The following is a 227437-nucleotide window of genomic DNA, read 5'->3' as shown; positions in this document are numbered from 1 at the left end:
TTGTGCCTCGCCTGTCATGTCGCTCGTCGTTCCAATGCTGGCCATGCCTCTATTGTTCGTCTGATGATGGACGCTATATCACTTTGTCATGGAAGACGACAGGACCGCCGAGAGCGTGTCCTCAAGCCAATGTGAATTCTGAGATGAAAGACATCATGCCACATCAAAAAAACCTTCAAATTCAGCTTGCATCCCGTCCAATCGGCGCTCCTGTCGCCGATAATTTTCGGCTGGAAACGGGCTCCGTCGGCGAGCCCGAAGATGGCGAGGTCCTGCTGCAAATCCTTTATCTGTCTCTCGATCCCTATATGCGCGGACGCATGAGCGTCGCAAAATCCTATGCCAAGCCGGTTGAGATTGGGGCGGTGATGGAGGGCGGCACAGTCGCCCGCGTGCTCCGCTCAAGACACAGTAATTTTCAAGAGGGGGATATTGTTCTCTCCCATTCCGGCTGGCAAAGCTATGCGCTTGCCAAGGGTGAAACGTTGCGCAAGATCGATCCGTCGGCAGCCCCGATCAGCACTGCCCTCGGCGTGCTGGGCATGCCCGGCTTTACCGCCTATGCGGGATTGCTGACCATCGGCAAGCCAAAGCCCGGCGAAACGGTGGTGGTGGCTGCCGCCAGCGGCGCGGTCGGCTCTGCGGTCGGCCAGATTGCCCGTCTCAAAGGTGCGCGCGCTGTCGGCATTGCCGGTGGTGCAGACAAATGCGCTTTTATCAAAAACGAACTCGGGTTCGACGCGGTTGTCGATCACCGCTCGCCTGATTTTGCTCGGGAACTGTCACAGGCCTGCCCTGATGGCATCGACGTGTACTTCGAAAATGTCGGTGGTGATGTCTGGAAAGCGGTGTTTCCGCTACTCAATAGCTTTGCGCGTGTGCCGGTCTGCGGACTGATCGCCCAGTATAACCAGTCTGTGGAGGATGCGCCCGGCCCGGACCGTCTGCCGATGACCATGCGCGATATTCTGACCAAGAGCCTGACGGTGCGTGGCTTTATCCAGCGCGAATTTGCTGATCAATTTTCACAATTCCAGCGGGAGGCGGCTGGCTGGATTGCCGATGGATCGCTACGCTACCGGGAAGATATCGTTGACGGGCTGGAAAATGCCCCTCAAGCCTTTATCGGTCTGTTGGAAGGTAAGAATTTCGGCAAGTTGGTGGTGCACGTTTCACAGTAAAGTATCACACGATCATCGTCCGGCGGCAAACTCCGCAAGCTTGTCGCCGGAGAGCCGGTAGCGGATCCATTCGGTCTGTGGCTCTGCACCTACAGAATCATAGACCCGGATGGCTGGCTCGTTCCAATCCAACACACTCCATTCGAACCGGCCGCAGCCGGTATCCACGGCAAGCTTTGCCAGATAGCGCAGCATGGCACGCCCGGCACCGCCGCCGCGATGGGCCGGATCGATGTAGAGATCTTCGAGATAGAGCCCCTTGCGGGCCTGCCAGGTCGAGTAATTATAAAACCAGATCGCGTGACCAACAGGCGTTGCCTGCTGTTCCAAAATCGCGGCAAAGGCAACGGCCCCTTCACCAAACAGCGATTCATGCAGGCTTTCGACCGTGGCCTTCACCTCATGCTCGGCTTTTTCGAAAATCGCCAGATCGGTGATGAAGCGAAGGATAACCGGCACGTCCTCTGGACGCGCCTTGCGGATGGAGAAATCCATGCAGAAACCTCAAAAGAAAAGCAGGCCATTTCGGGCCTGCCTGATATTTTTGCTGAAAACACCAAGTTTTGGAGACACCAGACCTTATTGGAAAGGCATCCACCAGGATTTATTGGAATTGGACATTTCCGCTTCCTTCTGGCGACGTTTTTCCTTCTTGGCTTCTGGTTCGCCCAGATCGTCCAGCTTGGCCTGATCAACTTCGCGGTAGGAAGCCGGCGGATCGGACAGAACCCGGCGCTGGTCGATATAGGCGCCCTTCTGGATCTTGCGGGCGTCGCGGAAGGCTTGCCATTTCTGGGTTTCGGTCATCGTGCCATTGGTGCCATTGCCATCAAGAAGCGGCGAACGATAGCTCTGGTTGCCACGGTTGGCATCGGCTTCAGCCACGAGCCTTGTGCGGGTGTCCTCAGGGCTTTCGACCCAATCCGGATTATCCTTGCTGGCCAGGGACTGCTGCGGCTGTACCAGCTGCGCGGTCTCACCCTTGGGCGGCAGGACAAGGTCCGGGCGCGGGTTATATGCCGTGTCTGTCGTCTTCTTCTTGCTGCCAATGGAGGCGGCCGAGCCAACATCGTCCACCAATTGTTCCATAGACGTCTTATCAGTGCCATAGGTCGGGCCGCTGGTGCAGCTGCTCAAGGCAGAGCAGGCAGCAAACATGCCAACAAGAACCATCCGTGCCTTAACCATCAATACCTTCCAGCCTTTTTCATGTCCCGGATCCAAAGCTCCGTCAGTCGTAGCAAACATCTTTCCATCCAGCCTCATGCTGAACCGACGGATATCCGCACCGCTGTCGCGTATGGTTTCAGATCGGAACCTCCCGGGCGCCTTATACAGCAAGCTCAGGAGAACATCAAATCGACCATACCGGCACCATCCCGAATAGTTATCGGCGGTATCTTTCCGCCTGATAGAAAATTCCGGCCAATTTCAGGCAGCTTCTACCGGATGATCCTAAAAAGCGCAAATCATCCGGTAAATATTCATCTGTCAGTCAAGTGTCAGTTCGCGCAGGGCCGCCGCATCCCGTGCGGAAACATCGGGATAGTCAGGGTCGGAGCCGACATCGTCGGTGATCCGCCAGGAGCGGGCGCATTTACGGCCTTCCGCCAGTTTCGGCTCAACTGAGACCGCACCCACATCTGACAACCGGAAGGCCTCGGACGGACCTTCACCCTTAACCACCGAAATGGCCGAGGTGATGCAGATTTCGGCAAAATCCTGACCCTCAAGGGCGGCCATGAGATCCGCATCGGCAATATGCACGACGGGAGCCGCTTCCAGCGAGGAGCCGATGCGCTTGTCCTTGCGCTCCACTTCCAGCGCGCCTGTCACGACGGAGCGCACCTTGCGGATCTTTGCCCATTTGCCCTCCAGTGCCTGGTTCAGCCACTGCGCCGGAATCGGCGGGAACTGTTCCAGATGCACGGAGACCGCGTCCGGGCTGCGCGACAGCCAGGCTTCCTCTGTGGTGAAGGGCAGCATCGGCGCCAGCCACAGAACCATGCAATCGAACAGCTTGCGGATCACAAAGAGTGATGCACGGCGGCGCGGCGAAGACGGCGCGTCGCAGTAGAGCGCATCCTTGCGGATATCGAAATAGAAGGCCGAAAGCTCGACATTGGCAAAATCGGTCAGCGCCCGGGTGATCTTCTTGAACTCGAACGCATCATAGCTGTCGCGCACCAGCTGATCCAGCTCGGCCAGCCGATGCAGCATCAGCTTTTCCAGCTCCGGCAGCGCCTCATAGGCAATGTCTTCGCCATGGTCATGAGCAAGGGTGCCCAGCATCCAGCGGACCGTATTGCGGATCTTGCGATAGGCATCGATATTGGTCTGGAGGATGGTCTTGCCCAGCCGCTGGTCTTCCCAATAGTCGGTGTTCATCACCCAAAGACGCAGAATATCGGCACCGGACTGGGCCATCACATCCTGCGGCACGACCGTATTGCCGAGCGATTTCGACATTTTGCGGCCTTGCTCGTCCATGGTAAACCCATGGGTGACGACGGCCTTATAGGGCGCGCGGCCACGGGTGGCGCAGCTTTCCAGAAGCGAGGAATGGAACCAGCCGCGATGCTGGTCCGAGCCCTCAAGATAGACATCCGCCGGCCATTTCAGATCGGGGCGATCTTCCAGCGTAAACGTATGGGTGCAGCCCGAATCGAACCAGACATCGAGGATGTCACGAACCATGGTCCAGCGATCCGCGTCGGCGACGCCCTCCAGGAAGCGCTCACGCGCACCATCGGCAAACCAGGCATCCGCGCCTTCTTCTTCAAACGCTGCCAGAATGCGGGCATTGACGGCTTCATCCTGAAGGATTTCGCCTTTTTCATCGGCGAACAAGCAGATCGGCACGCCCCAGGCGCGCTGACGCGACAGTACCCAATCCGGGCGGCCCTCGATCATCGCCCGCAAGCGATTCTGGCCTGCGGCAGGCACGAAACGGGTGTCATCGATGGCGCCAAGGGCGCGCGAGCGCAGCGTCGTGCCATCGCCCAGCTCCTTGTCCATATAGACAAACCATTGCGGCGTGTTGCGGAAGATAACTGGCTTCTTGGAGCGCCATGAATGCGGATAATCATGCTTGATCCGGCCACGGGCGAACAGGTTGTTGGCCGCGATCAGCGCCTTGATGACGCGCTCGTTGGCATCGCCCTTCTTCCCATTGTCGTCCATCACGCGGGCAGCGCCGCCTTCAGCCGAGGGGCCAAAGCCGGGAGCGTCTTCGGTGTAGAAGCCAGCGTCATCGACGGTGAAGGGGATTTTGGACGAAATGCCACGGGCTTCCAAGGAGCGGGCAGCCGACATCCATGCGTCAAAGTCTTCGCGACCATGGCTGGGAGCGGTGTGGACGAAACCGGTACCGGCATCATCGGTGACGTGATCGCCGTCGATGAGGGGAACGTCGAAGTCGTAGCCGAGAGAAACGAGGGGATGAGAAAGCGTGAGGCTATCTACCTCATTTGGCTCCAAGTGCGTTAATAAATCAAGCCGGACTTTGGCTTTAGCTGCGCAGTCATCTGCCAACGCATTTGCTAGGATCACCTTATCTTCAGGTTGAGGCCCATATTTATTTTCAGCATGTGTGACTTGATAGAGACCGTATTCAATTTTTTTAGAAAAAGACACAGCACGATTACCGGGAATGGTCCACGGAGTTGTAGTCCAGATTAAAACAGATGCCTGAGTCAACTGCTCAGAACGAAGTCTAAATTTTTCTTCGTCTGCTCGACTTGATTTATTTAAAACACCACTTTTGACCGGAAACTTCACCCAGATCGTATCACTTTCAACCTCGTGATACTCCACCTCGGCCTCGGCCAAGGCGGTGCGTTCCACCACCGACCACATGATCGGCTTGGAGCCACGGTAGAGTTGGCCGGATTTGGCGATTTTCAACAATTCGCCGGCGATACGGGCTTCCGCGTGGAAATTCATCGTGGTGTAGGGATTTTCAAAATCACCTTCGATGCCCAATCGCTTGAAGTCTTCCGACTGGACCTTGATCCAACCGGAGGCAAAATCCCGGCATTCCTGACGGAATTCGTTGATCGGAACCTCGTTCTTGTCCTTGCCTTTTTCGCGGTATTTTTCCTCGATCTTCCATTCGATCGGCAGGCCGTGGCAATCCCAGCCGGGGACATAATTGGCATCATAGCCGCGCATCTGGAAGGAGCGTGTGATGACATCCTTGAGGATCTTGTTCAGCGCGTGGCCGATGTGGATATTGCCGTTGGCATAGGGAGGGCCATCGTGCAGCACGAATTTTTCGCGGCCAGCCGCGGAAGCGCGCAGCTTTTTGTAGAGCCCCATCTGCTGCCAACGTTCGACGATTTTCGGTTCTTTGTCCGGCAATCCGGCCCGCATCGGAAAATCAGTCTGCGGCAGCGCAAGCGTTGCGGAATAGTCTTTTTTATCAGCGGTATCTGTCATGATCTAGCCATTGAAGGAGGCGGCAATGCAGCGCCTTAAAGTGGAGAAAGTCGGTGACGGGGCGTGGCAGAACACACGCCGAAAACCCGGACCCTCCGGCTGCTCCTAGAGCGCGCGGAAGGCCGGGCCAGTAATTCGCCCGATACTACGGAAGGATATGGTCGACCGGACTGTTCTCATGATGGCGATTGTTTAAGCGGTTTCCCACCGAAAGAGAAGAGGGAAAGAGCAAAGGCAAAACAACAAGGCGGCAGAGACCGCCTTGCCGAAATTGAAAACCCTGGTCACGCCTGCGCCGGTACCTTGGCAGGGGTGATCAGGTTGACCACAACAGCCACGACAATATTGGCCAGCAGCGCCAGAATGCCGGTATAGATGGTAAAGGGTGTTCCATCGATGGTAAGCGTATGCAGCGGCTTCAAGCCATTCAGCCAGACCAGCCAGGTGCCGCCGACAAAGCCGACCACCCAGCCAGCCAGCAGGCCCGGGACCCGGAACCAATTGGTAAACAGGCCAAAGATCAGCGCTGGCAAGGTCTGCAAGATCCAGATCCCGCCCAGCAGCTGAAGATCCAGCGCAAATTGAGTCGGCAGGAAGACGATAACCAGCAGCGCCCCGACCTTGACCACCAGCGAGGTGATTTTTGCCACCTGTGCTTCACCGGCATGGGAAACATCAGGGTTGATATAGGCCTTCCAGAAATTGCGGGTGAACAGATTGGCCGCACCAATGCTCATCACCGCCGCTGGCACCAGGGCACCGATGGCGATGGCGGCAAAGGCAAAGCCCGCAAACCAGCTTGGAAACAGCGTCTGGAACAGCATCGGCACGATGTCATTGGGCGTGGCCGGTTTCAGGCCTGCCGCATGGCCCATATAGCCCAGCAGCGCCAAAAGCCCCAATAGCAGCGTATAGGCGGGTAGCATCATGGCATTCTTGCGGATGGTATTGGCACCGTTCGAGGCGAAAATGCCCGTCAACGTGTGCGGATACATGAAGGCCGCCAGTGCCGAACCGAAGGCCAGCGTCGCATAGGCCACATATTGATTGCCAGCCAGCAGAAGGCCGCCGGAGCCTTTGGCCTGGAAGGCCGCATCGGCGCTGGCAAACACATTGGCATAGCCGCCAAGCTTCATCGGGATGGCGGCGACGGCAACAATCACCACGATATAGATCATGATGTCCTTGACGAAGGCGATCAGCGCCGGAGCGCGCAAGCCTGCGGAATAGGTGTAGAGCGCCAGAATGATAAAGGAGACCATCAGCGGCACTTCGCCATGCAGGCCAAGCGCTTTCAGCACGGCGGCCATGCCGACCAGTTGAAGAGCGATGTAGGGCATGGTGGCAATCACCCCTGTCAGCGCTACCACCAACTCCAAAGCGCGAGAGCCGTATTGGCCATGCACGACATCGCCTGCGGTCACATAGCCATGCTCCTTGGCGCGCCGCCACAAGATCGGCATGACCAGAAACACGAAGGGATAGACAATGATCGTGTAGGGCAGCGCGAAGAAACCATAGGCGCCGACCGCATAGACCAGCGCCGGAACGGCAATCACCGTATAGGCGGTATAGAAATCGCCACCCACCAGAAACCAGGTGATCCATGTGCCGAATTTGCGCCCGCCAAGGCCCCATTCGTCGATATGGGCCATAGTCTCCGGCCTGCGCCAGCGCGAAGCGACGAAGCCCATGGCGGTGACCAGCGCGAAGAAGAAGATGAAGACGGCAAGCGCTGTTGGATTGATCTCAGTCGTCATGGCGCATGCTCCTGTAGGCGATGTAAATCAGGAGCGATGTCAGCGGCACCCACATCAACTGGTACCAGTAGAAGAATGGAAAGCCGAACAATGAAGGCTCGCGAATATTATAAAATGGAACCCATAACAGGCCGATATACGGAATAACCAGCAGCCAGCAGGCCGCGGTCCAAATACGTTTTTGCATGAAACCTCTCCCGCAAAAGCAGAGGCGCAACTGCATTGCTCGCCTCAACGTATCTCCAATCATTTCCGATTCACCGCCAGGCTGCAACCGGCAAATGCCCGGCATTCAGGCTGAAAAAAACGGAGGCTTTGAGCCGTAGGGCCGACAATGGCGTCAAAAGGCGATTTTTCCATCCAACTCGCCAAGGGGCTTTACACCCGCCAGCAGAGTTCTTGCCTCATCAGCATCAATCTTGATCTGGGCAACGAGAGGGTCGAGACCCTCGAATTTCCACTCGTCGCGCAGGTGGCCGAAGAAGGAGACGCCACAGACCTCACCGTAGAGATCGCCGGAAAAGTCGAAGACAAAGGTCTCAAGCAGCGCCGCACCATTTTCGGTTACTGTCGGGCGATAACCGAAACTGGCGACACCATCATGCAGCGAACCATCGGCCCGGCGCAGGCGCACGGCATAAATGCCGGGGCGCAAGGTGGTTTTGGGCGAGAGCGCCATGTTGGCGGTGGGAAAGCCCAACGTGCGGCCAAGCTGCTGGCCCTTGATAACCTCGGCCTCGACCGTGAAACGATAGCCAAGCAGGCCAGCCACTTCGCTGACCGCACCCTCGGCCAACAGACCACGAATACGGGTGGAAGAAACAACCTCGGCATTTTCATCGCGGAAGGCATCGAGAAGTGTAACGCCGAAACCGTACTGCGCACCCATACCCATCAGGAAGGCCGGGCCGCCTTCACGCCCTTTGCCGAAATGAAAATCGAAGCCGGTTACCACCTGGCCAGCCCCCAGCCAGTCCACCAGCACGGTCTTGACGAAATCCTCGGCGGAACGCTGCGAAAATTCCCGGTCAAATGGATATTCGATTACCGACTGAAACCCCATCGCCTCCAGAAGTCGGGCCTTGAGCGGCGCCGGAGTCAGGCGAAACACCGGGTCCTGCGGGTTGAACACCGCACGGGGATGCGGTTCAAAAGTCAGAACCAGAGCGGGAAGGCCGCGTTGCTGTGCCAGCTCCAGCGCCCGGTCGAGCACGCTTTGATGGCCGCGATGCACGCCATCGAAATTGCCGATGGCAACAACCCCGCCCTTCAGGCTGTCGGGCAGCGGTGTCTTCTTCTCATTTCGGTGAAAAACGGTCATTGCTATTTTCCGTCAGGCCAACCGGGGCATCCACCACTTGGGCGTTGCCGCCTCTCGCTCAAGGTAAGCGTCCAGCATCGTCTCGTCTATCTTGCCGTTGGTGGTATATTCAGCTGCATGGATACCGCCGCTCACATAGAGAAGGTCAAGGCCGAAGCTGAGCGCGCCCCTCACGTCGGTTGGCATGCCGTCGCCGATCGCGATGATGCGGCTGCGGTCAATCGCAGTGCCCCGTATCTCCTGCGCTTTCGCCAGGGCCGCCTCGTAAATCGGATTGTGCGGCTTGCCAGCATAGCGAGTTTCACCACCCATTTCAGCGTATATCGCTGCCAGCGCGCCAGCACAGGGGACGAGCCGATGGCCACGCTCCACGATCAGGTCGGGGTTGGCAACAATCATCGGAAGTCCGCGCTGGTTCAAGCCTTCAAGCATTCCGCGATACTCTTCGGGCTGCTCCTCTTCGTCATTGAACAATCCGGTGCAAATAATGGCGTCGGCCTCGTCCGCCGGAACCAGTTCAACATCGAGCCCCTGAAACAGCGACAGATCCTGGCTCTGACCGATTAGAAAAGCGCGGCGCGGGGCTTTTTCAATCAATTTTCTCGTCACATCACCGGAAGAAACGATAGCGTCATAGGCCGTTTCCGGGACGCCGATTTGATCAAGCATTATCTTCACACGGTCTGACGGCCGTGAGGCATTGGTAATCAGCACGACGGAAACGCCATTGGCACGGGCCTGCGACAGGGCCTCTCCTGCCGCAGGAAAAGCATCTATTCCATTATGTAAAACGCCCCAGACATCCGAGAGGATGACATCGTAACCCTGGGTGATTTCATTGAGCGTATCGATGCGTTTTGCCATGGAATCCGTTGCCTGCTGAAAGAACTGGCGCTGACATGGCAAAGCTGCGCCGCAATTGCAAGAGATTTGCCGGAACGGGCGGGTTTTCGGCTCCGTTCTGATGCCGATCACACGGCTTCAAGATTCCATACCAATCCAGCAACAGCCGCCAGACCCATCACGGTTACCATGCCGATCTTAAACCGCATCAGCAGAAGCGCCGAGACAGTAAACAGAAGCAGTGACGGGATATCGAGCGAAGCAAGTTGCGGCCACCAGAGGCCTGGAGCGCGTTCTCCTGGCCATAAGGTGCTGAACGGAATGCGGTCCACTTTCGCAAACAGCACATGCAGTCCGAACCAGACGGCGAGATTGCAGATTACCCCGACCACGGCGGCGGTAATGGCCGAAAGCGCCCCATCCGCCAGCCTGTTGCCGCGCAAACGCTCGATCAGCGGCGCCCCGCCGAAGATGAAGACAAAGCTTGGCACGAATGTCGCCCAAGCAGTCAGCAGCGACCCGGCCAAGCCCGAGATCAGCGGCATTACACTATCCGCATCACGAAACGCCGCGAGGAAGCCGACAAAGGATAGGACTAGGACCAGCGGTCCCGGCGTGGTTTCGGCCAGCGCCAGGCCATCGACCATCTCACCGGGGCGCAGCCATTGATAATGCTCCACCGCCACCTGCGCCACATAGGCCAGAACGGCATAGGCCCCGCCGAACGTCACCAGCGCCATGCGTGCGAAAAACAGGAAGATCTCGGTGAGACGCCCGCTGCCATCAAACAGCGCCAGCAAGGCCAGCGGCGCCAGCCACAGACCTGCCCAGCCGAGAAGGGACAGCGCCATATGCCACCAATTCAGCGGTATTTTCACTGGGGCAGGCTCTGATATTGGGACGGACTGCCCATAGGCGCAGATCAGCCCGGCCAGAGCTGCCAGCAGGACGACAACAGGAAAAGGCAAGGCCAGACAAAACAGCGCCAGAAAGGCGAATACTGCGACAAACCGGTGAAAGCTTGATTTCAACGCCCGACCGCCGATGCGGATCAGCGCTTGCAGGACGATCGCCAGCACCGCAGCTTTCAACCCGAAAAACAGACCCGAAACCCAGACAATATCGTGGTAGAGCGCATAGGCAGCGGAAAGACCGATCATCACCGCCAGGCCGGGCAAGACGAAAAGCAATCCGGCAATCAGCCCGCCACGAATTCCGCCGTTCAACCAGCCGATATAGGTGGCGAGCTGTTGAGCCTCAGGCCCCGGCAAAAGCATGCAATAGTTCAGGGCATGCAGGAAACGCGCTTCGGAAAGCCAGCGTTTTTCATCGACGACGATGCGATGCATCAGAGCGATCTGTGCGGCGGGGCCGCCAAAGCTCAAGAGGCCGACCGACCAGAATGCGGCACAGATCGTCCCCAATGGTACAACCGGAACATGGTCTTGCCCTTTTGCCATGTCAGAGAGTTCCGTCATGCGCCCGTCGTCCCTTTAAGGCATATATTTTTTGAACGGCGTCCTTGACTCAGTCCGAGGCCGTGCTTATCTCAGGCTCGCTAGCACTCAAACAGACAGAGTGCTAACAATATCCATGCGGGGCCGTTTCGGCCCGCGAATGTCATTTGATCGAGGGATTAGACAATGGCAAGCACCAATTTCCGCCCGCTGCACGACCGCGTTGTTGTTAAGCGCGTTGAGTCCGAAGAAAAGACCAAGGGCGGCATTATCATTCCTGACACCGCCAAGGAAAAGCCGGCTGAAGGCGAAATCATCGCTGTTGGCCCAGGCGTTCGCGACGACAAGGGTGCGCTCGTTGCCCTGGACGTCAAGGTTGGCGACCGCGTTCTGTTCGGCAAGTGGTCCGGCACCGAAGTCAAGCTCGATGGCGTTGACCTGCTGATCATGAAGGAAGCCGACATCATGGGCGTAATCGGCTGATTTAGCCTGAACACCCCTTCTTCCTTTTAGACAATTCACCAATGGGTTAGACACCCGGGAGTTTGAAAAATGGCTGCTAAAGAAATCAAGTTTGGCCGCACTGCGCGCGAAAAGATGCTGCACGGCGTTGATATCCTCGCTGACGCTGTCAAGGTCACGCTCGGCCCCAAGGGTCGTAACGTCATCATCGACAAGTCCTTCGGCGCTCCGCGCATCACCAAGGACGGTGTATCGGTTGCCAAGGAAATCGAACTGGAAGACAAGTTCGAAAACATGGGCGCCCAGATGGTTCGGGAAGTTGCTTCCAAGACCAACGACATCGCTGGCGACGGCACCACCACTGCTACCGTTCTGGCCCAGGCTATCGTGCGCGAAGGCAACAAGGCTGTTGCTGCCGGCATGAACCCAATGGACCTGAAGCGCGGCATCGATCTGGCTGTTGCTGAAGTTGTGAAGGACCTTCAGGCCAAGGCAAAGAAGATCTCCACTTCTGAAGAAGTTGCTCAGGTTGGTACGATCTCTGCAAACGGCGACACGCAGGTCGGTAAAGACATTGCTGAAGCCATGCAGAAGGTTGGCAACGAAGGTGTAATCACCGTCGAAGAAGCCAAGACCGCTGAAACCGAACTTGAAGTCGTTGAAGGCATGCAGTTCGACCGCGGTTACCTGTCGCCTTACTTCGTCACCAACCCTGAAAAGATGGTTGCTGACCTGGAAGACGCCTACGTTCTGCTGCACGAAAAGAAGCTCTCCAACTTGCAGGCTATGCTGCCAGTTCTGGAAGCTGTTGTGCAGACCGGCAAGCCACTCGTCATCATCGCTGAAGACGTTGAAGGCGAAGCTCTTGCAACGCTGGTTGTTAACAAGCTGCGTGGCGGCCTGAAGATTGCTGCTGTCAAGGCTCCTGGCTTCGGCGATCGCCGCAAGGCTATGCTGGAAGACATCGCTATCCTGACCGGTGGTACTGTTATTTCTGAAGACCTCGGCATCAAGCTCGAAACTGTCACTCTGGACATGCTCGGCCGCGCCAAGAAGATTTCCATCACCAAGGAAAACACCACCATCGTTGATGGTGCAGGTCAGAAGTCCGACATCGAAGGCCGCGTTGCCCAGATCAAGGCTCAGATCGAAGAAACCTCTTCTGATTACGACCGCGAAAAGCTTCAGGAACGTCTTGCCAAGCTCGCTGGCGGCGTTGCCGTGATCCGCGTTGGCGGCTCGACGGAAATCGAAGTCAAGGAACGCAAGGACCGCATCGACGACGCTCTGAACGCAACACGCGCTGCTGTTCAGGAAGGCATCGTTCCTGGCGGCGGTACAGCTCTGCTGCGCTCGTCCACCAAGATCACCGTTAAGGGTGTAAACGACGACCAGGAAGCTGGCATCAACATCGTTCGCCGCGCTTTGCAGTCTCTGGTTCGCCAGATTGCAACAAACGCAGGCGACGAAGCTTCGATCATCGTTGGCAAGATCCTCGACAAGGACAACGACAACTACGGCTACAATGCCCAGACCGGCGAGTTTGGTGACATGATTGCCATGGGTATCGTTGACCCGGTTAAGGTTGTTCGCACAGCCCTGCAGAACGCAGCTTCGGTTGCTTCCCTGCTGATCACCACGGAAGCCATGATTGCTGAACTGCCGAAGAAGGATTCGGCTGGCGGCGGCATGCCTGACATGGGCGGCATGGGCGGCATGGGTGGTATGATGTAATAAGGCGAAAGCCTTATTACCCTACAGCTTGATAGAGTTCAGACTCTCTGAAAGGGCGGCCTTTAAGGCCGCCCTTTTGCTGTTGAAAAGGAGCCTGCACCCGCGTTTCCGCAAAAAAAGTTTTTTGAATATTGCTCCACCTCGCGTTGAGGAGGCGGGCAATCATGATGCAGTTTGAAAGCCTCATCGGCTGGAGCCAAGATTAGCTATCGCTCCATTTCGACGGAACATACTGCCAGGGATGCTGGATTTATTATTCCTCTTCGGCTTGCCCATGAAATAGAAAATCCATTTCATTTAAAAGAACGCTTAAATTTAACTTTTTTTTACCAATTTTCCTCAGTATATGAATCACATTCATTATTTATAACGCATGGCACGCTGAAGCCCGCTGCAATGTTTTGAAGGTGGGGCATTGCCGCACGGAAAAAATGCAAGCTTCAGAAGAAAAAAATAAGCGTGAGAACCGTGAAAGTTTGACGTAGCCGTTCGTTCTTGGCTTCAAAAACGCATCCTGCTTTTGCGGCATTGCTCTCGAAAAGAAGCCCAGATCGATATTTGGATCGTGCCGGTTGAACAATACGTCTGATGGGGAATGTCTTGTTTAAAATTGCAGGATTGATGCAAACGGCAAACGCCGAAGAGCTTTCCGATAACAACGGGATCGGCAGCTGGGCCTTGCCCTATGGCTTTATCGAGCAATGGTCGGGCGACCTTAACAATGGCGTGGTCAAAATTGGCGCCAAAACCGCGGTATTTCATGGCTTAAACAGCCAGGAATGTGGCCTTTTGACGATCACGCGCTGCTATGACTATAAGGATAGGATGTCTATCCTCGAAATATTCGAAAAGGCAGCCAGCAATGTGTCTTCCTTTTACTATTCCACCGTGATCGTCAAAAGCCTCTCGACCAAACAACCCGTTTTTTGCATGGGAAAGTCCTGTGCTCTTGGCAGCGATAACGGCTCGATTGCTGGTGTGTTCATTTTCCCGGCTGTGTCCTAAGCAGGATTATAGGAAGGGTCATTGAAGACGACCCTCCTTATTCCACAGCTGAATATCTCAAACCTTTGACGCATTTAAGATATTCGAAATTTCTTTTCACAAGGATGCTTCAGAATCTTCGATGCGTTCTTATGAAATAATTGAATTCATCAGAAGCAAAAATCGAGCGCCATCTTCAATGGCACTCGGTAGAGCAACCCTTTGCTATGACGAAAGCCAGGGAAATAATCCTATATCAGCCGCCAAAAATTGTCCGCAGCAAATCAATACCACGGTCGTCGAAACTCACTTCGCCCTGCTTATTGCCGGGACCGACCACGATAACCTTGCTGCCGATGTCGGCGCGGGCATAGAGATCCTCGACATCCTTGTTGTTCATACGGATGCAACCCGAGGACAGGTTCAGGCCGATCGACCAGGGCTGATTGGTGCCATGAATGCGGAAAATCGTATCGCGATTACCCTTGTAGAGATACATGGCGCGCGCACCGAGCGGATTATCCGGTCCACCTTCCTGCACGACCGGCAGGACATGACCGCGACGCGCTTCCCGCACACGCATTTCTTCCGGCGGACGCCAGCTAGGCCATTCCACCTTGCGGCCAATATTGACGACGCCCGACCAACCGAAACCTTCGCGCCCGACGCCGACGCCGTAGCGGATCGCTCGGTTATTGCCTTCGACGAGATAGAGGAACTTGTTATTGGTATCGATGATAACAGTACCCGGAGCCTCATCGGTTCTGAGCCGCACCAGCCGCCGCTTGAACTTGTCGGGAACTTCCCGCTTCATCATCTGCGGTGTTACAACGCTGCTGGCCGTAGAACTGGCCGGATCGTCCGCTCTCGGTGCAGCTGCCAAGCCTGAATCTGGCAAGGCCAGTGCTGCCATCATCAATGCGGCTATCGCCACACCCGTTCCCCACATCCGCATAGGCAATTTCCCTCTCCAAACAGTTCGGACAAAACTATCCAAGCTTAGCAATGTTGCAAGCCGTCCCCGATCGATTTTGTCAAAAAAGCGACAATAGTGTGACTTGAAATCAGCAGCCTGCCTCTGGTCACATCACGATGACTTTCGTACCCACGGGTACGCGGCCATACAGATCGGTTACATCCTGATTGCGCATGCGAATGCAGCCCGAAGACACGCCATAGCCGATCGTCCATGGCGCATTGGTTCCGTGAATACGGTAGAGGGTCGAACCAAGATAAAGTGCGCGCGCACCCAGGGGATTTTCCGGCCCACCTTGCATGCGGGCTGGCAGATAATGGCCCTTGGCAGCTTCGCGCGCAATCATTTCCTGCGGCGGAATCCATTCCGGCCATTCTGTCTTGCGAGTCACTTTATGTTCACCCGCCCATTCAAAACCGGGCTTGCCGACGCCAACGCCATAGCGGCGCGCCATTCCCCCGTCCATCACCAGATAGAGAAAGCGATTATTGGTATCGATCACCAACGTGCCTGGCTTTTCCCTGGTCTGGTAGGCGACGACCTGCGGCAGGAATTGTGCGGGCGTCGACGACATCTGTCTGGACGCGGGCATGGCCGACGCTTGTTGAAGCGCAGGCCGCAACGGTGCGGCGGAAGCAGCAGGCTGGCGATATTGCTGGGGTACCGGCTTGCTCACCGGGCGATAGTAAACCGGCTGGGCGGCTGAGGGCCTGCCGGGATTACCAGTTGTTGGCTCAACCCGCACGCCCAATTGCAACAGCCATGGCGCTGCAAGGTCCGGGCTGACGACAACCGGTGGCCGGGTTTGATAGCGATCCTGCGCCGCAGCCTGCCCGACTATAGCGGGCAAGGTGAGTGTCACTGACAAGGCAAAACAGGCTTTCAGGAGAAAACGCGGTGACAGCATCGGCTAAACCCATTTTTTGAAACGATCAGGACCCACAGTCCGTTGGGATCAACCTGCCACCGCCGCTTGTGGAAAAGGTAAACGCGCATTCATTCGATTTGCCACAATGCGGGAAAGCTTTTGTCAGGGTTAGTATTTCGTTTGAAAAGACGGTGAACAAAGAGTAAACAAAAAATCAAACGAGGGAGCGGGAATGGATAGTGCAGGATTGATTGCCGACGAAGAAGGCGCGTTGCGCTGTTTCTGGCATGGGGGGCTTGCGGATTACCGACGCTATCATGACGAGGAATGGGGCCGCCCGGTTACCGACGACCACCGCCTGTTTGAGAAAATCTGCCTGGAAGGCTTTCAATCCGGCCTGTCCTGGCTGACCATCCTGCGTAAGCGGGAGAATTTTCGTGCCGCCTTTGCCGGTTTCGACTTTGCAAAAGTGGCGCTATTCGATGATGCGGACATAGCCCGTTGCCTTGCCGATACCGGCATCGTCCGCCATCGCGGCAAGATCGTTTCCACCATCAACAATGCCCGGCGAGCCTTGGAATTGCAGGCAGAGTTCGGCTCCCTCTCCGCTTATTTCTGGCGTTTTGAGCCTGGTCCCGAAGAACGCCCAGCAAAAATGGATTATGCAACGCTGCGTGCCAATCCCACCTCGCCCACCTCGATCCGGTTGTCGAAGGAATTGAAGAAACGCGGCTGGAGTTTTGTCGGCCCCACCACCGTTTATGCCTTCATGCAGGCGATGGGTCTGGTCAATGATCACCTGGAAGGCTGCATTTGCCGGGAGACCGTGGAGCAGTTGAAGGCTACGTTCATTCGTCCCACGCCACCTAAACCTTAGCCAATCGAAGCAACCAGTTCCGGCAAAGCGCTGATCTCAGGCAGTTCGCGGAAACGCGGCGCATCGACCGGCTTTTCCACATGCTCGAACACCCAGGTCAGTTCATGGGGTACGAAAACACCCCAAGCCCCGACGGCCAGTGCTGGCACGATGTCGGATTTCAGCGAATTACCGACCATCATCGCGCGTTCCGGCTCATCGCCATGCTTTGAAAAAAGCCGCCGATAGGTGGTGGCATTTTTGTCGGAGACGATTTCCACTGCATCGAAAAAATCGCCAAGCCCCGATTGCGCCAATTTGCGTTCCTGGTCGAACAAGTCACCCTTGGTAATCATCACCAGGAAATACCGTCCCGCCAAGGCTTCCAGCACGTCACGCACCCCGGGCAGCGTTTCCACCGGATGGCTGAGCAGATCGCGGCCAATCGCCAGGATCTCGCCGATCACCACGCCGGGCGCCCTACCCTCGGTAATTTCCAGCGCCGTCTCAATCATCGATAGAGTGAAGCCTTTGATGCCGAAACCGTAATGGGCCAGATTGCGCTTTTCCGCCTCCAGAAGCCGTTCCGAAATCATGGAGGAGTCCGCGTAATCAGCCAGCAGCGACCGGAAATGCTCTTCCGTCAGCCGGTAGAATTGCTCGTTCTGCCAGAGCGTATCATCGGCATCGAGGCCAATGGTGGTCAGCGCCCGTGTCATGTTCTCCTCCAAGCAAGGCAGCAGCACGGCTGCCTCAAGCGTATCCAATACTTGAGACAGCCGCTGGTCGCTTATTTGCCGTGCATATCAAGCCATTGCTGCATCATGGCTATTTCACCCTGCTGCGCCTTGATGATCTCTTCGGCCAGCTTGCGGATCTTTTCGTCCTTGCCATATTGCAACTCTACCTTCGCCATGTCGATAGCGCCCTGATGATGAGCAATCATGCCGCGCACGAAATCCACATCGGCATTGCCGGTCATCGGCATGGCCATGGCCTTGTGCATCCGGGCATTGGCAGCGGAAAAAGCCTTGCTGGATGGCGCTTTCGACGCTGTATGCGATGGCATGAAATGGTCCATGCCCTTCATGGTGTCGTCGGCATAAGCGGCAGTGGTGGCAAGCAACAGGCTTGCGGCAAGAAGTATGGTTTTGACCATGATGGTCCCTTTCTGATGATGACAAGATAGTCGAAATCCGGCCTTTCCCGGTTTCCATAGGCTCTTTCATTCATCAAAAACGGGGCGGCGGCACCAAGGGCAAAGGCGCCAGCGATAGCAACCGGGTCGTCGATCCCGGCAACGGCGCATCCCCTACAATCGGCTTGCCCAAAACAACGGAAAACTCCGCAAGCAGGCTCACGCAGGCGGCGCAATGCCCACACCCCATCGCCTGATGCCGATCAGCACAGTTCCGGTCGGTCTTATGGACATGCTCAAATGGAATAGCAGCGTGAAATGTCGATGCAGTCGGCATCGCATCATGGCCTTGGTGTGTTTCGGCAACCTGCATCGTCATCGGCGAAACCATACCGCCAGTCGCAGCCAAGCCGCTGACCGGCATGGCGCCATAGGCCAGACCGGCAATAAACAGCATAAGACGAAGAACGAGAGCCATAAAAAGAGTGTATGCCAATCGCCTCACGAGGCAAGCGCTTTCGATCACCCTTTCCTACGTTTGATCTGATCTGCCAGATCCAGCCATTGCTGCGCCCGCCGCGCCCAGGTGAAGTGAGTACGGACATATTGCGTCCGCTCTTGTCGCCGTGCTGCGGCTGCCGCCGGATCTCGCTTCATTGCTGCCAAGGCCTCACTGGCAAATTCGATATAGTTCTGCGCGAGTTGCCGTTGCGATGGTGCCATATCCATGAATTGGCCAAGTCCATTTAAAACGTCCGGTAGCGCACCAAGTCGCGTCGTCAGCACATCCGCCCCGCTGGCCAAGGCTTCGACAGCGGCTATGCAAAAGGTTTCTGCGAATATCGATGGATAAGTCAGGGCAGCAGCATTCCCCATGACATCAGCCAGTTTTTTCTGCGAAACGGAACCATGGTGGGTCACACCCGCTAGGCTGCGTGCAACTTCATAGAGATAGGCATTGGGGTCATTCCGACCATCAGCTGTATTAATATTTATGCCCGAGAAAATTTTAAGCTCTGCTCCCGACAATCGAGCGCGAATGGATGGAAAAGCTAACAGTAGAATCTCCAATCCGCGAAAGGCTGTGCTGGTATAGGTCAGAACTGGCGGAGCACCGATCTCAAACCATGCAGGTTGCAACGGACGTTCCAGAAAAGCTGGAGACATTGCATTGCCGATCACCGCGGCCCGCGTTGGCTCTACGCCAAAGGCCTTGGCATAATCGTTGAGCTGCCAATCGCTCACCATGACAAAGGCATCCCATACGGCCCGTTCCTCCGCATTGCGCAGGGTCGAAACCGACACCTGATCGGCAGCGTGATGGCAATAAAGCACCATGGGAATATGCTTGGGAACGACCTGACGAAATTTGATGCCCAACGCCACCGAAACCACGACGACGATATCGAACTGGTCGAAGCCCTCACGTCCGATAGTGCTGCTTTCCACCAGCCGAACACCCTTTACCACCCGCGCGTGGCTGGGATTGTTCATCAGGGTCACCGTGGCACCAGCCTTGACCAATTCCTCGGAAAGATAGGCAATAGCGGATTGCGTGCCACCGAGTGGCTTTTGCAGAGGCGTTTCCGGATCGTAATCGATGCCACTCGTATCCAGAAACAGAAAATTCATGCCACCCCCCGATGACCCTGTCAGTCACAATTCGAATCAACCTGAGCAAGCATATATGACCTTATGGAGAATCCGGTAGTCCTTGCTCTCCTCACCCAGCGGCGCAACTGGCCAATCCCAGCCCTGCTCTGCTTCAGGCGGCACAATACCCGCCAGAAGATCGGTTTCCTCACGCAAAACCCCATTTCGGTCGATGACGGAGAAGGAAATATCCGTGAGCAGACAGGTGCGGGCGGGCAAGTGCGCCAGCCCGTCGAGATGAGCGCGGATCAGCCGGGCAACGCTATCCCCAGGCATCGCCCCCGCCGCCTCCCCGGCCAGCCGCTTCTTGGCGCCCATGCCGATCTGGGAAAGAACATTGGCCGAGACCACCAGATCAAGCCATGGAACGCGGCGCAGGAAATCCAGCGGCTCCGGCACCTCTCCCTGTTTCAGCGCATCGTAACCGGAGAGATCACGCTCAATGAAACGGACATTCTTCAGCCCCTTCATCGCCACCCAGGCCCGGACACTGGCGACATGCACCAGATCCACCAACACGACCGTATCGAAGGCCCTCGATAATTCCAAAATAGGCACGTCGCGCAGCAGGCCGGAGCCAAGCACGACAACCGTGCGGCGTGGCATGACCGGCTGTGCCGCATGCAGGACCGCCTGCTTGCAATTGCGCTCATGCTCAGCCCAATCGCTGGCGCAGCGGCGGGCGCGCGACCAGAGATTGATGGAATAGCGGATATAAGGCCGATGCGCTTTCGACGTCACCCACCATGTTGCCGCGTAATTCAGCGCTTCGAGGATCATGTCTATCGATACACGTCGCTGCGGTGACCGATTTCAACAACAAGAACAACAAGTCTCTGGTCCTGGATATCGCAAATCACTCTATAATCACCCACCCGATATCGCCAATACTCACCCAGTTGCGATCCTTTCAAGGCCTTGCCGATCTGCCTTGGATCTTCCGCCTCAAGCAGACGCTGCTCCAGAAAATCTCGAAGGCGTTTTCGGGTTTGAGGATCAAGCTTGCGGACTGTTTTCTGAACGGATTGCAGATATTCAATCGTCCAGGCCACGCCAAAACTCCTCTGAGGACAGCACTTTATCCTCGCCGTTTTTCAGGCGAGATAAGGCCGCATCGGCGGCTGCCACGTCAGACAGATCCTCCAGGTGGTGCTCGATCAATTCCAGTACATAGGTATCGAGACGGGTTCCAGCTTCCGCTGCCCGGCGTGATAGCAGTTGGTGAACATCTTCCGGAAGATCAATGGCGACAGCTTTGTTCATGGCTTATTCCTTTATGCTCTCAGCATACTACAGACAACTTGCCGAAACCAGCCTTCGGCCTTGCCGCTCAGGGCGTCATCCACTAAGACAGCCGCAACACACACTCCCCTAGCATTCGGTGCCGATCATGAGCGAAAAGACCAAAAAGCCCCAGAAACTGAGAGCCCGCCTGCCGCGTGGTTTCGTGGATCGGGAAGCCCATGACATCCGTGCCGTCAACGAGATGACCGCGAAAATCCGCGAAGTCTATGAGCGCTACGGCTTCGATCCCATTGAGACACCGCTGTTTGAATATACCGATGCGCTCGGAAAATTCCTGCCCGATAGCGACCGCCCCAACGAAGGCGTGTTCTCGCTTCAGGACGATGACGAGCAATGGATGAGCCTGCGCTACGACCTGACCGCACCACTCGCCCGCCATGTCGCGGAAAATTTCAACGAAATCCAACTGCCCTACCGCACCTACCGCGCCGGCTATGTGTTCCGCAATGAAAAGCCGGGGCCGGGCCGTTTCCGCCAGTTCATGCAGTTCGATGCCGACAGCGTTGGCGCGCCGGGCGTGCAGGCCGATGCCGAAATGTGCATGATGATGGCCGATACGCTGGAAGCGCTGGGCATCAAGCGCGGTGATTACGTGATCCGGGTGAATAACCGAAAGGTTTTGGATGCGGTCATGCAAGCAGCTGAAATTGTCGATGACGCGCAAAAGCTAAATGTCCTTCGCGCAATGGACAAGTTCGATAAATTCGGCATCGAAGGTGTAAAGCTTTTGCTCGGAGAAGGGCGAAAGGACGAAAGCGGAGACGTTACAAAAGGGGCAGGACTAGTTGAAGAACAGATTCAGCTAATTAGCTCCTATCTTGCAACGCAAAACATGTCTGGCTACGCTCGATATGAAGACGATAATAATTTGGTGGAAGGTGATGAAGTCGAGAGCTCTAATCAATTTGGAGGTACCGGCCAATATTTCTACTCAAATCTGAGAACCATCACCTGCTTGGAAGCGATCATAGGGGATGCGTCACCCGTTATTCAAGAGTTGGAACAGATGTTTAAACTCATAGCGGCGGCAGGATATGGCTCGAAAAGAATCCGATTTGACCCCTCCGTCGTCCGAGGCCTCGAATACTACACCGGCCCAGTCTATGAAGCCGAACTGACCTTCGACGTCACCAATGAAAAAGGCGAAAAGGTCGTGTTCGGCTCAGTTGGCGGTGGTGGCCGCTACGATGGCCTCGTCTCGCGCTTCATGGGCCAGCCCGTTCCGGCCACCGGCTTTTCCATTGGCGTCTCGCGCCTGATGACGGCGCTGAAGAACCTGGGCAAGCTGGGCGCTGACGAGGTGATCGCGCCGGTTCTGATCACAGTCATGGACGGCGATGTCGAGAGCATGGGGCGCTATCAGCGCTTTACCCAGGCGCTTCGCAATGAAGGCATTCGCGCTGAAATGTACCAGGGCAACTGGAAGAAATTCGGCAATCAGCTGAAATATGCCGACCGTCGCGGCTCCCCCATCGCCATCATTCAGGGCGGCGATGAGCGCGAACAGGGCGTGGTGCAAATCAAGGACCTGATCGAAGGCAAGCGTCTGTCAGGCGAGATCACCGACAACACCGAATGGCGCGAATCCCGCGTGGCGCAGATCGTCGTGCCGGAAGCCGAGCTTGTGGCCAAGGTGAAGGAAATTCTGGCCGCCCAGGCGGAAGATCGGGCGCGGGCGAAGTAGGTTTTTTGAAGTCGGCAAAAGAGAATATTACGCCCTTTAACGCCCCCTTCCCCCTCCACTCTTTATACGCTAGAACCAGTTCAGGATCGGTTGTAACGCACCGATCCCGGAGCGTAGAAACTCCTTACAGAACGGCCCGTGTCGGTCGTTATAAAGACACCCCTCAGCCATAGGTTTGTGGCTGAGGCGGTGGACTATGTTTATACGGTCCACTCTCCATCCTTCTATGGTCGGGGAGGCCTTGGCGTATGTCCAGAGCTTCGGCTTAAAGGCCAGGGCGGTCGTTTCTGTGCGGCTTTTCTACCTCCCCGATCGCCAGAGACCGTTCTCTGGCGATCGCTTGGTTTTCAAGCGTGGGAGGCAATGGACAATGGCCGATTACAACCTCTGGGCCGATCTTTTCGATACGTGGCAATCCTCATCCGATTGGATCAAGGCGCTGGTCATCGTGACACCGCCGGGTTTTGCGGTCAGCGTGTTGGCGCTGCTGCTGCGCCCCAGGCGGGAGAGACCGGGAAACCCACCCCAAGCGGCAATTTACCAACCACCACAGCGCCCGGAAGACTCGGCGGAAATTATCGACGTCACCATTCTCGACGCGGCAACGAACCTTCAAACCCGGTTGGAGGAAGCCCGCCACGCCCTGCTGCCGCAGAACCGTACCCTGCACGATAGCGAAGAATTGGGACGCCGGACCATCCGTCAGCAGATCGAACAGATCATTCTCGAAGAATACCACCGCCGCTCCGATCCGGCTGACGCCCTTGAGCGCGTGCGGCAATTCCTGAGACAACACCAGGGTCAGGAGAAAGACGGTCGCCAAACTGAGGATTGACTGTGAGCAAGGGTGCATCCGAGGTGACGGCCCGCTCAAGCTGAGATAGACTGGAATCGCAACCACGGAGACAGTTTTGCAAGACAGCGCCCCCATTCCGGTCACCCAATGGAACGAGATGAAGAAGCTCGAAGCCTCGTGGTTCGACCGGCTGTCCACCGTTTGCCTTACGGTCGGCGTGGCCGCGCCGATTGCTGCCAGCAGCCTTTCGCCCAATGGTGATCATAAATTACCGCTGCTTGGCTTCGTCTTCTGGATTTTTCTGGCAATCGTGCTACATATACTGGCAAGGTTCTCTATTCTGGAGATGAAACAGTGACAAGTTTTGAGCAGATCTACACTGTCATGCCGCTTGGCCTGCTGGTTCTGGCCGGGGGCCTGCTGGCCTATAAAAAATGGCAGCATAGCCAGACCCATCATTGACATAGCAGTCAAAGGGTGGTGTTCGGATTATCCCGAATGCATGCGTAACTGACCGGGATAGTCAATGCCTCTGATCAATATGCCGGATTTCGCCGGTGCTCTTCTTGATGATTTTGCCGCGCGTGGCGCAGCAAGGGTCGATACCCCGGTTATCCAGCCCGCCGAGCCGTTTCTGGATATGGCGGGCGAGGATTTGCGCCGCCGGATTTTCCTCACGGAAAGCGAGACTGGCGAAAGCCTATGTCTACGACCGGAATTCACCATTCCCGTCTGTCTCAGCCATATTGAAAACGCCACCGGCACGCCGAAACGCTACGCCTATCTGGGCGAAGTGTTTCGCCAGCGCCGTGAAGGCGGCAATGAATTCTATCAGGCCGGTATCGAAGATCTGGGCGAGCCCGCCACGGCCCGCGCCGATGCCCGCGCCATTAATGATGCCATCGGCATTCTGCACAAGCTGCTGCCCGGTCGGCCACTGACCGTCATGCTTGGCGATCAAGCGGTGTTTGAGGCCGTGGTCAAGACACTCGGCCTGCCCTCCGGCTGGCAAAGACGGCTGATCCAGGCGTTTGGCGACAGCACCCATCTCGATCAACTGTTGAAAACCCTGGCCAGCCCACAAACGGCGCATGGTCTCGACCCGGCTGTGGAAGCGCTGCTATCGTCGGGCGACGAAGCCGGGCTGATCGCCCATCTCGACCGGACCATGGAAGACACCGGCTATTCCACCAATGCCAGCCGCAGCCCCCGCGAAATTGCCGCGAGGCTGAAGGAAAAGCTGGCGCTGGCCGAAACCCGGCTGGATGGCGCCGCCCTGTTATTACTGCGCGAGTTTCTATCGCTGGAATTGCCGCTGAGCGAAGCCGCCGCGGCCTTGGCGGGCTTTGCCGATGCGGCGGGCCTGTCGCTGGGTGCGGCTCTCGCAGGGTTTGAGGCACGGATCGCTGCACTGACCGACCTTGGCGTCGATCTCACCCGGATCACCTATCGCGCCGCCTTTGGCCGACCACTGGATTATTACACCGGTCTGGTGTTTGAAGTGGCGCTTTCCGGCGAACCCGCCGTTTTGGCCGGTGGCGGGCGGTTCGACCGGCTGCTGACACTGCTTGGTGCAAAACACACCATTCCCGCCGTTGGCTTCTCACTCTGGCTGGACCGCATCGAACTGGCGAGGGCGCGCTGATGACCATTACCATCGGATTGCCCTCCAAGGGCCGGATGAAGGAAGACGCCTCGGCGATTTTTGCACGTGCCGGGCTGACCATTACCGCTGTCGGCAATGACCGCTCCTATCGCGGCCGCGTCGAAGGCGAGGATATCGAAATCGCCTATCTTTCCGCCTCGGAAATTTCCCGCGAGATCGGCAACGGCACCGTCGATTTCGGGGTCACTGGCGAGGACCTGATCCGCGAAGAACTGGCGGATGCCGACAAGCGGGTGGAAATCGCCGCACGGCTTGGTTTTGGCCATGCCGATGTGGTGGTCGCCGTGCCGGATATCTGGCTGGACGTGGACAGCATGGCGGATCTGGGGGATGTGGCGCAGGAATTTCGCGCCCGCCATGGCCGAAGACTGGCGATAGCCACCAAATACTGGCGCCTGACCCAGCAGTTCTTTTCCCGCCAGCACGGTATTCAACTCTACCGGATTGTTGAAAGCCTGGGAGCCACCGAAGGTGCGCCCGCCGCTGGCCAGGCCGACATAATCGTTGATATCACCTCGACCGGATCGACGCTGAAGGCCAACCACCTGAAGGTGCTAGGTGATGGCATCATCCTGCGTTCGCAGGCCTGCCTGGTGCGCGCCCGCAAGCCAGAGCATGAAGGCAATGTTCAGATTGCCAGAATTATCGACGCGGTCAGAAGCGCACTCTGAATTATCCGAGCAAACGTAATGTAGTCGACAGTTTCTCGCATTTCACAAAATCAATAATGACGTAAAAGCCCGGGGTCTCAATAGACGCTGGGCTTTTTCTTCTGAAACATTCCATCTCAATAAATAGAATTCTATACATAAGTCTTTTTTTGAAAAAAAGGCGCATAGACAATATAATTTTGGTAACTATTTATTTTTTTAAAATTTATTATCATTTTTATTTAAAGTTCGTTTATGGCGTATATCAGCTCTTAAATTGATTTAAAATATCATTTTTACGACATTTTGAATATGTATTTATATAGAAAATATCATTTAATGATTTTTCTATATAAATAAATAATTGACTTACGGCAAAACAGACATCTAATTGATTGGCACGGATACTCTATAAAAAGTAAATTTATATTTTATCAAAAATATAAATAAATATAACTATCTATCATTCGATATATGGTGGTTTTTATATTGTTTCCGTGATTATTATTCTAATCATATCTGGGGGTAATGATGAAATACCACATGAAAGCACTTATTATTGTCTCGCTGTTCTTGGGCACTGGTGAAACATTCACCATAGCAAACGCAGGAGTCTGCAATCCGATCACCAAGGTTTGCTCCGGCCCTCACGGCGGCTAAGGCTGTTTAGAGTTTGTCAGGCAAAACGGGGGTTCCTTTCCCTGACAAATTCCCAGACGATGTGCGTGATCCATCACAGCATGCCGTTCAAAGCAAAAAGCCCGTCGGATCGCTCCGACGGGCCTTTGTATTTATCCCGGCTTGAAAGAGCCGGTCGATACAGAAAATTTTATCGGCTATATTGAATAGCCCCCTGCATATCAGGCAAGCGCCAGCTTACCACCGCGACGGGCGTCGAGCGAGTAGGCGCCAGCTCCAACCGTTGCCAGCAGGATATAAGCGCCAGCGAGGGTAAAGTTCTTCATCATCATGATGCCGTTCAGCGTGTTGATCCAGCCCAGTGCTGCATCCGGCCAGCCGGGAACGGCGACCGTGCCGCTATGGAAGACAGCGCCGGTGAAGACGCAAAACAGCGCCAAGGCCCAGCCAACAATCTTCGTCTGGAAGCCGACGAGGACGGAAAGACCCGTGATCAGTTCGAAGGCACCGGCCAGATAGGCCAGAGCCGTTGCAGCAGGCAGGCCGGCACCCGTGATCATGCCGGCCGTGGAAGCCGGATCGGTCAGCTTGCCGAAGCCGGACAGGATGAAGATGAAGGAGAGAAGAATTCTGGCGAGCAGAAGGATCGCGTTATTGGTATTTGACATGGAAGGCTCCAGTGTGATGACTGCGAAACGCAAATTGGTTAGAAAACTGTGAAGGCGTTTTCCCACATCTCGACTGTTTCAGATAGATGGACAATAATTGACGTATCGTTCACAATTTGAGAACAACGAGCCTTCTCGATCAGCAAGGCAAGGATGCCTGAGCGCCTCCGATCCCTTGGTCTTAATCAGGATATTGTCATGACCGATCTTTCTTCTTTCCCGATCACGCAGCGCTGGCCTGCACAAAATCCAGAGATCATTCAGCTTTATTCCCTACCGACGCCGAATGGCGTCAAGGTATCGATAGCGCTGGAAGAACTGGAACTGCCCTATGAGGCACATTTGGTGACGTTTTCCGACAATTCGCAGAAATCGCCGGAATTCGTCTCGCTCAATCCGAACGGTCGCATCCCGGCGATCCTCGATCCGCACGGGCCGGATGGCAAACCGGTTGGTGTGTTCGAATCGGGTGCCATTCTGGTCTATCTGGCCGAAAAGACCGGGCGGCTTTTGCCGAAGGACGGCCCCAGCCGCTACAGCGTCCTGCAATGGCTGTTCTTCCAGATGGGCGGTGTCGGGCCGATGTTTGGCCAGTTCGGCCATTTCCACAAATATGCCGCTGATAAGGTCGCCAATAATTCCTACCCCATGGAACGCTATCGCGACGAAACCCGTCGTTTGCTGTCCGTGCTCGAAGCAGAACTTGCTCACCGTCCCTGGCTTGCCGGTGATGGGTACAGCATTGCCGATATCGCCACCTGGCCGTGGGTGCGCTGCATTACCGCGGGCTATGACGCCGCCGAGGTCATTGGTCTCTCCAATTATCCCGCCGTCATGGATTGGGCCGCTCGCGGCGAAGCCCGTCCTGCCAGCCAAAAGGGCCTGAATATTCCTCCGCGCCCCATGTAATACCAAGTCTCGAAGATGCTAACGCATCCCCGACTTGAAGAAAATGAAAATATCTCAAATGCGTCAGAGGCTTGAGATATTTTCAAGGAGAATACGAAGAGTCATTTTCAATGAATCTCCGTATAAGATTGACGTTGATTGGATTGGCCGGATCAGAAGCGCCTGCACGTTAACGCACCATCCCACTGCACCGAGGTGGCGGGATTAGTTTTACCTTGCGGGCGCACAGTCACGGCATAGGTGCCGGCAAAACGATTGATATCCGATCCCTGCATGCTGGCATTCAACAGCATATCGACGACCATGATTTTACCGACATCGCCCGAGAGGGATGAGGTTCGCAGTTGAATGCTCCGATCTTCACGCTTGGATAGCGCGATGTCAGTCATGGCGAGCCGAACCGCGCCGCTCACTGTCTTGTCCTCCCCGGGTGCGCCCTGTCCTGGCTTGAACACCACAACGCCTCGAAGACTTCCGAGCGGCCAGCCCGCCCCTTCCTTGAAAGCTGCCTCTATCGACAATTTCAATTTCGCGTCATCAACCGCGCAATAATAGCGATCCATGGCCTCAGCCCCTACCGTCAGGCCCGCCAAAATCATCATTGTTTCAGTCAGGATCAATGCAAAACGGTTTATCATCGCCCGGCCTCCCGACAGGACACAGCAACAGGGTTGCTAAAAACCGATCATTGCATGCAGCGATTATAAATCCTTTAATTTCTGGGGTTTTTCTCCGCCAAACGCCCAGTTGAGCAACTCTATAGTGTGGACGACAGGAATGTCGGTTCCCGAACCGATCTGGGTCATACAGCCGACATTGCCGGCAGCGATAACATCCGGGTTGACGGCCTGGATATTGCGCAGTTTGCGGGCCTTTAATTGCTGAGAAATCTCCTGCTGGAGAATATTATAGGTTCCGGCCGAGCCGCAGCATAAATGCCCTTCCGCCGGATCGCGCACCGTAAAGCCCGCTGTTTTCAGCAGTAATTTCGGCAGGGCCGTCACCTTCTGGCCGTGTTGCAGCGAACAGGCGGAATGATAGGCAACGGTCACGCCCCTATCCGCCTGCTGCGGCAGATCCAGACCGGCGACATACTCGCTCACGTCCTTCGCAAGCGCCGAGACCCGTGCTGCCTTGGCGCTATAGACCGGGTCGTGGCGCAGCATATGGCCGTAATCCTTGATGGTCGTGCCGCAGCCGGATGTGGTGATAACGATGGCATCCAGAGCGCTTGTCTCACCCGACCCGATCTCCGCCATCCAGGCATCAATATTGCGCCGGGCTGCGGCAAGCGCATCCGTCTCACGCCCCATGTGATGCACCAGTGCCCCGCAACAGCCCTCCCCCTTGGGAACGACGACTTCGATACCGAGCCGGGTCAGGAGCGCAACGGTGGCGTCATTGATACCGGGGTCGAGCACCGACTGAGCGCAGCCGGTCAAAAGCGCCACCCGGCCTTTGCGATTGCCCCGCGCAGAATGCAAGCCCGGACGTGAGATGGGCGATGGATAGGGCACATCCTGAGGCGCCAGTCGCAACATCGCGGCCATCGGCTTCAAGGCGGCAACACGCTCCATCAGCGGCGCAAACGGGCGTCCAAACCGGGAAAAGGCCAGCGCCACCCGCATACGTCCCGGATAGGGCAGCACCGCGGCCAGCAGCGTGCGGATCAACCGGTCGACAAGCGGCCTTTGATAGGTGTTTTCGATATGGTTGCGCGCATGATCCACCAGATGCATGTAATCGACACCGGAGGGACAGGTCGTCGTACAGGCCAGGCAGGAAAGACATCGATCGATATGCGTGACGATTTCCTCATCCGCTGCCCGCCCGTTTTCAAGCATATCCTTGATCAGATAGATGCGCCCGCGCGGACTGTCCAACTCATTGCCAAGCGTGACATAGGTGGGACAGGTCGCGGTGCAGAAACCGCAATGCACACAGCGGCGCAGGATGCTCTCGGCTTCTGCGGTTTTTGGATCGGCAAGCTGGGCCAGCGTGAAATTCGTCTGCATTATCTACCGCTTCCTGTTCGCTGACTGGCCAAACCTGCGCCCGTGAACCCCGGATTAAATATCCCCGACGGGTCGAATTTTTCCCGCAACCGCTGCGACAACATCGAAACTGCGGCTTCCTCCGGTTCAAAAGCAGCAATCGACATCCTTTGTGCATCACTGGCCCGCATCAATGTCGCATGGCCTCCACCCAGAGCTTTGATGCCGGTTCGAACAAGGTCTGCATCGGTATCCGCTTCCATCTGCATCCAGACCAGGCCGCCCTGCCAGTCGTAAAAGGCGTCGATAGCTGCATGCAGGCGCAGGCCAGCGACCAGGTGATGACCTGCCGTCGGTGCGACGGAGACTTTCCAGACCGGCTTGGACAACATGGCCGTAAAGGGGCGCACATCGCGGATTTCCTGCCAAACAACAAGGCTTTGCGGCTCATCCAGCAGCGTGGCGGGTCCAAGCCGTCCCATCACCGCAAGCAGCTTTTCCGCCCGCTCGCGCACCGAGGCAGGCAGGCCTTCCAGCCGTAATACCGTAGCGGGTCCCTCCGGTAGATTTCCGTCGATCAGGCGGGGCCGAACCAATTCCGGCAGATGGGCAGCACCCGTTACCTCGACCGGCATGGCAAGCGCGACGGCCATGGCATGGGCGGCAGCCGCGTCGTCAAGACCTGACACCACGACGGTTTGCGTCAGGCGCGGACGCGGCAGAACCTTGAAGGTGACTTCCGTCAAAAACCCAAGCGTGCCGTGCGAACCGGCCAGAAGCTTCGCCAGATCGAGCCCGGTGACATTCTTCATCACTCGCCCGCCTGCTTTGATCGCCTCGCCTTTGCCATTGACGAAACGGACACCCAGCAGGTGATCGCGCGCCGCCCCTGCCACAAAGCGCCGAGGACCGGAAGCATTGACGCTGAAGGCGCCGCCAATCGTCGGTTCCCCTGTCGTCCCCATCAAACCGCGATGATCCGGTGGCTCAAAGGCCAGTGACTGGCCTTTCTCAGCCACCGCTGCCTCGATCTCGGCCATCGGCGTCCCGGCTTTCGCGGTCAGCACCATTTCTGCCGGATTATAGGCAATTATCCCGGAAAGCCCGGTGGATGACAGTATCGCATCCGTCTCGAGGCGATTGCCGAAGCCTGAGCGCGTGCCGCCACCCTTGATGGCCAGCGTCCTGCCCGTCGCTGCGCTCTCGGCAATGATCGCCGCAGCCTCGGCTTCCGTTTGCGGCACCAGAAACGCGCTCACGCCCGGCCCTCCAGCGGAAAGACCTTGCTGGGGTTGAGCAGCCAATCCGGGTCGAAAGCCGCGCGGACCGCCATTTGCTGGGCAAGATCGGCCTTGGAAAACTGATGGTGCATCAGGTCGCGTTTTTCGATGCCGACGCCATGCTCGCCGGTCAGGCAGCCACCGGCATCGACGCAGAGCTTGAGGATTTCATTGCCCGCCGCCTCGGCCTTGGCGGCATCTTCGGGATCGTTTATGTTGTAGAGGATCAGAGGATGCATATTGCCATCGCCAGCGTGAAAGACATTGGCGACCCGCAGACCGTAACGGTCGATGATTTCCGATGTCTTTTTCAGCACATAGGCCAATTGGCTGAGCGGCACCGTGCCATCCATGCAGATATAATCGGCAATCCGGCCCGTTGCCCCGAAGGCGGATTTGCGACCTTTCCAGATCAGAGCTGCCTCCGTCGCCGATTGGCTTTCGCGGATGGTTTTCACCCCATGGCGGCGGGCGATTTCGCAAATATCGGCCAGCATCGCCTCCATCTCGGCGTCCGATCCCTCGACCTCGATAATCAGCAGTGCCTCGACATCCATAGGATACCCGGCATGGGCAAAAGCCTCGCAAATCTCGATGGCGGGCTTGTCCATGAATTCCATTGCCACCGGCACGATGCCTGCTCCGATAATATCGGCAACGCAAGTGCCAGCGGCCTCGGCACTGTCGAAGCCGAACAAGACCGGACGCGCGCCTTCCGGCTTGGCCAGCAGCCGCACGGTCGCCTCGGTGACGATACCGAGTTGGCCTTCCGAACCACAGATCAGGCCAAGCAGATCGTAACCGCTGCTATCGAGCGCCTTGCCGCCCAGGTCAATCACCGTGCCATCGACCAGCACCATCTTCACGCCGAGAAGATTATTGGTGGTCACGCCATATTTCAGACAGTGGGCACCACCGGAATTCATGCCGATATTGCCGCCAATCGTGCAGGCCAGCTGCGAACTGGGATCGGGCGCGTAGAAAAATCCCTGCGGTCCGACCGCTTCCGAGATCGCCAGATTGGTCACCCCGGCCTGAACGGTGGCAGTGCGGTTCATGAAATCAATGTCGAGAATCCGGGTCATGGCCGACAGGCCGATCACCACCGCATCCTCCTGGGGAATCGCGCCGCCGGAAAGCGAGGTACCCGCCCCACGCGGCACGACCGGTAGCTTATGGCGATGGCAATATTGCATCACAGCGGCCACCTGTGCCGTGGTTTCAGGCAGGGCAACACAGAGCGGCTGACGGCGATAGGCCAGAAACCCATCGGTCTCGAAGGGCACCAGCTCTCTTGGCTTATGGATCAGCCGCTCCCTAGGCAGGATTGCCGACAGCTCGGCGACGATCCGGTCACGCCGATCAAGAATGCCAGCATCGGGCTTTAGAAATTCAATTGTATCGGCCATCCAGTCCTCCCGAAGCGCCGCTCAGAGGAAGCACCTTATCTGCGTCGGGCAATTCCTCAAATGAAAACCGTGCGGAGATCGGCATCCTCCTCATCTGCTGTTTGCTGCCACCTCAAGACTTTGTCAGCGAAGGTCTTCGGGCAGCAGCATCCAGAACGAATATTTCTTGGCGTGCTTTAGTCTCAGGTTCTGCATGAACCTGACATGATCGTATTGGCCGTTAATGGCCGATACACGTGGTGCCAGATCGGCCAGCGCCGCAAGATAGGACGCGGCATGGTGATAGGCTTGTGACGCACTGCGCTTTAGAATGTCACTGACCAACACCCGGTAGAGCACCGTTGCCGCCTCCGGTTGCTCTTCCGAGAGCTTCTCCGCTGCGGTGGAGAGCAGTTCATATTGGCGACCGTCCCAGTCAGGCGCATGGTCAATCACCAGCCGCGCGGCAAGATCAAGCTTTGGCCAGCCGATCAAAAACCAAAGGGATTTGGTTGCATCCTTACTGTTCATCACCAGATCCAGCGCCTTGTCCATCTCCTCGAATTCGGCGAAGTCGTCCAGCTTGGCAATATAGGTCCGCAGCACGTCTGGCTCGAATGTCTCGCAGAATTCCTGCCAGCGCAAAGCCTGGGCATCCCCTCGCCGTTTGAGGCGTTCGAGAGTATCGGCCTCCAGCAGTTTGCGCTCCTGCACACCATAGTCCGGGCCAGCCGCTGCCGTCATCCCGCCGATACGGATGACACGCATGCCCTTTGGCTTTCTGCGCACCCACTCAAGTGCCTGCTCGAAACGCTGCGCGTCAAACAGCAGATGCGCGAGGACAAGACTATCCTGATAGAGTTCAGGCTTCGCCTCTTCCAACCGGATCACTTCATCGAAATCCTGCCGCTTTACGGCGAGATCCTGGAGGAGTTTCAGGATATGGTGTGGCGAACGATTGTTCTTGAGCGCTCCTTCCAGCAATTGCTTCCAGGTATCGGCGGCGGCTGCACCAAGCACTGCCATCACTTGTGAAAAGACATCGCCCAGTTCGTGGTGCTTGTCAGCGTCCCGGACTTTTTCCAGTATCGGCACCAGCATGACCTGACCTGTCTCTGGTAACGCCGCAATCATCGAAACTGCGGCAGCAATAATTTCTTCCGACAGTTTTTCCAGCTTGGCGCTGCGGTCGTATAAGCGATGCGTCATCCCCAGCATCACCGACATCATCCGCACCATCCGCTCGGCTGCGGCAACCGGATCATCGCCAAGCTCTCCGCCAATGGTCCGCATCATGCCACCCAATTCGGTGGACAATTCGCGCGCGCGGTTGGCGGTGATGCCGGAGGCAGAGCGTTCGATCTGATCCAGGCGCTTGTCGATCCGGGCAAGCACTTTCGTCGATCCCGCTGTCCCCGCAAGAGCCGCTTGCAGGCGCAGTTTCAAGGCTTTATTGGCGCTAGCCTCATCCAGCAGGATCTCCGCCAGTTTTTCTGCGCCAAGCGATGCCAGCCCGGCACGATCGAACTTCGCAGCAGTTTTCTTTGCCATCGTCTTCTCTCTCAAAACGCGCCCACCATAAGAACCCGGGATGAACCGCAAAAGAAGCGCCCTTTGGCAAAAACGCAAATAAGGACATATTTAGGAATTATTTTCGGTGTAATTGAAGAAAATGCCGACATGAAGCAACAAAAAAGACGATCAGCGACAAAATTTCGCGGCCATGCGAATCTTCATCATTCGCGACACTGACGCGTAATCACCGAATCGTTTGGTTTTCGGCCACTCTATGTACACGCAACTCCTTTGCCTCGAAATACCGCGATCGGTGGGCAAGGGTTCAATCTGCTCAAACCCGCCAGGATAAGAACGCCGCACTGCGATGAGCGCATAACAGACAGCTCCTCATGACAATTGCATGACGACATTCATGAGTTGTATAATGGGAGACTCGGTCTACCGACCGTGATTTTTTCCTGTGCGATGAAACAACTACCAACCCTTGCGGGAATCAGCTATATTACAATAATCAAAAATACGGATTTAAGCATTGGCTATTTTACAGCGTATCGTGTCGGATTTGGAATTGATGTTTCGGCGCCCGCCTAAGCAGCAATTTGCCGCGCTTTGCTATCACGAAACTGAAATGGGTCTTTTGGAAGTTCTATTGATCACCAGCCGCGACACCGGGCGATGGGTCATTCCCAAGGGCTGGCCCATGGGCTCAAAAAAGTCGCATCTGGTGGCCCAGCGTGAGGCTTACGAGGAAGCTGGCGTCAAGGGAAAGATCGCCAAAACCAGTTTCGGTTCTTATCATTATATGAAAGGCATGCCGGACGGGCTGAAAATCCCGTGTGAGGTGAAGGTCTACCTGCTGGAAGTGCGCGAGTTTGTTGACGATTATCCGGAAAAAGGCACCCGCATATTGGAATGGGTAAGCTGCGACGTTGCCGCTAGCCGGGTGCAGGAACCACAATTAAAACGGCTTTTTCATCTTCTTTCCCTGTCACGCCAGCGCAATGCCGCAAAAACGGGCTGATTTGCCGATAAGTGACGTCTTACGGTTATCACAATCGGCTATTATCTTTCTATCGGATACCATAGGCATTTCGCGCTATTGTCGATAGAGAAGAGAGAGTTGCTGGCGAGTGCCTGTTATTGAAGAGGCTGTCAGAGAATCCGAGTTCGACTTTTTCTCTGACACATTTTAAATCAATTCCGATCCAGGCAATTATGCGCTACAGCACCGTGCGGCCAAACTAACCAGAGTGCGCCGCATATCAGTCCTTCCTTCTCACGGGCCTCTCCCAAGGCCCCCTCCCATTGGCGCGACATCGGTTTTTACCCATGTGGCCCACGTCTATGATAGAACCAGCACGCCAAGCATGAGTAAGCCTCCAAAATACGCCCGACCAATGCTGGACAAGGATCTTGACCGGCTGACCCTGCTCGAACGTGCCGCCCAGCATGTGGCACGTGGTGCGGCTCCCTATGGCATGGCGCTGATCTTCCTGATCTTTGCCGCGGTTTTCGCGCTCGGTTTTGCAGCAGACCGGACGGGCTCCGCCATCATCATCGCCGCAGCCGCACTTGCCGGCTACATGGCGCTGAATATCGGTGCCAATGACGTGACCAACAATGTCGGGGCGGCGGTGGGCGCCCGGGCCATGACGATGACCGGCGCGCTGGTGATGGCGGCATTTTTCGAAATTGCCGGGGCGATGATTGCCGGAAGCGAAGTCACCGATACGATTTCCTCAGGTATCCTGGCGCCATCCCTGGTTGGTAATCCCCAAACCTTTATCTGGATCATGATGGCGGCGCTGTTGGCCGCAGCCCTCTGGATCAATCTCGCCACCTGGGCCAATGCCCCGGTCTCCACAACCCATTCGATTGTCGGCAGCGTCATGGGGGCCGCCGCCTCTGCCATGGGCACCGCCGCCGTCAATTGGCAGACGATTGCCACCATCACGCTCGGATGGATAATTTCGCCGGTGCTGGGCGGATTGATCGCGGCCACCATCCTGTTTCTGATCTACGACCTGATCGTTTACCGCCCCGACAAGATCGCCCAGGCACGCCGGTGGGTGCCGATTCTGATCGGATTAATGGCGGGTTGCTTCAGTTGCTATCTCAGTCTGAAAACCACTGGCATGGGCTTTACGATTATCTCGGATCGAGCCGTTCTGTTCGGCCTGGTGATCGGCACCATTGCCTGGCTTGTGGCCCGGCCTATCGTGCGCCAGCAGGCTGTAGGACTGGAAAACCGTAATCAATCCTTGCGCAAACTGTTTCGGATGCCGTTGATTGGTGCTGCTGCCCTGCTGTCCTTCGCGCATGGCGCCAACGACGTTTCCAACGCCATCGGCCCGCTGGCGGCGATTGTTCATACGGTCATGTCGAATGATCTGAATACGCGCATGACCGCACCGCTTTGGGTCGTCACCATTGGGGCGCTCGGCATTTCCACCGGACTGCTGCTGTTTGGCCCAAGGCTGATCCGCCTTGTCGGCACCAAGATCACCAAACTCAACCCGATGCGAGCCTACTGCGTCTCGCTTTCGTCCGCTATCACTGTCATCACTGCCTCCAAGCTGGGCCTGCCGGTCAGCTCGACCCATATCGCCATCGGCGCGGTGTTTGGCCTCGGCTTTTTCCGGGAATGGTATAACCGCCATTCAAAACGGCGGCTGGATTACATGCTGATGAAGTCGGCGGAATGGCAGCGTAAAGCCCCCAAACCGTCCAATGCCGATGAGGTGATCAGGCGTCGGCTGGTCCGTCGCTCCCACATCCTCACCATCATGGGCGCCTGGTTGGTGACGCTTCCGGTCTCCGCAGGGCTTGCAGCGCTGATTTACCAGGTTATGTTCGCGCTCTTTCGATAATCATGAGACGGTCATAAGGCATGCGGGCAAATTACAAGATGCAGAGACTCTATGTCGAGGCCGGGCTGGAAGCCGCAAACCCAGTGGCGACGACACCGGAGCAGTATAACTATCTGGCCAATGTCCTGCGCCTCACCGAAGGTGCTGAAGTGCTGGTCTTCAATGGCCGCGATGGCGAATGGAAGGCAAGCCTTGCCTTTCCCACCCGCAAACGCATCGCACTGATCCCGCAAAGCCAAACCCGCCCCCAGCCCCGCCCGAGCGATCTGACATTTCTGTTTGCGCCGCTGAAAGTCGGACGGATGGACTATCTCGTCCAGAAGGCGGTGGAGATGGGCGCCGGTGCGCTCCAGCCGGTGATGACCCAGCATGTTCAGGGCAGAATCGGCAGCATCGAACGGTTGCAGGCCAATGTGATAGAGGCAGCCGAACAATGCGGCATCCTTTCCGTTCCAAAGGTTGCACCGCTGGTCAAGCTCAAGGACCTGCTGGAAAGCTGGCCTGCCAGCCACCGGATCATTTTCTGTGATGAGGACAGCGCCACCGACAATCCCATGCCGGCACTGGCCGCAATCAAGGAACGGCAACTGGCATTGCTGGTCGGCCCGGAAGGTGGCTTTTCCGATGAGGAACGCAGCCTGTTGCGCAGTCTGGGCTTTGTCACCGCCATTCCGCTGGGGCCGCGCATTCTGCGCGCCGACACCGCCGCCGTGGCTGCCCTGGCCGTGGTTCAGGCCAGCATTGGCGATTGGAAATGAACTTGAAACAACCCGGCATATCTCGTTCAATATTGTTGAACGTTCAAATCGCAAAATTCGCTTGCGCAGCCGCCGGGTTCAGCCCTATCAACCCTCGGTAACGCATCGAAGCGAGAAGTGGAAACCGGTTTTCGGTCCGATGCGAAAATAAAAACCTGTAGCAGAACAAGGTCGGCTTCATGGCTCGCGATACAACCGATGATACGCCCCTGACTTCGCGTGAGGAGATGGCGGCCTATATGGCAGAGGGGTGCAAGCCGAAAGAAACATTTCGTATCGGCACGGAGCATGAAAAATTCGGTTTTTTCACCGCCGATCTCTCGCCCGTTCCCTATTTCGGCGAAGCCAGCATTTCGGCGCTGCTGAAGGGCATGCAGGCCCGGCTTGGCTGGGAACCGATCATCGATGGCGGAAACATCATTGGCCTGGCTGGTGGCAGTGGCCAGGGCGCGATTTCCATCGAGCCGGGCGGGCAGTTCGAACTGTCAGGCGCGGCCCTGGAGACGCTGCATGAAACGGCGGGCGAAACCCTCCAGCATCTCGAAATCCTGCGGGAAGTCGCCGAGCCGATGGGTATCCGCTTTCTGGGCATGGGCGGCAGCCCGCTCTGGTCGCTGGAACAGACACCGCGCATGCCGAAATCCCGCTACGACATCATGACCCGCTATATGCCGAAGGTTGGCTCGAAGGGGTTGGACATGATGTATCGAAGCTCGACGATCCAGGTCAATCTCGACTTTTCATCTGAAGCCGACATGCGCACCAAGATGCGGGTTTCCACAAAGCTGCAATCCATCGCCATGGCGCTGTTTGCCGCCTCGCCCTTTACCGAAGGCAAGCCGAATGGCCTGCTCTCCTGGCGCGGCGACATCTGGCGCGATACCGATAATCGCCGCTCCGGCCTGCTGCCCTTCGTGTTCAAACCGGATTTCGGTTTTATCGATTATGTCGAATGGGCGCTGGACGTGCCCATGTATTTCGTCATGCGGGATGGCCGCTATCACGACTGTACCCACATCACCTTCCGCCAGTTCATGGCAGGCGGTTTGAAGGACGAAATCGCCGCCTGGCAGCCGACGATGGGAGACTGGACCAATCATCTGGGAACGCTGTTTCCCGATGTGCGCCTGAAACGGTTCCTGGAAATGCGGCTGGCCGATGGCGGCCCGCAAAGCCATATCACGGCGCTTTCGGCTTTCTGGGTCGGGCTGCTCTATGACGACACCGCGCTTGCGGCGGCCGATGATCTCACCTCGGGCTGGGACATGGCAACGGTGACCGCGCTTCGCGATACTGCACCCGCCCTCGGCTTCGATGCCATTGTAGAGGGTCGCTCTGTTCTCGATGTTAGCCGCGATTTGCTGGCCTTGTCGAGGGCAGGTCTTGTGGCACGCGCCCGGCTGAATGCGGAGGGTCAAGACGAATCGATCTATCTGCAACCGCTGGACAGTATCGTGGAGCGAGGCCGTTCGCTGGCGCAGGACATGCTGGATCTCTTTCATGGCCCGTGGGACGGCAAGGTGGAGCCTGTGTTTTCCGCCTATCAATACTGAGGTCGGCACCCCAACCCCAAACCATTGTGCTTGCTTAAAAAAACGATTTGCAGCCGGATATTTCCCGCTATAGTGGCTCTCGTGTGGTTTTCTCCTTGAAACGGCTGATGGGAATTGGCAGGCGTCATGTCATGAATCATGCTGGAACACAGGAGCATAAGACGCGAGGCGATCGAGCATATTGCGTTTTGGAGCCACCGGCTCACCATGCGGAGTATCGCCAACGCATGAATACCGTATAAAAAGGCTATGTGCCGGGGAGCGAATGCAAATGTTGCCACTGTTCGATATGCTACTAAGAGCACAGAATGGCGCCGCCATGGATGCCATGGCCAAGCAGTTCGGGCTTGCTCAGGAACAGGTGGCGCAGGCGCTCGCCGCATTGACGCCAGCCTTTTCCTCCGGGTTCAAGCGCACCGCTGCCAATCCTTATGATCTGTCCAGCCTGTTTACCGCTTTATCATCAGGCAATTATGCCCAGTATTTCGAAGATATGGGCAAGGCCTTTACACCCCAGGGCATTGCCGACGGCAATCAGGTTCTGCAACAATTGTTCGGCTCCAAGGAGGTGTCGCGCGCTGTCGCCGCCCAGGCGGCCCAGATCACCGGCATCGGCCAGGACATTCTGAAACGCATGCTGCCAGCTATGGCCGATACGATCATGGGCGGATTGTTCAAGCAGAGCCTTGGACAGATGCAGCAGGCCAGCAATCCCTTTACCAATAACCCGATGGCGGGCCCAATGGCTGGGATGATCCAGGAATGGCTTCAGGCAACGGGATTTTCACCGAAGGCCCCACCGACATCGCCCGGTCCCTTCGACAATCCCTTTATTGCCGCCTGGCAGCAAATGATGGGCATAAGCGCGGCCAAGGCAGCACCCAAGACCGAAACGAATCCTTTCCTGGACAATCCCTTCACCAAGGCCTGGCAGGACATGGTCAGCGGCTCAATGGGGCAAGCCCCCAAAGCCGAGGCACCAAAGCCGACCCCGGAAGCCGAAGCCAGAAAATCAATGATGGATATCGTCAACACCATGTTCGACAGTGGTCTGAACGTGCAGAAAAGCTATCAGAAAAGTGTGGAACAGATTTTTGAGACCTATGTGACGGCGCCCGGCAAGGATGCTCGCGCAGAGACAGACGAAAGCGCCACTCACTCCAAGCACTGACGGCAGGCCAAACACTGGTCGGCTGGCAAAAAGACCCGGCAACAGTAACCTGTTGCCGGGCAAAAGCAGGGCCGATTGGCTTTTCGCCCTGCGGGGATGGCGGGTGGAAATGGGATCTTTCAGCCGAGAGAAAGCGTGCTCACCTGTTTGCGGGTCCTGGCGCGAGCGACACCTGCCAGCTTTGCCGACGGATCTCCCAGTGGCCCGGACTTCGACAATTCGGCCTCCAACTCAGCTCGGGTCAAACCGACATCATGCAGAAGGTAATCGTCGAGATCCGCGAGCTTAAGAGCCGCACGGCGGTTATTGAGCGTGCGCAGCACAGAATTCACTGTCCAGACAATGGCGCGAAGGGCTGCGATGAGCGCGCCCTCTGCGTGAGGAAAAGCCGCTACGGTGATCTGTCTGGTCGTGCGCATGACAATAGTCCTTTCAAATTCGGCACGAGAAAGGGCGGCCGCGCTTGGAAAGCCAAGCCGGAGGGACGCCGTGAAGGGGTTGGAGGACACCGCGACAACTGAACATCAATTGGTCACTCGTGGCGTCGATTGACATTTTGCAGTTTAGAGCATTGTGCCGACAATCGGAATCAGCACAGTGTTCTAAGCTTTTGTTTGCGCATCGGAGTCTTCCGAAAGCCGGTTCTTAACTTTCAGTCCGATGCTCTAGATTTGCCGAATTTCTATTGATCAGTCCAGTGAATGTTTCTAATGGTAATCATCAATCCAACTGATGGAATGTCCGCCATGTCCGCACCCCTTGATACAGACCAGTTGCAAACCTTCATCGCCATCGTCGATACGGGCAGTTTCACCAAGGCGGCAGGGCGGGTCTTCAAGACCCAATCAGCCGTTTCCATGCAGATGCGCCGTCTGGAAGAGCGGATCGGCAAGCAATTGTTCATCAAGGATGGGCGTGGCAACCGGCTGACTGCGGAAGGCGAGAAATTGCTAAACTATGCCCGGCGGATCGTCCGGCTGAACAGCGAGGCGATTGCCGCTTTCGACGACAACCGGTTGGAAGGCACGCTGCGGATCGGCACACCGGATGATTATGCCGACCGCTACATGCCTGAAATTATTGGCCGTTTTGCCAAGACCCATCCCAATGTCGAGCTTTATATCGTCTGCGAACCCTCCACTGATCTGGCCGAGAAAATGGCCCGGGGTGAGCTGGATATCGCGCTTGTGACCCACAACCCGGCGGCCAGACAATCCGATGTGATGCGCACCGAGCCGCTTTGCTGGGTGGCTTCGGCCAACCACCCCCTGCGCGACGATGCGCCTGTGCCGCTTGCGGTTGGGCGGCGTGATTGCAACTGGCGGCAATTGGCCTGTTCGGCACTCGATGCCGACGGGCGCGACTATCAGATCCTGTTCACCAGTTGGTCATCGACCGTGGTCGCCGCCGCAGTGCTGGCTGGCTTGGCCGTTTCTGTTCTCCCTGAGTCGGCGCTGCGAACCGGTATGAAAGTACTGGGCCAGGTGGATGGCTTTCCGCCACTGCCGCCCGTGCAGATCGGCATCATGAAACGTCCCGGCATGTCACCCTCGCTGATGAACGCCATTACCGACCATATCGCCGCCTGTCTCGACAACATCAATCCGACAGCTATTGAAGACGACATGGAAGGGGAACCGAAAACCTATTCCCGTTACTATCCGCGCCTGCGGGCGGGACATATGATTCCCGGCTGGTAAGCCAGTCTGGATCGTCCGGCTCTCTTATAAGAGCGGCCTTAAAAATGGCCGTTCCTATTGCCTCAGACCCTGTCGCAATTAGTTTTGCGAGGGTTGAAACAGCATGGTGCATGCGGCTTTTTTCCACTCGTCCAACATCGCCCAGGCTCGCTCATGCTTTTCGGCTATGGCGCGGAAAACTGCGCCGCTCAGGACCGCAACCAACAGGAAACGATTGTGTTTGCCCTGCCCATCCCCACCACCGGCAAATGGCCCCAGCCATTTCATCGCCAACGCGCCAATGTCTTCCTGAGCCTTGTATTGTAACGCGCCGAGATCGGGATCGGTCGACATTGCGATCCAGAACTCCCGACACAGCGGATTGTCACGATGCAGGCGCGCACCACGCTCGATCAGGTCCACCAGACGAGCCTGCGCATCCGCTTCGTCGCGCACATCCATTAACCGCATGGTAATATCTTCGGCCAGGCTGGTCAGGCGCATATCCATGATGGCTTTAAGCACAGCCGCTTTCTGTGGAAAGAATTGGTAGACGGAGCCCACAGGTACGCCGGCATTGGCGGCAATATCCGTCATACGCAATTGGGAAACCCCATGCTTGATAATAAGAAACTCAGCCGAATTCAGAATGTTTTCGACACGCTGGATACTGCGCCTCTGCTTTGGCTGCTTGCGTGGATTGATTCGTGAGCTTTCATTCGGCACTTTCATCGCCGTCACCATTCCGTCCTGTCCCAGGATAATTTCCACATCATGTGGACCACAGGTAAGGGCTCTATTGGAAGGGTGTTCAGTTTTGATTAATGCAAAGTGGTAAATCCATATAAAATAGGGGGTCAAAAACCGTATCAAAACGGCCTCTGACGCCCCTTTTCGAAACAGATACGTGTAGGGTTGTTCAGCGGAGATGCTGGGTCGTATCTGCTTCGATGCCTGAAACTACTTTGAGGTACGATGAATACCTGCTTCATCGTCCGAATGTGTCAGTTTGAAATACGCTGGTTCACGCCCGATTATCTATCCCGGTACCTGAATTCCGATTACGCTCTTTGTTCTTCAAAATTGATTTTAAAAAATGTTTCGTCTTAATGAATGCAGTGTTCCATTGACGGCCGATAATTTCCAATCGTATTTATTTCTAAATTCGATTTGGAAATCTTATCATGCTGACCATTCGTCAAATGCGCTACTTCGATGCGCTTGCCACTACACTGCATTTCGGTCGGGCCGCCGATCTCGTCCATGTCAGCCAACCCGCGCTTTCGGCGCAGATCATGGAGATGGAAAAACATCTGGGTGTGATGCTGATCGAGCGAACCCGCGCCAGCACGATCTTGACCACCAAAGGGCTGGAAATCCTGGCCCATGTGCGCGAGGTCCTGACGGGAATAGATCGGCTGGAACAGGCTGCGCGCAACAATGGCGGCATGTTGGAAGGTCTGGTGCGGATCGGCATCATTCCCACCGTCGCCCCCTATATGGTGCCACGCATGGTGCCTTATCTGCGGCAAAATCATCCTTTGATTGAGATCGAGCTCAAGGAAGCAGTTACCGACCGGCTGCTGTCGGACTTGAATGACGGCAAACTGGATGCGGTCGTCGCGGCGCTGCCGGTGTATGCGGACGCTCTGGTCTGCCGCAGCCTGCTGGTCGATCGGTTTTTCATGGCCGTCGCCCGTAATGACGACGCCGTGCTTCTCTCACCCCTGGTGGAAGCGGACGTGGATACCGACCGGTTGCTGCTGCTGGAGGAAGGCCATTGCCTGCGTGACCAGGCGCTGGCCGTCTGCAAAACCGCCAGCCGGCGCAGTATGGTCAATTTCGGCGCAACTTCCATGGCGACACTGCTCCAGATGGTGTCCCACGACATGGGCATGACGCTGATTCCCGAAATGGCGATCGAGACCGAAACCAGCCGCAACAAAATCCGCATCATTCCTTTTACCGATCCGCCGCCCTACCGCGAAATCGGCCTGATCTGGCGGCGATCCAGCGCCCGCCAAGCCGATATGGAAGCGCTGGCCGACGGCCTTGCCGCCAGCGCGCGGGAAAAATCGACACCGCCAGAACAGAGGCAGGATGTTTAAAAAGGGGGATGACTAACGTCATCCACAATCCATGCTTTTGCTATTCCCTTCCTGTCATGAACGTGTTACCAGCCCTCGCCAACCTCCAAGCATTACATGCAAAGGAATCCAGAGGAAAATCGCTTTTCTGGAGGACTCTGCCTATTCATATGAAGGATATTGGCATGGCACGGATCGTAATTTCGGCAACCGGCGCAGAAGCGCTTACCTTTGACGATGTCCTCCTGCAGCCCGGACATTCGGAAGTCATGCCGGGCCAGACGAATATCTCCACCCGAATCGCCAAGGATATCGATCTTTCGCTCCCCATCCTGTCTTCCGCCATGGATACGGTCACCGAGAGCCGTCTGGCAATTGCCATGGCCCAGGCTGGCGGCCTTGGCGTTATCCACCGCAATTTGACACCGACCGAACAGGCCGAAGAGGTTCGCCAGGTCAAGAAATTCGAAAGCGGCATGGTGATCAATCCGGTGACCATCCATCCGGATGCGACGCTCGCCGAAGCACTCGGCCTGATGAAGGCCCACGGTATTTCCGGTATTCCGGTTGTTGAAAACGGTGGCCGTCCTGGTCGCCTGGTTGGCATTCTCACCAATCGCGATGTGCGCTTTGCCTCGGATCATTCCCAGAAGATCCATGAATTGATGACCCGCGACAACCTGATCACCGTCAAGGATGGCGTCGAGCAGCAGGAAGCCAAGCGTCTTCTGCATAGCCACCGGATCGAAAAGCTGCTGGTGGTGGACAATGAAGGCCGCTGCGTCGGCCTGATCACCGTCAAGGATATCGAAAAGTCGCAGCTCAACCCGCATGCCGCCAAGGATTTTCAGGGTCGTCTACGGGTCGCCGCCGCCATTTCCACCGGCGATGACGGACGCGAGCGGGCCGAGCGGTTGATCGAGGCCGGTGTCGACGTCATCGTCGTCGATACCGCCCACGGCCATTCGCAGCGGGTGCTGGATGCCGTGACCGCCGTGAAGAAAATGTCGAACTCGGTTCGGATCATTGCCGGCAATGTCGCGACCGGCGATGGCACCCGCGCTCTGATCGATGCAGGTGCCGATGGCGTCAAGGTCGGCATCGGCCCCGGCTCGATCTGCACGACCCGTATCGTCGCAGGCGTCGGCGTACCGCAGCTGGCGGCCATCATGGCAGCCGTCGAAGCAGCCCATAAGCTGGATATTCCTGTGATTGCCGATGGCGGCGTGAAATTCTCCGGCGATCTGGCCAAGGCGATTGCCGCCGGTGCCTCCGCCGTCATGGTCGGCTCGCTGCTGGCTGGCACGGATGAAAGCCCTGGCGAAGTGTTTCTCTACCAGGGCCGCTCCTTCAAGGCCTATCGCGGCATGGGCTCGGTCGGCGCCATGGCGCGCGGCTCTGCGGACCGCTATTTCCAGGCGGAAGTGCGCGATACACTGAAGCTGGTGCCGGAAGGCATCGAGGGCCAGGTGCCTTATAAGGGTCCGGTCTCTGCCGTGCTGCACCAGCTGGCAGGCGGCCTCAAGGCCGCCATGGGCTATGTCGGCGGCAAGGACATCAAGGATTTCCAGGACAAAGCGACCTTTGTGCGGATTTCCGGTGCTGGCCTGCGCGAAAGCCATCCGCACGGCGTCACCATTACCCGCGAAAGCCCGAATTATCCTGGCGCTGCATAAAAACGGCCCAGTCACGAATAAGTGTTGATGAAAACCCGGATTGGCCTCCAATGAACATTGGATGCCGGTTCGGGTTTTCTATGTTTTAGACTGGACAATCTTGTGGAGGACACCGATGGAAAAGCCAACCGTTACCCCAGCGATCACCCAGGCGATGATCAACGCCTATGATGAATATACCCATCTCAGCCTCGACCGCCGGGGTTTCATGGAAAAACTCACCAGATTGGCCGGTTCCGGGGCAGCAGCCGCAGCCATCATGCCAATGCTGGCTGCCAACCAGGCCAATGCCGCGCTGACGCCGGAAAACGATGAGCGGTTGACTGCGTCAATGGTCACCTATCCCGGCGCGAGCGGCGAGATGAAGGGCTATCTCGTCACCCCAAAAGACGCCAAGACCGCCCTGCCCGGCGTAATCGTCATCCACGAAAACCGTGGCCTCAATCCGCATATTCAGGATGTAACCCGTCGGCTGGCGCTGGAAGGCTTCGTTACGCTGGCACCGGATTTTCTGTCACCACAGGGCGGCACGCCGGAGGACGAGGACAAGGCCCGCGACATGTTCACCACGCTCGATCTGGGCACAACGGTGAACAATGCCGAGGCCAGCCGCGCCTATCTTGCGGCCGTGAAGGGCGTCAACGGCAAGGTCGGCGCCATCGGCTTTTGCTGGGGCGGCGGCATGGTCAATCGGTTGGCTATCGCCTCACCACAGCTTGGGGCGGGTGTCGCCTATTACGGAGCCCAGCCGCCCGCCGAACAGGTGCCAGCAATCAACGCACCCTTGATGCTGCATTACGCTGGCCTTGACGAGCGCATCAATGCCGGGATCGATGCCTATCGCAAGGCGCTTGAGGCCAATGGTAAACAGGCCGAGATCTTCGTCTATGACGGCGTCAACCATGCCTTCAACAATGACACGTCGGCGGCCCGCTATAACAAGGAGGCCGCAGACCTTGCCTGGTCACGGACGGTAGCTTTTCTCAAAAAGAACCTGGCATAGGAATACCTACCACAACAAAGCGGGGCGGATTGATATCAATCAAAAGCAATCGCCCCGCCCTGCACTAGGCTCCTCCATAGTCTCAGCATGAGCCGAGACACGATGTTGAATTTTAAAACATCAATTTCTATGGAGGAAATCATGGCATCGATGATGAAAGCCGCTGTTGCACGCGAATTCGGCAAGCCGCTGACCATTGAGGAAATGCCGATCCCCGAACCCGGTCCTGGCCAGATTTTGGTCAAGTATGCGGCGACCGGCGTTTGCCATACCGACCTGCACGCCATCAGCGGCGATTGGCCGGTCAAGCCCAATCCGCCTTTCATTCCCGGCCACGAAGGCGTCGGCTTTGTCGCAAAGCTTGGTGCGGGCGTCACCCGGATCAAGGAAGGCGACCGGATTGGCGTTCCGTGGCTGCATACCGCCTGCGGCTGCTGCAATCCCTGCCGCACCGGCTGGGAAACGCTCTGCGGCAGCCAGCAGAATACCGGCTATTCGGTCAACGGCACCTTTGCCCAATACGGACTTGCCGATCCCGATTATGTTGGCCGCCTGCCTGACAACCTGGAATTCGGCGCCGCCGCGCCCATTCTCTGCGCAGGGGTCACCGTCTATAAGGGCCTCAAAGAAACCGAAGTGCGACCCGGCGAATGGGTGGTGATTTCGGGCATTGGCGGGCTTGGCCACATGGCTGTGCAATATGCCAAGGCCATGGGCATGCATGTCGTTGCCGCCGATATTTTCGATGACAAGCTGGCACTGGCCAAGAAGCTGGGCGCCGATGTGGTCGTCAATGGTCGTGCAGCCGACGCTATCGAGCAGGTGCAAAAGGCCACCGGTGGCGTTCATGGCGCGCTGGTGACAGCCGTTTCCCCGAAAGCGATGGAACAGGCCTATGGATTCTTGCGCTCCAAGGGCACGATGGCGCTGGTCGGTCTGCCGCCGGGCTTCATCTCGCTGCCCGTATTTGAAACCGTGCTAAAACGCATCACCGTGCGTGGCTCGATTGTCGGCACCCGGCAGGATCTTGAGGAATCGCTGCAATTTGCCGGTGAAGGCAAAGTTGCCGCTCATTTCTCCTGGGACAAGCTGGAAAATATCAATGCGATTTTTGATCGCATGCGCGAAGGCAAGATCGACGGACGGATCGTGCTCGATCTGGCCGCCTGAAAATAACCAGATCCGTGCGCCGGTAAGGCGCACGGATCTCATGGATGAAGCAGAGCAAATTATTTTGCCATAAACGCTAAGTGAGGCGGCAAGATACTGGAATAGCGTGCAAAAACAGCTATCTTCATCGCGATGCAATAATCCATGGTGAATGCCGATGCTGTCGTCCGAGACCAATGCCGCCACCGATCGTATTTTTGTCTTTCAGGGTGGGGGGGCGTTGGGTGCTTACCAGGCTGGTGCTTATGAGGCCCTTCACGCCCATGATGTCGATCCGGATTGGCTGGCTGGCATTTCCATCGGATCGATCAATTCGGCGCTGATTGCCGGCAGTCCCAGGGAAAAGCGGGTGGAAAACCTGCGCGCCTTCTGGGACATGGTATCTTCGCAGCTGAATTTCAACCTTGGCGATCAGGACACCGCCGCACGACGCACCACCAACGATCTTTCAGCGCTAACCGGCATGATGTTTGGCATTCCCGGTTTCTTTTCGCCGCGCTTGCCCACGCCACAGCAAGTGTTGCTCAATCCCGATTACCGCGTCAGCGTCTATGACACCGAACCGCTGATAAAGACGCTGAACAATCTGATCGATTTCAAATTGCTGAATGACGGCACGACACGGCTCAGCCTCGGTGCCGTGGACGTTCTCTCCGGCAATTTCGCCTATTTCGACAATCGTCACACTAGGCTCGATGCCCGCCATATCGCCGCCTCCGGCGCGCTGCCGCCCGGTTTTCCGCCGGTTGAAATCGATGGCCGGTTTTATTGGGATGGCGGCCTGGTGTCGAATACACCCTTGCAGCATGTGCTGGAAACCAATGAAAGCCAGCGGGATCTCGACATTTTCCAGGTCGATCTGTTCAGCGCGCGCGGCGACATGCCAAAGGATCAGTTCGAGGTGGAAAGCCGCACCAAGGAAATCCGTTTTTCCAGCCGAACCCGAATGAATACCGATGAATTCGCCCGCAAGCAGGTGATCCGCCGGGCCGCGAAACGCCTGTTGGACAAGCTGCCGCCGGAATTTCGCGATGACGAGGATGCCAAGCTGCTGCGCTCGATTGGCCAGGAATATGACGTGACCATCGTTCACCTCATTCACCGGCGTGCCGCCCACGCCACCCACTCGATGGACTATGAATTTTCGCGCGCCTCCATAAACGAACATTGGCAGGCAGGCTACGACGACGCCACCTATACACTGAAACATCCGAAATGGCGCAACCGCGGCCGCCCGAGAGATGGCATCCAGATCTTCGATTTGAGCCGCGAACGGCGCCGTCGTATCGGCTCGTGACCTATCGGCTCTGCTGGATTATGCTGCGTTCATATCCATACGTTTTTGAGGATAAAGCGTGACAGCGAAGATCAGCCTGAAAAACGTGGCGCTGGACGCTGGCGTCTCGATCAGCACCGCCTCGCATGCGTTAAACGGCACCGCGCCGCTGACGGCAGAGGTGCGCGACCGGGTGATCGCGTCCGCCCAACGGCTGGGCTATCTGGAAAAACGGCGCAACAAGGCGACCATTGCCACGCTGCGCTGCATTCTTCTAGCGGTTGCTGGTGACGCGGCCCCGCAAAGCGACCTCAATCTGGTCAGTTGGACCGTGATGAATGGGCTACGCGAGGAATGCGAGCGTCGGGCGATCCGCATCGTCCCTTGCGTCACCCCGGGCAACCGGATCGACGCCGCTGAGGTAAAGCGGATTGCCGTTGCCGAAAAAGTCGATGGCATCGTCATCATCAATGACGACCGACCGGAATTTATCCGCGCGCTGGCGCAATTGGCGATACCATCTGTGATCATCAATGGCGAAGATCCGTCGATGCGCATCGATACGGTCACCGCAGGCAATCGGTTCGGCGCGCGCCAGGCCATCGAGCATCTGCTGGCGCTTGGCCACCGTCGCATTCTGCATGTGACATGGCCGGGCCGCACCACCATCCGCCGCCGTTACGACGGGTATGTCGATGCCTTTCTGGCCGCCGGGCTGCAAGCCCCTATCGACATGGTGGTCGAGGCTGAGAGCTATGAGCCAGCCGAAGGTGAAAGGGTGTTGCGCGAATTATTGACCCGTGATCCATCGCTGAAGCAGGCCACCGCGATTTTTTGCGCCGCCGATAATCTGGCGCTCGGCTGTCTGAAGACCTTGCGCAAGGCAGGCATCAAGGTTCCCGAAGACATATCCGTGCTGGGCTGCGATGACATCCTGCCCGGCGAATTCAGCACTCCGCCGCTCTCGACCATTCAACTGCCCAGTGCCCGGCTTGGCGCTGCGGCTCTCAGCCTCATCGAGCAGCGGCTGGTTTCCATCGATCCGCTGCGCCCGGCCCATCGGCTGGAACTGGGATGCCGCCTGATCCTGCGCGGCAGCATCGCACCGCCACGCTGTTAATAACGTTCAGGCGCTTATTTCATCCCCGTCCCGGCAATGCCTGTGGTGATGTATTTTTGCAGGAACAGGAAGACCAGCGTCACTGGCATCAGGCTGAGGAAGGTCATGGCGAGGATGTAATTCCACTGCACCGAAAACTCGCCCTGAAAGGCATTGAGTCCGACTTGAAGGGTGAAATTCTCACGGCTGCTGAGCACGATTAGCGGCCAGAGAAAATCGTTCCAGCGCCATAGAACCGAGAAAATCGCCAGCACCGCGAGCGCAGGCGCGGTCAATGGCAGGACGATCCGCCAGAAGATCCTGAATTCACTGGCCGCATCCACCCTTGCCGCTTCGATCAACTCGTCGGGAATGGTCAGCATATATTGCCTGAGAAGAAAGACCCCAGTCGGCGAGGCAATGGTCGGGATGATGACGCCCCAGAGATTATCCACCAACCCAACCCCGACAATGACCAGATAGGCAGGTACCATGACAACGGTCAGCGGGATCATCAAGGTTGAGATGATCAGCACGAACACCGCCTTGTCGCCCCGAAACCGGTATTTCGACAGGGCAAAGGCCGCCAAGGCATTGACGATCAAGGTGAGAGCCGTCGCCACAACGGTGACGAAGACCGAGTTCTTGAGGAATGTCAGGAAGGCAAACCGGGTTAAAGGGTCCGTGTAGTTTTCCGTGGCAATCGTCAGGCTCTGGACCGGCGTGATCGTGCGGGTATCGACGCTGACCGGGGTTTGCGGGTTTTCGGGATCGACCATCTGCGCCTTCAGGCCGATGCGCCGCACCATGGCCATCTGCCTGTTCGTACCATCCATGCTGACCTGCCAGAGGCTAAGCGGCTTGTCATAGCCCTTGACCGTCACCTCCACAGCGTCTCGCGGCAGAAGCGTCGGTGGAAAACGGGTGATTTCGGCAGCCGGTTTCATCGAGGACAGACCCGCCCAGACCACCGGCACCAGCACAGCCAATGTGCCGAGGATCAGCCAGAGCCAGGCCAGCACATCGGTCACGCCAATGCGACCTTGGCGGCGGGTGCGGGTCAGGAAGGTTACGGGATTGAGGCTCATATCACTGCTCCATTTTCTTGGAGAGGCCAAGTTGCAGCAGGGTCAGCACCAGCAGCACACAGCCCATCAGGGTTGCCGCCGCCGAGGCGAGACCAAACAGCCGAAGATCGCTGCCGAACGCCATCTGGTAGATATATTGCACGATGAAACTGTTGGCCGTGCCCGGCCCCCCGCCATTGGTCAGCACCCAGGCCTCATCGAAAATCTGCACGGAACGGATCATCAACAGGATCAGCACCACCAGCAGGTTGGGCGCCAAGAGCGGCAGGGTGATACGAAACAACACCCGGCGCGGTGTCGCCGCATCGATAGCCGCCGCCTCATAGAGGTCTTTGGGAATGGCCTGCAATCCCGCCAGCAGGATCAGCGTGTAGAAGCCCATATGAAACCAGACGGAGACCACGACGACGAAAAACCGTGACCAGCCGACCTCCAGCAGGAAGATCTCTGGCGGCACGCCAAGCATTTGCAGAAAGGCGTTGAGCAAGCCGTTGCGGTCCAGGAACCATTTCCAGATCAAGCCGATCACCACAGGTGACAGCAACACCGGATAAAAGAATATCGCCCGGAAAAACCCACGCGCCACCATGGCGCGGTTGAGGATCAGCGCCGTGATCAGCGATACCAGCAAGGTCGCCACAACGTTGAAGCCGACAAACCAGAGCGTGTTCCAGATCGCAGTCCAGAACAGTGATTCCGTGCAACTCCCCGGCTGCATATAATCGCCGCAGGTCAGCAATTGGCGGAAATTGTCGAGCCCGACATAGGGACGCTCGGAAACGAACAGATTGGTGCCGCCGGTAAAGGCATAGCCGATGGAAATGGCAATCGGCAAAAAGGTAAAAATGCCAAACAGCACCAGATTGGGTGCCAGGAAAAAATAGGGCATGCGCTTGCGGCCAAACAGCCGTTCCAGCCCGTTTAGCGGCGCTTCCACCACCAGCATGACGCGGTTCAGCGCGCGGTCAGCGATATCGGCAAACTGGCTCATGCGGCAAGGCCTCCGCTGACCTGTTGGCGGCGTCGGGTCAGCGTCAGACCCGAGACAGGATCGAACACATGCACCGTGCCAGCCAAGGGCGCGACCGCCAAGCGGCTATCCTCCGGGGCTACGAAATGGCCGGGCTGATGCAAAATGACCTGTTCTTCCTGCCCTTCCATCCGGCCATAGAGATAGGTTTCTGTGCCAAGGCTTTCGCAATAGCCGACAATGAACGGCAGGCCACCCGTCTCGACGCGCTGAAAATGCGCCGGGCGAATGCCGACCATGACCTCCTGGCCCGGCTTTGCCGCCGTCTCATCAACAGAAGCGGTCAGTTGCTGTGGATAGCCGACATCAATCAGCGCCTCACCCTTCTGAAAACCGGCGATCCGGCCTTTCAACATGTTCATCCGGGGCGAACCAAGGAAGCCCGCCACGAACAGGTTGCAAGGATTGTTAAACAGATCGAGCGGCGTTCCCACCTGCTCGACCCGGCCCCCTTTCAACACGACGATCTTGTCGGCCATCGTCATGGCTTCCACCTGGTCGTGGGTCACGTAGATCATCGTCGTCTTGATGTCGCGGTGCAGGCGGGTAATTTCCGCCCGTGTCTGGACCCGCAGGGCCGCATCCAGATTGGAGAGTGGCTCATCGAACAGGAAAATTTCCGGTTCGCGCACAATCGCCCGGCCAATCGCCACACGCTGACGCTGACCGCCCGAAAGCTGGCGCGGCTTGCGGTCCAGATAAGGCTCGATCGCCAGCATCCTTGCCGCTTCGGCGATCCGCGCCTCGATTTCGGCCCGTTTGAATTTCAGGTTTTCCAGCCCGAAGGTCAGGTTCTTGCGCACGCTCATATGCGGATAAAGCGCATAGGACTGGAACACCATGGCGATCTTGCGCTCGGCGGGCGACAGCTGAGAGACGTCGCGACCATCGATGTTGATCGCACCTTTCGTCACATCCTCCAACCCGGCGATGATCCGCAGCAGGGTGGATTTTCCGCAGCCCGACGGACCGACGAAGACGACGAATTCGCCGTCCTCGATGGTCAGGTCTATGTCATGCAGCACCTTCACCGCGCCGTAGGACTTGTTGAGATCCTTGAGTGTCAACGCTCCCATATCATCCTCCCAGATGCATTAATTTTGGTGCTGAACGAGATCCAGACGGTTCCACCCATCCGGCAGGGGCTGCGGCCTGTCGATGACGAGATCGTCTACGGTCAGCCCTTCCACCCCGCTGGCAAACACGCCCGGCATTCCGTCCGGATAGTCGATGAGCCCGACGATGCGTCCGTCCGCACCGCGCGTCCAGGCATTGGCCCGGCCATGAGCTTCCGGCGACGGTGCGAGATCGGCATTGGTTGGGCGCATATCATAGCGCAACGCGGTGCCAAGCACCCCGGGCTGTTGGGCCAGATGCACCCGCCGCAAGGCGACATCGTGAATACCGGCACCGGCCATGGAGACAAGGTTGACCGTCCCTTCCATCCGCCCGGTGACATCCTCGACAACCAATCCCCGCACCGCACCCGCCGGGTGCTCCGGCACCCGGTCCACCACCGTCACCGTCAGTGCCTCGCCGGAGCCCCAGAACCCGTCCGGCGTCTCCCGGCAATCCAGGGTGATGCGGGAGAACCTGACATCGGAGACCTTGCCGCCATCGCGGGAAAAAATCCCCAGCCCCCGGTTGGATTGCTCGACACGGCAATCCTCGAACACCACGCGGGAGAAGTCCCCGAAGCTTTCGGTCCCTAGCTTCAGCGCGCAGCTCTGGCTGGAGACGGTGCAGCGGCGCACCAGCACATCTTCGCAGGTGCCGATGGCCTTGCCATCCGGCCCGACGCTGGTTTTCAGGCAGATCCCGTCATCGGCGGTAGAGATCGTGCAGTCTTCGATCAGCACCCGGCGGCAGGCGTCAAGCACGATGCCATCGGTATTGGGCAGGCGGCAATTGTTGCGGATCGCCACATTGGCAAGGCTGACATCCTCACAATTGACGAAATGCAGCGTCCACATCGGCGAATTTTCGACTTGAACATTGTCGAGACGCACGCCACGGCAACCCTCCAGCACCAAAACACGCGGACGAAACTCCGCCGGAATAAACACGCCGACGCTGACATCGTCACCGGCAATGAACGCATCGCCGCTGGCGTCGATGCAGCCCGGCCCTGTCAGCGCGATAGTGTCCGCGCCGCGCGCCACCAGCATGGCCCGGTTGGATTTTTCGGCAATGACCGAGACGATATTGTCGCCATAGGCCTGATAATCCGGCACAGGCCGCAATACGGCTCCCTCCCCCAGATGCAGCTCGACACCGGAGCGCAGCGTCAGCCCACCAACCTGATGCAATCCAGCGGCAAGCGAAACCCTGCCGCCGCCAGAGGCAGACACATGGTCCATTGCCGCCTGAATGGCTTGCGTGCGGTCGCCGTGCTGATGATCGATGACAATGTCCAGCGTCTGGGTCATACGGTTTTCTCCGATGACATTGCCACATCGGTCAGCAGCAGCAGAGCCAGCGCCTGACCGTAAGGGGTCGGCAGGTTGGGAATACGACGGTAGAAATCCAGATCATGCCCCATCGGCGTACCATCCGAGACGCCTAACACCACGCCCTCATCATCGATATGGCGCAGCACGGCACCCAGCGCCCTATCGGCATGGAGTTTATCCGCCACCGGCAGAATGCCCGCCTCAATGCCGCGCAGGATGCCATAGGCAATCCCGGCGGTGGCCGAGGTTTCCAGCGGCGAGGTCGGATCATCCAGCAGCGTGTGGAACATGCCGTCCTCGCGTTGAAAGGCCTTCAGCGAGCGCAACTGGCTTTTCAGCACATTGGCCAGAAAGCGGCGGTCTTTTTCGTCTATATCAGGCACCAGAAAGAACAGTTCCGGGATCGCCACAGTAATCCAGGCATTGCCACGCGCCCAGAAGGCACGGGCGAAGTTGTGACGACCGACAAAGGTCCAGCCGTGATACCAGAGGCCTGAGACCGGGTCCGAGAGATAACGGGCATGGATCATGAACTGGTAGACGGCCTCGTCGATCCAGTCCTTGCGGCCAAAATGAACACCGGCTTGCGCCAGAAACAACCCAGCCATGAACAGGGTATCATCCCAAAGCTCGCCCTCGTTCAAGCGTTCCTTGACCACATGCTGAAAACCACCATCCTCGGTTTTCGGCAGGCTTTTTACCAGCCATTCGGCCCAATCCTCCACCAGTGCATTAAAATCGGGCCGGTCCACATGACCGATCAGGATGGCAAGCGGCAGCATTGGTGCCGTGCTGTTGATCTGGCGCGGCGGCAGGCCGCGACCGATCTGCATGGCATACCAATCAACGAGATCATTGATAGCTTTCCTGTCTCCGCTGGCGATGGCGCGGCGCAGGAAGCCGTAGAGACCAACGCCCACTTCCCAATCCCATTCGTCAAACTGAATACCGCTTGCGCTGCCTTCCCCGCTCAAGCCCTCCTTGATGCCCTTGAGGCGGCTGAATGCCACCGCCACCTTGTCGATTGTCTGTTGAAGGGCCGGATGGCCGGTCTCTGCCTGATGCATGGTCTGATCCATCTACTGATAGAGAGGGGTGGTTTCACCCCGGTCCGGATGGGCGCTGTCATAGGTCAGCACCGGTTGTGGCTGTTCATGGCCGAACGGCAGCGGACGTGTCCCGAGCCGAAAATCGCCGTCATAGGATAAAAACAGTGCCTCATGGCCCGGCGGACGAACCCGAAGAGTTCTCGCTAGCGGGTCAAAGTCGATGCTGGTTGCTCGTGCCTTTTCACAGAAAATCTCGAAAGCCGGCGCGTCCCCGGCTCCGACAATGGCCACCCAGCCCGAAATCGGAGCCAACGCCCGCAGTTCGCGGCCCGCTGTCGCGCCTGCGTCCATCGGTTCCAGGCCGTGGCTGTTGTAAAGGGCGGCAAACCCTTGTCCCGAGCGCGCAAACACCCAGTTCTCCTCAGCGATCACCTCGTCCAGACCGTCTATGCCCAAATAGGCGTGGGTGAACGGCAGGCGCCCGCCTTGCGTATCGGCAATCAGCAGGGCGGTATCGCGATATTGCGCGACGCGGGGCAGGATGCCGCTTCCCGCCCAATAGGAAGGACGCTGCGATCCCCACGGATCGTCTTCGCCGGGATGGTTGATCCAGAGCCGCGCCATCGGATGGCCAGCCAGCCTGATATCCAGCACATGCTGCTGATGGCCTTTGCGTCCGGTCTTGTGATCAACCACCGTCGAAAGCTGCGAGGCGTGGGTCTTGAACACCACAAGCTTGCCGCTTTCCAGCCCCTGCGCATACCGCGCCTCGATGTTTCGTCCGTGCTTCAGCCTCGCCAGTGGAGCCAGATCCTCCGGCGGCTGATAATGGCTGGCGCAGAACATGGGCAGCGAGGCAACGCCGCCATTCAGCCAGCCCTCTCCAAACGCCACCCAGGCAAAAGGGGCGAGTTCCGTCAGCGGCCCGGCCCGCAATTCCTTATCATAGGCGCGGCCCTGTGATCCCGCAGGCACGCCCGCCAGTGTATGCAGGGCGATCATCCGGAAAATCAGGTCCAGCTGGTGGCGAGCACGGGTGGCGATGTCAGGTTCCGCCCAATGGTCCAGCGCCAGCAGGCCAATGAAATCAATCGGGTAATAGGCGGCGGAATTCCATTCGGCCAATCCATGCGCCTCGACGCTGTCAAACCAGCGATGCAGCCGCTGACGAGCCAGCGCCGCCTGCTGTTCACCCGTGCGACCAGACGCGAAAAACACCGAATCCGGCATCAACTGACCGGCCAGGAGCTGGCTGGTGTGGAAGCAGAGAACATGGTTCTCACTCCAGAACCACATCGTGTCATTGCCCGGCTCATCGACCCAATAGCGATAGTTGAGCACCGATTGGCGCACCCGTTCGCGCTGGTCCAGCGTTAGAACATCAGGGTAAGCGCCGAGCAGCCACAGCAGCGACACAAGAATGAAATCCGAACAATCCTCCCGCCGGTCGATAGAGGCAAGTGTATCGCTCAATAGCTTTTCCTGCACCGCGTCATCCACCTGCCCGCAGGTCGCCATGGCCAGCACCCGGCCGATGCGCGGCGCACCGTGCCGGGCCGAGTAGGCAAGCGCCTGCTGTTTGCGCTCCCCCAGGCTATCCCGCGAAATCTCCGGCTGTACGCGGGTGAGGAAAGCAGCATCAATCACCCGGCTCGCCACACTGGCGCCCTCGCCCATGCGCAGCCGCACACCGTGATAACCATCGGCAATCCCAAGCGTTTCCGGTACGGCAAGGGTTCTATCCCCGGCGCGCAACACCACCTGCGCCTTTGCCAGCACGGCACGCTCATGACCATGGCTGTAGACGGTGATCTCCACCGGAACATCGGTCTGCGGCGCCTCATCGAACAGCAATTCCAGTGGTTGACCGCAAAACACATCGCGAGCAGGACGCACGCTGCGCATCAGCCGTTCCAGCCGGGCAACTGTCGCCCCATCCAGAACCGCTGGCAGACGCACGGCGATCGGCTCTGCATCCGTCACTTCCAGCTCGACAAACCAGACCGTGTCGCGTTCCGCCAGGTCTTCGGTGTGAACCAGAATGTCATTATCGCCCTCGGTCAGTTGCAGTGTGACATCCGACATGGATTCGAAATTGCGCCGGAACGGCTCGAAGCGAACCTGCTCCACGCCATTCACCCAGATCCGCACCCCACCGCAGGTCTTCAGCCGCAGCGAAAGGCTTCTCGCCGACGCCGCCCGGAACGTGCCGCGCAGCCAGCGGCGCACATGGGTTGGAACATGCCAGAAATGGGTGAATTCCACCCGCCGATTGGCGCCCGGCAGATTGAGGTGATCAGGCTCCCAGTCGCACTCCGGCGCCAGATCGCGCCCGACCATCGTCGCCCAGAACGCCTTGCGGCAAGGCAGATCGCCAACATCGACGAACCCGTTGATGAAACGGTAATCGACGCGGTCCTCGGCGGGCGCTGCAATACCTGCAAACACACTGGCAGCAAGCGGCGAGACCAGCCAGGACGTGATCGTCTCCCCGGTAAGCACCTCGTAAACCGGGTCTATTGCTGCTGACGCGAAATGATCGCTCATAGCTCGCCTCCCTGCGATCATGAAAATATTTTTTACTCGGTCGAATTTCGATAAAAAAATCAGAGATCACCGAATTTTCGCCAACGAAACAGCTTGACGACACGTTTGTCAAGTCGCAAAAAGAGGGCGGAGGAGCGTGACATTGAGGATTGTCGCGCCAATTATGAAAATATTTTTACGGGAGGGAATCATGTCGAAAATTCTGTCAGGCGTCAGTGCCATCGTCTTGTCGGCGTTTGCGCTCAGCCATCCGGCCTTTGCCGAAACCAAGACCATCACCTTTCTGTTCACCGATGACGATCAGTCCTATGTCGAGCATATGGCGGCGCTGAGTAAGCAGTTCGAAGCTGCTCATCCTGACGTGAAGGTCAATTTCGTGTCCTCAGGCTATGATGCCGTTGCCAAACAATTGCCGGTGCAATTGGCTGTCGGCGAAGGCCCTGATCTGGCCAAGATCACCGATTGGCAATTGGCACCCTTCTTTCTCGACATGCGGCCTTATATGAAGGACCCGGACGGTTACGCGAAACTGCATGGCGAAAGCCTCAACCAATTGCGCCTGCCCGGTGTCAACGACCCGCAATCGATCAATGGCTATGTCGCCTCGCAGACGCTGAACCTGCCCTTCGTCAACAAGACATTGTTCGAGCAGGCGGAAGAGCCGCTGCCCGGCCCGAAAGCAACGCTGAAGGACATTGTCGAGGCTTCCGCCCGCGTGGCCAAAAAGACCGGCGTACAGATCCCCTTCACCATGGACCGTTCCGGCCACCGGTTTTCCGGCGCGGCCTTTTCCTATGGCTCGTCCTATGTGAAGGACGGAAAGTTCAGCTTTCCCGACGAGGCCGCCAAGACATATATTGCCGATCTCTACAACTGGACGAAGGATGGCAGCTTTCCCAAGGAAATGTGGGGCGCTGCTGGCGGTTCGCAATACAAAAACATGGGCGACGAATTCGTCAACGGCAATGTCGTGACCTATCTGGCCGGCAACTGGATGGTCAATCCGTTCCAGAAGAAGATCGGCGACGCCTTCGAATGGACGGCAATCAACGCGCCCTGCGGCACCGCTGGCTGCTATGCCATGCCGGGAGCCACCGCCATCGCCGGTTTCAAACGCACAAAATACCCGGAGGCCGTGGCCCAGTTCATCGAATTTCTCGGCTCAGAGAAAGTCCAGCGCGAGATTGCCGAAAACTACGTGATCCTGACGGGCGCGGAGATCGACAAGCCGCAATACAAGCTGACCGACGACAATGCCAAGGCGTCCATGGCCGTCTTCAACGACAACGAAAAGAACGTGCCGCAGGAAGCACGGATCTTTGAAAAGAAAAAGGGCGGCTCGGCGCTTTACCAGCAAATCGTCCAGCGCATGAGCCAGTTGATCGTCGGCGAATTGACGCTGCAACAGACCTATGACGCCCTGGCAGCCGATATCGACAAGATCAATGTGGCAACGGCGACGAAGTAAGCCATTAGGCGCGACACAGTTTAAAGGCCGTCCAGCAATCTGGGCGGTCCTCTTTTGGAATGGCTACTCTTCCCTTGCAAGCGCCGAAATTTGGCCGCACACCATGTCCAAAACATTACGTAGATATCGAAGGACAAGGTGCCATGCCCACAGCATTGACAATCGATGACCTGAAACGCCAGGCAAAGCGCCGTGTCCCGAAAATGTTCTTCGACTATGCCGATAGCGGCTCCTGGAGCGAAAGCACTTACCACGCCAACGAGAGTGATTTTGCCCGCATCAAGCTGCGACAACGGGTTCTGGTCGATATGACGGAGCGGTCGCTGGCAAGCACGATGATCGGTGAGCCTGTCACCATGCCTGTGGCGCTTGCGCCGACCGGAATGACCGGCATGCAACATGCCGATGGGGAAATTCTCGCGGCGGAAGCAGCGGAAGCTTACGGCGTGCCTTTCACGCTGTCCACCATGAGCATCTGCTCGATTGAGGATGTTGCACTTCATACGCGCCGCCCCTTTTGGTTCCAGCTTTACGTGATGAAGGACCGCGATTTCGTCCATAGCCTGATCGACCGTGCCAAGGCTGCCCATTGCTCGGCACTGGTGTTGACGCTCGATCTGCAAATCCTTGGACAGCGCCACAAGGACCTGCGCAACGGCCTGTCGGCGCCGCCGAAATTCACTCCGAAACACATCTGGCAGATGGCAACCAGGCCGCAATGGTGCATCGGCATGGCCAATACGCGGCGGCGTCATTTCGGCAATATTATCGGCCATGCCAAGAACGTCTCCAGCCTGTCTTCGCTGACAGCGTGGACGGCGGAACAGTTCGATCCGAAATTGTCCTGGAGCGACGTCGCCTGGATCAAGGAGCGCTGGGGCGGGAAATTGATCCTCAAGGGCATTCTCGATGTGGAGGACGCCCGCGCCGCAGCCGATAGCGGGGCGGATGCGATTATCGTTTCCAACCATGGTGGCCGGCAACTGGATGGCGCGCCCTCGTCAATCTCCATGCTGGCCTCGATTGTCGAGGCGGTGGGAGACCGGATCGAAGTGCATATCGATGGCGGCATCCGCTCTGGCCAGGACGTATTGAAGGCCTTGGCCCTGGGCGCCAAGGGAACCTATATCGGCCGACCTTTTCTCTACGGGCTTGGTGCGGATGGACGGGCTGGCGTGCAGCGCGCCTTGGAGATCATCGCCAGGGAGCTTGATATCAGCATGGCGCTTTGCGGCAAGCGGCTGATTTCAGAGGTGGACGCCTCGATCCTGATGGGCAATCCCTTCGCTGCGGGGCCTTGCTAAACCTATTCTCTCACCCTTCACGTGTAAATCCTGTTCAGCACCTTGAAATCCGGTGCATAATCGGCGACCAAACTGGATAGTTTTTTCGCAAGGCAGGATCATGTCCCCCATCAGCACTCCGGCATCGCCTCCCCGTCAGCTTACCCGGGCAGATTTTCGCACACTCGGGCTTTCAGCCTTGGGCGGGGCCTTGGAATTCTACGATTTCATCATCTTCGTGTTTTTCGCGGGCGTGATTGGCAAGCTGTTCTTCCCGGCCAACATGCCGGACTGGCTGGTGACGATCCAGACCTTCGGCATCTTTGCTGCCGGCTATCTGGTTCGCCCCCTGGGCGGGTTGATCCTGGCCCATTTCGGTGATGTGTTTGGCCGCAAGAAAGTCTTTGCCTTCTCCATTCTGCTGATGGCGCTCTCCACCCTCGGCATGGCCGCCATGCCCACCTATGCCTCCATCGGCATTGCCGCACCCGTGCTGCTGATCGTCATGCGGCTGTTGCAGGGCGTTGCCATCGGTGGCGAAGTGCCGGGGGCCTGGACCTTCGTGTCGGAGCATGTGCCGTTTCGCCGGGTCGGCTTTGCCTGCGGCTTTCTCTGCTCCGGGCTGACGCTCGGCATTCTGCTGGGTTCGTTGATCGCAACCGTCATCAACTCGATGTTCACGCCGGAAGATGTCGCCGCCTATGCCTGGCGCATCCCGTTCTTCCTCGGCGGCTTCTTCGGCCTTGTCGCCGTCTACCTGCGCCGCTGGCTTCAGGAAACCCCTGTTTTTGCCGAGATGCGTCAGGCGCGGACGACGGTGATGGAACTGCCGCTGAAAACCGTGCTGCGCGATTATCCAGCTGCCGTCATCATTTCCATGGCCTTGACCTGGGTGCTCGCCGCCTGCCTCGTGGTCACCACGCTGATGACTGCCACGCTCCTGCAAAAACTCTATGGTTACAGTGCACAGATTGCGCTATCCGCCACCAGTTTCGGCACATTGTTCCTGATTTTCAGCACAGCGGCATCAGGCGCAATTGTCGATAAATTCGGCTCCGGGCGGTTTTTAATGGTTGGGAGCGTATTTTTAGCCGCCGCGACCTTTGCCTTCTACACCTATGCAAGCGTTTCGGTTCCGGTTCTGTTTGTGCTCTATGCCGTGATGGGCCTTTCCGTGGGCATCGTCGGGGCCGTGCCTTATGTGATGGTGCGCGCCTTTCCCGCACCTGTCCGCTTCACCGGCCTGTCGTTTTCCTACAATGTCTCCTACGCGATTTTCGGCGGATTGACGCCGATTGCGGTGGCCAGCCTGCTACCGATCAACCCGATGGCACATGCCTATTACCTGCTGTTCATCGCCGCCCTCGCCTTTGGGCTCGGCGTCTATCTGACTCTGAAAGGCGACGGGATCGAGGCGAAGGCTGGAATAGAGGAACTTGCCAGCCGTCAGACAACGGCAACGCTTTAATTCGAAAGCCGGGGGCGACGCTGCCCCCGGATACACATCTGGTCAAATGTCCAGTGTTGTCTGGTGCTCCCATGGGGTGAATTGTGAGCAATAGCTTGTCCACTCCCCATGCTTGAGCTTGAGATAGGCTGCTGAAAACTCAATTCCCAATGCCTGTTGCAGCGCGGTGTCGGCTTCATAGGCGCGCAACGCATCCAGCAAGTTCAGCGGTAACTTCGGCGCGTCCGTCACCGTATGGCCTTCGCGGTACATATCAATGTCGTAATGCGGACCGGGATCGGCATTGGTTTTGAGGCCAGACAGGCCAGCGGCAATGATGATGGCCTGAAGCAGATACGGGTTCACCGCGCCATCGGGCAGGCGCAGTTCAAACCGACCCGGACCCGGCACGCGCACCATATGGGTGCGGTTATTGCCAGTCCATGTCACGGTGTTGGGTGCCCATGTGGCGCCGGAAACCGTGCGTGGTGCATTGATGCGCTTGTAGGAATTGACGGTTGGGTTCGTCACAGCAGCCAGTGCAGAAGCATGTTTCATAATGCCGCCAAGGAAGGTTTTGCCCTTGGCAGACAGGCCAAACGGCATGGCCTTATCGGCAAAAGCATTGACCTTGCCGTCATTATCCCAGACCGAGATATGGGCGTGGCAGCCATTGCCCGTGAGGCCCTTGAACGGCTTTGGCATGAAGGTGGCCCGCAGACCATGCTTCTCGGCCACCGATTTGACCATGAACTTAAAGAAGGAATGTTTGTCGGCGGTTTTCAGCGCGTCATCATATTCCCAGTTCATCTCAAACTGGCCGTTGGCGTCTTCATGGTCGTTTTGATAGGGTTTCCAGCCCAGTTCCAGCATGTGATCGCAGATTTCAGCAATCACATCATAGCGGCGCATCAAGGCTTGTTGGTCGTAGCAAGGCTTTTCGGCAGTGTCGAATTCATCAGAAATGGTCTTGCCGTCGGCAGAGATCAGGAAAAATTCCGGCTCAACCCCGGTCTTGACCCGAAGGCCCATGCTTGCGGCTTCCTCCACCAGCTTTTTCAGCATCACACGCGGAGCCTGCTCCACCGGCTTGTCGTCCATCACGCAATCGGCGGCCACCCATGCCACGTCTTTTTTCCATGGCAATTGGATCACGGAAGAGGCATCCGGCACGGCAAACAGATCGGGATGGGCGGGGGTGAGGTCGAGCCATGTGGCAAAGCCTGCAAAGCCTGCGCCATCCTTTTGCATATCGGCAATGGCTTGGGCAGGCACCAGCTTGGCACGTTGCGCGCCAAACAGGTCGGTATAGCTGATCATGAAATATTTGATGCCGCGCTCAACGGCGAATTGTGCAAGGTCCTGTGTCACGTCGTTCCCCTGTTTTTATGGATTGAGACACATGTTGAAAGGAAAGGCCGCATCCCTGGGAGGAGAATACGGCCTTGGTATTTCAGAAACCGGCTTTGCCGGGATACCAATTGGTGCCAGCCAAGGGAACCTGCGCCATGGCGGCGGCTTCCATCGTCAGAGCCACCAAATCTTCCGGCTCCAGATTGTGCAGACGGTTATGGCCGCAGGCGCGGGCAATGGTCTGCGCTTCCAGCGTCATCACCTTGAGGTAATTGGCCAGACGGCGACCAGCCAGAACCGGATCAAGTCGCTTCATCAATTCCGGGTCTTGTGTTGTAATGCCTGCCGGGTCTTTGCCCTCATGCCAATCATCATAAGCGCCAGCAGTGGTGCCGAGTTTTTGATATTCTGCTTCCCACTTCGGGTCATTATCGCCAATGGCCACCAGCGCTGCCGTGCCAATGGCCACGGCATCAGCACCCAGTGCCAAAGCTTTGGCGACATCCGCGCCAGAGCGAATACCGCCAGAAATGATCAACTGCACCTTGCGATGCATACCAAGGTCTTGCAAAGCCTGAACGGCGGGGCGGATACAGGCCAGTGTCGGCATCCCGACATTTTCAATAAACACATCCTGCGTCGCTGCCGTTCCGCCCTGCATGCCGTCGAGCACCACCACATCGGCTCCTGCTTTCACGGCCAGCGCTGTGTCGTAATAGGGCCGCGCGCCGCCAACCTTGATATAGATCGGCTTTTCCCAATTGGTGATTTCGCGCAGCTCCAGAATTTTGATTTCCAGATCATCCGGCCCCGTCCAATCCGGGTGGCGGCAGGCCGAGCGCTGATCGATACCCTTGGGCAGGTTGCGCATATTGGCCACGCGGTCAGAAATCTTCTGGCCCAGCAACATACCGCCGCCGCCGGGCTTGGCGCCTTGGCCAACCACCACTTCAATGGCATCGGCGCGGCGTAAATCCTTCGGGTTCATGCCATAGCGTGATGGAAGATATTGATAGACCAGCGTTTGGCTGTGGCCGCGCTCTTCGTCGGTCATCCCGCCATCACCTGTCGTGGTGGAGGTTCCGGCAATGGTCGCACCACGGCCCAAGGCTTCCTTGGCATTGCCGGAAAGCGCACCAAAGCTCATGCCTGCAATGGTAATGGGCGTTTTCAGATGAATGGGCTTTTTGGCAAAGCGCGTGCCAAGCACCACGGATGTATCACACTTCTCGCGGTAGCCTTCCAGCGGATAGCGCGAAATCGAGGCCCCGAGAAACAGCAGATCATCAAAATGCGGCACTTTGCGCTTGGTGCCTGCGCCGCGAATATCATAGATACCAGTGGCGGCAGCGCGGCGAATTTCCGCCAGCGTGTAATCATCAAAGGTCGCGGATTTGCGCGGCGGGGTATTGGGATTATGATAGCTCATTGGTCTTCTACCCCTTGCCTTAGTAGGCGTCTGCGTTGTCAATGTTGAAATTGTAAAGCTTGCGGGCAGAGCCGTAGCGCTTGAACTCTTCGGGCTTCACATTGGTGATTCCGGCTTTCGTCAGAAGCTCCGCCAGCTTTTCCAAATGTTTGGGCTTCATCTGTTTTTCGATGCAATCTGCACCAAGGCTCTTCACCGTGCCGCGCACAAACAGTTTGGCCTCATAGAGTGAATCGCCCAGCGCTTCACCCGCATCACCCAACACCACCAGATGGCCGGATTGCCCCATGAAGGCTGACATGTGGCCGATATTGCCTTGCACGACAATATCAATACCCTTCATGGAAATGCCGCAACGCGAGGCCGCATTGCCCTTGATGACCAGCAACCCGCCTTGGCCCGTGGCCCCGGCATATTGGCTGGCATCGCCTTCAATAATCACGGTGCCGGACATCATGTTTTCGGCCACACCCGGACCAGCAGAGCCATGCACAGTGACAGTGCCGCCATCATTCATACCAGCGCAATAATAGCCCACCGACCCTTTCACCTCGACAGTCACGGGGCTATCAATACCCACCGCTACGGCATGATGACCGCGTGGATTGATGATTTCAAAATTGGTGTCATTGGCCCCGGAGGTCACGGCATGCAAAGCACTGTTCAGCTCGCGCAGCGGGGTTTGGGAAAGATCGAAGACTGGCATTATAAATCCCTCAAGCTGGTGTCTGTTCAAGAATTGTCGATGGCGTGGCGAAAATGGTGATTTCGAGAACCGGAGCGGAGCGTACTCAAGTACGTGAGCACCGGAAGCGCAGAAATTGCCATTTGCAGCCCGCCAGCGGCGATTATGGGACAGACTCTCAGGCTGCTTTCTCGTGGTCCCAGAAGTAAACGGTGGCTGGCTCTGGCTCCCAGATGCGGGCCGTATCGATACCCGGCAAATTGACCAGCGCCCGATACTCAGAGCCAAAAGCCACATATTGGTCCGTCTCGGCCATGACAGCAGGCTTGCAGGCAATCGGGTCTCTCACCACGCCAAAACCGGATTTGGTGCCAACCACGAAGGTGAAAAAGCCATCGAGATCATCGAGTGCACCCGTCAACGCCTGCCCCAGATCCTTGCCCTTGGCCATTTCTGCTGTGAGGTAAGCGGCGGCCACCTCAGAGTCGTTCTGAGTCTCAAAAGTGATGCCTTCACGGATCAGTTCGCGGCGCAAATTGTTGTGGTTGGAGAGCGAGCCATTGTGCACAAGGCACTGATCGGCCCCCGTGGAAAACGGATGCGCGCCCAGCGTGGTCACTGCACTTTCCGTGGCCATGCGCGTGTGGCCAATGCCATGGCTGCCCCCCATGGAACGCACATCAAAGCGGGCGACAACATCTTTCGGAAGGCCGATTTCCTTGAAAATCTCAACGCTTTCACCCGAACCCATAATGCGGACATTGGGTCGAATTTCGCTCAAAACACCGCGAATGTCGCCAAGCTTTGCCGCATCAATATCAATCACCGCATGAGTGCTTTTCACCGTCACTTGTGCCGGAATGCCAGCCTTGGTGAGGTCAGCATCAAGGCCTGCAAAATCCACCGAAGGCTCCGGTGATTGAATGGTAATTTTCGCCTTGCCTTTTTCTCCCGCACCGTAAATCGCAATGCCCGCAGAATCGGGGCCGCGATCGGTCATGGTGATCAGCATATCCGAGAGCATGGCTCCCAGCTGAGGTTCAAGGCTCTTGTCTTTCAGGAACAATCCAACAATGCCGCACATGGTCAGCCTCTCCATTTGTCGTTGGACAATGGCTAACAGGCGGCTGCGATAAAATCAATCTTTAAGAATAAATTTTTCCTGTAAGGCAATTATTTTTGATGCGGGTAAGAAATGATGGAAAGATAGCGAGCGGGCAGTGTCACCAGTTCTTCGGGGCCATGCGGGGCGTCGGCATCAAAAAACAGGCTGTCACCTGGCTGCATCCGGTAGAGGCTCTCGCCATGGCGATAGACCACCTCGCCCTCCAGCATGTAGAGAAACTCCATGCCCTCATGCTGAAAGGTGGGAAACACATCGGATTCGGTGTTGAGCGTGATCAGATAAGGCTCAACCACCACGCCGGATGTGTTGTTTTCGATGTGGCCAAGCAGGCTGTAATGATGCCCCGCACGGGTGCCGCGCCGCTCCAGGTTCACGCCTTCACCGGCTTTGACAAAGCTTGCGCTGCGCGGCTCTTCATAGCCTTTGAAGAATGCAGTCATCGGCACGCCGAGTGCCTTGGAGAGCGATTGCAGCGTCCCGAGCGAGGCGGAAATATTGCCGTTTTCAATCTTCGACAACATGCCAACCGACATGCCCGTGGCCGTCGCCAGATCGGCCACCGTGATGCCCAGTTTTTTCCGAAACGTGCGCACTTCATGGCCAATGGCCATTTCCAGATTGTTGGCCCGTGGTTCGCGCACAGCATGGGGGTCTTGCGCCAATATTGCTTTGGCCGCTTTTGCTGCCTTTGTCTCACTCTTGGCCATGCCTGCCCCTTAATCCGTGCCTACAACAGTTCGTGATCTTACGATCTAACCGATTTTGGCTGAATGCCAAACTGCTGTTTGAACGCCCGTGAAAAATGCGATGCGCTGGAAAAGCCTGTGGCAAAGGCAATTTCCGACAGTGACAGTGGGCTTTGCTCCAGCAATTTGCGGGCATGGGAAAGCCGCATACGGCGGTAGGTATCTTGAAAGCTCGCCCCCATATGGCTGGCAAACAACCGATCCAGATGCCGGGGCGTGATGCCTACCAGCCGCGCAATCGCTTGCCGATCCAGCGGGTTTTCCAGTGTCGCTTCCATCTTTTCCAATGCCGTGACAAGCGCCGGATGATGGGTGCCAAAACGCTCCACCGATGAACCACGCTGCGGCGCGCTTGCATCAGTCACGGCTGTGTGCAGATACCAATCGCTGACCCGGCGGGCAAATTCCGGCCCCATCCGCTCGCCAATCAGGGCATGCATCATATCCAGCGGGGCAACGCCACCGCCGCAGGTCAGCCTATCGCCATCAAGCACATAACGGGCTTGGCGTGGAGCTAGGTCAGGGAACGCTTCTCGAAGCGCAGGTGCATGTTCCCAGTGGATGGTAAAATCCCGCTCCTGTAAAAGACCCGCTTGCGCCAGCACATAGGCCCCGCTGGAAATGCCACCAATGCGAACCCCTTGGCGAGAGAGTTTGCGCAACGTCGCATGAAGGTCGCTGGTACTTATCCAGTCTATCGGATTGCCGCCCGCGACCACAAACAGTGTGTGGCAGTTCCCACCTTCCAAGGCCAAATCTCCGCAGGGAATATCAAAGCCCGCCGAACAGCGCACAGCCTCGCCCCGCATGGAGAGCGGCCTTATCGCATAGAGCGGCGTTTGCGCCAGTAGATTGGCGGCGCGCAGCGGCTCGGTGGCCGATGAGAAGGACATCAGCGCAAAATTCGGTGTCAGGATGAAGCCATAGGTCTGGGTGGTGGAGTTTTCGCTCATGTCCCATTTATATCTTTAAATGTCTTCAATGTGCAATTTGAATTGGTGCCAAACATCTAGTGTTTCAAACAATGTTGGGTGGTCACCAACCATCCCCCGTCCACCAAATCCTGAAACGAGCGGGCATCATGCGCTATTCGGCTTTGTCGATTTTTCTGAACGGTCTTCGCGGCAATAAAAACTGGGCCGCCCATTGGCGACAACCGGAGCCAAAGCCGCATTATGATGTGGTGATTGTCGGCGGTGGCGGCCATGGTCTTGCCACGGCCTATTACCTTTCCAAAACCTTCGGCATCAAAAATATCGCCGTGGTGGAAAAGGGCTATATCGGCTCCGGTAATGTTGGTCGCAACACCACCATCATCCGCTCCAATTATCTGCTACCGGGCAACAATCCTTTCTACGAATTCTCCATGAAGCTGTGGGAAGGGCTGGAGCAGGATTTCAATTTCAACGCCATGGTCTCTCAGCGCGGCGTGGTCAATCTCTACCATTCCGATGCCCAGCGCGATGCCTATACACGGCGCGGCAATGCCATGCGCCTGCACGGCGTGGATGCCGAATTGCTGGACCGCGACGCCATCAAAGCCATGCTGCCATTTCTTGATTACGACAACGCCCGCTTTCCTATTCAAGGCGGCTTGATGCAGCGACGCGGCGGCACGGTGCGCCATGATGCTGTGGCTTGGGGCTATGCCCGTGGTGCGGATAGCCACGGCGTGGACATTCTTCAAAACTGCGAAGTCACTGGCATCCGTCGCGAGAACGGCAAGGCGGTGGGCGTGGAAACCACCCGTGGCTTTATTGGCTGTGGCAAGCTGGCACTGGCGGCGGCGGGCAATTCATCCCGCGTGGCTGAGATGGCGGGGCTGAAATTGCCGATGGAAAGCCATGTGCTGCAAGCCTTTGTCTCGGAGGGACTAAAGCCCTTTATCGATTGCGTTGTCACCTTTGGCGCGGGCCATTTCTACGTTTCGCAATCGGATAAGGGCGGACTGGTGTTTGGCGGCGATATTGATGGTTATAATTCCTACGCCCAGCGCGGCAATCTCGCCACCGTCGAGCATGTGGCGGAAGCGGGCAAGGCGATGATTCCGGCGCTGTCGCGCATCCGGGTGCTGCGCTCGTGGGGCGGGGTGATGGATATGAGCATGGATGGCTCGCCGATCATCGACAAGGTGCATCTGGACAATCTCTATCTCAATTCCGGCTGGTGCTATGGCGGCTTCAAGGCCACGCCTGCCTCGGGCTATTGCTTTGCCCATCTGATCGCCAAGGGCGAGAGCCATGAAACGGCGCGCGCCTTCCGGCTGGATCGGTTTGAACGCGGCCACATTCTCGATGAAAAGGGCCAGGGTGCCCAGCCGAACCTTCACTAGAGTCTGTCAGGTTCAGATTGAACCAGACAAACTCTAGATTCTTTTGTTGTCGTTTGTCTTTTCGGGAAAACCGGTGACCACTTTTCCCTGACAAACTCTAAGGATTCTGATTATGGCGAGCCTCATTCCCTGCCCCCATTGCGGGCCAAGACCCAAAGAAGAATACACCGTCAAGGGTGCAGCATTAGCCCGCCCCGCCGCCGATGCTGGCCCTGACGTATGGCATGATTACGTCTACCTGCGAGACAATCCCCGCGGAGCCTATGAAGAATACTGGCACCACACATCCGGCTGCCGTCGCTGGATTGTTGTGTGCCGCGACACAGCCACCCACGAGATTTCCGCAAGCTTTGATGCATCAACACGCAAAGGGGTCAGCGCATGACATCCTATCGTCTGAAAAGCGGCGGTCTGGTGGATCGCAAAACCGCGCTTCCCTTCACCTTTGACGGCAAAGCCATGAGCGGTTTTGCGGGCGATACGCTGGCGTCTGCGCTTCTGGCCAATGGCCAGCAATTGGTGGGCCGCAGCTTCAAATATCACCGTCCGCGTGGCATTCTCACGGCCGGTGCCGCCGAGCCCAACGCCCTGATGACCATAGGCCGAGGCGGGCGCACCGAGCCAAACACACGCGCCACCATGCAGGAGCTTTACGCCGGGTTGGAAGCAACCAGCCAAAACCGCTGGCCAAGCCTTGAGCACGATATTGGTGCGGTCAACAGCCTGCTGTCGCCATTTCTCAGTGCGGGCTTCTACTATAAAACCTTCATGTGGCCAGCAAAGTTCTGGGAAAAGCTCTATGAGCCGGTGATCCGCAAGGCCGCCGGACTCGGCAAGGCAAGCTATGAGGCCGATCCAGACACCTATGAAAAATGCTGGGCGCATTGTGACCTACTGGTGATTGGCGCAGGCGCAAGCGGTTTGATGGCGGCTCTGGCCGCTGGCCGTGCGGGTGCGCGGGTTATTCTTCTGGATGAGCAGGCGGAGATTGGCGGCGGCCTTCTGGCCGAGACAGCGTTGATCAATGGTGTTGCTGCCTCTGATTTTGTCACGACCATAAATGCAGAGCTGGAAAGCCTGCCCAATGTGCAAATCCTCGCCCGCACCACAGCGTTTGGCTGGTACGATGGCAATGTCTTCGGTGCCGTTGAGCGCGTGCAAAAACATCTCGCTCGCCCTGCGGCCAACCGCCCGGTGGAGCGCCTGTGGCGCATTGCGGCAAAGAAAGCCATTTTGGCCACGGGTGCCGAAGAGCGCCCGCTGGTGTTTGGCGGCAATGACATACCCGGTGTGATGATGGCCGGGGCCATGCGCCGCTATCTCAACCATTATGGCGTCGCGCCCGGCAAGAAGACAGCCATTTTCACCACCAATAACAGCGGCTATGCGCTGGCGGCGGACCTTGAAGCCGCAGGCGTTAGCGTTACGACCCTGATCGATAGCCGACGCGATGCAACCATTGCCTATCAGGGCAAGGCGCGATTGGTGCGCGGCGGTTTGGTTAGCAATGTCCATGGTGGAAAATCTGTCGAGGGGCTTGATCTCTGGCGCGAAGGCCAGTTGGAACGGCTTGAGGTGGATAGTCTCGCCATGTCGGGCGGGTTCTCGCCGATCATTCACCTTGCCTGCCACCGGGGTGGCAAGCCGCGCTGGTCAGATGAGCATTCGGCCTTTTTGGCTCCGGAGAACTTGAACAAGCTGGTTTTGGCGGGTTCAGCGTCCGGTGTCTTTGGGATTGCTGCTTGCATGGCGGATGCGCAGGCCAAAGTGGCGGCTCTTTTGGATGTCTTGGGCTTTGGCGCAAAACCCCTCACTCCCCCTCCGCTGCGCTCGATGGACCTCTCCCCACAAGGGGGAGAGGAGAACGGATACGTTGCGGCAAAAGCACCCGTTCCAACTGTCGAGGAACACTATCCACCGATGCCAGCCAAGCCAGTTTGGTCTATTCCCGGCATAAAAACCAAGGCCTTTGTGGACTTCCAAAACGACGTACATACCAAGGATCTGGGCCTTGCAGTGCAGGAAGGCTATGGCCATGTGGAGCTTGCCAAGCGCTACACCACCAATGGCATGGCGACCGATCAGGGCAAGCTCTCCAACGTGAATGCCATCGGGCTGTTGGCGGAAGCCCGGCGCGTATCGCCTGCCGATGTTGGAACAACGACGTTTCGGCCCTTCTATACGCCTGTGTCGTTCGGGGCGCTGGCAGGCACATCGCATGGCAAGCATTTTCAGCCGGTGCGCAAATCACCCTTGCACGATTGGGCAGCGAAGAATGGCGCTACTTTTGTGGAAACAGGCCTGTGGTATCGCTCGGCATGGTTTCCACAGGCCGACGAGACTGGCTGGCGCGAAAGCGTGGACCGCGAGGTCAAAAACGTTCGAACCAATGCCGGGATTTGCGATGTCTCCATGCTCGGCAAAATCGAGATTTGCGGACCGGATGCGGCGGAGTTTTTGAACCGTGTTTACTGCAACGCCTTCCTGAAACTACCCGCCGGCAAGGCCCGCTATGGGCTGATGCTGCGAGAAGATGGCTTCATCTATGACGACGGCACCACCAGCCGCATGGACGAAAACCGTTATTTCATGACCACCACCACAGCCTATGCGGCGGGCGTGATGAACCATCTGGAATTCTGCGCCCAAGTGCATTGGCCGGAACTGGATGTGCGGCTTGCGTCTGTGACCGATCAATGGGCGCAAATGGCGGTGGCTGGGCCAAAATCGCGCGCCATTTTGCAAAGGCTGGTTGATGAAGACATTTCCAATGAAGCTTTCCCCTATCTCGCCGCCAAGGATGTGTCCCTCTTGGGTGGTCGGTTGAAGGGGCGCCTCTTCCGCATCTCATTTTCCGGTGAACTGGCATTCGAATTGGCGGTGCCTGCCGATTTTGGTGAAAGCGTCGCGGATGCAGTGATGGAGGCGGGCAAAGAGCATGGAATTCAGCCTTACGGCATTGAAGCGCTATCGGTGCTGCGTATAGAAAAGGGCCACGTCACCCACAATGAAATCAATGGCACGGTGGTGCCTGCCGACCTCGGCTTTGGCAAAATGGTCAGCGCCACCAAGCCCGATTTTATCGGCAAGCATATGCTGAATAGGGAAGCGCTTATTGCGCCAGACCGTCCGCAGCTTGTGGGCGTCATGCCTTTAGATGCCAAGACCTCTTTCAAAACAGGCGCGCATATTCTGAACAAGGATGCTGACCCAACACTGGAGAACGATCAAGGCTATGTCACGTCTTCTTGTTTCTCACCGCATGTTGGCTCCACCATTGGCCTTGCGCTGGTGAAAGGCGGCGCCGCTCGCCATGGTGAAGAGGTGTTGGTGTGGAATGGGTTGCGCAACGAGTTTACCCCCGCCCAGTTGGTGAGCCCGGTTTTTGTTGATCCAAACAATGAGAAGCTCCATGCCTGAGAACGCTCTTCCTGACTCTGTCTTGACCGATTTCCACCTTGTTCGCCGTCCAGCACTCGCCACCAAGGCGGTGGAGCGGTTTGGTGTTCTAACGCTGGAAACCATGTTCGACGCAACCATTCTGCATGTGCTGGGCAAGCCTGGCGATGTCGCGCCAATACCCCCGCAAGGCTTTGATCTGCGCAATGCGGGACCCGGCCAATGGTTTGCCGTCGGGCCTGCCAGTGCCGATCAAGCTACGGCGGCCTTTGGCCAAACAGTCTTTCTTGTCGATCAAAGTCACGGTCGGGTGCTGATCCGCATCAGCGGCGCACCCGTACGCCACGTTTTGGCCAAAGGTACGGCCCTTGATCTTCACCCCGATTACTTCGCAATCGGTGCGGCAACGACGACCCTGATCGGTCACATCGCCGTCAATCTCTGCCGCACGGGTGAGGACCAGTTTGAGCTTCTGGTGATGCGCGGCTTTGCCGAGAGCCTCTGGGACGATCTTGCTGGGATGGCGCGGGAGTTTCAATAATAAGCGTGAAAACTGCTGAAACTGTTAGGACTGTCTGCTCCGTCCTGCTCGGCCTTCTTCCGAGGTGTCAACGTGCCAAATAAGCCCAAGCATGGCACTATGCGCCTCCTTGCGAAGGAGACGCATTGCCTCGACAATATCAGCAATCAAGCCCTGACAATCAGCCCCAAACCGCCAATTGTTGCGGCTTGAGCACAGGGCCACCCAATAGGAACGCGCCGGATGCCGGAATGGTCCAGTCCTCAGCCCCATAGTTGAAGGCGAAGGTCAGGCAGCCACGGCGGCGGATGCGGATATGCTCCGGCAAAACAAGGGTTTCGAGACCGGCCTTTTCTGCCAGCACCGCCAGCGTTGAAGACAGCAACGCCTTGTCGGGCCAGCAGGCCAGATAGTGGTGGCCGTTCTGGCACGTCAGGGCCGGATCGCCGTTTTCGAATGTGGCGATTACGGTTGCCGTCGTTTCCAGATATTCCCGCCAGCGGATGGCCCGGCCCGAAACCGTGCCTGAAACGCTATCACCAAGACCGGGCCGCAGCGAGGCGACCTGGGTTTGGCGCGTGCCGGTCAAAGGAGCCAATGGGCCGGGCGGCAGATTGTCCGGAATACGGAATTTTTCGTCGCGTGAACCGGTGCGCGGGCCGTACAACACGACGGCATCGGTGCTTTTAAAGGCCGCAAGCGCTGCCTCGTTAACCTGCATCAGGCAGGGAACGAGCACCAGTTTATAACCGGACAGATCGGCACCGGGACGCACAAAATCCACGTCTAGCCCCAGTCGGCGAGCTGCTTCGTACCAGCGGAACGCCAATTCTTCATAGCGGAAATCCCGGCCCTGCGGCTGGATCGTCGTCGCCCAATAGCTGGCATAGTCATAGACCAGGGCCACAGGTGCCTGAACACTCTCTGGCAAATCGCCAAGCGCTGCCAGTTCGCCAGCCACGGCATGGGCTTCCAGCCCACCGACCGACCATTCATCCAGCCCCGGCAGGTTGAGCCCTGCATGCATCTGCTCCTGCGCAAACGGTGCCTGGCGCCAGCGGAAGTAGCTGACCACCTCGGCCCCATGCGCCAGCGCTTCCCAGGTCCACAGCCTGACCATGCCCGGCTTGGGCACAGGGTTCCAGGGCGCCCAGTTCACAGGACCAGGCTGCTGCTCCATCACCCAGAACCGGCCACGGCCAACACCACGATAGAGATCATGATGGAAGGGCGCGATATCGGGATGGGAGGTCTCCGCCCAACGATCGCGCTCGTCTTCGGTAAATGGGAATTTTTCAACGAAACCAATCGGATAGCTGTCCCAGCTGGCGAGATCGAGATTGTCGCCAACCTGGAAATGATCGAAATCATTGATGAAGCCCATGAAGTTATGGGTAATCCAGCGGCCCGGTGAATGCTTGCGGATGATGTCCACCTGCATTTTATCATAGGCGGCCACCTGATCGGAGGAGAAGCGCCAGAAATCCAGCCGCTGCGCCGGATTCGGCTCGGTCACGGTGCGGGTGGGCAGCTCGACCTCATCGAAACTGTTGACTTCCATCGACCAGAACACCGATCCCCAGGCCTCGTTGAGCTGGTCAGTGGTCTGATAGCGCATCCGCAACCAGCGGCGGAAGGCCTTCAGGTCGTCAGGCCCCCAGGACACCGTGGTGTCGTGGCAACCATATTCGTTATCGGTCTGCCAGCCGGCTATGCCCGGATGGGTGCCGTAGCGCTTGGCGATGACTTCAACGATTCGAGCGCTCTCGGCCCACCAGATTTCGCTGGAAAAACTGTAATGGCGGCGCGAGCCGAAGCCGCGCACAGTCCCGTCGGCATCATAGGGCGCAATGTCGAGATGCTCGTCCATCAACCATTTCGGCGGTGTGGCGGTCGGGGTGCCAAGCACCACCTTCAGGCCCGCCGCATGCAGAATATCGATGGCCCGGTCCAGCCATTCGAAGGTGAACTGGCCCCGCCTTGCCTCCAACCGCGACCAGGCGAATTCGCCGATCCGCACATAGGAAATGCCAAGCTTGCGCATGTTTTGCGCATCGATTTGCCATTGGCTCTCCGGCCAATGTTCAGGATAATAGCAAACGCCCAGCATTATCGTGTCAGGTCCCCGTTGATCACAGCCTTGCCCGAGGAATCGAACAGGTGGCAGGCAGCGGCGGGAATGCCGATAGACAGGGTTTCGCCCGGCTTGGCCGTCGCCAAGCCGTCCGCCTTGACGGATAGTTCGGTGCCATCGGCCAGAGTGACGAAAAACAGGGTTTCGGAGCCGAGATATTCGGCCAACCGCACCGGCCGCGACAAAACGAGATCACCCTTGCCCGTCGCATCGATATGCTCGGGGCGAATGCCAAGCGTCATCTTGCCCGGGCTGATTGCCTTGCCCTGCGCATCAAGCGTGATCGCCGCGCCATCGGCCAGCGTCACCACCACTTTGCCACCGTCCGCAGGCGCGACGGTCACGGGCAGGACATTCATCTTTGGTGAGCCGATAAAGCCTGCGACAAACAGGTTATTGGGGCGATGATAAAGCTCCAGCGGTGTGCCGACCTGCTCGATCAGGCCAGCCGATAGCACGACGATCTTGTCGGCCATGGTCATGGCTTCCACCTGGTCATGGGTGACGTAGATCATCGTCGCCTTCAGATCCTGATGCAACTTGGACAATTCGGTGCGCATCTGCACCCGAAGGGCGGCATCCAGATTGGACAGCGGCTCATCGAACAGGAAGACTTCCGGTTCACGCACGATGGCGCGGCCAATGGCGACACGCTGGCGCTGGCCACCAGATAATTGACCCGGCTTGCGCTCCATCAGCGCATCCAGTTGCAGCAGCTCGGCGGCCTTTTTGGTCCGTGCCTCAATCATCGGCTTGGGATGGCCGGTCATCTTCAGGCCAAAGCCGATATTGTCGCGCACCGTCATATGCGGGTAAAGCGCATAGGACTGGAAAACCATGGCAACACCGCGCTCAGACGGGCCGATCCGGGTCATATCCTTGCCGCCAATCGTCAGCCCACCGGAGGTGATCTCCTCCAGCCCGGCAATCATCCGCAGCAGGGTGGACTTGCCGCAGCCGGACGGGCCGACGAACACGCAGAACTCGCCGTCCTTGACGTCGAGATCGACGCCCTTGATGACGCTCAGCGCGCCGAATTGTTTCTTGACGCCCCGCAGGCTTACATCAGCCATGGTGGTCTCCTCCCTCAACAGGTTCCAGTTCCAGCAGCATCGCGCTCTCTGGCCGCAGCATCGGCAGCGGCAAGCCGCCAAGCTTGAGATCGGCAAGGTCAAACGTGACCTTGCCAGCCAACAGGCGCTTCTGCCCTTCGGATATACGAATGAAATTCGGTAAGGCCGGATGCGTGGCCGCAACCCTCCAACGTCCGCCGATGCAGGTCACACCATCAGGCAGGGTCAGCGGCTCCGGCTGTTCGCCCACCATTTGCGGGCCTTGGGCAACGAAGACGGCGATGCGCTTGCTGTCCGCCGCACCCCAGACATACCGTCCGTCACGCGGCTCCTTGGAGAAATTGGCGCCTGGCGCATGCAGCAGGGGCCGCAGCCGCTTGTGGATGGCAATCCAGTTTTTCAGCTCAGCGCGTTCCTCGCCTTCCAGTTCCAGCGGGTTCAACTCGACGCCAAGGTGATAGGCCATTGCCACCAGCGCCCGGAAGGCCAGCGTGTGACGACGCTCCGTCTGGTGGTTTGGCGAGGCTGAAATATGGCTGCCAAGCACTTCCGGTGGCACGAAAACCGAGGCACCACGCTGGATTTCCAGCCGCTCCAGCGCATCGGTGCAATCGGAGGTCCAAACCCGGTGGGTGCGGGCAAGCGCACCGTAATCGATCCGGCCACCGCCGGAGGCACAGCTTTCGATCTCCACCTGCGGATGGGCTGCCCGCACCCGGTCCATCAATGTGTAGACGGCGCGGGTCTGGGTGGAAATTTTCGCCCGCCCGTCGCGTCCACCCGCATGGGTCAGGTCGCGGTTCATGTCCCATTTGATATAGGAGACAGCATGATTGGCCAGCACCGCGTCGATCTTCTCAAACAGATAATCGCTCACCTCTGGCCGCGTCAGATCCAGCACCAGCTGGTTGCGGGATGTCAGCAAAGGGCGGCCCTTGACCTGCAAGACCCAGTCGGGATGCAAATCATAGAGGGCGGAGACCGGGTTGATCATTTCCGGCTCGAACCAGATGCCGAACTGCATGCCAAGGCCGGTGACGTGATCGACCAGCGGCGACAGACCCTCGGGATATTTGCGGGCGTCGATGTCCCAATCGCCAAGGCTGGTCGTGTCGTCGTCACGCTTGCCAAACCAGCCGTCATCCAGCACGAAACGCTCGATGCCAAGTTCGGCGGCGGATGTCCCCTGCGCCTTCAGCGATTGCATCTGGTGGTCAAAGTAATTGCCCTCCCAGGTATTCAAGGTCACCGGACGCGGCGACATCGCACCATCAGGCCAATGCATGAGATCATCGCGGACAAAGGCATGGAACGCCGCCCGATCCGCACCGGCATAGGCCACCGGACTGCGATAGCTCTCGCCCGGCGCAAGGATCGTTTCGCCCGGCTCGAAGACTTCGCCGAGATGCACAAGGCGGCGGCCATCGTCCAGCCGATCAATGACGATCTGGTGGTTGCCGCTCCAACCCAGCGCCACGCCGAAGCTCTGCGCCTCGCCTTCGATTGTCAGCATCGGAAAGCGGTCATGGGAGGTGCGGCCCCGGCGGCTTTCCTGCGCCCAAAGGCCCGTTCCCAACCTCTCGCGCCGGATCTGGAATTCGCGGCCCCACATGCCGGTAAAGCTGACCACATCGACCTGCCCGCCTTCTATCGGAAAGCTCGCTGCCATGCAGCGGTCCAGGATGTAATCCTCACTGCCGATATTCTTGATGTCGGTGGAGACGCCGATCACGCCAGACGGGAAGGTTTCGAAACGCAACGTGATCGCCATGCCCGCCACAGCATCCTGAGCGCAAAGCAGCGTGATCCGCCCGGTCTTTTCCACCGTCCAATCGGCAAATTGCAGGATGAAATCGTGGCCGGATCGATGACCGGCAATGGCAGGCCAGCCGAAAAACCCCATGCCGCCCACCGGCAACAGCACCGCGGAAGGCACCGCATCATCCATGCCGTTGATGCGGCTGGAGCGCTCGACCTCGGACAAAGCCGAGCCGGAAACGGATGTCTGGCCAAAGCCGATAATTTCAGGCATGCCGATTTCCGGCATCCGCAGGCTCAAAACAAGCCCGTTCGCGCCAATCTTTACAATATCATTCATCCCTTGGTTGCTCCAAGTGTCAGCCCGGCGATGAAATGCCGCTGCATCAGGAAAAACATGGCGACCGGTGGCAAAGCCGCGACGATCGATCCGGCGGAAACCAGGTTCCAGGCGGCGACCCATTGGCCGTTCAGCGAATAAAGCCCCGCCGTGACAGGCATGGCGGCCTGGCTCTGCACCAGAACCGTGGCCCAGAAATAGTCGTTCCAGACAAAGGTGAAGACCAGCACCGACAGCGCCGCAATGGCGGGCCGCATCAGCGGCAGCACGATATAGCGAAAGATCCGCCATTCCGACACGCCCTCGACCCGCGCCGATTCGATCAGCGCAAACGGCAGGCCCTTGATGAAGTTGCGCATGAACAGCGTGCAAAAGCCGGTCTGGAAGGCGACATGAAACAGCACCAAGCCGGTGACTGTATCATACAGCCCCATTTTCAGCGTCATGTCGCGCACCGGCACCATGAGGATCTGGAAGGGAATGAAATTACCGGCAACGAACAGGCAGAACAGAACGATATTGCCCTTGAACTTATAGGTCGCCAGTGCAAACCCGGTCAGGCAGGAGAGCGCGACCGCACCGATCACGGTTGGAATGGTGATCTTGAAGGAATTGAGGATGTACCAGCCCAGCGGTGAATTCTGAAACACCGCGGAATAGTTTTCGACGCCGGCAAAGCCGGAGGGAATGCCGAAATAATTGCCAGCGGCCAGATCGCCCGCAGGACGCACGGAGGTCAGCGCCACGCCCAGCAAGGGCAACAGCCAGAGAACCAGCGCGACAGGCAGAACGAGATTATAGCCGAACCGGACAATCGGCGAGGCCTTCTGGATCGGGGTCGGAAACATCAGGTATTCCTTTCCTGGCCGATCATCCGCACGACGAACAGCGTGATGAACACCATCATGATCAGGAACAGGACGACGGCGATGGCCGCGCCATAGCCCATGCGGAACCCGTATTCCGACAGCGCTTCCTCATACATGTAATAGGATAGCACCCGGCTAGAACCATAGGGGCCGCCAGCCGTCATGATCGACACGAGGTCAAAGGAGCGCAGCGCGCCAATCACCGTCACCACCATGGCAATGAAGGTGGCGGGTGCCAGTTGCGGCAGGATGATGTTTTTGAGCAGCGACCAGCCCTTGGCGCCATCCATGCGGGCGGCTTCCACCTGCTCTGGATTGATGTTGTTGAGACCGGTCAGATAGAGGATCATGCAATAGGCGGTCTGCGGCCAAAGGCCAGCGACGATAATGCCATAAGTGACGAACCGCTCATCGGCCAGAACCGCGAAATCCAGCCCGGTCAGATGCTTGATCAGCACGGAAAACAGCCCGAAATTCGGCGCATAGAACCAGGTGAACATCAGGCCGACCACGACCTGGCTGATGACGAAGGGGAAGAAAAACAACGACTTATAAAGTCGAATACCGGTAACCGTCTGGTTGAGAAACAGCGCCACCGCCAATCCGCCGGGAATGGCCAGAAGGTAGAGCACCAGCCAGATCAGGTTGTTTTCCAGGGAGACGTAAAAGGCCTCGTCGCCGAGCAATTCCTGATAGTTTCCAAGCCCGATCCAGACTTTTTCGCCGATACCGTCCCAATCGTGAAAGCTGATCCAGACAGACTGGAAAATCGGCAATACGACATAGATGACAAACATCACCAGACCGGGCGCCAGAAACAGCCAGGGGGCAATGCGTTGCTGGTGACGCTTCCAGAATCCGGATGAAACAGGAGCAGCAGTGCTCACGGCAGCACCTCCGTTAATGCAAGGGCTCAAGGATGCCAGAGCATCCCAGCCGTTCTGTGACTGAAATACCGGCCGGATGCCACTTGGGCGACATCCGGCCGTCGGGAGAACCGATTATTTATAAACGCGGGCGCGCACCTTATCGAGGCGGGCCAGGATGGCATCGACCTTGTCAGGCTTGACCATGAATTCCTGGAAGCCTTCCATGCCGGCCTTGGCCATATCGGCGGGCGCGTCACGGTCATAGAATTGCGCCAGCGCATAAGCACTCGACAGCATGTCGAAACCAGCGCTCAGGAACGGATCGCTGGATTTTTCCGACTTGTTGTTGATCGGCAGCTGACCAAGGGTGGCGTTCATCTTGGTCTGAGTTTCCGGCTTTGCGAGGTAAGCCAGGAACTTGCGCGCATCCGTCTTGTTCTTGGCGCCCGAGGGGATGTGGAAGGATTCGGTCGGCGCATCTTCCGCCCGCGGCAGGCCGGGGGTGATTTCCGGGAATTGCAGGAAGCCGATCTGCTCTTCCTTCAACCCGCCATCCTTCATCGGGGCAACGGCAAAGTTACCCATCAAATACATGGCCGCCTTGCCCTGCACGAATTGCGGCATGGCATCCTGCCAGTCGAGCGCGGCATGGTTGGCAATGAAATAGCCGGGCTTGATCAATTCGGCCCATTTCTCAAACACCGCTTTGACGCGCGGATCGGTGTAAGGCACCTTTCCGGCGGTCAGGTCCATGTGGAATTCATAGCCATTGACGCGCAGGTCGAGATAGTCGAACCAGCCTGCTGTCGGCCATAGCGCCTTGGTGCCAATGGTAAAGGGCGTAATGCCGGCCTTTTTCAGCTTTTCGCAGGCCGCCAGCAACTCGGCCCAGGTCTTGGGCGGCGTAATGCCTTGAGCGGCGAAGATATCCTTGCGGTAATAAATACCCCATTGATAGGTGGAATAGGGAATGCCCCATTTCTTGCCATCGATTTCCATCGACTTGGTGGCGGATTTCAACTGATTGTTGAGATCGTCCTTGGCCCAGATATCGCTGACATCCTCGAACAGGCCAGCCTTGACGAAGGGCGCCATGCGGTTGCCAGAATACCAGGACACCACATCCGGCGCATCGGCCGTCAGAAAGTTGCGGATCGCGGATTTATAGCCCTCGTGGTCGAAATTATTCCATTTGACGGTCACGTCGGGATTGGCGGCCTGGAAATCCTTCAGCAGCTCTTCCATCGCCTTTTTCGGCGTCGGGTCCGACTGATCGGAATTGAGCACAATCTGACCAGCAAAGGCCGTTGACATGGTCAATGCGTAGCCAAGCGCCAAGCTTGGCATCATTTTAAAACAAATCATCACATTCCTCCCCGGAATCATTGTCTGCGGTATGACAGTAACCTTGTCGCCTCCAGAAGGCATTCAAGGTCGCTGTCACATTTTATATCTCCAGCCTGATGTCTTGCCTTAGCCAAACGGCCCCAAGACAACCTGCCCTCTCTGCAACTTTCAGCTTCTTTGCGCCCGCCTCCTGCAAATGCGCCTTGACCGTGCGCCAGAAAGCCGCAATCTACCTCCGAAATTCAGGCTTAGAATTCCGGTATCCTAAGATTTTCGGTGTGAAATGGCTCGACGTCCTCCCTTGATCAACAGACTTGGTGCAACACCTGTACACCCCGAGCGCGATCCGGCCCACCCCTTGGTTGTATTCGGCGATAACAGCTTCTGCGCGGGGGAATTGATGGACGTCCAGAAGATGGCTGGGCCGCATATGCACAGCCAGATCGAGCTGAACTTCGTTCTGGAAGGCGCGATGACCTATTGGTTCGACGGACGGGAGCTGACGATTTCGGAAGGCAGGCTCTGCCTGTTCTGGGGGATGATCCCCCATCAGGTCATCGACCGGCGGGAAGGCACTCGCTTCATCTGTCTTTATGTGCCGATGTCGGTGTTTCTGGGATTGGCCAGCCTGAGCCAGTTTCGCGATTCGGTGTTTCGGGGTGCGGTCATCGAGGCTTTGCACCTGCGGGCTTGGGACCGGGAAATCTTTCTGCGCTGGCGTGATGAATTGCTGGGCGGGGATGAAGGCGATATCGAGATCGTCCGCTCCGAACTGACCGCCCGCCTGATGCGCATCGAGCGCGACGGCTGGCGCGACCTGCGCGAACAAGGATCGGCGCTGGCAAGCCTTGGCCAGCGCGATGCGGGCTGGATGCTGCATGTGGAAAAAATGCTGCGCTTCATCGGCGAACACGCACCCGACACGATTTCTGCCGAGGATGTCGGGCGCGCCGCCGGTCTGCATCCCAACTATGCCATGAGCCTGTTCAAGCGTGCGGTGGGCACCACCATCAACCAGGCGATCATCCGCCACCGGCTGGATACGGCCCAATCGCTGCTGATTTCCTCCGACATGCCAATTACCGAAGTGGCCTACGAATCCGGTTTCGGCTCGCTCTCGACCTTTTACGAGGCATTCCAGCGCCGTTTCATGGAAAAACCGGTCCAATATCGCCGCCGGATGCGGGCAAAAGGCACGGCGGCGCAGGAAATCGCATAAATCGCCTTGCTCGATGATAAATATGATTATTATTATCATGTTTTCTTGACGCCTGGAAATCGGCGTTCTAATCTGCGGTTTGTTGCAGCAAGCAATCGATCAAGCGGCGGAAAAAACCATGGGATCAACGATCCAGATGTCCAGGCCGTCGGTGCGTGGCGTTCTGCCCCCCATCGACGATGACTGGTCGCCCGACATGCCGGGCGATGACCGCTTTGCCTTTTGCCGGGGCAAGCTGCTGCTGGAGGTGCCTGACGATGCCGAGATTATCCCTTGCACCTCGCTTGCCGACCCGGATGTCTTTGCCGATATCATAGCCCGCTACACGTCCAAGTTTCCCGACGCTGATCGGCGTGCGGTTATTTCGATGTGGACGCTCTATTATTTCAGCATATTGACGATTACGCCCACGGTGCACCGTCTGGTGCATCGGCGGCAATTATCACTCGGGCTTTCCCAGCTCTCATTGGTCTGTGATCCAAAAACAGCCGAACCAAAAGCGTTCGTGCTTTCAGGCCCAGGCCGCCCCGCTGGCCAGGACGCCGCGATAAACGATCTCCACGCGATCTTACGCGACCACGCCGCGCCGCTGATTACACTGATTGCCGGGCATTGCGGCGTTGCGCCAAAACTAATGTGGAACAATGTCGCCGTCTATCTCAATTGGATCATCAAGGAAATCGGCAATCAGGCAGGTCCGCACCTGATGGAAGAGGCCATCGAGATCATCTCGGGCCAGCATTGGCCGGATGGCAGTCGCAACCCGCTGTTTGGCATGATCAAACTGGCCCGCCGCCAATGCGGCATGGACCATTTTCAACGCAAGGTCTGCTGCCTGCGCTATAACCTGCCGGGCGTTCCCGGATGTGGCGACCTCTGCCCCCTGCCTGATGGCCGTCGCTAGAGTTTGTCCGGGAAAGGCGACTTCAAGACATTCCCATCGGCTGGGGATGACTAATCCCCGTCTGCCAAAGGCTTCACAAGCATCAGACACGGATGATCCTCGTGCCACAAAGTGGGAAACACTTCGGCACGAATAAATCCATTCCGGTCGTAGAAGGCGCGCGTGGCATCGTATTGCGGTTCCTGTTTGCCGCGCGGCGCCAGGGTCTTGACCGTGACCAGTCGGCAACCGGCTTTGCGGGCAAAATCCTCCGCCGCTGACAACAGCAGCCTGCCTGCGCCTTGGCGATGATAGGCCCGGCGGGTACCGATCGCCACGATTTCCACGGCATCGGGCAGATGCGGTTTCAGCATGACAAATCCGGCCACAGTGTCACCGTCAAGGCAGCCGAACATCGCCAAGGTCTCGGCCGCTGCAGCGCAGGCATCAATCACGGCGGGTTCCGTAAACCAGTCGGACAGTTCCGACATGACGTCGCGGCAAATTTCGCCCTTGTCGGCGGTCAATTCGGTTATAACAAGCACAGCAATCACTCATCTTTTCAATTATTTTTATCGTAAAAACGTGGTGCGCCATTGCGGTTTCAGGCTGACAATGCGGGCCTAGAAAAACCACCCGCATTTCAGAAATCCGCAACGGCAAGACCGTAAACCCGGTCAAGGCCTCCCGGCATCAAGCCGCCGAACGATTGCAATAGAGCGGGTGCACCTCCTTGTTTAGTGGGGGCGTCGGCAACGTATCGCGTTTACCTTTGCGGCTCGAGGCCCGGCATTCCACCCCATCCGGGCAGATGGCAGCCAGGCATTGCGCATGGGCATCACGCAGCAACCCGCAAACCAAAGCGCAGGAGACACCCGCCTGCCTGGCGATGATATTTTGTGGCACCCCTTCGAAAAAATGGTCCTCGTAGAATTTGCGGGTTCGGGCTGGCATAGCCTCCATGGTGCAGCAGAAGGCCTGATAGGCTTCCACCTCGCGCAAATGCTCTTCAGGGCTGCCGTAATCAGAAGTGTTGTCACCCTCTTCCTCAACGGCAAACAGGCCTCGCTCATAGCGTAGTCTACGCATATGATCGGTGGCGAGATTGCGCACCATCCGCATCATATAGGATGCAGGGACCGCAATATCCGGCGGCAATGGCTTTGCGACAAGTTGCAAAAGCACTTCCTGAACGATGTCTTCCGCCAAGGAGGCACACCCGGTAATCCGCCGCGCGGCCCCCAGGAGTTTCGACTTGTTCATCAGGGCAGTTTTTATCTGTTCGTCACATGTCGATTGCGAAATATTGGCTATCATGTCGGGCTCGCCTTGAAATCCCAGATTGAAACCGTGGAATTCCCCCCTTATTTCCGGGGCACACTAAAAAACATGATTTAATTAGTCAAGATAAAACAGAGAGGTCACTTCCATTTCTGTCAATCAACAACAAACCATTGATTTTCAATATTATTTTAATATACAATATGCGAAAAAGCAAAGAGGTGAAATGCCCAAAAAACGCCTTAGCATCCACCACGCCAACTCCCGTCCCGCCACTATTCCTTGCGGTGCGGTGCCAAATATAGGCCCGGACTATAGCATCGTGCTGAACATTGAAATCGGCACGACGCCATAGGGTTTTGTTCGCAGCCGAGGGGCCGAAAACCAGTATCCAGTTTTCGCCAGGATACTTTATTCTGCCGCCTCTCCCATATGGGAAGACATTTCGGACACCCTTCCCTGGCTTTCCCATTGCACCAGTGGTTGCGGCTGCGACAGATCGAAATAGTCATGGCCAAGCATGGCATTGACGATAACGGCACTTCTCCAGGCCGCCAGACTGAGCTGAGGCTCGGCAATTCCGTGGCTATGACGCCCGGCATTCAGCACGAAAATCCGGTTTTCCTCCGGTCCATCCCACTTGAGCGAAAAATCACGATTGAGCACAGGTTCCCCAAGGCTGTTGTACTCGATCCGGCCTTCAAACGAGCGCAGGAATTCCGGCAATTCGAAGCGATAGCCGGTGGCAGCGACAATCATATCAACCTCAACCGTCTCGATTGCGTCGTCAAAACCATTGCGCATGGTGAGTTCGATTGTCGCCCCATTGCGCTTGGCGGCGATGACGTCGCGGTGCGGACGCAACATCATGCCGTCATCCATGCCTGCTGTTTCCAGTTGCCGCTCATACAGTCGGCGATAGAGCTTCTTCAGGGTCGAAGGCGAAACACCGTCACTGGCCAGAAGCTGGCGGCGGGTATGGGTGATGCGCAGGTCCTCGGCCAGACCATGGAAACGATCCATATAGGCCGGGGTGAACAGTTCATTGGTGAAGGGCGTCGCATCGAGCGGCTCGAAATTCGGCCTGCGGCTGATCCAGTGGATCGAAGCCACGCTTTTCAGGTCGAGCAGTGCATCGACGATCTCGGCGCCACTCTGACCGCCGCCAATCACGGCCACCCTGCGTGCCTTGATATCACCAAGCCGCGCGGTCGCTTCGCTGCTGTGGAAGATCATCGATTTCGGCAGGCCTTCGGCCCAATCCGGCAGGGATGGTTTCTTGCCGATGCCAACCGCCAGGGTGCGGGCCAGAACGCGGGTGCCATCCACATCAATGGACAACAGCCGATCCGCCGCATCGACCTGGCGCACCGTTTGACCAAAGGACAGCGATGGCAGGCCACGGGCCACCCAGCCGAGATAATCGGCAAATTCCTTGCGCGGCACCGCCTCATATTCAGCATTCAAAAACTGGTAGAAACGCTTGTGGCGCACCAGGTAGGACAGGAAACTCCAGGGGCTGGTCGGATTGGTCCCTGTCACCAGATCTTTCAGGAATGAGGTCTGCATATCCGCACCTGGCAGCATCATGCCCGGATGCCAGGAAAACGCCGGGCGGCTGTCAAAAAATTGCGCCGTAACCGCCGGGATCGAATCCAGCTGCGCGGCAAGGCTGAGATTGAACGGACCAATACCGGCTCCCGCCAGATCGAGCACGTGGGATGTCATGATTGCACTCCAGACTGAGTTTGAAAACAAAAGGGAAGGAAACTAAGAGCGGATTACGACTTGCCTTGAATCGCGAGATCCAGCCGCCGGGCAAAGCGCTGATGGAAACGGGACTTGCCGATAATCGACAGATGGTTGGTACCAGTCACCAATTCGCAAGCGGTGGCATTGGGCGAATAGCGTCGCCAGTCGATAACGCTGAGACCCCGCGTCACCGAATCTTCAGCCGAAAACGCATGGATGCGGAACTGCGAGGTTTTCAGCTGATAATTGCGGAAAATCATCGCGTTATCGAGCAGAACCCAGAAAATATGCTCTTCCGAGCCGATATCCGGCCCATCCATAGGCAGCGGCACGTTATGCTTGACGATATGATGCAGGAATTGCTCGTAAACCTCGGCATCCATCGCCGCCATCAGCGTCAGCCAAGCCTCGCGCATTGGTGCCACTTTCAGCCAGCGTTGCACGGCGTCATGGGTACGCTCACGCACGCCAGGCTCGAAATGCGGCCAGACGCCAATGGCAAATTCATCGCCCATGTCGCAGACATCGACCATGCCGATCATCCGAAGATCGACGTCATTGCCGAGCTGCTGCGCTGCCTCATAGGCAAGAAGCCCACCCCAGGACCAGCCAAGAAAGGCGCAAGGCCGCCCCTTGGCCTGGCTGCGCACCGCTTCAGCGTAGCGGGCGGTAATATCCTCAACCCTGGTGCTGAGCGCTGGCGTTTCGGTCAGCGAATAGCAGACGAAGCCGGTGGCCGGCTGGTTCGGCCCGAGATAATCCACCAATCGCATATATTCACGGGTGCTGACCAAAAGACCCGGGAAGCAATAGAGCACCGGACGGTCGCCGTCGCGGCGCAGATAGATCGCCCCGACCTTGTCCTCCTGCCGGTTTTCGTCCATCGCCAGCGCCAGATCCCGCACCGTTGGATAGTTGAACATATCGGCAATAGTCAGCGGCCATTTCGGATGCTGCATTTTCAGCCGCGAGACGATCCGCACTGCCGCCAGCGACTGGCCGCCGACATCGAAGAAGTTTTCGGTCACGCTGAGTTCGGTGATATCGAGGATCTGTTTCCAGACCTCCAGAATGGCGGATTCCTTGCCATTGGCAGGTGGAACGATATCACGTTGCAGCTTCGGCAGCGGCAAAGCGCTGCGGTCGAGCTTGCTGTTCGGTCCCATCGGCAACGCATCCAGCACCATGATATGCTGCGGCACCATGTAATCCGGCAGGGCGGTGACGGCGGCGCGGCGAAGATCGTTGACGTTCACGTCCTCATCTTCCCGGGCCACCACATAGGCGATCAGCGCGCTGCGTCCGCTATCCTGATGCAGCAGCACCACGGCTTCCGACACATTCGGATCAGCGCGCAACACCGCCTCGATTTCGCCCGGCTCAATGCGATAGCCACGCAATTTGATCTGGTGATCGACCCGGCCGGCAAACTCTACCGTGCCATCTTCACGCCAGCGGCCCAGATCGCCGGACTTGTACATCCGTCCGCCATGGATGGAAAACGGATCATCGATGAAACGCTCCGCCGTCAGCTCCGGTTGGCCGAGATAGCCACGAGCAATGCCGCTGCCGCCGATATGGATCTCGCCGATCACCCCGACCGGCACTGGCACCAGATCGCTGTCCAGCACATAGATTCGGCGGTCGCCGACACCCCGGCCAATCGGTGCAACCGTACCCTCAAACCGCGTTCCCGCCGGAATTTTCCACACCATCGGCGTCATGATGGTTTCGGTCGGCCCATAGCCGTTGATCAGCATCTGCGCCTTGAGATTATCAGTCAGCAGATCGAAAACCGCCTGAGACAGCGCTTCGCCGCCGAAGGAATAGAGCCGCAACTGCGGTATCCCGCCCTTTTCCGCCGCATATTCAGCAAGGCCTCTGACATAGCTGGTCGGCAGGCTGGCATTGTTGACGCCGTGCCTGCGCATCAGCGCGAAAGCATCTTCCGGCGTCGCCAGCTTATCCGCCGTCAGCACCACGCCGCCTCCCGCCATCAACGGCACCATCCAGCGTTCATGGCCACCATCCGAGGTAAAGGGCAGGACCGGATATTCGCAGGAATTCTCATCCATTTCATAGATGCGCAGCGTCGCCTTGCAATGATGCGCCAACGGACCATGCTCAACGGCAACACCCTTCGGGATGCCGGTGGAGCCGGAGGTGTAGATCACATAGGCAAGCTGGGCCGGTGCAATGGCGATGACCGGCGGCTCGGTGCTTTCCGAGGATAGATCGAGCTTGTCGAGATTAAGGATCGGCGTACCGATATCACGCGGCAGATCGGTGATGTACCGGCTGCGCGAGATCACCAGCGCCAGCCCCGGCGCGCTCAGGATATGACGATTGCGGGCCTCGGGATGATCCGGCTCGACCGGGGTAAAAGCGCCACCGGCCTTCAACACCGCCAGAATGGCGATAATCGCGTCAATGGATTTGTTCAGCGCCACGGCGACCCGGTCTTCCGGGCCGATCCCCATGGCAACAAGCCGATGAGCGAGCCGATTGGCGGCGGCCTCCAGCGCACCATGAGTAATCGACGTATCGCCCTGGGCCACCGCGAAAGCTTCAGGTCTGCGCTGCGCTTGCGCCGAAATCACCTGATGGATCGGCGTGCCGTCATCAATCTCCGGCTGATCGGGATAGGGCGCTGACAGTCGCTCCAGTTCTTCAACCGGCATGAAAACAATCGCGCTGACCAACTGTTCCGGCTGACCCCGCAGGGCCTCGAACGCTAGGCTAAGATCGCGGGCGAACCGCTCGATCATTGCATCACTATGGCTTTTCGGATCGTAGCCCAGCCGGATCGCCAATCTCTCCGTATCCAGGCCGGAAACGGTAACCACCAGGCCAGCATCGCGCCGCGCAGGCGGCTCCACCAGAACGGCAACCGGCTGACCGGCCAGAACCTGGGCCTCCAGTTGCAGGGCGGGCCGCACATCCAGCACGGTTGCAACAAGGCTGGCCGCCTCGAATCCATCATCACGCCGCGCCAGGGCATTCGTCAGCGCTTCGAACGGCAAATGGTGGGACAGCGCGGTGGCAACACCCTCGACCAGCCGCTCGCGCACTGCACTGAGAGCCAACCGACCGTCGATCTCGCTGGTGACGAGCAACAGATCTTCTGTGCGGGTCGCAACCGGGCAATCGGCTTGCCGCGTTACCAGCCCGATCCGCTGGGCACCGCAGCCGCTATAGCGACGCAGTACAATGGCCAGCGCCGCAAGGCTGTCATGTGTCACATCCGCCACGGAAGTAGAGGCAGAGCACCCGACCTCGACGAGTTTTTCGCGCCATGCCTGCTGATCAGAACTTGTCACGCCTGCCGCTGGAGCCTGGGATGGCAGCATCGCCACCGTCTCCTGCGCAGCTAAGCGCTCAAACCAGAAATCGGTGTCGGCATCTGATGTCTGGGCGATTGCGGCACGTTCAGTCAGCCACTGCCCGACATCAAACAAACCCGCATCTTGACGCCCTAAATCAACCTGTCGATCAAGCCCATAGAGGAAATCGACGGCCAACCGGTCCAGGGCCGCCCGGTCACCAATCAGAGGATGCAATGACAACAGAGCGCCAATCAACCGTCCGCCTGCCGTAAACAGCGTAAATTGAGCGGCGGCATCCGTTTCCAGATCAAGCACTCTGTCGGAATAGGCGGCAGAAACCTCCCTTAATACAGTCTCCAGCTCCTCACCCTTTGCAAGCTCACGCTCAACAACTGGCACGGCATTTTGGCCCAGCAACTGATAAACGGTCCCGCCCGCCCGCACTTCAAAGCGACGGGTCAGCAAGGGATGACGATGCATCAGAAAATCAACTATAACGCGTATTCGATCACCCCCAACAGGCGCGAAGCGAAAGCCGATTGACTGGCGTCCATAGACCGCCTCATGCCCCGCCTGCGACAAAAGCCAGATCCGCGATTGCTGCGATGATAAGGGCCATGCGTGCCCCTCATTGAATCCGGTTTTGGCGATTGATGCGGCCGTCGTTGCCCGATCATGAATTGTCATTGCTTCCAGAGCCTCGTGCTTTTTCAGTTTTCATCTGAATTTTTATTTATAATTTTCTACTTCAATAATTTTCTGATCTATTTTCAAAACAACATTAGAGAAACATAGATTTTTTATTGCTCATTTTTCGAAACATCTTCCGGCAAATCTATTGGCTTGATGACGAATGACAGGCTGCAAAATTCAGAAGAAAATTTTTGAAAATTAAATTTCACGATACATGTGAATTCGGGATGCACTCATTCGTCTTGCTGCAAGTGGCATTATTTTATAGCGGGCATGATCCATGTCCCTGCAGGCTTGGCCACCACGCAAACGGAGACATAGATATGGACGCCTCTCTCGCAACCGTGCAATCAAACACCGGCACGCCTTGCTCCGGCCTGCGCCTTCCCGCAGATGGCTTCCGCGGTTATTCCTTAAATAATTTACAATCTTTGATTGTTTTTCCCAATGGAGATGACGTGCGCGTCGAATGGGACGGCGCTGTCATTGCTCATGGACGCATTACCTGGTCAGACACGCCCCGGCTGATCGTGGAAGCACTCTCCACCGACCAGAACCTGTCTTGGCAGGCCCAAGGCGAACCCACGCTTGGTGCCCTCATTGAGGCAATTCTGACCTGCCACCCGGAAATACATACGCTTGCCGTGGATCTGCCGGAAGGGGTGGATGGCACCCACTTTGCCGCTTGCGGCATGCTACTCCCCACAGAGAGCGGCTGGTTCTCAAAAGGCCAGGGCTTTTTCCAGCAACCAGCGCTCTGGCTCGGCCACGTCCCGCCTGCCTATCCCGATATTCCCGTGATGACCAATGGCATCTTGCATCCCATGCGCCCGCCAAAGCCGGTTGGGCCGGTCTATAGCCGCTTCATTCCGTGGCTGGACAAGGTGCTCGGTTTTCACGTCGCCTCACCTGAAGCGGATCTGCCACATTTCCACCGTTGGATGAACGATCCCCGCGTCGCCGCGATCTGGGAGGACAATGGCACGCTTTCCCAACATCGTGACTTTCTCGAAAACCGGCTTGCCGACCCCCGCACCTTGCCGCTGATCGGCACGTTCGACAACGTGCCTTTCGGCTATTTCGAGCTTTACTGGGCCAAGGAAGACCGGCTCGGCCCGCATTACGATGCTGATAGCCATGACCGGGGCTGGCATGTGGCAATCGGCGAGGATGCATTTCGCGGCAAACCCTATGTCAGCGCCTGGCTGCCCTCGCTGATGCACTACATGTTCCTCGCGGACCCGCGCACACGGCGCATCGTCGGCGAACCCATCCACCATCATCACCAGCAGATCCGCAATCTCGATCGCTCTGGCTTTGCCAAGATCAAGCATGTGCAGTTTTCCCATAAAAAGGCCCTGCTGGTCATGCTGCTGCGCGAACGTTTCTTTGCCGACCAGCTACTTTCGCCGGACCTGACTGGTCTGCTCGATAAGAATGGTCTTAACGTTCCAGGTTCCTTGGCGCGAGGCAGCCTGTAATGACGTCTTCAACGACGAAAATGGCGGCGGATCTCAACGATCCGCGCATCAAACGGCTGGTGATGACTGTTGCCCTGCCCGCCGTGGCAGGGCTGACGGCCAGCGCCGCCCACCACGCCGTCAACGCCATGTTCATTGGCGCATTGGGGCCGCAGGCGCTGGCAGGCGTCAGCCTCGTGCTGCCGCTGTTCCTGCTGGTTAGCGCTGCAACGGAAGGCTTGGGCATCGGGCTTGCGACGCTTCTGGCGCGCTCACTCGGTCAGGGCGATGTGAAGGCCGCGTCCTCGGTGGCGGTAACGGCGCTGGTTGCCGCCGTGCCGATGGGCATCGTGCTATCCACGCTGATTTATCTTGCCTTGCCCGCTTTCGTGCAGGCGGTGGGCGGTGAAGGCGACCTTATCGCCTCGGGCCTGATCTATGGACGGCTGATCGCCTTTGGCGTAACGCTCGGCATGTTGCAGGCGATCTGCGATTTCATTGCCATTGCCGAGGGCAATTCCCGTTTCTCGATGGCGGTGTTGATCGCCAGCTTCGCCCTCAACATCGCGCTTGATCCGGTGTTCATTTTCCTGCTCGATTTTCGGGAAGCGGGCGCGGCCATTGCCACCATGGTATCGACGGTTGCCGCTCTTCTGGCCTATGCCGTTTATTTCTACCGCAAGCGGGGCAATGTCAGAATTGATCTGAGCCTGATCCGCTGGCACCTGCTGAAGCCGATCTCCAGCATCGGCATACCGGCCTGCGCCACCAGCATCGTCACCGGCCTCGGCTTCATGGTGCTGTTGCGTCAGGCAAGCCAAAGCGGCGGTGAAACAGGCGTTGCCGCCATTGCCATTGCCATCCGGCTGATCGCCTTCGGGCAGTTGCCGGTTTTCGGCTTCTGCCTCGGCGCGCAAAGCGTCGTCAGCCATGCCGTGGGGCTGGGTGATGACCAGCGGATCAAGGCCACCATTCGCTTCATGCTGATGGTCACCATTCCCGTTGCTCTCTGCTACTCCACGCTCTTGCTGGTCGCAGCCGGACCCATCGCCCGGCTGTTCACCGCAAGCCCTGAGGTTGCCGCGCAAACCGCCGCCTGTCTTCGTCTGCTGTTTCCGGTTTTTCCGCTGGCAGCCTTCCAATCCGTCCTTCTGGTCATGCTGCAATCGCGCGGACGGGCTGGCCTTTCAGCCATCATGGGGCTGGCACCGAATGGCTACATGCTGATCCCGCTGCTTATGCTTTTACCGGCCTGGCTCGGCTTTATCGGCGTTGCAATTGCGCCTGCCGCCGCTGCGGTGCTGACCGCGGCTCTCGGCATTGTCGTCGCCCGCCGCGAATGGGCGACCATACTTCCTACCAGTGACGGCCCACTTTCCGGCCTGTCCGCGCTCCATCCCGAGACAAGAGGTTTGTCATGAACGAGACACCACGATTCGACCCAGCCGCGAAAACCATTCCGGTTCCGCCCCCTGCCGGTTTTACCGGTCACGACCCCTTCGATGCCGCCGTGCCGCCGATCTATCAGACATCGCTGTTTCTGTTCGACAGCTATGCTGAATTGGAAGATGTGTTTGCCGGGCGCTCCCACAAGCCGATCTATTCACGCGGCGACAACCCAACCGTCCAGATCCTTGAGCAAAGGATCGCCGAGATGGAAGGCGCAGAGGCTGCACGGGCTTTTTCCAGTGGCATGGGCGCGATTGCCGCGACCATTCTCGCCTTCGTCAATCCGGGCGACCGGATCGTCACCGTCCGCCATGTCTATAGCGATGCGTTCCGGTTTTTTGAAAAAGTGTTGAAACGCTTTGGTGTTCTCGTCGATTATATCGACGGCACGGATACCGAAAGCCTGATTGCCGCCCTGCCGGGTGCAAAACTCGCCTATCTCGAAAGCCCGACCTCTATGGTATTCGAGCTTCAGGATTTGGTCGCGGTTGCTGCTGCGGCACAGCGTCATGGTGTGTTGACCATTATCGACAATTCCTGGGCAACACCGCTCTATCAGAAGCCGATTGCCGCCGGGATTGATCTTGTCATCCATGCTGCCTCGAAATATCTGGGAGGCCAGAGCGATACGGTCGCCGGTCTCGTCACCGGATCGAAGCAGCATATCGCCCGGATCAATGGCGAAATCTTTCCCTATACCGGCGCCAAACTTTCGCCCTTCGAAGCCTGGCTGGTGCTGCGCAATCTGGAAACACTGCCGTTCCGCATGCGCCACCACCATGAAGCGGGTCTCGAGGTCGCCCATTGGTTGAAGGCCAGCCAAGCCGTAGGACGGGTCATGCACCCAGTCTTCAGCGATCATCCGGGCCGCAACACATTGACGGGCTTTGGCGGATTGTTTTCATTCGAAGTCACCGATGACATCGATGTCGCGGCGTTTGTCGATGCCTTGCAACTGGTGCGGATCGGGGTCAGCTGGGGCGGGCCGGAAAGCCTTGTGGTGCCTGCCAAGGCGGCGCTCAGCATTTCGCCGGAAACCAATGTCTTTGCCCGCTTCGGCGTCAGCGACCGGACCATCCGCCTCAATGTCGGACTGCATGAAGCAAAGGCGATCATTGCCGATCTGGAACAAGCGCTCGCGCAAGCCGCACGGTAAAAGCCGCTTCCACGTGCTCTCTCAATTGATTGAAACTGACAAAAGACCGGCGGGGCGCCTGTAGCGCTTCGCCGGTATTTTTGCCATATGTCACGCGCGCGCCATCGTTAGCCTGCCTTTATCCACATAGGCGCCCCATGTCGCGCTCAAATGTGCCGCCCGATTTTTGAACCCGGATCGATCCATACACCATGACACGCCTTTCAAACGACACACTCACCACGCTTGCGCAAACCTACGGAACACCGGTCTGGGTCTATGATGCAGACACGATCCGCGCCCGTATAGCGCAATTGTCATCCTTCGATGTCATTCGCTTTGCCCAAAAGGCTTGCTCCAACACCCATATCCTGCGGCAGATGCGTGAAGCCGGGGTGGTCGTCGATGCCGTGACGCTAGGTGAAATCGAGCGGGCCAGACGGGCGGGCTATGGCGCGGGTCAGGCCTCCGGCGTTGCCCACATCGTCTTCACCGCCGATGTGTTTGATCGCAGCACACTGGATCGGGTTGTCACTGACAAAATCGAGGTCAATGCTGGCTCCATCGATATGCTGCATCAACTTGGCGCACGCTCTCCGGGGCATCGCGTCTGGCTGCGCATCAATCCCGGCTTCGGCCACGGCCATAGCAACAAGACCAATACCGGCGGCGAAAACAGCAAGCATGGCATCTGGTTCGAGCAATTGCGCGAGGCGCTGGCCGCCGTGCGGCGCTACTCGCTGACGCTGGTCGGCCTGCATATGCATATCGGCTCCGGTGTCGATTACCGGCATCTGCAACGGGTCTGCGGAGCCATGGTAACGTTCTGCTGCGAGCTTGGCGCCGATATCGAGGCGATTTCAGCGGGTGGCGGACTATCCATCCCCTATAAGGACGGCGAGGAAGAAATTGATACCGTCCATTATTTCGCGCTTTGGGATAGCGCCCGCAAACAGATCGAGGAATATCTGCGCCACAAGATCCGGCTCGAAATCGAGCCGGGCCGGTTCCTGACGGCGGATTCAGGCGTGCTGCTGGCCGAGGTCCGCGCCACCAAAACCATGGGCAACAATCATTTCATCCTTGTCGATGCCGGGTTCAGCGATCTGGCCCGCCCGGCGATGTATGGCAGCTATCACGGCATTTCCGTCTTGCCCGCCGCGAATAATAGCGCACCGCGCAGCGACGTGCTGGTGCCGACAGTGGTGGCAGGACCGCTTTGCGAATCCGGCGATGTCTTCACCCAGGGCGAATTCGGGACAATCGAAAAACGCGACTTGCCGCAAGCGCAAACGGGCGACTACATGGTCTTTCACGACACCGGCGCCTATGGCGCATCGATGTCATCTAACTATAATAGCAGGCTCTATGCTCCGGAGGTGCTGGTCGAGGGGGATAACCATCGGCTGATTCGCAGGCGCCAGACCCTGGACGACCTGCTGGCGCTTGAAACAACGGCATAAGCAAAAGTCCTCACGAGAGTCGGCAGGGCAAACTCTGCCGACGGCTTCGGTGAATATGCTCAAGGCGGTCAAATGCCTGAGCATATTCGCAAGCCGAACGCGGCAAGGCTGGCGCCGGAATTGGTGGCAGGCATTTATGGCTACCTCTGACAGAGCCGCACGTTTTATAAACCGCACAGAGGATGCTGTAATACATTATATTTCTTGGATGATTTTGCGTTGCAACAAGCGAATTCACCCCTAAAAACGCCTAGAGTCACAGCACGGCTCGTGCCACAACAGACCACAAACACGAAATTTGCGCGCGTAAAACTGACCTGATCTGGGGCAGTCGCCAATCGTAAACGCACCATACGGGCGTGGCAGGCGTCAATGTTCAGATTTTATTTCCATTGAAATTGACCCGTTTCAATTTCAAATTGACATTGACCCCTTGCTTGTAAATGCTACACTGCAACATGACGCATAATACAACACATTTTCAAGCACCACCAATAGATACATTTATTTTCCAATATTAAAACAGCATTTTCTGAATTTTATATTTGCGGGCTTTCCAGTCCTCCCAATTCCCGATCCTGGATGCCCGGCCTTAAAAATTTCACGAAGTGACGATTTGGAGTTTTATTTCATGCATGACATCAAACATAAGACCGTAGATCCTCTCGATCGCTTTATTATGCGCCTCAATGCCGCCACCTCTGCCGCGGAGATGAAAGCAGTAATGGAATCCAGTATAAAATCACTGGGTTACAAGTATTTTTCCTATCATATCCTTCAAACCCCTGTGCTCAATGCCACGAATGAGACCCGCCATACATTCGGCATCAGCAACTATCCAGAGGAATGGGTGGAGCGATACGCATCAGAGCGGTATGTCTATTGCGATCCCATCGTTGGAATGTCTCTCTCTCGCAAGACCCCGTTCAAGTGGAGCGATGCCATCGATCGCGATAAGCTGACGGAAGAAGAACGTGGCATGATCGAAGAGGCTGCAAAGCGTGGCATCGCCAACGGGCTGACCGTGCCTCTCATGTCCCGCCATGGCGAACTGGCGATCATGACTGTTATCCCCGACGAAAAATTCCAGGACAGCCCGCCGGAAGCGCATCTTATTCACATTATCTCGCAATTCTTTCATTCCTGCGCGCTGCCAGTTGTCATGGAAGAGCATCTGATCGGCAGCTATCGCCGCCGTCGGTCCTTCCTGTCGGCACGGGAAAAGGAAACCGTGATCTGGGTTTCCAAAGGCAAGTCATCATGGGAAATTGCCAAGATCCTCGGCATTTCCGAAAAATCGGTCGAATTTTACATGGAGTCGGTCAAGCGGAAGCTGGAAGCCGTCAACCGTACCCAGGCCGTCGTCAAGGCAATCATGCTTGGATTGATCCAGACCGACCGTTTTCAGTCGGGCGACGGACGAAAAGCCACAATGGCCATGCCCAGCCGAGCCTGATGTCATAGTTGCTGACTAAAGTCCTCTTAGGCTTGATAGGGGGAGTCGGGCTGAACTACTGACGTGTTGCAGTGCCAAGTCGCTGGCGTTGGCACATTGCAACTCCAAACTTGCATGGTGCATTGGGTGATTTGCCCAATAGCCGCTTTAGAATGTGTCCAATGTCGGGTGCCAATGTCAGGCATCATTATCTGGTGAATGAGTAAACCATGCAGATCGTCATATTCACGATTGGCACCGAAGGCGATGTGCGCCCGCTGGTTGCTCTTGGCGTTGGGTTAAAACAGGCCGGTCACAAGGTCAGAATTGCCACCGATCCGCAATGCGCCGATCTCGTCACCAATCACGGCTTGGAATTCGCCCCCTTGCGTGGCGATTTCCTCGATTGGATGCGCACCGACCGGACTGCGATGTCCCAGGGCCTTTCACCGCTTGCTATTGCCAAGGCAGCGCGGCGGAAGCTGAAAACCATGGCCGCCAGTTGGCCGGCCCAAGGCCTTAGGGCAACGGAGGGTGCCGATCTGCTGATTGGCAATGGTATGGTGTTCCATCTCGCCGCAGCCCTTGGCGAATATCTGGGCCTGCCTGTCGCGGAAACGCAATTGGTTCCCACCCTACCGTCGCGGCAACCACCGCTTCTGCCGCTGCCGGATTGGGCGAGGAGCTTGCCGGGACCAATCAATGTGGCTCTCGGTCATGCCACGCAGATGCTGATCTGGCATATTTTGCGCCCCGCCTATAATGAGGTGGTGCGTCCGGCCCTTCGGCTGCCGCCTTATCCATGGCGCGGTCCCTATACCTATAAACCCCGTTCGCATTTGCGGCTGTTTGCCTATAGCCCGACACTGGTCGAGCCGCCCGCCTCGCTCCCCTCCAATGTCCGGGTCACCGGCCCCTGGCAATTACAGGAAGGCTCGACATGGGTCGCACCGGATGATTTGACAAATTTTCTAAAAGGCGGGCCACCACCCGTCTATGTCGGCTTCGGCAGCATGGTTGGGCCGGATGGAGGCCGCTTCACCGATATCGTGTTGCAAGCGGTACGCAAGACGGGCAAACGCATTGTGCTTGCCAGTGGCTGGGGCGGCCTCAATGGCGCGGATAGCGAGGCCGGGGGCAATATCTTCCGGATTGACCGAGCGCCGCATGACTGGCTGTTTCCGAGAATGGCGCTGGCGGTTCACCACGGCGGCGCTGGCACGACGACCGCTGCGGCACGTGCTGGCATTGCCTCGGTGGTTGTGCCATTCTTTGGCGATCAGCCATTTTGGGGCAGTCGCCTTGAAAAACTCGGCGTTGCTCCGCCAGCACTGGACCGTGCTGCCTTGACCTCAGATGCCTTAGCCTCGGCAATTATCTCTGCCGACGGTGACGATATGCGCCGTCACGCAGCAGACCTTGGTCAACGCATGCGGGCAGAAGACGGGATCGCTATGGCTATTGCTGCAATCGAAAGCCTTGGCGTGAAAAACAAATGGTCGGCCTGACCTTTGCTTGACAGATCCTGTCAGGCTGCACCGTTCCGGTTCAGGGAAATTGCATAGAGACTGGTTGTTGCGGTTATGAACAATCGATGCTTGCCACGCCCGCCGAAGCAGAGATTGGAGACCGTTTCCGGAACCAGGATCTTGCCCATCAAATGACCGTCCGGGGCGATACAGTGGACGCCATCGGCAGCCGAGGACCAGAGATTGCCGTCGCTATCAAGCCGCATGCCGTCGGCACAGCCCTTGTCGATCACATGAAACACGTTGCCGCCGGTTAGCTTCCATCCGTCATCGACATCGAACACCCGAATATGCTGCGGATCGCTGCTATGCATACGGCCGGTATCGGCCACGTAAAGCCGTTTTTCATCCGGGCTGAAGGCTAGTCCGTTTGGGCAGTTGAAATCGGTCAACACGGCAGAAATCGCCCCGGATGGATCGACACGGTAGACATTGCAGGGCAATTCCTGCTCGCTTTTCGTGCCTTCATAATCGGTGGCGATACCGTAATGCGGATCGCTGAACCAGATCGCCCCATCGGAAGCCACAATTACATCGTTGGGTGAATTGAGACGCTTACCCTCAAAGCTGTCAGCAATCACTGTGATCGTGCCGTCATACTCAGTGCGGGTCACGCGCCGTGTACGGTGTTCACAACTGACCAAGCGCCCTTGCCTGTCTCGGGCATGGCCATTGGCAAAGTTGGAGGGTGCACGAAAGGTGGTGAGACTGCCATCCGCCGTCCAGCGCAGGATACGATTGTTGGGGATGTCGGAAAACAGCAGGCAATCCAGATCGCCAAACCAGACAGGTCCTTCCACCCAATCGAAACCGGTTGCCAATTGCTTGACCGGGGCATTGCCCATCACAAACCGGCCAAAGGCGGGATCGGAGATCTCAAAGAACGACATGACGGAGCGCCTCCCAACACTTGATAGTCTGGACTTGGTATTCGGGTTCGAAAAATCAAACTGACGGTGATCGGTGAAACACCCATTCCTACTCGCCAATCTGGACCGGTTCGAATATGGTATCGATAACATGACCGGTAGAAACTGCCAAGGGAGAGCATGCCATGAGCTTTACGATACAATCCAGCGCCTTGACCGACGAAGGTGTCGCCGCACTTTTGCGCGCCGCAATCGATGCCGCGACGGCGATGGGCCAGCCGCAATGCATTATCATTGTCGACCACAGCGGCGTAGAACTGGCTTCGTTTCGCATGCGGGGTTCGCGCTATCTCTCCCTTAAAAGTGCGAGGGCCAAGGCGCGGACCGCAGCCTCGCTTGCCGCGCCCAGCCATAGCGTTCCCGACCACGCCAAATTGTTGCTGGCCGCAGCAACCCAAGGCGAAGCGACGGGGCTGAAGGGCGGCCTGCCCATTAAAGTCAACGGCATGTTGCTTGGTGGGATCGGGATCGGCTCCGGCTCGGGTGAGCAGGACGAAGAGGTGGCGCGCGCGGCCCTTGCCGCCATCGGAGCGGACCTGTCATGATGCGGATCGCCTTTCTCGGCACTGGCTTGATGGGAGAGCCAATGGCCCGTCATCTGGCGGCGGATTTCGAGGTCGTGGTCTGGAATCGCTCCACACAAAAGGCGCAGGCCTTGTCCGACGTCGCCCGCATTGCCGCCAGCCCGGCAGACGCCGCCAAAGGTGCGGATGTGGTGATTTCCATGCTGCTCGATGGCCCGGCCACCCGCGCGACACTGGACGACAGCGGCGCAATGGCAGCGGCGGGCGAAGGCGCGCTGATTATCAATATGGGATCGGTGGAACCGGCCTGCGACCGCGATCTTGCGGCGCTAGCCAAGCAAATGGGCAAGCGTTTCCTCGACGCCCCCGTCTCCGGTGGCGTGGCTGGGGCCAAGGCAAAAACGCTGTCGATTTTCGTTGGCGGCGCGCCGGAGGATTTTAAGGCTGCCGTGCCGGTTCTCGAAAAACTGGGCCGCCCGACGCTGATGGGGCCGGTCGGCACCGGCCAGACGGCCAAACTCGCCAATCAGTTGATCGTCGCCGTCACCATCGGCGCGGTTGCGGAAGCCTTTCGGCTGGCACAATCGGCGGGATGCGATCCGGCAACGCTGCGCGGCGCCTTGCGGGGCGGCTTTGCCGATAGCCGAATTCTCGATCTGCATGGCGAACGGATGGTGACCGGCAATTTCACACCGGGTGGACGTTCCGCCGCGCAGTTGAAAGACTTAAACAATGCGCTTTCGGTTGCTGCCGAGCACGATTTGACACTGCCACTCTCTGAAACGGTGCGGGCGGGCTTCACCGACCTGGTGCAGAACAAAGGCGGCGCAGATCTCGACCACTCGGCCTATTATCTCTGGCTGCAACAGATTCAGCCTATTCAGGACTAGCGGTCTCAACCATCCCCCCGGTTACCGCCGGGGGGAGGGCAACGACTGACTACTCGACGTCGAATTTCACGCCCTGGGCCAAGGGCAACGAGCGTCCAAAATTCACCGTATTGGTGGCGCGGCGCATATAGGCTTTCCAGGCATCCGAGCCGGATTCGCGCCCGCCACCGGTTTCCTTCTCGCCTCCGAACGCGCCGCCGATTTCAGCACCGGATGGGCCGATATTGACATTGGCAATGCCGCAATCGGAGCCACGGTCCGACAGGAAGGCTTCAGCTTCGCGCAGATCATTGGTGAAGATCGACGAGGACAGGCCCTGCGGCACGTCGTTATTCAGCGCCAATGCGGCATCAAAATCGCTGTAGCGGATCACATAGAGGATCGGCGCAAAGGTTTCATCCTTCACAGGCCCGGTCTGTGAGGGCATTTCCACCAGGGCGGGGCGCACATAATAGGCCGAGGCAGCCTCTTCTTCCCGCACGCGCATGCCGCCATGCACCACGCCGCCAGCAGCCTTTGCCGCAGTCAGCGCCGTTTGCATCGCCTCATAAGCGCTGCCATCAATCAACGGTCCAACCAGCGTGCCGGTCTCCAGCGGATTGCCGATGGTGACGGAGCCATAGGCCTTGATCAGCCGGGGAACCAACGTGTCGTAAACGCTGTCATGCACGAACAGGCGGCGAAGCGTTGTGCAGCGCTGGCCAGCCGTGCCCATGGCGGCAAAGGCGACGCCGCGCAGGGTCAGGTCGAGATCGGCAGTTGGGCCGACGATTGCGGCGTTATTGCCACCCAGTTCCAGGATCGAGCGGGCAAATCGGGCCGCCAGACGCGGACCGACCGCCCGGCCCATGGCTGTCGAACCGGTGGCCGAAACCAATGGCACTTTTGGATGATCCACCAGCACTTCGCCAATAGCGCGCTCACCGATCAGCACGGTCGAAAGCCCGTCCGGCGCGCTGCCGCCAGCGGCCACATAACGGCGGACGGCTTTTTCGAAAATCGCCTGGGTGGCAAGGGCGGTAATCGGCGTCTTTTCCGAGGGCTTCCAAACGGTCGAATTGCCGCAGACCAGTGCCAGCGCCGCATTCCAGCACCAGACGGCGACCGGGAAATTAAAGGCCGAGATAATGCCGGTGACGCCGAGGGGATGCCAGGTTTCCATCATCCGGTGTTCGCTGCGTTCGGTGGCGATGGTCAGGCCGTAAAGCTGACGCGACAGGCCGACCGCGAAATCGCAAATGTCGATCATTTCCTGCACTTCGCCGAGCCCCTCAGAGGTGACCTTACCAACCTCGATGGACACGAGACGACCAAGATCGTCCTTATGCGCGCGCAACTCCTCGCCCAGCAAGCGCACCAATTCGCCGCGCTTGGGGGCTGGCACCAGGCGCCACGCTAAGAAAGCGGCATGTGCATTGTCGATGGCCTTGCTTGCCTCATCGCTGGACACCGTTGCAAGCGTTGCAAGCGTGCTGCCATCCACAGGCGATGTGACCGCCAGCGAACCGCCCGACAAAGTCCCGGCGGAAACACCGAGATTTGCAAGAATGCGCGATACATCGGCAGGCAGGTTGAGTTTCGACATCGATATGATCTTTCCTTGAAACGTCGTTTGCATGTGAATGGTGTTGAGTGGCGGCCGGATCAGAACCGGCTATCCGCCAGATGAGCGATTTGCGCGCCCGCTTCGTAGTAAATTTCCTTTACGGTGCGCAACGCAATGGTCTCCGGCTCAGATAGCGGCAGAGGCAGATCCGCCTCGCCGATCTCGCCCAGAACCAACTGTGCCAATGTCCGCCCGAAAGTCGTGCCGGGCGCAATGCCACGGCCATTATAGCCGCTAAATCCGACAACGCGCTTGGCAAAGCGGTGGAAACGCGGCACGGCATCGCTTGTCATCCCGATCTTGCCATACCATTCCGTCTCGAACTCGACATCGCCCAATTGCGGAAACAGCCGCTTCAGGCTGCGCTTGGCCCAGGCCCGGTGGACTGCCGCCCCGCCATGGCGTAGCGCGCCGACACTGCCGAATACCAGCCGACCAGCCTGATCCATGCGGAAGGACGACAGGATTTCCCTGGTATCCCAGCAGCCCTCACGATTCGCCAACAAGGAGCGGCGCAGATTTTCGCCAAGCGGCACAGTGGCAAAGTTGAAATAGGGAAGATGCATCTGCTCTTCCCGCACACTTTTCCAGGGACCGGTGGAATAGGCATCGGTGGACACGATGATCCAGCGGCAGGACACATGGCCGGAGGCAGTCTTCACCACCCAGCTCTCGCCTTCCCGCTCAGTTTCCACCACCGGACTGCCGGTGAAAATCCGCACACCGGCGCGAATGGCCGCAGCAGCAAGCCCCCGCGCATAGGCAAGCGGCTGCAACGTTCCGGCCCGGGGATCAAACAGCGAACCGGCATAGGCAGTGCTTCCGACGCGAAATGCCGTCTCCTCGGCAGATAGAAGCTCGACCGGCGCACCGCGCGCTACCCATTGCCGGTGACGGTTCTGCAATTCCTCCAGCCCGGTGCTGCCGACGGCCAGATGCAGCGTGCCATTGGTTTCCAACTCACAGGCGATGCCATGTTTTTCGATTGTCTCGCGCACCAAGAGCGGCGCTTCGCCCAATTGCTTCAGCGCCCGCTCTCCATGCACGGGGCCAAGCACCTTGGGCACGTCATCGGGCATCACCCACATGCCGCCATTGATCAGCCCGACATTGCGGCCCGCGCCGCCAAACCCGATCTCAACCGCTTCCAGCAACACAACGGAAACCCCGGCCTCGGCCAGATGTAAAGCGGCTGACAGGCCGGTATAGCCGCCGCCGACCACGACGACATCAGCAATCAGGTGTTCGTTAAGTGCCGATGTGGACGGCGGCGATGGCGCGGTTCGCTCCCATAGCCCGTGCGATCTTGGATTCCCCTGCATGACAGTTCCCTTATATCGCGACCGAACCGGAAGCCGGGCCAAACGACAGCGATTATTTCGCAAAACACTAGCAAGTGCTGAACCAGTCCGCCAGTGCGCAATTATCGATGTTTCTGCAAGAGTTCTTTCCCAAATGGAATGACCTCAGGCAAAAGACCGCCTATAGAAAACCATGTCGCCCTTCTCGCCAGTCCGATCTATGCCCGGAGCCTCCATGCAAAGTCCCCGCCGTTTCCTGCCCTCCCTGCATCTTCTTTCGGCTTTTGAGGCCGCGGCCCGTACTGGCAGCGTCACGGCGGCAGCGCGGGAATTGAGCCTGACGCAAAGCGCGGTCAGCCGGCAGATCAAGGCGCTGGAAGAGCAACTTGGTGTCGAGCTTTTTCACCGCGAACGCCAGACGATCCGGCTGACGGCAGGCGGCAACATCTATGCCCGCGAAATCCGCGATGCGCTGCGGATCATCAGCACCGCATCGCTGACGCTGAAGGCCAATCCGTTCGGAGGGACACTCAATCTCGCCATCCTGCCCACCTTCGGCACCCGATGGCTGGCGCCGCGCCTGCCGGGATTTCTCAGCCGTCACCCCGGCATCACCATCAATCTCGTCACCAAGCTTTCCTATTTCGATTTTCGGCTGGAGCCGGTCGATGCTGCCATCCACTTCGGTCTGGCCGATTGGCAGGGGGCGGAAATGTCGCTGCTGCGCTCTGAAACCGTCGTTCCCGCCTGTAGCCCTGAGCTGCGCGACACCTACCGGTTTCAGACCCCGCTGGATCTGCGCCAGGCCCCTCTTCTCCACCTCACCACCCGCCCAGATGCCTGGGAACGCTGGCTGGCCAGCAATGACGTGCAATCCGACCAGGTGCGCGGCATGTTGTTTGACCAGTTCGCAACAGCCGCTCAAGCCGCCATGGCAGGGCTTGGTGTCGCGCTGCTGCCTGAATTCCTGATCGAAGAGGAAATGGCCTCCGGTCGCCTGGTCAAGGCCATCGACCGACCGATGCAAAGCACCGAGGCTTATTATCTCGTTTGGCCGAATGAACGTGGTTCACACCCGCCTTTGCAGGCCTTTCGAGACTGGATATTGGAAGAAACCGCAGACGACAGACGCTAACCTACCGAATAATGAGAAAAACGGCCTTGCAATTTCTGCAACTTCACTTCTATGTTATAACTGTTCTCAGGGCGGGGTGAAATTCCCCACCGGCGGTATCGGGCTTGCCCGGAGCCCGCGAGCGCTTTCAGGGCAACCTGGGAGGTCAGCAGATCCGGTGAGATGCCGGAGCCGACGGTATAGTCCGGATGGAAGAGAGCATGCAGGAAATACCCCAGCAGAGCTCCGTCTCCGCAACGGGTGTTCACTGCTGTTCGCCCAAGGGAAAATTTGCCGCCTCCGTGCGGTGTTCCAGCCAACTCCGTTTGGCTGACCCTTGAAAGGCAGAGACATGACTATCGCAGCAAGACTTGAACCAAACCGCATTGCCGTCATTCGCGCCCGCTGGCATGCCGGGATCGTTGATCAATGCGTAAACGCCTTCGTCGCCGAATGGCAGGCGCTTGGCGGCACCGCCGCCGAGATCGACATTGTCGATGTTCCCGGTGCATTGGAAATTCCGCTTCACGCCCAGACGCTTGCCAAAACCGGAAAATATCGCGCCATCCTCGGCTGTGCGCTGGTGGTGGATGGCGGCATTTACCGCCATGATTTCGTGGCCGCCACCGTCCTGGACGGCATAATGCGCGTGCAGCTCGACACGCAAGTGCCGGTGCTTTCGGCGGTACTGACACCCCATAACTTCCAGGAAAGCGAAGCGCATATCGCCTTCTTCCGTGAGCATTTCGTCCTCAAGGGCAAAGAAGCGGCTAGCGCCTGCCACGCCATTCTGGCGGCCCGCTCCGAAGTGCTGATGACGGTGCTATAAAATATCGCTGCCCAAAGCCTAGAATGGCTTTGGGCAGCTCTTAGCTTTAGGTGCTCCTGGCGTTTGTTTTAGAGATTGCCAAGCAGATCATTCACCCGGCTTTCCGCATCCTTTAGGGCGGCATCGACATCCTTCTGACCGGTTACGGCAGCGCTCATTTCTTCACCAATAATATCCTGGATCGGGAACTGGCGTTGCACTTGCGATGGCAATGGACGGCCAAGCTGGGCAATATCAGACACGGTATCGCGGTGTGGCAGGGCCTTGAAGGCATCCGAGTTCAGCACAGCCTGCACGGATGGCAGGTGGCCGGTGCGCGACCAATCGAAATCATTGTCGACGAAGAATTTCAGGAACCGCGCCACGGCCTTGGTCTGCTCGGGCGTCCGGTCCTTGACGGAAACAGCCCAGGTGTGACCATCGGCAAACTGCGCGTGGTCGCCGGAAAACAGCTGCGGATAGGGATAAACGGCATAACCGCCCTTGTTCAGCGCAGTGCCCGGCTTGCCGGCCGAAGCATTGTAATCGCCGATCATCCACGTGCCGTTCAGATGAACACCGCCGGCACCGGCCAGAAAGGCAGTGATCGAGGCGCCGTAATCCATATCCTTCGTGGTATAGCCCTTGGCGTAGATGGTCCGGTACATCTCTACCACCCGCTTGGCTTCAGGCGTGTCGAGCTTGATATGGGTCGGATCGGCGAAGAAGTCAGCGTTTTGCTGGAACAGATAAGTATAGAGATTGCGCATATAGAGCGCCGTCTCATTGGCAAGATTCTGCACAAAATAGGGCTTGCCGGTCTTCTGCTTGAACTGCTCGGCCTGGGCCAGAAGCTCTTCCGGGGATTTCGGCAGGATCGGTGTGCCATCGGCATTGACGAGACCCGCCTGCTTAAACAGATCCATATTGATATGGTAGAGCATGGTCCAGCTGTCGATCGGCAATCCGTAGAACTTGCCGTCCTTGGTCGCCCCCTGCCGCGCCGCCTCGGTAAAGGTTTCAGGCTTGATGCCTTGCGTGGCCAAAAGCTCGTCCAGCGGCATGATCAGGTTTTTGGACTGATAATCCGATAGGGCCGATTCATGGATCGTGACGATGTCAGGCGGATCATTGGAGGCAAATTGTGCGTTGAGCTGGTCGTAGCCCGGCCATTCCACTGTCGCCACCGAGACATGGATATCCGGGTTGTCGGCGTTGAACTTGTTGATCAGCGAGGTCATGATCCCACATTCGCCGACCGATTTGCTGACGTCTGTATTGCTGCCATATTCGGCATCGCAGGCGCCAAAGAACCTTTGGACGTTCAGTTCCACCGGCTCCGCCGCAAAGGCGGCATGAGCAGTCATCAGTGCCACCACCGGAATGGCGGTGCGCATCAGTTTCATGATCCTCGATTTGACTGGCTTGGCTTTCATGGTCTCTCCTCCCACATGTTTCTTGTATTCTTCGGACAAAGGCTACCGAACGGCTGCCCCCGACACCGCTGTGACGATATATTTCTGGAAAAACAGATAGATGATAAGGATAGGCGCTCCAGCAAACACCGCCTGCGCCATCAGAAAGCCGAGACCTTCGGACTGGCCGAAATTGGTCTGGGTCGAGGCAAGGCCGACTGTCAGCGTATACATGTCCTTCCTGGAGGCGGAAATCAGCGGCCAGAAATAGTCGTTCCAAGACGCCAGGAACGTGAAAATGCCAAGCGTCGCCTGGGCGGGCAGTGTCAGAGGCAAAAGCACCTTCCAAAAGATCCGCAGGCGGCTGGCATTGTCCAGCAGGGCCGCCTCATCCAGATCGCGCGGGATGGCCCGGAAATATTGCGTCATCAGAAAGACGCCGAAAGCGCTGGATAGGCCGGGCAGCACAAGGCCCGGATAGGTATTGTGCAGGCTCAACATGCTGAAAATCTGGTGGCGGGCAACCAGAACCGCCTGCTCCGGCACCGCGAGCCCGAACAGAACGATCACGAACACCACGTCTCGGCCCGGAAAATTCAGCCGGGCAAAGCCGTAGCCGGCCAGCGACGACAGGATCAGCGTGCCGATGGTCAGGCTGATGGAGACGATCAGGCTGTTGAGAATCCAGCGAAACACCGAGGATGTCTGGATGATATTGAGATAGTTGCTGATGATATAGGGCGGATGAAACACCGAATTGGGATCGGCCATCAGCACACTGTTTTCCTTCAGCGACAATCCGATCACCCAGAGTATCGGCAAAAGCATCACGAGAGATAACAGCACGACCAGCCCAAGGACGATCCGGTCACCAAGCCTGCTGTGAGAAGAGGAAAAGCCGCTCATGCCGCATCTCCCTTGCGTCTGGTGATCAGATATTGCGCCATGGCGGCGAGCAGGATCAGAATGAAGAGGATTTCGGAGGCTGCGGCCCCAAGACCGAGATCCCAGCGGCGGAAGGTGACTTCATAGATATAGAGAACGATGGGTCTGGTGGCATTGTTCGGCCCGCCCCGCGTCATCAACAGCGCCTGGCCAAACAGCTGGAATTGCAAGACAATCTGAATGATGACCACCAGGAGGAATGTCCGCTTGATGGATGGTAGAGTAATGGCCGTCAGCGTCCGCCAGCGGCTGGCATTATCAAGCGCCGCCGCCTCATAGATATCGCCGGGGATTTGCTGCAAAGCCGATAGAAACAGCATCATCGGCAGGCCAAGGCACCACCAGACGGTGGCGATGGCAATCGCGATCATCGCCAGATCGGGATCGGACAGGGCGGCGGGGGCCGTTGCGCCAAACCAACTGAAAATGGTGGCAAGCAAGCCAACCTGCGGAATGAACACGATCCGCCAGACCAGCGTGACGATGGTGACGGACAAGACCGAGGACGCGAAGAACAGGGTTCGCAGCACCGCCGCCGTCCGCGTCTGCCGGTTGAGCGCCAGCGCCAGAAATAGCCCGAGCACCGCCAGCGTCGGCACCGTCAATGCCACGAAATAGAAGGTATTCCAGATCGACTGAATGAAAACGGTATCGCGAAACAGCCGTAGATAATTATCAAAGCCGACAAACCGCCCGCTCGAAAACATATCGGCCTTATGAAAACTCAGCCAAATGCCCCAGATCAGGGGAAAAACCAGAAGCGTGGTGAAAAATGCCAGGTAAGGCGCCACAAATAGCGCATGGCTCCAGCGCGGAGCATGGATGCTCATCGACGCAGGGGCCGAACGGCGGCGCGCAGCCAAAAACGGTATAGCAGAAGAGCGGTCAGCCATCGGACAGCGCCTCCGCATGCCGGGCGGTGCCATCCGCATCGAACAGATGAGCTTTTCCACCGTCAAAACCAAGGCCAATGCGATCGCCGATTTTCAGGCGCGTCTGCCCTGCCGTTGCGGCCACCACACTTTGGCCATCCGCCAATCGTGTATAGATCAGCGTCCGATCACCCAGACGCTCCAGCACGTCGATAGTACCATCGATGTCGCCACCCTCAGGAGACGTGACGTGAACCGCCTCGGCGCGAATACCGAGCGCAACTGCCGACGCCGCATTTTCCGGACTGATATGGGTTTCGATGCGCAGGCTCTGACCGCAGGTGGCGATCATCCCGGATCTGCCGGGAGCAAAACCCGTAACATCGAGAAAATTCATCGCGGGCGACCCGACGAAACCGGCAACAAACCGGGTTGCCGGGCGCTCATAGATCTGCATCGGCGTGCCAATCTGCTCGATGCGGCGATTGTTCATCACCACGATCCTGTCGGCCAGCGTCATGGCTTCGGTCTGATCGTGGGTGACGAAAATCATCGTCGAGCGCAGCCGCTGATGCAATTGCGCCAGCTCAATACGGGTACGGGTGCGCAACGCCGCATCAAGATTGGACAGCGGCTCATCGAACAGGAAGGCTTTGGGCTCCTTTACCACTGCCCGGCCAATCGCCACGCGCTGGCGCTGACCGCCGGAAAGCTGCCCCGGCTTGCGCTCCAGCAGGTGATCGATTTCCAGCATCCGCGCCGCTTCGGCAATGCGCGCATCGATAACCGACTTGGAGACCTGAATATTCTCAAGCCCGAAGGCCATATTCTGGCGCACGGTCATGTGCGGATAAAGCGCATAGGATTGAAACACCATGGCCACGTCACGCTGACCGGGCGGCAGTCCGTCAATCCGCTCGCCATTGATGCGGATTTCGCCTTCATCAACGCTTTCAAGCCCGGCGATCATCCGCAGCAAAGTCGATTTTCCGCAGCCGGACGGACCAAGAAAGACCACGAATTCGTGGGCCGGAATGGACAGCGACAAGCCATCCAGCACGGTCATGGCACCGTAGGTCTTGCTGACATTGCTGATTTCGATCTGTGCCGTCATCGCTATCCTCCTCCCAGGTTTAGCAAGGTCAGGAATTATCCATGCCCCTAAGAGACATCCCGAACTTTCACCCGGATCATCTGGTAGGACAGCGCTGGAAACGACGCCGTCAGGCTTGTGCCATCGATAACCAGCCCCTCGCCGGGACGTGGCGCCACCTCCGTCATCCGCTCCTGCGTATTGACCGCCTTCAAATCGGCATGGGTCATCACCTGATAATCGGCGATAGACGGCGCCGTGCCAAACCCCTGCAAATCAAATGTGGTTTCGATGGACGCCTCTGAGCGATTGACAATGAAGAACGCAATCGAGCCATCCGCCGTGTCATGCACGGCGGCAATGTCGAGACTGTCGACCTCACCGACGGCAGATGCCGTATAGGTCGGGCTTTTCACCCTGAGATCCAGCGCCGTGCCACGGCCATGTACCGAGGCGAACAGGAACGGATAGAAAATCGTCTGCCGCCATGCCGGACCGCCCGGCGCCGTCATGATTGGCGCGATCACATTGACCAATTGCGCCAGGCAGGCGATGCGCACCACATTGGAGCGGCGAATGAAGGTGTTGATGATCAACCCGACCTGCAACACATCCTCGAAATTATAGATGTCCTCCAGCAATGGCGGCGCAAAGGGCCAGCCGTCATTGCCCTGAAGGATTGCCTTGTCCTGCTCGTTGGAATGATACCAGACATTCCACTCATCGAAGGAAATATAGACGTTCTTCGATGACCGTTTCTTGGCCTTGATGAAATCGATAACCCCAGCCACCGAGACGATATAATCATCGAGCTTCTTGTTCTGGGCGAGATAATTGGGCGTATCGCCCGCCTTATTGTCGAAATACATATGGAGTGAGATATAATCGACCTCGTTATAGGTATGGTCGAGAACTGTCGCTTCCCATTGCGGATAGCTCGGCATCTTGGCATTTGACGAGCCGCAGACCACCAGTTCCAGCGATTTATCGAAGGTCCGCATGGCCTTGGCGGTTTCATGGGCAAGGCGGCCATATTCATCCGCGGATTTGTGGCCGATCTGCCAAGGGCCGTCCATTTCATTGCCCAGGCACCAGAGCTTGACATCGAAAGGCTGCTGCCTGCCATTGCTGATACGCAGATCGCTCCAATAGCTGCCGCCGGCATGATTGGCATATTCCAGAAAATTGCGCGCCTCATCCAGCCCGCGCGACCCGAGGTTGACGGCCAGCATCACTTCCGTGCCGACAGAGGCGCACCAATCGGCAAACTCGTGCAGACCGACCTCGTTGCTTTCGGACGTGTGCCAGGCGAGATCGAGGCGAACCGGGCGCTGATCCCTAGGGCCAATGCCGTCTTCCCAATTATAGGCCGAAACGAAATTGCCGCCGGGATAGCGCACGATCGGCACATTCAACTCCCGCACCAGATCGATGACATCGCGGCGCATGCCGTTTTCATCGGCGCTTGGGTGATCGGGCTCATAAATACCGGTGTAAACCGCCCGGCCCAGATGCTCTATGAAGGAGCCGTAGAGCCGTGGATCAATCTCCGCAATGCTATAATCGGCATGCGCCAGAACGGTCGCCTTCATGTCATCCTCCCTATATATATCCAATATGATGATTTAAACCATCTTGTTGGATATAAAATAGCGATTTTAGGAAGGCGTCAAGCTGAAAAACGACCCGCAAGACATGGAAATCAATGCTGCAACACAGCAAAACCTCAATGACAACAATGTGACAAGGGCATGACGGACGGCAGTCGCGCCCGGAACCTATCAATCACCAAAGCTGATATTCATTCGGTCCGAATACGCAGTACGATATCCTGATCGTAATTGCCGAATCCGCGTCCGAAAATGTTGATTCCACCGGGATGCCGCGCATCATCGCGCACGCCGATCCTCACCCGGATGGAATGATGCGCCAGCAGATCGATGACGTTGAGATCGATGGCCGAAATCTTGACGCCATCAACGAACGTGCCCTCTGACGAAATCCGCCAATTCTTCAGCTTACCATATTGCGAGCCCTTCAGCTTCCACCAGTCGGGCGTATAAACACCGCGCTTGTCACCGAAATCGCCGGGAGAGGTCCATGTGCCGACATCCGTACCGTTGATGGACAAGGTGATGTCGGATGGCCAGTCGGCACTGGTGCCGGGGACTTCCGAACTCAGCTCCATGGCAATCTCGATTTCGCGGATCGCGCTGCCGGAAAGCTTGGCATTGTTGGGGAATTGATATTCCACATAGCCTCTGGTGAACCAGATCAGCCCGGCCTTCATCCGCTCTGGATCGAGAAACGTATTGGGTACATCGAGAAGCCCGATAATGCCGTCGGGCGAACAAAGACCACAGGGTGCCGTCACCTCATAGCTGGTATAAAGGCCGATCGGCATAGCCACTTCGATGGCATGGGCATCGATCTTGCGCCGCTCGCTCTTGAAGACAACCAGCACCTCTTCGGCGGTCGGATAACAGATCTTCTGACTGCCCTTCCGGGCTTTCTGGCTCTCTGTGCGGATCAGCCCCGCATCCTCCAGAACCTGGAGATTGGTGGAGACGGTGGATTGCGGCAGCGACAGTTCGGCGGCGATGTCATTGACATTCATCGCGCCTTTTTCATGCAACAACTTGAGCATTCCGATCCGTAGTGGCGAGGCCAGCCCTTTCAGAACTGCCATGCCGTCTTCCGGGTCGATCACAAGGAAATTTCTGCTCATTGGCTGATATTCATCCGAAAACAAGGTGTTTCACGAATGAATATCAGAATTCCTGATGCAATCAACAGGTGCCAAAGTCTCAAATGGCTTTCAGCGCAGCGCCCTGTTCGCCAATATCAAGGAAAAGACCGGTCATCACCCGCATGCCCTCTTCGGCAATCGACAGAAGAGCGTGCTCGTTCGGTCCGTGCTGTCCGCATTCAGCATGGGAATGGGGAATCCAGATGGTCGGTAGGCCAAGAATGCTGGTAAAGGCATCATTGGGCAGCGAGCCCGCCAGATTGGGCAGGACATGCACCGGCTTACCGCTGGTGCGGGTTATGGATTGCTCGACAAACCGCACCCAGGGATGATCGGGTGAAAACCGGGTGGCGCGGAAGGCCTCACCCCGCGCTGGCTCCACGGCCACCATGGGGAACCCATGGGCATCGAGATGGCGGCGCAGGGCAGGCAGAATGCCCTCCATATCCGTTCCCACCACGAACCGCAGTTGGCAGGTGGCGCGCGCCGATCCGGCAATGGCATTTTGCGGCGCGTTGATATTGCCCGAGGATATGGCCAGAACCGCCATGGAATTCCAGCCGAAGACCCGCTCGGACGGTGTCAGATCTGCCTGCCCCCAGTCCGCGTCATGCTTGCGGGGCGGCAGGTCTTTGAGGGCAGCGCGAATATCAGGGGTAAGACTGGTCGGCAGCCATTCCGGTATCTGGATCTGGCCACGCGCATCGACAATCGTGGCAATGGCATGAGCGAGAATGATCGCCGGGTCTGCCAGCAACCCACCGAAATTGCCGGAATGGTGATCGCCATCGCGCAAGGTAACGTTGAGGTTGAAGGCAAATCCGCCGCGTGAGCCCATGAACATGGTTGGCGTGTCAGCCGCCAATCGCGGCCCATCGGATGCGATCAGCACATCGGCGGCAAGGGCTTCGCGCTTGGCCTGGAAAAACTCACGCAAACCGTAGGAGCCGGTTTCCTCGGCCATTTCCAGGATGATCTTGACGTTGAAGCCGAGCTTGCCCTTCTCCTTCAAAATCAGTTCCAGCGCCTTGATATTGATGAGATGCTGGATCTTGTTATCCGCCGTGCCGCGCCCGTAAAGCTTATCCCCCTCCTGATGCAGCACGAAAGGGTCGAGCCCGTCGCGCCAGCGATGCGCCTCGCCATTACAGACATCGCCATGCCCATAGATCAGCACGGTCGGCAGGCTGGCGTCCTCGATCAGGCTGGCGATCAAAAGCGGCGCGCCATTCTCTCGCGGATTGGCGAAAATCTCCGTGGCAAAGCCCAGGGACGACAGCAGCGGCTGAATATCCTCCACCAGATAGGCATGAAGATCCTCCGGCCTGCCTTCCGACTGGCTGACCGAGCGGCGCGCTATAAGCCGGGCCAGATCATCCGTCAGCTTGCCGCCAAGCGCATAATCGGACGCATTGCGAATGAATCTCTCTCTGGTCATAAAACCTGCCTTTTCATTATTTTGCGACGCAATACCAAGACCATAGAGGATAGGAAAGCAGAAGCGCAAACATCAATGTGCCTCAGCCGCCCTCCTTGCGCAGATTTCGGGCCAGCGCCCGATGCCGCTCCTGGGATTTCTCGATATGCTCGCGCATGGCGGCCCGCGCACCTTGCGGGTCCTGACTGGAAATGGCATCGGCAATCCGACCATGCTCCTCCACCACTTGCGAAAGATAGGTTTCGCTGCGTGAAGAGGCCAGGTTGGGCAGGTTGGAGCGCGGAATGGCTTGCGGACCAAAGCTTTGCATGGCGCTCAGATAATAGCTGTTATTGGTCGCCCGGGCGATGGCCAGGTGAAAATCGAAATCCGCCTTGGAGGTCGGCGCCTTTTCGGCGACAAGATCCGCCATCACCTCATTGGCCGCCCGGATCTCGTATTCCTGCGCCGAAGAGCGGCGCACGGCGGCCAGCGCTGCGGCTTCAGTCTCGATCGCCACCCTGAATTCCAGCATTTCCAAGGTTTTCGGAATGCTACGCTGCTCTTCCGTGCTGAGGCGCATTTCCTGTCCGGGCAGGTCATCAACGACAAACACCCCCTTGCCCTGACGGGCATCGACAAGACCGGCAGCCCGAAGCTCGGCTAGCGCCTCGCGGATCACCGTGCGGCTGACCCCGAACCGCTCGATCAGCCCCGGTTCGGTCGGCAATTGCGTGCCGAGCGCTAGTCGTCCGCCAACAATATCGGCACGCAAGGCTTCGATGACGCTTTCGGCCAGCCTTGGCTTGCGCTGTGCTTCACTCGGCGATGGGGCTTTGGCCATGGAAATCTCCATAAAGGGATAGGGCAAATATTGAACGGAATTCGACTGGACAGGTGTTTTAAATCATAATATGACTTCGCCAGAAATCATGATATGACTTGGTTGCAGTCATTATAAAGCACGAGGATAGGTGCCCGTTCAAGTCTTTCGCGAAGAAGATCGTGTGGCACGGAGCAGTTGAACGCAGGAGAGGCGGACCATGGAACCGAATGAACTGAAACGTGCACTGGGCGCAGGCTTGCTGTCTTTTCCCGTCACCCCTTTCGATGACAAGGGCGAGTTCAACCCGGATGTCTATGGCGCGCATATCGATTGGCTTTCGGGCTATGACGCGACGGTGCTGTTTGCCGCTGGCGGCACTGGCGAAATGTTCTCGCTGTCGCCGGATGAAATTCCTGGCATTGTCGCCACCGCCAAGGCGGCATCGAATGGCGTGCCGATCGTCGGTGGCTGCGGCGGCGGCACGAGGGTTGCCGTCGAAATCGCCAAGGGCATCGAAAAGGCCGGCGGCGATGGCATTCTTCTGCTGCCGCAATATCTGATCGATGCGCCGCAGGCGGGCCTATATGCCCATGTCAAGGCGGTTTGCGATGCGGTTGGCTTTGGCGTCACCGTCTACAACCGCGACAATTGCGTGCTTCAGACCGAAACCATCCAGCGCTTGGCCGATGACTGCCCCAATCTGATCGGCTTCAAGGACGGCACAGGGGAACTCGGCCTGGTGCGCCGTATCACTGCGACACTGGGCGACCGCCTCACCTATATCGGTGGCATGCCAACGGCGGAATTGTTTGCCGAAGCCTATCTGGGTGCCGGTTTCTCCACCTATTCGTCGGCAGTCTTCAATTTTGTGCCGCAACTGGCCTGCGATTTTTACAAGGCGCTGCGCAATGGCGACAGAGCCGCCTGTGAGCATATTCTCAACACGTTTTTCTTCCCCTTCATGGATCTGCGTAGCCGCCAGAAAGGCTACGCCGTCTCCGCCATCAAGGCTGGCGTTCGCCTTCAGGGGTTTGATGCTGGCACGGTCCGTCCGCCTTTGACCGATTTGACCACAGAGGAAGTCGATATTCTGGCGAGGCTGATCGAGCCCTGGAAGCAGTAAAAATGACACTGGCAAGCAAAGCAGGCACCGGGAGCGCCTGCCAGCTTACTGGCACTGAAATATATCGGATCGCATCGGTCCATTCAAAAAATACACTTCGGGAGGAAACGTATGATGAAATCCAAACAATTACTCACCAAAGTGGCGCTTGCCGCATTGGTGGGCATGCCGGTCATGGCGATTGCCCAGGACTATCATCAGGCACCGCAGCTTGATGCGCTGGTCAAGGAAGGAAAATTGCCACCGGTCGAAAAACGCCTGCCGGAAAATCCGCGCGTCGAGGACATGGTGGACCGGGTTGGCGTCTATGGCGGCTACCAGACCGGCGGATTGGTAGGCGGTAATGACCGCAACGCGCTGGCAAAACTGACCGGCTACGAACCGCTGATGGCCTGGGACCGGGAATGGTCGGGCAAGATCATACCCAATGTCGCGACCTCCTACAAAGCCAGCGATGATGCCACGACCTTCACCTTCGAATTGCGCAAGGGCATGAAATGGTCGAACGGCATGGATTTCACCGCTGAAGACATCGCCTTCATGGTCAATGACGTGCTTCCCGACGACAAGCTGTTTCCAGCCAAACCCGCCTGGATGCTGGTCGGGGGCAAGCTGCCGGTGGCGACCGTCAACAGCCCGACCAGCGTCACCATCAAGTTCTCCGGCCCGAACGGCTTGTTCCTCATGAATGTCGCGGGCGTTTTCGGCACGCAGCTCACGTTGATGTCGAAGCAATATTGCGGCCAGTTCATGCCGAAATTCAATCCCGATGCCGAAAAGCTGGCGAAGGATGCCGGTGATGCCAGCTGGATCGAACATCTGACCAACAAGTGCGGATTGGAAATCGAGCAGGTTCAGCGCTGGCGCAATCCAGACATGCCCGTCCTCGGCCCCTGGAAGATCAAGGACCCCTATGTATCCGGCGCAACGCAGGTGACGTTCGAGCGCAATCCCTATTACTGGAAGGTCGATCCGTCGGGCAACCAGCTGCCTTATCTCGATGGCGCCCGCTACAGCGTCAATTCGGATGTGCAGACTGTGCTTCTGGCGGCGATTGCCGGCAAGATCAACTATCAGGAACGCCATATCGGCGTGAACCAGAACCGTCCGGTGCTGAACGAAGGCGCGGACAAGGGTGGTTACGAGTTGATCGACCGGATTACCGGTCAGGGTGCGGATACGTCCTTTTCCTTCAACATGACCCATAAGGACCCGGAGATGCGCAAGATCTTCGGCAACAAGGATTTCCGGGTGGCGATGAGCATCGCCATTGATCGCAAATCGGTCATCGACGCGATTTATCTGGGCCTGACGCAGCCGAAACAGGTGGCGCCAAACGAAAACACCCTCTACGCCAATGACCGGCTGGCGCATCAATATCTCGATTACGACCCTGACAAGGCCAACAAGCTGCTCGACAGCATCGGTCTCGACAAGAAGGATGCCGATGGCTTCCGGCTTCGTCCTGATGGCAAGCGCCTGACCTTTACCGTCATCACGCCGGCAGCGCTGTCCAACTGGGGCGATGTTGCCGAACTGGTCATTCGCTACTGGCAGGCCGTTGGCGTCGATGCGCGCTTCCAGTCGATGGACCGCACGCGGTTCTACGAGGTCAAGAACAACAATGATCATGACGTGGCGCTGTGGACCGGCGAAGGGTACGGCGTCGATGCCCTGCTTGATCCGCGCCTCTATATGCCGGTCTCGGTTGAATCCAACTATGCGGTCGCCTGGGGCAAGGCTTACCTGAAGATGCAAGGCGGAGAAGAGCCGCCGGAGCCGGTCAAGAAACAGTGGGATCTGTATAACCAGATCAAGTCCACCACCGATCAGACCAAGCAGACGGCGCTGTTCCAGCAGATTCTCGATATTGCCGCTGACCAGTTCTACACGATTGCGATTTCGACACCGCCGGCGGGCTTCGCCGTCAAGGCCAAGAACCTGCACAACGTGATGAACAATGCGCCGACCTCCTGGGTCTATCCAAGCCCGGCGCCCAGCAATACCGAGCAATGGTTCATCCAGAACTGAGAGAGCTCCTCCCGACTTCGGGGCGTCGCCCACGTGGCGCTTGCCCAGCCTTGCGTCCCTCGTCCGGCGCCCCGAAGACCCCGCTTTTGGTCACCCTTTAGTCCCCTGCCCACGTCCATGGGCAGGAACGTAAGACCCCGGAAAGGATCGTCGATGTTACGGTTCATCACATTGCGCGTGCTGGGTATGATCCCCGCGATGTTTGCCATTTCGCTTCTGACCTTCGTGGTGATCCAGTTGCCGCCTGGCGATTTCGTCTCGACGCTGGCCGCCCAGGCGGCTGAAACCGGCGACACCATGTCTCCTGCCCAGTTGGAGACCCTGCGCCAGCGCTATGGCATCGGCGAGCCGGTCGTGCTGCAATATGTCCACTGGATCGGCGGCGTGATGCATGGCGATTTCGGCTATTCCTTCGAGTGGAACCAGCCGGTCAGCCAATTGGTGATGCAGCGGATGGGCATGACGGCGCTGGTCGCTTTCATCACCCTGATGTTCGTCTGGCTCACGGCCCTGCCGATCGGCATCTATTCCGCCGTGCGCAAATATTCTCCGGGAGATTACCTCTTTACCCTGCTGGGCTTTATCGGCATGGCGATCCCGAATTTCCTGCTGGCCATCCTCTTGATGTATGTGGCGACCATTCACTTCGGCCAGAGCGTCGGCGGGTTGTTTTCGCCGGAATTCGCCAATGCGCCCTGGTCGTTTGCCCGGATCGGGGATTTTCTCAAGCATGTCTGGATTCCGGTGATCATCCTGGGGGCCAGCGGCACGGCAGCGCTGATCCGCGTCATGCGCGCCAATCTGCTTGACGAATTGCGCAAGCCCTATGTGGAAGCGGCCCTTGCCAAGGGGCTGCCGGAACGACGTGCGATCCTGCGCTATCCGGTGCGCGTTGCAATCAATCCGTTCATTTCCACCGTCGGCTGGGTATTGCCAACTCTGATTTCCGGCGAGTTGATCGTGTCCACCGTGATGAACCTGCCCACCGCCGGACCTCTTCTTTTGCAGGCGCTGAAATCCCAGGACATGTACCTGGCCGGCGCCTTCCTGCTGATGACCGGTGGCCTGGTCCTGGTCGGCACGCTGCTGTCCGACATCCTGCTTGCCATCGTCGATCCAAGGATTCGTCTGACATGACCGTGACATCTTCTCCCCTGCCCCAAGCCACGACAGGCGCTGGTACGCCGAACGAACCGTTGCTGGACAATCAGACAACCGGCGATCGCATGGTGGTCTCCTCGCAATGGGCGTTGATGTGGTTCAAGTTTCGCCGCCACAAGCTGGCAATGATCGGCCTGATTGCCACGGCGGCAATCTATTTCCTGGCGATTTTTGCAGAATTCCTGTCGCCAACCCTGCCGACGACCTTCAAGCCGCAATATACATTCGCGCCGCCGCAGCCGATCAGCCTGTTTCACGATGGCAAATTCCTGCCACATGTGAAGGGCTACAAGAATGTCGTCGATCCGAAATCCTTCACCCGGGTTTTCCAGGTGGATGACAATGCCATTATCCCCATCGAGTTTTTTGCCCGTGGTGAAAGCTACGATATGTGGGGCCTGTTTACCACCAATCTGCACTTCATCGGCCCGCTCGATCACACCAAGCCCTTCTATATTCTGGGTGCCGACCGGCTTGGCCGCGATCTCCTGTCGCGCGTCATCTATGGCACGCGGATTTCCATGTCGATTGGCCTGATCGGCGTGTTTCTCAGCCTGGTGATCGGGCTGGTTCTGGGTGGCATATCCGGCTATTTCGGCGGCATCATCGATAGTGTCATCCAGCGCACCATCGAGTTTATCCGCTCTATCCCGACCATTCCGCTATGGCTGGGGCTTGCCGCCGCCATGCCGAAGGACTGGTCGTCGCTCAAGGTCTATTTCGTCATCCTGGTCATCCTTTCGCTGATCGGCTGGACCGAAATGGCCCGTGTGGTGCGTGGCCGCTTCCTGTCCTTGCGCACCGAGGATTTCGTCACTGCCGCACGGCTTGACGGTGCCAGCGAAATGCGGGTGATCGGACGTCATATGATGCCTTCCTTCACCAGCCACATTATCGCCGCCGTCACACTGGCAATCCCGACGATGATATTGGCGGAGACGTCACTGAGCTTCCTCGGCCTTGGTCTTCAGCCACCCATCGTCAGCTGGGGCGTATTGCTTCAGGATGCCCAAAACCTGCGGGCGCTGACCCAGGCACCGTGGCTGCTGGCGCCCGGCGTTGCTGTGGTGATCGCGGTGCTCAGCCTGAACTTCCTTGGCGACGGCCTGCGCGATGCAGCCGATCCCTATGCGTGAGGTAACTCCATGACATCGAACGTAAAGCCCCTCTTGCAAGTCAAGAACCTCAGCGTCGAATTTCCCGTGCATCGTCAGGTGATCCAGGCTGTCCGCAATGTCTCCTTCGATGTCTATGAAGGTGAAACCCTTTGCGTGTTGGGCGAAAGCGGCTCGGGCAAAAGCGTCACGGCCCGCGCCATCCTGAAGCTGCTGGCCGATCCCGGTCGGCTGACATCAGGCGAGATCCTGCTTGCCGGCGAAAATGGCAAGGCCGACCGCGACATCGCCACGCTCAAATCCTCCAGCCAGGACATGCAATCGATCCGGGGCGGCCAGATCGCGATGATCTTCCAGGAGCCGATGACGTCGCTGTCACCGGTGCATCGGATTGGCGAGCAGATCATCGAAGCGATTCTCCTGCATGAGAAAATGGACAAGGCGCAGGCGCGCGCCCGTGCCATCGATCTGTTGCGCCAGGTGCGGATTCCCGATCCGGAAACCGCCATCGACCGCTATCCTTTCGAATATTCAGGCGGCATGCGCCAGCGCGCCATGATCGCCATGGCGCTGTCCTGCAATCCACGCCTGCTGATTGCCGATGAGCCGACCACGGCGCTCGACGTCACCACCCAGGCCGAAATTCTCGACCTGATCGTCTCACTTCAACGCGAGCGCGGCATGGCCGTGCTGTTCATTACCCACGACATCGGCGTGGTGGCTGAGATCGCTGACCGGGTGATGGTGATGTATCGCGGCGAAAAGGTCGAGGAAGGGTTGGCCGAACAGGTTCTGCGCCGCCCGGCTGCCGCCTATACCGCAGCGCTTCTGGGTGCCGTGCTAAAGCTGGAAACGCCCCTTCCCCGCCGCACGCTTCCCGCCGCCGCCAAGCCGCTGATGGAAGTTTCCGACCTGCACTTGCAGTTTGGTTCGCGCCGCCGCTGGGGAGTGAAACAGACATTCGGCGTCAAGGCTATCGACGGGGTCAGCCTGACGCTGGCGCCCGGCGAAACGCTTGGGATCGTCGGGGAAAGCGGATCGGGCAAGACCACGCTTGGCCGCACCATGCTGCAAATCTACAAGCCCACGGCTGGCCATGTGCATTATGCCGATGCCAATGGTCACGATGTTGACATCGCCAAAGCATCGCGTAACACCATGCGTCATCTCTATACGGAAATGCGCATGGTGTTTCAGGACCCACATTCTTCGCTCAATCCGCGCATGACGGTGTTTGAAACCATCGCCGAGCCGATGCGGATGATGGGCCTGACCACAACCCAGATGCGGGAACGGGTGGAATATCTGCTCGACCGCGTCGGCCTGCCGACCAATGCCATCAACCGCTATCCGCATGCTTTTTCCGGCGGCCAGCGTCAGCGCATTTCCATCGCTCGCGCCATTGCGCCCAATCCACGGCTGATCATCGCCGATGAGCCGACCTCGGCGCTGGACGTATCGCTTCGCCATCAGGTGCTTGATTTGCTGGCGGAATTGCGCGCCGAGCTTGGCATCAGCTTCATCTTCATCAGCCATGACATTACCGTGGTGCGCTATTTCTGCGATCGGGTGGCGGTGATGCAAAAGGGCAAGATCGTCGAAATGGGCGATGCTGACGATATCTGCCTGCGGCCGCAGCATCCCTATACCCAAAAGCTGATCGCCTCGGTGCCACAGCCCGATATGTCGAGACGGCGCAAACCGCTGATCATGCCGCAGGCGACGGGGGTGCAATGAGAGAATTTACCGCGCAACCGCTTGATATTCCAGCCGTTACTGTGGCGGAAAGCCCGCTATGGCATGATGACGCGCTCTGGTATTGCGACATTGAGGCAGGCGGCTTGCTGCGCTTTAATCCGCAAGATTCCAGCCTGAAGCGCTGGACGCTGGATGGCGCGCTCGCCTCCATCGCGCCAACGGATGGCGGCTTCATTGCCGGAACCTCGCTGGGGTTTGAATATCTGTCACCGGATGGCGACCGGCTGAAGCGGGAATTGCTGCATTCTCCTTTGATTGCTGCGCCCGGCACCCGGATGAATGACGGCATTGCCGATCCGTCCGGGCGGTTCTGGTGCGGCAGTATCGAGCCACACAGTCCGCATCTCGGGCGGCTTTTCTGCATCGACAAGGGGCAGGTCCGCGTGGTGCGCGACGGTTTTCGCACTTTGAACGGCCTTGCCTTTTCACCCGATGGCAGACGGCTTTATGTGTCCGACAGCCATCCCACCCTTGCAAGGGTCTGGACCATTGCGCTTGACAGTGACGGCATGCCATTGGAACCACCGCAACTGTTCGCGGATCTGTCGGAAATCGGCGGCCGTCCTGACGGCGCATCGGTGGACGAAGACGGTTTCTACTGGATCGCCGCCTCCGATAGCGGGCGCGTGCTGCGACTTGATCCCAAGGGCCGCCCCGACATGGTCGTCCATGTGCCAACCACCAATCCCACCAATATCACCTTTGGTGGCTCGGATTTCAGGACGGCTTTCATTACCAGCCTGAAGCCGGGGGGAGAAGGCAATGCGTTCGCTGGCCTGGTCTTTACAGTCGATCTCCCGGTGGCCGGGCGCAAACCGGACCGCTATATCGCTTAAAGCCTGACGTATGACCTAGGCAAGGAGTGTTTGATGACCCGCCTTCTGATCACCGGTGCCGCCGGCAATATCGGCACCACGCTTGCGCCGCGCCTTACAGCACTGGGCTATGAACTGGTGTTGAGCGACTTGCATGACGATGCGGCCCGGGGCATCAAAGGTGCCGATCTCGGCAATTTCGATGCGATCTGCGGTGTCATGCAAGGCGTTGATGGCGTCATTCATCTCGGCGGCATGGCCAATGAGGCATCGTTCGAAACGGTGCTGAATGCCAATATTCGCGGCACCTACCACATATTCGAAGCAGCAAGACGCCTTGGCGTGCCGCGTATCGTGCTGGCCAGTTCCTACCATGTCGTCGGCTTGCACCCGTTCGGGGCGCCAATCGATGAGACCGCACCAATGCTGCCCGACAGTTTCTACGGCCTGTCCAAGGCCTATGGTGAGTTGCTGGCCCGCACCTATCATGACAAATGCGGCATTCAATCGGTATCCGTGCGCATCGGCTCCTGCTTCGACACGGTGCGCAGCCCCCGCATGCTCACCACATGGATCAGCGCCGATGACCTGACCCGTCTGGTCGACCGCGCCTTCAAGGTCGAAACGCTCGGCTGTCTGATGGTTTACGGCGTCTCCGATAACGATCGCGGCTGCATGGTGAGCAGCGACGCCGACAAACTCGGCTGGAAAGCGCAGGACCGCTCACAGGACGCGCCGATGGACCAGGGCCGCGAAAGCGAGATCATTGGTCCCCTGCTGGGCGGACCATTCGCCGAGGCAAACCTCCCGCAAGATTAAAATCGCGCGCCTCGTTGCCTGACTTTTTTCGCGAAATCCATTCTCATAAACGGCATGATGTCGTAAACAGACAATGACGTAGCAAATCTGCTTCGCTATGGTTGTTTTTACTATCTCCTCCACCTTGAGGCGATAGATGTTGAGGAAATGTCTGCGAGGATCGTAAATGAAGACGATTTGGGCCGGCAACGGGCTGTTCGTATGAATGTCACGGCATTGCTGGTTGATCTCTGTCGCCAGGAATTGAAACGTGCTGTGTTGCCCGACGATAATCTGCTGGAAGACGGCCTGACCATCAACAGGGCCTTGCGCATCATTGACCGGTTCTGGCGGGAAACCGCGATAGAACTGGATGTCAACAGCTTCTACCTCTGGCCAAGCCCGCAGGCGCTTGCCCGTGCCATCGAAAATGGCTCCTATTTAAACCTGCCAAAGATTGTCGAAATCAGGAAGGGTTGCGCCGACAAGACATTGATCGTCTTTGCCGGAGGCTTGAGCTGTTTTCTGGAAATACAGGACTTCATTCAGCGCTTGCACTTTACGGGCCGAATTCTTGGCATGTCCCTGACGCCGTTTGATAGTAGCAATCGTGACCCGGCTGTTGTCGCGGACGAAATTCGCACCTGTCTCTCCGCCCTGAAAGACGCTGGCATTCCCGGTCCCTATTGCTTGATGGGCTATTCCTTCGGCGGGGTTTTGGCGCTGGAACTGGCGAGCGCCATGCAAGACGCTGGCGAGGAGATTGCCTTTCTTGGCCTGATCGACACGCCTCAAAGTGAGTATAATTGGCCTCTATCCGTCTGGCTTAGTTTCATGCTGAAACGCTTGACGCGGCGGCTGAAGACCGCAAAGCCCGGGCTTGCACCAAGCGTCATACCGACCCCAGGGCAGAGCAGGCGTGACGGCGGGCTCTCCATCAGACACCCATGGATGGCAATCACCACCAGAGCCGCTGGCATCGCCACTTATTTCCGCCCATTTCTGTTTCGCTTCCGCGATCCACGCGACCCCGACTATCCGACAATGGCACCGCAATGGATCGGCAATTACCCTCCCGGCTATGATCGAATGGCCCGTCAACTTCTGCGAATGAAGGGGCTCTACCGGCCAAAACGTTATACCGGGCCTTTGACGTTCTATCGCGCACTTGGCGGATCACCGATTGATTGCGATCCGAAGACCATATGGGAGGCTTTCCTGCCGGGCGCAGAGTGGATCGACATACGCGGCAATCACCAGAGCATTGTGATTGGCCGCAATGCCGAAACACTCGCCCGCGACCTGGATCATCGGCTGAACGAATACCTCAGATGTCCATCAGATCAGCTCACCAAGTAAGCTTGACCTTACACCGTCCAGCGACCTATAGTTCATCGCGCATTCCCCGTAATGCATTATTTATACATCATAATTTCCCCTTGAAATGGAAGAGGATCAGGCGGAAATTCTGCAATAATCCGGTGGTATCGATAGGAAGACGAGCGGTTCGTGCACCAAAGCCCCCCCTTCGTCCCCTTAAAGCCTGCCCGAACCAGGAGGAAAATCCAATGTCGTCGTCTCTTGCTGATAAAAAAGTGCTGATAACAGCCGCTGGCCAAGGCATAGGCAGGGCCAGTGCGTTGGCCTTTGCCCGCGCCGGCGCCACGGTCGTTGCCACTGACATCAATGAGCAGGCGCTGGCCAGCCTGGAGGCGGAGGCCGGCATTATCACACGCCGGTTGAACGTTTTGAAGGACGACGAGGTCAAGGCGGTGATTGCCGAAACCGGTTCCTTCGACGTGCTGTTCAACTGCGCCGGTTTCGTTCATGCTGGCTCGGTCCTCGATATGAAGGACGAGGAATTGGACTTTGCCTTCGACCTCAATGTGCATGCCATGGTGCGTACCATCCGCGCCGTGCTGCCTGCAATGATCGAAAAAGGCGATGGCGCGATCATCAATATGTCTTCGGTCGCCTCCAGCGTGAAAGGTGTCGCCAACCGCTGCGCCTATTCCATCACCAAGGCTGCCGTGATCGGCCTGACCAAATCCGTCTCCGCCGAATATGTCGCCCAGGGCATCCGCTGCAATGCCATCTGCCCCGGGACGGTGGAAAGCCCTTCGCTTCAGGACAGGCTGAAGGCGCAAGGCGATTATGAGGCGGCCCGCGCCGCCTTCATCGCCCGCCAGCCGATCGGGCGGATCGGCACGCCGGAAGAGATCGCCGATCTTGCCGTCTATCTGGCCGGCGCCACCTATACGACCGGGCAGGCCTACGCCATCGACGGCGGCTGGTCGATTTAGAGTTCGCCTTAAATTTCAGCCAGAGTGCTTGGAAACATGAAAGGAAATACCCGATGAAACTGATGCGCGTTGGCCCGATTGGCCAGGAAAAGCCAGCCCTTCTCGATAGCGATGGCAAGATTCGCGATCTCTCCGCCCATGTAACCGATATCGGCGGCGCGGCGATTTCGCCGGAAGGACTGTCGCAACTGGCAGCGCTCAATCCAGCGACCCTGCCGGAACTTGCGCCCGGCCGGATCGGCGCCTGCGTCTCCGGCACTGGCAAGTTCATCTGCATCGGCCTCAACTATTCCGACCATGCCGCAGAAACCGGCGCAACCGTACCGCCTGAACCGGTGATCTTCATGAAGGCGACTTCAGCGATTTGCGGTCCTAACGATGAAGTATTGATCCCTCGCGGCTCGGAAAAAACCGACTGGGAAGTCGAACTTGGCGTCGTCATCGGCAAGACGGCAAAATATGTGTCCGAGGCAGATGCCATGGACTATGTCGCCGGTTATTGCGTTTCCCATGACGTGTCCGAGCGCGCCTTTCAGACCGAACGAGCCGGTCAATGGACCAAGGGAAAATCCTGCGACACGTTCGGCCCGATCGGTCCCTGGCTGGTCACCAAGGACGAGATTGCCGATCCACAGAACCTGAAAATGTGGCTGACCGTCAATGGCGAGACCATGCAGGACGGCTCCTCCAAGACCATGGTCTATGGCGTCGCCTTTCTCGTGTCCTATCTCAGCCAATTCATGAGCCTGCATCCAGGCGATGTGATCTCCACCGGCACACCGCCCGGCGTCGGCCTCGGCATGAAGCCACCGCGCTTCCTGAAAGCAGGCGACGTGGTTGAACTAGGCATCGAAGGTCTCGGCACTCAGAAACAGGCATTCATCGCCGACCTCTGAGGTTTTCGTGGTCCCTGCATCCCTCGTGGTTCAGTCCGCATCACGACAGGCAAGCATCAGCATATCAGCCCCGGCAATACATGCCGAGGCTTGAGATATAAGGGATCGCTGTGGATTACTGCATAATTACGTAAACCGGAATCGGTTGAAGGAATTAGGCAGGATCGTTACTTCTGAGCAGCCTGAGCTTCCGGCTGGATGTCCACTGTGGCCGTCAGGCCGGAGATCAGCCTTGTACCATCAGGGACATTTTCGAGATGAATGCGCACCGGCACGCGCTGCGCCAGCCGGACCCAGTTGAATGTCGGGGTGATATTGACCAACAGGCCGGAGCTGGAATCGCGCTCGCGGTCCTGGATGCCGGTCGCCATGCTTTCTACCCGGCCAGTCAACACGGTTTTCTGTCCCATGATCCGCACGGACGCCCGGTCACCTTCACGAATGCGCTGCAATTTGCTTTCCTCGAAATAGGCTTCAACCCGCAGCGTATCGGTGTTGACCACGGCGACCGTAGCCGTACCCCTGTTAACGAAATCGCCGACCTGAAGAGAGAAATTGCTCACCGTGCCGTTGACGGTGGATTTGACTTCAGTGCGATCCAGATCGAGCTTGGCAACGTCGCGGCTGGCGAGGGCCTTGTTATAGGAAGCCTGCGCCTGCTCCTGAGCAGACACCGCCTTGTCGCGCGCCTGGGCCGAAGCGGAATCGCCAAGCCGCTCTTCGCGTTGGCTTTCGCGGACAGCCTCATCCAGCGAGGATTTCGCCTGATCGAGATCGGCCTGGGCCTGCTCCAGCGCCAGCTCGAACCGTTTTGCATCGACCCTGAACAGAACATCGCCCTTGCGGACGGTCTCATTGTCCTTCGCCAGCACCTCGCTGACCGGACCGGTGACATCAGGTGCGATCGACGCGACATCGGCGCGCACGCGCCCGTCGCGCGTCCATGGCTCCTCCATATAATAGACCCAAAGGTGATAGCCGGCAAAGAGTGCGGCAACAACGACAACCAGGGTGACAGCGACCCTGCCGAGAGATTTCAACATCGTCATGAGACAAACCAGCGTGTTAGAAAGGAAAGACCTGCCGTCAGCAGGACAAAGAGTGCAACATCGAAAAGGCCACGATGCCAGATGAGCCCATAGGCACCCATCCAGGCCAGCAGCTTGCGGATCACTATGCTGATCAGCAAGGCGATCAGCATCACCACGAAAAGGCGCGGGACATAGACGCCGTAGATATCGAATTCGGTCGGCATTGAGGTTACTCTGCTGCAAAAGAAAGTTGGTTGAGCTCGGACCTTGTGGACAGACTTGGCGGTGGCGATTGCACAAACAGCACGCGCCGGAGGCCGACCAGCGCGTCGGTAACACGGCGCCCGACATCGCCCTCGTTGCGCATGACCGTCTCCAGCGCCCGGTCGATGGTATCTTGCAATTGCGGCTGCGCCGACCCTGACCCACCCCGCTTCAGCCGACGCCGGTAATGGTCTGCAATGCCAGCCAGCACATCCGAGATGAGCTTGCCGCTTTCACGCCCAAGCGATGGCCGCTGCTGTTGCAGCGTCACCACATTGAAGCCAAGCCGGACATCGGCAAAGCCATCGACGTCGCCGAGATCGCGCGCATTCAACGCCGCCAACCGGGGGACAAGCTGCCCAAGCCGGTCGAGACTGCGGCTGGAAAGGCGGTCGACATCTCCCGATCGCGATCCAGAGGCCGTATCGGCAAGATCCCGCCATCCCGACTTCATTAACCGCCGGGCCGCCAGTTCTGCCCCGAAAGGCTGGGCGACGGTGACCCAGAGTTGGGCAAAACCGAGGCCAAGCAGGGTCGCCAGCCCGCCATTGGCAAAGCTGGTCAGATCCGCGGAATACTGGTCCTGAATGGCGATCAGCGTAGCGCTGTTGACCGCCAGCAACATGAAAAACATGCCCATTTGCGGATTGCTCATCTTCAACCCGATGAAAATGAACATCGGCGCCAGCGTCAGCACCAACATTTCAAAAGACGTCACAGCCGGGAGAATGGCAAACAGATAGACGAAGGCCACGACAATCGACAGCGCCGTCCAGATCAGCATCTTGCGGATCATCGGCGCAGGCCGGTCCTGGGCGGCAAAAAACGAACAGGACACCGCGACCATGGAAACGAAACTCGACCCCTGGCTCCAGCCGCTGGCAATCCAGAATGCGCAGGCCAATAGAATGCCCACCACAACGACGGCAACTTTCATGGCCAGCAGTGCATGGTCGAAATGCCGGGAGCCCGTCAGGATACGTCTGGTGTGCAGGAGCGGCAAAGTCTCCGCCGCATGGCCGCCGCTGGCGATGTGATCGCGCAGTGTCAGGCAATCCTGCCAGAGTTCAACGACATCCTTCAGCCGGGTCAGCAGGCTCGACATGACGAGATCATCCCAGCCAGCTGGCTTATCCCGCTTTTGCAGGGCATCGATCCGAGCCAGCAGGCTGGCGCCAGCCTTTTCCGTCTCAACCCCGCCACCCAGTTTGAACCAATCGGCGATATCATTGAGAAGGGCGATGAGGGTGTCATCCAGGCCTGATTGCTGTTTGACAGCATGCAGCCGGTCTGCCAGCGACGAAAACACGGGCAGCAGCATCAAAAGCCGGCCGCGCAGCTCCCGCGCTTGGCCAACGACATCCTTGGTTCCTGGATCGTAACTCAACTGACTGATCATCAGGTCAAGACTGGACACGTCAGAGGCCAATTGCTGGCGCTTCAGCGGGGTGGACGGTATTGCACCTTCGCCGCGCAAGATATCTTCGGCCCAGGCACCGGCATCGGCCAGCCAGACATTAATCCGATCACTGAACAGTCGCCCGATACTGGAGGGAAACACCACCTGATTAACGAGCGTGGCGCAGAGAATGCCCAGGGTAATTTCCTCGGACCGCGCCAGCGCGACATCGAAGACGCCGCCGGGATCACTGACGCTGGGCAAAGCAATCAGCGGCAACGTGTAACCAGCCAGCATGAAAACATAGGCACGCGCCGAACGGTCCAGCATCGACAAAAACAACAGCGTTCCAGTCCAAAGCGCCACGGCCAGGGATAAAAGCTCCGGCGCATTGACGAAGACCGGTACGAACACAACCGCAGCACTGGCACCCAGCAATGTGCCAAGCACACGGTACAGTGCCTTGGATTTGGTGGCCCCCGCGAAGGGGTTGGAAACGATATAGACTGCCGAAACAGCCCAATAAGGCCGCGACAGATCAAACATCAGGGCAAGATAAAGGGCCAGCATGGCGGCCGCGAAAGCCTTGCCGGAAAACACCCAATCTCTCCAGGTTGGTGCGACCATCGACCCTAGTCCTTCTTGTCCCGGCTCGCCCGCATATCGACGCAGCGTTGCTGAAACTCCATTAAAACGCGCAGGGTCGTTTCAAGATCCGCCTGGGAAACGCCTTCAAAGGCCCCTGCCCGTTCGTCGTCCAGCACAGCTTCTATCCGCGCCGCCATGTGCGAGCCTTCCGGCGTCAACCAAAGGCCCTTGGCCCGTCTGTCGGTGGGGTCGTCCTTGCGCATGACCATTCCCGAGGCTTCAAGCTGATCGAGCAGCCGCACCAGCGAAGGCCCTTCGATGCCGACATGTTCGGCAAGGGTGATCTGGCGAATACCGCCCCCTAACCGGCCAATCCACACCAGCGGCGAAGCACAGGCCTCGGAAATTCCATGTTCGGCCAGGATCACATCGATCGTTCGGCGCCAGAGGCGCGCGGCCGAAAACAGCTGACTGGTCAAACGTCTGCGCGTGTCGAGATCATTGTTCATGGCCCCTTGATAGCACAGATATAATTAGTATTCAAACTATTTTGATAAAAATAATACCATCACCTATATGCGCTCCGAAAAACTCCAAACCTTCAGCGTGGCATTATTGGTTTCGCAATCGTCCCTGCATGAGATCAATGACGGCGCGGGCGGCCTCCAGCACGTTTGTTCCTGGGCCGAAGACGGCTGCGACGCCGTGGTCGAGGAGGAATTGATAGTCCTGTCTTGGGATGACGCCGCCGACCACGACGATGATGTTTTCCGCACCTTTAGCCTTGAGCGCGGCAACCAATTGTGGCGCAAGGGTTTTATGGCCTGCGGCCAGCGAGGACATGCCGACGACCTGCACCTTGTGGCCGATGGCCAGATCAGCGGCCTCTTGCGGGGTCTGGAACAGCGGACCGGCGATGACGTCAAAGCCAATATCGCCAAACGCCGAGGAAATGACTTTGGCACCTCGGTCATGACCATCCTGGCCAAGCTTGGCCACCATGATCTTCGGCTTTGCACCCAGCACCGTGGCAAAATCCGATAGCTGGCCGACAAGCGTCTGATATTCGGGATCGTCGTGATAGCGGTCGCCGTAGACCTTGGACACCACTTTGGGCACGGCGGTGTGATCGCCAAACACCGAGCGCATGGCATCGGATATTTCTCCCACGGTGGCGCGGGCGCGGGCGGCATCGACGGCGGCGGCCAAAAGGTTGCCTTCTCCCGTTTTGGCAATGCGGGTCAGTTCCACCAGGCTCGCCTCCACCGCTTTTGCATCCCGGCGGCGCTTGGTGTCTTCAAGGCGCTTGATCTGGCCAACACGGACAGTGGCATTGTCGATATCGAGAATGTCGATCTCGTCCTCGGTTTCCAGCCGGTATTTGTTGACGCCAACGATCACCTCCTCGCGGCGGTCCACAGCCGCCTGGCGACGGGTGGCAGCCTCCTCGATCAGGCGTTTGGGCAGGCCGTCAGCCACCGCCCTGGTCATGCCACCCAGACTTTCCACCTCTTCGATCAGCGCCCAGGCCGCATCCGCCAGTTCCTTGGTCAGGCTTTCGACATAGTAAGAACCAGCCAGCGGATCGACCACCTTGGTCACCCCGGTTTCATGCTGCAAGATCAGTTGGGTATTGCGGGCAATGCGCGCGGAGAACTCGGTAGGAAGCGCAATGGCTTCATCGAAGGAATTGGTATGCAGCGATTGCGTACCACCCAGCACCGCCGACATCGCCTCAAACGCCGTGCGGACAATGTTGTTATACGGGTCCTGCTCTGCCAGCGACACGCCAGATGTCTGGCAATGGGTGCGCAGCATCAACGAGCCCGGATTTTTGGGGTTAAACTCCTGCATGATCCGGGTCCACAGCAGCCGGGCGGCCCGCAGCTTTGCCGCTTCCATAAAGAAATTCATGCCAATGGCGAAGAAGAACGACAGGCGGCCTGCGAAGGCATCGACATCCAGGCCCTTGGCGAGCGCTGCCCGCACATATTCACGGCCATCGGCCAGCGTGAAGGCCAATTCCTGCACCAGCGTCGCACCTGCCTCCTGCATGTGATAGCCGGAGATCGAGATCGAGTTGAACTTCGGCATCTCCCGGGCGGTATAGTCGATAATATCAGCGACAATCCGCATCGAAGGCTCAGGCGGATAGATATAGGTGTTGCGGACCATGAACTCCTTCAGAATATCGTTCTGGATGGTGCCCGACAATTTATCACGCGAAACGCCTTGTTCTTCGCCCGCTACAATGAAGTTCGCCAGGATCGGAATGACCGCGCCATTCATGGTCATCGACACCGACATCTCACCCAGCGGAATGCCGTCGAATAGGATTTTCATGTCCTCGACACTGTCGATCGCCACACCCGCCTTGCCGACATCGCCTTCGACGCGCGGATGGTCGCTGTCATAGCCGCGATGGGTGGCTAGATCGAAGGCGACGGATAGTCCCTTCTGTCCAGCCGCCAGATTGCGCTTGTAAAAGGCATTGGAGGCTTCCGCCGTGGAAAACCCGGCATATTGGCGGATCGTCCAGGGCCGCCCGGCATACATCGTCGCGCGTGGCCCACGGGTGAAGGGCGCAATGCCAGGCAGGCTATCGAGATGATCCATGCCAGCAAGATCATCTGCCGTATAAAGCGGCTTGACGGCAATGCCTTCCGGCGTTTGCCAGGTCAGGCTGTCCGGACTGGCTTTCAGCTCCTTTTCGGCCAAAGCGCGCCAATCTGCAACCGTCTTCTTCGACATCGATTAATCCCTCCACCCTTGCAGACGAAAGACGACATTCAAGCGCCTGTCCGTCAGCTTGATTTTAATGCGACTGAGTAGTATTTTCGATAGCTAACTCTTGAGGAGCCTGTCCCCATGTCCGTGAAAGCCTCCGTTTCCATCTCCGACCAGCAAGACAGGTTTGCCCGCAAGCTTGTGGAAGACGGGCGGTATTCAAGCCTGAGCGCCGTTGTGCAGCGCGGTCTTGAGCTGCTTCGGGAGGAAACAGAGATGAAGGAAGCGGAAGTTCATGCATTGCGCGCGCTGATCGACGAGCGCAGCAAAGGTCCGTTCCTGAGCGCCGAGGAAAGCAGCCGGACAATCCAGCAGATGATCGCTGCGAAAAAGTCTTTCTATGGCCTTTGACTTGGTGCGGTCTGCCGCCAGCAATCGAGATCTTGACCTGATCTTCGATCACCTTATCGAAGCCTGTTTGTCTTTCGGAGATGCGATACAGGAAGCGTTTGATCGCGCCTCGGCACGTCTTCAAGCGATCGACGATGATTTGAAGGCGCTGGTCCATGCGCCCTTTCAGGGAACATTGCTGCCAACTATCGGGCCGGACTTGCGCCATGTGACGAAAAATCGTGCCATCATTTATTTCAAAGTCGATGAGGTTAAAAACCAGGTCCAGATCCTGGCCATCTTTTTCGGCGGACAGGACCATCAAAGACATATGCTGGCGCGACTGGGTGAGCGGCAGGGCGATGATGCCTGATCCTTGGCTACCCGATCTTTGGCCAAAAACACATTTGCCCATCACTCGAATTCCATGATCAGTTCGTCCACGGCGAGGCTTTGGCCAGCCTTGGCAACAAGCCTCTTCACCACGCCTCGCCGCTCGGCCTTCAGGATGTTTTCCATCTTCATCGCCTCCACGGTCGCCAGCGCCTGACCGGCCTCAACGGCGTCCCCTTCAGCAACCGCAATGCTGGTCACCACGCCTGGCATTGGGCACAGCAGCATTTTTGACGTGTCGGGCGGTAATTTCCGGGGCATAAGCCGGGCAAGCTCGGCGACGCGCGCACTGCGAACATGTGCCACGACATCCATCCCCCGCCAGCGCAGGCGGATAGCAGGCCCCTTGAGATCAATTTTAAGCCCGATGTTTTGGCCATCGACGGCAAAAATTGCCAGCGTCTGGCCAGGCTGCCACACACCATCGACCGCGATCACGCCGCCATCGGCAAACGTCACGTTGCCAAGGTCAGCTGAAAGCGTCAGCGCATAACGCCGGTCTGCCAGTTCCACCACCCAGTCACGGCCAATAGTGCGGGCGTGATTGCCCATGGTGCCGGAGACCTGTGCGGCTCGGGCCTCGCGTCGCTGGTGGACAAGGGCTGCAATGGCGGCCAACGTCCGACCCGATGCCTCATCCGGCTCGACCCCGGAAAAGCCCTCAGGAAATTCCTCGGCGATGAAGGCCGTTGTGATCTTGCCGGAGCGAAAGCGCGGATGCTGCATGACCGCCGACAGAAACGGCAGATTATGGCCAATGCCCTCGACTTCGAACCGGTCCAGCGCCGCACTCATCGCATCGATGGCGGTGATCCGGTCAGGCCCCCATGTACACAGCTTGGCAACCATCGGGTCGTAATACATCGAGATTTCCCCGCCCTCGAACACCCCGGTATCGTTGCGGACCACCGTGCCATCGGCTTGCTGGCCTTCGCTGGGCGGGCGGTAGCGTGACAGTCTGCCGATCGACGGCAGGAAATTGCGATAGGGGTCTTCGGCATAAAGCCTGCTTTCGACCGCCCAGCCGTTCAGCGTCACATCCCCTTGCGTAAAAGCCAGCCTCTCGCCCGACGCCACCCGGATCATCTGCTCGACCAGATCAAGCCCGGTGATCAGTTCCGTCACCGGATGCTCCACCTGCAAGCGGGTGTTCATTTCCAGGAAGTAGAAATTGCGATTGCCATCGACGATAAATTCCACCGTGCCAGCGGAATAATATCCAACCGCCTTGGCCAGCGCCACGGCCTGTTCGCCCATCGCCTTGCGGGTGTCCGCATCCAGAAACGGCGATGGCGCTTCCTCGATCACCTTCTGGTTTCGCCGCTGGATCGAGCATTCGCGCTCGCCGAGATAGAGCACAGTGCCATGCTTGTCGCCCAGCACCTGGATTTCGATATGACGGGGTTGGTCAACGAATTTCTCGATAAAGATCCGGTCGTCGCCAAATGAGTTCATCGCCTCGTTCTTGGAGGACTGGAAACCCTCGCGCGCCTCGGCATCATTCCAGGCGATGCGCATGCCCTTGCCACCGCCACCGGCAGACGCCTTGATCATCACGGGATAGCCGATCTGAGCGGCGATTTTGACCGCTTCTTCGGCATCGGCAATCAGCCCCATATGGCCGGGTACGGTGGACACCCCCGCCTCTGCCGCCAGTTTCTTGGAGGTGATCTTGTCGCCCATCGCCTGAATAGCGCCGACCGGCGGGCCGATGAAGGCGACGCCCGCCTTGTCCAGCGCCTCGGCAAAGGCGGCATTTTCCGACAAGAACCCATAGCCGGGATGCACCGCATCCGCGCCGGTCTGCCTGATCGCATCGAGGATCTTGTCGATAACGATATAGGATTGGTTGGACGGCGACGGGCCGATATGCACCGCCTCATCCGCCAGCTTGACATGCAGCGCATTGGCATCGGCATCGGAATACACAGCGACAGTGGCAATGCCCATCCGCTTGGCGGTCTTGATCACCCGGCAGGCGATTTCACCACGGTTGGCGATCAGGATTTTGGAAATTGCCATGGTTACACTCCCGCCGTGTCGTCAAAGGCCTGCGGAAAGTTCTTCCGGGCCAGCTTTTCGTTGAGTTTCAGTTTGGCCGTATAGGAGGCCGGGTCAAAACCCCGCTCCGCAGCCAGAAGCTCCCGGCCAAACAGACGGCACAGCCGCTCGCCATCCAGATTGCCGCGCTCAAAAGGCTCTGCGCCAAAATATTCCCAAAGCGCCCGCACAAAACCGATATCCGCCAGCGCCACGGTCTGGTCCATGGTGCGGTGGCGTGGCATGGAGGTGAGCTTTGTCACGTTGGAATTGGCGCGCCGCAGCGTGAACTGCCATTGCGTACCGAGAAGGCCCGCCGGGAACCCGCGATGCTTCGGCATCTCAGACACTTTAACCATCATGCAGCATCCGGTTGAAACAGGAGATGAACCATCGCATCACACCTCAAACACATCGTCGAAGGATTCCGGAAAGCTGTGGCGCGCCACGCGCTCATCGATGCGCAGCAGCGCTTCATAGGACAGCGGATCGAAATCCTTTTCAACCGCCACCACTTCGCGGCCAAACAGCAGGTTGAGCCGGGCCGCATCCAGATTGCCGCGCTCAAAAGGCTCCACGCCGAAGTGATGCCAGAGGGCATGCAGGAAAGCCGCATCGATACGGTGTTCCTTGGTGCCGGGATAGGCCTTGCGCGGCATGGCCTTGATGGGGGTGACGCCCCGGGGATTGGCCCGGCGAATGGTGAACTGTACACCTGTTCCGGGCATGCCGGAGGGAAATCCACGGTGCTTGGTCATATCAGGGGCTTTGGACATCCATGCCACCCTTTCTTGTCTGCCGGAACAGGTCCGATCTTGTTGTTGAAGTAAACCCGCTATCAAAGTGGGCCAGTTTTTAAAGCGGAATGGTGTCGTGTTTCTTCCAATGGGTCGTCACCTGCTTGCCCCGCAGCGAGGCAAAGGCCCGGGCGATGCGTTTGCGTGACGAATGCGGCATGATCACCTCATCGATAAAGCCGCGCTCGGCCGCCACGAAGGGATTGGCGAAGCGCTCCTCATATTCCCTGGTGCGCGCCGCGATCTTTTCCGGGTCGCCAAGTTCGGAACGATAGAGAATTTCAGTCGCGCCCTTGGCTCCCATGACGGCAATTTCCGCCGTCGGCCAGGCATAGTTCACGTCAGCGCCAATATGCTTGGAGGCCATCACGTCATAGGCACCACCATAGGCCTTGCGGGTGATCAGCGTCACCATCGGCACGGTGGCCTCAGAATAGGCAAACAGCAGCTTGGCACCGTGTTTGATGACCCCGCCATATTCCTGCGCCACGCCAGGCAGAAAGCCCGGCACATCCACCAGCGTCAGGATCGGAATGGAAAAAGCATCGCAAAACCGCACGAAACGGGCCGCCTTGCGCGAGCTATCAATATCCAGGCAACCCGCCAGCACCATCGGCTGGTTGGCAACCACACCGACCGTCTGGCCTTCCAGCCGGATGAAACCGGTGATGATGTTCCTGGCAAAAGCCTCCTGAAGCTCGAAGAAATCGCCCTCATCGGCCAGCGCGTGGATCAGTTCCTTCATGTCGTAAGGCTTGCTGGAACTGTCGGGGATCAGCGTATCCAGCCGCATTTCAAGCCGGGCCGGATCATCGTAGAACGGCCTGCTCGGCGGCTTTTCGCGGTTGTTCAGCGGCAGAAAGTCAAATAGCAGCCGTACCTGTTCCAGCGCCTCGACATCGTTTTCATAGGCGCCATCGGCCACCGAGGATTTCTTCGTGTGCGTCCCCGCCCCGCCCAGTTCTTCCGCCGTGACGATTTCGTTGGTCACCGTCTTCACCACATCAGGGCCGGTGACGAACATGTAGGACGTGTCACGCACCATGAAGATGAAGTCGGTCATGGCAGGCGAATACACCGCCCCGCCCGCACATGGCCCCATAATCACCGAGATCTGCGGAATGACCCCCGACACTTCGGCATTGCGGCGAAACACTTCCGCATAACCGGCAAGCGACGCCACGCCTTCCTGGATCCGCGCCCCGCCCGAATCGTTGATGCCGATCACCGGCGCGCCGACCCGAACCGCCATATCCATGATCTTGCAGATCTTCTGCGCATGGGTTTCTGACAGCGAACCGCCGAGCACGGTAAAATCCTGGGAAAACACATAGACCTGCCGCCCATTAATCGTCCCCCAGCCGGTGACGACGCCATCGCCCGCCACTTTCTGACCATCCATGCCGAAATCTGTGCAGCGATGGGTGACATACATATCGTATTCTTCAAACGAGCCTTCATCGAGCAAGATCTCGATCCGCTCGCGCGCCGTCAGCTTGCCCTTGGCATGCTGCGCGTCAATCCGCTTTCCCCCACCGCCAAGACGGGCCTCGGCGCGGCGGCTTTCCAGCTGATCCAATATTGTCGGCATGTGATCCTCATCCTGTGTCACGCGGACCTTAAAGCATAAAAGCTTAAACCGGAATCGGCTTAAGGTATCATGCAGAAAAGACATTTTATGCGGCGGGACCGTGATGCCCAATGAGAAAAGCCGCAATGGCAACAGAGTGCAATTGCGGCTTTGAAGCGTAAAAATGGCCGGAATATCATGTAAATTGACCGGATCGGAAGCTGCGTTGCAATCTCCGATCCGGTCTTTTCAAACGACAGGCTTAGACAACCGACTTACGGGTCGGTATGCGGCGCATGATGTCCGGATGGTTTACCCAAGCCAAGCCAGGACTTCAATTTTTCACGCACGGTCTGGAAGGTGACGTAGAGCATCGGGATCACGAACAGACCGAGCGTACTGGCCGTCAACATGCCGATGAAGACCGGCGTACTGACATTCTGCCGTGCCATCATCGACGCGCCATTTGCCCAGACCAGCGGCACGAGGCCAAGGATGAAGGCAATCGACGTCATCATTACGGCGCGGAAACGCAGCTTAGCCCCCAGCACCGCCGCATCAGCAATCGGCATGCCTTGCTCACGGTGTTCCTTGGCAAACTCGACGATCAGGATGCCGTTCTTGGCGGCAAGGGCGATGAGCACCACGAGACCGATCTGTGCGTAGAGATCCATCGTCATATGCGTCAGCGCCATGCCGGCAAAGGCCCCGAACACACCCACGATGACGGAAAGCAGAACCGGCACGGGAATGGTCCAGCTTTCATAAAGCGCCACCAGGAACAGGTAGGCAAACAGCAGGGCCAGTGCCAGGATGATACCGGTCTGGCCGGAGGCCTGCTGTTCCTGATAGGCCGTTCCCGTCCATTCCAGCGCAAAGCCGGCTGGCAGGGTTTTGGCAACCACCTGCTTGAATGCTTCCATGGCGTCCCCGGACGATGTGCCGGGAGCAGCCGAGCCATTGATCGTCACGGCGCGATAGTTGTTATAGCGGGTGATGACTGGCGGACCGACGATTGTCTTCACCTCGGCAATCGACTGGAGCGGCACCATGTCACTATTGGAGTTGCGGACATAGATGTTCCAAAGCGCCGATGTATCGCGGCGATTGGCGGCATCGCCCTGGACCTTGACCTGCCAGGTACGTCCGAACTCGTTGAAGTCGTTGACATAGGAGCCACCGAGCGTTGCCTGCAGGGCGTTAAAGATATCGCTGATGCTGATACCGAGCGCCTGGGCTTTTTCACGATCGATATCGAGATAGATCGATGGCGCATTGGCACCATAGGTGGTGAAGACACGCGCCAGTTGCGGATTTTGATTGGCCGCACCGACCACGCCATAGGCGACATTGGCCATGGTCGCCGGATCGGCACCCTCAAGCGACTCGATCATCGCTTCGAAACCGCCACTGGTGGATAGACCCAGAACGGGCGGAAGGTTGAAGGGCAGAACCGTGGCGGCCTTGACCTGCTGAACCATGCCAAACGTCCGGCCAATGACCGCCTGAACCTTGTCCAAGGCCGCCGGGCGATCCGCGAAGGGTTTCAGCCGCACAATCATGAAGGCGGAATTGCTGGCCGAATAGCTGTCGAGGAAGGAATAACCGATAACCGAGGAGACGTTATCGATTTGAGGAATAGCTTTCAGCAAATCCTCCACCTGTCCAACCGCACCACTTGTCCGTGCCACCGAAGCGCCATCGGGCAATTGCACCGCGATGAAGAACGTGCCCTGGTCTTCTTCCGGTAGGAAGCCGCTCGGGGTGATCTTCGATATGCCATAAATACCTGCTCCACCGACCCCGATGATCAGCAGGGACAGGACCGCCATGCGGACCATTTTCTGGACCGCCCAGGCATAGCCGTCGCGCGTATTGTCGATACGTCGGCTGATCCAGCCCATGATGCCGCGTTTTTCGCCGGTGTGGCGCAGGAAGACGGCGCAGAGAGCCGGCGATAGCGTCAGCGCGTTAATGGCCGAAATCAGCATGGCAACACTGATGGTGACCGAAAACTGGCGGAACAATTCGCCTGATATGCCGGAGATGAAGCCGATGGGAACGAAAACCGAGAGCAGGACAAGGGTGATGGCCACGATCGGACCCGTGACCTGCCCCATGGCCTTCTTGGTGGCGGCGGACGGTGTCAGGTCCGGCTCCTCCTCCATCACGCGCTCGACATTTTCCACGACGACAATCGCGTCGTCGACAACGATGCCGATAGCAAGAACAAGGGCAAGAAGCGAGACCGTATTGGCCGAATAGCCAAGCGCCAGCAGCACCGCGAATGTGGCGATAACGCTGACCGGGACCGCAATGATCGGGATGATTGTCGCCCGGACATTGCCGAGAAACAGGAAGACGACCACAGCCACCAGCACGAAGGCTTCGATCAGCGTATGAATGACGGATTCAATCGTATCCTCAACGAAAGTGGTCGAATCATACATGACATTGGCACGCATGCCTTCGGGCATCCGGCTATTCAATTGTGCGATCTTGGCGCTGACGGCCGCAGCCGTGTTCAGCGCATTCGCGCCGGGAGACATATAAATGCCCATGGCGACACCAGGATCGCCTTGGCGGCGGGAGACCGTGTCATCGTTCTGTGCACCCAACTCGACACGGGCAACGTCCTTCACTTTCAGGACCGAGCCGTCCTTGTTGGCACGCAGCACGATATTGCCGAATTCCTCCGGCGTTTCGAGACGGCCCTGGGTCTGGACGTTGTATTGAAATGCCTGGTCATCAGGCACCGGACGGGCACCGATACGGCCAACGGGCGCCTGAACGTTCTGGGCTGAAATAGCACTTGTGACATCAGAAGGCACAAGGCCAAGGCTGGACAGGCGATCGACATCGAACCAGATCCGCATCGAATACTTCATGTTGCTGAAGAGCGATGCCGAACCGACGCCTGGAACGCGAGAGATCTCATCCAGGACGTTGATTGTCGCATAATTGGTCATGAACAGCGGATCAAACTTGCCCTTCTCGCTCTGCACCATGATAAATTGCAGGATGGACGAGGATTTCTTACTAACCGAGACGCCAAGACTTTGAACGTCGCTGGGCAGCGAGGACAGAGCCGTCTGCACGCGGTTGTTGACGTTAACAGTGTTAATGTCAGCATCGCTTCCCAGCGCGAAACTGACAGTCAGCGAATAGCTGCCATCATTACCGCTGGTGCTTTTCATGTAGAGGGCCTTGTCGACCCCGACCACCTTGGATTCGATTGGCTGCGCGACGGTCTGTTCAAGCACCTCGGCGGAAGCGCCGGGATAGGAAGCCGTCACCTGAACCTGTGGCGGAACAATATCGGGAAGCTGTGATACCGATATTCTGGTCAGCGCCAGCCCACCGGCAATCGTCAGCACGATGGCAATGACGATTGCCATGCGTGGACGGTCGATGAAAATGTTGGAAAACATCGTTTAGCCCTGCTTTGGTGCGGCGGGTGAAGGAGCCTGGTCGGCCGGTTGCGCATTGACAGGCGTATTGGGGCGGACGCGCTGGATGCCGTCGGTAATCACCTTGTCGCCTTCCTTGAGGCCATTGGTAACAACAGCCATTTCCGGCGTCGATTGACCAAGCGTCACACGGCGCACCTGCGCAATGCTTTTGTCGTCGACCACGTAGACGTAGGTGCCCTGCTGATCGATCATGACCGAGGCACGCGGAATGGTGAGATAATTGGTCGGCTCGACGGTTTCGAGGATCACGCGGACGAATTCGTCATTCACCAGTTCCCGATGTCCCGTTGGCAGCAACGGGTTGGGGATTGTGCCACGTAGGGTGATGGAATCGGTATTTTCGGACACGCTGATATCGTAGAAATCGAGCGTACCTTCCTGGTCGTACAGTCTGCCATCCGGCAAGCGGATCTTGAGCTTGACGCTCTTTTCCAGGCCGCCTTCCTTGTCGAACCGCTGCCTCAATTCGATGAGACGGCGCACGGATACTGGGAATTTCACATACATCGGGTCCTGACTGACCACTGTGGCCAGAGTTCCCGATGAGGACGACACGACATTGCCGACGGTGACCGAAGCAAGGCCAATTCGACCATCGATAGGCGCGATGATATCGGTATAGCCAAGATTGATCTGCGAGGTGCGCACATCGGCTTCCGATTCCGCGACCTTGGCAATCGAGGTCCGCTGCGTGGCGCGTGCGTCGTCCAGATTGCTCTGGCTGCCGCTGCCACCGGCTCGAAGCTGCTCATTACGAGCAAGCGATATATTCGAATTTTCAAGGGTGGCCTGATTTTCGGCAAGAGTTGCCTTCTTGGAATCCAGATCGGCCTCATAGGACTGCCGCTCGATGCGGAACAGGACCTGGCCCTTTTTGACCTCAGAGCCTTCCTTGAAAAGCTGCTCTTCCAGGAACCCGGTCACACGGGCAACGAGATTGACGGAATCCGTCGCCTCGACCCGACCATTGACCTCGGTCGTGTCATTGATCGGCTTCAGTTTGGCAATCGTTACGCCGACGGCCGGCGGTCCAGCATTTGGCATCTGCGCAAATGATGGGGTGGAAAAGGAAAGGGCTGCAACAGCGCAACCCGCAACAAGAAATCGCTTTGTTTTTTGCATGGCTAGGAACACTCCAACGGTAGCCTCTCCGATATATATACATACATACCGTTTGTAAACAGGATTGATCGCAGGGAGTAAATATGTGATGAATCAGGAAACAACGTATCGTGCCCAACAATTTTGCCCAGGAGGACCCATTGCGGAGAACCAAGGAAGAAGCAGCGGAAACCCACATGCAGCTCCTGAATGCTGCCGAGCAACTTTTCCTCACCAAAGGCTTTGACGAGACATCATTGGACGAGATTGCCCAGGCGGTGGGCGTGACGCGCGGTGCTGTGCATTGGCATTTCAAGAACAAGCGCGGCATTCTCGAAGCCCTGCGCAACCAGGCTTTCAAGCCTTTCGAGCAATTGGCGGCGCGGCTTCCGGCGGACAGTTCCGTTGATGTGTTTGCCGCCCTTGAACAGATATTGTTCGACATGCTGGCGCATCTTCAAGCCGACGAGCGACGGCGCGGCGTAATCCGGGTCAGCCTGCATCTGGACCTTTCCATAAAGGAAACCGACTCGGATGGCATTCTGAGCACGCTCAAGGTAAAGTTGCTGCCCCTCTTCCAGGTTGCTGCCGAAAGGGGCCAACTGACCGCACCCTGGAGCCCTGCCTCCGCTGCCATGACCCTGAGTGCGACCGTCTCGGGCCTGATCGGCGAATGGGCCTTCGGTCGGGATAATTTCCAGCTTGTACCGTATGCGCAGCAATTTGTCCGGATCGCGCTGGCGGGTTTCGGCATGCAAAGCCGGGACTGTTCTACAATCCATAGAGAGCCAGGCCAAAGCGAACCGCGGAAGGCCTGATCCACCTGTCTCAGTGGTGTCGGTATATTCCGCTCCCCTCGGCGTCCGGAACCAAAGATTCCACCAAATAACCCCTGCTTTCAGCAGGAAAAATACCGCTTGGCTTGTAGATTCCAGATCCGACGCACTCGGCTTTTCAAAGGCAGTGAGCTTTGCGTCTTAGTAGCATTGCGCCGCACTGCGAGACCGGATCGATGGAGCGACCCTTGGATATTCTCGAACGCCTGGTGGCCTTCCCTTCCGTTGTCGGCACAGCCAATGGCGAGATTGTCAGCTTCATCCGTGACTATCTGCAAAACCACGGCGTGGCGGTGAGCGTGCTTCCCGGGCCTGAGGGAGACCGCAGCAATCTGTTTGCCACCATCGGCCCTCGGCATGTGCCCGGTTATATCCTCTCCGGCCATATGGATGTGGTGCCAACAGGCGAAAGCGGCTGGGTGAGCGATCCATTCCAGTTGCGACGCGAGGGTGACAGGCTTTTTGGCCGTGGCACCAGCGACATGAAAGGGTTTCTGGCCTGCGCTTTGGCCTGCGTTCCAACGCTTGCCGCCATGCCGCTTGCCCGTCCCATTCATCTCGCCTTTTCCTATGATGAAGAGGCCGGGTGCCGTGGCGTGCCGCATATGCTGGTACAACTGCCATCTCTTTGCGAAAGCCCGCTTGGCGCCATCATCGGCGAACCCAGCGGCATGCGGGCCATCCGCGCCCATAAGGGCAAGGCAGCTGCCCGTGTCACCATTACCGGGCGCTCCGGCCACTCATCGCGGCCTGATCTGGGGCTGAATGCCATTCATGCCATGAGTGAGGTTCTGATTGCTGCCCGCGATGCTGCAAAAACTTTGACACGTGGCCCGTTTGAAACGGTGTTTGAGCCGCCCTATTCCTCGCTGCAAGTGGGAACCGTGCGCGGGGGACAAGCCGTCAATATCATTCCTGATACCTGTGAGGCCGAGTTTGAAGCCCGCGCCATTTCTGACGTTGATCCCGCAGTGCTTTTGCAGCCTGTTCGTCAGACGGTGGAAGCCCTCATCAGCACGGGTTTTGGCGTGGAATGGACAGAGATGAGTGCTTATCCGGCACTCTCACTCCCCCAAAACGCCCCTCTTGCCGCGCTGCTGCACCGACTCACAGGTACCGAGCCATTGGCTGCCGTGAGCTACGGCACAGAAGCCGGGCTTTTCCAGCAAGCGGGTGTCGATGCCATTATCTGCGGCCCAGGCGATATCAGCCGCGCCCACAAGCCCAACGAATATATCCTGATGGATGAACTGGCCACCTGCCAGACCATGATCACCACTCTCGCAGATCACTGCTGCCAACTCTGAACCGAGGACTAATCAATGTCTCCTTTGAAAACCATTGACACCAACCCAACGTTCACGCCGAAAGAATCCAAGGCCCTGCCGGACCGGCTGATCTCTGGTGATCCGGCCTTCAAGACTTGGCCGCAGGATGTCTGCCGTGGCGAGATGATCCACACCGGCGTGTGGGAAGCCACCCCCGGTGAGACCAAGTCGATCAAGGGCGAGAGCTTTGAATACTGCCATATACTGTCGGGCGTTGTGGAGATCACACCCGATGGCGGCGAGCCGGTGATTTACAAGGCGGGCGATCATTTCATCATGAAGCCGGGCTTTGTTGGCGTGTGGTGTAACCCGCAATAACAGATGGCAGTGACCGGGAATATGTGGGATTTGCCGGGATTGGGTGGAAACGCCTTATTTTATCGGGGGTCTCGGGGAATCTGTCAGGGTGACGCCGAAACGCGATGCGCAAGATCAAATGGCGGGCGGGCGCTCTGTGAGGCTTTCGCGCCAGTCGCCGGTGAAACCAAAACTTGGGGCGGCAATTTCTTCGGAAAACCAAAAATTGGTGAATGCAGCAACATTTGGGGCGCAGAACCAGTGTGCCTGGCCATCTGAATCTACGGCCCACCAGCGCGCATTATGAGGGGCCTTCTTCCAGTCGATTTCAGGCACATTATCTCCGTTAATCTGGCTTCAAGGCGCGAAATTTAGCCATTGCACTTTACGTAGACCGTATAAACCCGCGACGGGCTGCCACTTAGATACGTGCCAGTTACAATCACGTTTTCATTAACGATTTTGCCGGTTGGGCACTGTTTTTTCAAGATACCGAGAGCGAACTTTTCACGATTTGCTTTAACGTCGGGATCGTATCCAAAATCAATGGTATTGCGGAGATGGACGGCATAGTCGCTGCCAGCGATGGTGGACGGCTCCACACGGATATCGCCACCCGCTTCTAAAACTCGCATTTGGCTTTGGCACGATGAAAGTAGAACTGCCAGAGAAACAAGTATCTGATATTTATGCATTAAATTGACCTCCCGAACCACATTACTCGACCAGCAACCCTTACGAATTCAACCTCGTTCGGTTGGACCTCCTCCGGGCTATATAAGCTATTGTCGCTGATTAGTTTTAACGCTCCTGTCACGAGAACATGGATACGTTTGATCAGCAGCCTTTGGCCGACAATGATGACGTAGATCGCATTGTCGATAATTTCGTGTATCGATGTATCGACGAGAGCCATATCACCATCGCGTATGGTGGGCTCCATGCTGTCACCCTTGACATTTAGAAGGCGTGTGGCTGCCGGATTGATGCCTCTGCGTCGTAGCCAAGACGTCTGAAAGGCAATGAAATCAAGGGTCTTCTCAGTTTCAAAATATGTACCTGCACCCGCTGCCGCATCAATATCTAAACGCTCGATCAGCGTTAGATCCTCACTGAAGCCTAATGCTATCTGAGGGCCACCTGCTCCGGCATATTCGATTGGTCTCATGGGGCCGCGCTCGGCTATCAGCCAACTTAAACCGACATTGGCCGCGTCAGCGATCTTCAGTGCAGTATCTGAAGCCGGGTACTTGCCATTTAAATAACCACGCAATGTCGCCTCCGGTATCCCACACTTTTTCGCGAACGCATTTACTGATTCGCCGTTAATCGCTAGGCGAAGTCGGTCTGCAAACTCTTTGTCAGTATTTTTCATTGGATTATCGCGAACTCCGAACTGCCTTCGGAGTTACGTTTTTGCCATAGAAAAAGACGTAAGTTACCGATATTTATTAATAATTCCGTCAAAATTTACCCTCGTCGTTTGTCGCGAACTGCGAAGCGATAATTCGTGAGAAACCATTGACATTCTCGCGAAATTACACGAACTTGGTTGCTGCAAATGCTTGAACTGCAAATCACCCAAGACCACCCTCTGCAAAGGGTGCCTCAAATGACAGGAGCTACCATGACAGCCACACGCAAGTGGGACAGGCACGACATCCTTGCCGAGGTCCGGAGAAAGGGAAAGACCCTCACCGGGATCGCCAAGGATGCGGGCCTTTATGCAAGCGCGTGCCGCCAAGGAATGATCGGAGCCAGCCGTCCAGGCGCCGAGGCGATTGCCAAGGCGATCGACGTACCGTTCCGCGAACTCTTCCCTGACAGCTACACCCGTGGCCGTCACGACGAAGAAAACACTAGCAGCAACAAGAGCCGTAACGGAAGCGCAAAACGCACGTCGGTTGTGGACGAAAGGGCCGCCTGAGCTGCCGAAATGCCGGGCTGCCTGACGCCCCGATGATCTTCCATTCAAGGACATTCAAATGCGTATTGAAGAAATTCAGATTGATCTGATCGACATTAGTCAGGGACGACGCATCCCAGATCCGAATTGGGCAGACGCCATTGCTGCCGATATGTCAGCCAACGGCCAGATCGAGCCGATTGAAGTGGTTGAGCAAGGTGATCGCTTTCGCCTGATCGATGGTCTGCACCGGATCGGTGCCCGCCGCATTCGCGGTGAGTTGTACGTGACAGCAAAGATCAAGACAGCAACGGAAGTTGGAACCGAGGCGCAGGCGACGCTTCGTGAAATTGCTGCAAACTTCATGCGCCGTGAACTGAGTATTCTCGATAAAGCGCGAGACGTTGCCCGTTGGCGCGAGATATTCGAGCAGGTTCATGGTGCGGTAAAAGCTGGTCGTAAAAAGAATGGGGTCAAATCTGACCCTATTTCAGATGACGAGATTGATCAGCAAAGCGAGTTCTTTTCGACATCGTTCAATGCCGCCGCGCAGACAGCCCTTGGCATGAACAAAGAAGCGATCAAGCGTTATCTCAGGATTGCGCGGATTGAGGACGAGATCCGGGTTCGTATCTCGCTGCACAGCATTGCTGACAACCAATCTGAATTGCTGGCGTTGTCTGCGGAGACACCTGAGCGACAAGTCTCGATTGTTGACTTGTTGCTGAATGAACTGTCTGCCGCGCAGACTGTCGCAGGTGCGATTGCTATTCTCGACCACATTCCTGTTGCGGCAAAGCCAGAGGCATGGGTCGCGCTTTCCGATAGATTTTCAAAGTTGTCTGACACGGCCAAGCGTCGGTTCATTACCGAGAACTGGTCATTCATCGAAGCGCTTCTTGCAGAGAAGAAAGCCGCCTGATGGCCCGCCGCGACACGCTCACACCTGACCTGTTTGCATGGCAACCACCGAAAGTGGCTGCTGGTTACGGGGAAGATGTGACTGGTCGCGGCGCACTGGACAACAGGATTGCACGGACGATCAGCCGGGCCATGAAGGATGCGAAAGAGCGCGGCTTGACCCGCAGCCAGATCGCCAAGGCGATGAGCGACTATCTTGGTCGCAGCATATCCGAGGACATGTTGAACAAATGGGCCTCGGAAGCGGCCGACAGCAACCGGATTACGCTCGACGCCTTCATGGCGCTGATCGATGCGACGGGCAGCCACGATCTGATGGGCCTCGTTGTCTCCGGCTTTGGCTATGTCGCCGTGCCTGAGCGCTACAGCGACATGATCGAACTCCACCTGATTGAAGAACACGAGCGGGACGTCATCGCCAGACGTCAGGCACTGGAAGCACGAGTGAGGGCAAAAAGATGAGCGGGAAAATATCGCTCCGGAGCCAGATCGCCGCTGTTGAGGCGGTCGCAAGCGGAAGAATGCCGGTGATTGCAACCAGCACCAGTCAGCGGGAATTGCTCCAAAAGCAACTCGCATCGTCGGCGCAAACCCTTCGCTGGTTGGCTCAATATGAAACCGAGATACGCGCCTTTGTGAACAGCCGCAAAGGAGGCCGCTCATGAAGGAGTGGCTCACAGCGCGGGATATTGCGGCAGAAAAGCTACCGGATATGCCAGACACCGAACGAGGTATTCAGTTGCTTGCCGATCGGCTGAATTGGGACGCACATCCGTTCGCCCGCAAGCGCCAGGGCCGTGGTGGCGGCATGGAATACCGCTACCTGCTTCTGCCACTGGTGGCCCAGGCTGCATATTTGCAAAGGCACAAGACGATCGGCATTGCCGACCTGCCAGAGGCGACGGATGCTCAGGAAACTAGCGCTGTTGTGTTGACCGATCGTGCCCGCTCTGAGCGGGATGCCAGATTGGCTGTTCTTGCGGTCTTCGATGACTTCTTGAAGGGCGTTAAAGCCAAGGGCCGTCCTCTAACCACGGCGCTACACCACTTCTGCATGCGGTATAACAATCGCTCTCTGCAGGTCGAGGAATGGGTTCGCAAACATGTTGGCTCCGTTTCTCCCCGCAGCCTGATGCGTTGGCGCGCGGGCGCTAAAAAGAGCGTTGACACTCTTGCTGTTGACCGCAGCAAGGCGAGAGGTGGCACGGGATTGCTCGATACGGCCAACGGTGGCGAGGTACGGGCCTATATCCTCGCCTGGATCGCCTCCAATCCGGCGCTGTCAGCCGAAATCATCATGGGCTATTGCAAAGACCACTTCGGCGCGGAGCTTGTCGATCGTAATGGTGAGTGCAAGCCTTTGCCGCCTTTGCGGACCTTCCAGCACTTCATCAAGACGTTGCGGAAAGACGAAAAGGTCGTTCTGACCAAGATTACCAATCCCGACAAATTCCGCTCGACAATGAAGCTGTCTGGCACCGGCACCTATCGCCATATTGATGAGCCGAATGCACTCTGGATGATTGATGCATCGCCGGTAGATGCGCTCTGCCTTGACGGACGCCACTCCCTCTACGCCTGCATTGACATTGCCACGCGCCGCCTCGTCATCACCTTGTCAAAAACGCCACGAGCCTCTGCTGTTGGCCTTTTGGTGCGCAAGGCAACCCTTTTGTGGGGGACTGCCCAGGTTATCAAGACGGATAACGGATCGGATTTCGTCGCCATTGCCACCAAGCGGCTCTTCACGTCGCTAGACATCACCATGGACGTATCTGATGCCTACAGCCCCGAACAGAAGGGCCATGTCGAGCGGGTCATCAAGACATTCCAGCATGAAGTTGCTGTGCAATTGCCGGGCTATGTCGGTCATTCCGTTGCGGACAGAAAGGCAATTGAAGATCGCAAGAGCTTCTCGGCCCGACTGGGTGCCGACGAGCGGGATCTGTTTGAGGTGGCGCTGACCGCCGAGCAGCTCCAGCGCCATATCGATGACTGGCTGATGTATCGCTATCACGAACGCGAACATGGCGGCTTGAAAGGCCGTAGCCCGAACGCTGTTGCTGCGGCGTCGGTAGCGCCCATTCGTCGTGTTGATGAGCGGGCGATGGACGCTTTGTTGATGCCGGTCGCAGGTAAGAACGGCCTGCGCAAGATGACCAAACAGGGCATCAAGATCGACAGTTTCTATTACCTGACCGGCTCCATCATGGTCGGAACCGAGGTGTTCGTGCGGATGGACCCGTTGGACATGGGCAAGGTCTATGTCTTTGACGCGGAAGATGGCCGTTATCTTGATGTGGCAATCTGCCCCGAACTTTCTGACATCAACCCGCAGGCTTACGTCAAGGCACAGAAGGAGATTTCCTCTGAGCTGATCCGCCAGAAGGAACGGGAAATCAAAGCCGATATCCGCGCCCTTAAGAAAGGCCCATCTGGCATCGAGCGCACTATCCGACTCGCCAAGCGCGAATTTGATGAACGCGAGGCAAAGAAGGCCAACGTCATCCAGTTGCCGAAACGTGAAGAGCAGCACACGACGCCACAGATCGAAGCCGCCCTTGAGGCCGTCACCGCGCCTCCTATGGGGAAAGTGGTCAAGCCACTGAATGAAAAGGCCGCTGAAATCCATGCGGCCATCGTCCGAGAAGCCGAACACCGCAAGGGCTCCAAGGTCATCCACCTCGATCCAGACGCCGCCCTTTCCGACGATGCACGGATGTTCAAATGGGCTTTGAGCGTCGAGGCACAGATTGCCTCCGGCGCGATCGTCGATGACGCGGTCGCCGTCAAACTCGTGCGGTGCCAGAGCAGCAGCGACTACCAAACACGGAGAGACATCATGGGGGATTTCGGGCTGGAAGCGGCGTTGCGCGGCTAGCTCAAAAGAAAAAGGCCCGGCTGCAACCGGACCTTTCTATTCACTTTCATTCAAGACGAGGGAAAAAATGACGAAAACAACGCAAAATGTCAATGGGGACACAGCACCGATCAAGAACGTGGCAGCGTGCCTTGGTCTGGTTCGCTCCCTGCAGAACCGGCATCCTTTGCAACCGAACCTTGGCGTGTTTGCCGGGTTTTCCGGATACGGCAAATCGGTTGCCGCGCTTTATTGCCAGAACAAGACAGCCGCCGCCTATATCGAGATCTCGGATACATGGACCCGCGCCAAATTGATGCGCTCCATTCTTGCCGAGCTTGGCGTCTATCAGCCCAAGGGCACATTGTCTGACCTTGAAGACGAGATTATCGGGCTGTTGGCCCGCGACCCAAAGCGCCCGCTGATCATCGACGAGGCTGACAAGCTGGTCGACAAGCGCATGATCGAGCTGGTGCGTGGTATTGCTAAAAAGAGCAATGTGCCGGTGCTGTTGATTGGTGAGGAGCTGTTTCCAAAAAAGCTTGAAGGCGTCGATCGGTTCCGCGACCTTGTGTTGACCATGGGCTATGCGCAGCCCTGCGACATTGATGATACGCGCACGCTGGCGCGGACATTTTATCCGCATTTGACGATTGCCGATGACCTGCTTGCGCAGGCCAATAGCGAGGGCGAAGGTCGTGTGCGCCGTATCGGTAATTCGCTGCACGCGATTGCCGAGGCTGCCGCAAAACAGGGTCTGTCTGAGATTGACCTTGCAAAGTACCGCGCTGGCAACGGCAAGTTCTCGCGCAGTCATCTGCCATCACGCCGGGAGGCTGCGTGATGTCGATCATTCTCAAACTCAAGGTTCAGAAGGGCCTGCCAGTTCGGCGAGGATATGATCATTACTGGTCGGTGATCATGGATCTAGATCATCTCGGCCAGCCTGTCTCTGTGGATGCAATATTCGCAAAATCCAGCGCAGGGCGTGATGAAATCCGTGCTTTTGTACGCAAGCTCGAAAAGGCTGGTGTGCTCACACCCTATCCATTCAACGGTGGTTACAAGGTTCTCCTGCGGCAATCGTCAACGCCGCGCATTCACCGCAACGGCTCTCTGATTGAGAGCCAGCCTCCTCGCCGCTGCATGTGGAACTACATGCGTGGGCCTCTGGCACGCAATGGCTTTTGCACACGCGATCTCGTCAACTGGAGCCAGACGGACGAGACACGGATCACGATGGACTCGGCAAAAGCCTATGTCAGCAATCTCTTTGACGCTGGTTATCTGATCCTGCTGGCTGCTGGAAAGCGTGGCAGTCCCGCCTATTACCGGCTTGATCCGAAGATGATCAAGGGGCCTGAAGCGCCCATGGTCCTGCGGTCGCAGTTTGTCTACGACCCGAATAATCAGGAAATCTATGGCGATGCCACAGCTGAAGAGGTGGTGGCATGAGCACTATTGCCAAAGTCAAACTCGACAACGTTGCCAAAGCACAAGCGGCTTGGGGTGACAATGCTCCGGACTGGATCATTGCCCTGGCAGAAGCCTGCAATGCAGAAACGCAGGCTGCCGTTGCCCGAAAGCTCTCCTACTCAGGATCAACGGTTAGTCAGGTGCTGTCAAACACCTATCAACTGGGCGACATGGCGCGGTTTGAAGCCATCGTGCGCGGTGCTCTCATGGCCGAAACCATCCAGTGCCCGGTGATCGGCGATATAGGCCGCGATGTATGCCAGGGCTGGCAGAAACGCCCCTTCAGCACAGCCAGTGCCAACGCGGTGCGCATGCATCAGGCCTGCCGCAATGGCTGCCCGCACAGCCGCATTACCCCTCAAACCGACCAGAGAAAGGTAGGCTCAGATGCTTTCTGACGCCCTTCGCGAAATGCGTCAGCGTGTCCAGTCTGGCGGTGTACCCGATGATACGACCGGAATGTTGCTCACCCTTCGCGCCTTCGAAATGGAAGCGCGGAACATGGAGGAACGGATCGAAGCCGTTTCGGGTCGCCCACACGTGGCGCTCGACGGACGCCTGATGTCCGCGCCGATCATCGACATTGCAGCATCCAACCTGGAGGCACGAGTATGAGAATGAACCATCGCCCTTCCGAGATGATCGCAAAATTTCGCGGCCGCTTTGACGACCATCGGCACGCCGGTCTCTTCATCCATGCCGAAATGATAGAAGCCCTCTTGGAAAACCTCCGCGTCATCGAAAACCTGTCACGCGACGTGGAGGAAATTGCCGAACAAGCCATTGCCGAGCGGGTCTCTTCTGCCTTGGAAGCGGCACGAGCGGCCAAGGATCGCAAGGTTATCCTGTTCCCCATCCGTACTGCCCAGCCAACAACGCCGCCTCCAGACGGAGGTGACGCCGCATGAAAGCGCTCATCGTCCCACTCGAAATCCCGATTGACCAACTGCTTGAAGTGGTCGGTCCCAAGCTGCTGCGGACGATCCGGGCGGCCGAGAAGGAAGAACGGGCGGCGCTGAACCGCCGCCCGTGTGACGAAACCCTCGTCAACGCCGCCATGCTGGTTTGGCAAGCCCTTGACCGGTACGAGGCCAGCAAAGGGACACGCGATGAAAAGAGGGCGCTGAACGCCCTCCTTGCCACCTCACAGGGCATTCGAAACGCCGCCAGAAATCTGCACAAAAAGGACTGAAACAATGGAAGCAATTATTCTCGAAGAAAAGCCTGCCGACGGTGTCACGCTCGTCAACGGCAAAGAGTACATGGCCAATGCCAAGGGCGCATTGGTGCCGCTGGAACTGGTGAAGCCGCAGGAGAAATTGCGCGACGAATCGGTCCGCAAGGTCATGGCCTATGCTGTCGATATCTCGGCTCGGATCGCCCGGTTTCGTGCCCACTGCATGGATGATCTCGACGCTTTGGACGCTATGCTGGAGCAGGAATACGGTGCGAAGTCAGGCGGGATAAAGGGCAACCGAACCTATCAGACCATTGACGGATTGATGCGAGTGTCCGTTGCGATCAATGATTTCGAGACAGCCGGTCCTGAGCTTCAGGTGGCAAAGAGCCTCATTGACGAATGCCTCAACGAATGGACATCCGACGCCCGTGTCGAGATCCGCGCCCTGATCACCCGTGCCTTCGATACGGACAAAGAGGGCAAGGTCAACCTCAAGGAAATCAAGAAGCTCACGAAGCTTGCCATTGAGGACGAGCGGTGGGTGCAGGCCGTGCGCGCCATCAACGATGCGATCAACGTCGCCTATTCCAAACAATACATCCGGTTTCACGTCCGCAAGTCCGTCCAGGACGAATGGACCGCTGTTACTGTCGATATCGCCAAAGCGTGAGGGCATAGCGATGAAAGAGAGATTTGTATTTGAAGTGACCCAGCGGGTGTACGTTTACATCGAGCCAGAGAAGCTCGCTCCCCTTATGCCGGAGTTTAACGCCTCTATCTCGGACTTTGGTGATGGGGACCATGCCTTAGAGCGCCATGCAAAGCATATCGCTGAGTTGGCGACTTGTGGCGGGTACGACTTCGATCCTGACGATTTCGTTGAAGGATATGGCATCGTGAAGGACGCCGGCATTGATGTCATCATTTCAAATGACGTCTTCTGCGATCGTGTGGGAGGTGCGGCATGAGCCACCTTTACGCAAAACTGAAAGCCGAAAAGACCTGCCCTGTCTGCTGCGCGCATGCCATGCCGGTTACCGAACAGCAGGAGCGCATGCTGTTGGTGCGCTTCGAGTGCAGCGCGACGTTCGGGGTGAGCGGCATCCTGAACACCATCAATGCCATTGAGCCATGCCCGACGCCGTCTCAGGTGGCCGCCGATCATCTGATGGCGGAAGCAGCCTTGGCAGGTGCGGCATGAGCACGGTTAAAATCTATATTGCTGACAATCGCCTTCATTCGGCTTTGCGGGTTACGGCAAGCATTTTCCTACTCGTCATTGGACCGATTGCTATCGGCGTACTCGCAAATAGCCAAGCCCTTCAATGGGCAGGCTTTATCTTCGGCTGGCTGACTTTCGTTGGGTATGCTGCGAGGCTCACCAGACGATACACGTCTCTTTCCATTGCAGAGGCCCGCAAGCGGCTTGATGAGATGGAAAAGGAAGGTGCGGCATGACGCACTCACCGTCCTTTGCCGCCTTGCGCGACACCGTCATCGACAACCAGGTCTTCCAGGCAGCCTGCCGCCGCCATGCCCGCAGCAACGGCTCGTCTGAGGCTATTGCCATGGCCGTGCTATCAGCCGCTGGCTTTCCGAATCTCTACATTGACGCCCTACGCTATCGCTGGCTACGGGTGCGCACTCTCGAAAGTATCGAGCCGCGTGGCCCGGTTGCCATCATGTCGCCGGAGATCGAGATCCTGTCCGGCGACCTCCTAGACCAAGTCGTTGACGCGGCCATGGATGCGGAGGCTGAACTGCCATGAGCATGATCTATCTCTCAGAAGCATCGCGCCTGAAGAAATACTCCGCCGCCGTGACTGGTTCACAAGCGGTCGTGAAAATCGAGGTCGCGGTTTCAGACCACGGCAGCCTCGGTTTTCTGCTCGATGAGCTTTCCAAGATCGAGAAGGATCAGGCCGTACGTGACAAAGCCAAGAAGTTGGCCGAGCGACAATCGAAGGCGTCCAAGCCTCTCGCGATCTCCGCTCCCCTGAAGCAGATACCGTATTTCGAAGGAGACGAATGATGTTCTTCACTGAAGTTAAGCTTTGGATGGTGCTTTATGCTGGATCTCAGATCGGAGGCACGTGGGGACCGCTTCCGTACGATATGGAGGAATGCAAGCGTCGTGCAGAAGATGGAAACCGGATCATCGCACAAACTCAAACGCAGCCGGAAATCATCGCGAAAATGGAAGAAGGCGGAATACAGGTTCCGTTGCGCGACTGGATGTTTGTTTGCGAGGAGCATGATGCGCGGCCGCAGATTGATAATGGAGCGAGCAAATGACCTCATCTATCGCAGCCATTCACGTTGCCAGGAAGCAGCTCGGCCTGGACGAAGACACCTACCGGGCCAAGCTCAAAAACATCACCGGCAAGCCATCCGCCAAAGACATGACAGAGGCAGAGCGCCAGAAGGTGCTTACGGTATTTCGCAACGAAGGCTTTGCCCCGGCTTCGGCCGGCGCTGGCAAGCGCAAAACGTTGGCTGGAAAGTTCGTCAAGAAGCTCCAGGCGCTGTGGATCGCGGGCTGGAACCTTGGCGTGGTCGAGAACCGGGACGACGCGGCATTGCTGGCCTTTGTGACCCGCCAGACCGGTCTCGATCATGTTCGATTCCTGCACCACGCCGATGATGCCAAGAAAGCGATTGAGGGGCTGAAAACATGGCTGGCCCGCGAGGCTGGTGTCGGCTTCGGCAACACCAACGGCCAAGAGTGGCTGGCCAGCGACGGCGCGAAGATCGCTTGGGCGCAGTGGAAGATCCTCAATCCCGGCGTGAGCCTGATCGTACGCAAGGGCTTTGATGCGCAAGTCGCCTCATTGCTCGATCTGTCGAATGTCTGGCTGGCCGATGTGAAGCCGAGCCAGTGGCAGACCGTCATGAATGCGCTTGGCGAACGGGTGCGTGCCCAAAAGGCGGCTGCGTGATGGTGAAGAAAAAGAAGCCGGTCACTATCACCATGAAGCTGAACCGCGATGGAACCATGAATATCCGTTCTACCGGTGGCTTCGATCTTCACAAGCTTTTCCCGCCCAAGTCCAAGGATGATCAGGATGACAGGTCTCCCGTCGAAAAGGCAGGTGAATGATGCGCGGCTCCGCCAATGTCATGAACAGCCGAAACCATCCAAAGGGTTCGCTCGATTTCTTCCCGACGCCGCCCTGGTCAACGCGGGCTGTTCTTCACGAGCTGCTCTTGCCGCTCAACCTTCGGCTCGACACCATGATCGTCAGAGACCCATGTGTCGGCGGAGGCCATATGCTCGGACCTCTGCGCGAAGTGTTCAAGCAGGTCGATTTTGCGGATGTGCATGATTGGGGAATCAATCCACCGATCCGTGATTTCACCTTCGAGACAATCGCCAGCCTTGAAGCGGATGGCGAAAAGCGCCCGGACTGGATTTTTGCCAATCCCCCCTTTGAGATCGCCGCTGCTTTTTTCCAACAGGCGTTCGCAATAGCCCGGCGCGGAGTGGCCTTTCTTGTTCGCGCCAGCTGGCTGTCCGGACAGGAGCGGTACAATACGATTTATCACCTGCACCGGCCGACGTTCGTTGCGCATCATGCTGAACGGGTCGCGATGATCGAAGGCGTTTGGGACCCGGAAGCGTCCAGCGCCACGGATTATGTCTGGATCATCTGGATACAAGGATGGGTGCCTCAACCAACCGTGTGGCTTCGCCCAGGCATGCAAGACAAATACACAAAGATAACTGACATGGCGCTTGCAACACCTGGGGAAGCCAAGCGCCGCGCAGCTGCCCGCAAGGCAAAAGCGGAGGTTGTCTGATGGTCGCCTACGGCTTCAAGAAATTCTTCGCGGCACAGATCGAGGACGGCACCAAGACCCACACGATCCGGGGCCATCGCCGCCGCCATGCCCATGTCGGCGAACCCGTCCAGCTCTTCCAGGGGCTGCGGACCCAGCATTGCCGGAAGATCATCAACGATCCGATCTGCGTTGCCGTCTTGCCGATCGTCATCATGTCCAGCGACCTGATCGACGCTGGCATTGTTTACATCGCCATCAACGGCCAACCGCTGCACCGCGATGAGATCGAGCCATTCGCGGCCTCGGACGGTTTTGATCCGATCCGGTTGAAAGGCATCGCACCGGCAAAGTTGATCGGCGCGACGGCACGGGAAACCATGGGCCGGTTTTGGCGCGACAGTCATGACAAGAACATCTTCCAAGGTGTCCTGATCAGGTGGGAGCCGCGCGCATGAGCCAAAAGCCTCCAGCCAAACCCATGCCAGAAACCGGCTTCACCATTGCCGTCGTCACTGACCACGCTGTCCTTCGTTTTCTGGAGCGCCGGCACGGCATCGATGTCGAGGCGATCCGCTCCGAGATCCGCGCCATATGCAGCACAGGCGTCCGGTTCGGTGCAGCCAAGGTGATTGCTGACGGGATGAAATTCGTCATCCAGGACGAAGGCGTCGTGACCTGCTTTCGCGTCCAGCCGGGCAAAAGGATCTGACGATGACGCCGGTCCTGCCTCTCTTTCTCAAGGGTGATTTGAAGAGGCTTCAGGACCGCCGTGAAGCGCTTGTGAAGCGCATTGAAAACATGAGGCCGCACGAACGCGGCAAATTCGAAAAGCTTGGAGAGTTGAAAGCCGTGACCCGCGAAATCCTGATCCTCGAACAGCAGCTGGAGGTGCGCCGTGGCTGAAATCCGCGTTCCCGCCCATGTCCAGCCGTATGTGACGGCGGTCGGCATCGAGAAGGCTATCCAGTTCCTCCTGGCCTTCGGAGGGTCGTATGTCTACCTCTCGGAAAGTCCTCAGACGGAGTCCGCAGTGGCCGAAGAACTCGGCAAGGACGCCGCTATCAGTCTGGCAGCCAAGGTCGGCTCTGGTCCATTATATGTGCCCACAGCAAAGCCCTTTATCGCCAGCCATTTAAAGTATAATAAGGGGCTGAACACGAACGACATTGCCCGCCAACTGCACACGACACATAAGACAGTGAGCAAATGGCTGCGGTCCGGTGAAACCAATCAACTCGATCTTTTCGAATTTTGACCCGGTCACCCTACCGGCTGTTTTGATGCGCCCATAACGAGCAAAACTCGTCCTCAGCAAAGCCGGTCTTGCCCGGCTTTTTTCTTTAGCTGGGGGCTGCCTTGGATCAGTTGTCGTCTCGTATTGATATTAATGTCCTTAGGCAGGTCGCGCCTTATGCGCCTTCCAAGAAGGTTGGCGCCCAGGCTACCATCCTGCGCAGCCTGAGTATGGTCCTGCCTGAACTGCTGGCGTCTATCAGCATCGATACATCCCTGCGGATATCCCATTTCCTGGCGCAGATCTGCCACGAGAGCGATGGCTTTTGCGCGATCGAGGAATATGCCTCCGGACAGGATTACGAGGGTCGAGCGGATCTTGGGAACACCAAGCCGGGCGATGGTGTCCGGTACAAGGGACGTAGCCCTCTGCAACTGACCGGTCGAGGCAATTACCGAGCCTTCACCGCCTGGATGCGCAAGCGAAACCCAGGATGCCCGGATTTCGAAGCGGAGCCGGCGCTGGTTGCGACGTGGCCTTGGGCGGGCTGGGCCATGATCTATTTCTGGGACGTCAAAAAGCTTAACGCTGTTGCGGATCGCGATGACCTCGTGGCTCTCACCAGGGTCATCAACGGCGGCAAGAACGGCTTGGCCGACCGTGCAGCCTGCCTCACGCGAGCAAAGCTTGCTGTCGGGAACTTGGCTGGCAACATGCAGACTGCCCAACAGGGAAGCATCGCGTTGGTGCGGGGTATGTCCGGCGATGCAGTTGAATGGCTACAGCGCGCCCTGCAGGCTAGTGGCTACTATCTCCTGTCCATTGACGGCCAGTTCGGCGCGGGCACGGAAGCGGCGCTTAAGGCATTTCAGCGGGCGAACGGTCTGACCGTTGACGGCATAGCCGGTCGGGACACTAGGGCCGCGCTTCTGACCTATGCGTCGGAGGCTAAGCCATGAATATCAGTCTCAAACGGAAGATCTGCATGACGGCAATCTTCTTTGCCATTTACGCAGCCATCTGCTCCGGCATCGGTTTCATCATTGGCTTGGGCGTCTTGCATCTACTCGTGAGTGCCATGATCGCCATTCCTTTTAGCTGGATGATCCGCCAGACTTGGAGTGACGATTGATGGAAAAGCCATCTTACAGCACCACCAAACGCGCCCTGTGGCTATCCTCGGCGATGGCTTGGGCAGTCATTCTCATTCTGGCGGTCAGTGCTGCCATCAACGATAAGTCCGTGGAGCTTGGCTCGATTGCTTTGCCCTCCATGGTCGCCATCATTGTCGGTATCCTCGGAATTCATCGGGGTTTCGGCTCTCTCGACATGCATTTCATGACGCGGGGACCAAAGCCTGATCCGCCTTTCCTTGAGCCTCCCGCCGGAGGTCAATCATGAGCCGCACCCTTATCGCCGGTTTGGCTGCTCTTGCGGTTCTTGCCGCCATCATCTGGGGCGGAGTGGCTGCGATCGACAAGATCAAGACCATGGTGGACACAGCCGCCAAAACCGCCCGCAGCGAGCGAGACAACTATTGGCGCGCGGAGATCGAGAAATCGAATGCTGCCGCCCAGGCAAAGATTGCCGAGACCCTCAAGCAAACCATGGCCGCGCAGGACGCGGCTCGCGATCAGATCGAGGCCGCCAATCAGCGTGCCGACGCCTTGGAGAAACAGAATGCGTCTCTGCCCGATGATGGCACTGGTGGGATTAGCCGCGCTCGCGTCCGGCTGCTCAATCAGCGCTGAGACCCCGCCCGTGGTCAAGACCGTCTATGTCGAGCGTGAGGTTCCGAAGGCATCCAAGGTGCCTTGCGATGATCCTGTTCCGTTGCCCGATCGGCGACTTAATGAGCCGGAAACCACGTCCTATTGGGGCAAGGATCGCACCGCCCTCCGGGCTTGTGAGGCGCGCCGCGCTGCCGCCGTGTCCGGGGGTTCCAATGTTCAGTAACATTCATTTCGAGCTGGCGGAGGAAAGGGTCGAACAGGAGCGAGCGGCCAAAGTCGCGGCAGCTCGTGCGGATCTCAACAAGGTCGGTGCAGACGAGTGCGTCGATTGCGGGCGGCAGATCCCACTGGCGCGCCGGCTTGCCTATCCGGCTGCCGCCCGTTGCATCGACTGTCAGACGTCGATCGAGCGTGAGGTTTATTGCCGATGATCCTCGATATGACAGCTATCGGCGTTCTGATCTCGCTGGCGCTCAACAGCATCAATCTGCTCACGCAGTTCCGCACGATGATGTCGACGGGTGAAAAGAAGCTCGAAGAGCGGATGGTCAAAGCGGAATCGAAGCTGGTCGAATACGACCGGCGCATCCAGGCGATCGAGAGCGAGCTGAAGCATCTGCCTGATCGCGGAACGACCCACCGCCTTGAACTGTCCATGGCGGAAATCGCCGGGCGTCTCAACACGATCGAAGTTGCACAAGCAGGCCGATTTTCGGCCATGGAGCAAAAACTAGCCCCCATCCAGGCCATGGGCGAACGGCTGAACGAAGTCCTTTTGGAGCAAGCAAAGAATGAACAGCATCGCGGTTGATTACGAAAAACTGACCAGGGAGAAAGCCCGTCTGGTCATTCTTCAGGAGCTGGCAAAGCAGACCAACGAAAGTCTGTCGTCCCCGTTTTTCGACGGGGCGCTTCGTCTGAGTGCCATCTATCAGGACCTGCCATGGGTCAATCAGCAGATCGAATATTTGCGCAACTTGAGTGCGGTGAAGGTTCTCGATGTTGATGAGGAGGTGAAAATCGCCACCCTGACGGATCATGGAAAACGTCACCTTGACCGGGAAATCACCATTCAGGGTGTCCAGCGCCCGCGCCGTCCGGGGATCTGACCATGGCGAAGGGACGCGGCCGGCTGAGTTCGCTCCAACTGCTGCCGAGGGAATGCAACCATGTGGTCCAATGGGCGGCAGAGCAGCTTCAGGATACGAGCACCTCGCAGATCGATATCTACAAGGAGTTCGTCACCAAGCTGGAACAGGTGCAAAAGGAGTCTCGTGGCGAACTGGACTTCAAGATCCCGAGCTTCAGCTCGTTCAACAGATATTCGATCAATCTGGACGAACTGACACGTCAGATCAACGAAGCGAGAGAGATGGCGTCGGCGGTCGCATCAACCTTCGATGCCGAGGAAAGCGACGATCTTACGCTTGTGGCAACCGAGGCCATAAAGGCTCTCGTGTTGGCCAGCACCCGAACCAAGAGAGACACGATTGACCCGAAGGGCATCGCCTCCCTGGCTGCCGCTCTTCACAAAGCATCCCAAGCTCAATCGGTATCCTCGGACCGCCGGCGCAAGGTTGAGACCGACTTCAAACAGAAGGCCGAGAAGGTGTTCGCGACGGTCTCGGGCCAGATGGATGCCGATGGCAAGCCCGACGGCAAAGAAGTGCTGCGCAAGATCCGCGAAGACATCTACGGGATCTTTGAGAAATGAAGTCACCAGCCGTCCCTCTCTATGGCTACCAGCAGCGCTGGCTGCTTGATCGCTCGCGCTTCAAGCTGGGTATGTTTGCCCGCCAGACCGGCAAGACCTTCACGACCACGCTGGAGACTGTGGACACCTGCTTTGAAGCGGCCGTGAAGGGTAAGCGTGAGCGCTGGGTGATCCTGTCACGCGGTGAGCGCCAGGCGCGCGAAGCCATGAACGAAGGGATCAAGGTCCATTGCAAGGCCTATGATCTTGCCTTTCAGGAAGCGGAGTTCGATTGGGAAGGCGAGAGCGGCACGCATAAAGCCTTGGAAGTGACCCTGCCGCATGGATCGAAGATCACGGCGCTGCCAGCCAATCCGGACACGGCACGCGGCTTTTCCGCCAATGTCTTTCTGGACGAATTTGCCTTCCACAAGGATAGCCAGCAGATCTGGCGGGCGCTCTTTCCGGTCATTTCCAAGGGCTGGAATATCAGGGTCACGTCCACCCCAAACGGCAAGAGCAATAAATTCTACGAACTGGCCACCGGGCCGGCCGATGACGTCTGGAGCCGCCACGTCGTCGATATCTATCAGGCGGTGCGGGATGGCTTGCCCCGCGACATCGAGGAACTGCGCGCCGGTCTGGCAGATGAAGATAGCTGGGCGCAGGAGTTTGAACTGAAGTGGCTGGACGAGGCGAGTGCCTGGCTGTCCTACGATCTGATTTCGTCCTGTGAGGATGAGCGTGCCGGAGACCCGGAAGGCTATCAGGGCAATGTCTGCTTCGTCGGTCGCGATATTGGCCGGCGCGAGGACCTGCATGTCATCTGGGTCTGGGAACTGATCGGTGATGTGCTTTGGGAGCGTGAGCGGATTGAGCAAAAGCGCGCCACCTTTGCGCAGATGGACGAAGCCTTCGATGATGTCATGACCCGCTACCGCGTCGGCCGGGCGTGTATCGACCAGACGGGCATGGGCGAGAAAGTCACGGAAGACGCACAGACCCGCTATGGCAGCCGTGTCGAAGGCGTATTGTTCACCGGGCCAAACAAGCTTGTCATGGCGACGCGCGGCAAAGAGCGGTTCGAGGATCGCACCGTGCGTATCAGCCAGGGCGATCAGAAGCTGCGCGCCGATCTTCACAAACTGCGCAAGGTAGCTTCTGCCACAGGCGCGCCTCGCTTTGTGGCCGAGCGCGATGAAGACCATGCCGACCGCACCTGGGCGGCCTTCCTGGGCATCCTTGCCGCTGATGGCGTTGTTGGTGAATACGACTACGAGCCAGCCCCCCCGCCCAAATCCAAATTTGCAGAGAGCCAGGGCGATGATGAACAAGCCTATCGCATGGCATCAATGCGCAACAGACGCGGAGGCTATTGATGGCCCAGATCCTCGACCAGTATGGCAACCCGATCCGCACCAGCCAGATGAAGCAGGAGCAGGCAGCACCCACGGTGACCGGCGTGCGCCGTCCGTTCGGCAATCATCAGGCTCCCGGCCTGACGCCTCCGAAGCTCGCCCGCATTCTGCGCGAATCGATCGATGGCGATCCGGAGCGCTACCTTGAGCTTGCCGAAGACATGGAGGAGCGCAACGAACATTATGCCGGCGTTCTCGGTGTGCGCAAACGGCAGGTTTCCGGGCTGGAGATCACGGTCGAAGCCGCCAGCGATAGCGCCGATGATGTCGCGGCGGCTGATCTGGTGCGCGATGTTATTGACCGCGACGATCTTGAAGACGAGCTGTTCGACATTCTCGACGCGATTGGCAAAGGCTTTTCCTGTACCGAAATCATCTGGGATACGTCTGAGGGACAGTGGACCGTTGGCGCGCTCAAGTGGCGTGATCCGCGTTGGTTTGTATTCGATCGCAACGACGGGGAAACGCTTCGCCTTCGTGGCCCGGCTGGCGACGAGGATCTGTGGTCTGCCAAGTGGATCGTTCACCGCGCCAAGATCAAGTCCGGCCTGACGATCCGAGGCGGCTTGGCCCGATCGGCGGCCTGGGCCTATCTGTTCAAAACCTTCACGTCATCCGACTGGGCCATCTTCTGCGAGGCCTTCGGACAGCCGCTCAGGCTCGGAAAGTATGGGCCGAATGCCAGCGAGGACGACAAGGCCGCGCTGCTGCGAGCCGTCTCCAGCATTGCCGCCGACTTTGCCGCAATCGTACCCGATGGCATGGTGGTCGATTTCGTCGAGGCTTCGATCTCTGGCAGCATCGATCTTTATGAGAGACGCGCCGACTGGCTCGACCGACAGGTTTCCAAGCTTGTCCTGGGACAGACCGCCACAACAGATGCACAGGCAGGCGGCTATGCTGTCGGTAAAGTGCATGACGGCGTGCGCGACGATATCGAGCGCGCCGATGCCCGCCAGTTGGCCGCGTCCCTGAACCGTGATCTTGTCATCCCGCTGGTCTCGCTCAACCTTGGCCCGCGCAAAAAATATCCGAAAATCCGTATCGGTCGGCCGGATGAAACGGACATCAACAATCTGGTGTCCAATGTCGTCAAGCTGGTTCCGCTCGGCCTGAAAGTCGGCATGTCCACCATGCGCGACAAGATCGGCCTGCCTGATCCTGGCAAGGACGAAGAAATCCTGATGCCGGCCGCAGCGGCAGCGCAGCCGCCTGCCGATCAGACGGACAGCGGACCGCCTGCGATTGCCACCCAAAGCCAGATGGCCCGCGCCGATCGCGATGCTATCGATGCGGCAGCCGCCCAGATCGCGGCTGATGACTGGCAGGAGATGACGCCGCCTGTGGTCGGTGGTTTGGCCGAGGCACTGAGCAAGGCAACCTCGATCGCTGAGGCACAGGCGATCCTTGCGGCTCAAGTCAGCGCCATGGGTGTCAATGCCTTTGTCGAGCAGCTCGCCCGTGCGGCGTTCTCAGCCCGGATCTCCGGTGAAGCCGATGAGCCGCTTTCATGACGGCGACGATTGCGGCGCTGAAGCCGGAAGACGCCATCAAGGCCCTGAAGGCGCGCGGCGAACAGCTCGCACCGTCCTTCTCCTGGCAGGACGTCTATGCCGAGGAGCATGCCAAACAGTTCACGGTCGCCAAGTCGGCCGGGTTCGATATCCTCACGGACCTTTTCGACGGCCTTCAAACCAGCCTTGAAGAGGGCAAGACGTTTCGGGATTTCGCCAGCCAGGTGACGCCGGTCCTCCAGGCTAAGGGCTGGTGGGGCGTCCAGGATGTGACCGATCCCCTGACGGGAGAGCTTCGCAAAGCGCAGCTCGGTTCGACACGTCGCCTGCAATTGATCTTCGACGTGAACCTGCGGGTGTCTTACGCGGCAGGCCATTGGGCGGCCTTTGAGCGCAACAAGGCGCGCCGGCCTTGGCTGCGCTATGTCTGCATTCTGGACGACCACACCCGGCCGGAACATCGCAAGCGGCATAATCTCTGCCTGCCCGTCGATCACCCCTATTGGGACACCTGGGCACCGCCGTGCGGTTGGAATTGCCGCTGCACCTTGCAAAGCCTGTCGGATCGCGATGTCGAGCGCATGCGGGGTGAGTTGAAGTTCACGCCGCCTGACGATGACTTCGTTGCCTTCACCAACAAGCGCACGGGCGAAGTCCTGATGATTCCGCGGGGCATCGATCCTGGCTGGGATCATAATCCCGGCAAGGCCGGATACCGGGCATTCGATGCGGCGGAAAAGCTGATCAATGCACCGCCGATCATGGCCGCCCAGGTCAACAAAGATCCCGACTGGCTGGTCAGGCCGCTCGGAGATGACTTTGCTAGGTGGTTTGACGCGGCCACAGCGGGCGGGCGCGTGGATCGGTCCCTCGTCGTGGTTGGCGCTTTGTCCGAGGACGTCCTGGCATCTCTTGCCCAGGGCGGGATTGCGCCTCAGTCAGGTGCCATCACCCTGACCCAGCAAGCGGCTCTGCATATGATCCGCGATGCCAAGGCCGGGGTAGGAAAGACCGTCGATATTGCGGCGCTCCGACAGTTGCCGGCCAATCTCAGTCGGCCGAGGGCGGTACTGCGGGATAAGCGCGACGGTGCGCTTCTTTATGTGTTCGACAGCGGCCAAGAGCCGCGTCTGGCCAAGATCGTCGTGAAGGTCGATTTTGCAGACAAGGCACGGCCACCAGGGGGAAAAACGCAAACGATCGTCACCAACTCGATCCGAACGGCGGGGCTTGTGGATCAGGCCACGCTATCTGATCCAGCCACATATGAAACTCTGTTTGGGAAGGTTTGATGATCGCCGAGGGGGTACGCCACTTTCCCCGTAGCAGTGTCACCGTTGCCAGGACGGGATCACCAAACCGGACGTGCGATTTCCCGGTTGTCACGGCGATCATCAAGATCATGATACGCCCCTCGGCAATAGATTTCAACATGATCGAATTTAAGCGCCATAGACGCGCGCAAGGCGGTTGAACGGCCAGTGACGCAGGGCAAGGCCCTCAAGCGCACCCAAGGGCTTCAAACCGGCTTCAAATTCGAAGCCTTGCCTCTCTCCCCCGTCGTGATATGAGTTGGTTGGCCGCATCGTCACGGCAAGCAATTCACCCGGTAACCCTACCGGCTGTTTTACTTTATCGGGCCGGGGCAATCTCGCCCCATGACGAAACGCACCCAAAACCTCTTTTCCGGCCTTGTTGCCGCCCATGCCGTGATGCTGGGTGGGGCGGACGCCGCTTTGCCTGCCGAAGGCTCGTCCGGGCACTGGATCATGCTGCTGCCGATCGGATCGTTTTCCGGTCGCGACGGTCGCGGTCCCTATTCGACCAATGGCCTTGAAGGCATGCGGGCCGTGATTGCTTCCACCGAGCAGCGCGCCGGCAGTACCGACCTCGTGGTCGATTACGATCACCAGACGCAGTTCTCGGCTGTGCCCGGTGTCGGCGGCCAAGCGCCGGCTGCCGGCTGGATCAAGCAGCTCGATGCCCGTCCCGATGGCCTCTATGGCTTGGTCGAATGGACAGACAAGGCAGCCCAGGCCATCCGGGCTGGCGAGTATCGCTACATTTCCCCCGTCTACCAGCACGATAAGGCCGGCCAGGTGCTGCGGCTGATTTCGGCCGGATTGACCAATGTGCCCAATCTCGAACTTGCGGCCGTGGCCGCCAGTGCCCAGCAAAATTGCGCTCAACCCAACCAGGAAAACGATATGAAGAGAATTGCCGCCGCCTTGGGGCTTTCCGAGGACGCGGATGAGAACGCCATTCTCATCGCGATCAACAGCGTGCTGACCGGCAATGCGGCGATTGCCGCTGCTGCTGGTGTGTCCGCCACCGCCAAACCAGCCGAGATCGTCACCGCGATCAATTCCGCACGCGCCGAAGTCGATCCCACGAAGTTCGTGCCGATCGAGCAGGTCGCGGCACTCCAGACTGGTTTGAAGGCGCTTCAAACCAAGATCGAAGGCGAAGAGGCCGAGACCGCCGTCAACCGGGCGATCACCGAAGGCAGGCTTACGCCGGCGCTGAAGGCCTGGGGCCTTGATCTGCACAGGAAAGACGCCGCAGCCTTCAAGGCCTTTGCCGACGCGTCTCCGGTTCTGACGGCAACCCAGCGCGCTGGCGTCACGCCGCCCGGCAATGGCGCCGACACGACAGATCTGACGACCGAGGATCTGGCGGTCATGAGCCAGATGGGTCTCAGCAAGGAAGCTTTCCTCAAGGCCAAGAAAGGCGGTGACGCATGACGGCTCTGACCGCAGACCGCAACACCGCCCAGCGGAGCGGCGATAACCGCAATTTCCCGGTCAAGGCATCGGCTACTCTCTTTGCCGGTGCCATGGTGGCAATCGACACGACCGGCATGCTGGTCCCGGCCGGCGCGACGGCAACCCTGAAGGTCGTCGGCCGCAACGAGCGCCAGATCGTCAATGCTGGCGCTGACGGCAGTGTCCGCGCCGACGTCAAAACAGGCATCTTCCGGTTTGCCAATTCGGCATCGACGGACGCCATCGCCTTGGCTGATATCGGATCGGACTGCTACGCGGTCGACGATCAGACGGTCGCCAAAACCTCCAATTCTTCCGCACGTCCAGTTGCCGGCACGATCTTCGATGTCGATGACCAGGGCGTGTGGGTCACGTTCTCTTAAAGAGGCCCGTCCATGCTGATCACCCGTCAATCTCTCCAGTCGGCTTTCGTCGGCTTCAATACCGCCTTCCAGGCGGGCCTCGCGATGTCAACGGCTCAATGGTCTCAGGTCGCGACCTTGGTGCCATCGACCACCAAGACCCAGGAATACGGCTGGCTCGGTCAGTTTCCTGGCATGCGCGAGTGGATCGGCGACCGCGTCGTCAATGGTCTTGCCCGCCACGGCTATGCGCTGACCAACAAGTCCTACGAGACGACGATCGGCGTTGATCGCGATGACTTCGAAGACGACAATCTCGGCATTTACGGGCCGATGTTCCAGCAGCTTGGCCAGAATGCCACGATGTTCCCCGACGAACTGGTCTGGGGTCTTATCAAGAACGGCTTTGCCACCAAATGCTACGATGGCCAGTATTTCTTCGACACCGACCATCCTGTCCTCGATGCCGCTGGCAACGTGACCTCTGTTGCCAACACAGATGGCGGGACGGGTACTGCCTGGTTCCTGGTCGACAATAGCCGTGCCTTGAAGCCGTTGATCTACCAGCAGCGCAAGCCCTTCAGCAATCTGATCCGCAAGGACCAGGAAAATGACGACAACGTCTTTTTCAGGAAGGAATACGTCTACGGCCTGGATGGCCGCTGCCAGGTTGGTTTCGGCTTCTGGCAACAGGCCTGGGGTTCGAAGCAGACGCTCAACGCTGCGAACTACGAAGTGGGGCGCGTCGGCCTCGGCAGCCTGAAGGCTGACTATGGCAAACCACTGGCCATCAATCCGCGCCTGCTCATCGTGCCGCCGTCTCTGGAAGGGGCGGCCCGCAAGATTGTCGGCAACCAGCTGACCGACAATGGCGGCACCAACCAGTGGTACGGCACGGCTGAGGTTCTGGTCTGCCCGTATCTCGCCTGATCCCAATCATCGCCTCCCAGGCAGGGGCCGTCAGCTTCGGCTGGCGGTTCCTGATGCAAGAGCCGGGTTTCGGCTTTTTCACCAGGAACCGGAAAGGATCACATCATGGCTTCGAAGAAAGACGATACCGCTGGCAGCACCGAAGAGGGCTGGCTTGAGCAGTTCCAGGAGATGACAGAGGAGGAGTTCAAAAAGCTCTATCCGCTGACCCATGCCCTGTGGCGTTCCTGGGACAAAGCGGTTGAACCCGTGCTGCGGGTTATTTCCACCGTCGCTGGCTTCCGGCGCGGCGGCGTCGTCCACACGACCGAACCGGCTCTCCACGACCTGAAGGATCTGCATCCGGAAAAGATCGAGCAGATCCTGGCTGAACCTGCACTTACCGCCGATCTGGTCGAGAAGCCCGTCGTATCCGACGCGGACGCCGACACCAAGACGGAAGCCTAAGAGGGCGCTATGACCTATTGCACAAAGCAGGATCTGATTGACCGGTTCGGCGAGAAGGAACTGATCCAGCTGACCGACCGCGTCACGCCGCCTGCTTTGGCAATCGACGACACCGTGGTCGCCCGCGCCATTGCGGACGCCACGGCATTTGCGGACGGGTATATCGGCAAAGCCTACAAGTTGCCGCTGGTGACCATCCCCGAGGTGCTGACCAAGGTGACCTGCGATGTCGCCCGCTACTATCTGCATTTCAAGGGCGTCGAGAAGGACAGCCCGATCCAGCGGACCTACGACCAGGCGCTGTCCTATTTCCGTGATGTCGCCAAGGGTGTCGTCCAACTGGTCGAAACCGACACGGGCGAAGTGCCGCCAGCGCCGGGCGGCGGTCAGGTCCAGGTGGTCGCGCCGGCCAAAGTGTTTTCCCGCCAGTCGCTGAGAGGCTACTGACATGTCCGGCACCTCGATCGAGATCCGCGACGGCTTGTCGCCCACGCTTAACCGGCTCGTGACCATCTCGGAAAACCCGGCCGAGGTCATGGGCGATGTTGCGGCTTACATGCTGACCTCGACTCAGCAGCGGTTTGAGCGCGAGATCGGGCCGGACGGCCAGAAATGGCAGCCGCTCAAGGGACGCACGGCCAGCGCCAGAGCGGGTCGCGGACGCAAGTTGCGTGGAAGCGACCATATCCTGCGCGATACCGGTCGGCTCTACAATTCGTTGACCTCCAGTGCCGATGCCACCAGCGCCACCGTGGGCACCAATGTCGAATATGCCGCCATTCATCAGTTCGGCGGTGTGATCAAGCAGGGCGAGCGCACCCAGAAACTCAGCCTGAAGCGGATACGCGGATCAAAGAAGGTCCGGTTCGTCAAAGCCGGGACCAAGGGCGCGATCGAGCGCGAGGCAACGATCGGCGCACGAGACATCACCATGCCCGCCCGGCCTTATCTTGGCATCAACGACGCCGATCGCGACGAGATCGGCACCATCATCATGACGGACTTTGGAAGGGCAATTGAATGATCGTTTTTGAAGTCATGGATCGGTTGAAGCAGACCGGAACGCCCTTCGTCCTGGTCGAGGGTGCCAACGAACTGGCTGAGGTCACAGACCGGCCGACGAACACGCCCGCCGTCTATGTCTTCGTCAGCGGTGAAACCTCCGGCGAAAACCAGCGCATCACGGGGCCGATGCTCCAGCGCATGTCGATGGATATTTCCGTTGTCATCATCACCGAGAATGCGGCTGGAGCAGAAAGTGCTGCCCGCGATATCGAAACATTGAAGGCGTGGGTACGCGGCAAGCTGCTCGGCTTTACGCCAGCCGATGCAGATCCGCTCGAACACATCACCGGCAAATTACAGCAGGCCAAGGACGGCATGGTCTGGTTCGAAGACGTGTTTGGCACGGCCATCTACCAGGAGGAACAACCATGACGAACCCGCAGACGGGCGGCAGCTATCGCCGTGAACAGGATGGGACTTTGACCCGCATCGAGGCCAACGCCCCGGTCGCGGTCGAATCGGAAACAACGGTTGCCGAACCAACAACCGAAACGTCGGACGCGGTTGAAGAGACCAGCGCCAAGAAGGGGAAGGCCTGAGCCATGACGAAATACGCACGCAATAAGGCCCTGCTGGTCAAGCCTGAAACGGTCTATGGGACTGATGTCGTTCCCACGGGTGCCGCCAATGCCATCCAGGCCAGCAATTTTAATTTTGAGCCGCTGCTGGGAACCGATGTCAGTCGCGACCTGATCCTGCCCTATATGGGCCATCAGGGCGTGATCCTGACTGGCAACTACGCCCGCGTCGGCTTCGATGTCGAAGTCGCCGGTTCCGGTGCGGCTGGGACTGCGCCCGCGTGGGGCGTGCCGATGCGCGCCTGCGGCATGGCCGAGGTGATCACGGCGGGAGCGGACGTCAAATATACGCCGATCTCCGGAGGCTTCGAATCGGCCTCGATCTATTTCGTCAACGATGGCATCAAGCATGTCCTGCTCGGCGCGCGCGGCACTTGGAAGCTCGACATGCAGCCGAACCAGATTGCTCGCTTCAGTTTCACGCTCACCGGCCTTCTCGGCACGATCACGGATGCCGCCAACCCGGCGATCGACACGACCAAGTTCATCAAGCCGGTCCCGGTTTCCAAGGCAAACACAACCTTCTCATTGCTCGGTTATGCCGGTGCCTGCGAAGCGTTCTCGTTCGATCTCGCGGCTGACATCCAGCCGCGTCTCCTGATCAACGAGGAAAGCATCGAATATACCGATCGCCAGATGACCGGCGAGGCAACGATGGCGACGACGTCTCTTGCGACCGTCGACTGGTTTGCCAAAGCACAGGCCCACGACATCGGTGTCATGGCCGCCCAGCATGGCACGGTCGCCGGCAATATCGTCCAGTTCGATGCCGCCCGCGTGCAGATCGGCCGCACGACGTATGGGGAAACCCAGAAGATCCTCAACAACAAGATGCCGCTGATGTTGCTGCCGACTGTCGGCAACGACGAATTCACCATCACCGTCAAGTAAGCCCGAAAGGGCATTCGAAAGAGGCTTTAAAGCATGTTCAAACTCGTCCCGACCCTGACCGCCTGGTGGCCCGTTTCCGTGCTGGAGCCGGACAGCAACAATCCCGGCAAGCTGAAGGAAGAGACTTTCGAGGCCGAGATCGTCATCCGGGGCAAGGACGAGTTAAAGCCCTATGACGACAAGCGGGCCGAGCTTGTCGGCAAGCTTCCGACCGCCGAAGAATTTGCTACCGATTACAAGGCCGCGTCTGAGAAAGCCGCCGAGATCCGCAAGCAGATCGAGGCGCATGACCAGAGCATGTTCCACCTGATGATTTCCAACTGGCGCGGCATACTCGATGCCAACGATCAGCCGCTCCCGTTCTCCGCCGACAATCTTGACATGGCGCTTGGCTTTGACCGCATCCGCGTCGGTCTTAACCGCGCTTACGAGGAAGCCGTCTCCAACGACAAGGCTCGCCTGGGAAACTCCAAAGCCTTGCACTGAGCTGGGCGTGTCATCGCACAGGCAAGATCGACTGGACCAAGCCACAGTCGATGACAGCGGATGTCAGGGCTGATTTTGCCGCTTTCGGTGCGGCTGTCGCGGTTACGGATGATGATGTCGACGAAGACTTCGATCCGGTCGCGGCCTGCAATTGGGAAAGCCTGATGGCTTTTCTGGCCTGCGATACGCAGTGGCGTGTCGTCGGTGTCGGCCTTGGAGGCATGATCTGGATCGGCCTCGATTATAGCGCCTGCGATGTCGTGTTTCGCAGGGGCAGATACAGCGATCCGGTCTGGGATGATTTGCGGGTGATGGAGGAAGCGGCGCTGCCCGTCCTCAACAGTGGAGACGAATGATGGCCACCCCTTTGAAACTTGCCGCCACCGTAACGCTCGATGCCAGCCAGGTGCCTGCCGGTGCTCAGTCTGCGAAACAGGCGATTGCTGGCATCGGCACGGAAGCCACGGCCAGCGCCACCAAACTCCAGCAGATGATTGCCGCGCAGACCGGTTTGGGATCTCCTGCCGCCAATCAGAATGTCCGCGAGTGGACCGGTGCCTTGGCAATGCAGGGGCGTTCGCTTGACGAGTTGCGGGCCAAATACAATCCGTTATTTGCGACCGTTAATCAGTACAAGGCGTCGCTAACAGAGATCCGCACCCTTCATGCTCAAGGCGTGCTGTCCACCAATGAAATGACGGCGGCGATCTCGCGCAATCGGCAGGCAACGCTTGCCTCGATCGAGGCGATCAAGGGCCGCAATTCAGCAAGCAACGGCGACCGCAACAGTCAGTTCCGGCGTCAGAACCTGACCTATCAGGTGTTCGACGTTGCGCAGTCGAGTGCCCTCGGAATGCCGCTTGCCATGGTGGCCATGCAGCAAGGGCCGCAGGTTATCCAGATGTATGCCGGCCAGGGCGGGGTGAATGCTGCGCTGAAGGATCTCGGCACTATTGCTGCCAATGCAGGCCGGTTGATCACGCCGCTCTCTGTCAGCATTGGCGGACTTGCTGCCGTTGCTGCGGTCGGGGCTACTGCCTGGAGCGGCTATCTGTCCTCGATCAAGGAGGTCGAGACGGCGGCAAATGGTCTCGGTCGTGCTGTTGCCGGATCTGCTGCCAGCATGGAAGCATCTGCCCAGGCCGGAGCCGCCAGCGCCGGCATCTCGGTCAAGGCTGCCCGCTCGATGGAAGCAGCCTTCCTGCGCACTGGTCGGATCGGCAATGAGAACTACGAAGGCCTGATTTCGATCAGCAAGGATTTTGCCGCAACGATCGGCACGGATGCCGCCTCGGCCGGCCAGGCACTGGCCGACTTGTTTGCCGATCCGGCAAAGGCAGCCCAGACGCTCTATCAGCAATATGGGTTGATCGATGCGGCCACAGCCAAGCAGGCAACCAATCTGGCAGCACAGAACCGGCAATCCGAGGCGCAAGCCGTGTTGCTGAAGGCCTTACCCCCGCAACTGGCTTCGGCTGCGGAAGCGACGACCGCGCTAGGTCGGGCTTGGAACGGGGTTAGCACGGCGTCCAGCAATGCCTTCGATTGGATGGGAAAAACAGCTGATAAGGCAGCAGGCATCAAGACCCTGGCAGAACGGATTGCCGGGCTTCGAAACCAGCTTTCTGTCGGTGGACCCACCGGGCGCGGGGCGCGCGGGTCTGATAAAATCCAGGCCGAGCTGGATGCCGCGTTGGCGCAACAGGCCAGTGAACAGGCGGCCGAGGCTGAACGCCAGCGGAAGGCGGAACAAAACAGATTGAGTGTCGCCGCAATCGGGGCTGCTGAATCGTCGCCTTCCAATGCGGATGCACTCAAACGTCAATCACTGACCAATAGTATTGCGGCAATGAACGTCGATCTCAGTGGTCCAGGTGTCACCGATGAACAACGTAAGATGGTCACTACTGCCATCGAGGCGCAGACGCGGGCGCTCGATGCGCTCAATAATCGCCAGAGCCGCGCGAACGAGCTGGACCGCCTGGACATCCAGATCCAGAACGAACGCAACCCACTGGTCCGGGCCGATCTGGAGGCGCGCCGTACCCAGTTGCAGCTTGCTGATCAGGAATTAGGTAGTGAGAAAGTCTCGGCCGCCGCAGCTCAGGCCCGCAACCGTGTCATTCAGGAAACGATTGCATCGTCCCAGACACAAGCCGCCGATATGGCTTCTGAGATCGCCGTTCGGGCGCGCCTGGCTGCGCAAGTAGCAGCCGGGACATTGACCGGTGCGCAGGCCCAAACGCAGATGGAATCGGAAATCCAGTTGCGTCCGCTGATCGCGGCTGCGGCCAAGGCGGAGGGCAAAGAGAAGGAACAGTTGCTCGCCGTGATCGAGCAGCTTCGATCCGGCTATTCCGGTCTTGCCGCTGCCCAGCGAGAGGCAAATGTCGCCTCCTATCTGCGCGACCAGAAGACGGGCAATGACCGGCTCGGGTTTCAGATCGGTATTGCTGGCAAGAGCCAGACCGAACAGACTGGTTTGCTGGCGCAATACGATGCCGAGCTGAAGATCCGCGAGCTAGGCTTGGAAGCCTCCAGTGCTCAGGCCAACCAGATCCGGCGCGGTGCGAGCGCCCAGGCGCAGATGAATGCCGAGCTTTCCAGAACCAGTGAAGCCTGGAGCAGCATCCGCAAATCATCCGAAAGCGCCATCGATGGGATCGTTGACGGCCTGTCGTCGGGAGACATTTCCGGGGCGCTTGAAGGGATTTCGAAGGACATTCAAAAGACCGTCCTGGATCTCGCGGTGAAGAACCCGCTCAAGAACGCGCTGACCGGATCGAACTACGGTACGCTGGCCGATGTTGGTGGCGTCAAAGGCGTTGCCAGCAACCTGCTCGGCGACAGTAAATCTGTCGGCTCCATGGCGGTGACGGCTGGCACTGTCATGATCAATGGTGGCGTGGCCGGGACTGGCGTTGCAGCGACCGGGCTGCAAGCTGCCAACGCCAACACGGCGGGCAGTCCGTCTGCCAATGCCCTGACCGGCCTCGGACAGTCGATGTCCAGCGCCGGCAATTATAAGGGCGGCGGCGTCGATCCGCGTCTGACGGATATCCTGAACACCGCTGCCCAGCGTACACCGGGATACAAGGTCGATGCGATTTCCGGCTTTCGGGCTGGCGACCCGCGTTTCCATGGCAAGGGGCTGGCAACCGACGTTCAGTTGACCGACCTCGCCAGTGGCAAAAAGCTTGGCAACTATCAGGACGCCAGCAGCTTCGGTTCATACGAGAAGTTTGCCCAGACGGCGCGTTCCGTCCAGATGGAGAAATATCCGGAGCTGGCCAACCAGTTCCGCTGGGGCGGTTACTTTGGCGGCGGCAAAGGCAAATACGGCGCGCTCGATACCATGCATTTTGACCTTGGCGGCGACAAGGCTGGCATGGGCGGCGGCTCCTGGGACAAGGGCCTGACCTCGGCACAGTCATCCCTATGGCCGGGCATTCAATCGTCCAGCACCAAGGCCGCCGATGCGCTTAACCAGTTTTCGACGGGCACGGCGGCTGCAAACCAGAACCTCGGCGTGTTCGGGAACGGCTTGAGCCAACTCGGCAATGGCCTGACGGGCCTTCTGTCTGGCGGCAGCTCCGGGCTGTCGTCGATCCTGTCCGGCCTGACATCGAGCAGCTTCAAGACCAACACGACGCTCGGCTCGTTCCTGACCAACGGTTTCGACGGTGGCGGGTTTACCGGCGCTGGTGGACGCAAGGAGCCTGCCGGCGTCGTGCATAAAGGGGAAGTCGTCTGGAGCCAGGACGATGTGGCGCGGGCGGGCGGTGCGGCAACCGTCGATGCCATGCGGCTTGGCTATCGCGGCTATGACAAGGGTGGTGTGGTTGGTGGATCGGCCGCCGCCAGCAAATCGTCCAACGACAATGGTGGCGGCAACATTACCGTTCACAATTATTCCAAAGCCAATGTTCAGGCCGAACAGACCACGGATGCGAGTGGCCGCCGTCAGACCAAGTTCGTGATTGCGGACATGACAGGGGATGCGATCGGCACCAAAGGTGGCAAGGCGTCAAAGACGATTGAGCAGCAATATGGCATCAAGAAGAAAGGGATCGCCCGATGACGGTTCCAATCTGGCCCGATGTCTTGCCGCGTCCGGAGCGCGACACATGGCAACGGACAACGACCGATCCTCGCCTGAAGCGGCAAAACGACGGAGCGGTGCCAAGCTATCGCCGTCGCTTTTCTGCCGTCGCCAGATCGGTCACTTTGTCCATTCTGATCAGTCGCGCCGGCAAGGCCGTGTTTGATCAGTTCTACGAGGAACTGACCGGCTATGGCGCGACGCCCTTCTACATGCCGGACCCGACCACCGACAGCTGGCCGCTGCTGGATGACACCGGCAAACCGCTCCTGACCGATACCGGCCGGCCGATCCTGCTTGGCGAACAATGGCTGGTCTTGTTCGGGGACACGCCACCCAGCGAAGCGGTGGTGGGTGTCGAGTTTAGAATTTCCTTCAGCGTGACGGTGATGCCATGAACAGAGAAACTAAGTTTGATCTTTCAGCGCAAATTCAATTCGCTCTCGCAACGCCTGGGGGGCGAGCAAAGGAAGCTGAAGTAAGTTGCTGGCCGAAGGCTGGATCTTCGAAAAAAAGGCCATTGGTTTCGTCCAATGACGAGCAGTCCCAATGAGACGTGTTTCCCTGAATGCCCGGCTGGCGATGGAAATGGGCATGACGGACGAGGTCTATGTCGCACTGTTCTACATCACCCATCCGGATCTCGACGAACCCGTCCGGCTTTCGACCGACAATACCGAGCGACTGTCGGACGAGCCGTTGATGTATGGCACCCGCTCGTCCTGGATGGACAGCAATACCAGCAGCGAGCCGTTTTACTTCGTGCTGGCCTCGACCATCCTGCCGTCGGATCTCGATGACGCCCCGACCTCCGGCAATCTTGTGCTGGAAAATGTCGACAATGACATTGCCAAGGTGCTGCGTTCCTTCACGACGCTTGCCACCATTCATATGGCCGTGGTGCTGGCATCTTCGCCGGACTACATAGAAATCGAGTATCGCAACATGCAGATCGTCAGCGCCGACCTGACCGCAGGCGAGGTGACATTGAGTTTCAGCCGGCAGGACATCGAAGAAGAGAAGTCACCGGGTGGCCGAATGACCCGCAGTCAGTTTCCCGGCCTGTTCTCCTGATGCTGGCAAGCCCGTCCAAAATAGTGTAGGGCTTTTCCATCTCCCCAAATCCAGCCAAAAGTAACCCGGTCACCCTACCGGCTGTTTTGCCATGCCTGTCTCGCGCGATGATGCCGCCAATTCAGCCGGGCTTTTCCCGGCCTTTTGTTTGGTTGGCAATGGCGCACTGGTCCCAAGATTACATCGGTATCCCGCATGCACCGCACGGCATTGATCGCCAGAGCGGGGTCAATTGCTGGACGCTTGTCTGTCTGACCTATCGAGAGCAGCTTGGCATCGATCTCCCCACATACACGGGTGACTTTGTCTCGATTGACGAAGCCGCCGAAATCGAGACGCTGTTTGCTGACGAGGCGGCAATCCGTTGGAGCGAAGTTGATACGCCTGCCGAGTTCGATCTCGCCATCTTTCGGCGCGGTCGGTTCGAGACCCATGTCGGCATTGTTGTCCGTCCAGGCCTGATGTTGCATGTGGTTGGTGAGGACCAGGCCAAACTGGAGCGCTACGATAATGGGGTCTGGAAACCGCGTTTGAAGCGGTTTCTAAGGCACTTCGAACGGCTTCAGGTGGCGGCATGACCATTCCTGTTCTGGCCGTTCCGTTTCTCGATCCTTCGGTCGGCCGCATTTCCAAAGAACTGCCCGAAGGCCTGACCATTGCCGAGATCATCGGCGTGACCATGCCGGGCCTGTCCGATCATGATTTGGCGCTGGTGCGCGTTGTGCTGGTCAGCGATCGCGGCTCTGCGGTGATCGATCCGCGCTACTGGCATCGCGTCAGGCCCTATGCCGGTGTGCGTGTTGTCATCCGGCTGGTGCCGGGCAAAAGCGCCCTCCGGTCGGTCTTGACGGTCATTGTCTCGATCGCCGCAGCAGCGCTTGGCCAATATTGGGCCACCGCCATGGCGCTCACCAGTGCGACCGCCACCACGGTCGTTGCCGCCGGTATTACGCTTGGCCTGACCGTGCTTGGCAATTTGCTGATCAACGCGCTCATTCCGCCCGCCAGCAACAAGAAGGACAAGACCACCTATTACATCAACGGCTGGCGCAACAATCTCGATCCGGACGGCGTCATTCCCGAAGTCTATGGCAAGATCCGGTTTGCGCCGCCGTTTGCCGCCACCAGCTACACCGAGATCGTCGGCGATATCCAATATCTGCGTTCCATCTTCCTGGTCGGCTATGGCGGTGACTATGGCGTGGCGCTGTCTGAGTTCTGGATCGGCGACACCAGTATCGACGAATATGACGAGCTGACGATCGAAACCCACGAAGGTCTCGCCAGCGATGGCACCTTCACGCTCTATTATCGACAGGTCTACGAGCTGTCGCTCGGTGTCGAGCTGACGCGGGAAAAGCCCCGCAACGATCAGGGCAAGGTGATCAGCGGCGCGGCCAAGGAAGATCCTGTTGTGCGCACCACGGGTGCCGATGCCTCGGCAGGCTCGGTGATCATCGGCTTTCCGGCTGGTCTCGGTCGTGTTGATGACGAGGGCAACAAGAAGAACCTGTCGGTGCAGATCCGCATCCGGCAAAAGCCCGCCAATGCCGCTGACGATCAATATGTCGTGGTCACCACGATGACGATCACCAGCCAGAAGCTCGAAGCCTTCTATCGGCAATACACCTGGTCTTTCGCGACACGCGGCCGCTACGACATCGAAGTCACGCGGATGACCGACGAGCATACCAAGTCGAGCTACCAGAGCCGCACGACATGGGTGGCCCTGCAGACGATCCGGCCGGAATATCCGATCGACTTTCCCTATCCGCTGGCGATGATCTCCATGCGGGTCAAAGCGACCTATCAGCTGAACGGCCAGCTCGATAACTTCAACATCATCGCGTCGCGCCGCTGCCTGGATTGGGATGCCGCGACCGGCACATGGATCGGTCGCGAGACCCGCAACCCGGCCTCGCTCTATCGCTACTGCCTGCAATCGGCCTCCAATCCGAAACGGGTGTCCGACAGCGAGATCGATCTGGATGCGCTGGCCGACTGGCACGTCTTCTGCGCATCCAAGGGCCTCGAATACAGTGCCGTGCATGACGACGATCGCACGCTGCGGGAGCGCCTGGACGATATCGCCGGGGCTGGCCGGGCACGGTCGCGCTATGACGGCGTTCGCTGGAGTGTGATTGTCGATCAGCCGCAGGATCTGGTCATCGACCATATCAACCCGCGCAACTCCTCGAATTTCAAGGCAAGCCGCACCTACTTCGATCCACCGCACGGGTTCCGGATCAAGTTCTTCGACCAGACCTACGACTACAAGCAGAACGAACGGTTGGTGCCATGGCCCGGCCATTCCGGAGAAATCACGCTGACGGAAGCCCTGGAGCTGCCCGGCAAGACCAATCCGGACGAGATCTGGATCGAGGCAAAGCGGCGTATGTACGAGGCGCTTTACCGGATCGACACCTATGAGGTTGTCCAGGACGGGCCGATCAGCGTGGCGACACGCGGCGATCTGGTCATGACCTCCTATGACGTTCTGGAGCGGACCCAGGTCGCGGCCCGCGTCCTCGATGTCATTGGCCGCACCATCGAACTGGACAGCGAAGTCGAGATGACCTCCGCCCTGACCTATGGGCTGCGGTTTCGGCATTTTGGCGACGAGGACGACACGATCGGCGTCAGCGTGCTGGTGACGCTGCTCACCGTTGTGGGGACTGGAAAGACCGTCGTCATGGCCGATCAGAACCCCGACATCGTGCCTGAGATCGGAACGCTTGTGCATGTTGGCCTGCTGACCTCCGAAAGCCTGCCGATGATTGTCACGCGGGTCGAAGCCGGCGAGGACATGTCCTCGCATCTGCGCCTGGTCAACGCAGCCCCGATCATTGACGAGCTGACCGACGAAGAGGTGCCACCGGCGTGGTCCGGCCGGGCGGGTGCCGATGTCGAAACATCCAGCAGCGCGCCTCCGACGCCTGTGATCACGTCGATCGATACCGGCGTTGTCGGCACGGAGATCTCTGGTGGCCTCAGTGTGTCGGTCTCACCAGGCACTGGCAATGTGGTGACCGTGGCCTATCGGCTGCAACACCGCACGTCCGGCGCGACGGCCTGGACGCCCATTGATTTTGCCGCCTCCGATGGGGCGGTGCTGATCTCGTCCTATGTGACCGGCGATGTCGTCCAGGTGCGGGTGGCAGCACTCGGCGACACCGGCCTGATCAGCGCCTTCTCCTTGCCCGTCACGGTGACGATCGGCGCGGACGATGGGGCAACGCCAGCACAATTGCCGTCCGGCAATATCAGTGTCGTGGCGATCCTGGGCGGCGCGACCGTCACGGTCCAGACCACGGATGACGCAGCAACAACGGCTATCCAGATTTACTGTTCAGCCGTCAACGATCTGGATACGTCCGCAGACGCGGTCGGATCGCCGATCGCGGTCGAGGCATCGCGGTCCTATTCCGTTGCCGTAGGTGATGCGACCCGCTCGAACATGCTGGCGAACGGCGGCTTTGACAGTTCCAGCAGTTGGACGCTTGGCGACGGCTGGAACATTGCCTCGAATGCAGCGGTCCATTCGCCCGGAACGGCCGGCACTCTCAGTCAGGCCGTGGCTCTGACGGCCGGTGCCACCTATCGTCTCAGCTATGACTTGACCCGTTCGGCCGGTTCGATCCAGCCAAAGCTGACGGGCGGCACCACGGTGACCGGTACGAACAGATCGGCATCGGCAACCGTCCGCGAAGCTTTGCAGGCCGTGAGCGGCAATAGCGCCCTGGCGCTGGCGGCAACGGACGCCTTCGACGGTCGCGTCGATAACGTCGTCCTCTATCTCGAAACATCCACCTGTCTGCCGCAAGGCACCAACTATCTGTGGCTGGAGCCGCAGAACGCGAACGGCGTGAGTGGACCGATCACCGGTCCCTTCACCGTGTCGGTTCAATAGGAGCGTCCATGACCGATCTCGGCGTCAAATCCCCCAATGTCAGCGTAGCTTCCCTTTTGGATGATGTCTTGGGGAACCGGGCTGGCTCAAGCCGCCGACTGAAGATTGTCGATCTTGCCAAACAATTGGCAGGCACCAGCCCGATCAACCTGCTTGGCAATCAGGCCCCGCTCTATGCGACCTATGCCGATCTCGTTGCAGCCACCATTGCCACGAAGGTCTCGGCGTGGGTTTACGAAGATCCTGACCCTGACAAGAACGGCATTTATGGCTGGATTTCCAACACATGGACCTGGGTTCTGCCCCTGCCATATTCGTTTATCGACGCAACGGATACCGGAGCCGGGACGGCGAACGCCATCAAGGCGACGAGCGAGATCCCGGTTTCTGAAGCCGCATTGATCAGCGTGGAGATTTTCCGAAACACCACGGATGTGCCCGTCACCATCAGCTTCAATGATGGACCGGCGCTGACGTTGAAGACGATCACCAATTCGGCGCAGCTGGCCTTGACGGGTGGAATGCTGGTCTGGGGCAAGATCTATGGCAGCGATTTCCGTCTGACCGTCGACCAGGATGTGTCCGCCTTGGTCGCCCAGGTAGAAGTCAAGGCAGCGGCTGCCGCCGCCTCGGCACAGGAGGCCCATAATTCCGAGACCGCTGCCGCAAATTATGCTGCCTCGATCAATCCTGCGAGTTTCGTGCCCAAGACCTGGGTGACCCGCAATGTCCTTCAGCACGGTGCCTATAGTGACGGGACCAATGCGGCCGCGACCTCGACAGCGTTCCAGGCGGCTTACAATGCGGCCAGTGAAGGCGATACGATTGTTGTGCCGCCGGGGAGTTATGATTTTACGGCTGGCGTCGAAGTTGATGCAAATAAGAAGTCAGTGAACTGGTTAATATATGGCGATCTGCTGCTGCCTTCATATAACTGGATCAATATCTTGCCCGGTAACGCAATGCAGTTTGGGAGGCAAACGCCCAAAAATGGCGTGCCAGATGTAATTGCATGGAGAAGCGACTTTAAGGGCATGGGGGTGGAGACGACAAACAGCGTCGACTACGACTCAATCGACATCCAGGATGACATCAAAACAAGCCCCGGCCGAGTGCAAGGACGTGTCGTCTATATGCGCGTCCGTGGCGGCGCTTACGGAATACGCCAGGCGGACGTAGGGCAGGTTTTGATCGAAGAAACGCCAGGTCTTACACCTGGCGGCGGCTATTGGGTTGGCATTCAGGGCTATTCCGGTGCGTTTGCAGCGTCAGTGCACGATGACAGCTTGCACGGATCTAATTTCTACGCTGAGACAACCAATGGTGCGACCGGTTATTACAATATCACCGGCTCGGAATCGAACGTGCTGATCCACACCGGCTCAAGCGCCAGATATCGTTCCGGCTTTCAGGCGGCTGGTGGTGGAAACCTTCATGGTACCGAAACAGACGCGGCGTTCTATGCCAGCACATTGGCTGGAGCCACGGTACGGTGGAAGCTTGGTTTGGCTTTTGGGAATGCAAATGGCGACTATGCACTCGGCACCACCAGCACTGCGATAGATATCAATGAGCAAACGATCTATCGTGGCCTTGACCTGCACAATACCACTGTCACCGACGCTATCATCAGTGAGGTCAACAACCGGATGGAGACGGCAAGTCTTCAACTCACGGCACCTAGCCATAGCTTGCTGCTTGGTAACCGGGCAAACGTCAATACGCCTAAGATGTATTTCTGCTCGTCTGGCAACACGACGCCAGATGTCACGATAAACTTCAGCGGCGGCACCTCGACCGTTAATCAGGGTACGATGGCGATCAGCGCCACGGATGTGGCATTCGGCTGCACGCCCCGGCCATCGGCAGATAATGCTCGCCCCCTCGGGGGTGGCTCCTACAGATGGTCTGTCGTCTACTCCGCGACGGGCACGATCAATACGTCGGATAGGCGGGCTAAACTTGACATCACCGATATTGATCCTGCTCTGGCCAGAAAGCTTCTGAAGGCCATCAAGCCCGTTACGTTCCGGTGGAAGAACGACGACACGCCGGCAAAAACTGAGACGCGGGTGGTCCTACGTCAGAAGATGGAAATTATAGTCGATACCCGTGAAGTCGAGAAGATCAATCTGGTCGACGGTAAAGCCGTCCTGAGCATCGTTACCGAAACTTATGAGCGGGAAGAGCCCGTCTTTGAAGAACACCTCTTGTTTGACGAGGCGGGCGCGCCAGTCATGAGCAAAGTGCGGGTGGAAGTCGGAAAACGGCAAAAGGTAATTCTGGTCAAACAGGGGGATGGGTCGCGGATGGAACAACCCATACTTGATGCCAATGGTGATCCAGTTATGGAGCCGATCTATGATCTTCAGGAGACCCAACGGGTCTACAGAGAACCCGTCTGGGAGGAGGTCGAAGAAATCATTGAAATTTCTCCTGCTCACAGCAAGACCAATGTCCGCACCCATTGGGGCTTTATCGCACAGCAGGTTGAAGCTGCGCTTGCTGAAGTCGGACTGACCACGAACGACTTTGCAGGATTTGTCTACGACTCGGAGAGTGACACTTACGGATTGCGAACCGAGCAATTCATCCCGATTATGTGGGCCGCAATGCGGGAAGAAGTCTAGCGAATTTATTAGCGTCGACTTGGAGTTGCTCCCACAGCGACCTCTTGCCTGTCCATCTTCCCAAGAAAATGTCTGGTCGCTGCGGCGTACAAGGCATATCTAAATCTGTCGGAAAAGAGTGGGCACAGGCTTCAAATGCGTGATCCTTTTTGCGGACGTAAGTAAGTTCCATTGCTGATGGTATCCAGGTTTCAGCCGCTGTGACCAAAAGCCCGCAGTTGTTCCCGTGAATATGGACCAATTGATGCGTTCGGTTGAGCTTGCGAAGCATTCGGATGGCGGCAAAATAAAAATCATCACCCGCGATCATTTCAAGGCTGTGAATCTCGAGGATGATTTGGGAAAACCGTGTGAGTATCGATGTCGGTGTTGTTTGGATGGCTGCCCATTCTGCGCCTTCTGCATCGCACTTCAGCAATAAGTTCTTCACGCCAAGGTGCCCATTGTCACGCACCATCTGTTGGAGTGATCGCATCTCTGCGTTTGCCGATTTTTGGCAGGCAAGTCCGTGCTTTGACCAGTTGAAATTCAGGTGAGGTTCCGGAAGCTCCGAGATAGTGTGGTCGTATTGGAATATTCGGCAGCCACGGTTTGCCATTGCCAAATCCCATGAAACATCATCCGAGATCCCGATACTGTAGGCAGTGGCTTCTGATATGTTGTGGTCGAGCATCACATACCCGCCGTCATAGTCCCGGCCAATCCTGACCATCACTCCTTCTTTGACAGACATGGGTGATAGCAAATGCCTGAGGTAATCAATGCGTTTCGCAAAACTCTGTGGCAGCTGCACTTGTCCGGATACGGATTCCGAGTTCATTCCTCAACCTATAGATTTTTAAAATTGTCCCAGAAGAATAGTCTTGAGATATCAAAATTTCAAATTTCCTTTTGTCGTGGAGTTCCTTGAGAGCGATATTTTCTGGCGGGAGTTGAAGATTTTCCATCAAAGCAGAATGGCGGATCGACTAAAGAGCCTTCAAGGCGGGTTCGTTCTGTCGATCAATGATAGGCCGGAGATCCGCTACGTCTTCTCTGCCCTTCTTGTGGAAGGCGCGGAGTTGACCTATTCGGTGGCGGGTGGCGCAAGGGCAGCGAAGCACGGGAGGTGATTTTTCGGCGGCATGTCCAACGAGTACCTTCGGAATACGATGAACTAATTAGCGGCACACCGGAATATTGACCGGGTGGCCGGGGTGTTCAAGCACCCCAACGACGGGCCAAAGATTGGCGTCCTAACCCGTCCGACAGCAACAAACGATAACCGTCACACCCGTACCCTGCAGGGCCGGGCCTCTGTGACTGAGTCGTGAGATTTTTGAAATGGTGAATCGTGAAGCCTTTCGGCCCGTCCCCAATACTCAGCCGCCAGCCGCCTGGATCGGTGGCAAGCGCAGCCTGGCACCGCGCCTTGTCAATATGATCGAGGCGATGCCGCACCAAACCTATGCGGAGCCGTTTGTCGGCATGGGCGGCGTGTTTTTCCGACGTCGGCAAGCGCCCAGGACCGAGGTAATCAACGACCGCAGTGGTGATGTCGTGAACCTGTTCCGCATCCTCCAGCGCCACTATCCGCAGTTCATGGATACGCTCAAATTCCAGATCACCAGCCGACGCGAGTTCGAGCGGCTGAAGGCATGCGATCCGGCAACGCTGACCGATCTGGAACGGGCCGCCCGGTTCATCTATCTCCAGAAGCTCGCATTCGGCGGCAAGGTCTCCGGGCAGAATTTCGGGGTGCAACACGGGGGCAGCGCCCGGTTCAATCTAACCCGGCTCGCTCCGCTCCTGGAAGATGTCCACGAGCGCCTGTCTGGCGTCGTCATCGAGAACCTGGACTGGCTGGCTTTCATTAACCGCTATGACCGGCCGGGTGTACTGTTCTATCTCGATCCGCCATATTTTGGCTGTGAGGACGATTACGGCAAGGAACTGTTCGGCCGGGATCAATTCGAGGTTCTTGCAGATCGTTTGAAGAGCCTTCAAGGCGGCTTCATACTGTCTATCAATGATCGGCCGGAGATCCGGGAAATCTTCTCGGGGTTTCCCGTTGAGGGCGCGGAGCTGACCTATTCGGTCGCTGGTGGAAAGGGGACTGAGGCGCGAGAGCTGATCTTCAGAACAGGTCATTTTCATGAGTGCAATTGATTGCCAATCAATCTTGCGCTTAGCGCCAAGCGATTTTGCGCGCTACATGTGGAAGACCATTGAAACGGTGAAGAAAATCTACGTCACCATCATGGCGTAAGCCGAGCTTAGAGCATCGTGCAGAAAATCGGAATCCGCACGATGCTCTAAGCTTTTGTTTGGGCATCGGATTTATCCGAAAACCGGTTCCCACTTTTCGGTCCGATGCTCTAGCCTAAGGAACCACCATGACCCTCAGCTTCGATCCAGACACAATCGCCCTGCCCATCGGCCATTTCATTGGCGATGCGCTGGTGGATGCCAATGGTGCCATCGACATGTACCGCCCATCAGATGGCAAGGCCTATGCGGGCTGTCCTGTTGCCAATGAAGACATGGTGGATCGAGCCGTTCAAACCGCAAAGCAGGCGCTGAAAACCAGCAAATGGGGCAGCGTGCGCCCACGCGAACGCACCATTGTGCTCCAACGCTGGGCAGACCTTATTGAGCGCGAGGCCGAAACGTTGGCCAAGCTGGAGGCTCTATCCTCCACACGCCCCGTTGGCCATCTGATCGCTGGAGACATTGCCGTCACAGCCGAGCAAATCCGCTTTTTTGCCGAAATGGCAGACAAAGAAGGCGATGCGCTGGTACCGACCGATGGTGACAGTCTCGGCATGATCATGAGCGAGCCTTATGGCGTGATTGGGGCCATCACACCATGGAATTTCCCGGTCTCCATGGCGGGTTGGAAGCTTGGGCCAGCACTCGCCGCTGGTAATGCCGTGGTGCTCAAACCATCGGAAATGACACCCTTTTCCAGCATTTATCTGGCGCAATTGGCGGTTCAGGCCGGGATTCCGGCAGGGCTGATCAATATCGTACTGGGCGATGGCGCTGTGACTGGCAATGCCATCACCGGCCATCCGGATATCGCCAAAGTCAGCTTTACTGGCTCCACCGGGGCGGGTCAGGCGATCATGGGCAATATTGCCCGCACGGGCGTCAAACCCATGACGTTGGAACTGGGCGGCAAAAGCCCGCAACTGGTGTTTGCCGATGCCGATCTCGACAAGGCCGCAACCGCCATTGCCCAAAGCATTCTCTCCAACGCTGGCCAAGCCTGTGTTGCTGGCTCACGCCTGATTGTTGAGCGCAGCGTTATGGAGCCTTTGGCAGAAGCGATCATTGCCAAGATGAAGGCCGTGAAAGCTGGCCCAACCTGGGATGCGACGGCACAATATTCGCCGATCATCTCCCAGCGCCAGCGCGAGCGGATCGACAACATCGTCAAGGCCGCCATTCATGCCGGGGCGGAATGTCTGACGGGCGGCGACATCATGGAAGGCGATGGGTATTTTTATACGCCAACCTTGCTCTCCCATGTCGATCAGCATTCTCCGGCTGTGACGCAAGAAATTTTCGGCCCCGTCTTGACCATCCAGTCTTTTGAGCATGAAGACGAGGCACTGGCTTTGGCCGACCACCCCACCTATGGCCTTTGCGCTGGACTTTTTACCCGCGATATCTCCCGCGCCCTTCGCCTGACACGCTCACTTCAGGCGGGTACCGTTTGGGTCAACCGCTATGGCCGGTCGCGGGATCATATTTTGCCCACAGGCGGTTACAAGCAATCCGGCATTGGCAAAGATTTGGGCCGCGAAGCGTACCATGCCAATCGCAAAGGCAAGAGTGTGTTGATTGGGCTTTAGACCGCCCATCTAGAGTTTTTTCAGGAAAACGAGGAGCCTCGTTTTCCAGAAAAGACAAACGAAAACGGGAAAATCGAGAATCTGTCAGGTTCAGTCTGAACCTCACAGGCTCTCATTTGACGCGTCAACGGTCTTTTCGGCGGTCGCATCCGCTTCGCTGGTTTCGTTTTTCTTCTTCTCTGCTTTATCCTGATCGTGATGCCATTTTATGGCGAAGAACATGGCCGTGCCCAAAACGATAATCTTTGCCGGAAAGAAGACGATAGGGAACCAGTCCACCCAGTCGCTCGTCATTGGCCATTTCCTTTCAGAGATTCATCAATGCGGTCTCCCATAGAATAATACAGCCACACATGACATGTGCGTTTTGTCGCAAGCGCGACGCCAAACGATGGCTTGGGAGAGCATGTCAAGCAGACGCGCAAAGCTTTCATGCATCCGCAGATCCAATGACCCTGCACGATTGCAGGCTGTCCTTCTCACTGAAATCTATCGAGAATCTTATAATACATGCCCACCAACGGCAAAAACCATGGCTTGCCGAAATGTCCCGGCACGGCAGGCCAGTCCAGCCCCTTCAGCGGATTGGCATCGGCCTTGCCCAGGATGGTATCGGCCATGATCATGCCGAGATGGGTGGAAAGCTGGGCACCGTGGCCGGAATAGCCCATGGCATACCACACCCCGTCCTGATATCCGGCGCGGGGGTATCGGTCCTTGGTCATATCCACCAAGCCGCCCCAGCAATAATCGATCTCGACCTTGGCAAGCTGCGGGAAAATCGAGGCAAGGGACTGGCGCAGGATTTCGCCGCTTTTGGCATCCGATTGCTGATCCGATGTGGCGGAGAAACGGGCGCGGCCGCCGAAAATCAGCCGATTGTCGGGTGACAGACGCCAGTAATTGCCGATATTCATGGTGTTCACGCAGGTGCGGTTGCCAGGCATCACAGCCGCCACTTCCGTGTCCGATAAAGGCCGCGTGGCAATCAGAAAGCTGCCGACCGGAATGATACGGCGGCGGAAAAAGCTGAAATTGGGCGTGGTATAGGCCCCGGTGGCCACCAGCACATCCTTGGCGGTCACGCGGCCCCGCACAGTGGTCAAACTGTGGCGGTCACCCTGCTTTTCAACGGAGGTGACAGAGGCCTGCTCAGCTATCACTGCGCCGTGGCGGTGGGCGGCTTGCGCAAGGCCCACCACATAGCGGCCCATATGCATCATCGCGCTCTTTTTGGACAGCATTGCGCCGTAAAAAAGTGAGCCAACCTCACTTTTCAAATCCGATGGCGACAACAGGGCCGTGTCGGGATCAACCTCTTCATGCAGGGCTTCGAAATTGCGGGCAAGCCCTTCGAAATGCTGGGGCTTGGAGGCGAGTTTCAGCTTTCCGGCACGGCGAAAATTGCAATCGATGCCTTCCTCGGCAATCAGTGCCTCGATGGTATCGATGGAACTGTCGAGCGCTTGGTAAAGGGCAATCGCCCGCTCCTTGCCCAGCTCGGCCTTGGCCCCCAGATAGCTGTGGGCCAAGCCATTGTTGAGGTGCCCGCCATTGCGGCCAGAGGCGCCCCATCCGATGCGCTGCCCCTCCAGCACGATCACCTTTGCCCCGCCGCGCGCCAGTTGGCGAGCCGCAGCGAGGCCTGTAAAGCCGCCGCCAATCACGGCGACATCAAAATCGCCTTCAATTGCGCCGGTGATGCCCTCGGCAAATTGCGGGGCGGTGTCGTGCCAGTAGGAGAGATATTTCATCGTTTAAAGACCAAACACGCCGGGCAGATCGTGAACGCCAGCGATTTCCTGATAGCCATAATAGGGATTGGCTGGCTCATGACCACGGTTGACCCAGACCTTGTTTTTAATGCCCAAATCATGGGCGGTCATCAGATCATAGCGGAAGGACGACGACACATGGGTAATGTCATCAGGGCCGCAGCCGAGCATGTCGAACATATATTCAAAGCCCTTCATGCGCGGCTTATAGGATTGCGCCTGCTCTGCCGTATAGACCGCATGGAAGGGCGCGCCGAGCTTTTCCACGTTGGACATGATCTGCGAATTCATGGCGTTGGAGAGGATAACCAACGGAATTTCCTTGGCCACCTTGGCAAGGCCAGCAGGCACGTCCGGGTGCGGACCCCAGCTGGGCACGCGCTCATACACGGTCTTGGCGTCTTCATCGCGGAAGGTCACGCCATTCTTCTTGCAAGTGCGTTCAATGGCATTGTGCACCACGTCGGCATAAGGCTTCCAATCGCCTAGAACTTCATCCAGACGATAGGCTGAGAAGTCTCTCACAAACGCATCCATATGGGCCGCACCCAGCTGGGCGCTGTAAATATCGCGGGCAGCTTCCGCCATCTGGAAATTGATGAGTGTGCCGTAGCAATCGAAGGTGATGAATTTCGGGCGGAAGGGAGCCATGGGTTTCTCGATCCTTGCAAAGCATATCGTTGAGGTTTTCCCATCATAGGCAGTGCCGCGCCCAGCCATTCACCGCAATTGCCACCTTCCAAAGCACAATGTTGCGTATGCAATGGATGATTTGGCAGAGAGTTTTGTGAAAGCCTAAGAGGCCCTGCCCTCACACCCGGCAGAAATGCGAGCACACGGCATAAGATGCGGCGATGATCGGTCGGAACGGCCAAACATACCAAGGACGCACCATCGTCAGGATGATCTTCTTTGCCGCCAAGGCTATCAATGAAAAGTCGTAAAACAGATTTCAGGATAGTGGCATGCAGGCAAGCCAGATCGACATTATTTCCTTTGGACCGGAACACATAGACGGCGCATTTTTGCTGTCACAGCAAGCTGAGTGGCCGCACCGCCGGGAAGACTGGGCTTTTGTGCTATCCTTGAGCAAGGGCTTTGTGGCGCTCGAAGGGGATCGCGTGGTGGGAACCGCCATGGCGACGCTGTATGGAGAGACCTGCGCCACCATCAACATGGTCATTGTCGATGCCTCCATGCGCGGCCGCGGGCTTGGCCGTAAATTAATGGATATGGCCTTGCAGGCTGCGGAAGGCCGCGAATGCCGTCTGGTGGCAACACAAGATGGCCTGCCGCTCTATGAAAAGCTTGGCTTTGTTGCCTCTGGTGACATCATCCAGCATCAGGGCTTTGTCCAGAAGCTATCGTTCGACACATCTGCGGTCTCATGGGCCGAGGACGATGTGCTTGAAGAGTTGGCCGCCCTTGATACGAAGGCCTTCAGGGCGGATCGGCGTAATCTCCTTCACAAACTCGCGGAAACGGGCAAGTTTGCCATTGTCAGGGATGCTGGCAACATCACCGGCTATATCGCCCTGCGTCCCTTTGGTCGTGGCGAAGTGGCAGGGCCGGTGGTGGCCGCCAATCAGGACGATGCAAAAGCACTGTTGTCCTTTGTATTTGCAGCAAGAGCCGGGTCATTTCTGCGCGTCGACACAACAGTCGCAACCGGCCTTGCGCCGTGGTTGACGCAACAGGGCCTTGTTCACGTGGGTGGTGGCGTGCCGATGCGCCGCAATGCGGCACCGACTGGTCCGAATGAATCCGCTTCTGTGAAAACCTATGCACTCGCCAGCCAAGCACTCGGCTGAATTTGGAGATCTGATAATGTTGAGCAATTCCCTGATTGAGTTGGACCGCGCCCATCTGGTGCATCCGGTTGCGTCCTATCGCACCCATGAAAAGGCAGGCGTGCGCGTGTTGAAATCCGCAAAAGGTGCCACCGTGACCGATGCCAACGGCCATCAATTGCTGGATGGTTTTGCGGGTCTGTGGTGCGTCAATGCTGGCTACGGTCAGGAAAGCATCATCGAGGCCGCCACCAAGCAGCTGCGGGAGCTGCCTTACGCCACCGGCTATTTCAGCCTTGGCTCGGAACCCGCCATCCGGCTGGCGGCCGAACTGGCAGACCGCGCACCAGGCGATCTCAACCACGTCTATTTCACCCTTGGCGGCTCGGATGCGGTGGACAGCACCATTCGCTTTATCCGCTACTATTACCATTGCAAGGGCACGCCGCAGAAGGATCAGTTCATCTCAGTGGAACAGGGCTATCATGGCTCATCCACGGTCGGCGCGGGCCTCACCGCCCTGCCACTGTTCCACGCCGGATTCGGCCTGCCATTTGACTGGCAGCATAAAATTCCGTCGCACTATGCCTATCGCAACCCGGTGGGCAATGATCCGGCAGCCATTATCGCGTCTTCTGTTGCCGCCTTGCGGGCAAAGGTTGAGGAACTGGGTGCGGAGCGCGTAGCGGCCTTCTATGTCGAACCCATTCAAGGCTCCGGCGGTGTGCTCGTGCCGCCAGATGGTTGGCTGAAAGCCATGAAGGATGTCTGTTCTGAGCTGGACATTCTGTTTGTCGCCGATGAAGTCATCACCGGCTTTGGCCGCACCGGCCCGTTGTTTGCCTGCGCAGACGACGGCGTCGTGCCCGATCTGATGACCACCGCCAAGGGCCTCACCTCTGGCTACGTGCCAATGGGTGCAGTGTTCCTGTCCGATAAAATCTACAACACCATTGCCGATGGTGCCGGATCGACAGCGATTGGCCACGGCTATACCTATTCTGCCCATCCGGTCAGTGCCGCCGTTGGTTTGGCTGTTTTGAAGCTCTACGAGGACGGCTTGCTGGAAAACGGTCGCAAAATGGGTGCGCGCCTGATTGCCGGCTTGGAAAGCCTGAAGGACCATCCACTGGTGGGCGATGTGCGCGGTCGCGGCATGTTGGCCGCCATTGAAATGGTGGTGGACAAGGACAAAAAGACACCGCTGCCTGCCGCTGCGGCCCCCGCAACCCGGGTGTTTGAACGCGCATGGGACAATGGCCTCGTCATCCGCGCCTTTGCCAATGGCATTCTGGGCTATGCGCCACCGCTGTGCTGCACGGAAAGCGAAATCGACGCCATCGTCGAGCGCACCAAAAAGACGTTGGATCAAACGCTGGCCGACCCGGACGTTCGCTCCGCCATGGCATGAGACAGCAGCGGGTCGGGCGAAATACTGCCGAACGATCAGATTCAGAATTTTCTGCCGTCTAAAGATCGGCATTCGGGAAGAAACAGCCCGTAGCTCCTGTAATACTTCTGATGTTCCCTGGTAGAAAATGCCAGGGCACATTCAAGATAAGAACAAAAGCCAGATAAAAACAAAAGCAAGCGAGGAAGCCAAGGGATCATGAATGACAGGTGCGGCATTTGCCGGGCCTGATGCATGAAGATGTGCAAGCCAGAGGATGCAATGATGGCAAAGGCCTTTGCGGATTTCAAATATCTCACCTTCGACGTGGTTGGCACGCTCATTGATTTTGAGAGCGGCATTACCCATTGCCTCGCTGAGATTGCCGCTGAGACCGGTGTGGCGGTGGATGGGGAACACGCACTGTCGCTCTATCGTGCGGCCCGCTATGACGATGAAGCCTTGCTTTTTCCTGACGATCTTGCGCGGGTCTACCTGAAGATCGCCGCGGCCCTCGGCCTGCCGGCAGAGGCGGCCTTTGGCGAGCGCCTGCGCGGCTCCGTCACCGACTGGAAGCCATTTGCCGATAGTGTTGCGGCGCTGGCGCGGCTGAAAACCCGTTACCGGCTGATTGCCATGACCAATGCACAGCGCTGGGCCTTTGCCTATTTCGATGAGGCTTTGGGCGAGCCTTTTCATACGGCCTTCACCACCGACGACACCGGCACGGAAAAGCCCGATCCAGCGTTTTTCGAAACAGTTTTCGCTTTCGTGGAATCGGAAGGCAACAGCCGGGCGGATATTCTGCATGTGGCGCAAAGCCAGTATCACGACATCGGCATTTCACGGCAGCTTGGCTTGACCAATTGTTGGATCGAGCGGCGCCATGCTCAAAAAGGCTATGGCGGCACGATCGAGCCTGAAGCCTTTGTGAAACCCGATTTTCACTTCACCTCCATGGCCGCTCTTGCTGACGCTGTCGAGCAGGACCGCGCGGCCTGAAGGCAATACGTAATGACGTGCCACTCGAATGTGTCAGGGAAAAGAGAAACCGGTTCTCCCTGACACAGGAAAACAAAAAAGCACGCAACACAGTCAACAACAATAAGGGGAATGTCATGACAGACAAGCAGACAACAAACTGGACTGGCGCTGACGATGCCATGGTGGAAAATGCCATTCGCCGTGGTGCCACCCGCCGCGAACTGATGCAGATGATGCTGGCTGGTGGCGTTGCCCTCACCGCCGCTGGCTCCATCATGGGGCGCGCCTCAAGCGCGCTCGCCGCAACGCCGGTCAAGGGAGGTTCGTTGAAGGCCGCCGGCTATTCTGCGTCCAATGCCGATACGCTGGATCCGGCCAAGGCCTCGCTCTCCACCGACTATGTGCGCTGCTGCGCGCTTTATAACCGCCTGACCATTCTCGACAAATCCGGCGCTCCGCAGATGGAGCTGGCAGAATCGGTTGACAGCAAGGACGCTCAGGTCTGGACGATCAAGCTGAAAAGCGGCGTGACCTTCCACGACGGCAAGACGCTGACCGCAGACGACGTGGTCTATTCGCTGAAGCGCCATCTCGATCCGGCCACTGGCTCCAAGGTTGCCAAGATCGCCGCCCAGATGACCGGCATCAAGGCCATCGATAAGCAGACCGTAGAAATCTCCCTGGCCCATGCCAATGCCGACATGCCGTCCATTCTCGCCATCCACCAGTTCATGATCGTTGCCGATGGCACCACGAATTTTTCCAAGGGCAATGGCACCGGTGCCTTCGTTCTCGAAAAATTCGAGCCCGGCGTCCGCTCGATCATGAAGCGCAATGGCAATTACTGGAAAGCTGGCGGACCGAATGTCGACAGTTTCGAATTCTTCGCCATCAGCGAGGACAATGCCCGCGTCAACGCGCTGCTGTCGGGTGATATCCAGCTGGCCGCCTCCATCAATCCGCGCTCCATGCGTCTGGTCGATACCCAGGACGGTTTCGTGCTGTCGAAGACGACGTCGGGCAATTACACCAATCTCAACATGCGCATGGATATGGCGCCGGGCAACAAGAAAGACTTCATCGATGGCATGAAGCTGATCGTTAACCGGGAGCAGATCATCAAATCGGCAATGCGCGGCCTTGGTGAAATCGGCAATGACCAGCCGCTATCGTCTGCCAGCTTCTATCACAATGCTGATCTGAAGCCGAAGGCCTTCGATCCCGACAAGGCTAAATTCCACTTCCAGAAGGCGGGCGTGCTTGGCCAGTCCATCCCGGTCATCGCGTCGGAAGCTGCCAGCTCCTCTATCGACATGGCAATGATCATCCAGGCATCGGCGGCCGAAATCGGCATGAAGCTCGATGTTCAGCGCGTGCCCTCCGATGGTTACTGGGACAAATACTGGCTGAAAGCACCGGTCCATTTCGGCAATATCAACCCACGCCCGACCCCCGATATCCTGTTCTCGCTGCTTTATTCCTCCGATGCTCCGTGGAACGAAAGCCAGTATAAGTCGCCGAAATTCGACAAGATGCTGCTCGAAGCGCGTGGCCTTCTCGATCAGGCCAAGCGCAAGGAAATCTACGGCGAAATGCAGGTGATGATCGCAGAGGAAGCGGGCACGGTCATTCCAGCCTATCTTTCCAATGTCGATGCCATCACCGCCAAGCTAAAAGGGCTTGAACCCAGCCCGCTGGGTGGCATGATGGGCTATGCCTTCGCCGAATATGTCTGGCTGGAAGCCTGATACCAATTCGGCAGACCCTCTACGAGCGGGCCTTGGCAAATGGCTTTGGATCGATGCGTGCTTTATCCGGCGCATCGCGGCAAAACCGTTTGCCAGCCTGGCAGCATATTATGACGGTCAGCCGCATTCCGATCACCCGAGTACCCGAGTACCCGAGTACCCGAGTAATCGCCGAAGGTTGATAGCCCTAACCAAGCTGGAGCATGTGCGTGAACGCCCGAGCCTTTTCCCTTGTCGTCAACAGGCTGATGATCGCCCTGATCACATTGATCATCGTGTCGCTGGCCGTTTTCATGGCGACTGCGCTGTTGCCAGGCGATACGGCAACCATGTTGCTCGGTCAGGCCGCGACGCCTGAAGCCGTCGAAGGCCTGCGCCAGGCCATGCATCTCAACGATCCCGCAATCCTGCGTTTTCTGCGTTGGGCAACGGGCTTGTTGCAAGGCGATCTCGGCACGTCCTACGCCAATAACATGCCGATTGCCGAGCTGATTTCCGGCCGTCTGGTCAATTCCATGAAGCTTGCAGGCATCACCGCCCTCCTGGCTGTTCCCATTGCGCTGACGCTGGGCATTACATCGGCCATGCTGCGCGGCTCCCTCTATGATCGCTGCGTCACCGTGGTGACCATTGGGGTGATTTCCGTGCCGGAATTCATGATTGCCACCTCCGCCGTTCTGCTGTTTGCGGTCTATCTGAAATGGCTGCCGGCGCTGTCTTTTGCCAATGAGGTTCATAGTTTTGCTGGTCTGGTGCGGGTCTATGCCATGCCCGTCATCACCCTGACCTTCGGCGTTTCGGCCCAGATGATCCGCATGACCCGGGCAGCGGTGATCGAAACCCTCGATACGCCCTATGTGGAAATGGCGTTGCTGAAAGGTGCATCGCGCCGCCGCATCGTGCTGCGCCATGCGCTGCCCAATGCGCTGGGGCCAATCGTCAATGCCATGGCGCTGTCGCTGTCCTATCTGATTGGCGGGGTCATTATCGTCGAGACGATCTTCAACTATCCCGGTATTGCCAAGCTGATGGTCGATGCCGTCGCCACCCGTGACCTGCCGCTGATCCAGAGCTGCGCGATGATTTTCTGCGTCGGCTATCTCGTGTTGATCACCATTGCCGATATCGTTTCCATTCTCTCCAATCCGAGGCTGCGATGACTATGACGCCACTAAACGGGACGCCATCGAACGCGACGCCATCGAACGCGACGCCATCGAACGCGACGCCATCAACAGCACCAATCGCTCGCAGACGCCGGTCATTCGGCTATCGCATCAATGCCGTTGGCATTGCCGGGCTGACCGTCATCAGCGCCTGGGCGCTGGTAGCGGTATTCGCACCTTTGCTCATTCCGCATCCGGTCGGTGAGATCGTTGATTTCGACTATTTCGGGCCGATGAGCAACACGCTCTGGCTGGGCTCCGACTATCTCGGTCGGGACATGCTGTCGCGTATCATCATGGGTGCGCGCTACACGGTCGGCATTTCGCTGGCCGCCGTTACCATTGCCTGCTTTTCCGGCGTCGTGCTCGGCATGATCGCCGCCGTCGCCGGTGGCTGGATCGATACCGTGCTCAGCCGTTTTCTCGATGCGATGAACTCCATTCCCAGCAAGCTTTTCGGCCTCGTCGTGGTCGCCGCCGTCGGGTCGTCGATCCCGGTTCTGGTCATGACCCTGTCGGTGATCTACACGCCCGGCGCCTATCGCTTTGCCCGCGCCCTTGCCGTCAATATCAATGCCATGGATTTCATCAGCGTCGCACGCATCCGGGGCGAGACTATTTTCTACATTATCCGCTCTGAAATCCTGCCGAATATTACCGGACCGGTGCTGGCGGATTTTGGTCTGCGCTTTGTCTTCATCGTGTTGCTGCTTTCAGGGCTTTCCTTCCTGGGCCTCGGCGTCCAGCCGCCCAATGCGGATTGGGGCGCGCTGGTGCGTGAAAATATCGGCGGCCTGCCCTTTGCGGCACCGGCGGTGATTTTCCCGTCACTGGCCATTGCCAGCCTGACGATCAGCGTCAACATGCTGATCGATAATCTTCCCCGCAAGATCCGCGACAGGAGCGCATGATGGCAAACCTCGTGGAAATCCGCGACCTGAAGGTCCAGGCCACCACCGATTCCGGCCGCAAGGTCGAGATCATCAAGGGCATCAGCCTGGACATACCGGAGGGCGAAATCGTTGCCTTGATCGGCGAAAGTGGCTCTGGAAAAACCACCATCGCCCTGACGTTGATGGGCCATACCCGCCCCGGATGCCGAATAACCGGCGGCTCGATCAATGTTGCGGGCAAGGATATGGCCGCACTTTCCGAGCGTGATCGCGCCGGTATTCGCGGCACCGATGTCGCTTATGTGCCCCAATCGGCGGCGGCGGCCTTCAATCCGGCCATCCGGATCATGGATCAGGTGATCGAGGTCACCCGCATTCACGACCTGATGTCAAAGGAGGAAGCCCGCACCCGCGCCGTGGCGCTGTTTCGGGCGCTGTCGCTGCCCAATCCGGAAACCATTGGCTCACGCTATCCGCATCAGGTCTCCGGCGGTCAATTGCAGCGCCTCTCAGCAGCCATGGCCCTGATCGGCGGCCCAAAACTGGTGATTTTCGACGAGCCGACCACCGCCCTTGATGTGACGACCCAGATCGAAGTGCTGCGGGCCTTCAAATCGGTGATGCGCAAGGACGGTATTTCCGGGGTCTATGTCTCCCATGATCTTGCCGTCGTTGCCCAGATTGCCGATCGTATTATCGTGCTCAAGGGCGGAGAAGTGCAGGAAAGTGGCAAGACTACCGATTTGCTGGCGCATGCCCAACATCCCTATACCCGCGAACTTCTGTCTGCCTTTGAACCGAAGCCCCGCACAACACCGCTTGCCGAAGACAAGAGCCTCAAGCCCCTGCTGGAAATCGAAAACCTGATTGCTGGCTATGGCGACCTGCAACCGGATGGCCTGCCTCTCGTTCAGGCCGTGCAGTCGGTCAACCTGACGGTGCGCAATGGCCGCAACCTCGGCATTATCGGCGAATCCGGCTGCGGTAAATCCACCCTGGCGCGCAGCATTGCCGGTCTCCTGCCATTGGCGGCAGGGCATATCATTTTCAATGGCCGCGAACTGGGCCGCCATGCCCGCGACCGCACCCGCACCCAGTTGCGCGAAATGCAGATCGTCTTCCAATCCGCCGACACGGCGCTGAACCCGGCGAAATCCATCGAGGAAATTCTTGGTCGCCCGCTGACCTTTTATCATGGCATGAAGGGCAAGGCACGCGATGCCCGCATCAATCAATTGCTCGACATGGTGCATCTGCCGCAATCGCTGCGCAATCGCCGCCCCTCGGAACTATCAGGCGGCCAGAAACAGCGGGTCAATTTCGCCCGTGCACTGGCGGCGGAACCGAAGCTTATCCTGTGCGACGAAATTACCTCGGCGCTCGACACCGTGGTCGCTGCCGCCGTCATCGAACTTTTGAAGGAACTGCAGCGCGAACTCGGCCTGTCCTACATTTTCATCAGCCACGATTTATCGGTGGTGGAAGCGATCTGCGACGAGATCGTGGTGATGTATGCGGGCAAGAAGGTCGAACAAATCTCGCCCCAACAGCTTGCCGCCCCGCAGCATCCCTATTCCAAACTGCTGTTTTCCTCGGTTCCAAAACTCGACCCGACCTGGCTCGATACGCTGCAACAGGACCCGGAACTGGTGAGAACCTACCGCATCAATCCATGACACCCGGATTTCCAGGGTTTAGTCCCTGCCAACCGTGTGCTGGGTCAATGTGCTGCTGGCGTCGCCAACAATTTCGACATGGCGATAGGCCGCTTCGGCAGCGGCGGTCTTTTCACCGCGCAGGATGGCATTGACGATGGCCTCATGCTCCTGGAACGACAGTGACAAGCGACCCGTCAAGCGAAACTGGGCGCGGCGAAACGGTGCCAACCGCGACCGGGTCTGCGTCACCAATTCCAGAATATGCTGGTTATGGGCACCCTGATAGATCCGGTTGTGAAACTCAATATTATATGCGGAATAATCCTCGGTCTGCCCGGCCTGCACGATGCGGATCGATGAGCGGTGCATCCGCTCCAGCGCCCGGCGCTCCTCCAGCGTCATGCGCTCCGCCGCAAGCCTGGCGCAAACAGCCTCAAGCTCCGCCATGGCTTCGAACATCGAGGTCAGGAACTGGCCGGTGACGTTGGTGACAACAGCGCTCTTGTTCGGCTTGCGCTCCACCAATCCCATGGCGCACAATTGCCGCAGCGCCTCGCGCACCGGCGTGCGCGACACCTCAAAACGGGTGGCAAGCGATCCTTCATCCAGTTTATCATCCGGCTTCAAGTCACCGACGATAATCAGGTCGGCAATGGCGCGCACCAACTGTTCGACCGTATTGCCGGCACGAACAAGTTCGCGCACCCTCGGCTGATTCATTGAGATTTCCCAGTTTATGATCGTCTGTATGCAGTTTTAAAAATCACTTGTTTTGGCACGTTAACCCACTGCCCTACTGATATCAAAGCACGATTTTCATAAAAATACACAACTTTCCTGCGAGATCAGGAATTTTTCCCCGAAGGATTTAGCAAATTTAATAGTCGCGCTCAAAAAATATTCATCTGAATTTTAAAAGTGCATACAGATGCACTAATATCAACGAAAGACCGCCAGGAAACTCCTTTCAAGCGAGCCTTTCAGATCTGGCATGGTGATTGCATACACTTTCTCAAATCATCCGCACCGGACGAGAGCCGGATCAAACAGGGGAACCCACCGATGACCAGATCGCCTTCCTTTACCCGCCGCCATTTCCTGCAAACCTCCGCTCTGGGTGCCGCAGCCGCCATCGCTGCTCCCGGCATGCTGCGTTCCGCGCAGGCTGCCGATCTCACCGTCGGCTTCATCTATGTCGGACCGAAGGATGATTACGGCTATAACCAGGCCCATGCCGAGGGCGCTGCCGTGGTCAAGGCCTTGTCCGGCGTGACAGTGGTCGAGGAAGAAAATGTGCCTGAGACCGTCGATGTCCAGAAGACGATGGAATCGATGATCAATCTGGATGGCGCCAGCCTGCTGTTTCCGACCTCTTTCGGCTATTTCGACCCCCATATGCTGGCGGTCGCGCAGAAATATCCTGACGTGCAGTTTCGCCATTGCGGCGGTCTCTGGCAGAAGGGCAAGAACCCCGACAATACCGGCTCCTATTTCGGCTACATCTTCCAGGGCCAATATCTGAACGGTATTGCCGCCGCCTATGCGACCAAGTCCAAGAAGATCGGCTTCGTCGCCGCCAAGCCCATTCCGCAGGTGGTGCAGAATATCAATGCCTTCCTGCTCGGCGCCCGCTCCGTCGATCCCTCCATCACCTGCCAGGTGATTTTCACCGGTGAATGGTCGCTGGCCGTCAAGGAGGCAGAAGCGACCAATGCGCTGGTCGACCAGGGCGTTGATGTCATTACCTGCCATGTCGATAGCCCGAAGGTCGTGGTGCAGACCGCCGCTGGCCGTGGCGCTTTCGTCTGCGGCTACCATGCCAACCAAAGCCCGCTGGCGCCTGAAAAATATCTGACCGGCGCAGAATGGGCCTGGGGCAATGTCTATACCGATTTCGTCAAGAAGGCGCAGGCTGGCGAAAAGCTCGGCAATTTCGTGCGTGGCGGGTTGAAGGACGGGTTCGTCAAGATGAGCCCGCTTGGCCCCGGCGTCTCCGCTGAGGCCCGCACCAAGTTTGAGGCGACGCTTGCCACCATGAAGGCAGGCGGTTTCTCCGTCTTCAAGGGCGGACAGAAGGACAACAAGGGCAATGTCGTTATACCCTCGGGCAAGGACTATGCCGAAGATGCCATAGAGCTGGAAAGCATGAACTATCTGGTCGAAGGCGTCATGGGGTCGATGGGCTGAACCAATGGAGGCGCGGGCCATGACCACGACACCTGAAAGCCGGACACCCCTGCCGCATGGCTTGCAGCCCAAGTCTGCGGGACGTCACGCGCTGCGCCCTTTCGTGGAATGGCTGGCCCGCCGCACTGAGCCGGTGGCCATCACGCTGCTGGCCGTGCTGATCGGGCTTGGCCTGTTCAGCCTGTTCATCACCGCTATCGGCAAATCGCCGCTGCAACTGTTCCAGCTGATGTTTGCGGGCGGCTTCGGCTCGTGGTTTTCGCTGCAAAACGCCCTTAGCCGGGCAGCCCCGCTGCTATTGACTGCACTCTGCGTGGCACTTCCGGCCCGCCTCGGCCTGACAATCATTGGCGCAGAGGGCGCGCTGGTGCTGGGCGGCCTGGCGGCAGCGGCCATCGCCGTTCCGCTAGCGCCGGGCTTCAATCCGCCTCTCCTCTGGCTGGTCATGGGCGTGTGCGCCATGCTGGCAGGCGGTGTGTGGATCGGTTTTGCCGGAGCGTTGAAACATTATCGCGGCGTCAATGAAACCATATCCTCGCTGCTGCTGGCCTATATCGCCATCGCACTGATGAACCATCTGATCGAAGGGCCGCTGCGCGATCCAGCCAGCCTTAACAAGCCATCGACCCTGCCTTTGCCCGCCGCCGACATGATCGGCAAGATCCCTGGCATGGACGTGCATTGGGGATTGGCGGTCGGCGTCATCGCCTGCATCCTCTCCTATATCGTTATCGAGTGGACCAGCATCGGGTTTGCAGCACGGATCGCTGGCGGCAATATGCGCGCGGCCCAGATCCAGGGCTTGCCGGTTGGGCGGTTGATCGTCGGCTTTACCGCGCTAGCCGGTGGTTTTGCGGGTCTTGCCGGGATGATCGAGGTGGCCGCCGTGCAGGGCAGCGCCAATGGCGCGCTGGTGGCAGGCTATGGCTATACCGGCATTCTCGTCGCCTTCCTTGCCCGGCAAAATCCGCTGGCGATCATTCCCGTCGCGATTTTTCTTGGCGGCATCACCGCATCCGGCGGCTTGATCCAGCGCCGCATGGGCATGCCGGATGCCACCGTCCTGGTGCTTCAAGGTACGCTGTTCGTGGTCATCCTGTTTTGCGAAACGCTGTATGGCCGGTTCCGCATCTTTAATCCGGACCTCTGGAAGCAACAAGCCACAGAAAAAGGAGAGACGTGATGGACGATAGCGCACTTGGCCTCTGGGGCGTGCCGCTGGCGATAGTGGCGGGCGCCATCCGTGTCTCCACCCCCTTCATCTTCGTCAGTCTCGGCGAAACCCTGACGGAGCGGTCGGGCCGTATCAATCTCGGCCTTGAAGGCACATTGGTGTTTGGCGCCATGGCCGCCTATGCCGTAGCGGTCATGACCGGTTCGCCCTGGGCTGGCGTCGCTGCGGCCATGGTGGCCGGATCGCTGTTTGGCCTGCTGCATGGCTTTATCTGCAAGTTTCCGAAGGTCAACGACATCGCCATCGGCATTGCGATGATGCAGTTCGGGTTGGGTCTCGCTTTCTTCTTCGGCAAACCCTTCATCCAGCCGGTCGCCCCGAAACTGCCGGTGATTTCCCTCGGCTTTTGGTCACACCTGCCACAGATCCAGGCGGCTTTGACCATCAACATCCTGTTCGTCATCGGCCTTGTGCTGGCGCTGGCGCTCTGGTGGGCGCTGAAGAATACCCGGATCGGTCTGATCCTGCGGGTCGTCGGCGACAGTTCGGATGCGGCGCGTGCCATGGGCATCAACCCGGACACCGTACGCCTGCTGGCAACCATGGCAGGCGGGGCGCTGGCGGCGGTGGGCGGCGCCTATCTGTCGCTGTTTTATCCCGGCTCCTGGAACGAACGGATTTCGTCGGGCCAAGGCTTGATGGCGGTGGCGCTGGTGATTTTCGCGCGTTGGAACCCGCTCGGCTGCGTGCTGGCGTCCTTGCTGTTCGGCGGGGCTGGCGCGCTCGGCCCGGCGTTGCAATCGGTGGGCGTCGGCGAGGGCTATTATCTGTTTTACGCCGCACCCTATGTGCTGACCCTGATCATTCTCATCATCACATCGTCACCGACACGGGCGCTGTCCGGGGCACCGGCGGCGCTTTCCTTGACGAAATAAAGCACAGGAGGTTCCCATGAACGGATTGGGCGGATTGAACAAATCGGAACACGGCGTCGGCATCGGCCTCGTACAATTACAGCTCCCCGTCACCGTCACGCCGCAAGATCTGGCCCGCCAGACCCAGGTGATTGTCGATCTGGTCGCCAAAGCCCGGCGCAACCAGCCAGGCATGGATCTTGTGGTGTTTCCCGAATATGCCCTGCACGGCCTGTCGATGGACATCAACCCCGAGATCATGTGCCGGATGGATGGGCCGGAAGTGGCCGCCTTCAAGGCCGCCTGCAAACAGAATCGCATCTGGGGCTGTTTCTCGATCATGGAATATAATCCCGGCGGCATGCCCTATAATTCCGGCATTATCATTGACGATACCGGCGCGCTGAAGCTCTATTACCGCAAGATGCATCCCTGGGTGCCAGTCGAGCCATGGGAGCCGGGTGATCTCGGCATTCCCGTCATCGACGGGCCAAAGGGCGCCAAGCTGGCGCTGATCATCTGCCATGATGGCATGTTCCCGGAAATGGCGAGGGAATGCGCCTATAAGGGCGCCGAAATCATGATCCGCACGGCGGGCTATACTGCACCGATCCGCGACTCCTGGCGCTTCACCAACCAGTCCAACGCCTTCTGCAATCTGATGGTCACAGCCAATGTCTGCATGTGCGGTTCGGACGGCACATTCGACAGCATGGGTGAAGGGATGATCTGCAATTTCGACGGCTCAATCATTGCCCATGGCACATCAGGCCGCGTCAACGAGATCATCACCGCCGAGGTCCGGCCCGATCTGGTGCGCGAGGCGCGCCTCGGCTGGGGCGTGGAAAACAACATCTACCAGCTCGGCCATCGTGGCTATGTCGCGGTTGCCGGTGGGGCGCAGGACGCGCCCTATACCTACATGCACGATCTGGCAGCAGGCCGCTATCGTTTGCCCTGGGAAGACCAGGTGAAGATCACCGACGGCACAGCCTGCGGCTTTGAAAAACCCACTCGCCTCTACGGCAACCCGGCCAAATCCGCCGCCGAATAGGAGCCATCATCGATATGTCCACAGAGACAAAACTTCACACGCTCGCTGCCGATCCCTATCCCTGGCCCTATAATGGCGATTGGCGGCCTGATAACACCGCGCTCATCATCATCGACATGCAGACCGATTTCTGCGGCCCCGGCGGTTATGTCGATCACATGGGCTATGATCTGTCGCTGGTGCGCGCACCAATTGAGCCGATCAAAGCGGTTCTGGCTGCCATGCGCGCCAAAGGCTACCACATCATCCACACACGCGAAGGCCATCGCCCTGACCTCGCCGACCTGCCCGCCAACAAGCGCTGGCGCTCGCAGCGGATCAAGTCCGGGATCGGCGATCCAGGCCCCTGCGGTCGCATTCTGGTGCGCGGCGAGCCGGGCTGGAACATTATCGAGGAACTGGCTCCGCTGGATGGCGAGACCATTATCGACAAGCCCGGCAAGGGCTCTTTCTGCGCCACGGATCTTGAACTGATCCTCAACCAGAAGCGCATCCAGAATATCATCCTGACCGGCATCACCACCGATGTCTGCGTGCACACCACCATGCGCGAGGCCAATGACCGGGGCTTTGAATGCCTGCTGCTGGAAGATTGCTGCGGCGCGACTGATTACGGCAATCACCTCGCGGCCATCAAGATGGTGAAAATGCAGGGCGGCGTGTTCGGCGCGGTCTCCAATTCGAAAGACCTGATCGAGGCCCTGCCGTGACCACATGTTTCCGCGCCTCGGTTTACCGCGTTGCCGCCTCAGCCCCGGATGACATATCCGGCGTCGAAGCGCTGATTGCCAGCGGCCTCGATCCGCACAGCATCGTCGCGGTGCTGGGCAAGACCGAGGGTAATGGCTGCGTCAACGATTTCACCCGTGGCTTTGCGACAGCCACATTCGAACAGCTGTTTGCCCGCCTTGGTGTGACAGGCGTTTCCATCGTCATGTCCGGCGGCACCGAAGGGGCGCTGTCGCCCCATTGGACGATTTTTGCCCGTGAACGGGTGGAGGCAGCGCCCAACCGCTCACTCGCCATCGGCGTTGCCCGCACCGCCTCGCTCCTGCCGGAACATCTGGGCCGCAAGGAACAGGTGGATCTGGTCGCCCAGGGCGTGCGTGCCGCAATAGTTGATGCCGGGATAGACAATCCGGCGGACGTGCATTTCGTGCAGATCAAATGCCCGCTGCTGACCTCGGCGCGGGTGGCGCAAGCGCAGGCGCGTGGCAAACGCACGGTTATTGCCGAGACGCTGAAATCCATGGGTTATTCACGTGGCGCCTCGGCGCTTGGCGTCGCCGTGGCGCTGGGCGAGCTTGACATGGACGATATCAAGGACACCGACATCTGCCGCACGCTCGACCTTTATTCTGCACGTGCCTCCACCTCGGCGGGCGTGGAATTGACCGATCACGAAATCATCGTTCTCGGCATGAGCGATCACTGGAGCGGGCCATTTGCCATGACCCATACGGTGATGTTCGACGCCATGGATGCGCCGAGCGTGCGGGCCGCCTGGTCCGACATGCCGCTTGGAAAACTGAGTGCCGTGCTGGCCAAGGCCGAACCCGATCCGCGTGGAACAGTGCGGGGCAAGCGCCACACCATGCTTGAGGATAGCGACATTTCCGGCACCCGCCACGCCCGCGCCTTTGTCGGCGGCGTGCTGGCTGGCGTGTTTGGGGAAACGGACCTGTATGTGTCTGGTGGAGCCGAACATCAGGGACCGCCCGGCGGCGGGCCGGTGGCAATTATTGTCGAGCGGGAGGACGTGATATGAAGCCCAGCGCAAGCGCCATCAGCATCGAGACCGCCGCCATGACCATGCGGTTCGGCAGCTTCACCGCCCTGGATGCCGTCTCCATCAAGGTGCAGGCCGGTTCGTTTCACGCCTTGCTAGGCGAAAACGGCGCGGGCAAATCAACCCTGGTCAAATGCATCATGGGCTTTTACCGCCAGACCTCGGGCCAATTGCTGGTCGAGGACCGGGAGGTGGAGATCGCCTCGCCCCGCGATGCGGCAGCCCTGGGACTTGGCATGGTCTACCAGCATTTCACACTGGTGCCATCGCTGACCGGCGCGGAAAACCTGGTCATCAGCCGCAATGCCGTGCCTGCGATGATCAACTGGCGGCGAGAGCGCCAGGCGCTCAAAGATTTCATGGCGACCATGCCCTTCCAGATCCCACTGGAGCGCCCGGTGCGGGAATTGTCGGCGGGTGAAAAGCAGAAGCTGGAAATCATCAAACAGCTCTATCTCGGACGCCGGTTCCTGATCCTTGACGAGCCGACATCGGTGCTGACGCCCGCCGAGGCCGACGACATGCTGGGTCTGGTCCGGGGCATGACCGAGCGTGGTGCGCTGACCGTGCTGATGATTTCCCACAAATTCCATGAGGTGCGCAAATTCGCGGATGCGGTGTCTGTGCTGCGGCGGGGCAAGCTGGTCGGCTCAGGCCGCACAGCCGACCTGACGACGCAGGACATGGCGGCCATGATGATCGGCGATGTCAAACTGGCAGAACTCGACAGCCGCTTGCCGGTCGCAGACGCCAGCCCCTCCATCCTGGCGATCCGGGGGATGAAAACCCGTGACCGCAGCGGCTTGAAAAGCATCGAGGTTGATGATCTCAACGTCAGAGCTGGCGAAATCGTCGGGATTGCCGGCATTTCCGGCAATGGCCAAAAGGAATTGGCCGAAGTGCTGGCCGGGCAACGACCCGCTGAGGCGGGCGACATCACCGTCAAGGACCGGCCCTATACGACCACCCGTCAGGAAACGCGGGCCGCCAATGTTCGCTTTATCCCGGAAGAACCGCTGCTGAATGCCTGTGCGCCCAGAATGTCGGTGGCTGAGAACCTGAGTTTTCGCGATTTTGATGTGGATGCCAGGGGAAAGACCCGGTTCTGGCTGAATGCCAAGGCGATGCGCGAGACAGCCGGGCGGTTGATTGCCGATTTCAAGGTCAAGACCGCCTCTCCAGCCTCGCCGATTGCCTCGCTGTCGGGTGGCAATGTGCAGCGCGCCGTGCTGGCGCGAGAGCTGACCGGCGATGTCGATCTGCTGGTTGTCTCCAACCCATGTTTTGGTCTGGATTTCTCCGCCGTCGCTGAAATCCGCGCCCGGATCATGAAGGCGCGCAACAATGGCAGTGCCGTGCTGCTGTTTTCCGAGGATCTGGACGAGTTGATGGAAATGTCTGACCGCATTGTCGTGATGTCGGATGGCAGGCTGGTGTACGAGACCCCGGCGCGCGGCGCCGACATTGCCGTGATCGGCGCCCATATGGCAGGACATGCATGATGGTGGATATCAAGGCCCAACCCTTTGCCTTCCCGTTGAAACTGGACCAGGCGGCGCTTGTCATCATCGACATGCAGCGCGATTTCACCGAACCGGGCGGCTTTGGCGAGACGCTTGGCAATGATGTCAGCCTCGTCAGCGCCATCGTGCCGGATGTCAAACACCTGCTGGAGGCGGCCCGCGCCCACGGCCTTACCGTAATCCACACGATGGAATGCCACAGGCCCGATCTCTCCGACCTACCGGATGCCAAGCGCAATCGCGGCAATCCCACTCTGCGGATAGGTGATGAGGGACCGATGGGCCGCATCCTGATTGCAGGAGAATACGGCACCGGAATTCTGCCAGAACTTGCGCCTGTTGACGGTGAGTTGGTGATCGAAAAGCCCGGCAAGGGTGCGTTCTATGCAACCAGTCTCGGCGAAGAGCTTACAGCGCGCGGCATTACCCAGCTGATCTTTGCCGGTGTCACCACCGAGGTCTGCGTGCAGACCACGATGCGCGAAGCCAATGACCGGGGCTATGACTGCCTGCTGATTGAAGAAGCCACCGCCAGCTATTTCCCGGCCTTCAAACAATCAACCCTGGAGATGATCCGCGCCCAAGGCGGCATTGTCGGCTGGACTGCCCATCTCGACCCCTTTCTGGAGGCGCTTGCCCATGGCTGAAACGACCCGTGACAATATGCTGGCCGGGGGCTGGAAAAGCCTGCCCTATGAGCCCTTCCGCGAGGGTGTGACCATTCACTGGATACGCCGCGTTGAGGGCGACCAGCCCGGCGTCGCCCTTCTGGCCTATCAGGCCGGAGCCTCGGTTCCCCGCCACCGCCACGAAGGGCTGGAAACCATTCTGGTGCTGGAAGGCAGTCAGTCGGACGAGACCGGCACCTATGGCGCCGGCTCCTATATCGTCAATGCGGCAGGCACTGAACATTCTGTGTGGAGCATTGATGGCTGCACCGTCCTGATCCAATGGGATCGCCCCGTAACACTATTGGAAAATTGATCCATGGCATTTTCTCAAGCTTTTGATATTGCATCGCTTCACGCCGCCTATGCCTCTGGCTGGACGCTACAGGCAATGATCGAAGAGGTATTTTCGCGCATCGCCACCATCAATGATCCCGGCATTTTCCTTAAGCTTTCCGACAAGGCGGAGCTGCTGGATCAGGCGCAGGCGCTCGGCGCTTTTTCACCGGAGACAAAGCCGCTCTGGGGCATTCCTTTTGCCGTCAAGGACAATATCGATGCCGCGGGCCTGCCGACCACCGCCGCCTGCCCGGACTATGCCTATACGCCCGAAACCGATGCGACTGTGGTGCGCCTGTTGAAAGACGCGGGCGCCCTGGTGATCGGCAAGACCAATCTCGACCAGTTCGCCACCGGCCTGGTCGGCGTGCGCACGCCGCATGCCATTCCCCGCAACGCAATCGACCCCAAACTGGTGCCGGGCGGCTCCAGTTCCGGTTCGGCGGTGGCGACGGCGCAGGGCATTGTCAGCTTCGCGCTCGGCACCGATACCGCAGGCTCTGGCCGCATTCCGGCGGGTTTGAACAATATTGTCGGGTTGAAGCCCTCGGTCGGGGCGCTGTCTGCCACTGGCGTCATCCCCGCCTGCCGCACCCTCGATTGCGTATCGATCTTCGCGCTGACGGTGGAAGATGCTCATAAGGTCTTCACCGTCGCCGCGAAACCCGACGCAACGGACGCTTATTCCCGCTCCATGCCGACCGGCCATGCGTTGGCCTCCGCACCAGTCCTGCGCATTGGCGTTCCCGCCAAGGCCGACCGCGAATTCTTCGGCGATAGCCTTATGGACGCGAGTTTCGATAATGCGCTGACAGAATTATCGGCCATGGGTCACACGCTTGTAGACCTGCCGTTTTCCGGCTTCTTTGAGGTTGCAAACCTGCTTTATGAAGGCGCCTGGGTGGCCGAGCGCTATGCGGCAGTCAAAGAATTTTTCGATGCAAAGCCCGAAAGCTTCCATCCGGTCACGCACAAGATCTACAGCGCCGCCAAAACCCTGACTGCCGCCGATGCGTTTTCCGGCATGTACCGGCTGCAAGCGCTGAAGCAGCAGTTGACGCCGGTGATCGCCTCCGTCGATGTGATCTGCGTGCCGACAGCCCCAACCCATTACACACTGGCCGATCTGCAAGAAGAGCCAATCAAGGCCAATTCACGCCTCGGCACCTATACCAATTTCGTCAATCTTCTGGACATGTGCGGCATTGCCGTGCCGACCGGCACACGCGGCGATGGACTGCCATCCAGCGTCACGCTGCTGGCACCCTTCGGGGCCGATGGCCTGACCGCAGCGCTGGGTTCTGCCTTGCACAACCGCCTTTGCACCACCGTCGGCGCCACCGGATGGCCGCTGCCGCAAGCACTTAAAATGCCCGTAGAAAAGGCCGAGGGTTTGATCCCTGTCATCGTCGTCGGCGCACATCTGTCCGGCATGCCGCTCAATCACCAACTGACCAGCCTCAACGCCAGGTTCCTACGGGCTGGAACAACATCGGCCAGCTACAAACTGTTTGCCCTGCCCAACCAGACACCGCCCAAGCCCGGCCTCGTCCGGGTCGAGCAAGGTGCCGCGATTGCCGTGGAAATCTGGCAGCTCACACCCGCAGGCTTCGGCCAGTTCGTCAACATGATCCCTTCGCCGATGTGTATCGGCACGGTATTCCTCGATGACGGTTCGAGCGCCAAGGGCTTTCTCGTCGAGCCTTCAGCGGTCGAAGGTGCGGAGGATATTACGCATTTGGGTGGCTGGCGGGCGTATATTGCCAGCCTTTGAGCCTCAATAATACCAAGTCTCGAAGATGCTGACGCATCCCCGACTTGAAGACATTGAAAATATGCACAGTACACAATGCAAAGGTTTTTATCTGCCGCTTACCCCCCTCTGCCTTGCCAGGCATCTCCCCCTCAAGGAGGGAGATCGACTCGGAGCGAGCGTTTCGCTTCACATTTAGCGTTCAAAATGTCGGAGATCACGACGGTAGTCGATAAGTTGGGCGGAAAAGTCTATCCGATCTCCCCCCGTGAGGGGGAGATGTCCGGCAGGACAGAGGGGGGTAAGCGGCACATGAAAACGTTTGCGTCGTGTATTGTGAAGAACACAAAGAGTCACTTTCAATGAACCTTTGTATAAGCCCCTCAAGACCGTGGCGGCTGCGGCCAAGTGCTGATCCGCCCGGTCCAGCTTTCAAACAGTTTCGACAGTTTCAGCACGGTCAGATCGGCAAATCGCGGACCGACAATCTGCAAGCCAATCGGCATGCCGCTGTTTGAAAAGCCGCAATTGATCGATGCCGCAGGCTGTTCCGACATGTTCCACGGCACGGTGAAGCCGATATGCTCGAATGGCTTTTGCGGATCATTGGTCGGCGAGGCCCACTCTGCCGGGTAGGAAACGACCGGATTGACCGGCGACAGAACCGCATCGACGCGGGTAAACAGCGCGCCGCAGGTCTTGCGCATCTCGATGGTCTGGCCAAAGCCCTTAACCGCATCGACACCGCTGACATTGGCACCACCCTCGGCCCATTCATAGATGTAGGGCAGGATCATCTGTCGCTTTTCCGTGCTGAGCGCGGCAATATCGCCCCAGAATTTTGCCCGCCAGAACACATCCAGCCCATCCAGCATGGCGCGGTTCATCACCGGGCCTACCTCGAAAACCTCGGCCCCTGCCGCCTCGAAGCGCCTGGCGGCAGCGATAATTGCCTCGCGCACCTCTGGTTCAGCTGCAAGACCGCAGCCAGCGTCCAACATGACACCGATTTTCATGCCGCTGATATCGATATCCTCGTCCAGCCAGTTGATCGCCTCAGGAGGCAGGCTGGTGCCGTCGCGCCAGTCCGGGCGGGCCAAGGTCATCATCGAATAGGCGGCATCATCGACACAGCGGGTCATTGGCCCGGCGCAACGCCCGACATAATAGGGATCGACCGGGATGCGACCATGGCTGGGCTTAAAGCCGAACAGCCCGGTCCATCCGGCGGGCAGGCGCACCGAGCCGCCAATATCCGTGCCGATATGCAGCGGGCCGAACCCGGCAGCCCCCGCCGCTGCCGCACCGGCGCTGGAGCCACCAGGATTTTGGCTCAGATCCCAGGGATTGCGGCTGAGCGGATGAAAACTCGACAGGCCGGAAGACAGCATGCCGTAATCCGGGCACGTGGTCTTGGCGAAAATCACCGCCCCATCCTCGCGCATCCGGGCCGCAATCGGCGCGTCTGCCGCAGCCGGTACGAGATCGACAGCGGCCGTGCCGAGCGGCACCGGCTGGCCTTTGGTGGCAATCAGCTCCTTCAGTGAGACAGGAATGCCGTCGAGCGGGCCAAGCGACGCGCCGCGCTGCCAGCGATCCGTCGAGGCGCGGGCCTGGGCGCGGGCGCTTTGGGGATCATAGAGGTAAAGCGCCTGAACAGACGGCTCGAAAGCATCGATCCGGGCCTCGACGGCGTTCCAATAGTCTTCCGGCGACAACGTCTTGGCGCTGAAACCGGCAATCAGCTCCCGGATGGTCAAATCAACAAGATCGGTCATTCCTGGCTTTCTCTATCTTTGGTCTTTATCGGATGAAGCTATCGGTCCCTGCCATCACCTCGGCACGATGGCAGGCCGCCTCACGTCCGGGCATGATCTCCCGCAGCACTGGCGGCTCAATGGTGCAACGTGTCTGCGCCAGCGGACAGCGCGCACGGAACGCGCAGCCGATATCGGGATCGCCGCTGATATCAGGCAGAGGGGCAGGCTTTTGCGGCCTGCCGAAACGGTGAACGCTTGGCTCGGCATCAGCCAGAATTTTCGTATAGGGATGCAGGGGCTGCTCGAAAACCGCATGGGCCGGTCCCTGCTCCACCAGCCTGCCGCGATACATCACCCCGACCCGATCAGCGATACAATCCACCACCGCCAGATTATGGGTGATGAACAGAAAGCTGACGCCGCGTATGCGGCGCAGATCCGTCAATAGGTTGAGAACCTGCCCCTGGACAGAGAGATCGAGCGCCGAGACCGCCTCATCGGCCACCACAAGTTTTGGTTCGGTGATCAAGGCGCGGGCAATGGCGATGCGCTGGCGCTGGCCGCCGGAAAACTCATGCGGATAGCGTTGTGCATGACCTGCCTGCAAGCCGACGCTTTCCAGCATGGCGGCGACTTTGTCGCGGATTGCTATCTTGCCAGGTTTTGGCGTCAGCACATGCAAGGGTTCGGCGATGATCCGCCCGATGGTCTGGCGTGGATCAAGCGAGCCGAACGGGTCCTGAAACACCATCTGGAAGGCCTGCCGCTTACGCTTCAGCGCTTCTGGCGACAGCGAAAACAGATCGTCGCCATCAAACAGGACATGGCCTGATGTCGGACGATCAAGCGCCATCACCAGCCGGGCTAGGGTGGATTTGCCGCAGCCGCTTTCGCCGACAATGCCATAGATCTCACCGCGCCCAATCGTCAGCGAAACCTCGTCCAGCGCCCGGCTGTTATGCGGCTTCCCGAACAGCGGACGGCTGGTATAGTCGCGGGCAAGCATGCGGATATCGAGAAGGCTGGTGTCGGTCATCCGCGGATCTCCCCTTGCTCAGCGCGCAGACAGCGCACGCCGCGATCCTCCCCATGCCTCGACCAGCCCGGCGCAGTGAGACGACATTCCGTCATCACATCAGGACAACGGTCGGAAAAACAGCAGCCTTCCGGCAGCTGTGCAAACCCTGGAACCGTGCCGGGAATGGTGGCAAGCCTGCCTTGCTCGCCGTCCTTTCCAGGCACCCGCTTAGGCACCGCGGATAGCAGGCCGCGCGTATAGGGATTGAGCGGAGAGGTCAGAACATCGCGGGTCGGGCCTTCCTCCATCCGCCTTCCGGCATAGAGAACCAGGGTTCGGTCGCACATGCGGGCGATGACGCCGAGATCGTGGCTGACGAGGATCAGCGCCATCCGGTATTCGCGCACGAGATCATCGAGAATATCCAGCACTTCGGCCTGAACCGTCACATCGAGCGCCGTGGTCGGCTCGTCGGCGATCATCAGTGCCGGTTTCAAGGCCAGCGCGATGGCGATGCCGACCCGCTGGCGCTGGCCGCCGGACATTTCATGCGGGTAGGTCACGGCCCGCCGCTTGGCATCGGGAATACGGACCTGATCGAGAAGCTCCACCGCCTCGCGGCGCGCCTGCCGCCAGCTGAGACCGCGATGCCAGACCAGGCCTTCGGCAATCTGGTCGCCAACGGTCATCGCCGGATTAAGCGCTGTCAACGGCTCCTGGAAGATCATGCCGATCCGGTTGCCACGGATCTTGCACAGCCGGTCTTCGCTAGCGCTCAACAAGTCCTCTCCGTCCAGCAGGATCTGGCCAGTCGGGCGCGCAACGCGGGGCAAAAGTCCGATGACCGCCAGCGATGCCAGTGATTTTCCAGAGCCACTTTCACCGACAATACCAAGCGTTTCTCCAGCCCGCAGATCAAAACTCAGGTCATCGATAATGGGTGTGGAACGGCCATCGGGGAGATCCACCGAAATGGACAGATCGCGGATGGAGAGCAACGGTTGTTCGCTCATGAGCGCCCCTTTTCACGCGGGTCGAGAAGATCGCGCAGTCCATCGCCCAGCATATTGAAGCCAAGCACGGTGAGCGCGATGGCGAGGCCTGGCAGGATGGCAAGCCAGGGCGCGGCAGCCAGATAGGTCTGGGAATCAGCCAGCATCCGCCCCCAGGTGGGGGCTGGTGGCGGCATGCCGAGCCCCAGAAAGCTCAAGCCCGCCTCGGTCAGAATGGCCAGGCCAAGCTGGATGGCAACCTGCACGATGATCTGGCTGGCAATATTGGGAAGAACATGTTCGACGGTGATCAACACCTGACCCTTGCCTGCGGCGCGTGCCGCCAGCACATAATCCCGCGACCAGACCTGAAGGGCCGCGCTGGCGGTGACGCGGGCAAAAACCGGCACCATGAACACCGCGATGGCGATAATGGCGGTAAACCGCCCCGTGCCGAGCAGAGCGCCGAGCATCATGGCCGACAGGATCGGCGGAATGGCGAAGATCACATCATTGATCCGCATGGTCAGCGCCTCGACCATGCCGCGCCGCGCCGCAACCGTAACGCCGAACAGCGTGCCGACGCCCGCCCCAAGCACCACCGCCGCCAAGGCGGTCGACAGGGAGTTCCAGGCGCCGACCATCAGCATGGAGGTCAGGTCGCGGCCAAGCTGGTCGGTTCCCAGCAAGCCATGCACCAGCGGCGGCTTCAGCTTGTAGACGATCTGCATGCGGGTCGGCGGCAGCGGTGTCCAGACCAGCGACAGAAGGGCAATCGCCACCAGCAGGATGATAATCAGCCCGCCGATCAGCAATGTCGGGCGAAGAAAGAGACGGGTGAGCCGTCTGGTAGACGGTTTTGAGGTTGTCACGGTCGTGGTCATTTGCCCCTGCCCCGCAATCTTGGGTCCAGCACGAGATAAGAGAGATCGACAAGGAAATTCATGATGATGACCAGGCCTGCGAAGAACAGGACGACATCCTGCATGACGATGATGTCGCGCTGGTTCAGCGCCTGATAGGCAAGCCGCCCCAGCCCCGGCAGGTTGAAGACATTTTCAATCAGGATGGCCCCGGCGATCAGGAAGGTGAATTGCAGGCCAAGAATGGTCATGACCGGCACCAGCGCATTCGGTACCGCATGACGCCACAAAGCCGCCCGCCGTGTCAGGCCCTTGGCGCGGGCGGTGCGGACGAAATCCTCGTTCATCACGTCAAGCACCGCCGAGCGGGTGACTCGGGTCAATACGCCTGCCTGTGGCAGCGCCAGTGCGACGGCTGGCAGGGTCAGCGACAGCAGTGCCGGGCCAAACCCTGCCTGCCATCCGGCAAAGCCTCCAGCCGGCATCCAGCCAAGACCGATGGAAAAGCCAAGCACCAGCAACAGGCCGACCCAGAAGCCCGGAACGGCGATGAACAGTTGCGACAGAAAGCCAGCCGTATAATCGAAACCGCTATTGCGGCGGGAGGCCGAAGCGACACCCATCGGGATGGCGATTGCCATGGACAGAAGGATCGCCATCACCGCCAAAGGCAGCGTGACGGTCAGGCGCTCGCCGATCAGGCCAGCCACCGGCACGCCATAGGTATAGGACTGACCCAAATCCCCTGTCAGGGCGCCTGCCAACCAGTGCAGATAGCGGATCGCCAGCGGTTGATCGAGGCCAAGCTCATGGCGCAGCGCCGCCAGCGTATCGGGGCTTGCCGAGGTGCCGAGCATGACGGCGGCGGGATCGCCGGGCAGCACATCCATCAGGATAAAAATCAGGATGGACACGGCAGCCAGTGTCAGGACAAGGCCGCCCAGCCGCCTGAGAATAAGGGCAAGCATCTCTGGTTTTCCTTCCGCACGGATTTTTGGGGACCGGCTCCGTGCAAGGACGAAGCAGTCAATCCCACGTGCACTTGTATCAGGCCAATGTGCCTTCACATCGGGAGGGCGATGACCGTTTCAGGTCATCGCCGATCAGGATCAATCCTCCCAATGCACATCCGTCAGAACATTGGCGGGGATCGGTTCGTTCTCCCACAAGCCCTTGATCTTCTTGTTCCACACACCAAGCTTCGGCATCACGAACAGGTAGAGCGCTGGCACATCCTCGGCAAGAATCTGCTGCGCCTGACCGTAAAGCGTGGCCTGGGCCGCCGGATCGGATGTGGCCTGGATTTTCTTGATCGTCTCGTTGAAGACCGGGTTCTTATAGTTGAAATAATAGGGGTCGCGGGCATAGATATCGATATCAACAGGCTCGGCATGAGCAACAATGGTCATGTCGTAATCCGTACCCTTGAACACATCCGAGACCCATTTTCCGGGAAACTCTGTGGGTTCTATCGTCATCGTCACGCCGATTTCGGCCAGCATGGCCTGCATGATTTCGGCGCTGCGCGGCGCATAGGTCATTTGCGGGGTCTTGATGGTGAAGCTGAACCCATTCGGATAGCCAGCTTCCTCCAGAAGCGCCTTAGCCTTTTCCGGGTTATAGGGCAGGACCTTGGTTGTATCGATATAGCCCGGATCGTTCGGCGTATAATGGCTGCCGATCACAGTGCCGTAGCCGGACCACGCGCCTTCCACCAGCGTCGAACGATCAATCGCCATCATCAGCGCCTGGCGCACGCGCTTGTCGTTGAACGGCTTGCGGGTGTTGTTCATGCCCGCCACGACCTTCAACTCGGTATTGCCGATAACAGTCGCAAGCTTGGCGTCGTCCTTGAAACTGTCCATCAGTTCCGGCGCGCTGAACTCTGGAAAGGCATCGACGCCGCCGGATTTCAGAGCCGCCGCCTGGGCCTGGGCATCGGGAATGAAGCGGAACACCACCTTGTCGAGGCCAAGCTTCACCTGCTTGTTCCAGTAATCAGGGTTGGCGGCAAGCTCCACCCGGTCGCCCTTGGCCCAGCTGACGAATTTGAATGGGCCGGTGCCGATGGGATTGGTCTTGTCGTCAGCAGCAGTTTTCGGGGCAACCATCACGGAGGCGGGCCAGCCCAGCCAGTAGAGCAGCGAGCCCGCCGGTTCCTTCAGCTTCAAGACCAGCGTTGCCTTATCTGGCGTCTCGATGCTGTCGATGGCACTGAAAAACCGTTTCTGTCCATTGGTCGAGTCCGGGCCACGCGCCCGGTCGAGCGTGAATTTCGCCACGGAGGAATCGAATGCCTCGCCATCGTGGAAGGTCACGCCCTCCTGGAGCTTGAACGTATAGGTGAGACCGTCGGGGGAGATCTCCCAGCTTTTCGCCAGTTGCGGGACGATCTTGCCGTCACGGTCGATAGCAACCAGCCCTTCGAAAATATTCTGCCAGGTCACCTGGCCGATTGCCACAGGGGCTGCCACCGTCGGATCAAGCCCGGTCGGCTCGATATTCATGCCGAGTGTCAGCGTCCTCTGGGCCGCCGTCGCCAGGCCGGGGCCGACAAGCGACACTGTCGTCGCCGCCAGCGTCATCAACGCGATGCAACGCAAAGTGCCCGGCTTGAAAAAGCGTGCATGAACCATCGTCAAATTCCCCTTCGTGAACGCTCGTTTTTCCGTGTTTACCACGGGTGGCGTCATTGCCGAAAATATTGTCATTTCGCAAGCAACCACACAATGCGGTTTTTTGTGTTCTGCGTGGAGCGCAAAACGCTACACGCAATTCTTCATTTCCCCATCTGCTCGCGCATGAACCGCTCAACCGCATCCACCAGCTTGGAAGCAGCAAACGACAATTGCCGGTCACCGGCGACGCACAGATCGATGGGTGTGCGGATACCCGCCCCACCGGCAATCGGGATAACCACCAGCTCGCCGGACCGGCGCTCACGCGCCACCGTCTGGGCTGGCAGCAGCGTCAGGGCTGCACCGCGCAACACCAGTTCACGCTGCATTTCCAGCGAGCCGGTCACGAAGACCGGATCAAGCTCCAGACCGGCCTTGGAAAACCAAGCATCGAAGGCGCGGCGCGCACCAAAGGACCCATCCGGCACCGCCAGTGGAAAGCGGGCAAGCTCGGTGACGGTCATTTCCACCAGGCGCGCGGCCGGATGGTGGCTGGCAGCGATGACATCATAAATGATTTGCGCCCGTGCCCGCACCCTTATACCCGGATCAGGCTCTGAAAACAGGGTAACGGCCATGTCCGCCTTGGCGCTCGACAAGGCCTCCATCGCCTGACCGGCGCTGGAAATGGTCACCGAAAACCGAATATTGGGATAGACCAGACTGAAATCGGCCAGTGTAGGTGCCAGCAGATTGGCCACCGTCGCACCGTTTGCGTGGATAGTGACATGGCCGCGCTTCAAGCCCTGGAGATCGTCGATCAACTGGTGAACATGGTTCAACTCGCGCAATGTCTTGCCCGCTCTTGCCGCCAGCAACTCCCCCGCCGCCGTCAACTGGATGCCCCGGCTCGACCGCTCGATCAGCACCGTACCGAAATAATGCTCCAGCTGGTCGATCTGTCGGGCAAAGGCGGTCGGCTGCACGTTCAGACGCTCGGCAGCCGCCCGCATCGATCTGGTTCGCACCAGTTCATCGAAATAGATCAGCGCTTTTATGTGCATGCCCGTCCATCCCCGCCCCAGCAGAATCGCCAGATGTCTCCACGCCTTCCAAGTCCTGCCTGGGGTGGTGATTTTCCCATATCGGCTCTATCGCTCCCGTTAAGCGTACTCGTTGCAGAAGATACAAGCGCGCAACCATTAAAGCCTATTAAATGGGCGAAAATTCCTGTTGACTATATTTTAACCTGGGCATAGCCTGCAAGTGAACTTCCGACAATCCCATACGGATTTAGGGATAAACTGGCGACAGGACAAAGTTTATCGTCCTTGCCGTCAAGCACATGGCTTTGATGCCGCAGGCAAACACGCCCCGCTACTCGTCTTCACGGACGGGCCGGGGCTTTTTTTATGCGCGATTTCTCCCCTAGGAAAGACCGCAAGACCAGAGAGACTGCATGACAAGGATGACCGTTCCGATTTCGATCCTGTTCTCGACCACCGGGCCTTATGCGGCACTTGGCCGGGAAGCCGTGGATGGGGCGATGGCGGCCATTGCGCAGATCAATGCCGATACGGCATTTGCTGTTCAAATCGAGGCGAAACTGGCCGATCCCGGCGGCAATGCCGAGCGCTATGGATTGATGGCGGAAGCGGCCACCCGCGATGATGGCTGCAAACATATCATCGGCGCCATCACCTCCTGGAGCCGCAAGGAAATCCTGCCGGTGGTCGAACGCTCCGGCGCCCTGCTCTGGTATGCCTTTCCTTATGAAGGCTATGAGGCCAGCGACAGCGCGCTTTATCTGGGTGCCTGTCCCAACCAGCACCTTCTGCCGTTGTTTGCGCATATCCTGCCACGGTTCGGGCGGCGGCCTTTCATTGTCGGGTCCAATTATATCTGGGGGTGGGAAGTCAGCCGGATCGCCCGGGAACTCACCGAGGCCAGCGGCGGCCAGGTCGTCGCGGACCGTTATATGCCGCTCGGCTCGACCCAGGTCGATCACCTGATTGCCGAAATTCGCCAGAAACGACCCGATTTCATCCTGAGCAATCTCGTCGGCCAATCGGCAGCCGCCTTTCTAGCCGCCTATGACGCCCTGCGGCGCGAAGACCCAGATTTTGCCCCGGAACACTGTCCTGTCACCGCCTGCAATCTCTGCGAAACGGATCTCGCCGTTCTGGAGCCATCCGCCCGGATTGGCCATATCACCACCTCTGTCTATTTCCAGGGACTGGAGAGCGCGGAAAATCAGGAGTTCAAGGCAGGAATCGCACGGCGTCACGGTCAGGACCGCCGCCTGACCACGCCTTTCGTTTCTGCCTATACCGCTGTGATGGTTCTGGCGCAGGCCATTGCCGATGTGGGCAGCGACATGCCGGAGGCCGTGCGCCATGCCGCCACGAACCGGCTATTTCGCACCCCGCTTGGGCCATTGAAAATCGACCCCCGCACCCAGCACGCCGCGCTTCGTCCGCATATCGCACTTTCGGACCAGGATGGTTCCTTCACGCTGTTTCAGAGTGCAGCGGCACCCATTGAGGCTGATCCCTATCTGGTGCGCAGCCAACCAAAGCGAATGGAAGACACTCCACCCGCCCCTAAACCCCAGACGTCACCATCGCTGAAGGTGATCAAATGAAGCGGCCCGAACGTCCCCTGCTTGCCAATTGGCATGCGATCATCCTGCATCGCCCGCATCCTTCCGTCGATGCGCTGCAACGCCAGCTCGAACTCCTGCATATCCGGGTGACGATTGCCTGGCCGCAACTGGACGAGAGCCATGCCGGGGCCGACATCGTGTTTTTCGATGCCGATATGGGTCATGACGGTCAGTTTCCCTGGCCAGCCGGATTTGCGCCGATGCCGATGATCGCACTGATCGGCTCGGAAACCCCTGGGCGGATCGAGTGGGCGCTGTCGCAAGGCTCCAATGCCCATCTCCTAAAACCGGTCGGCTCCACCGGTGCCTATAGCGCCTTGTTGATCGCCGCCCATGCCTATCAGGCAGCCCGCAGCCAGGCCGATGACATCCGCAGCCTGGAAAACCGGGTCCGGCAGCGACCGGTCGTGGTGCATGCCGTGCTGGAATTGCTGCGGCAGGGCGCCTGCACCGAGGCCGAGGCCTGGCGCAGATTGCGCATGGTGGCGATGGACTGGGGCATGACAATCGAGGATGCCGCCGAGGCCATCTGCCGCAATGACCGGCATATCGGCGAGTTTCCCATCCCGAAATCCAACTGAAACAGAATTGCAGTCCATAAGGAGTTTTTGCGTGTCGACTATTGAAGGTTTCGCCCCCTACGGCGAGTATCAGACCTGGTATCGGATCACCGGCGATATCACCTCCGGCAAGCCGCCATTGATCGTGGCTCATGGCGGTCCCGGCTGCACCCATGACTATGTCGACAGTTTCAAGGACATTGCCGCAACGGGCCGCGCCGTCGTACATTACGACCAGGTCGGCAATGGCAAATCCACCCATCTGCCCGATAAGGGCGGCGACTTCTGGACGGTGGCGTTCTTCAAGGCGGAACTGCACAACCTGATCGACCATCTCGGCATTCGCGGCGCCTATTGCCTGCTCGGCCAATCCTGGGGTGGCATGCTCGGCGCGGAATTTGCCGTGGACCAGCCCGAAGGGCTGAAAGCCCTGGTGATCGCCAATTCGCCAGCCTCGCTGCGCACCTGGGTCTCAGAAGCAAACCGGCTGCGTGAAGCGCTGCCCGCTGATGTGCAGGCGACATTGCTGGCCCACGAACAGGCGGAAACCACCGACAGCGACGACTATATGAAGGCAACCGATGTCTTCAACCAGCGCCATGTCTGCCGCGTCGTGCCGATGCCAGCAGAAGTGCAGCGCACCTTTGATGCGATTGCCGCCGATCCGACCGTTTATCACACCATGAACGGCCCCAATGAATTCCATGTCATCGGCACCATGAAGGACTGGACAATCGAGGGCAGGCTCTCGACCATCGCTGTCCCGACCCTGCTGATTTCCGGTCGGTTCGATGAGGCGACCGAAGCCTGCGTGCAGCCCTTCGCCGATGAGATCCCCGATGTGCGCTGGCGGATTTTCGAACAGTCCAGCCACATGCCGCATGTGGAAGAGCGCGACGCCTGCATGGCGGAAGTCAGCGCCTTCCTCGACCAGAAAGCTCCCTGATAACGGCCCCGACAAGAGCCGCCACAATCAACCGACCCAATAAGAACCAGAGGGAATGAACTCCATGACCAGATCGACCAAAGCCTTGTCCTGCAAGGCAGGCACATTTCTCGCAACCTGCCTTCTCGCCCAGACAGCACTTTCCGGTATCTCCTATGCGCAGGACCGGGCGGCGCTGATGGCCCAGCATCGCGGTGGCACGATGACGTTGGCCGCCGTTTCCGCAGCCGGTACCATCGACCCCGCCATCAACTATACCGGTCAATATTGGCAGGTACTTCAGATGACCAATGACGGCTTGGTCAAGTTCAAGCAGGCCGCTGGCACCGAGGGCTTCAAGATCGTGCCTGATGTGGCAGAGGCCATTCCCGAGCCGCAGGACGATGGCAAGACCTATGTGTTCAAGATCCGCAAGGGCATCATGTTCTCGACCGGCCAGGAATTGAAGCCGTCGGATGTGGCCGCCTCTTTCCAGCGTATCTTCAAGGTCAATGGTCCAACCACCGGCAGCTTTTACAACGGCATCGTCGGGGCCGACAAATGCATTGCCGATGCAGCAAACTGCACGCTTGAAGGCGGCGTGATTGCCGATGACGCGGCGGGCACCGTGACCATTCACTTGACCCAGGCGGATTCGGAATTCTTCGACAAGATGGCCGTGCCGCATGCCAGCATCCTGCCCGCCGACACGCCCGCCAAGGACGCTGGCACCACGCCGCTTCCCGCCACCGGCCCCTATATGATTGCCAGCTACAACCCCAATGAAAAAATGGTGTTGAAGCGCAATCCGCATTTCAAGGAATGGAGCGTCGATGCGCAGCCCGATGGCTACGCCGAAGAAATCGTCTACCAGTTCGGCATGACCGAGGAAGCCACGATCAACGCCATCCAGAACGGCCAGGTCGACTGGATGTTCGACACGCCGCCCGCCGATCGCCTGCCGGAACTGGGCTCGAAATATGCCAAGCAGATGCATATCGATCCGCTAGCTGCCTTCTGGTACCTGCCGATGAACACCAATCTGGCGCCATTCAACAATATCAAGGTGCGCCAGGCGGTAAACTATGCACTGGACCGCGACGCATTGGTCGGCCTGTTCGGCGGCGATGCGCTGGCCTCCCCGACCTGCCAAATCCTCCCGCCTGACTTCCCCGGCTATGCTCCCAACTGCCTTTACACCAAGAACCCCGGCGAAAGCTGGAGCGAGCCTGATATGGACAAGGCCAAGGCACTGATCAAGGAAAGCGGCACCGCTGGCCAGAAGGTAACGATCATTGCCGAGGATAATGCCGTTGGTCGCGGCATTGGCACCTATGTGCAGAGCCTGTTGAACGAGCTGGGTTATGACGCCTCGCTGAAGGCGATCTCGCCGAATATCGAGTTCACCTATATCCAGAATACGAATAACAACGTCCAGATCAGTGTCACGCAGTGGTACATGGATTATCCGGCAGCCTCGGACTTCATCAACGTTCTGCTGTCTTGCGACAGCATCCATCCGGGCAGCGATTCCTCCATCAACATCGCCGGTTACTGCAACAAGGAACTGGACAAGCAGATGCAGGACACGATGGCATTGTCCATCAAGGACCCCAAAGCAGCTGACGCCAATTGGGCCAAAATCGACAAAGCCTTCATGGAACAGGCACCGCTTGCACCGCTGTTCACGCCAAAGAGCGTCAACTTCACTTCGGCGCGGCTCGGCAATTACCTGTTCAACAAGCAGAACCGCTGGGTGATCTCGCAATCCTGGGTGAAATGAGCCGACACATCAGGGGCGGCGCGTGAAAAGCCCCTCCCCACCCTCCCCACAAAGGGGAGGGAGACCGTAAACATCAGCGACATCCCACTGATATATCAAACAAACAGTCATGCGGGATGACGAGATCGGCGGCACATTCAACATACCCCTCCCCCTTTGTGGGGAGGGTTGGGGAGGGGGCGTTCCCCCTCTCCATCGCCCCCCATGACCGAGCTTGAAGAGAAGCGCAGATGAACTATGTGTCGGAAGGCATGGCCAGCCCTGCCCAATCCAATCGAGAGCCTGAACCGCAGCCCCCCAGAAAAGCGGGTGGCGCCAGCCCGTGGCACCGCGCCTGGCGGTTGCTTCGAAGGGATAAATCGGCCATCGCGGCGGCTTTCGTGCTGCTGGTCATCATCGCCTCCAGCCTCGCCGCCCCGCTCTATGCCTCGATGGTATCGGGTACCGACCCGTTCCGCTCCAACCTCAGCGGCAGGGTGACAATCGACGGTCAGCGGGTGAAGGTCATGCAGGCGTCGACTGAAGGCCTTGGCCTCGGCGTTACCCCCATCGGGCCGACCCTCAAAGGCCCATACTTGCTTGGGGCCGACAGCCAGGGCCGCGATGTTGCTGCCCGCCTGCTCTATGGCGGACGCAATTCGCTGCTGATATCCGCATCATCAACCTTGATCTGTCTGGTGCTGGCCGCAATCGTCGGGATTTCGGCTGGCTTCTTTGGCGGTGTCACCGATATGGTGCTCTCGCGCATTCTCGACATTCTCTGGGCATTCCCGGTCTATCTTCTGGCCATTTCGCTGTCCATCGTGCTGATTTCGCAGGGCATTACCATCGGCCCTATCGAGATCAATTCCAGCAGCCTGCTGCTGCCCATCGGCATTATCGGCATTATCTACGTGCCTTACGTGGCGCGTCCGGTGCGCGGTCGGGTACTCTCGCTCAAAAACAGCGAATTCGTGCTGGCCGCCATCGGCCTTGGCATTCCCAAATGGCGTATCCTGATCAAGGACATCTTGCCGAATGTCTCGACAACACTGATCGTCTTCATTCCGCTGATGATGGCGCTGAACATCATCACCGAATCCTCGCTGTCCTTCCTCTCCATCGGCGTACAGGCCCCGGATGCCAGCTGGGGCACGATCATCCAGGATGGCCAGGGCCTGCTTTACACCCGTCCGCTGGTGGCCCTGGCGCCGGGCGTTGCCATCGTGCTCTGCGTGCTGGCGCTCAACGTGCTGGGTGACAGCGTGCGCGATGCGCTCGACCCGCGCACAAAAGTGATTTGAGGAGCCACCCGATGATTTATGCCCTCATTCAACGTTTCGCCCAGATGATCTTCGTGCTGTTTGGCATTTCGGCGCTGGTGTTCCTGATCTTTTTCGCCACGCCCGGCGCCGATCCTGCCGCCCGTATTGCCGGACGTAATGCCTCGCCGGAAACCGTGCAGGC

At 58.2% G+C, this 227437-nt stretch carries 223 protein-coding genes and 1 riboswitch (2 of these 224 cut by a window edge); of the genes, 137 read left to right on the top strand and 86 right to left on the bottom strand.

What is annotated here, in order from left to right:
• On the bottom strand, positions 1-18 hold the 5' end (the start) of the coding sequence (gene recX, locus G6L01_RS21670; protein WP_070164523.1) for a recombination regulator RecX. The gene continues 561 nt to the left of window position 1, outside the view; only the first 18 of its 579 coding nucleotides appear in the window; the start codon lies at positions 16-18; its stop codon lies off the left edge, out of view.
• Between the two features lie 137 nt (positions 19-155).
• On the opposite strand from recX, the gene G6L01_RS21665 reads away from it, so the two are divergent.
• Entirely contained in the window at positions 156-1181 is a 1026-nt protein-coding gene (locus G6L01_RS21665; RefSeq protein WP_070164522.1) for an NADP-dependent oxidoreductase, read from the top strand.
• 12 nt (positions 1182-1193) lie between these two features.
• Here G6L01_RS21665 and G6L01_RS21660 read toward each other — a convergent pair whose 3' ends face one another.
• The 8 genes from G6L01_RS21660 to chrA all read right to left on the bottom strand — a co-directional run bounded on the left by G6L01_RS21660 (position 1194) and on the right by chrA (position 11023).
• Positions 1194-1676 (bottom strand): GNAT family N-acetyltransferase, encoded by a 483-nt coding sequence (locus tag G6L01_RS21660; protein WP_070164456.1) that lies wholly within the window; start codon positions 1674-1676, stop codon positions 1194-1196.
• Positions 1677-1760: 84 nt separating this feature from the next.
• Complete coding sequence (locus G6L01_RS21655) at positions 1761-2369, bottom strand: hypothetical protein (protein WP_070164521.1); 609 nt, start codon at positions 2367-2369, stop codon at positions 1761-1763.
• Positions 2370-2672: 303 nt separating this feature from the next.
• Positions 2673-5621, bottom strand: coding sequence for an isoleucine--tRNA ligase (gene ileS / locus G6L01_RS21650; protein WP_070164455.1), 2949 nt, complete (start codon positions 5619-5621; stop codon positions 2673-2675).
• A 284-nt stretch (positions 5622-5905) separates the two neighbouring features.
• Positions 5906-7381: a monocarboxylate uptake permease MctP gene (mctP, locus tag G6L01_RS21645; protein WP_070164454.1), complete on the bottom strand. Its 1476-nt coding sequence runs from the start codon at positions 7379-7381 to the stop codon at positions 5906-5908.
• Positions 7371-7568 (bottom strand): DUF3311 domain-containing protein, encoded by a 198-nt coding sequence (locus G6L01_RS21640; protein ID WP_060717091.1) that lies wholly within the window; start codon positions 7566-7568, stop codon positions 7371-7373. The genes mctP and G6L01_RS21640 overlap by 11 nt, the downstream gene beginning before the upstream one ends.
• Before the next feature lie 153 nt (positions 7569-7721).
• Positions 7722-8702, bottom strand: coding sequence for a bifunctional riboflavin kinase/FAD synthetase (locus G6L01_RS21635; RefSeq protein ID WP_070164452.1), 981 nt, complete (start codon positions 8700-8702; stop codon positions 7722-7724).
• Positions 8703-8714: 12 nt separating this feature from the next.
• Positions 8715-9566 (bottom strand): TIGR01459 family HAD-type hydrolase, encoded by an 852-nt coding sequence (locus G6L01_RS21630; protein ID WP_070164520.1) that lies wholly within the window; start codon positions 9564-9566, stop codon positions 8715-8717.
• A gap of 107 nt (positions 9567-9673) precedes the next feature.
• Positions 9674-11023, bottom strand: coding sequence for a chromate efflux transporter (chrA, locus tag G6L01_RS21625; protein WP_081356525.1), 1350 nt, complete (start codon positions 11021-11023; stop codon positions 9674-9676).
• A 165-nt stretch (positions 11024-11188) separates the two neighbouring features.
• On the opposite strand from chrA, the gene groES reads away from it, so the two are divergent.
• From groES to G6L01_RS21610, 3 genes are all read left to right on the top strand, one after another.
• On the top strand, positions 11189-11485 hold the full coding sequence (groES, locus tag G6L01_RS21620) for a co-chaperone GroES (RefSeq protein ID WP_060717088.1): 297 nt from the start codon (positions 11189-11191) through the stop codon (positions 11483-11485).
• Between the two features lie 69 nt (positions 11486-11554).
• Positions 11555-13198 (top strand): chaperonin GroEL, encoded by a 1644-nt coding sequence (gene groL, locus G6L01_RS21615; RefSeq protein WP_012654128.1) that lies wholly within the window; start codon positions 11555-11557, stop codon positions 13196-13198.
• 621 nt (positions 13199-13819) lie between these two features.
• Positions 13820-14203: a hypothetical protein gene (locus tag G6L01_RS21610; protein ID WP_070164519.1), complete on the top strand. Its 384-nt coding sequence runs from the start codon at positions 13820-13822 to the stop codon at positions 14201-14203.
• 235 nt (positions 14204-14438) lie between these two features.
• Here G6L01_RS21610 and G6L01_RS21605 read toward each other — a convergent pair whose 3' ends face one another.
• A complete protein-coding gene (locus tag G6L01_RS21605) occupies positions 14439-15137 on the bottom strand; it encodes a L,D-transpeptidase (RefSeq protein WP_070164451.1) in 699 nt (232 codons plus the stop codon).
• Between the two features lie 127 nt (positions 15138-15264).
• Positions 15265-16065: a L,D-transpeptidase gene (locus G6L01_RS21600; RefSeq protein ID WP_070164450.1), complete on the bottom strand. Its 801-nt coding sequence runs from the start codon at positions 16063-16065 to the stop codon at positions 15265-15267.
• 193 nt (positions 16066-16258) lie between these two features.
• On the opposite strand from G6L01_RS21600, the gene G6L01_RS21595 reads away from it, so the two are divergent.
• Positions 16259-16903, top strand: a complete 645-nt coding sequence (locus G6L01_RS21595) for a DNA-3-methyladenine glycosylase I (protein ID WP_070164449.1) — start codon at positions 16259-16261, stop codon at positions 16901-16903.
• Here the strand turns inward: G6L01_RS21595 and G6L01_RS21590 are convergent.
• From G6L01_RS21590 to relB, 7 genes are all read right to left on the bottom strand, one after another.
• Entirely contained in the window at positions 16900-17601 is a 702-nt protein-coding gene (locus G6L01_RS21590; RefSeq protein ID WP_070164518.1) for an HAD family hydrolase, read from the bottom strand. The two genes, G6L01_RS21595 and G6L01_RS21590, sit on opposite strands and share 4 nt — an antisense overlap.
• A 71-nt stretch (positions 17602-17672) precedes the next feature.
• Positions 17673-18041: a CopM family metallochaperone gene (gene copM / locus G6L01_RS21585; RefSeq protein WP_156584129.1), complete on the bottom strand. Its 369-nt coding sequence runs from the start codon at positions 18039-18041 to the stop codon at positions 17673-17675.
• 73 nt (positions 18042-18114) lie between these two features.
• A complete protein-coding gene (locus tag G6L01_RS21580) occupies positions 18115-18498 on the bottom strand; it encodes a hypothetical protein (RefSeq protein ID WP_070164447.1) in 384 nt (127 codons plus the stop codon).
• 44 nt (positions 18499-18542) lie between these two features.
• Positions 18543-19652 (bottom strand): glycosyltransferase family 4 protein, encoded by a 1110-nt coding sequence (locus G6L01_RS21575; RefSeq protein WP_071207130.1) that lies wholly within the window; start codon positions 19650-19652, stop codon positions 18543-18545.
• Positions 19653-19688: 36 nt separating this feature from the next.
• A complete protein-coding gene (locus G6L01_RS21570; protein WP_070164445.1) occupies positions 19689-20453 on the bottom strand; it encodes a hypothetical protein in 765 nt (254 codons plus the stop codon).
• A 2-nt stretch (positions 20454-20455) separates the two neighbouring features.
• Positions 20456-20725, bottom strand: coding sequence for a type II toxin-antitoxin system RelE family toxin (locus G6L01_RS21565; protein WP_070164444.1), 270 nt, complete (start codon positions 20723-20725; stop codon positions 20456-20458).
• Positions 20709-20936: a type II toxin-antitoxin system RelB family antitoxin gene (relB, locus tag G6L01_RS21560; protein WP_070164443.1), complete on the bottom strand. Its 228-nt coding sequence runs from the start codon at positions 20934-20936 to the stop codon at positions 20709-20711. The genes G6L01_RS21565 and relB overlap by 17 nt, the downstream gene beginning before the upstream one ends.
• A 127-nt stretch (positions 20937-21063) precedes the next feature.
• On the opposite strand from relB, the gene hisS reads away from it, so the two are divergent.
• The 5 genes from hisS to hisG all read left to right on the top strand — a co-directional run bounded on the left by hisS (position 21064) and on the right by hisG (position 25795).
• Entirely contained in the window at positions 21064-22662 is a 1599-nt protein-coding gene (gene hisS, locus G6L01_RS21555) for a histidine--tRNA ligase (RefSeq protein WP_070164442.1), read from the top strand.
• A gap of 370 nt (positions 22663-23032) precedes the next feature.
• The gene (locus G6L01_RS21550) at positions 23033-23497 is read left to right on the top strand and encodes a hypothetical protein (protein ID WP_070164441.1); all 465 of its coding nucleotides are present in this window, start codon (positions 23033-23035) and stop codon (positions 23495-23497) included.
• 76 nt (positions 23498-23573) lie between these two features.
• The gene (locus tag G6L01_RS21545; protein WP_060717554.1) at positions 23574-23816 is read left to right on the top strand and encodes a hypothetical protein; all 243 of its coding nucleotides are present in this window, start codon (positions 23574-23576) and stop codon (positions 23814-23816) included.
• 168 nt (positions 23817-23984) lie between these two features.
• The gene (locus G6L01_RS21540) at positions 23985-25103 is read left to right on the top strand and encodes an ATP phosphoribosyltransferase regulatory subunit (protein ID WP_070164439.1); all 1119 of its coding nucleotides are present in this window, start codon (positions 23985-23987) and stop codon (positions 25101-25103) included.
• A complete protein-coding gene (hisG, locus tag G6L01_RS21535; RefSeq protein ID WP_070164438.1) occupies positions 25103-25795 on the top strand; it encodes an ATP phosphoribosyltransferase in 693 nt (230 codons plus the stop codon). The genes G6L01_RS21540 and hisG overlap by 1 nt, the downstream gene beginning before the upstream one ends.
• Positions 25796-26634: 839 nt before the next feature.
• Here hisG and G6L01_RS21530 read toward each other — a convergent pair.
• Positions 26635-27081 carry a DoxX family protein gene (locus G6L01_RS21530; protein ID WP_070165761.1) on the bottom strand — a complete coding sequence of 149 codons (447 nt, stop codon included), beginning with the start codon at positions 27079-27081 and terminating at the stop codon, positions 26635-26637.
• 198 nt (positions 27082-27279) lie between these two features.
• On the opposite strand from G6L01_RS21530, the gene G6L01_RS21525 reads away from it, so the two are divergent.
• Complete coding sequence (locus G6L01_RS21525) at positions 27280-27990, top strand: glutathione binding-like protein (RefSeq protein WP_070165759.1); 711 nt, start codon at positions 27280-27282, stop codon at positions 27988-27990.
• Between the two features lie 152 nt (positions 27991-28142).
• Here the strand turns inward: G6L01_RS21525 and G6L01_RS21520 are convergent, their stop codons facing one another.
• The 5 genes from G6L01_RS21520 to G6L01_RS21500 all read right to left on the bottom strand — a co-directional run bounded on the left by G6L01_RS21520 (position 28143) and on the right by G6L01_RS21500 (position 34203).
• The gene (locus G6L01_RS21520) at positions 28143-28628 is read right to left on the bottom strand and encodes a hypothetical protein (RefSeq protein ID WP_070165640.1); all 486 of its coding nucleotides are present in this window, start codon (positions 28626-28628) and stop codon (positions 28143-28145) included.
• A 63-nt stretch (positions 28629-28691) separates the two neighbouring features.
• Positions 28692-30005 (bottom strand): glycolate oxidase subunit GlcF, encoded by a 1314-nt coding sequence (gene glcF / locus G6L01_RS21515; RefSeq protein ID WP_070165638.1) that lies wholly within the window; start codon positions 30003-30005, stop codon positions 28692-28694.
• Positions 30005-31243 carry an FAD-binding protein gene (locus G6L01_RS21510; RefSeq protein WP_070165636.1) on the bottom strand — a complete coding sequence of 413 codons (1239 nt, stop codon included), beginning with the start codon at positions 31241-31243 and terminating at the stop codon, positions 30005-30007. Before G6L01_RS21510 ends, glcF begins: the two co-directional genes overlap by 1 nt.
• Positions 31240-32673: an FAD-linked oxidase C-terminal domain-containing protein gene (locus tag G6L01_RS21505; RefSeq protein WP_070165634.1), complete on the bottom strand. Its 1434-nt coding sequence runs from the start codon at positions 32671-32673 to the stop codon at positions 31240-31242. Before G6L01_RS21505 ends, G6L01_RS21510 begins: the two co-directional genes overlap by 4 nt.
• Before the next feature lie 123 nt (positions 32674-32796).
• On the bottom strand, positions 32797-34203 hold the full coding sequence (locus tag G6L01_RS21500; RefSeq protein ID WP_070165632.1) for a DUF6880 family protein: 1407 nt from the start codon (positions 34201-34203) through the stop codon (positions 32797-32799).
• 595 nt (positions 34204-34798) lie between these two features.
• Here G6L01_RS21500 and G6L01_RS21495 point away from each other — a divergent pair.
• From G6L01_RS21495 to G6L01_RS21475, 5 genes are all read left to right on the top strand, one after another.
• Positions 34799-35191, top strand: a complete 393-nt coding sequence (locus tag G6L01_RS21495; protein ID WP_234624840.1) for an NUDIX hydrolase — start codon at positions 34799-34801, stop codon at positions 35189-35191.
• Positions 35192-35537: 346 nt separating this feature from the next.
• On the top strand, positions 35538-37040 hold the full coding sequence (locus G6L01_RS21490) for an inorganic phosphate transporter (protein WP_071205768.1): 1503 nt from the start codon (positions 35538-35540) through the stop codon (positions 37038-37040).
• A 20-nt stretch (positions 37041-37060) separates the two neighbouring features.
• Positions 37061-37798 (top strand): 16S rRNA (uracil(1498)-N(3))-methyltransferase, encoded by a 738-nt coding sequence (locus tag G6L01_RS21485; RefSeq protein ID WP_070165626.1) that lies wholly within the window; start codon positions 37061-37063, stop codon positions 37796-37798.
• 179 nt (positions 37799-37977) lie between these two features.
• The gene (locus G6L01_RS21480; protein WP_071207128.1) at positions 37978-39351 is read left to right on the top strand and encodes a glutamate--cysteine ligase; all 1374 of its coding nucleotides are present in this window, start codon (positions 37978-37980) and stop codon (positions 39349-39351) included.
• Positions 39352-39622: 271 nt separating this feature from the next.
• A complete protein-coding gene (locus G6L01_RS21475; RefSeq protein ID WP_070165622.1) occupies positions 39623-40522 on the top strand; it encodes a DUF937 domain-containing protein in 900 nt (299 codons plus the stop codon).
• 119 nt (positions 40523-40641) lie between these two features.
• Here the strand turns inward: G6L01_RS21475 and G6L01_RS21470 are convergent, their stop codons facing one another.
• On the bottom strand, positions 40642-40941 hold the full coding sequence (locus G6L01_RS21470; protein ID WP_070165619.1) for a DUF1127 domain-containing protein: 300 nt from the start codon (positions 40939-40941) through the stop codon (positions 40642-40644).
• A gap of 327 nt (positions 40942-41268) precedes the next feature.
• On the opposite strand from G6L01_RS21470, the gene G6L01_RS21465 reads away from it, so the two are divergent.
• Positions 41269-42222: a LysR substrate-binding domain-containing protein gene (locus G6L01_RS21465; RefSeq protein WP_070165757.1), complete on the top strand. Its 954-nt coding sequence runs from the start codon at positions 41269-41271 to the stop codon at positions 42220-42222.
• Between the two features lie 78 nt (positions 42223-42300).
• Here the strand turns inward: G6L01_RS21465 and G6L01_RS21460 are convergent, their stop codons facing one another.
• Positions 42301-43062, bottom strand: a complete 762-nt coding sequence (locus tag G6L01_RS21460) for a TetR family transcriptional regulator (RefSeq protein WP_139190120.1) — start codon at positions 43060-43062, stop codon at positions 42301-42303.
• Positions 43063-43385: 323 nt separating this feature from the next.
• On the opposite strand from G6L01_RS21460, the gene G6L01_RS21455 reads away from it, so the two are divergent.
• From G6L01_RS21455 to G6L01_RS21430, 6 genes are all read left to right on the top strand, one after another.
• Complete coding sequence (locus G6L01_RS21455) at positions 43386-44309, top strand: hydrogen peroxide-inducible genes activator (RefSeq protein ID WP_070165615.1); 924 nt, start codon at positions 43386-43388, stop codon at positions 44307-44309.
• 164 nt (positions 44310-44473) lie between these two features.
• The gene (gene guaB / locus G6L01_RS21450; RefSeq protein WP_070165755.1) at positions 44474-45964 is read left to right on the top strand and encodes an IMP dehydrogenase; all 1491 of its coding nucleotides are present in this window, start codon (positions 44474-44476) and stop codon (positions 45962-45964) included.
• A 115-nt stretch (positions 45965-46079) separates the two neighbouring features.
• On the top strand, positions 46080-46967 hold the full coding sequence (locus tag G6L01_RS21445) for a dienelactone hydrolase family protein (RefSeq protein ID WP_070165613.1): 888 nt from the start codon (positions 46080-46082) through the stop codon (positions 46965-46967).
• 141 nt (positions 46968-47108) lie between these two features.
• Complete coding sequence (gene adhP / locus G6L01_RS21440) at positions 47109-48137, top strand: alcohol dehydrogenase AdhP (RefSeq protein WP_070165611.1); 1029 nt, start codon at positions 47109-47111, stop codon at positions 48135-48137.
• A 157-nt stretch (positions 48138-48294) separates the two neighbouring features.
• A complete protein-coding gene (locus tag G6L01_RS21435) occupies positions 48295-49434 on the top strand; it encodes a DUF3734 domain-containing protein (RefSeq protein ID WP_070165753.1) in 1140 nt (379 codons plus the stop codon).
• Between the two features lie 58 nt (positions 49435-49492).
• The gene (locus G6L01_RS21430; RefSeq protein WP_070165609.1) at positions 49493-50533 is read left to right on the top strand and encodes a LacI family DNA-binding transcriptional regulator; all 1041 of its coding nucleotides are present in this window, start codon (positions 49493-49495) and stop codon (positions 50531-50533) included.
• Positions 50534-50547: 14 nt separating this feature from the next.
• Here G6L01_RS21430 and G6L01_RS21425 read toward each other — a convergent pair whose 3' ends face one another.
• From G6L01_RS21425 to G6L01_RS21400, 6 genes are read right to left on the bottom strand one after another with little or no spacing between them, the layout of a single operon-like run.
• Entirely contained in the window at positions 50548-51600 is a 1053-nt protein-coding gene (locus G6L01_RS21425) for a carbohydrate ABC transporter permease (protein WP_070165607.1), read from the bottom strand.
• Position 51601: 1 nt separating this feature from the next.
• A complete protein-coding gene (locus G6L01_RS21420) occupies positions 51602-52591 on the bottom strand; it encodes a carbohydrate ABC transporter permease (RefSeq protein WP_070165604.1) in 990 nt (329 codons plus the stop codon).
• Positions 52588-53706 (bottom strand): ABC transporter ATP-binding protein, encoded by a 1119-nt coding sequence (locus G6L01_RS21415; RefSeq protein ID WP_070165602.1) that lies wholly within the window; start codon positions 53704-53706, stop codon positions 52588-52590. The genes G6L01_RS21420 and G6L01_RS21415 overlap by 4 nt, the downstream gene beginning before the upstream one ends.
• An 18-nt stretch (positions 53707-53724) precedes the next feature.
• Positions 53725-55059: a polygalacturonase PglB gene (pglB, locus tag G6L01_RS21410; protein WP_070165600.1), complete on the bottom strand. Its 1335-nt coding sequence runs from the start codon at positions 55057-55059 to the stop codon at positions 53725-53727.
• Positions 55056-56150 carry a beta-galactosidase BglB gene (gene bglB / locus G6L01_RS21405; protein WP_070165751.1) on the bottom strand — a complete coding sequence of 365 codons (1095 nt, stop codon included), beginning with the start codon at positions 56148-56150 and terminating at the stop codon, positions 55056-55058. Before bglB ends, pglB begins: the two co-directional genes overlap by 4 nt.
• A gap of 12 nt (positions 56151-56162) precedes the next feature.
• Positions 56163-58679 (bottom strand): hypothetical protein, encoded by a 2517-nt coding sequence (locus G6L01_RS21400; protein WP_070165598.1) that lies wholly within the window; start codon positions 58677-58679, stop codon positions 56163-56165.
• Positions 58680-58869: 190 nt separating this feature from the next.
• Here G6L01_RS21400 and G6L01_RS21395 point away from each other — a divergent pair, with 190 nt between their 5' ends.
• The 3 genes from G6L01_RS21395 (at position 58870) to G6L01_RS21385 (ending at position 62898) form a co-directional block, all read left to right on the top strand.
• Entirely contained in the window at positions 58870-60147 is a 1278-nt protein-coding gene (locus tag G6L01_RS21395; RefSeq protein ID WP_070165596.1) for an ABC transporter substrate-binding protein, read from the top strand.
• Between the two features lie 143 nt (positions 60148-60290).
• Positions 60291-61451 (top strand): alpha-hydroxy acid oxidase, encoded by a 1161-nt coding sequence (locus tag G6L01_RS21390; protein ID WP_070165593.1) that lies wholly within the window; start codon positions 60291-60293, stop codon positions 61449-61451.
• Positions 61452-61551: 100 nt separating this feature from the next.
• On the top strand, positions 61552-62898 hold the full coding sequence (locus G6L01_RS21385) for an MFS transporter (protein WP_070165591.1): 1347 nt from the start codon (positions 61552-61554) through the stop codon (positions 62896-62898).
• Positions 62899-62940: 42 nt separating this feature from the next.
• On the opposite strand, the gene glnT is transcribed toward G6L01_RS21385, so the two are convergent.
• From glnT to G6L01_RS21355, 6 genes are all read right to left on the bottom strand, one after another.
• On the bottom strand, positions 62941-64248 hold the full coding sequence (glnT, locus tag G6L01_RS21380; RefSeq protein WP_070165590.1) for a type III glutamate--ammonia ligase: 1308 nt from the start codon (positions 64246-64248) through the stop codon (positions 62941-62943).
• 82 nt (positions 64249-64330) lie between these two features.
• Positions 64331-65659 carry an FMN-binding glutamate synthase family protein gene (locus G6L01_RS21375; RefSeq protein ID WP_070165588.1) on the bottom strand — a complete coding sequence of 443 codons (1329 nt, stop codon included), beginning with the start codon at positions 65657-65659 and terminating at the stop codon, positions 64331-64333.
• Positions 65660-65678: 19 nt separating this feature from the next.
• Positions 65679-66365 (bottom strand): GltB/FmdC/FwdC-like GXGXG domain-containing protein, encoded by a 687-nt coding sequence (locus G6L01_RS21370; RefSeq protein WP_070165586.1) that lies wholly within the window; start codon positions 66363-66365, stop codon positions 65679-65681.
• Positions 66366-66522: 157 nt separating this feature from the next.
• Entirely contained in the window at positions 66523-67428 is a 906-nt protein-coding gene (locus G6L01_RS21365) for a class II glutamine amidotransferase (RefSeq protein WP_070165584.1), read from the bottom strand.
• A gap of 89 nt (positions 67429-67517) precedes the next feature.
• Positions 67518-68177, bottom strand: coding sequence for a helix-turn-helix domain-containing protein (locus G6L01_RS21360; protein WP_070165582.1), 660 nt, complete (start codon positions 68175-68177; stop codon positions 67518-67520).
• Positions 68178-68215: 38 nt separating this feature from the next.
• On the bottom strand, positions 68216-69169 hold the full coding sequence (locus tag G6L01_RS21355) for a GlxA family transcriptional regulator (RefSeq protein WP_070165581.1): 954 nt from the start codon (positions 69167-69169) through the stop codon (positions 68216-68218).
• Between the two features lie 128 nt (positions 69170-69297).
• Here G6L01_RS21355 and G6L01_RS21350 point away from each other — a divergent pair, with 128 nt between their 5' ends.
• From G6L01_RS21350 to G6L01_RS21335, 4 genes are all read left to right on the top strand, one after another.
• Positions 69298-70548, top strand: coding sequence for a sarcosine oxidase subunit beta family protein (locus G6L01_RS21350; RefSeq protein ID WP_070165580.1), 1251 nt, complete (start codon positions 69298-69300; stop codon positions 70546-70548).
• Between the two features lie 112 nt (positions 70549-70660).
• Positions 70661-70933, top strand: coding sequence for a sarcosine oxidase subunit delta (locus G6L01_RS21345; protein WP_081344092.1), 273 nt, complete (start codon positions 70661-70663; stop codon positions 70931-70933).
• The gene (locus G6L01_RS21340; protein WP_070165579.1) at positions 70930-73968 is read left to right on the top strand and encodes a sarcosine oxidase subunit alpha; all 3039 of its coding nucleotides are present in this window, start codon (positions 70930-70932) and stop codon (positions 73966-73968) included. The genes G6L01_RS21345 and G6L01_RS21340 overlap by 4 nt, the downstream gene beginning before the upstream one ends.
• The gene (locus G6L01_RS21335) at positions 73961-74488 is read left to right on the top strand and encodes a sarcosine oxidase subunit gamma (RefSeq protein WP_081344091.1); all 528 of its coding nucleotides are present in this window, start codon (positions 73961-73963) and stop codon (positions 74486-74488) included. The genes G6L01_RS21340 and G6L01_RS21335 overlap by 8 nt, the downstream gene beginning before the upstream one ends.
• 160 nt (positions 74489-74648) lie before the next feature.
• Here the strand turns inward: G6L01_RS21335 and G6L01_RS21330 are convergent, their stop codons facing one another.
• The 6 genes from G6L01_RS21330 to G6L01_RS21305 all read right to left on the bottom strand — a co-directional run bounded on the left by G6L01_RS21330 (position 74649) and on the right by G6L01_RS21305 (position 82875).
• Entirely contained in the window at positions 74649-76577 is a 1929-nt protein-coding gene (locus G6L01_RS21330) for a beta-galactosidase (RefSeq protein ID WP_071205762.1), read from the bottom strand.
• Positions 76577-77674 (bottom strand): ABC transporter ATP-binding protein, encoded by a 1098-nt coding sequence (locus G6L01_RS21325; RefSeq protein WP_070165575.1) that lies wholly within the window; start codon positions 77672-77674, stop codon positions 76577-76579. Before G6L01_RS21325 ends, G6L01_RS21330 begins: the two co-directional genes overlap by 1 nt.
• Positions 77667-79772 (bottom strand): alpha-galactosidase, encoded by a 2106-nt coding sequence (locus tag G6L01_RS21320; protein WP_070165573.1) that lies wholly within the window; start codon positions 79770-79772, stop codon positions 77667-77669. Before G6L01_RS21320 ends, G6L01_RS21325 begins: the two co-directional genes overlap by 8 nt.
• On the bottom strand, positions 79769-80620 hold the full coding sequence (locus G6L01_RS21315; RefSeq protein ID WP_070165571.1) for a carbohydrate ABC transporter permease: 852 nt from the start codon (positions 80618-80620) through the stop codon (positions 79769-79771). Before G6L01_RS21315 ends, G6L01_RS21320 begins: the two co-directional genes overlap by 4 nt.
• The gene (locus tag G6L01_RS21310; protein ID WP_070165569.1) at positions 80620-81528 is read right to left on the bottom strand and encodes a carbohydrate ABC transporter permease; all 909 of its coding nucleotides are present in this window, start codon (positions 81526-81528) and stop codon (positions 80620-80622) included. Before G6L01_RS21310 ends, G6L01_RS21315 begins: the two co-directional genes overlap by 1 nt.
• A 114-nt stretch (positions 81529-81642) precedes the next feature.
• Complete coding sequence (locus tag G6L01_RS21305) at positions 81643-82875, bottom strand: ABC transporter substrate-binding protein (protein ID WP_070165567.1); 1233 nt, start codon at positions 82873-82875, stop codon at positions 81643-81645.
• A gap of 265 nt (positions 82876-83140) precedes the next feature.
• On the opposite strand from G6L01_RS21305, the gene G6L01_RS21300 reads away from it, so the two are divergent.
• Together G6L01_RS21300 and fhuF are read left to right on the top strand one after the other, a co-directional pair.
• Positions 83141-84076, top strand: coding sequence for a helix-turn-helix domain-containing protein (locus G6L01_RS21300; RefSeq protein WP_156584131.1), 936 nt, complete (start codon positions 83141-83143; stop codon positions 84074-84076).
• Between the two features lie 118 nt (positions 84077-84194).
• Positions 84195-84980 (top strand): siderophore-iron reductase FhuF, encoded by a 786-nt coding sequence (fhuF, locus tag G6L01_RS21295; protein ID WP_070165559.1) that lies wholly within the window; start codon positions 84195-84197, stop codon positions 84978-84980.
• Positions 84981-85030: 50 nt separating this feature from the next.
• Here the strand turns inward: fhuF and G6L01_RS21290 are convergent, their stop codons facing one another.
• The 4 genes from G6L01_RS21290 to G6L01_RS21275 all read right to left on the bottom strand — a co-directional run bounded on the left by G6L01_RS21290 (position 85031) and on the right by G6L01_RS21275 (position 92005).
• Positions 85031-85450 (bottom strand): GNAT family N-acetyltransferase, encoded by a 420-nt coding sequence (locus tag G6L01_RS21290; protein ID WP_143116613.1) that lies wholly within the window; start codon positions 85448-85450, stop codon positions 85031-85033.
• A gap of 202 nt (positions 85451-85652) precedes the next feature.
• Positions 85653-86276 (bottom strand): sigma-70 family RNA polymerase sigma factor, encoded by a 624-nt coding sequence (locus G6L01_RS21285; protein ID WP_071205758.1) that lies wholly within the window; start codon positions 86274-86276, stop codon positions 85653-85655.
• Between the two features lie 375 nt (positions 86277-86651).
• On the bottom strand, positions 86652-87968 hold the full coding sequence (locus tag G6L01_RS21280) for a lysine N(6)-hydroxylase/L-ornithine N(5)-oxygenase family protein (protein ID WP_070165552.1): 1317 nt from the start codon (positions 87966-87968) through the stop codon (positions 86652-86654).
• 53 nt (positions 87969-88021) lie between these two features.
• The gene (locus G6L01_RS21275; protein WP_070165549.1) at positions 88022-92005 is read right to left on the bottom strand and encodes a non-ribosomal peptide synthetase; all 3984 of its coding nucleotides are present in this window, start codon (positions 92003-92005) and stop codon (positions 88022-88024) included.
• 464 nt (positions 92006-92469) lie between these two features.
• On the opposite strand from G6L01_RS21275, the gene G6L01_RS21270 reads away from it, so the two are divergent.
• From G6L01_RS21270 to G6L01_RS21245, 6 genes are all read left to right on the top strand, one after another.
• Positions 92470-93492, top strand: a complete 1023-nt coding sequence (locus tag G6L01_RS21270; RefSeq protein WP_337692715.1) for a GNAT family N-acetyltransferase — start codon at positions 92470-92472, stop codon at positions 93490-93492.
• Positions 93492-94892 carry an MATE family efflux transporter gene (locus G6L01_RS21265; protein ID WP_070165545.1) on the top strand — a complete coding sequence of 467 codons (1401 nt, stop codon included), beginning with the start codon at positions 93492-93494 and terminating at the stop codon, positions 94890-94892. Before G6L01_RS21270 ends, G6L01_RS21265 begins: the two co-directional genes overlap by 1 nt.
• Positions 94889-96076, top strand: coding sequence for a PLP-dependent transferase (locus G6L01_RS21260; RefSeq protein ID WP_070165544.1), 1188 nt, complete (start codon positions 94889-94891; stop codon positions 96074-96076). Before G6L01_RS21265 ends, G6L01_RS21260 begins: the two co-directional genes overlap by 4 nt.
• Positions 96077-96267: 191 nt before the next feature.
• Positions 96268-97518, top strand: a complete 1251-nt coding sequence (gene lysA, locus G6L01_RS21255; RefSeq protein ID WP_070165543.1) for a diaminopimelate decarboxylase — start codon at positions 96268-96270, stop codon at positions 97516-97518.
• A gap of 724 nt (positions 97519-98242) precedes the next feature.
• Entirely contained in the window at positions 98243-98974 is a 732-nt protein-coding gene (locus G6L01_RS21250) for a helix-turn-helix transcriptional regulator (protein ID WP_174089302.1), read from the top strand.
• Between the two features lie 209 nt (positions 98975-99183).
• The gene (locus G6L01_RS21245) at positions 99184-100461 is read left to right on the top strand and encodes a glycosyltransferase (RefSeq protein WP_070165539.1); all 1278 of its coding nucleotides are present in this window, start codon (positions 99184-99186) and stop codon (positions 100459-100461) included.
• A 20-nt stretch (positions 100462-100481) separates the two neighbouring features.
• On the opposite strand, the gene G6L01_RS21240 is transcribed toward G6L01_RS21245, so the two are convergent.
• Entirely contained in the window at positions 100482-101372 is an 891-nt protein-coding gene (locus G6L01_RS21240; RefSeq protein WP_070165537.1) for an SMP-30/gluconolactonase/LRE family protein, read from the bottom strand.
• A 164-nt stretch (positions 101373-101536) separates the two neighbouring features.
• Between G6L01_RS21240 and G6L01_RS21235 the strand changes: the two genes are divergently transcribed.
• Positions 101537-101956, top strand: coding sequence for a GlcG/HbpS family heme-binding protein (locus tag G6L01_RS21235; protein ID WP_070165535.1), 420 nt, complete (start codon positions 101537-101539; stop codon positions 101954-101956).
• A complete protein-coding gene (locus tag G6L01_RS21230) occupies positions 101953-102825 on the top strand; it encodes an NAD(P)-dependent oxidoreductase (protein ID WP_070165533.1) in 873 nt (290 codons plus the stop codon). Before G6L01_RS21235 ends, G6L01_RS21230 begins: the two co-directional genes overlap by 4 nt.
• A gap of 49 nt (positions 102826-102874) precedes the next feature.
• Here G6L01_RS21230 and amaB read toward each other — a convergent pair whose 3' ends face one another.
• Together amaB and G6L01_RS21220 are read right to left on the bottom strand one after the other, a co-directional pair.
• Positions 102875-104410 (bottom strand): L-piperidine-6-carboxylate dehydrogenase, encoded by a 1536-nt coding sequence (gene amaB, locus G6L01_RS21225; protein ID WP_156584132.1) that lies wholly within the window; start codon positions 104408-104410, stop codon positions 102875-102877.
• A 59-nt stretch (positions 104411-104469) separates the two neighbouring features.
• The gene (locus G6L01_RS21220) at positions 104470-105753 is read right to left on the bottom strand and encodes an NAD(P)/FAD-dependent oxidoreductase (RefSeq protein WP_070165531.1); all 1284 of its coding nucleotides are present in this window, start codon (positions 105751-105753) and stop codon (positions 104470-104472) included.
• Positions 105754-105967: 214 nt separating this feature from the next.
• Here G6L01_RS21220 and G6L01_RS21215 point away from each other — a divergent pair, with 214 nt between their 5' ends.
• Positions 105968-106867 (top strand): LysR family transcriptional regulator, encoded by a 900-nt coding sequence (locus G6L01_RS21215; RefSeq protein WP_071205750.1) that lies wholly within the window; start codon positions 105968-105970, stop codon positions 106865-106867.
• 58 nt (positions 106868-106925) lie between these two features.
• Positions 106926-107071, top strand: a riboswitch (FMN riboswitch).
• Positions 107072-107198: 127 nt separating this feature from the next.
• Complete coding sequence (locus G6L01_RS21210) at positions 107199-107675, top strand: 6,7-dimethyl-8-ribityllumazine synthase (protein ID WP_070165527.1); 477 nt, start codon at positions 107199-107201, stop codon at positions 107673-107675.
• A gap of 68 nt (positions 107676-107743) precedes the next feature.
• Here G6L01_RS21210 and G6L01_RS21205 read toward each other — a convergent pair whose 3' ends face one another.
• The 8 genes from G6L01_RS21205 to G6L01_RS21170 all read right to left on the bottom strand — a co-directional run bounded on the left by G6L01_RS21205 (position 107744) and on the right by G6L01_RS21170 (position 116989).
• The gene (locus G6L01_RS21205; RefSeq protein WP_070165525.1) at positions 107744-109090 is read right to left on the bottom strand and encodes an extracellular solute-binding protein; all 1347 of its coding nucleotides are present in this window, start codon (positions 109088-109090) and stop codon (positions 107744-107746) included.
• A gap of 42 nt (positions 109091-109132) precedes the next feature.
• The gene (locus G6L01_RS21200; RefSeq protein ID WP_070165523.1) at positions 109133-109975 is read right to left on the bottom strand and encodes a carbohydrate ABC transporter permease; all 843 of its coding nucleotides are present in this window, start codon (positions 109973-109975) and stop codon (positions 109133-109135) included.
• Positions 109972-110907: a carbohydrate ABC transporter permease gene (locus tag G6L01_RS21195; protein ID WP_070165521.1), complete on the bottom strand. Its 936-nt coding sequence runs from the start codon at positions 110905-110907 to the stop codon at positions 109972-109974. The genes G6L01_RS21200 and G6L01_RS21195 overlap by 4 nt, the downstream gene beginning before the upstream one ends.
• Positions 110900-112000, bottom strand: coding sequence for an ABC transporter ATP-binding protein (locus G6L01_RS21190; protein WP_070165519.1), 1101 nt, complete (start codon positions 111998-112000; stop codon positions 110900-110902). Before G6L01_RS21190 ends, G6L01_RS21195 begins: the two co-directional genes overlap by 8 nt.
• Positions 112001-112047: 47 nt before the next feature.
• Complete coding sequence (gene arfA / locus G6L01_RS21185; RefSeq protein ID WP_070165517.1) at positions 112048-113571, bottom strand: arabinosylfuranosidase ArfA; 1524 nt, start codon at positions 113569-113571, stop codon at positions 112048-112050.
• A gap of 209 nt (positions 113572-113780) precedes the next feature.
• Complete coding sequence (locus G6L01_RS21180; protein WP_070165743.1) at positions 113781-114707, bottom strand: ArsR/SmtB family transcription factor; 927 nt, start codon at positions 114705-114707, stop codon at positions 113781-113783.
• Positions 114708-114786: 79 nt separating this feature from the next.
• A complete protein-coding gene (locus tag G6L01_RS21175; protein WP_070165514.1) occupies positions 114787-116166 on the bottom strand; it encodes a M20 family metallopeptidase in 1380 nt (459 codons plus the stop codon).
• Between the two features lie 82 nt (positions 116167-116248).
• Positions 116249-116989, bottom strand: coding sequence for a FadR/GntR family transcriptional regulator (locus G6L01_RS21170; protein WP_070165512.1), 741 nt, complete (start codon positions 116987-116989; stop codon positions 116249-116251).
• 199 nt (positions 116990-117188) lie between these two features.
• Here G6L01_RS21170 and kdgD point away from each other — a divergent pair, with 199 nt between their 5' ends.
• The 10 genes from kdgD to G6L01_RS21120 all read left to right on the top strand — a co-directional run bounded on the left by kdgD (position 117189) and on the right by G6L01_RS21120 (position 128971).
• Complete coding sequence (kdgD, locus tag G6L01_RS21165) at positions 117189-118094, top strand: 5-dehydro-4-deoxyglucarate dehydratase (protein ID WP_070165508.1); 906 nt, start codon at positions 117189-117191, stop codon at positions 118092-118094.
• Positions 118095-118205: 111 nt separating this feature from the next.
• The gene (locus G6L01_RS21160) at positions 118206-120125 is read left to right on the top strand and encodes an ABC transporter substrate-binding protein (protein ID WP_070165506.1); all 1920 of its coding nucleotides are present in this window, start codon (positions 118206-118208) and stop codon (positions 120123-120125) included.
• A gap of 153 nt (positions 120126-120278) precedes the next feature.
• Positions 120279-121262 (top strand): ABC transporter permease, encoded by a 984-nt coding sequence (locus G6L01_RS21155; protein ID WP_070165505.1) that lies wholly within the window; start codon positions 120279-120281, stop codon positions 121260-121262.
• Entirely contained in the window at positions 121259-122422 is a 1164-nt protein-coding gene (locus tag G6L01_RS21150) for an ABC transporter permease (RefSeq protein WP_070165503.1), read from the top strand. Before G6L01_RS21155 ends, G6L01_RS21150 begins: the two co-directional genes overlap by 4 nt.
• Positions 122423-122431: 9 nt before the next feature.
• Positions 122432-124138, top strand: coding sequence for an ABC transporter ATP-binding protein (locus tag G6L01_RS21145; RefSeq protein WP_070165501.1), 1707 nt, complete (start codon positions 122432-122434; stop codon positions 124136-124138).
• Positions 124135-124995 (top strand): SMP-30/gluconolactonase/LRE family protein, encoded by an 861-nt coding sequence (locus tag G6L01_RS21140; protein ID WP_070165499.1) that lies wholly within the window; start codon positions 124135-124137, stop codon positions 124993-124995. The genes G6L01_RS21145 and G6L01_RS21140 overlap by 4 nt, the downstream gene beginning before the upstream one ends.
• 33 nt (positions 124996-125028) lie before the next feature.
• Complete coding sequence (locus G6L01_RS21135) at positions 125029-125793, top strand: NAD-dependent epimerase/dehydratase family protein (protein ID WP_070165497.1); 765 nt, start codon at positions 125029-125031, stop codon at positions 125791-125793.
• Positions 125794-125994: 201 nt separating this feature from the next.
• Positions 125995-127131: a thioesterase domain-containing protein gene (locus G6L01_RS21130; protein ID WP_070165496.1), complete on the top strand. Its 1137-nt coding sequence runs from the start codon at positions 125995-125997 to the stop codon at positions 127129-127131.
• A gap of 209 nt (positions 127132-127340) precedes the next feature.
• Positions 127341-128075 carry an SDR family oxidoreductase gene (locus G6L01_RS21125; RefSeq protein WP_070165494.1) on the top strand — a complete coding sequence of 245 codons (735 nt, stop codon included), beginning with the start codon at positions 127341-127343 and terminating at the stop codon, positions 128073-128075.
• A 53-nt stretch (positions 128076-128128) separates the two neighbouring features.
• Entirely contained in the window at positions 128129-128971 is an 843-nt protein-coding gene (locus tag G6L01_RS21120; RefSeq protein WP_070165493.1) for a fumarylacetoacetate hydrolase family protein, read from the top strand.
• A 167-nt stretch (positions 128972-129138) separates the two neighbouring features.
• On the opposite strand, the gene G6L01_RS21115 is transcribed toward G6L01_RS21120, so the two are convergent.
• The 5 genes from G6L01_RS21115 to scpA form a co-directional block, all read right to left on the bottom strand.
• On the bottom strand, positions 129139-130020 hold the full coding sequence (locus tag G6L01_RS21115; RefSeq protein WP_070165491.1) for an efflux RND transporter periplasmic adaptor subunit: 882 nt from the start codon (positions 130018-130020) through the stop codon (positions 129139-129141).
• Complete coding sequence (locus G6L01_RS21110; RefSeq protein WP_070165489.1) at positions 130017-130226, bottom strand: DUF1656 domain-containing protein; 210 nt, start codon at positions 130224-130226, stop codon at positions 130017-130019. The genes G6L01_RS21115 and G6L01_RS21110 overlap by 4 nt, the downstream gene beginning before the upstream one ends.
• A 5-nt stretch (positions 130227-130231) precedes the next feature.
• Positions 130232-132292 carry an FUSC family protein gene (locus G6L01_RS21105; RefSeq protein ID WP_070165487.1) on the bottom strand — a complete coding sequence of 687 codons (2061 nt, stop codon included), beginning with the start codon at positions 132290-132292 and terminating at the stop codon, positions 130232-130234.
• A 5-nt stretch (positions 132293-132297) separates the two neighbouring features.
• Positions 132298-132762: a MarR family winged helix-turn-helix transcriptional regulator gene (locus G6L01_RS21100; RefSeq protein WP_070165485.1), complete on the bottom strand. Its 465-nt coding sequence runs from the start codon at positions 132760-132762 to the stop codon at positions 132298-132300.
• A 103-nt stretch (positions 132763-132865) separates the two neighbouring features.
• Positions 132866-135004: a methylmalonyl-CoA mutase gene (gene scpA / locus G6L01_RS21095; protein ID WP_070165480.1), complete on the bottom strand. Its 2139-nt coding sequence runs from the start codon at positions 135002-135004 to the stop codon at positions 132866-132868.
• A 117-nt stretch (positions 135005-135121) separates the two neighbouring features.
• On the opposite strand from scpA, the gene G6L01_RS21090 reads away from it, so the two are divergent.
• Positions 135122-135391 carry a ribbon-helix-helix domain-containing protein gene (locus tag G6L01_RS21090; RefSeq protein WP_070165478.1) on the top strand — a complete coding sequence of 90 codons (270 nt, stop codon included), beginning with the start codon at positions 135122-135124 and terminating at the stop codon, positions 135389-135391.
• Positions 135381-135743, top strand: coding sequence for a type II toxin-antitoxin system RelE/ParE family toxin (locus G6L01_RS21085; protein ID WP_070165477.1), 363 nt, complete (start codon positions 135381-135383; stop codon positions 135741-135743). Before G6L01_RS21090 ends, G6L01_RS21085 begins: the two co-directional genes overlap by 11 nt.
• A gap of 41 nt (positions 135744-135784) precedes the next feature.
• On the opposite strand, the gene G6L01_RS21080 is transcribed toward G6L01_RS21085, so the two are convergent.
• The 6 genes from G6L01_RS21080 to G6L01_RS21055 all read right to left on the bottom strand — a co-directional run bounded on the left by G6L01_RS21080 (position 135785) and on the right by G6L01_RS21055 (position 144765).
• Positions 135785-137785: an acetyl-CoA carboxylase biotin carboxylase subunit gene (locus tag G6L01_RS21080; RefSeq protein ID WP_070165475.1), complete on the bottom strand. Its 2001-nt coding sequence runs from the start codon at positions 137783-137785 to the stop codon at positions 135785-135787.
• Between the two features lie 2 nt (positions 137786-137787).
• Positions 137788-138162: a hypothetical protein gene (locus tag G6L01_RS21075; protein WP_070165741.1), complete on the bottom strand. Its 375-nt coding sequence runs from the start codon at positions 138160-138162 to the stop codon at positions 137788-137790.
• Between the two features lie 39 nt (positions 138163-138201).
• Positions 138202-138579 carry a hypothetical protein gene (locus tag G6L01_RS21070; RefSeq protein WP_070165473.1) on the bottom strand — a complete coding sequence of 126 codons (378 nt, stop codon included), beginning with the start codon at positions 138577-138579 and terminating at the stop codon, positions 138202-138204.
• Between the two features lie 79 nt (positions 138580-138658).
• Positions 138659-140191, bottom strand: a complete 1533-nt coding sequence (locus G6L01_RS21065; protein WP_071205746.1) for an acyl-CoA carboxylase subunit beta — start codon at positions 140189-140191, stop codon at positions 138659-138661.
• A gap of 254 nt (positions 140192-140445) precedes the next feature.
• Positions 140446-143601, bottom strand: a complete 3156-nt coding sequence (locus G6L01_RS21060; RefSeq protein ID WP_070165470.1) for an efflux RND transporter permease subunit — start codon at positions 143599-143601, stop codon at positions 140446-140448.
• 3 nt (positions 143602-143604) lie between these two features.
• The gene (locus tag G6L01_RS21055; protein WP_070165468.1) at positions 143605-144765 is read right to left on the bottom strand and encodes an efflux RND transporter periplasmic adaptor subunit; all 1161 of its coding nucleotides are present in this window, start codon (positions 144763-144765) and stop codon (positions 143605-143607) included.
• 110 nt (positions 144766-144875) lie between these two features.
• Here G6L01_RS21055 and G6L01_RS21050 point away from each other — a divergent pair, with 110 nt between their 5' ends.
• From G6L01_RS21050 to G6L01_RS21040, 3 genes are all read left to right on the top strand, one after another.
• Positions 144876-145562: a TetR family transcriptional regulator gene (locus tag G6L01_RS21050; protein WP_070165465.1), complete on the top strand. Its 687-nt coding sequence runs from the start codon at positions 144876-144878 to the stop codon at positions 145560-145562.
• Between the two features lie 194 nt (positions 145563-145756).
• Complete coding sequence (gene argE / locus G6L01_RS21045) at positions 145757-146887, top strand: acetylornithine deacetylase (RefSeq protein WP_070165463.1); 1131 nt, start codon at positions 145757-145759, stop codon at positions 146885-146887.
• Positions 146888-146902: 15 nt separating this feature from the next.
• Positions 146903-147226 carry a cupin domain-containing protein gene (locus G6L01_RS21040; protein ID WP_174376623.1) on the top strand — a complete coding sequence of 108 codons (324 nt, stop codon included), beginning with the start codon at positions 146903-146905 and terminating at the stop codon, positions 147224-147226.
• Between the two features lie 114 nt (positions 147227-147340).
• Here G6L01_RS21040 and G6L01_RS21035 read toward each other — a convergent pair whose 3' ends face one another.
• Genes G6L01_RS21035 through G6L01_RS21025 form a run of 3 tightly spaced genes read right to left on the bottom strand, consistent with a single transcriptional unit; the run spans position 147341 to position 148580 of the window.
• Positions 147341-147541, bottom strand: coding sequence for a hypothetical protein (locus G6L01_RS21035; protein ID WP_174376622.1), 201 nt, complete (start codon positions 147539-147541; stop codon positions 147341-147343).
• 35 nt (positions 147542-147576) lie between these two features.
• Positions 147577-147900 carry a hypothetical protein gene (locus tag G6L01_RS21030; RefSeq protein ID WP_174376621.1) on the bottom strand — a complete coding sequence of 108 codons (324 nt, stop codon included), beginning with the start codon at positions 147898-147900 and terminating at the stop codon, positions 147577-147579.
• On the bottom strand, positions 147900-148580 hold the full coding sequence (locus tag G6L01_RS21025) for an XRE family transcriptional regulator (protein WP_174376620.1): 681 nt from the start codon (positions 148578-148580) through the stop codon (positions 147900-147902). Before G6L01_RS21025 ends, G6L01_RS21030 begins: the two co-directional genes overlap by 1 nt.
• 252 nt (positions 148581-148832) lie before the next feature.
• Between G6L01_RS21025 and G6L01_RS21020 the strand changes: the two genes are divergently transcribed.
• The 37 genes from G6L01_RS21020 to G6L01_RS20840 all read left to right on the top strand — a co-directional run bounded on the left by G6L01_RS21020 (position 148833) and on the right by G6L01_RS20840 (position 168215).
• A complete protein-coding gene (locus tag G6L01_RS21020) occupies positions 148833-149132 on the top strand; it encodes a helix-turn-helix domain-containing protein (RefSeq protein WP_174376619.1) in 300 nt (99 codons plus the stop codon).
• A gap of 58 nt (positions 149133-149190) precedes the next feature.
• Positions 149191-150033: a ParB/RepB/Spo0J family partition protein gene (locus G6L01_RS21015; protein ID WP_174376618.1), complete on the top strand. Its 843-nt coding sequence runs from the start codon at positions 149191-149193 to the stop codon at positions 150031-150033.
• Positions 150033-150494 (top strand): hypothetical protein, encoded by a 462-nt coding sequence (locus tag G6L01_RS21010; protein ID WP_174376617.1) that lies wholly within the window; start codon positions 150033-150035, stop codon positions 150492-150494. The genes G6L01_RS21015 and G6L01_RS21010 overlap by 1 nt, the downstream gene beginning before the upstream one ends.
• Positions 150491-150697: a hypothetical protein gene (locus G6L01_RS21005; protein WP_174376616.1), complete on the top strand. Its 207-nt coding sequence runs from the start codon at positions 150491-150493 to the stop codon at positions 150695-150697. The genes G6L01_RS21010 and G6L01_RS21005 overlap by 4 nt, the downstream gene beginning before the upstream one ends.
• Positions 150694-152913 (top strand): Mu transposase C-terminal domain-containing protein, encoded by a 2220-nt coding sequence (locus G6L01_RS21000; protein WP_174376615.1) that lies wholly within the window; start codon positions 150694-150696, stop codon positions 152911-152913. Before G6L01_RS21005 ends, G6L01_RS21000 begins: the two co-directional genes overlap by 4 nt.
• Positions 152914-152980: 67 nt before the next feature.
• Positions 152981-153736: an AAA family ATPase gene (locus G6L01_RS20995; RefSeq protein WP_174376614.1), complete on the top strand. Its 756-nt coding sequence runs from the start codon at positions 152981-152983 to the stop codon at positions 153734-153736.
• A complete protein-coding gene (locus G6L01_RS20990) occupies positions 153736-154347 on the top strand; it encodes a hypothetical protein (RefSeq protein ID WP_174376613.1) in 612 nt (203 codons plus the stop codon). The genes G6L01_RS20995 and G6L01_RS20990 overlap by 1 nt, the downstream gene beginning before the upstream one ends.
• Entirely contained in the window at positions 154344-154766 is a 423-nt protein-coding gene (locus G6L01_RS20985) for a transcriptional regulator (RefSeq protein WP_174376612.1), read from the top strand. Before G6L01_RS20990 ends, G6L01_RS20985 begins: the two co-directional genes overlap by 4 nt.
• Entirely contained in the window at positions 154756-154983 is a 228-nt protein-coding gene (locus G6L01_RS20980) for a hypothetical protein (protein ID WP_174376611.1), read from the top strand. The genes G6L01_RS20985 and G6L01_RS20980 overlap by 11 nt, the downstream gene beginning before the upstream one ends.
• Positions 154980-155276 carry a hypothetical protein gene (locus G6L01_RS20975; RefSeq protein WP_174376610.1) on the top strand — a complete coding sequence of 99 codons (297 nt, stop codon included), beginning with the start codon at positions 154980-154982 and terminating at the stop codon, positions 155274-155276. The genes G6L01_RS20980 and G6L01_RS20975 overlap by 4 nt, the downstream gene beginning before the upstream one ends.
• A complete protein-coding gene (locus G6L01_RS20970) occupies positions 155273-155560 on the top strand; it encodes a hypothetical protein (protein ID WP_174376609.1) in 288 nt (95 codons plus the stop codon). Before G6L01_RS20975 ends, G6L01_RS20970 begins: the two co-directional genes overlap by 4 nt.
• A gap of 4 nt (positions 155561-155564) precedes the next feature.
• On the top strand, positions 155565-156218 hold the full coding sequence (locus G6L01_RS20965; RefSeq protein WP_174376608.1) for a DUF3164 family protein: 654 nt from the start codon (positions 155565-155567) through the stop codon (positions 156216-156218).
• Between the two features lie 10 nt (positions 156219-156228).
• Entirely contained in the window at positions 156229-156516 is a 288-nt protein-coding gene (locus tag G6L01_RS20960) for a hypothetical protein (protein ID WP_174376607.1), read from the top strand.
• Positions 156513-156749, top strand: coding sequence for a hypothetical protein (locus G6L01_RS20955; protein ID WP_174376606.1), 237 nt, complete (start codon positions 156513-156515; stop codon positions 156747-156749). Before G6L01_RS20960 ends, G6L01_RS20955 begins: the two co-directional genes overlap by 4 nt.
• Entirely contained in the window at positions 156746-157006 is a 261-nt protein-coding gene (locus G6L01_RS20950; RefSeq protein WP_174376605.1) for a hypothetical protein, read from the top strand. The genes G6L01_RS20955 and G6L01_RS20950 overlap by 4 nt, the downstream gene beginning before the upstream one ends.
• Positions 157003-157317, top strand: a complete 315-nt coding sequence (locus G6L01_RS20945; protein WP_174376604.1) for a hypothetical protein — start codon at positions 157003-157005, stop codon at positions 157315-157317. Before G6L01_RS20950 ends, G6L01_RS20945 begins: the two co-directional genes overlap by 4 nt.
• Positions 157314-157580 carry a hypothetical protein gene (locus tag G6L01_RS20940; protein ID WP_174376603.1) on the top strand — a complete coding sequence of 89 codons (267 nt, stop codon included), beginning with the start codon at positions 157314-157316 and terminating at the stop codon, positions 157578-157580. Before G6L01_RS20945 ends, G6L01_RS20940 begins: the two co-directional genes overlap by 4 nt.
• The gene (locus G6L01_RS20935) at positions 157577-157843 is read left to right on the top strand and encodes a hypothetical protein (protein ID WP_345799430.1); all 267 of its coding nucleotides are present in this window, start codon (positions 157577-157579) and stop codon (positions 157841-157843) included. Before G6L01_RS20940 ends, G6L01_RS20935 begins: the two co-directional genes overlap by 4 nt.
• Entirely contained in the window at positions 157840-158487 is a 648-nt protein-coding gene (locus G6L01_RS20930) for a regulatory protein GemA (RefSeq protein WP_174376601.1), read from the top strand. The genes G6L01_RS20935 and G6L01_RS20930 overlap by 4 nt, the downstream gene beginning before the upstream one ends.
• Complete coding sequence (locus tag G6L01_RS20925; protein ID WP_174376600.1) at positions 158487-158648, top strand: hypothetical protein; 162 nt, start codon at positions 158487-158489, stop codon at positions 158646-158648. Before G6L01_RS20930 ends, G6L01_RS20925 begins: the two co-directional genes overlap by 1 nt.
• Entirely contained in the window at positions 158645-159349 is a 705-nt protein-coding gene (locus tag G6L01_RS20920) for an SAM-dependent DNA methyltransferase (RefSeq protein WP_156597105.1), read from the top strand. The genes G6L01_RS20925 and G6L01_RS20920 overlap by 4 nt, the downstream gene beginning before the upstream one ends.
• Positions 159349-159786, top strand: a complete 438-nt coding sequence (locus tag G6L01_RS20915; RefSeq protein ID WP_174376599.1) for an ASCH domain-containing protein — start codon at positions 159349-159351, stop codon at positions 159784-159786. The genes G6L01_RS20920 and G6L01_RS20915 overlap by 1 nt, the downstream gene beginning before the upstream one ends.
• Positions 159783-160040, top strand: a complete 258-nt coding sequence (locus tag G6L01_RS20910) for a hypothetical protein (protein ID WP_156597109.1) — start codon at positions 159783-159785, stop codon at positions 160038-160040. Before G6L01_RS20915 ends, G6L01_RS20910 begins: the two co-directional genes overlap by 4 nt.
• Before the next feature lie 2 nt (positions 160041-160042).
• Positions 160043-160234, top strand: coding sequence for a hypothetical protein (locus tag G6L01_RS20905; protein ID WP_174084653.1), 192 nt, complete (start codon positions 160043-160045; stop codon positions 160232-160234).
• Positions 160227-160586 (top strand): hypothetical protein, encoded by a 360-nt coding sequence (locus G6L01_RS20900; RefSeq protein ID WP_156631596.1) that lies wholly within the window; start codon positions 160227-160229, stop codon positions 160584-160586. The genes G6L01_RS20905 and G6L01_RS20900 overlap by 8 nt, the downstream gene beginning before the upstream one ends.
• 101 nt (positions 160587-160687) lie before the next feature.
• The gene (locus G6L01_RS20895) at positions 160688-161524 is read left to right on the top strand and encodes a peptidoglycan-binding protein (RefSeq protein WP_234906923.1); all 837 of its coding nucleotides are present in this window, start codon (positions 160688-160690) and stop codon (positions 161522-161524) included.
• Positions 161521-161697, top strand: coding sequence for a hypothetical protein (locus tag G6L01_RS20890; RefSeq protein ID WP_174376598.1), 177 nt, complete (start codon positions 161521-161523; stop codon positions 161695-161697). The genes G6L01_RS20895 and G6L01_RS20890 overlap by 4 nt, the downstream gene beginning before the upstream one ends.
• Complete coding sequence (locus G6L01_RS20885) at positions 161697-161966, top strand: NAD(P)+ transhydrogenase beta chain (protein ID WP_174376597.1); 270 nt, start codon at positions 161697-161699, stop codon at positions 161964-161966. Before G6L01_RS20890 ends, G6L01_RS20885 begins: the two co-directional genes overlap by 1 nt.
• The gene (locus G6L01_RS20880) at positions 161963-162316 is read left to right on the top strand and encodes a hypothetical protein (protein WP_174376596.1); all 354 of its coding nucleotides are present in this window, start codon (positions 161963-161965) and stop codon (positions 162314-162316) included. Before G6L01_RS20885 ends, G6L01_RS20880 begins: the two co-directional genes overlap by 4 nt.
• A complete protein-coding gene (locus tag G6L01_RS20875; protein ID WP_345799429.1) occupies positions 162246-162521 on the top strand; it encodes a hypothetical protein in 276 nt (91 codons plus the stop codon). Before G6L01_RS20880 ends, G6L01_RS20875 begins: the two co-directional genes overlap by 71 nt.
• Entirely contained in the window at positions 162511-162729 is a 219-nt protein-coding gene (locus G6L01_RS20870; RefSeq protein WP_174376594.1) for a TraR/DksA C4-type zinc finger protein, read from the top strand. Before G6L01_RS20875 ends, G6L01_RS20870 begins: the two co-directional genes overlap by 11 nt.
• Positions 162726-163109 (top strand): DUF2730 family protein, encoded by a 384-nt coding sequence (locus G6L01_RS20865; protein ID WP_174376593.1) that lies wholly within the window; start codon positions 162726-162728, stop codon positions 163107-163109. The genes G6L01_RS20870 and G6L01_RS20865 overlap by 4 nt, the downstream gene beginning before the upstream one ends.
• Positions 163090-163407, top strand: coding sequence for a hypothetical protein (locus tag G6L01_RS20860; RefSeq protein ID WP_174084648.1), 318 nt, complete (start codon positions 163090-163092; stop codon positions 163405-163407). Before G6L01_RS20865 ends, G6L01_RS20860 begins: the two co-directional genes overlap by 20 nt.
• Positions 163408-163409: 2 nt before the next feature.
• On the top strand, positions 163410-164012 hold the full coding sequence (locus G6L01_RS20855; protein ID WP_174084647.1) for a DUF3486 family protein: 603 nt from the start codon (positions 163410-163412) through the stop codon (positions 164010-164012).
• Positions 164009-165370 carry a terminase large subunit domain-containing protein gene (locus G6L01_RS20850; RefSeq protein WP_174084646.1) on the top strand — a complete coding sequence of 454 codons (1362 nt, stop codon included), beginning with the start codon at positions 164009-164011 and terminating at the stop codon, positions 165368-165370. Before G6L01_RS20855 ends, G6L01_RS20850 begins: the two co-directional genes overlap by 4 nt.
• Complete coding sequence (locus G6L01_RS20845) at positions 165370-166923, top strand: DUF935 domain-containing protein (protein ID WP_174376592.1); 1554 nt, start codon at positions 165370-165372, stop codon at positions 166921-166923. Before G6L01_RS20850 ends, G6L01_RS20845 begins: the two co-directional genes overlap by 1 nt.
• On the top strand, positions 166920-168215 hold the full coding sequence (locus G6L01_RS20840) for a phage head morphogenesis protein (protein ID WP_174376591.1): 1296 nt from the start codon (positions 166920-166922) through the stop codon (positions 168213-168215). Before G6L01_RS20845 ends, G6L01_RS20840 begins: the two co-directional genes overlap by 4 nt.
• Positions 168216-168365: 150 nt before the next feature.
• Here G6L01_RS20840 and G6L01_RS20835 read toward each other — a convergent pair whose 3' ends face one another.
• Positions 168366-168572, bottom strand: a complete 207-nt coding sequence (locus G6L01_RS20835; RefSeq protein ID WP_174084643.1) for a hypothetical protein — start codon at positions 168570-168572, stop codon at positions 168366-168368.
• A 9-nt stretch (positions 168573-168581) separates the two neighbouring features.
• Between G6L01_RS20835 and G6L01_RS20830 the strand changes: the two genes are divergently transcribed.
• From G6L01_RS20830 to G6L01_RS20750, 17 genes are all read left to right on the top strand, one after another.
• A complete protein-coding gene (locus tag G6L01_RS20830) occupies positions 168582-169667 on the top strand; it encodes a phage protease (RefSeq protein ID WP_174084642.1) in 1086 nt (361 codons plus the stop codon).
• Positions 169664-170071, top strand: a complete 408-nt coding sequence (locus tag G6L01_RS20825; RefSeq protein WP_174084641.1) for a hypothetical protein — start codon at positions 169664-169666, stop codon at positions 170069-170071. The genes G6L01_RS20830 and G6L01_RS20825 overlap by 4 nt, the downstream gene beginning before the upstream one ends.
• 12 nt (positions 170072-170083) lie before the next feature.
• Positions 170084-170980, top strand: coding sequence for a Mu-like prophage major head subunit gpT family protein (locus tag G6L01_RS20820; RefSeq protein WP_174376590.1), 897 nt, complete (start codon positions 170084-170086; stop codon positions 170978-170980).
• 105 nt (positions 170981-171085) lie between these two features.
• Positions 171086-171427 (top strand): hypothetical protein, encoded by a 342-nt coding sequence (locus tag G6L01_RS20815; protein WP_174376589.1) that lies wholly within the window; start codon positions 171086-171088, stop codon positions 171425-171427.
• Positions 171428-171436: 9 nt separating this feature from the next.
• Positions 171437-171874 carry a gp436 family protein gene (locus G6L01_RS20810; RefSeq protein ID WP_174376588.1) on the top strand — a complete coding sequence of 146 codons (438 nt, stop codon included), beginning with the start codon at positions 171437-171439 and terminating at the stop codon, positions 171872-171874.
• A 1-nt stretch (position 171875) separates the two neighbouring features.
• Positions 171876-172451, top strand: coding sequence for a phage virion morphogenesis protein (locus tag G6L01_RS20805; RefSeq protein ID WP_174376587.1), 576 nt, complete (start codon positions 171876-171878; stop codon positions 172449-172451).
• Entirely contained in the window at positions 172448-172864 is a 417-nt protein-coding gene (locus tag G6L01_RS20800) for a phage tail terminator protein (RefSeq protein ID WP_174376586.1), read from the top strand. The genes G6L01_RS20805 and G6L01_RS20800 overlap by 4 nt, the downstream gene beginning before the upstream one ends.
• Complete coding sequence (locus tag G6L01_RS20795) at positions 172861-173031, top strand: hypothetical protein (RefSeq protein WP_174376585.1); 171 nt, start codon at positions 172861-172863, stop codon at positions 173029-173031. Before G6L01_RS20800 ends, G6L01_RS20795 begins: the two co-directional genes overlap by 4 nt.
• 3 nt (positions 173032-173034) lie before the next feature.
• Positions 173035-173961: a phage tail tube protein gene (locus tag G6L01_RS20790; protein ID WP_174376584.1), complete on the top strand. Its 927-nt coding sequence runs from the start codon at positions 173035-173037 to the stop codon at positions 173959-173961.
• 33 nt (positions 173962-173994) lie between these two features.
• Positions 173995-174447: a hypothetical protein gene (locus tag G6L01_RS20785; RefSeq protein ID WP_174084633.1), complete on the top strand. Its 453-nt coding sequence runs from the start codon at positions 173995-173997 to the stop codon at positions 174445-174447.
• Positions 174448-174497: 50 nt separating this feature from the next.
• Positions 174498-174803, top strand: a complete 306-nt coding sequence (locus G6L01_RS20780) for a DUF1799 domain-containing protein (RefSeq protein ID WP_174376583.1) — start codon at positions 174498-174500, stop codon at positions 174801-174803.
• On the top strand, positions 174800-178528 hold the full coding sequence (locus tag G6L01_RS20775) for a phage tail length tape measure family protein (RefSeq protein ID WP_345799428.1): 3729 nt from the start codon (positions 174800-174802) through the stop codon (positions 178526-178528). Before G6L01_RS20780 ends, G6L01_RS20775 begins: the two co-directional genes overlap by 4 nt.
• Positions 178525-178947 carry a hypothetical protein gene (locus G6L01_RS20770; RefSeq protein ID WP_174376581.1) on the top strand — a complete coding sequence of 141 codons (423 nt, stop codon included), beginning with the start codon at positions 178525-178527 and terminating at the stop codon, positions 178945-178947. The genes G6L01_RS20775 and G6L01_RS20770 overlap by 4 nt, the downstream gene beginning before the upstream one ends.
• Positions 178948-179098: 151 nt before the next feature.
• A complete protein-coding gene (locus G6L01_RS20765; RefSeq protein WP_174376580.1) occupies positions 179099-179623 on the top strand; it encodes a hypothetical protein in 525 nt (174 codons plus the stop codon).
• Positions 179624-179781: 158 nt separating this feature from the next.
• Complete coding sequence (locus G6L01_RS20760) at positions 179782-180201, top strand: NlpC/P60 family protein (RefSeq protein ID WP_174376579.1); 420 nt, start codon at positions 179782-179784, stop codon at positions 180199-180201.
• Positions 180198-183533, top strand: coding sequence for a TipJ family phage tail tip protein (gpJ, locus tag G6L01_RS20755; RefSeq protein ID WP_174376578.1), 3336 nt, complete (start codon positions 180198-180200; stop codon positions 183531-183533). Before G6L01_RS20760 ends, gpJ begins: the two co-directional genes overlap by 4 nt.
• Before the next feature lie 8 nt (positions 183534-183541).
• Positions 183542-186163 carry a tail fiber domain-containing protein gene (locus tag G6L01_RS20750; protein WP_174376577.1) on the top strand — a complete coding sequence of 874 codons (2622 nt, stop codon included), beginning with the start codon at positions 183542-183544 and terminating at the stop codon, positions 186161-186163.
• On the opposite strand, the gene G6L01_RS20745 is transcribed toward G6L01_RS20750, so the two are convergent.
• Positions 186132-186983, bottom strand: coding sequence for a class I SAM-dependent methyltransferase (locus G6L01_RS20745; protein WP_174376576.1), 852 nt, complete (start codon positions 186981-186983; stop codon positions 186132-186134). The two genes, G6L01_RS20750 and G6L01_RS20745, sit on opposite strands and share 32 nt — an antisense overlap.
• Positions 186984-187026: 43 nt before the next feature.
• Between G6L01_RS20745 and G6L01_RS20740 the strand changes: the two genes are divergently transcribed.
• The 3 genes from G6L01_RS20740 (at position 187027) to G6L01_RS20730 (ending at position 190002) form a co-directional block, all read left to right on the top strand.
• A complete protein-coding gene (locus G6L01_RS20740) occupies positions 187027-187275 on the top strand; it encodes a hypothetical protein (protein ID WP_174376575.1) in 249 nt (82 codons plus the stop codon).
• Positions 187276-187486: 211 nt separating this feature from the next.
• Positions 187487-188311, top strand: coding sequence for a DNA adenine methylase (locus G6L01_RS20735; protein ID WP_174376574.1), 825 nt, complete (start codon positions 187487-187489; stop codon positions 188309-188311).
• Positions 188312-188538: 227 nt separating this feature from the next.
• Entirely contained in the window at positions 188539-190002 is a 1464-nt protein-coding gene (locus tag G6L01_RS20730; protein ID WP_070165460.1) for an aldehyde dehydrogenase family protein, read from the top strand.
• 102 nt (positions 190003-190104) lie between these two features.
• Here the strand turns inward: G6L01_RS20730 and G6L01_RS20725 are convergent, their stop codons facing one another.
• The 3 genes from G6L01_RS20725 to G6L01_RS20715 all read right to left on the bottom strand — a co-directional run bounded on the left by G6L01_RS20725 (position 190105) and on the right by G6L01_RS20715 (position 192428).
• Complete coding sequence (locus G6L01_RS20725) at positions 190105-190296, bottom strand: hypothetical protein (RefSeq protein WP_070165459.1); 192 nt, start codon at positions 190294-190296, stop codon at positions 190105-190107.
• A gap of 185 nt (positions 190297-190481) precedes the next feature.
• A complete protein-coding gene (locus G6L01_RS20720) occupies positions 190482-191756 on the bottom strand; it encodes an NAD(P)/FAD-dependent oxidoreductase (protein ID WP_070165458.1) in 1275 nt (424 codons plus the stop codon).
• A 3-nt stretch (positions 191757-191759) separates the two neighbouring features.
• Positions 191760-192428 (bottom strand): haloacid dehalogenase type II, encoded by a 669-nt coding sequence (locus tag G6L01_RS20715; RefSeq protein WP_070165739.1) that lies wholly within the window; start codon positions 192426-192428, stop codon positions 191760-191762.
• 314 nt (positions 192429-192742) lie between these two features.
• Here G6L01_RS20715 and G6L01_RS20710 point away from each other — a divergent pair, with 314 nt between their 5' ends.
• From G6L01_RS20710 to G6L01_RS20680, 7 genes are all read left to right on the top strand, one after another.
• The gene (locus tag G6L01_RS20710; RefSeq protein ID WP_070165457.1) at positions 192743-193588 is read left to right on the top strand and encodes a GNAT family N-acetyltransferase; all 846 of its coding nucleotides are present in this window, start codon (positions 192743-192745) and stop codon (positions 193586-193588) included.
• A 16-nt stretch (positions 193589-193604) separates the two neighbouring features.
• Positions 193605-194978: an aspartate aminotransferase family protein gene (locus G6L01_RS20705; RefSeq protein ID WP_070165737.1), complete on the top strand. Its 1374-nt coding sequence runs from the start codon at positions 193605-193607 to the stop codon at positions 194976-194978.
• Between the two features lie 264 nt (positions 194979-195242).
• Positions 195243-195959, top strand: coding sequence for an HAD-IA family hydrolase (locus tag G6L01_RS20700; protein WP_070165735.1), 717 nt, complete (start codon positions 195243-195245; stop codon positions 195957-195959).
• Positions 195960-196075: 116 nt separating this feature from the next.
• Positions 196076-197689, top strand: coding sequence for an ABC transporter substrate-binding protein (locus G6L01_RS20695; RefSeq protein WP_070165733.1), 1614 nt, complete (start codon positions 196076-196078; stop codon positions 197687-197689).
• A gap of 203 nt (positions 197690-197892) precedes the next feature.
• Positions 197893-198849 (top strand): ABC transporter permease, encoded by a 957-nt coding sequence (locus tag G6L01_RS20690; protein ID WP_156550419.1) that lies wholly within the window; start codon positions 197893-197895, stop codon positions 198847-198849.
• Positions 198846-199766 carry an ABC transporter permease gene (locus tag G6L01_RS20685; protein ID WP_420359836.1) on the top strand — a complete coding sequence of 307 codons (921 nt, stop codon included), beginning with the start codon at positions 198846-198848 and terminating at the stop codon, positions 199764-199766. The genes G6L01_RS20690 and G6L01_RS20685 overlap by 4 nt, the downstream gene beginning before the upstream one ends.
• The gene (locus tag G6L01_RS20680) at positions 199766-201424 is read left to right on the top strand and encodes an ABC transporter ATP-binding protein (RefSeq protein WP_070165729.1); all 1659 of its coding nucleotides are present in this window, start codon (positions 199766-199768) and stop codon (positions 201422-201424) included. Before G6L01_RS20685 ends, G6L01_RS20680 begins: the two co-directional genes overlap by 1 nt.
• Positions 201425-201442: 18 nt before the next feature.
• On the opposite strand, the gene G6L01_RS20675 is transcribed toward G6L01_RS20680, so the two are convergent.
• Positions 201443-202126, bottom strand: coding sequence for a GntR family transcriptional regulator (locus tag G6L01_RS20675; RefSeq protein WP_070165455.1), 684 nt, complete (start codon positions 202124-202126; stop codon positions 201443-201445).
• A gap of 342 nt (positions 202127-202468) precedes the next feature.
• Here G6L01_RS20675 and G6L01_RS20670 point away from each other — a divergent pair, with 342 nt between their 5' ends.
• The 10 genes from G6L01_RS20670 to atzF are packed head-to-tail and all read left to right on the top strand — an operon-like array spanning position 202469 to position 212828.
• On the top strand, positions 202469-203593 hold the full coding sequence (locus G6L01_RS20670) for a BMP family ABC transporter substrate-binding protein (RefSeq protein ID WP_070165454.1): 1125 nt from the start codon (positions 202469-202471) through the stop codon (positions 203591-203593).
• A 19-nt stretch (positions 203594-203612) separates the two neighbouring features.
• Entirely contained in the window at positions 203613-204776 is a 1164-nt protein-coding gene (locus G6L01_RS20665) for an ABC transporter permease (RefSeq protein ID WP_234891975.1), read from the top strand.
• Positions 204776-205702 (top strand): ABC transporter permease, encoded by a 927-nt coding sequence (locus G6L01_RS20660; RefSeq protein ID WP_070165453.1) that lies wholly within the window; start codon positions 204776-204778, stop codon positions 205700-205702. Before G6L01_RS20665 ends, G6L01_RS20660 begins: the two co-directional genes overlap by 1 nt.
• A 16-nt stretch (positions 205703-205718) precedes the next feature.
• Positions 205719-206735: a formamidase gene (locus tag G6L01_RS20655; protein WP_070165452.1), complete on the top strand. Its 1017-nt coding sequence runs from the start codon at positions 205719-205721 to the stop codon at positions 206733-206735.
• 14 nt (positions 206736-206749) lie between these two features.
• Positions 206750-207445, top strand: a complete 696-nt coding sequence (gene biuH, locus G6L01_RS20650) for a biuret amidohydrolase (protein ID WP_139190118.1) — start codon at positions 206750-206752, stop codon at positions 207443-207445.
• Positions 207442-208503 (top strand): cyanuric acid amidohydrolase, encoded by a 1062-nt coding sequence (atzD, locus tag G6L01_RS20645; RefSeq protein ID WP_071205739.1) that lies wholly within the window; start codon positions 207442-207444, stop codon positions 208501-208503. The genes biuH and atzD overlap by 4 nt, the downstream gene beginning before the upstream one ends.
• The gene (locus tag G6L01_RS20640) at positions 208500-210026 is read left to right on the top strand and encodes an ABC transporter ATP-binding protein (RefSeq protein WP_070165450.1); all 1527 of its coding nucleotides are present in this window, start codon (positions 208500-208502) and stop codon (positions 210024-210026) included. Before atzD ends, G6L01_RS20640 begins: the two co-directional genes overlap by 4 nt.
• Entirely contained in the window at positions 210026-210694 is a 669-nt protein-coding gene (locus tag G6L01_RS20635; protein WP_070165726.1) for a cysteine hydrolase family protein, read from the top strand. The genes G6L01_RS20640 and G6L01_RS20635 overlap by 1 nt, the downstream gene beginning before the upstream one ends.
• On the top strand, positions 210687-211031 hold the full coding sequence (locus tag G6L01_RS20630; protein ID WP_070165449.1) for a cupin domain-containing protein: 345 nt from the start codon (positions 210687-210689) through the stop codon (positions 211029-211031). The genes G6L01_RS20635 and G6L01_RS20630 overlap by 8 nt, the downstream gene beginning before the upstream one ends.
• 3 nt (positions 211032-211034) lie before the next feature.
• A complete protein-coding gene (atzF, locus tag G6L01_RS20625; protein WP_070165448.1) occupies positions 211035-212828 on the top strand; it encodes an allophanate hydrolase in 1794 nt (597 codons plus the stop codon).
• A 362-nt stretch (positions 212829-213190) separates the two neighbouring features.
• Here the strand turns inward: atzF and G6L01_RS20620 are convergent, their stop codons facing one another.
• The 7 genes from G6L01_RS20620 to G6L01_RS20590 all read right to left on the bottom strand — a co-directional run bounded on the left by G6L01_RS20620 (position 213191) and on the right by G6L01_RS20590 (position 221122).
• The gene (locus G6L01_RS20620) at positions 213191-214585 is read right to left on the bottom strand and encodes an amidase (protein WP_070165447.1); all 1395 of its coding nucleotides are present in this window, start codon (positions 214583-214585) and stop codon (positions 213191-213193) included.
• 25 nt (positions 214586-214610) lie between these two features.
• A complete protein-coding gene (locus G6L01_RS20615; protein ID WP_070165446.1) occupies positions 214611-215603 on the bottom strand; it encodes an ABC transporter ATP-binding protein in 993 nt (330 codons plus the stop codon).
• Entirely contained in the window at positions 215600-216598 is a 999-nt protein-coding gene (locus G6L01_RS20610) for an ABC transporter ATP-binding protein (RefSeq protein WP_070165445.1), read from the bottom strand. The genes G6L01_RS20615 and G6L01_RS20610 overlap by 4 nt, the downstream gene beginning before the upstream one ends.
• Positions 216595-217461, bottom strand: a complete 867-nt coding sequence (locus G6L01_RS20605) for an ABC transporter permease (protein ID WP_070165444.1) — start codon at positions 217459-217461, stop codon at positions 216595-216597. Before G6L01_RS20605 ends, G6L01_RS20610 begins: the two co-directional genes overlap by 4 nt.
• The gene (locus G6L01_RS20600) at positions 217458-218408 is read right to left on the bottom strand and encodes an ABC transporter permease (protein ID WP_071207124.1); all 951 of its coding nucleotides are present in this window, start codon (positions 218406-218408) and stop codon (positions 217458-217460) included. Before G6L01_RS20600 ends, G6L01_RS20605 begins: the two co-directional genes overlap by 4 nt.
• 141 nt (positions 218409-218549) lie before the next feature.
• On the bottom strand, positions 218550-220025 hold the full coding sequence (locus G6L01_RS20595; RefSeq protein WP_070165724.1) for an ABC transporter substrate-binding protein: 1476 nt from the start codon (positions 220023-220025) through the stop codon (positions 218550-218552).
• Positions 220026-220219: 194 nt separating this feature from the next.
• Positions 220220-221122 (bottom strand): LysR family transcriptional regulator, encoded by a 903-nt coding sequence (locus tag G6L01_RS20590; RefSeq protein ID WP_070165442.1) that lies wholly within the window; start codon positions 221120-221122, stop codon positions 220220-220222.
• A 395-nt stretch (positions 221123-221517) separates the two neighbouring features.
• On the opposite strand from G6L01_RS20590, the gene G6L01_RS20585 reads away from it, so the two are divergent.
• From G6L01_RS20585 to G6L01_RS20560, 6 genes are all read left to right on the top strand, one after another.
• The gene (locus tag G6L01_RS20585) at positions 221518-222702 is read left to right on the top strand and encodes a transporter substrate-binding protein (protein ID WP_070165441.1); all 1185 of its coding nucleotides are present in this window, start codon (positions 221518-221520) and stop codon (positions 222700-222702) included.
• On the top strand, positions 222699-223304 hold the full coding sequence (locus G6L01_RS20580) for an ANTAR domain-containing response regulator (protein WP_070165440.1): 606 nt from the start codon (positions 222699-222701) through the stop codon (positions 223302-223304). The genes G6L01_RS20585 and G6L01_RS20580 overlap by 4 nt, the downstream gene beginning before the upstream one ends.
• Positions 223305-223335: 31 nt before the next feature.
• Positions 223336-224229, top strand: coding sequence for a proline iminopeptidase-family hydrolase (locus G6L01_RS20575; protein WP_070165439.1), 894 nt, complete (start codon positions 223336-223338; stop codon positions 224227-224229).
• Positions 224230-224293: 64 nt separating this feature from the next.
• Positions 224294-225991: an ABC transporter substrate-binding protein gene (locus G6L01_RS20570; protein ID WP_071205802.1), complete on the top strand. Its 1698-nt coding sequence runs from the start codon at positions 224294-224296 to the stop codon at positions 225989-225991.
• Between the two features lie 251 nt (positions 225992-226242).
• Positions 226243-227274: an ABC transporter permease gene (locus tag G6L01_RS20565; protein WP_420359837.1), complete on the top strand. Its 1032-nt coding sequence runs from the start codon at positions 226243-226245 to the stop codon at positions 227272-227274.
• Between the two features lie 11 nt (positions 227275-227285).
• Positions 227286-227437, top strand: the beginning of a protein-coding gene (locus G6L01_RS20560; protein WP_070165437.1) for an ABC transporter permease. The gene runs 820 nt beyond the window's last position; only the first 152 of its 972 coding nucleotides appear in the window; the start codon lies at positions 227286-227288; its stop codon lies off the right edge, out of view.

Origin of the sequence: Agrobacterium vitis, from assembly GCF_013337045.2 — a bacterium.
Classification (GTDB): Bacteria; Pseudomonadota; Alphaproteobacteria; order Rhizobiales; family Rhizobiaceae; genus Allorhizobium; species Allorhizobium vitis_B.
This window is presented reverse-complemented; position numbering and strand designations above follow the sequence as displayed.

Excerpts from the sequence above, each read along its gene's own strand:
- G6L01_RS21155 (WP_070165505.1), top strand. The coding sequence starts at position 120,279 with ATGTTACGGTTCATCACATTGCGCGTGCTGGGTATGATCCCCGCGATG.
- G6L01_RS21135 (WP_070165497.1), top strand. The coding sequence starts at position 125,029 with ATGACCCGCCTTCTGATCACCGGTGCCGCCGGCAATATCGGCACCACG.
- G6L01_RS21500 (WP_070165632.1), bottom strand. The coding sequence starts at position 34,203 with ATGGCAAAGAAAACTGCTGCGAAGTTCGATCGTGCCGGGCTGGCATCG.
- G6L01_RS21530 (WP_070165761.1), bottom strand. The coding sequence starts at position 27,081 with ATGTCAAATACCAATAACGCGATCCTTCTGCTCGCCAGAATTCTTCTC.
- G6L01_RS21335 (WP_081344091.1), top strand. The coding sequence starts at position 73,961 with ATGCCTGAGAACGCTCTTCCTGACTCTGTCTTGACCGATTTCCACCTT.
- G6L01_RS21520 (WP_070165640.1), bottom strand. The coding sequence starts at position 28,628 with ATGATAAACCGTTTTGCATTGATCCTGACTGAAACAATGATGATTTTG.
- G6L01_RS20830 (WP_174084642.1), top strand. The coding sequence starts at position 168,582 with ATGACGAAACGCACCCAAAACCTCTTTTCCGGCCTTGTTGCCGCCCAT.
- arfA (WP_070165517.1), bottom strand. The coding sequence starts at position 113,571 with ATGAAGGCGACCGTTCTGGCGCATGCCGATTATAGCATTGCGGAGATT.
- G6L01_RS21635 (WP_070164452.1), bottom strand. The coding sequence starts at position 8,702 with ATGACCGTTTTTCACCGAAATGAGAAGAAGACACCGCTGCCCGACAGC.
- G6L01_RS21290 (WP_143116613.1), bottom strand. The coding sequence starts at position 85,450 with ATGTCGGAACTGTCCGACTGGTTTACGGAACCCGCCGTGATTGATGCC.
- G6L01_RS21040 (WP_174376623.1), top strand. The coding sequence starts at position 146,903 with ATGTCTCCTTTGAAAACCATTGACACCAACCCAACGTTCACGCCGAAA.
- G6L01_RS21490 (WP_071205768.1), top strand. The coding sequence starts at position 35,538 with ATGAGTAAGCCTCCAAAATACGCCCGACCAATGCTGGACAAGGATCTT.
- G6L01_RS21345 (WP_081344092.1), top strand. The coding sequence starts at position 70,661 with ATGGCGAGCCTCATTCCCTGCCCCCATTGCGGGCCAAGACCCAAAGAA.
- G6L01_RS20915 (WP_174376599.1), top strand. The coding sequence starts at position 159,349 with ATGGTCGCCTACGGCTTCAAGAAATTCTTCGCGGCACAGATCGAGGAC.
- G6L01_RS20810 (WP_174376588.1), top strand. The coding sequence starts at position 171,437 with ATGACCTATTGCACAAAGCAGGATCTGATTGACCGGTTCGGCGAGAAG.
- lysA (WP_070165543.1), top strand. The coding sequence starts at position 96,268 with ATGACACGCCTTTCAAACGACACACTCACCACGCTTGCGCAAACCTAC.
- G6L01_RS21245 (WP_070165539.1), top strand. The coding sequence starts at position 99,184 with ATGCAGATCGTCATATTCACGATTGGCACCGAAGGCGATGTGCGCCCG.
- G6L01_RS21300 (WP_156584131.1), top strand. The coding sequence starts at position 83,141 with ATGGCTCGACGTCCTCCCTTGATCAACAGACTTGGTGCAACACCTGTA.
- G6L01_RS21445 (WP_070165613.1), top strand. The coding sequence starts at position 46,080 with ATGGAAAAGCCAACCGTTACCCCAGCGATCACCCAGGCGATGATCAAC.
- G6L01_RS20960 (WP_174376607.1), top strand. The coding sequence starts at position 156,229 with ATGAAAGAGAGATTTGTATTTGAAGTGACCCAGCGGGTGTACGTTTAC.
- G6L01_RS21085 (WP_070165477.1), top strand. The coding sequence starts at position 135,381 with ATGGCCTTTGACTTGGTGCGGTCTGCCGCCAGCAATCGAGATCTTGAC.
- G6L01_RS21150 (WP_070165503.1), top strand. The coding sequence starts at position 121,259 with ATGACCGTGACATCTTCTCCCCTGCCCCAAGCCACGACAGGCGCTGGT.
- G6L01_RS21485 (WP_070165626.1), top strand. The coding sequence starts at position 37,061 with ATGCGGGCAAATTACAAGATGCAGAGACTCTATGTCGAGGCCGGGCTG.
- guaB (WP_070165755.1), top strand. The coding sequence starts at position 44,474 with ATGGCACGGATCGTAATTTCGGCAACCGGCGCAGAAGCGCTTACCTTT.
- G6L01_RS21505 (WP_070165634.1), bottom strand. The coding sequence starts at position 32,673 with ATGGCCGATACAATTGAATTTCTAAAGCCCGATGCTGGCATTCTTGAT.
- G6L01_RS20605 (WP_070165444.1), bottom strand. The coding sequence starts at position 217,461 with ATGACCACGACCGTGACAACCTCAAAACCGTCTACCAGACGGCTCACC.
- G6L01_RS21060 (WP_070165470.1), bottom strand. The coding sequence starts at position 143,601 with ATGTTTTCCAACATTTTCATCGACCGTCCACGCATGGCAATCGTCATT.
- G6L01_RS21075 (WP_070165741.1), bottom strand. The coding sequence starts at position 138,162 with ATGGTTAAAGTGTCTGAGATGCCGAAGCATCGCGGGTTCCCGGCGGGC.
- G6L01_RS20660 (WP_070165453.1), top strand. The coding sequence starts at position 204,776 with ATGGACGATAGCGCACTTGGCCTCTGGGGCGTGCCGCTGGCGATAGTG.
- G6L01_RS20770 (WP_174376581.1), top strand. The coding sequence starts at position 178,525 with ATGACGGTTCCAATCTGGCCCGATGTCTTGCCGCGTCCGGAGCGCGAC.
- G6L01_RS21005 (WP_174376616.1), top strand. The coding sequence starts at position 150,491 with ATGAGCGGGAAAATATCGCTCCGGAGCCAGATCGCCGCTGTTGAGGCG.
- G6L01_RS21275 (WP_070165549.1), bottom strand. The coding sequence starts at position 92,005 with ATGACAATTCATGATCGGGCAACGACGGCCGCATCAATCGCCAAAACC.
- G6L01_RS21600 (WP_070164450.1), bottom strand. The coding sequence starts at position 16,065 with ATGCTGTCACCGCGTTTTCTCCTGAAAGCCTGTTTTGCCTTGTCAGTG.
- G6L01_RS20635 (WP_070165726.1), top strand. The coding sequence starts at position 210,026 with ATGGTGGATATCAAGGCCCAACCCTTTGCCTTCCCGTTGAAACTGGAC.
- G6L01_RS20585 (WP_070165441.1), top strand. The coding sequence starts at position 221,518 with ATGACAAGGATGACCGTTCCGATTTCGATCCTGTTCTCGACCACCGGG.
- G6L01_RS21010 (WP_174376617.1), top strand. The coding sequence starts at position 150,033 with ATGGCCCGCCGCGACACGCTCACACCTGACCTGTTTGCATGGCAACCA.
- G6L01_RS21070 (WP_070165473.1), bottom strand. The coding sequence starts at position 138,579 with ATGTCCAAAGCCCCTGATATGACCAAGCACCGTGGATTTCCCTCCGGC.
- G6L01_RS21020 (WP_174376619.1), top strand. The coding sequence starts at position 148,833 with ATGACAGCCACACGCAAGTGGGACAGGCACGACATCCTTGCCGAGGTC.
- G6L01_RS21400 (WP_070165598.1), bottom strand. The coding sequence starts at position 58,679 with ATGAGCGATCATTTCGCGTCAGCAGCAATAGACCCGGTTTACGAGGTG.
- G6L01_RS20940 (WP_174376603.1), top strand. The coding sequence starts at position 157,314 with ATGAGCATGATCTATCTCTCAGAAGCATCGCGCCTGAAGAAATACTCC.
- G6L01_RS20995 (WP_174376614.1), top strand. The coding sequence starts at position 152,981 with ATGACGAAAACAACGCAAAATGTCAATGGGGACACAGCACCGATCAAG.
- groES (WP_060717088.1), top strand. The coding sequence starts at position 11,189 with ATGGCAAGCACCAATTTCCGCCCGCTGCACGACCGCGTTGTTGTTAAG.
- G6L01_RS20880 (WP_174376596.1), top strand. The coding sequence starts at position 161,963 with ATGAGCCGCACCCTTATCGCCGGTTTGGCTGCTCTTGCGGTTCTTGCC.
- G6L01_RS21250 (WP_174089302.1), top strand. The coding sequence starts at position 98,243 with ATGGAATCCAGTATAAAATCACTGGGTTACAAGTATTTTTCCTATCAT.
- G6L01_RS21105 (WP_070165487.1), bottom strand. The coding sequence starts at position 132,292 with ATGGTCGCACCAACCTGGAGAGATTGGGTGTTTTCCGGCAAGGCTTTC.
- G6L01_RS20725 (WP_070165459.1), bottom strand. The coding sequence starts at position 190,296 with ATGACGAGCGACTGGGTGGACTGGTTCCCTATCGTCTTCTTTCCGGCA.
- G6L01_RS20790 (WP_174376584.1), top strand. The coding sequence starts at position 173,035 with ATGACGAAATACGCACGCAATAAGGCCCTGCTGGTCAAGCCTGAAACG.
- G6L01_RS20715 (WP_070165739.1), bottom strand. The coding sequence starts at position 192,428 with ATGGCTCCCTTCCGCCCGAAATTCATCACCTTCGATTGCTACGGCACA.
- G6L01_RS20855 (WP_174084647.1), top strand. The coding sequence starts at position 163,410 with ATGGCGAAGGGACGCGGCCGGCTGAGTTCGCTCCAACTGCTGCCGAGG.
- G6L01_RS21260 (WP_070165544.1), top strand. The coding sequence starts at position 94,889 with ATGAACGAGACACCACGATTCGACCCAGCCGCGAAAACCATTCCGGTT.
- G6L01_RS21590 (WP_070164518.1), bottom strand. The coding sequence starts at position 17,601 with ATGACACGGGCGCTGACCACCATTGGCCTCGATGCCGATGATACGCTC.
- G6L01_RS20735 (WP_174376574.1), top strand. The coding sequence starts at position 187,487 with ATGGTGAATCGTGAAGCCTTTCGGCCCGTCCCCAATACTCAGCCGCCA.
- G6L01_RS21340 (WP_070165579.1), top strand. The coding sequence starts at position 70,930 with ATGACATCCTATCGTCTGAAAAGCGGCGGTCTGGTGGATCGCAAAACC.
- G6L01_RS20610 (WP_070165445.1), bottom strand. The coding sequence starts at position 216,598 with ATGAGCGAACAACCGTTGCTCTCCATCCGCGATCTGTCCATTTCGGTG.
- biuH (WP_139190118.1), top strand. The coding sequence starts at position 206,750 with ATGTCCACAGAGACAAAACTTCACACGCTCGCTGCCGATCCCTATCCC.
- G6L01_RS20565 (WP_420359837.1), top strand. The coding sequence starts at position 226,243 with ATGGCCAGCCCTGCCCAATCCAATCGAGAGCCTGAACCGCAGCCCCCC.
- G6L01_RS21595 (WP_070164449.1), top strand. The coding sequence starts at position 16,259 with ATGGATAGTGCAGGATTGATTGCCGACGAAGAAGGCGCGTTGCGCTGT.
- G6L01_RS21145 (WP_070165501.1), top strand. The coding sequence starts at position 122,432 with ATGACATCGAACGTAAAGCCCCTCTTGCAAGTCAAGAACCTCAGCGTC.
- G6L01_RS20765 (WP_174376580.1), top strand. The coding sequence starts at position 179,099 with ATGAGACGTGTTTCCCTGAATGCCCGGCTGGCGATGGAAATGGGCATG.
- G6L01_RS20590 (WP_070165442.1), bottom strand. The coding sequence starts at position 221,122 with ATGCACATAAAAGCGCTGATCTATTTCGATGAACTGGTGCGAACCAGA.
- G6L01_RS20745 (WP_174376576.1), bottom strand. The coding sequence starts at position 186,983 with ATGAACTCGGAATCCGTATCCGGACAAGTGCAGCTGCCACAGAGTTTT.
- G6L01_RS21455 (WP_070165615.1), top strand. The coding sequence starts at position 43,386 with ATGCTGACCATTCGTCAAATGCGCTACTTCGATGCGCTTGCCACTACA.
- G6L01_RS20710 (WP_070165457.1), top strand. The coding sequence starts at position 192,743 with ATGCAGGCAAGCCAGATCGACATTATTTCCTTTGGACCGGAACACATA.
- G6L01_RS21660 (WP_070164456.1), bottom strand. The coding sequence starts at position 1,676 with ATGGATTTCTCCATCCGCAAGGCGCGTCCAGAGGACGTGCCGGTTATC.
- G6L01_RS20890 (WP_174376598.1), top strand. The coding sequence starts at position 161,521 with ATGAATATCAGTCTCAAACGGAAGATCTGCATGACGGCAATCTTCTTT.
- G6L01_RS21090 (WP_070165478.1), top strand. The coding sequence starts at position 135,122 with ATGTCCGTGAAAGCCTCCGTTTCCATCTCCGACCAGCAAGACAGGTTT.
- G6L01_RS20580 (WP_070165440.1), top strand. The coding sequence starts at position 222,699 with ATGAAGCGGCCCGAACGTCCCCTGCTTGCCAATTGGCATGCGATCATC.
- G6L01_RS20945 (WP_174376604.1), top strand. The coding sequence starts at position 157,003 with ATGACGCACTCACCGTCCTTTGCCGCCTTGCGCGACACCGTCATCGAC.
- G6L01_RS21665 (WP_070164522.1), top strand. The coding sequence starts at position 156 with ATGCCACATCAAAAAAACCTTCAAATTCAGCTTGCATCCCGTCCAATC.
- G6L01_RS20665 (WP_234891975.1), top strand. The coding sequence starts at position 203,613 with ATGACCACGACACCTGAAAGCCGGACACCCCTGCCGCATGGCTTGCAG.
- G6L01_RS21495 (WP_234624840.1), top strand. The coding sequence starts at position 34,799 with ATGGGTCTTTTGGAAGTTCTATTGATCACCAGCCGCGACACCGGGCGA.
- atzF (WP_070165448.1), top strand. The coding sequence starts at position 211,035 with ATGGCATTTTCTCAAGCTTTTGATATTGCATCGCTTCACGCCGCCTAT.
- G6L01_RS21305 (WP_070165567.1), bottom strand. The coding sequence starts at position 82,875 with ATGATTTGTTTTAAAATGATGCCAAGCTTGGCGCTTGGCTACGCATTG.
- G6L01_RS20800 (WP_174376586.1), top strand. The coding sequence starts at position 172,448 with ATGATCGTTTTTGAAGTCATGGATCGGTTGAAGCAGACCGGAACGCCC.
- G6L01_RS20990 (WP_174376613.1), top strand. The coding sequence starts at position 153,736 with ATGTCGATCATTCTCAAACTCAAGGTTCAGAAGGGCCTGCCAGTTCGG.
- G6L01_RS21240 (WP_070165537.1), bottom strand. The coding sequence starts at position 101,372 with ATGTCGTTCTTTGAGATCTCCGATCCCGCCTTTGGCCGGTTTGTGATG.
- G6L01_RS20920 (WP_156597105.1), top strand. The coding sequence starts at position 158,645 with ATGATGCGCGGCTCCGCCAATGTCATGAACAGCCGAAACCATCCAAAG.
- G6L01_RS21065 (WP_071205746.1), bottom strand. The coding sequence starts at position 140,191 with ATGCCGACAATATTGGATCAGCTGGAAAGCCGCCGCGCCGAGGCCCGT.
- G6L01_RS21385 (WP_070165591.1), top strand. The coding sequence starts at position 61,552 with ATGTCCCCCATCAGCACTCCGGCATCGCCTCCCCGTCAGCTTACCCGG.
- G6L01_RS21210 (WP_070165527.1), top strand. The coding sequence starts at position 107,199 with ATGACTATCGCAGCAAGACTTGAACCAAACCGCATTGCCGTCATTCGC.
- G6L01_RS20760 (WP_174376579.1), top strand. The coding sequence starts at position 179,782 with ATGGCGCACTGGTCCCAAGATTACATCGGTATCCCGCATGCACCGCAC.
- G6L01_RS21170 (WP_070165512.1), bottom strand. The coding sequence starts at position 116,989 with ATGGCCAAAGCCCCATCGCCGAGTGAAGCACAGCGCAAGCCAAGGCTG.
- G6L01_RS21160 (WP_070165506.1), top strand. The coding sequence starts at position 118,206 with ATGATGAAATCCAAACAATTACTCACCAAAGTGGCGCTTGCCGCATTG.
- G6L01_RS21470 (WP_070165619.1), bottom strand. The coding sequence starts at position 40,941 with ATGCGCACGACCAGACAGATCACCGTAGCGGCTTTTCCTCACGCAGAG.
- G6L01_RS20795 (WP_174376585.1), top strand. The coding sequence starts at position 172,861 with ATGACGAACCCGCAGACGGGCGGCAGCTATCGCCGTGAACAGGATGGG.
- G6L01_RS21575 (WP_071207130.1), bottom strand. The coding sequence starts at position 19,652 with ATGAATTTTCTGTTTCTGGATACGAGTGGCATCGATTACGATCCGGAA.
- copM (WP_156584129.1), bottom strand. The coding sequence starts at position 18,041 with ATGGTCAAAACCATACTTCTTGCCGCAAGCCTGTTGCTTGCCACCACT.
- relB (WP_070164443.1), bottom strand. The coding sequence starts at position 20,936 with ATGAACAAAGCTGTCGCCATTGATCTTCCGGAAGATGTTCACCAACTG.
- G6L01_RS21550 (WP_070164441.1), top strand. The coding sequence starts at position 23,033 with ATGGCCGATTACAACCTCTGGGCCGATCTTTTCGATACGTGGCAATCC.
- G6L01_RS20805 (WP_174376587.1), top strand. The coding sequence starts at position 171,876 with ATGTCCGGCACCTCGATCGAGATCCGCGACGGCTTGTCGCCCACGCTT.
- G6L01_RS20730 (WP_070165460.1), top strand. The coding sequence starts at position 188,539 with ATGACCCTCAGCTTCGATCCAGACACAATCGCCCTGCCCATCGGCCAT.
- G6L01_RS20935 (WP_345799430.1), top strand. The coding sequence starts at position 157,577 with ATGATGTTCTTCACTGAAGTTAAGCTTTGGATGGTGCTTTATGCTGGA.
- G6L01_RS21220 (WP_070165531.1), bottom strand. The coding sequence starts at position 105,753 with ATGCAGGGGAATCCAAGATCGCACGGGCTATGGGAGCGAACCGCGCCA.
- G6L01_RS20640 (WP_070165450.1), top strand. The coding sequence starts at position 208,500 with ATGAAGCCCAGCGCAAGCGCCATCAGCATCGAGACCGCCGCCATGACC.
- G6L01_RS20700 (WP_070165735.1), top strand. The coding sequence starts at position 195,243 with ATGGCAAAGGCCTTTGCGGATTTCAAATATCTCACCTTCGACGTGGTT.
- G6L01_RS20570 (WP_071205802.1), top strand. The coding sequence starts at position 224,294 with ATGACCAGATCGACCAAAGCCTTGTCCTGCAAGGCAGGCACATTTCTC.
- G6L01_RS20690 (WP_156550419.1), top strand. The coding sequence starts at position 197,893 with ATGTGCGTGAACGCCCGAGCCTTTTCCCTTGTCGTCAACAGGCTGATG.
- G6L01_RS21605 (WP_070164451.1), bottom strand. The coding sequence starts at position 15,137 with ATGCGGATGTGGGGAACGGGTGTGGCGATAGCCGCATTGATGATGGCA.
- G6L01_RS20695 (WP_070165733.1), top strand. The coding sequence starts at position 196,076 with ATGACAGACAAGCAGACAACAAACTGGACTGGCGCTGACGATGCCATG.
- G6L01_RS20980 (WP_174376611.1), top strand. The coding sequence starts at position 154,756 with ATGCTTTCTGACGCCCTTCGCGAAATGCGTCAGCGTGTCCAGTCTGGC.
- G6L01_RS20865 (WP_174376593.1), top strand. The coding sequence starts at position 162,726 with ATGATCCTCGATATGACAGCTATCGGCGTTCTGATCTCGCTGGCGCTC.
- G6L01_RS21215 (WP_071205750.1), top strand. The coding sequence starts at position 105,968 with ATGCAAAGTCCCCGCCGTTTCCTGCCCTCCCTGCATCTTCTTTCGGCT.
- G6L01_RS21285 (WP_071205758.1), bottom strand. The coding sequence starts at position 86,276 with ATGATAGCCAATATTTCGCAATCGACATGTGACGAACAGATAAAAACT.
- G6L01_RS20975 (WP_174376610.1), top strand. The coding sequence starts at position 154,980 with ATGAGAATGAACCATCGCCCTTCCGAGATGATCGCAAAATTTCGCGGC.
- chrA (WP_081356525.1), bottom strand. The coding sequence starts at position 11,023 with ATGACGGAACTCTCTGACATGGCAAAAGGGCAAGACCATGTTCCGGTT.
- glcF (WP_070165638.1), bottom strand. The coding sequence starts at position 30,005 with ATGCAGACGAATTTCACGCTGGCCCAGCTTGCCGATCCAAAAACCGCA.
- groL (WP_012654128.1), top strand. The coding sequence starts at position 11,555 with ATGGCTGCTAAAGAAATCAAGTTTGGCCGCACTGCGCGCGAAAAGATG.
- G6L01_RS21200 (WP_070165523.1), bottom strand. The coding sequence starts at position 109,975 with ATGAGCGGCTTTTCCTCTTCTCACAGCAGGCTTGGTGACCGGATCGTC.
- G6L01_RS21230 (WP_070165533.1), top strand. The coding sequence starts at position 101,953 with ATGATGCGGATCGCCTTTCTCGGCACTGGCTTGATGGGAGAGCCAATG.
- G6L01_RS20840 (WP_174376591.1), top strand. The coding sequence starts at position 166,920 with ATGACGGCGACGATTGCGGCGCTGAAGCCGGAAGACGCCATCAAGGCC.
- bglB (WP_070165751.1), bottom strand. The coding sequence starts at position 56,150 with ATGCATCAGGCAGAGACCGGCCATCCGGCCCTTCAACAGACAATCGAC.
- G6L01_RS20885 (WP_174376597.1), top strand. The coding sequence starts at position 161,697 with ATGGAAAAGCCATCTTACAGCACCACCAAACGCGCCCTGTGGCTATCC.
- adhP (WP_070165611.1), top strand. The coding sequence starts at position 47,109 with ATGGCATCGATGATGAAAGCCGCTGTTGCACGCGAATTCGGCAAGCCG.
- G6L01_RS20930 (WP_174376601.1), top strand. The coding sequence starts at position 157,840 with ATGACCTCATCTATCGCAGCCATTCACGTTGCCAGGAAGCAGCTCGGC.
- G6L01_RS21325 (WP_070165575.1), bottom strand. The coding sequence starts at position 77,674 with ATGGCTGATGTAAGCCTGCGGGGCGTCAAGAAACAATTCGGCGCGCTG.
- kdgD (WP_070165508.1), top strand. The coding sequence starts at position 117,189 with ATGGAACCGAATGAACTGAAACGTGCACTGGGCGCAGGCTTGCTGTCT.
- G6L01_RS21630 (WP_070164520.1), bottom strand. The coding sequence starts at position 9,566 with ATGGCAAAACGCATCGATACGCTCAATGAAATCACCCAGGGTTACGAT.
- G6L01_RS21320 (WP_070165573.1), bottom strand. The coding sequence starts at position 79,772 with ATGAATGATATTGTAAAGATTGGCGCGAACGGGCTTGTTTTGAGCCTG.
- G6L01_RS20780 (WP_174376583.1), top strand. The coding sequence starts at position 174,498 with ATGACAGCGGATGTCAGGGCTGATTTTGCCGCTTTCGGTGCGGCTGTC.
- G6L01_RS21580 (WP_070164447.1), bottom strand. The coding sequence starts at position 18,498 with ATGGCTCTCGTTCTTCGTCTTATGCTGTTTATTGCCGGTCTGGCCTAT.
- G6L01_RS20595 (WP_070165724.1), bottom strand. The coding sequence starts at position 220,025 with ATGACGCTGGCGGCGACGACAGTGTCGCTTGTCGGCCCCGGCCTGGCG.
- G6L01_RS21360 (WP_070165582.1), bottom strand. The coding sequence starts at position 68,177 with ATGGCCAAGAGTGAGACAAAGGCAGCAAAAGCGGCCAAAGCAATATTG.
- G6L01_RS21235 (WP_070165535.1), top strand. The coding sequence starts at position 101,537 with ATGAGCTTTACGATACAATCCAGCGCCTTGACCGACGAAGGTGTCGCC.
- G6L01_RS21025 (WP_174376620.1), bottom strand. The coding sequence starts at position 148,580 with ATGAAAAATACTGACAAAGAGTTTGCAGACCGACTTCGCCTAGCGATT.
- G6L01_RS20775 (WP_345799428.1), top strand. The coding sequence starts at position 174,800 with ATGATGGCCACCCCTTTGAAACTTGCCGCCACCGTAACGCTCGATGCC.
- G6L01_RS20825 (WP_174084641.1), top strand. The coding sequence starts at position 169,664 with ATGACGGCTCTGACCGCAGACCGCAACACCGCCCAGCGGAGCGGCGAT.
- pglB (WP_070165600.1), bottom strand. The coding sequence starts at position 55,059 with ATGACCCAGACGCTGGACATTGTCATCGATCATCAGCACGGCGACCGC.
- G6L01_RS21130 (WP_070165496.1), top strand. The coding sequence starts at position 125,995 with ATGAATGTCACGGCATTGCTGGTTGATCTCTGTCGCCAGGAATTGAAA.
- G6L01_RS20720 (WP_070165458.1), bottom strand. The coding sequence starts at position 191,756 with ATGAAATATCTCTCCTACTGGCACGACACCGCCCCGCAATTTGCCGAG.
- G6L01_RS21125 (WP_070165494.1), top strand. The coding sequence starts at position 127,341 with ATGTCGTCGTCTCTTGCTGATAAAAAAGTGCTGATAACAGCCGCTGGC.
- G6L01_RS21375 (WP_070165588.1), bottom strand. The coding sequence starts at position 65,659 with ATGAGCTATCATAATCCCAATACCCCGCCGCGCAAATCCGCGACCTTT.
- G6L01_RS20685 (WP_420359836.1), top strand. The coding sequence starts at position 198,846 with ATGACTATGACGCCACTAAACGGGACGCCATCGAACGCGACGCCATCG.
- G6L01_RS20955 (WP_174376606.1), top strand. The coding sequence starts at position 156,513 with ATGAGCCACCTTTACGCAAAACTGAAAGCCGAAAAGACCTGCCCTGTC.
- G6L01_RS21355 (WP_070165581.1), bottom strand. The coding sequence starts at position 69,169 with ATGAGCGAAAACTCCACCACCCAGACCTATGGCTTCATCCTGACACCG.
- G6L01_RS20785 (WP_174084633.1), top strand. The coding sequence starts at position 173,995 with ATGTTCAAACTCGTCCCGACCCTGACCGCCTGGTGGCCCGTTTCCGTG.
- G6L01_RS20815 (WP_174376589.1), top strand. The coding sequence starts at position 171,086 with ATGGCTTCGAAGAAAGACGATACCGCTGGCAGCACCGAAGAGGGCTGG.
- G6L01_RS21435 (WP_070165753.1), top strand. The coding sequence starts at position 48,295 with ATGCTGTCGTCCGAGACCAATGCCGCCACCGATCGTATTTTTGTCTTT.
- G6L01_RS20905 (WP_174084653.1), top strand. The coding sequence starts at position 160,043 with ATGACGCCGGTCCTGCCTCTCTTTCTCAAGGGTGATTTGAAGAGGCTT.
- G6L01_RS20925 (WP_174376600.1), top strand. The coding sequence starts at position 158,487 with ATGGTGAAGAAAAAGAAGCCGGTCACTATCACCATGAAGCTGAACCGC.
- G6L01_RS21000 (WP_174376615.1), top strand. The coding sequence starts at position 150,694 with ATGAAGGAGTGGCTCACAGCGCGGGATATTGCGGCAGAAAAGCTACCG.
- G6L01_RS21420 (WP_070165604.1), bottom strand. The coding sequence starts at position 52,591 with ATGAGCCAGTTTGCCGATATCGCTGACCGCGCGCTGAACCGCGTCATG.
- gpJ (WP_174376578.1), top strand. The coding sequence starts at position 180,198 with ATGACCATTCCTGTTCTGGCCGTTCCGTTTCTCGATCCTTCGGTCGGC.
- G6L01_RS21190 (WP_070165519.1), bottom strand. The coding sequence starts at position 112,000 with ATGACGGCACAGATCGAAATCAGCAATGTCAGCAAGACCTACGGTGCC.
- scpA (WP_070165480.1), bottom strand. The coding sequence starts at position 135,004 with ATGTCGAAGAAGACGGTTGCAGATTGGCGCGCTTTGGCCGAAAAGGAG.
- G6L01_RS21370 (WP_070165586.1), bottom strand. The coding sequence starts at position 66,365 with ATGCCAGTCTTCGATCTTTCCCAAACCCCGCTGCGCGAGCTGAACAGT.
- G6L01_RS20670 (WP_070165454.1), top strand. The coding sequence starts at position 202,469 with ATGACCAGATCGCCTTCCTTTACCCGCCGCCATTTCCTGCAAACCTCC.
- G6L01_RS21465 (WP_070165757.1), top strand. The coding sequence starts at position 41,269 with ATGTCCGCACCCCTTGATACAGACCAGTTGCAAACCTTCATCGCCATC.
- hisG (WP_070164438.1), top strand. The coding sequence starts at position 25,103 with ATGACCATTACCATCGGATTGCCCTCCAAGGGCCGGATGAAGGAAGAC.
- G6L01_RS21425 (WP_070165607.1), bottom strand. The coding sequence starts at position 51,600 with ATGAGCCTCAATCCCGTAACCTTCCTGACCCGCACCCGCCGCCAAGGT.
- G6L01_RS21315 (WP_070165571.1), bottom strand. The coding sequence starts at position 80,620 with ATGTTTCCGACCCCGATCCAGAAGGCCTCGCCGATTGTCCGGTTCGGC.
- G6L01_RS20675 (WP_070165455.1), bottom strand. The coding sequence starts at position 202,126 with ATGAATCAGCCGAGGGTGCGCGAACTTGTTCGTGCCGGCAATACGGTC.
- G6L01_RS20655 (WP_070165452.1), top strand. The coding sequence starts at position 205,719 with ATGAACGGATTGGGCGGATTGAACAAATCGGAACACGGCGTCGGCATC.
- G6L01_RS20985 (WP_174376612.1), top strand. The coding sequence starts at position 154,344 with ATGAGCACTATTGCCAAAGTCAAACTCGACAACGTTGCCAAAGCACAA.
- G6L01_RS21205 (WP_070165525.1), bottom strand. The coding sequence starts at position 109,090 with ATGAAAGCCAAGCCAGTCAAATCGAGGATCATGAAACTGATGCGCACC.
- G6L01_RS21015 (WP_174376618.1), top strand. The coding sequence starts at position 149,191 with ATGCGTATTGAAGAAATTCAGATTGATCTGATCGACATTAGTCAGGGA.
- G6L01_RS21475 (WP_070165622.1), top strand. The coding sequence starts at position 39,623 with ATGTTGCCACTGTTCGATATGCTACTAAGAGCACAGAATGGCGCCGCC.
- G6L01_RS20820 (WP_174376590.1), top strand. The coding sequence starts at position 170,084 with ATGCTGATCACCCGTCAATCTCTCCAGTCGGCTTTCGTCGGCTTCAAT.
- G6L01_RS21120 (WP_070165493.1), top strand. The coding sequence starts at position 128,129 with ATGAAACTGATGCGCGTTGGCCCGATTGGCCAGGAAAAGCCAGCCCTT.
- G6L01_RS20630 (WP_070165449.1), top strand. The coding sequence starts at position 210,687 with ATGGCTGAAACGACCCGTGACAATATGCTGGCCGGGGGCTGGAAAAGC.
- G6L01_RS21540 (WP_070164439.1), top strand. The coding sequence starts at position 23,985 with ATGCCTCTGATCAATATGCCGGATTTCGCCGGTGCTCTTCTTGATGAT.
- G6L01_RS21100 (WP_070165485.1), bottom strand. The coding sequence starts at position 132,762 with ATGAACAATGATCTCGACACGCGCAGACGTTTGACCAGTCAGCTGTTT.
- G6L01_RS20910 (WP_156597109.1), top strand. The coding sequence starts at position 159,783 with ATGAGCCAAAAGCCTCCAGCCAAACCCATGCCAGAAACCGGCTTCACC.
- G6L01_RS21055 (WP_070165468.1), bottom strand. The coding sequence starts at position 144,765 with ATGCAAAAAACAAAGCGATTTCTTGTTGCGGGTTGCGCTGTTGCAGCC.
- G6L01_RS20680 (WP_070165729.1), top strand. The coding sequence starts at position 199,766 with ATGGCAAACCTCGTGGAAATCCGCGACCTGAAGGTCCAGGCCACCACC.
- mctP (WP_070164454.1), bottom strand. The coding sequence starts at position 7,381 with ATGACGACTGAGATCAATCCAACAGCGCTTGCCGTCTTCATCTTCTTC.
- G6L01_RS21395 (WP_070165596.1), top strand. The coding sequence starts at position 58,870 with ATGTCGAAAATTCTGTCAGGCGTCAGTGCCATCGTCTTGTCGGCGTTT.
- G6L01_RS20620 (WP_070165447.1), bottom strand. The coding sequence starts at position 214,585 with ATGACCGATCTTGTTGATTTGACCATCCGGGAGCTGATTGCCGGTTTC.
- G6L01_RS21390 (WP_070165593.1), top strand. The coding sequence starts at position 60,291 with ATGCCCACAGCATTGACAATCGATGACCTGAAACGCCAGGCAAAGCGC.
- G6L01_RS21525 (WP_070165759.1), top strand. The coding sequence starts at position 27,280 with ATGACCGATCTTTCTTCTTTCCCGATCACGCAGCGCTGGCCTGCACAA.
- G6L01_RS20970 (WP_174376609.1), top strand. The coding sequence starts at position 155,273 with ATGAAAGCGCTCATCGTCCCACTCGAAATCCCGATTGACCAACTGCTT.
- G6L01_RS20845 (WP_174376592.1), top strand. The coding sequence starts at position 165,370 with ATGGCCCAGATCCTCGACCAGTATGGCAACCCGATCCGCACCAGCCAG.
- G6L01_RS21195 (WP_070165521.1), bottom strand. The coding sequence starts at position 110,907 with ATGGCTGACCGCTCTTCTGCTATACCGTTTTTGGCTGCGCGCCGCCGT.
- G6L01_RS21265 (WP_070165545.1), top strand. The coding sequence starts at position 93,492 with ATGACGTCTTCAACGACGAAAATGGCGGCGGATCTCAACGATCCGCGC.
- amaB (WP_156584132.1), bottom strand. The coding sequence starts at position 104,410 with ATGTCGAAACTCAACCTGCCTGCCGATGTATCGCGCATTCTTGCAAAT.
- G6L01_RS21180 (WP_070165743.1), bottom strand. The coding sequence starts at position 114,707 with ATGAGCAGAAATTTCCTTGTGATCGACCCGGAAGACGGCATGGCAGTT.
- G6L01_RS20965 (WP_174376608.1), top strand. The coding sequence starts at position 155,565 with ATGGAAGCAATTATTCTCGAAGAAAAGCCTGCCGACGGTGTCACGCTC.
- G6L01_RS20750 (WP_174376577.1), top strand. The coding sequence starts at position 183,542 with ATGACCGATCTCGGCGTCAAATCCCCCAATGTCAGCGTAGCTTCCCTT.
- G6L01_RS21280 (WP_070165552.1), bottom strand. The coding sequence starts at position 87,968 with ATGACATCCCACGTGCTCGATCTGGCGGGAGCCGGTATTGGTCCGTTC.
- G6L01_RS21110 (WP_070165489.1), bottom strand. The coding sequence starts at position 130,226 with ATGCCGACCGAATTCGATATCTACGGCGTCTATGTCCCGCGCCTTTTC.
- G6L01_RS21570 (WP_070164445.1), bottom strand. The coding sequence starts at position 20,453 with ATGATCCTCGAAGCGCTGAATTACGCGGCAACATGGTGGGTGACGTCG.
- G6L01_RS21080 (WP_070165475.1), bottom strand. The coding sequence starts at position 137,785 with ATGGCAATTTCCAAAATCCTGATCGCCAACCGTGGTGAAATCGCCTGC.
- G6L01_RS21365 (WP_070165584.1), bottom strand. The coding sequence starts at position 67,428 with ATGTGCGGCATTGTTGGATTGTTCCTGAAAGACAAGAGCCTTGAACCT.
- G6L01_RS21640 (WP_060717091.1), bottom strand. The coding sequence starts at position 7,568 with ATGCAAAAACGTATTTGGACCGCGGCCTGCTGGCTGCTGGTTATTCCG.
- ileS (WP_070164455.1), bottom strand. The coding sequence starts at position 5,621 with ATGACAGATACCGCTGATAAAAAAGACTATTCCGCAACGCTTGCGCTG.
- G6L01_RS21140 (WP_070165499.1), top strand. The coding sequence starts at position 124,135 with ATGAGAGAATTTACCGCGCAACCGCTTGATATTCCAGCCGTTACTGTG.
- G6L01_RS21030 (WP_174376621.1), bottom strand. The coding sequence starts at position 147,900 with ATGCATAAATATCAGATACTTGTTTCTCTGGCAGTTCTACTTTCATCG.
- G6L01_RS20600 (WP_071207124.1), bottom strand. The coding sequence starts at position 218,408 with ATGCTTGCCCTTATTCTCAGGCGGCTGGGCGGCCTTGTCCTGACACTG.
- G6L01_RS21330 (WP_071205762.1), bottom strand. The coding sequence starts at position 76,577 with ATGCTGGGCGTTTGCTATTATCCTGAACATTGGCCGGAGAGCCAATGG.
- G6L01_RS21415 (WP_070165602.1), bottom strand. The coding sequence starts at position 53,706 with ATGGGAGCGTTGACACTCAAGGATCTCAACAAGTCCTACGGCGCGGTG.
- G6L01_RS20950 (WP_174376605.1), top strand. The coding sequence starts at position 156,746 with ATGAGCACGGTTAAAATCTATATTGCTGACAATCGCCTTCATTCGGCT.
- G6L01_RS20860 (WP_174084648.1), top strand. The coding sequence starts at position 163,090 with ATGAACAGCATCGCGGTTGATTACGAAAAACTGACCAGGGAGAAAGCC.
- G6L01_RS20870 (WP_174376594.1), top strand. The coding sequence starts at position 162,511 with ATGTTCAGTAACATTCATTTCGAGCTGGCGGAGGAAAGGGTCGAACAG.
- G6L01_RS21175 (WP_070165514.1), bottom strand. The coding sequence starts at position 116,166 with ATGACCAGAGAGAGATTCATTCGCAATGCGTCCGATTATGCGCTTGGC.
- G6L01_RS20875 (WP_345799429.1), top strand. The coding sequence starts at position 162,246 with ATGCGTCTCTGCCCGATGATGGCACTGGTGGGATTAGCCGCGCTCGCG.
- G6L01_RS21610 (WP_070164519.1), top strand. The coding sequence starts at position 13,820 with ATGCAAACGGCAAACGCCGAAGAGCTTTCCGATAACAACGGGATCGGC.
- G6L01_RS21350 (WP_070165580.1), top strand. The coding sequence starts at position 69,298 with ATGCGCTATTCGGCTTTGTCGATTTTTCTGAACGGTCTTCGCGGCAAT.
- G6L01_RS21480 (WP_071207128.1), top strand. The coding sequence starts at position 37,978 with ATGGCTCGCGATACAACCGATGATACGCCCCTGACTTCGCGTGAGGAG.
- hisS (WP_070164442.1), top strand. The coding sequence starts at position 21,064 with ATGAGCGAAAAGACCAAAAAGCCCCAGAAACTGAGAGCCCGCCTGCCG.
- G6L01_RS21655 (WP_070164521.1), bottom strand. The coding sequence starts at position 2,369 with ATGGTTAAGGCACGGATGGTTCTTGTTGGCATGTTTGCTGCCTGCTCT.
- G6L01_RS20705 (WP_070165737.1), top strand. The coding sequence starts at position 193,605 with ATGTTGAGCAATTCCCTGATTGAGTTGGACCGCGCCCATCTGGTGCAT.
- fhuF (WP_070165559.1), top strand. The coding sequence starts at position 84,195 with ATGGGATCAACGATCCAGATGTCCAGGCCGTCGGTGCGTGGCGTTCTG.
- G6L01_RS20615 (WP_070165446.1), bottom strand. The coding sequence starts at position 215,603 with ATGACCGACACCAGCCTTCTCGATATCCGCATGCTTGCCCGCGACTAT.
- argE (WP_070165463.1), top strand. The coding sequence starts at position 145,757 with ATGGAGCGACCCTTGGATATTCTCGAACGCCTGGTGGCCTTCCCTTCC.
- G6L01_RS20850 (WP_174084646.1), top strand. The coding sequence starts at position 164,009 with ATGAAGTCACCAGCCGTCCCTCTCTATGGCTACCAGCAGCGCTGGCTG.
- G6L01_RS21115 (WP_070165491.1), bottom strand. The coding sequence starts at position 130,020 with ATGACGATGTTGAAATCTCTCGGCAGGGTCGCTGTCACCCTGGTTGTC.